This window comes from Shewanella sedimentimangrovi (assembly GCF_017354965.1).
Lineage (GTDB): Bacteria > Pseudomonadota > Gammaproteobacteria > Enterobacterales > Shewanellaceae > Shewanella > Shewanella cyperi.
This window is the reverse complement of record NZ_CP071502.1, coordinates 1,830,987-2,061,672: the sequence shown is the minus strand read 5'-3', so window position 1 is coordinate 2,061,672 and position 230,686 is coordinate 1,830,987. Positions and strand designations below refer to the sequence as shown.

The window sequence follows — 230,686 nt, the reverse complement described above, 5'->3', positions numbered from 1 at the left end:
ATTTTTGGGTGACCTTCCTTGGGGCCTACGCGGTTTACCTGCCGATGCATTATCTGGGATTCCTGGGTGTTCCGCGGCGTTACTTTGCCATGGGCCCCACAGAGTTTATTCCCGAGTCCGCCCAGACACTTAACGCCAGCATCACAGTGTCGGCCCTGATTGTCGGCGTTGCCCAATTGCTGTTTATTGCCAACCTCATTTGGAGCACCTTCAAAGGCAAACGGGCCAGTGCCAACCCCTGGCATGCCACCACACTGGAGTGGCAAACACCGCAAACACCGCCAGCCCACGGTAACTGGGGGGCTGAGTTACCTGTGGTGTACCGCTGGGCCTACGACTACAGCGTGCCCGGGGTCAAAGATGACTATATTCCGCAAAATTGTCCCCAGGACGCCGTGGTGATGGCAACTGAAAACCTTGGCGAAAGAGGAGAGGAAGCTGATGGCTTTGTTGGCTGAACTGGGTAAAAAGTCCTGGCTGACGCCGGACAGTAAGGACAAGCAGGCGCTTTCCAGTTTGGAAGCGCTGGAGGGTGCCCGAAAAACCGCACTGCTGTTTCTGTTGGCTGTCATTACCGTGCTGTTTTTCCTGTTCAGCATCACCTATGTATCCCGCTCCCAATACCCGGACTTCCAGGGCCTGGCCGCCGAGCCCTGGATGCCGCTGGCCCAGTCCTGGCGCTTATGGCTCAATACCGCATTTTTGGTTTTAGCCAGCAGCGGGCTCGAGTTGGCCAAGAGAGTGAACTTGCCGGCCCAGTACGGAAAGTTATTCCTGCTTTGGGGCGGGGTTATCCTCTGCTCTTTGGCTTTTATCGTCGGCCAGCTGGCGCTTTGGCAGCTGCTCAAGCAACAGGGATTTCTGATTGCGTCCAATCCAGCCAACAGCTACTTCTACCTGCTGACCGGGATCCACGGGCTGCATTTACTGGCCGGGATCCTGGTGCTCGGCAGAGGGCTGTACCTGCTGAGCCGCCAAGCAAGCACAGAAACCATCAGGCAATCACTGCAACTCTGTGCCTGGTATTGGCACTATTTGCTCCTGCTGTGGTTGTATCTTTTTGCCTTACTCAGCGCCCCGGCCGAGGCATACAACACCATAGCGGCCTGGTGCGGTTTATAGGAGGCGACATGGCTAATCCACCGTCTGTTCCTTCATTGTGGCAACAACTGACCCAGGATTGGTCTGCCGACAGGCAGGCCTTTGACATGCCCTGGGGTAAGCTGATGATGTGGCTGTTTCTACTGAGCGACACCTTTGTTTTCAGTATTTTTTTAACGGGTTACATGACGGTGCGCCTGTCGGCAATGGAGAGCTGGCCCAACCCCAGTGAAGTATTTGCCCTGACCATTGCCGGCCACCATATTCCCCTGGTGCTTATCGCCATTATGACCTTCATCCTGATCACCAGCAGCGGCACCATGGCAATGGCGGTCAATTTTGCCTATCGGGGCGACAGGCGCCGCACCGTGTATTTCATGCTGGCTACAGCCGCCTTGGGGGCCACTTTTGTTTGCATGCAAGCATTCGAATGGACGAAGTTAATTCTGGATGAAGGCATCAGGCCCTGGGGAAACCCCTTGGGTGCGGCCCAGTTTGGCGCCAGCTTTTTCATGATAACCGGTTTCCACGGTATGCATGTCACCGCCGGTGTGATCTACCTGGCAGTGATTGCAAGGCGGGTTGCGTCGGGCCGATACGAAGAAAAGGGCTACCACAATGTCGAAATAAGTGGCCTCTATTGGCACTTTGTCGACCTTGTGTGGGTATTTATTTTCGCGCTGTTCTATCTCTGGTGAACCGAAAACTGTGGTGAACCGGAAATGAATGTAAACCGACAAATCGGGCAGGGGAGTTATGCGGCCCTGCCAATTTGGAGTGACAGATTATGAGTCAGGTAATAGGTCAACAACACCCCATCAGTCTTTATCTCAAGATCTGGGCACTCTTGTTTGTGCTCAGCACAATGTCATATCTGGTGGACTATTTTCAGTTGCACGGTGCCCTGAGATGGACACTTATTCTGCTGTTCATGTTTCTCAAGGCCGGACTTATCATCTCGGTGTTCATGCACCTGGCCTGGGAACGCTTTGCCCTGAAACTGGTGTTGTTGTTGCCGCCTATTGCCATAGCCATATTCATTACCCTGATGGCGTTTGAAGGAAACTACACCTTTTTCAGTCGCATAATGGGCTTTGTCAGCACCTGACTTTGGTTTTCCCAATCTGCTTGGGAGCAAAATGGAACGCTAACCTATGCATACCGACGATACGCAGACCAAGGTACTGGCTCTTGCCGTAAAAAGTCGACTTGGGTTGGTATCTGCACTGATAGCCTTGGCACTTTTTGGTCTATTGGCTTTGTTGGCTCCCGCAACCACTAACATAAAACCCCGACTTGCGCAGGGCTACTGGTTGCAGCCGCCAAAGCCGCTGCCGGATCTCAGCTTAACCGACCATAACGGCTTGAAATTTAACAAAACCAGCTTGATGGGAAATTGGCACATTTTGGCCTATGGCTATACCTCGTGTCCGGATGTTTGCCCGACCACAATGCTGACGCTCGGTGCCTTGTCGAAAAAACTGCGAAATCTGGATGCATTGAAACAGCCGGATTTTATTTTTTACACAGTAGATCCGTTAAGGGACACAGAAGCCAGGCTCAGTGACTACGTGCATTTCTTCGAGCAGGGTTTCGGTACCAAGTTGATGGGCCTCAGAACTGCGGACATAAACCAGCAACTGAGCTTCGAACACTTCCTGGGTATCAAAAGCTCAATTGAGATAAAGGACATCAACACCCAGAACATTACTAGCACGGGATTCAACGACCAATACAGCGTCAGCCATGGTATGACACTGTATGTTATCAATCCCAAGGCTGAACTCAGCGCTGTCTTAATGCCGACCACCAATGCCTTGGGCACCAGCAGCTTCAACCTTGAAACTCTTTATCAGGATTTCAAAACTATTATTGACGCACTGTCTATTACGCAGTAACCGACAGAGCACCGATGAGCCAACACTTAACGAAAAGCAGGATTACTCAGCCAGTAACTCAAACAATCACATAGCAAGGTATCATATCGATGGCCGGTGGCCTTTTTGCATAATTTGCGTCGTGCGAATTCTCACTACAATTGGAGTAAAACAATAATGCATTATTGCATAACGTGTTATTTTAATTGATATTTCTGTTGATTATACTCATCCCGTAGTACAATGGTTATGTGTTCATAGAGATAAGGCCCAAACACTATGCCAGTACTACAGAGAATCCCTACCGACTTAGAAGTGTTAAACACGATTTATCGCATGTACCATTCTGATTTTATTGCTTTTGATGAAGATGCAAGGACGCGAGAATCGAAAGTCTATGTCCCGATTGACTTCATGAGGGTTGCCAATGAACTTAAAGTCGATATCGATATTGTCTTTGGCCGCTTGTACTTCCACTTGAACAAGCTTTACAGCTATGAACAGGATAATGCACCTAAGGTTCAGCTATTTATTCTTAGCGCTGGCAAAGATTTAAGGTGTATAAACTTCCCACTAATGACCTCTGTCTTAGCTAACTTGCGACAAGAGCGAGATAAGTTCTTGATAGGAACGTGGATAGCTTTCTCTGCATTTTTTATCTCAGCCGTCTCATTGGCCGTTTCAATTATGAAATAAGCTAGCAGTCAGCAGATGCTTGCCGCTGGAGACTTCGACGGCTATGAGCCCGGCTAAATCAAAGTGTCGCATGCGAAGCCGAACGAAGGCTGAGCGTAGCGACGTGTGCGATGCAGAAACCCAGGAATTACCCAGCCAGTAATCCAAACAGCCACACAGCGTCACATCTAAATGCGCACAATGTATATTATGGTAAATTGGATTTGTGAGGATGTGAGATGTTCTGGTCAGCATGGGGTTATCCTCCCAGCATCGCTCTCGATGCCTACTTTGCTCTGCAAGGCAACGACTACCCTTTGGTTATCTTTCGAAAAATCTTATGTCACCAAATAGTTGAACTACACTGAAAAGTAGTTGCGCGCCTATGAAAATTGCTTGAGGTAACTACATGCTCATTGAGATGGCAAAAAAAAGCCCGCTGTTTTCAGGAAGAAAAAAGTCAGAGCCGGAACATACTGGCCCCGCGTGGAAAATCCTGGTGGTTGACGACGAACCCGATGTTCATACAGTAACCAAGCTGGCCTTGTCTCGCTTTAAGCTTGACGGGCGGCCACTGTCCTTTATCAATGCCTACAGTGGCGAACAAGCCAAAGACATACTTAACAATGAAGCCGATGTTGCTGTGGCATTCATTGATGTTGTCATGGAAAGCGATCATGCGGGTCTTGAACTCGTTAAGTGGATCCGCGAGGAACTGCAAAACCGTACCATGCGTCTTATTCTGCGCACCGGCCAGCCCGGACAGGCACCCGAAGAAGATGTCATAGTCAATTACGATATCAATGACTACAAGGCCAAGGCCGAGCTCGACTCCCGCAAGCTGGTCACCAGCGTGTATTCATCACTGCGCTCCTATCGCGATATCATGGAGATAGAAACCGCCAGACAGGCTCAGGTGCGGCACAGAAAAGGTCTGGAACGGGTGCTGGAAGCCACCTCGGGTTTATTTGAACTTCGCACCATGCACAAGTTTGCCGATGGTTTGCTTACCCAGGTGGCGAATCTGATGAATCTGGACACAGAAACCCTGCTGCTGTCCTGCGATGCCATCGATGCCATCAGCGGTAACGTGGGGTCCGAAGAAATCGAAATATTAGCCGGCACGGGTCAGTTCGCGGCCCATCACAATAAGCGTTTGCCGGAACATATCTTCAAGCTGCTAAAACAGGCGCTGACCGAAGAAAAATGTCTTTATATAGACAACTGCTTTGTTGGTTATTTCCCGACCAAAAGTGGCTGTATCAATCTGCTGTATATGGATGGCATAGATAAAATCAATGATTTAGACAAGCAACTGATTGATATATTCGCCATTAATGTCGGTGTGGCATTTGAAAATCTTCTGTTGAATCAGGAGGTTGAGGATACCCAGTCCGAACTCATTCTGCGCCTTGGGGATGTGGTTGAAAGCCGCTCCAAGGAAGCAGCCAATCATGTGAAGCGGATGGCGGCCTACTGTTATGATCTCGCCTTGCTCGCCGGCCTCAATGAACACCAGGCTGATCTGCTAAAGCGGGCGGCCCCCATGCATGACATAGGAAAAATTGCCATTCCCGATGCCGTGCTTCTCAAACCCGGGAAACTTATTGACGAAGAATGGAGCGTTATGAGGCAGCATCCGCGTATCGGCTATCAGATCCTGGCCAATTCCGAGCGCCCTATTCTCAATGCTGCCGCCACCATAGCACTGCAACATCACGAAAAGTATGACGGCAGTGGTTACCCCGATGGATTGCGCGCGAATGATATTCACATTTTTGCCCGTATTGTGGCCATTGCGGATGTGTTTGATGCCCTCGCCCATGCCCGTTGCTATAAGGAAGCCTGGCCCTTGGATGAGGTACTGGAGGAAATGCAGCGTCTGTCTGGCAGCCACTTTGATCCTGAATTACTGGAAATTTTTATCTCCAACGTCGATAGGTTTGTCGCTATCAAGGAATGTTGGAAGGACAGTGCGGCCGACTATTGAATCGGCGCATCGGCGCGAAAGTCCACCCAGAGACTTTGCTGTCGCCCCGCGTCTGTTTCAAGGTTGAGAAACAAACGCCACACCATGTAACCACTGCTGCAGGAACCATAGATGGCATTGGCTTGATAGCGATTTTCGTCTGACTTTTCGAGTTTAAGAGGGATAATGCCCATAAACATATCTCTTCCCTCTAGTCTAGCCGTGATCTTCCTCACAGGAATCGGAGTTTCTATCATGAAATTCAAAGGCTTTTCACTCGGAGCGGCTGCAGGAGCCAGGGAGACAGTGACTTGTCCATCCGGTGAGTCAACGGCACATGGGCCGCGGTAAAAATCGCATAAACTTGCATCAGATATTGTCGTTGGTGCGGATTTTTCGCTCAAATCGCATGCACTCAGACAAAATGCGCAAACTGTGATGCCGATCACCCTGGGAAATGTACTTCCTATCACACTAATTCACCTTATGCTGCAAGAAGTTAACATTCTATTGCGGCGATTGATCTGGATCAATAAACGCCGGCCCCATCCGGTATCTTTTTTGACTTGGCTCAAGTATCATTGCGATTGCTTGCATTTGGTTACAAAAGTGCAGGCAAAGGCATTGACTGCCTAAGGCGACTTCCGTAGGGAAGCCGATTTAGCGAGTCATTTAAACAGGTAAAGCGCTCGCTTTACTCAAACTACAAGTAAAAGTAATAAGCAGTGGAAGCAATATGATGAACCATTCCCAGCCTACCGGCGCTGATTACAATTACACCGTTGTCCGCCAATTTGCTCTGACCACAGTATTGTGGGGCATCATTGGTATGTCATTAGGTGTACTTATTGCGGCTCAGTTAATCTGGCCACAACTGAACTTCGAAACTCCTTGGTTGACTTTCAGTCGCCTGAGACCACTGCACACCAATGCGGTGATTTTCGCGTTCGGCACATCAGCCCTTTTCGCCACCTCCTACTATGTCGTTCAACGCACCTGTCAGACCCGTCTGTTTGCGCCTAAATTGGCTGCATTCACGTTCTGGGGCTGGCAAGCCATTATCCTGTCAGCCGTAATCACGCTGCCACTGGGTATTACCACCAGTAAAGAATACGCTGAGCTGGAATGGCCTATTGATATCGCCATCGCTGTTGTATGGGTATCCTATGCAATAGTGTTCTTCGGCACCATCATCAAGCGAACCACTTCCCACATATACGTGGCCAACTGGTTCTTCGGTGGCTTCATTATCACAGTCGCCGTATTGCACATAGTTAACTCTATGGCCGTACCTGTCAGTTTGTGGAAATCCTACTCTCTGTACAGTGGTGCCGTGGATGCCATGGTGCAGTGGTGGTACGGTCACAACGCGGTAGGCTTCCTGCTGACTGCAGGATTCCTGGGCATGATGTACTACTTCGTGCCAAAGCAAGCCGGTCGTCCAGTTTACTCATATCGCCTGTCCATTGTGCACTTCTGGGCACTGATTGCCCTTTACATTTGGGCCGGTCCACACCACCTGCACTACACTGCCCTGCCCGACTGGACTCAGTCTCTGGGTATGGTGATGTCTCTGATCCTGTTTGCACCTTCATGGGGCGGCATGATCAACGGTATCATGACCCTGTCAGGCGCATGGCATAAACTGCGTACCGATCCGGTACTGCGCTTCCTGGTGGTATCTCTGTCCTTCTACGGTATGTCTACCTTCGAAGGCCCGATGATGGCCATCAAGACAGTTAACGCCCTGTCTCACTACACCGACTGGACCGTGGGTCACGTTCACTCCGGCGCTCTGGGTTGGGTTGCCATGGTATCTATCGGTTCTCTGTATCACCTGATCCCCGTGCTGTTCGGCCATGGCCGCATGTACTCCACTACCCTGGTTAACACCCATTTCTGGTTGGCGACCATAGGTACAGTACTGTACATCGTTTCCATGTGGATCTCCGGTGTAATGCAGGGTCTGATGTGGCGTGCAGTTAACTCTGACGGCACCCTGACCTACAGCTTCGTTGAAAGTCTGCAGGCATCTTACCCCTTCTACTTCGTTCGCTTCCTGGGTGGCTGTTTCTTCGTCGCCGGTATGCTGATCATGGCTTACAACGTGTACCGCACCGTGAAGGCCCCGAAAGATTCACTGCCAGCCCTGGCTGAAGCCAAGGCCGCGTAAGGAGTAGACCCGATGAAATTCAATCATGAAATAGTCGAGAAGAACATTGGTTTGCTGGGTATATTCACCGTTATCGCCATCAGTATCGGCGGTCTGGTGCAGATCACTCCACTGCTGTTCCAAAAAGACACCACTGAACCTGTTGCCGGTCTGCGTCCTTATACTGCACTGGAACTGGAAGGCCGTGACATTTACATCCGTGAAGGTTGTAACAACTGTCACAGCCAGATGATCCGTCCTTTGCGTGCCGAAACCGAACGTTATGGTCACTACTCAGTTGCCGGTGAGTCCGTGTGGGAGCATCCATTCCTGTGGGGCTCCAAGCGTACCGGTCCTGATCTGGCCCGCGTTGGCGGTCGTTACAGCGACAAGTGGCACGAAGTTCACCTGACTGACCCACGTGCTGTGGTACCTCAATCCAACATGCCTGCCTTCCCTTGGCTCGGTAAAAACACCCTCACAGGTGAATACACTGCCAAGAAGATGGAAGTGATGCGTGGTTTTGGTGTGCCATACACTGACCAGGACATTTCGGGTGCCCAGAAGGCCGTCGAAGGGAAAACAGAAATGCAGGCACTTATTGCCTATCTGCAATCCTTGGGTCACGCACTCAAATAAGGAGGCAACTATATGGATTACGGCACATTACAGGGAATTGTTACAATCGTTGTAATGCTGACCTTCGTCGGTATATTTGCTTGGGCATACAGCTCCCGTCGTAAGAAGCAATTCGACGAGGCAGCTAATCTTGTGTTTTCCGATGAGGAAACCAAGTCTATGAAGGACTCAGGAGAGCAAAACTAATGTTAATGAGTAGCTTCTGGAGTATGTGGATCACCGTACTCACCATTGTTGTGATCGTCGGATGTTTTGTGTTGCTGCGTATCTGTTCCAAGAACACTACGCCGGACATCAAAGAAGGCGAATCAATGGGCCACAGCTTCGACGGTATTGAAGAGATCAATAACCCACTGCCCAAGTGGTGGAGTTATATGTTCTATATCACTATCGTGTTTGGTGTGGTTTATTTGGCACTTTACCCAGGTCTGGGTAACTACAAAGGCTTGCTGGGCTGGAGCAGCTCCAACCAGAGCATTGGTACCGAACAGGGTATCAAGGCCGATTCCAAAGCCGCTACTGAAGCCGCCATCAATGAAGGTCGCTGGGTTCAGTACGATATGGAAGTCAAGCATGCCAACGAAACCTTTGGTCCTGTGTTCAAGGCTTATGCCGAAACACCACTGGAAGAGCTGGTGAAGAACGAAGAGGCCCTCAAGGTAGGTCGTCGTTTGTTCCTGCAAAACTGCGCCCAGTGCCACGGCTCTGACGCTCGCGGCGGACAAGGCTTCCCTAACCTGACCGATACTGATTGGCTCTATGGCGGCGATCTGGCCACCATCAAGACCTCTATCATGAACGGTCGTAAGGGCATGATGCCTCCCAAGGGTGGCTTGCCAATCGATGACAGCGAAATCAAAGGTCTGGCTGAATTCGTCTTCAGTCTGAACGGTCGTGAGCACGATGCCGCTCTGGCCGCACAAGGTCAGGCGTCTTTCATGAAAGGTTGCTTTGCATGCCACGGCATGGACAAAAAAGGCAATAAATTCATGGGTGCTCCCGATTTGACCGACGATGCCTGGCTGTACGGCGGAAGTCGCGGTGTTATCGAAGAATCCATCAAGCATGGTCGCAGCGGCGTAATGCCGGCATGGAAAGAAGTGCTGGGTGAAGAGAAGGTACACGTGATTGCTGCTTACGTTTACAGCTTGTCAAACAAGTAATTAGCATTCATTGGAACAAAGGCCTCGTATATTTTCGGGGCCTTTTTTTTAAGTGATCCATAAGGCAAATGACGTTAAAATAACGCCTCATTACAACCCGGATAATCAATATGAGCATACAGCAAGCCTGGTATAAGCAGTTCTGGCCCTGGTTCCTGATCACCCTCCCCCTTTGCGCCGTGGTCGCCAGCTTCACCACCCTGAAGATTGCCATGGACAATTCCGACTCTCTGGTTGCCGACGACTATTACAAGCAAGGTAAGGCCATCAATCAGGATTTAAGCAAAATCCAATATGCCAAGCAGCTTGGAATGCAGTTTTCCCTCGAGTACAGGGACAATCAGATAGTGATTGTTCAGCACGGTGGTCCCGCCTATGAAGCGGCGTTGAATGTGGCTTTTTATCACCCGACTTTGGCGGAGCGCGATTTCAAATTGGTCGCCACCCAGGATGCCAACCAAAATTACCGCATCATGCCGCAGACAGCGATGGCCGGTAAGTGGGAAGTACGCCTGGAGAGTTTCGACGGTAAATGGCGGGTGCAGAAACGACTTGAGTTGGGTGACGGTACTCAGCATTGGATGAACTAGGCACCATGTCCGCATCTTTGTGTTTTCATTGTGCCGAACCTATCGCCGCGACAACCGCTTTTTCCGCCGTGATAGATGGCGAAAACCGTGCCATGTGTTGCCCCGGCTGCCAGGCGGTCGCGCAAGCAATTGTGGATGCGGGCTTAACCAGCTATTACCGCTACCGCTCCGAACCGGCCAGTCGTCAGCAGGCCTTGGTTCCCGAAGCACTTAAGGGCTTCAGCGCCTACGATTTACCAGAGGTGCAACAGGATTTTGTTCACAGCCGAAATGGTCTGGAAGAAGTTACTCTCACTGTTGATGGAATAAGCTGCGCCGCCTGTGCCTGGCTGATTGAGCATAAGCTTAAACAGATGCCAGGTGTAAAGCAGGCCATGGTTAACTCCACTACCCAGCGGGCTCTGATCAAATGGCTGCCAGACCAGCTTAAACTCAGCAACATACTTAATGAGATCAACCGTATAGGTTACCACGCGGCACCATTCCAGCTTGATTCGGAAGAGCTGGCCAGCAGTCGCAACAGCCGCCGCTTCCTCCTGCGACTGGGCCTGGCGGGTTTTGCCACCATGCAGGTGATGATGTTTGCACTGGCCCTTTACGCCGGTTACTTCACCGATCTTGAAACCGAATTTCGTGATTATTTCCGCTGGGTGAGCCTGATTTTTGCGGCGCCGGTGGTGTTTTACTCAGCACAACCCTTCTATTTCAGTGCCCTGCGGGCGCTGCTGTCCGGTCGCCTGAACATGGACGTGTCGGTGTCGATAGCCATTTGTGGCGCCTATATCGCCAGTTGTGTGGCCACCATTCAAGGCACCGGCGAGGTGTACTTTGAATCCGTATCCATGTTCACCTTCTTCCTGCTGTTAGGTCGCTATTTTGAACAAAGTGCCCGTCGCAAAGCATCTGTCAGTGCCAGTAACCTGCACAAACTGGTGCCCCTGACAGCAGTGCGGTTAACCAATGGTACGCCTGAGGAAATACCGGCTAAACGTCTGGTCCTGAACGACACTATTCTTGTAAAACCCGGCGAAGCCATCGCCGCAGACGGCAAGGTGATATGCGGAGTATCCGGTGTGAATGAAGCCATGCTCACCGGCGAGCAGCACCCTGTTCTCAAAAGACCTGCCGAGCAGGTGTATGCCGGCACCATAAATTTGGAACAGCCTCTGGAAATTCAGGTGAGCGCCCTTGGGCAAGACCAACTGGTGGCTGAAATCATGCGACTCCAGGAGTTCGCGGCCAACAGCCGGCCCGCCATCGCCATATTGGCAGACAAGCTGGCCAGGTACTTCTCGGCAACCATACTTACCATCGCGACCATCACCTTCCTTGTCTGGCACTATTTCATCTCTCCTGAGGATGCGTTCTGGATAACATTGTCGGTACTGGTCGCCACCTGCCCCTGCGCATTGGCGCTGGCGACCCCCACGGCTGTGACTTGTGCCACGGGACTGTTTACCCGCTTGGGGATCATCAGCCGCACGCCCGGCGTGTTTGAAAAGCTCCCCCAGGTTGATACCGTGCTGTTCGACAAAACCGGCACCCTAACCAATGGCAATGTCACCATCGACGGGATAAGGCTTTTTGATGAGTATACGGAAGCCGAGGTTCTCGAATTTGCCGCGGCGCTGGAATACGGCTCTTTGCATCCCATAGCCAAAGCCTTCAGTCCTTACCTTTCATCCTCGTTGAAAGCCACTGCCATCCGTCATTTCGTGGGTGAAGGAATTGAGGGGGTCATAGAGCAAAAGGTCTTCAGAATCGGCAATGCTGCCTTCTGTAACTGTGACCCTGTCGATGCCAAGCGCCAGTGGATTTACCTCAGTTGCGACGGCAAACTTATTGCTGCATATGCCCTGGAAGATAAATTGAGAGCAGATGCCAAGCAGACGGTCGATGAACTCAAACGTGATGGCTTCAATATCGCCATTGCCAGCGGAGACAATTCCCGCCACGTGCTCGAGGTTGCCGAGTCCTTGGGTATTGAAAAGGTACACGCCAATTTGAAGCCCGCCGACAAGCTTACGCTCATCAATGAGTTGCAAGCTCACCACAAGGTGGCCATGTTCGGCGATGGCATTAACGATGCCCCCGTGCTTGCCGCCGCCCACGTGTCGGTCGCCATGGGAAGTGGCACGGCCCTGGCCAAAAATAACGCCGATTTGATTTTACTTGGCGATCATCTCCATCGTTTTACCCAGGCCGTAGCAATAGCCAAGCGCACCAGACGCATTATCAGGCAGAATTTGGCCTGGGCGCTGGGTTACAACCTGTTGGTGTTACCCTTGGCGGTAACGGGTCATGTCGTGCCCTACGTGGCGGCCATTGGCATGTCTGCCAGTTCGTTGATTGTCGTCAGCAACAGCCTTCGCCTTCTCAGGACCAAACTATGAGCATTATTTACGTGTTGATCCCCATTGCCATGCTATTCGTCTTGATAGCCGTGGGGGTGTTTTTCTGGGCGGTGCGCTCCGAACAATTTGACGATTTGGATCGCCAAAGCCTGTCCATTTTGTTTGACGAAGATACCAAGCCGGTAAAGCCCGCTGAAGAGCAAGATCCGCAGCCATGATGGAATACGGAGTTGCTGCCGCTTTCTTCGTTGGCCTGATGGGCGGTGGTCATTGCCTTGGGATGTGCGGCGGTCTGACCGGCGCTTTTTCAGCCCAGATCCCCACTCCGGCACCGGGTGAAAATCATTTGGCCCACAGGCTGGGATTTTTGTTCAGCTATAATTTTGGCCGTATTTTCAGTTACAGCCTCGCAGGATTACTTTGTGGTGCCCTGGTGTCGGGTTTGGACACCCTGCTGCAAGCCAAGCACTTTTTACTGCTGATGCGACTTTTGGCAGGCACCATGATGATCCTGCTGGGACTCTATATCGCCAGAATATGGCATGGCCTGTTGCGCCTGGAAAAGCTCGGCAAGCTGCTCTGGCGCTGGCTGCAGCCGCTCTCCCGCCCCCTGTTGCCGATAAACAGGCGCAGCAAGGCCTTCTTTGCCGGCATGATTTGGGGCTGGCTGCCCTGTGGCCTGGTCTACTCTACTCTTACCTGGTCGGTTGCATCGGCAGATCCGCTGCAGGGCATGCTTATCATGCTGTTTTTCGGTTTGGGAACACTGCCGGTGATGTTAAGCAGTGGCTTTGCTGCCAGCAGCCTGTCATCCTGGCTACAAAAACGTAGTATCAGGCTGATTTTCGGTATTATTTTAATGGTTTTCGGGCTGCAGACCCTTTATATTGGATTATCACAGCTTGGCTAGCCCAGAAAACACAATTGGTTTACCATAAGCTAAACAGACAGTTTCGGGATTGAATATCGCAATGGATCAAACAAAAGGCCGTCGCCCCGCAAACGCAGGTTGCACCATACATTGTCACGACTGCAGCATGGGAACTCTGTGTATTCCATTTACGTTGAATACCAATGAGTTGGATCAGTTGGACAACATCATTGAACGCAAAAAGCCCATTCAAAAGGGCGAGCAAATTTTTCAGTCCGGTGATTCCCTGAAATCTTTGTATGCCATTCGTTCAGGAACCGTAAAAAGTTACACCATCACAGAGCAAGGTGATGAGCAAATCACCGGCTTTCACCTCGCCGGCGACGTCATAGGTTTTGATGGGATCCACGGTCAAAGCCACCAAAGCTTTGCACAGGCACTGGAAACCTCCATGGTATGCGAGATCCCCTTCAATACCCTGGATGAACTGTCCGGCACCATGCCCAAGTTGCGTCAGCAAATCATGCGTCTGATGAGCAATGAAATCATGAGCGATCAAGAGATGATCCTGCTGCTGAGCAAGAAGAATGCCGAGGAACGACTGGCGGCATTTATCAGTAACCTGGCCCGTCGCTACGGTAACCGTGGTTTCTCCGCCCGGGAATTCAGGCTCACCATGACCCGCGGCGATATAGGCAACTATTTGGGACTGACGGTCGAAACCATCAGCCGTTTGCTGGGGCGCTTCCAGAAGTCAGGTTTGATTGAGGTGAAAGGCAAGTACATCACCATATTAGACGCTGCCGGCCTCAATCAACTGGCCGGCACTGCCAGAATTGCAAGGTGATACTAAGGAATTGATCTAAAACAATTCGCAGCTGCATCAGTGGTGCATAATATAACCACAACGACAAATTATTGGAGTCAGTTATGAAGGATTATCAAAAGCTGCTGGTGGTCATTGACCCTACCACAGACAAGCAGGCAGCCGTTGCCCGAGCGGTCGAATTGGCAGAAAAAAATGGTGCGGCCATTACGGTATTTCTGTCTATCTATGATTTTTCCTATGAGATGACCTCCATGCTGTCTACCCAGGAAAGGGAAGCCATGCGTAAAGGGGTTATTGAGCAAAGGATAGCCTGGCTCTCCGATGTGCTTGCCGAATACCAAGGCCGCGGTATTAGCATTGACAGTGAAGTTGTTTGGCACAACCGTCCCTTTGAAAGCATTATCAATCACGCAATTGCCGGCGGTTATGATCTTATCGTTAAGGGCACCCACGAGCACGATAAGTTCAAAGCCGTGATTTTCACCCCCACCGATTGGCATTTGATGCGCAAGTCCCCTATTCCGGTGCTCTTGGTCAAAGAACACGGTTGGCAGGTGGGCGGAAAAATTCTCTGTGCGGTTAACGTGGCCAGTGAAGATCCCGAGCACCAGTCCCTTAACGGCAAAATCATTGAGCATGCCCAGGAACTGGCGAAGAAGTTCGGTGCCGAGGTGCATCTGGTCAACGGTTATCCCGGAACACCGGTAAATCTCGCCATAGAATTGCCTGACTTTGATGCCCATACCTACAACGAATCTATTCGCATGCAACATGAACAAAGGGTAGATTACCTGGCTACCGCCTACGGCATAGCCGCAGAGCACTGTCATGTGAAGGAAGGTTTACCCGAGGACGTGATCCCCGAGTTGGCATCGCAGTTGGATGCCGAGTTGGTGATCCTTGGTACGGTAGGTCGTACCGGCTTGTCTGCAGCCCTTATCGGCAACACTGCCGAGCATGTCATAGACAGTCTTAACTGTGACTTGTTGGCTATCAAACCCGAAGGGTATAAATCACCGCTGGCAGACGCATAGCGCTTTACCCGCCAGTCGATAGCTGGAATAATACGCGCCCTGAAACAACCAGGTTATCGGGCGCTTTTTTATGTCAGAAGTATTTTCGGAAGAACTCAGCAAAAAACAAATCACGCGGCTTAACAAGTTGCAAAAGCGACTGCGCCGTGAAGTTGGCAGCGCCATTGCCGATTACAACATGATTGAAGAAGGCGATCGTGTCATGTGTTGCCTCTCCGGCGGCAAAGACAGCTATGCCATGCTGGATATATTGATCAATCTACAGCAGCGCGCCCCGGTAAACTTTGAGATAGTGGCAGTCAATCTTGACCAAAAGCAGCCCGGCTTCCCCGAGCACGTGTTGCCTGCTTATCTGGACAGCCTGAATATCCCTTACCATATTCTTGAAAAAGACACTTACTCCATAGTCAAAGACAAGATCCCCGAAGGTAAAACCACCTGCTCCCTGTGCTCCAGGTTACGCCGTGGCACCCTGTACGGTTTTGCCCAGCGCATAGGTGCAACAAAAATCGCCTTGGGGCATCACAGGGACGACATTATCGAAACTCTGTTTTTGAACATGTTCTACGGCGGCAAAATGAAGGCCATGCCGCCCAAGTTGCTTTCCGATGATGGCGCAAACGTAGTGATCCGTCCACTCGCCTACTGCCGCGAAAAAGACATCGCCGAATACGCCGAACTTAAACAGTTTCCTATAATTCCCTGCAATCTTTGCGGATCACAGGAAAACCTTAAGCGTGCCGCAATCAAGGACATGCTAAACCAATGGGACAAGCATTATCCCGGACGCATCGAAACCATATTTACGGCCATGCAAAATACCGCTCCGTCCCAGGGTGTGGACAGGGAACAATTTGATTTTGTCTCGCTTAAACGCAATCCCAATGCGGAGTTCCGTGGCGATGTGGCTGAAGCCGACCTGCCGGCTTTTGACTTTATGGACGTCAGTAACAGCGGCCATATCAAATTGGATATGGCGCAGCGAATCGACATTGTCAGCACCTTTCAGCCTTGATTGGAATTTGCCGTAATAAAAAAGCCCGCTGAGCGGGCTTTTTTATTACGGCTTGCTATTGGTTAATCCAGGGGCTCACCACTTTGGGCACCTGACTGAATTGTACTATCTTAACCTGAGCCAAATCTTCTTTGCTGAGGGTAAATTTACTGCCGGCAGCTTTGCTCACACCATCCAAAATCACCATGGCACCGTCATCCACAAACTCAAAACTTAATCCATCTATGGGTTTTCTGAAATATTTGAGCGGGAAACCCTGCATATTATCCAGTACCTTGTCCATTTCGGTCAGCAGCTGGGTAAGGCGCTCGGCGCTGTAATTCATCATAGGTTGGCGCTCGCGGAGTTGCATTGCCAGTCCGCACCGATTTTCTTCGCCAGATATGGTTAACTGGATTAGTGCCCTATCCAATTTCAGTTGCTCATCAAAGGGCAACAACAGCCGCTGATCCCTGGAGATGGTCAAAGGATAACTCTGGCTGCCCGAGGTGATTTGTCCACCTTCCAGAGGGCATTTATCGGCAGGAGCCACACTGAAGGTGAGCTCGACCAGTTGCACGCCGGATTTGTTGACCACATTAAGGCGTTCGTAAAACTCCTTGTATTCCAAAGAGACAGTTTCCGCCATCAAGGCGGGTGTAAACAACAAGCTAAACAGCAGAGCTTTGTTCATTATTTTCAACCAGATATTTTTGATTATGCCGCAACATTTGCAGCAACTCTTCGATATAAGCGTCCTGGCGCTCAGAGTAATTGACCAGGCCATAAATCAAATCTTCAGCATTCGGTGTACGCCCCTGGGCCCGTTGATCCGCCCTGATGGCACGGAACATGGCGTAGGCACCATTGGAGTTCAGATTGCGCATATAGGAGGATACCGAGGCTTCAACCGTCTTGAAGACTTTCACCTCATGACTCATGCCATCTCCGCGGGACTCGGGCACCAGGCCGCAGCCCTTGGTGTAACACCATTGGCCAAAGAAATTACGCCCTTCCCGGGCAAAGCGTGAACTTCCCCAGCCACTTTCATTGGCCGCCTGGATGAGCACCATGGCCTCGGGAACCACATCCACCCGCCGGAGCATACGATGCAGCGAGGCCGCGTCCAGAGTTCTCAGTTCCAACTGATACTTTTGTGCCAGTTTATTGAATTTATAAATGTCGGCCTGGGACGGCAAATGTCCGTTATCGAGGTTTTCGGCCAAGGTCTCAAGAAATTGCCTTTCGGTGGCAATTATGCTGTTTTGGCGTTTTACTATAGGCCGCAGAAAATCAAAAAACGCCTGCTTCTTCTCGGTGATGTCAGGGATCCCATCAAAATCAGGCACATCAGCACTGGCAGACGCTTGCATACCACTTATTTGCGACTGGCTCTTCTGCGACTCAGACACTGGCAACAAGCACAACCTGAGGCTGAAAATCGCTATTATGACCAGGCCGAAGGCAAGCAATGTACGGCTTATCAAACCCATTCCCGATGCTATCCTATTAATTTAACAAAAAATAATGACATTCTTAATCAAATGTCCGCTGGCATTATAGGCGATAACCCCTTGGCGACAAAATTTTCGGCTTCTTTTCCGCCCGCTATTGGGTAAACTAGCGCTTGTCCGCCGGAAGGATGTGTCGGCGCAAAGGGATAGAAGGCAGTAGACCAAGGACAGAATTTGTTATGCACATACAACATATTTCTCAATACCAAAATGTGGTTGCCATCGGTGGTGGACACGGCCTGGGGCGACTGTTGTCGTGCCTGGACTTTCTCGGCTCCCGCCTGACCGGCATAGTTGCCACCACAGACAATGGCGGTTCTACAGGGCGTCTGAGGCTGGAAGAGGACTGTATCGCCTGGGGAGACCTTAGAAACTGCCTCACCCAATTGGCAAACAGGCCGTCATTGGGCTCATTGTTATTTGATTATCGCTTTGAAGGTTGTGGTGAATTGAATGGCCACAACCTGGGCAATCTTATCCTGCTGGCGCTGGACAAGTTGTGCGTGCGGCCGCTGGAAGCAGTAAACCTTATCCGCAATTTGCTCAAGATTGAAACCCGGCTGATCCCCATGTCGGAGCAACCTACCCACCTGGTCGCACTCAATACCTCAGGCCACAGGGTCATCGGCGAGCTGGAAGTTGATAATATGCCGGAGCCGCCACTGGCCCTCGCACTTGAGCCCATGGTTGAGGCTACGGATGAAGCTTGTCAGGCAATTTTATCGGCGGATCTTATCCTGCTGGGACCCGGGAGTTTTCTTACCAGCACCCTTCCGGCACTGCTGTTACCCAGAGTTGCAAACGCTATCCGCAGCAGTAATGCCAGGGTGATATTGATAGACAACCTCACGCCGGAACTTTCGGCCGCCGCCAATCTTAACCCACTGCAAAAAATGCAATGGTGCCATCGACTGATAGGCAAAGAGGTTATAGACAGCGTTATTTGCCACTCAGAGCAAATTTATAAGGAAGGCAGGTGTTACTATTTCCCCTTGAAATCGAAACATCATCCGGGACTGCACGACAGACTCGGGCTGATTGACGCTCTGAATCTCCTGCTGCAGCAAGCAAGAAAAATTGCCTGACAAAAAAGGGCTGCCATGGCAGCCCTTTTTCATTCCATTCTGCGCATTACAGCACGGCGGCAATAGCCTTACAGATGGCGCCCATATTGGCGTTGGTCATGCCGGCCACACTGATACGACCGGAGCCGACGATGTAAACGGCAAACTCATCGCGCAAGCGCTGTACCTGCTGCTTGTTCAGTCCCGAGAAACTGAACATCCCCGCCTGACGCTCAATGAAACTGAAGTCCTGCTTCACACCCTCTGCTTTTAAACTGGCAACAAACAGCGTACGCATCTCAGCTATACGATTGCGCATTGTTGTCAGCTCCTGCTCCCACAATACCCTTAACTCAGGACGACTGAGTATGGTACTGACTATCAGCGCGCCATGAGCCGGAGGATTGGAGTAATTGGCCCGAATGGTACGTTTAACCTGACTGAATGCGACGGCAGCCGTTTCGGCTGAATCCGCTATCAGGGTGACAGCACCGATACGCTCGTTGTACAAGCCAAAGTTTTTTGAAAATGAATTGGCAACCAGGAGTTCAGGCACCTTCGCCGCCAGCAGTCGCAAGCCGGCAGCGTCTTCATTCAGCCCTTTGCCGAAGCCCTGGTAGGCAAAGTCGAACAAGGGCACCAGACTTTTTTCAAAACACAGATCCGCTATTGTCTGCCACTGGCTCAGGTTCAGATCAATACCGGTTGGATTGTGGCAACAGCCATGCAGCAGCACCAAATCGCCTGGCTGGGCATCGGCCAGTGACGCCAACATGCCGGAGAAATCCAGATCCTGTTGTTCAGCATCGTAATAGGCGTATTCTTTTACTTCCAGACCTGCAGTTTCAAACACACTTCTATGGTTTGCCCAGGTCGGATTGCTTATCCACACTACCCGGCTTGGGGTATTACGCACCACGAATTCTGCAGCGATACGCAGTGCACCCGTTCCCCCCGGGGCCTGGGCGGTTACGGCCCGCTTGTCCTTAAGGACCTGATGCTCATTGCCAAAGAGCAATTCCTGCACAACTTTGTTGTAGAGTTGAACCCCGTCTATGCCCAGATAATTCTTGCTGGATTCTTCTGCCAGCAAAATGGCCTCGGCCTGCTTGACGCTGGCAAGAACGGGAGTATCCCCGGCCTCATCCTTGAAAATACCCACGCCCAGGTTAATTTTTTCACTGCGGGGATCGGCCTTGAACGCATCGGTAAGGCCAAGAATGGGATCGGCTGGGGCGAGCTCTACGTCGGAAAATATCATTACTGCATCCTGAAAATAAGGGCGTTGGAAAGATGCGGTAGTTATACCATTGCCGCCAATGCGCTCAAAGCATACAAAGAGAAAATTCGATGAATTTATTTGTATTGTTCGAATACGACAATATCTTGAGGTTTTCTTTGAGAATTATTTAAGGAATACGCTTTTAAAAAGCGTGATAATGGAGGCGCGACCCGGAGTCGAACCGAGATCGACGGATTTGCAATCCGCAGCATAGCCATTCTGCCATCGCGCCATCTGACACCGCTGAAAGCGGAGATTTGGAGCGACATATCGGGTTCGAACCGATGACCTATACCTTGGCAAGGTATCGCTCTACCAACTGAGCTAATGTCGCTTATAAACTTGCAGTGTTGGAGTCCTGACTGCGGAATGCATTCTACTGTTTTGTCCCATCCAGTCAACGTTTGAGCGCGGCTTTTTTTCCAGATTTGTATCAACCGCTGACAAATTCAGCACACAGACCTCGTTTTCGCCTATCAATAAAAAGCCCGGCCAAAGCCGGGCTTTTCACTGCCAATCCGTAATTATTCGGAAACAGGCAGAGACAGGTGGTTCAAGCCCAACATCTTCTGCATCACGCCCACAACCTGGCAGCTGTAACCAAACTCGTTGTCATACCATACATACAGAATGGCGCGCTTGCCTTCTGCAATGGTGGCCTGGCTATCAACCACGCCGGCATATCGGGAACCGACCAAATCGCTGGACACTATTTCAGTGGATTCGGTGAAATCTATCTGATTCTGCAGCGGCGAGTGCAGCGCCATATCACGCAGATAGGTATTGATATCATCCTTGTTGGTTTCACTGTTCAGGTTCAGGCTGATGATGGCCATGGATACGTTCGGCGTAGGTACACGGATAGCGTTACCTGTGAGCTTGCCGGCCAATACAGGCAGCGCTTTGGCCACGGCTTTGGCTGCACCGGTTTCGGTGATAACCATGTTCAGTGGTGCACTGCGGCCACGACGATCAGCCTTGTGATAGTTATCAATCAAGTTCTGGTCGTTGGTGTATGAGTGGATGGTTTCAACGTGGCCGTTCTCAATGCCATATTTGTCGTTGATGGCTTTGAGTACCGGGGTAATGGCGTTGGTGGTGCAGCTGGCAGCTGACACTATCAGATCCTGCTCCAGGATATCGCCGTCGTTTACACCATACACTATGTTCTTGATATTGCCTTTGGCTGGTGCAGTCAGCAGTACTTTGGCAGCGCCTGGGCTCTTGAGGTGCTGACCCAGACCATCTTCGTCCTTCCATACACCGGTGTTATCTACAACCAAGGCATTCTTGATGCCGTACTTGGTGTAATCCACTTCTTCGGGACCATTGGCGTAAATGATTTGGATATAGGTGCCGTTGGCGATCAGCGCATTGTTCTCTTCGTCCACTTCAACAGAGCCGTTGAACGGACCGTGTACCGAGTCGCGACGCAGCAGACTGGCACGCTTTTCCAAATCGCCATTGCGACCACCACGGATAACAATGGCACGCAGACGCAGTTTGTTGCTGACACCGGTACGTTCTATCAGCAGACGGGCCAACAAACGGCCGATACGGCCAAAACCGTACAGCACCACATCACGGGCTTCCACATCGTCACTGTGATTGATGGCTTGAGCCAGTTCGTTGGCCATGTAGGCTTCAATTTCGCTGCCATCTGTGTGATTGCGCCAGTAATTGACGGCAAGCTTGCCGATATCCACCTTACATTGTTTTACCGCCAGCTTGCTGAGTGCTTCGACAAAAGGAAAGCTCTCGCGCAAGCGCAGCTTATCGCCGACGTGACGGCGAACCAGGCGATGAGCCTTGATGATATCTATGGTAGAGGCATTCAACAGTGGCTTGCCATAGACTACGACTTCCACACCTTGGTTTCGGTACAGTTTGCCCAGCAATGGCTGCATTGCCTCGGCCAATTCGAAACGTTGTTGCCAGCTTTGAAGGTGTTTATCAGCACTCATTTACGGATCCTTTATCTCACTTTTCTGAAATAATTCCAGAAAGGTTTGAGTAACAAATAGAAAAGACCAATAATCATCTTTATGTCAGGACGGAGCCTGTTTTTGGTCGGCGCTATTGTAATGAAATACGCGGCAGTACGCCAGAAAACGTTTTAAGGTAAATCTGTAATTTTATTAGAGAAATTTCCTTGCGGGAGGCTTTCTTGAGTAAGAATCTAGTAATATTTAGATCAATTCTTTCCACAGCCCTGATTTTGACCCTGATTGGCTGCGATAATGGCCGTAACAGCGAGAAAATCTGTAAAAATAATCCTGAACTTTGCGAAGATTTGCATAAGGACAGTTGGTGTCGTTATGAAAAAGGCGATCTCATTCGAAATCGCTACATATTGAAAAACACCGCGACGCCATCGGGAGAGCAACTCTATGATCAGCTTAAGTATCTTGAAACTTACAGCAAGTGCGTAGAGCTCGCCGCCGGGGTGCAGCATATTAAACACACGGACAGAACCAACGACAGACTCAGAGCCTTTGGTGTTGCTACCCAAAACTTGCAGGAGCTGCAGGAACACACCAAACACAATAAAGATCCCCATTTAGCCTATTATCACTGGTCCAGGTTCAACGATGCAGAAGCCTTGGGGTACTTGCTTGATGCCGACCGCAAGGGGGAAATCAAGGATCCCAAGCTTAAGGCGCAATTGGCCCTCTACTTTATCGATACCGATCCCCGCGATGCCAGACGGCGCTTTATCGAATTGCTCGGACTGGAAGACGAGGAGCATATAGATCCGGATTGGCTGCTGGCGCTCGCGCGCATAAGTCACATGCTGGGTGAACTCAACAATGAGTACATCTATTCGAGGGCAAACATTTTACTTACGGGGCAAAAAGCATCCGATGAACAGATGCTGGCGCTTATCGGCGGTAACAAAACCTTGGCCAAAGAACTGGACCGCGATGCAGAAACCCTCGCCGGCGAGGTCTCATCGGGGGATTTTGCCGGAAGCGAAATCAGCAAAAAACTGATGGCCGTTGAGCCCAAGAAATAAACGCTATCGATAGCCGCCCCATTCGGCTGTCTGCATCATCCAAGCCAATTTGGCTTTAATCAGGTAAATAAATTCTAAAAACCGGGATGCATGTAAAAATAATACAAAAAACACCCCCTAAATACGGGAAAACGCGCGATTTAACTTGACGGAAACGGACATTTTGGTAATTTTACTACCAGAAGATTTTTATACTCACCAGAGGGATATGAAATGACTATCCGCGTTGCAATCAACGGCTATGGCCGTATCGGACGAAATGTCCTGCGTGCACTTTATGAAAGTGACAAAGACTATCCAATTGAAATTGTTGCCATCAATGACCTTGGCGATGCCGCTATCAATGCGCACCTGACCAAGTACGATTCAGTCCATGGCCGCTTCAACGCCAAGGTTGAACACGACGCCGAGGCTATCTATGTCAATGGTGACAAAATCCTGACATTCCAGGAACGTGACCCAGCCAAATTGCCCTGGGCTGAGCTCAAGGTCGACGTGGTATTTGAATGTACCGGTATCTTCACCTCTAAAGAGGCTGTACAACCTCATCTGAACGCCGGTGCCAAGAAAGTCATCATTTCTGCCCCGGGCAAAAATGTTGATGCCACTGTTGTGTATGGCGTTAACAACAATGTCCTGACCAAGGATATGACTGTCATTTCCAACGCGTCTTGTACTACCAACTGTCTGGCGCCTTTTGCCAAGCCCCTGAACGATGCCATTGGTATCGAATCGGGTTTGATGACCACCATTCATGCTTACACCAATGATCAGCGTCTGTCGGACGTTTATCACAGCGATCTGCGTCGCGCCCGCGCTGCGGCCATGTCAATGATCCCAACCAAGACAGGCGCTGCTGCTGCTGTAGGCCTGGTAGTCCCTGAATTGCAGGGTAAATTCGATGGCCTCGCCGTTCGTGTTCCGACTGTTAACGTATCGCTGGTGGATCTGTCTTTTATCGCCGCTCGCGATACCACAGTGGCCGAAGTAAACGAGATCATCGAGAAAGCCGTTGCTGCCGGTGGCGCTCTGGCCGAAGTCCTGGCCATCAATAATGAACCTCTGGTGTCCATCGACTTCAACCATAACGCTTTCTCCTCCAACTTCGATGCAACCCAAACCCGCGTCAGTGGCCGTTTGGTGAAAGTGATGGCGTGGTACGATAACGAATGGGGTTTCAGTAACCGCATGCTCGACAATGCTGTTGCCTTGATGAATGCCCAGTAATACGCATAAATAAAAAAGCCTCCGCAAGGAGGCTTTTTTATTGCGCTATGGAATTAATGACTCATCAGTGCAGCTGAGCAGAGGTCAAAGAAAAACCCCGCCAAGGCGGGGTTTTCATATGGGCTGACTCGGTTACTTGAGCCCACTCAGAGCTTCTTTACACAGGTCGGTGATCCTGTCCCAGTCACCCTGCTCCATCGCATCCGTCGGTGCAATCCAGCTGCCGCCGATACAATCGACGTTTTTCAGCGCCAGATAGTCCTTATAGCTGCTCGGGGTAATGCCACCAGTCGGACAAAAACGTATGTCTGCCAGTGGCCCCTGGAAGGCTTTAAGGGCATTCACACCACCGGAAGCTTCCGCGGGGAAGAACTTAAAGTGCTTGTAACCCAAAGCCATACCCACCATGACTTCGGAGATGCTGGCCACACCCGGGATCAAAGGAACAGTCCCGGCCATGGCGGCCTTCAGCAATTCAGGCGTCGCGCCGGGAGTAATGATGAACTGGGCACCGGCTTCTGTGGCCTGACGCAGCTGTTCTTCATTGAGAATGGTGCCGGCGCCTACCAGGGCTTCCGGTACTTCTTTGGATATTTTACTGATGGCTTCCAGAGCGCAGGGGGTGCGCAAGGTCACTTCCAACACAGCGATTCCACCGGCAACCAGTGCCTTAGCCAAGGGCACAGCATGTTCCAGCTTATTGATTACCATCACAGGCACTATCGGACTGCGCTTGAAGATGTCCTGAGGTTGTAATGACCAGTTATTTCCAGACATGGCAAAGGATTCCTTAATGCTTGTACACTTCATCGATGGCTTGGGTGCTGCGGGCACCGGTTTCCGGACTGCTGAGGTTTTGCCTCAGGGCACCGAACAACTCTCTGCCCATACCAAAGCGGGAATGGGACAAATCCACGGTTTCCGCCACGCGGGCATCCAGTTCAGCTTGATTCACAAGTAAGCTCAGCTCACCTGTGATGGCGTTGACCCGGATCAGATCCCCGTCCCGCACCTTGGCAATCAGACCGCCATCCAGTGCCTCCGGGGTAAGATGAATCGCTGCAGGCACCTTGCCAGAGGCGCCGGACATACGACCGTCGGTCATCAAAGCGACCTTGAAGCCACGGTCCTGCAAGGTACCCAGCAAGGGCGTCAACTTGTGCAGTTCGGGCATGCCGTTGGCCTTGGGGCCCTGCCCTTTAACCACGACAACACAGTCCCGGTCCAGGGCACCGGACTTGAACAAGGCTTCCAACTTGTTTTGATCATCTATCACCACGGCCGGCGCCTCGACAATCCTGTGTTGCTCCTGCACCGCCGAGACCTTAATCACAGCGCGGCCCAGGTTTCCTTTAAGCAGTTTAAGACCGCCGTTACTTTGGAATGGCTCTGATACCGGACGTAACACCTCGGGATCCAGGCTGGCACTCGGGCCATCGACCCACTTTAATTCGCCGTCCAGTAACTTGGGCTCTTTGGTAAAACGTTCGAGACCAAAACCCGCAACCGTGGCCACGTCCCGATGCAGCAAGCCCGCATCCAGCAATTGCTTGATAAGGAAGGCCATGCCACCTGCGGCGTGGAAATGGTTGATATCCGCATGGCCATTGGGGTACACCCGCGCCAGCAGAGGAACGGCATCAGACAATTCTGAAAAGTCATCCCAGTTGACTATGATGCCGGCAGCACGGGCGGCCGCCACTATATGCATGGTCAGGTTGGTGGAACCACCGGTGGCCAGCAGGGCCACAATGCCGTTGACCACTGACTTTTCGCTGACAATCTCGCCGATTGGAGTGTACTGGCCGCTGTGTTCAGTGAGGCGGCATACCTGCTTGGCCGCCATTTTGCTTAAGGCTTCACGCAGAGGATCGTCCGGATTGACGAATGATGAACCGGGCAATTGCAGCCCCATCACTTCAAGCATCAGCTGGTTGGAGTTGGCGGTGCCATAGAAGGTACAGGTACCGGCGCTGTGATAGGACTGAGCTTCGGCTTCGAGCAATGCAGCCCTGTCCACCTTGCCTTCGGCAAATTTCTGCCGAATACGCGCTTTTTCTTTATTGGGGATCCCTGAACGCATGGGACCCGCAGGGACAAACAGCATCGGCAGGTGGCCAAAGCTCAAGGCACCAATAAGCAGGCCCGGTACTATCTTGTCGCAGATCCCAAGCAGCAAGGCGCCGTCAAACATATTGTGTGACAGGCCAACGGCCGTGGCCATGGCGATAATTTCGCGACTGAGCAGGCTCAATTCCATACCAGGTTGGCCCTGGGTGACCCCATCACACATGGCTGGGACGCCACCGGCCACCTGAGCCACACTACCTATTTCATGGCACGCAGCCTTAAGCAGCTTGGGATAATCTTCATAGGGCTGATGGGCTGACAGCATGTCATTGAAGGCCGTGACTATGCCGATGTTGGCCTTGGTCAGCTGCCTAAGCGATTGCTTGTCATCCGTGTTGCAGGCGGCAAAGCCGTGGGCCAGGTTGCCGCAACTCAGAGATGAGCGATGCACGCCTTTATGGCGGGCCTGGTTGAGGGCGTCGAGGTAGCCCTGACGGCTAGCCTTACTGCGTGCAATGATCCTGTCGGTCACTGCCTGTACTACAGGGTGCATATTGCCTCCTTAGGCGCTCCAGTATACATCTACCGGCGTCTTGGTTTGGGCCAATACCGCGCGGATAGGCATGGCAAGAATGTCATCCTGTTCCAATGCCTGGCGGTAAACCGCCAATTTCTGCTCACCCACCAGATGCAGGTAGATCTGGCGGCTGTTGAGTATGGCTTTACGGGTCAGGGTCAAGCGCTCATGTGGCGCTTTGCCCGGTGTCACTGCTTCACAAAGAGATTCGCTGTCCAGAGCCTGTGACAGATCCGCTGAACAGGGAAACCAGGAGCAGGTATGGCCATCGTTGCCCATCCCCAGCACCACAACGTCAAAGGGCCTGGGAATGTTGGCTATGTGTTCTGCTGCCATGGCGGCACCCTCTCGGGCAGTGGCAAACATGTTCTTCAATGAGCGGAACTTGGCACCGACAGCCTTGTTCTGTATCAGGTTTTCTTTAACCAAGCGTTCGTTTGAATCCTGGCTGTCACTGTCGACCCAGCGTTCGTCGGCAAGGGTAATGAATATCTCTGACCAATCTATGCCCTTGCGGGACAGCGCCTGAAACAGCTTCAGCGGTGTAGATCCGCCCGATACCACCAGGCTGGCCTGGCCACGCTGGTCCACCGCGTCCTGTAACTGGCGGGCGATACGCTCGGCCAACATGCTTTCCAGCGACTCGGTGTTATCAAAGGACTTGAATACGGTTTCCTTTATCACGCTTGTCTCCTTATTCATCCCAGGAACGACCGTCTTTGGTGATCAAAGCCACCGACGCCACCGGTCCCCAGGTTCCTGCTGGATAAGGTTTGGGCTTTTCATTACTGGCTTCCCACGCCTGGATGATGCCATCAACCCAGGTCCAGGCCTGCTCCACTTCATCGCGGCGCACGAACAACGCCTGATTTCCGAGCATGGCTTCCAGCAACAAACGTTCATAGGCATCGGCGATGCGCTCGTTCTTGAAGGTATCCGAGAAGCTCAAGTCCAGTTTGGTGGTTTGCAAACGTTGCTTTTGCTCAAGCCCCGGCACCTTGTTCATCATCTGGATTTCAACGCCCTCATGGGGTTGCAGACGAATGGTCAGTTTATTGGGCGGCAAATTGCGGTAACTGGAGCGATACAGGTTGTGTGGTGGGTTTTTGAAATACACCACGATTTCTGAACTCTTGAACGGCATGCGCTTACCGCTGCGCAGATAAAATGGCACACCGGCCCAGCGCCAGTTGTCTATATCTACCCGCAACGCTACAAAGGTTTCTGTGTGGGATTGGGTATTGGCGCCCTCCTCTTCCAGGTAACCCGGAACCGGGCTGCCCTTGAGGAAACCGGCCGAATACTGACCTCGCACGGTATTTTCAAATACGTTGTCGGTATTGATGGGCCTGAGGGATTTAAGGACTTTAACCTTCTCATCGCGGATGCTGTCGGCGTCCAGGTTAACCGGCGGATCCATGGCAACCAGAGTCAACACCTGCAGCAGGTGGTTCTGGATCATGTCGCGCATCTGGCCCGCTTTGTCGAAATAACCCCAGCGGCCTTCAATGCCCACTTCTTCGGCCACTGTTATCTGCACATGATCTATGGTGCGGTTGTCCCACTTGGAGGCAAAAAGTGAATTGGCAAATCGCAGTGCAATCAGGTTCTGAACCGTTTCTTTACCCAGATAGTGATCGATACGATACACCTGGCTTTCGTTGAAATAGGCTGAAACCTGGTTGTTGATTACCCTGGAAGACTCAAGATCCGAGCCAATGGGCTTTTCCAGAACGACCCGGGTATCCGGCTGAATAAGGCCCTGCTCATGGAGACAACGGCAGATGTCGCCGAAAATGGCCGGAGGGGTTGCGAAGTAGTTAACCATTACACGTTTGCCGGGATCCAGCAATTCGTGAAAGGCACTGTAACCCTCAGGCTCGGTAAAATTAGTGCCTATATAGTGGCAACGGTCGAGGAAGCGTGTGACCGTATCGGCACAGAGAGGGTCTTTGACGAAGGTTTTAAGGGCGGTATCTACCAGCTCGCGGAATTCTGCGCGGGAAAATTCATCCTTGGCGACACCGATAATTTTGGTATCCGGATGCAGCAGTTCCGCCTTGTCCAACTGATATAAAGATGGCAACAGTTTGCGTCTTGCCAAATCCCCTTTGGTACCGAAGAGGACAAAATCACAAGCTTTGGCCCCTGATGTTGTTTTGCCCATGGCTGCGAGCTCTCCTGTGTTCGTTGCAGTTTCTTGAGTCGTCAGGAAATTGCGCTTTTGTTGTAATATAACAACAGAACTTGTTAAATGCATCTAGATTTTGAAAATTACTCCTGCCGCCGTGGCTAGGCAGTTTCGGGTAAAATCTGATATGCTTTTTGTGCTTAAATTACTGTTGGCAGTAGTAACTTTTTTCAAAAACTGTTTTTTAAATAAAAGCTGTCAAGTGTGCCGGCGGCCATGCATACGAATGTACGCTGCCAAGAACACCCAATAATATAAGATACCTTCAATGAGATCGGACGTACGCGTATGAATACCCTAGAAAAGGTCCAAAAAAGCCTCACCCAGTTCAGTAAATCTGAACGCAAAGTGGCAGAAGTGATTCTGGCATCGCCCCAAACGGCCATTCATTCCAGCATAGCAACACTGGCAAAGATGGCAGATGTCAGTGAGCCAACGGTGAACCGTTTCTGCCGTCGTCTCGATACCAAGGGTTTCCCTGATTTTAAGTTACATCTGGCACAAAGTCTTGCCAACGGAACCCCCTATGTCAGCCGGCACGTGGAGGAAGATGATTCCCCAGAGTCATACACGACAAAAATATTTGAATCATCAATGGCTTCACTCGATACGGCCCGCCAAAGCCTGGACATCAGCGCCGTCAATAAGGCGGTGGATATTCTGACTCAGGCAAAGAAAATTTCTTTCTTTGGCCTCGGCGCCTCGTCCTCGGTTGCCCACGATGCCCAAAACAAATTCTTCCGCTTTAACGTACCTGTTATATGCTTTGATGATGTATTGATGCAGCGCATGAGCTGTATCAACAGCAACGAAGGTGATGTTGTGGTTTTGATTTCCCACACCGGCAGAACCAAGTCGTTGATTGAAATTGCCAGACTGGCCAGGGAGAACGGTGCCGCTGTTATTGCCATTACGGCCCGCAATTCGCCCCTGTCCGAGGAGTGCACCCTGGCCGTGACCATGGAAGTGCCGGAAGATACAGATATGTACCTGCCCATGGCCTCCCGTTTGGCGCAACTGGTGACCATAGACGTACTGGCTACCGGCTTTACGCTCAGAAGAGGACCTCGCTTCCGCGACAGTCTGAAGCGTGTGAAGGAAGTGCTGAAGGAATCCAGAATCAATAAAGAACCAAATCTGTAACTGATTTCCGCGGGGAATCACTGATCCCCCGCTCTCATTTGCTGAGATTCAGCCAAATGAGCATAAAAATAAAAGAGTGAGATAGATCATTTTGTTTGTAAGTTTCCTACATATCAGGTCAATGTCTGATAATATAGGGTAAGATTTTTTGAAACTTAACGGAGTATCTCATGTTCCGCAGAACCAAAATCGTGACCACCCTGGGTCCGGCCACAGATCGTGATGACAACCTGCGCAAAATTATCGCCGCCGGTGCCAACGTAGTTCGCCTTAACTTCTCCCACGGTTCACCCGAAGATCATCTGGAGCGCGCTGAACGCGTTCGCAGCATCGCCCGCGAACTTGGAGTGCATGTTGCCATCCTCGGCGATCTTCAAGGTCCTAAAATCCGGGTATCCACCTTCAAGGATAACCGTAAGGTGCAACTGCATCTTGGCCAGGCGTTCGTCCTTGATGCTGAGCTGGGCAAGGGTGCCGGCGATGAAAATCAGGTTGGCATCGACTACAAGGAATTGCCGGACGACGTTAAGATCGGCGACATTCTGATGCTCGATGATGGCCGTGTTCAACTCAAGGTTGAGCGGGTCGAGGGCCGCAAGGTACACACCACAGTGACAGTGGCTGGCCCCCTCTCCAACAATAAGGGCATCAATAAGCAAGGTGGTGGTTTGTCTGCCGCAGCCCTGACCGAAAAGGATAAGGCTGACATTATTACCGCAGCTCGCATCCAGGTTGACTATCTGGCCGTATCTTTCCCCCGCAGCGGCGCCGACCTCGATTATGCCCGTGAACTTGCCAAGCAAGCCGGCAGCAACGCCATGATAGTGGCCAAGGTTGAACGCGCAGAAGCGGTAGCTACGGACGAGGCCATGGACGATGTGATCCTGGCATCCGATGCCGTTATGGTTGCCCGTGGCGATCTGGGTGTGGAAATCGGTGACGCGGCCCTGGTTGCGGTACAGAAAAAACTCATCAGCCGCTCACGTCAGCTGAACAAGATAGTCATCACCGCCACCCAGATGATGGAATCCATGATTTCATCGCCGATGCCGACCCGTGCGGAAGTGATGGACGTGGCCAACGCCGTACTCGATGGTACGGATGCGGTAATGTTGTCTGCTGAAACGGCAGCCGGTGATTTCCCTGAAGAAACAGTGAAGGCCATGGCCAAGGTGTGCCTCGGTGCCGAGGAACATCCCAGCGTCAAGGTGTCAAAACACCGTATGGACGAGCGTTTCACCTCTGTGGAAGAAACCATTGCCCTGGCAACCATGTACGCGGCCAACCACCTGGATGGTGTCAAAGCCATCATAGCCCTGACCGAATCGGGTGCGACTCCGCAACTGATGAGTCGTATCAGCTCTTCCCTGCCGATCCTGGGTCTGTCGCGCCACGAGACTACTCTGGCCAAGATGGCCTTGTACCGCGGTGTTCAGCCGATTTATTTTGATTCCACCGCCTATGCCGCTGACGAGCTGGCATCAAAGGCCCTCGAAAGCCTGCAAAGCGCTGGTTATCTGCAAAGCGGCGACCTGGTGCTGATGACCAAAGGCGATGCCATGGAAACAATCGGTGGCACCAACACCTGCAAGGTGTTGATCGTCGCCTAGTCATAGCAATTGAGAGCGAATAAAAAGGGCGCACCAGCGCCCTTTTCTTTTACATCAAGAGTAATAAAAAACGCGCTTGAAGCGCGTTTTTCAATATGGTGTTACTTACAGACTGCAGAACTCATCCACATTGATGGCCGCCACGCGCAAAACATTGGCTCTGTTCAATGCTTCAAATTCCTCGTCGGAAATAACCTTGGCTTCAAGCGCTGCCTGATACAGCTCATCCTGAGGCAGCTTGCCTTTGAGTTTGCCTTCTTTCTGGGCCCGACGCAGTGTCTTGTACAATCCCTTACACTGATATTGAGCTTCAAATGCCGCTTCCACTTCGGCTATGCCACCCTTATCACCATCGAAATCAGGGCAAAGGAAAGTCAGACGTTCACGGGCAGGCCCGGGTTTGAGCATGGACTCGACCAGTTCCGAAGACAGCTTGTCACTTGGCAGATGGAAATGGTTGCCAAGGGGGAATATCAAGGCTCTGAGCAACCAGGATACGGGTTTGGATGGGAAGTTGCGGATAGCCTCATCCAATGCCTTTGCAGCCTGATGCAGGCGAGTTTGCATGGCATGGTGAACCGCCGGCAGATCGTCGTGTTGACGACCATTGTCCTCAAACAATTTCAATGTTGCCGAGCCCAGGTATAACTGACTGAGCACATCACCGAGGCGGGCAGACAACATCTCCTTGCGTTTAAGCTCGCCGCCCAATATCAACATCGCCAGATCTGTCGTTAAGGCCAGGGCCGCGGACATACGGGTCATATGCTTGTAATACTGGCGGGTATCACCGCTTACGGGGGCGCCAGCGAAATAGCTGCCGCTGAGGGCATTGCCCAGGCTGCTGAGGGCATTACGGCTGGCATAGGCCATATGCCCCATCAGCAAATTATCAAAACGCTCAATGGCTTCATCCTGATCTTCCATGGCAGCGGTTTCCATTTCCGCCAGCACATAGGGATGACAACGGGTCGCGCCCTGACCGAAGATCATCAGGCTGCGGGTCAATATGTTGGCCCCTTCGACCGTAATGGAGATTGGACTGGCCATAAAGCCGTGACCCAGGTAGTTCTTGGGCCCCAGTTGGATCCCCTTGCCGGATTGGATATCCATGGCATCGTTCATGACGTCGCGGCCAAGCTCGGTCATATGATACTTGGCTATGGCAGTGACCACCGAGGGTTTAACCTTGAGATCTATGCCCGTGGTGGTCAGGCGGCGGGCGGCTTCCAACTGGTAGGTATTGGCTATGATACAGGCCAGTGCTTCCTGTACCCCTTCAAAGTGGCCAATGGCCATACCAAATTGATGGCGCACATAACTGTAGGCCGTGGTGGTTTTGGTCGCCACGTGTCCCGTCGCAGTTGCCAGTGCCGGCAGGGAAATGCCGCGGCCTGCGGACAAACATTCAACCAGCATGCGCCAACCACGACCGGCGTATTGAGGACCGCCGATGATCCAGTCCAGTGGAATGAATACCTCTTTGCCACGGGTAGTGCCGTTCATAAAGGCCATATTGAGTGGATTATGGCGCGGGCCGATTTCTACCCCGGGATGACTGGTGGGGATAAGCGCACAGGTAATGCCCAAGTTTACCTTATCGCCCAACAAACCTTCAGGATCCTTCATTTGGAAGGCCAGACCCAACACGGTCGCAACCGGCGCCAGGGTGATGTAGCGTTTGTCCCAGGTCAGACTCAGACCCAGCACTTCTTCGCCGTTAAACTCGCGGCGACAGACTATGCCTTCATCGGGGATAGCACCGGCGTCGGATCCTGCTTCGGGTCCGGTCAGGGCAAAACAGGGGATTTCATCGCCCTTGGCCAGAGCCGGCAACCAGCGATCTTTCTGCTCTTGGGTACCATAGTGGGTCAGCAGCTCACCCGGACCAAGGGAATTGGGTACCATCACTGTCACGGCGGCACTGACACTGCGGCTGGCAAGCTTGGCCACTATGGTGGAGTTGGCATAGGCAGAGAAGCCCTTGCCACCGTATTTTTTGGGGATGATAAGCGCAAAGAAGCCCTCACGCTTGAAGAAGTCCCACAGCTCGGGGGGCAAGTCCTTGCGCTGCTGCACTATGTCAAAGTCATCGATCATGGTCAGGGCTGTCATCACCTGATTATCGATAAAGGCCTTTTCCTCCACCGACAAGGTGGGTTTACCGTAAGCATGGAGGGCGTCCCAGTTTGGTTTGCCGCGGAAAAGCTCCCCTTCCCACCAAACATCACCGGCTTCCATGGCCTCACGTTCGGTTTCGGACAAAGGGGGCAACACTTTCTTGAAAAAACTGAATACCGGGCGGGTAATAAACCGCATCCGGAGATCCTTGATTGCCAACACAGCCACTATGGCAATGATGACGAGTATCAGCAGGCTTGTCATAAGCAACCTTCCTTTTTATTGCGCTCAGACTGGAACAGCCACACCGGCCGCCATGTAGGGGATGACCTTGCGGATCACCGTTTCGATATTGTTTTGCTCACCAAAGTCAGCCTCGGCTATCTCGGTGAGTGCATCGGCGGAAGCCATGGTGAACACCACAGTGCCCAGGGTGAAATGCAGTCGCCAGAACATCTCGGCCGGTGGTATATGGGGCGCGCTCTGGCACACCACTTTCACAAACAGACTCAGGTGTTCACCGTAATGGGTAGTGATAAACCAACGCAGATGGCCCTGACTTTCAATATAGCCCCTGCCGAGCAGTTGCAGGAAAATGCGGGTGCCCTCGTGTCGCATCTTGTTAAGATCGAGCAAGGGGCCAACCAGGGCTGAAAATATCTCGTTCAGCGAAGCTGTCCCGTCACTGTCCTGCAACTTCTCCAGGGCCAAAGACGCCGCCGGCATAAAGACATCCAGATAGCGGGCGAGTACGGCGCGGATCAGTTCTTTCTTTGAACCAAAATGATAGTTGACCGACGCCAGATTGACCTCGGCCTTGCTGGTGATAAGTCGCAAGGATGTCTCGGAAAAGCCACGTTCGGCAAAGAGTTTTTCAGCTGCATCCAGAATTCTTGTTTTTGTATCGGATCGACTCGCCATTCCCTTACCTATAATTGATTAAAACACCCGTTTAAATTAATCATTGGGCCTGTGGTTGTCAAACACTATTGGTCTGAAAGGGCGGGATTCTTGTCGCTTTATCATCGAAATCTCTCTGTAATTTATGGTAATTCCCTCACTATTGGATAGACTGTTGCAAACAATAAACAGGGAGGCCCTTATGTCACTCACCCATCTGAAACTCACCCGCATCGCCGCAACCGTCGGTCTTGCCATCGCCGCTGCCGCCTGCACACAGCAGGAAACCACCAAGGCTCCAGCCCCGGCGGTAACCGAAGCGGCCAAGCCCACGGTCGCAGAAGCCAAGGCGTTCATCCAAAACGCCGAAGCCGAACTGGCCGCATTATCGCTGGAAAGCAATCGCGCTGAGTGGATCTACAGTAACTTTATTACCGAAGATACAGCGTCATTGTCGGCCGCCGTCGCCGAAAAAGTGACCGCCGCATCGGTTCGCTTTGCCAATGAAGCGGCCAGGTTCGTCGACCTGCCGTTGGATGCTGACGATGCCCGCAAACTTAACCTGCTGCGCAGCGCACTGGTGTTGCCGGCCCCCCTGGATCCGGCCAAAAACGCTGAACTGGCGAAAATCAGCTCAGAACTTAACGGCCTCTATGGCAAGGGCAAGTATTGCCTTAAAGATGGTCGTTGTCTGACTCAGCCCGAGCTGTCGGCCCTGATGGCAGAATCCCGCGATCCTGAATTGCTGAAGGAAGTTTGGGCCGGTTGGCGTGAAATAGCCAAGCCCATGCGGCCGCTGTTTGAGCGGGAGGTGGAGTTGGCCAACGAAGGTGCCAGAGATCTGGGGTATCCCAGTCTGTCTGAACTGTGGCGCAGCCAGTACGACATGGCTCCCAACGATTTTTCCGCAGAGCTCGACCGCCTCTGGGGTCAGGTTAAGCCCTTATATGAGTCGCTGCACTGCTATGTGCGCGGCGAGTTGAATCAACAATATGGCGATGAAGTCGCGCCCAAGACAGGCGCTATCCCTGCCCATTTGCTCGGCAACATGTGGGCTCAGCAATGGGGTAACATCTATCCCATGTTGGCGCCCAAGGATGCCGATCCCGGCTATGACGTGACCGAGTTGCTGGCCAAACAAGGCTACGACGAGCAAAAGATGGTGAAGCAGGCGGAAAACTTCTTTACCTCGTTGGGCTTTGACGCCCTGCCCGACACCTTCTGGCAACGTTCCCTGTTCGTTCAACCCAAGGATAGGGATGTGATCTGTCATGCCTCGGCCTGGGATCTCGACAACGCCGATGATATTCGTATCAAGATGTGTATCCAGAAAACCGGCGATGAGTTCAAGGTGATACACCACGAGCTGGGCCACAATTTCTATCAGCGGGCCTACAAGAACCAACCCTTTATCTTTAAAGGCAGCGCCAACGATGGTTTCCATGAGGCCATAGGTGACACGGTAGCCCTGTCCATTACGCCAAAGTATCTGCAGCAGATTGGTCTGCTGGATCAAGTACCCGACGCGTCCAAGGACATAGGGCTGTTGCTCAGACAGGCATTGGACAAGGTGGCCTTCCTGCCCTTTGGCTTGATGATTGACCAGTGGCGCTGGAAGGTATTCTCAGGTGAAATCAAGCCGGAGCAATATAATCAGGCCTGGTGGGAACTGCGTCAGAAGTATCAGGGTGTGATGGCGCCGGTTGAGCGCAGTGAAGCGGACTTCGATCCGGGGGCCAAGTACCATGTGCCGGGTAATGTGCCCTACACCCGCTACTTCCTGGCCCACATACTGCAGTTCCAGTTCCACAAGGCCCTGTGTGACATCGCCAAGGATGAAGGTCCGGTGCATCGCTGCTCCATCTACGGCAACAAGGATGCCGGTGCCAAGCTGAACGCCATGCTGGAAATGGGTCTCAGTAAGCCATGGCCGCAAGCGCTTGCGGTGGTTACCGGCAGCGAGCAAATGGACGCCAGCGCCGTTCTGGATTATTTCGCTCCGCTCAAATCCTGGCTGGATGAGCAAAACAATGCCGCCAACCGTCAATGTGGCTGGTAAAGTGACTTAAGTGAACAAAAGCCCGGGTTCCCGGGCTTTTTTATGTGATTGGCTCGGCAACTAACGGCTGCCATGGCCCTTGCTGTTGGTTTCCCTGCTGTGGACCCTGGCCTGGGCTGATTTTTCCAGCATCAGGTACAGGGCTCCTTTGCCACCGTCTTTGAGTTGGGCACTGTGAAACGCCTGAACCTCGTCAATTTGCGGCAACCAGGCCGCCATAGCAGAACGCATTACACCCTTGCCGTGAACCAATAACAGATTGCGCTCATCGCGGGCAATAACGTCATCTATCACTTTAAGCAGCAACAAACGGGCATCCAACAGCTTCATTCCACGGAGATCGCACTGGCGCTTGCTGCGGTACTTGCCCAGTTTCAAATGCCTGAACACCAACTGTTGTACCCCATCCCGGCAAAAGCTCAGCTCCACATCCGCCCCAATAGGCGGTAAATGGGTGGGATCGACCTCCAGCGGTGCCAGTCTGGCTTCAAGTTGAGCCAGCTTACATTTCCTGGCCTGTTCCTGCGGATCCGGAGCCGAAGGCGGTAAAGTTTGTTGTTTTAACGGAACCACATCGGCCATTTCGGCCCAAAACAACGCGTTATCCTGATCAGTCATGATGTGTCTCCTGTCTTGAACCACACAGCGGAGGCTACACACTTTGTAATGATCTGCTTCTTGGGTTACAGCAGGCCATACATTATAGTGATGTCCATGATAGCTGGAATTATTGTTTATGATGAGAGTTTTACTTTTACTGGCTGCCTTGCTGATGTCAATCGGCGCTTTTGCAGCCAATGCCATGGATGATAACAAGGCACTTAACACCAATTACCAAAGGTTCGTTGAGGCATTTCAAAGCCTGGATCCCGAGGTGTTGGAAAAAGTGTACGACGAGAATGCCTGTTACATTACCGACAAGCAGGACAGAGAGATAGTACGTGGACGTCAGGCCATAGTGGCCGTTTATCACGCCTTCTTTGGCAAAATAAAGCGCAAGAATGCCCGCATAGAAGTGGACTTCCGCTTACTTGAGCGGACAATCGAAGGCAACAGTGCGACAGACGTAGGTTATTACCTGGTTCGTTTTCACCCTGCCGCCGACACGGGTGAGCCCGTCAGTGAGTTCGCCGGAAAATTTGTTACAGTTGCCAAAAAGCAGAAAGACGGTGCCTGGTCACTGACCGTGGATTCCAATAACGGTGCCGATAGCCGCTTCTACTTTGATGCAAAGCCCGTCCCCAACCTGTATTATGGCGAGCAGTTTGTCAGAAGCCTGAAACCCTGAGTTATGAAGCAAGTCTGTCCCTGCGGCGGCGGTGATTATGAAAACTGCTGCCGTCCCTTTCACGCCGGAATGCGCCCTGCCCCCACACCTGAAACCCTGATGCGTTCGCGCTACAGTGCCTTTGTGTTGCAGCTGTGGGACTATTTAATTGCAACCCATCACCCGGACTATCGCCGGGATCTCAATAGCCAGATCCTGGCCGCGGGTCCGCATCCCCAATGGCTGGCCCTGAATATTAAAGAGAGCTCTATGGATGGGCACTCGGGTAAGGTCCACTTTATTGCCTGGTATAAGGATGGCAACACACTGGATGCCATAGAGGAAATATCGGACTTCGTACTCGAGCAGGGGCTGTGGTTTTACACTAAGGGACAGCACAGAGAGGCAGCCCTTCCCGGTCGTAACTCACCCTGCATTTGTGGCAGCGGTAAAAAATTCAAGCAGTGCTGTGGGCGCTAGACCGGCAAGCGGTTCGCGGGCACCTGATTTTCGTATAGAAACTGCGAAAACTCCGCTTCCCTGAGCGCCGGGCTGTAAAGAAAACCCTGTGCCTGATCGCACAGGCTCTTGGCCAGAAACGTTTCTTGATCTGTGGTCTCTACGCCTTCTGCTGTCAGTGACAGATTAAGGGCGCGCGCCATGGCGATAATGGCACTGACGATTTCGCGGCTTTCATGACTGACTGTCAAATCGGATATGAATGACCTGTCTATTTTCAGCTTGCTGATGGGGAATTGTTTCAGATAACGCATGGAACTGTAGCCGGTACCAAAGTCATCAATGGCCAGCCCTACTCCCAGTTCCGCCAGCTCCTGACATAGGTTGGTCGCGTAGCGAATGTCTTCCATCAGCTCGGTTTCGGTGATTTCCAGTATAAGACTCTTGGGTCTAAGCCGGTAACGACTCAGCAGTTGCCAAACCTGTTCGTACAGATTGCCGCTGAAGAATTGCCTGGCGGACACGTTCACATGCATGGACATGTCCAGATTGTGATGCTGCCACAGGTTGAGTTGGCGGCAGGCGGCCTCCAGAACCCAGGCGCCAATGGCGTTGATCATGCCGGACTGCTCGGCAATATCGATAAAGGCGCCGGGAAACAACACCCCTTTCTTGGGATGATGCCAACGGATCAGCGCTTCGGCCCCGGTGTAGCGATTCTGCTGTAAATCCCACAGGGGCTGGTAATAGAGTTCAAATTGGCGTCCGCGGATGGCGGTGTGCAGGTCGCGCTCAATCTGGGCATCGTCCTTAAAGGCACTGAGCAAGGTGCTGTTGAAGATTTGGATCGCCGTGCCCTGTTTCTTCTTGGCATGTTGCAGCGCGATATCGGCACAGGTTAGAGGCGCCACCAGGTTGTTGACAGCGGCCAAATCCACCGCCGCCAGTGCCGGCTTGGGGTCAACCTGTTCACGGCCGATAAACACCGGCGCGGCCAGTTGCTGATAAAGCTTGTTACGCAGGAATTCCTCTTCCTCGGACGGATCCGCCATCAGCACGGCAAATTCATCACTGCCGACCCGGGCTATTTCCTTGGCCTTATAGATATCGGCGAAATGTCGCAAGCGTCTGGCTATTTCAATCAGCAGGGCGTCACCCTGCTCATGGCCATAGGTATCGTTGAACCGCTTGAAGCCCATCAGGTCAACCAGCAGCAACATCCCCTGCTGGCTGCGCTCCAGTACCCGATTGAAATGCGCGCGGTTATACAGACCGGTTAAATTGCAGCGCCAGGCCAGTTTTTCCAACTCGGCCTGGTAGTTGTGTTGTTCGCTGTTGTCTTCCCCACAGACCAACACATAATGATTTCCGCGTTCGGTAATGAATTGACTGGCGTGATATTTAAGCCAATAACAGTGACCATCGGCCCGCTTCAGCTTGACTTCACCCTGAACATTTTCGCCCTTGAATATCCGTGCCAGCGTGGTTTCACCCAACTTGGGATGTTGCCGGAAAAAATCCATTTGCTTCAGGCCCAGGCCTATGACCTTTTCGGCAGGCAGGCCCGTAATACGGCCATGGGCGGCGTTCACATACTCGACCTTTTCCGTGTGCAGGTTAATCAACATGGTGACCTGATCGGATTGCTCGGCAGCAGAGCGGAACAACATCAGTTGTTCATCTTTGTCATCGGCCTGACGGGTCGCCAGTGTCAACGCCAATTGATCGGCAAGCTGGCTGCCCAGGTGAATATCAAACTCCGACCATAACAGTGGTTGACTGCGCTCAAGGCAAAGAATGCCTTCCAGGTGGCCATTGATACGGATGGCAAGATCGAGAGTGGAACGTATCCCCCGTTCAATAAAATAGTCATCGCGCAATTCGGATATCCGGTCATCCGATAGTGTATCTGCTACATCTATATGCCTGTGCTTGCGCAGCTCCTGCAAGTAACGGGGAGCATTTTTCAATGACGCGGGGCGCTTTTTCCCCTGGGGTAATACGGGACCGAAGAAGGCTATTTCCGCCTGGGTAGCCTGGGATTCATTCAATGACCAAACGCTGGCGAAAGACAAGCCCAGGTGCTGACACAGGAGTTCAGTCACCAGTTCAGCTGTCTTGGCAAAATCACCTTGCTGTTTAACGGTCGAGTTGACCACCAAATCAACAATATGCTGATGTTTGCGTTTTTTCACACAGATCCCTTAATTAACTGCGGGACCAGGCCCCGCAGAGGTTTTTATTCTAATTTTGCCGAGATTACAGTAAGTTCGTCACCAAGAGCAATATGGTGTTTCAGCCAGTTAATCCATTATCCAAAGCGAAAATCAATTTTTCGGCACTGACATCAAATTGCAAGACCAGGCGACAACCATTTGCCTCAGTCTCCAGTTGCGCCCGGCACCCCGGAAATCTCGCCAAGGCCAGCGTTGCCAGTTCCTTCGCCTTCACTTCGGCATCCACACCGGAAAAAGACAAGGTCATACAGGTATCCTGTTCGTCAAGCACAGTACCTATGTCAACAAAACTGCCGCAATCGTTGCAGGTATCGTTAATGGTTGAGGATTGCTGCTCTTCAATGCTCTTCATCTCTGCTCCTCTGTTCGATAATCACAATGGCCGCATTTTAAAGGTTATGGCAATACGGGACTGTGGCGCGGTTCAAGCTTGTGCCATCCGCTGCGCCAGTGCCCGCTGACCACTGAGGCGATCGTTGAAATGGGGAATCTCGGGCAGCGCGGGATGCTGTGGCTCAAGATAACGGGACTTGCACAAAGGGTCGGTATTGTTCAAGGCATCCAGCATGGTGACAGGAATCGGTCCCCGGGTGACCAAAGCCTCTGGCTTCAGCGCCTGTTGCAGCGCAAAACCACGCAAGCCCAATTCATGAAATTCACCGCCGTTATTGATCAAGGAGTCGTCGGCCACATCCGCGACCAGGGTTTGGGCCGGCGGCAATTCAAATTGGCGTCGCAGTTTGGCATCCACAGTGCCTTCTTCACCCAAAGTGAACTGGACCATGTCCCGGGCATCCTGGGATAGCATGGCCAACAGCAGGGCGAACTCTCCGCGACGACCATGCTCTATTGCATGGTTGAGGCGCTCGCCACACTGCAGTTCATTGATTAAAGGTGAAGCAATTTGCATATAAAAACGTCAATAAAACATATCCTTGTAACTTAATCGACCACTTGGCCAGTTACTTTAGGTTTTTTTAAGAATTTAGCCTTTACATATAAAACGAATCTGCTTACTATTGCCGCCGCAATTGAGGAGGGGTTCCCGAGTGGCCAAAGGGATCAGACTGTAAATCTGACGGCTCCGCCTTCGAAGGTTCGAATCCTTCTCCCTCCACCATTTGCCTACAATTTGAAAAGCGTCCAGTGACACATTGGAGGGGTTCCCGAGTGGCCAAAGGGATCAGACTGTAAATCTGACGGCTCCGCCTTCGAAGGTTCGAATCCTTCTCCCTCCACCATTTCACTGTTCGCAATTCGCCCCTGTGGAGGGGTTCCCGAGTGGCCAAAGGGATCAGACTGTAAATCTGACGGCTCCGCCTTCGAAGGTTCGAATCCTTCTCCCTCCACCATTTTCTCTCTCTTGTTTATTTCCCCTGTGATCTCCCCGGCAGCCGTTTTGGGCCAAAACCTTTTGTTGACCTCTAATTTAAAGCCGCTGTTAGCCACACTTTCCAGCGTTTGATCCGCCGCCACAATGGTGTTGCTGGCTTTTATATGCGATTTCATTATGATTTAGCCGATATGGTTATAACATTTTCGGAACCGCTATGAACAAGCACTGGGTAAACCAGGCCATTGCCAAAATTGATGCTGATTTCCAACGCAGTGCCGACACGCACCTGATCAAGCTTGAGTTACCCATGCTGGCAGGTATCGACATCTACCTGAAGGACGAGAGCACCCACCCCACGGGCAGCCTCAAGCACAGATTGGCCCGTTCGCTGTTCCTTTATGCCCTGTGTAACGGCTGGATTAATGAGGGCACCCCTATCATTGAGTCCTCCTCCGGCAGTACGGCGGTGTCCGAAGCCTATTTTGCGCGCCTGCTGGGCCTGCCCTTTATTGCCGTGGTGCCCAGAAGTACCGCCAAACGAAAGGTAGAGCAGATAGGTTTCTACGGTGGCCAATGCCATTTTGTCGATAAGACCTCGGAGATCTATGCCGAATCCGAACGTCTGGCCCGGGAACTCAAGGGCCATTACATGGATCAGTTCACCTTTGCCGAGCGGGCCACTGACTGGCGCGGCAATAACAACATTGCCAATTCCATCTTCAGCCAGATGGCGCTTGAGCCTAATCCTGTGCCGCGTTGGATAGTGATGAGCCCGGGCACAGGTGGTACCTCGGCCACCATAGGCCGCTACATTCGCTACCAGCAACTGGCTACCCGCCTGTGTGTGGTGGACCCGGAAATCTCGGTGTTCTATGACTATTTCCACAGCCGCGATGCCGGTCTGTGCCTGTCACAGGGCAGCAGAATCGAAGGTATAGGCAGGCCCAGGGTGGAGCCGTCCTTTATTCCCGGAGTTGTTGATGAAATGCTCAAGGTGTCGGATGCCAACTCCATCGCCACCATGCTGTGGCTGGAGCGTCTGATTGGCCGTAAAACCGGCCCCTCTACGGGTACCAACCTCTATGGCGCCCTGAGACTGGCAAGCCGGATGAAACAGGCCGGTGAAACCGGCTCAATAGTGACCCTCATCTGCGATCCCGGCGAGCGCTATCTGGATACCTATTACCATCCGGACTGGGTTGCAGAGCAGATAGGCGATATCAGTGGGGCCCAGGCGGCACTTGAGGAATTCAACCGAAGCGGCTTATTGGCCTGAGACAATAACGGCGACCCGAGGGTCGCCGTTATTGATTACAATCAATCGATATTAAGGTATTTGTGCGTTTGGATAGACAGGCGCCAATTACGGGCAATACAGGTTTTCATTGCCAGTTCCGTGGCCCTCGGCTTCTGACTGATGGGCTGGAGACAGATGGTCTTGCCACTGGTGTCCAGACCAAAGAGCAATTCGTCAAGCTCCTCGATATGCTTCTCCGTGGCTATGGGGTGCTTGATTTCATTGGCTCGCGCCAGAGCCTGCCTCAGCACGGGATAGCCCCCTTTCATATTGACCTTGGGGGAGACTGTCACCCAGGTGGCTTCGGAACACTTCACTTCAAAGGTGCCACTGGTCTCTATCTGACATTGGTAACCGGCCTGCTCCAGCCCTGTAGTTAAGGCGGTGAGATCGTACAGGCAAGGTTCACCGCCGGTGATCACCACCAAACGGGCGCTGAAGCCCTTGGCTTTGAAGGCCGAGACCAAGCTGCCGGCATCGTGCATGGCCCAGCGGCCAACAGTGCCATCGACCCGGATCACATCGGCGGGCGACACCCGATTCTGCTCCAACAGTTCCCAGGTCTGCTTGGTGTCACACCAACTGCAGCCCACTGGACAGCCCTGCAGGCGCACAAAGATAGCCGGCATACCTGTATGGCACCCTTCACCCTGGATGGTCTCAAAAACTTCGTTAACCGGATATGTCATGACAGGCCTCTTTGGTTGGGGCGGCTTTTATAGTGGATTTTTCGCCGGCTTGCAAGCCGGCTCACCGGCTGCGGCTTTGCAGCGTGACCCTCCTCGGGTAAACTGAGCTCCTGATATTTTGTTTGAAGTTCGTCTTATGTCAAAAGCAGTTAAGTCTAAAGCCGTTGTTGTTTTCAGTGGTGGCCAGGATTCCACCACCTGTCTTATTCAGGCCCTGGCACAATTTGATGAAGTGCATGCCATTACCTTCGACTATGGTCAACGCCATGTGGCGGAAATAGAAGTCGCCAAGGCCCTCACCAGCCGCCTGGGAGTGGCCAGTCACAAGATAATGGACGTGTCGCTGCTGGGCGAGCTGGCAATTTCCGCCCTCACCCGTGATGCCATTCCGGTATCCCATGAGTTGATGGACAATGGCCTGCCAAACACCTTTGTACCCGGCCGCAACATACTGTTTCTGACTTTGGCGGGGATATACGCTTATCAACTCGGCGCCGATACCGTAATCACCGGCGTATGCGAAACCGACTTTTCCGGCTATCCGGATTGTCGCAACGAATTTATCCAGGCCATGGCCAAGGCGTTGGTGTTGGGGATGGACAGACCTTTGGAGATCCGCACGCCGCTGATGTGGCTCAACAAAGCCGAGACCTGGGCCCTGGCGGACCGTTACGGCCAGCTGGAACTGGTGCGCCATCACACCCTCACCTGCTATAACGGCATTCAGGGGGATGGCTGTGGCGACTGCCCGGCCTGCCATCTGCGCAGCCGCGGTCTGGAAGACTACCTCAATCATAAAGACGCGGTAACTGAAGCTCTGGACAGCAAATGTCCGCGCTGAGCAGTCCGAACAAGGCCTGGTTGGCGCCGCTGATAGTTTCCCTGCTGAGCATTGGCCTCTTCATTTTGTCCCTGGACGATGTGTTGGCTTTTCGCCGCGACGCCATAGACCAGGGCGAATACTGGCGCCTGATCAGCGGTAATCTGCTGCACACCAATCATTGGCACCTGCTGATGAATCTGGCCGGTCTGTGGGTTATCTACAGTTTGCATCATTTTCATTACCGCATCTGGCCCTTACTGGCGCTGCTGTTGGCCCTGTGTGCCCTCGAAGGCCTGGGCCTGTATCTTGGCTATCCGCAATTGTGGGGCTACGTGGGACTGAGCGGGATCCTGCATGGGTTATTCGCCTTTGGCGCCCTGCTGGATATACGCCGGGGCTATAGATCGGGGTACCTGTTGCTGCTCGGCGTTATACTCAAGGTCAGCTGGGAAAACACCATGGGCGCCAGCGACGGTGTGACCGAGCTTATCGGTGCCAGGGTGGCCACCGAATCCCATTTGGTGGGTCTGGTATCCGGCATAACTTTGGGGCTCCTGTGGCTTGTGGCAGCAACACAGTTCAGGCCAAACAGAGAGCACATCGACACCGGCCAATGATCTCAGGAACAGTCCAAGCCAATAAAAAACGCGCCGGAGCGCGTTTTTGGTTTATATCTTGAGCAAGGTTTCCCTCAGCCTGTGTGCTTCGTCCCGCAGTGCCGCGGCCTGTTCAAATTCCAGATCTCGGGCATGCTGCAGCATGCGCTTTTCCAGCTCATCAATTTGCTGTGCCAGTACATGGGGATCGAGCCCCTGATACTTACCTTTTGGCTCAGCAACCTTGGAATACTCCCGGGTCGGCGCCTCACGTTCACCAATGTCCATCACATCGGTGATCTTCTTGACCACCCCTTTGGGGATTATGCCGTGTTCCAGGTTAAACAAGCGCTGCTTCTCACGGCGGCGTTCGGTTTCGCCCATGGCTCTGGCCATGGAATCCGTCACCCTGTCGGCATAGAGGATCACCTTGCCGTTCACGTTACGGGCGGCGCGGCCTATGGTCTGAATAAGCGAGCGCTCGGAGCGCAAAAAGCCTTCCTTGTCCGCATCCAGAATACACACCAGTGATACCTCGGGCATATCCAGCCCTTCCCTCAGCAGGTTGATCCCCACCAAGACATCAAAGACACCCAGACGCAGATCGCGAATGATCTCGACCCGCTCTACCGTTTCTATATCCGAGTGCAGATAACGCACCTTGATACCGTGTTCGTCCAGATATTCGGTCAGATCTTCGGCCATGCGCTTGGTCAAGGTGGTTACCAGCACCCGCTCGTTGACCGCGATGCGCTTGCGGGCTTCTGAGAGGAGATCGTCCACCTGTATGGCCACCGGCCTGACTTCCAGTTCGGGATCCAGCAGGCCCGTCGGTCTGACGACCTGCTCGGCAATTTCACCGTCACTTTTGTCCAGCTCGTAATGGCCCGGGGTTGCGGACACAAAAATGGTTTGCGGCATCAGGGCCTCAAATTCCTCGAATTTCAGCGGTCGGTTATCCAGGGCCGACGGCAGGCGAAAGCCGTATTCCACCAGGGTGGTTTTACGGGAGCGATCGCCCTTGTACATGGCACCTATCTGGGGCACTGTGACATGGGATTCATCTATGATCAGCAAGCCATCCGCCGGCAGGTAGTCCAGCAGGGTTGGCGGACCTTCCCCTTCATTGCGACCCGACAGGTAGCGGGAATAGTTTTCAATGCCTGAGCAGTAGCCAAGCTCGGTCATCATCTCCAGATCGTACTGCACCCGCTCGCCAATTCGCTGGGCCTCAATCAGTTTGTTGGCATCGAGCAACTGTTGCTTCCGATCGCGCAATTCCTGCTTGATAAGCTCAATGGCATCGAGGATTTTCTCCCTCGGGGTCACATAGTGGGTCTTGGGGTACACTGTGGTGCGGGCAATGCGTTTGAGGATCTGTCCCGTGAGCGGATCAAATTCACTCAGCCGCTCAATTTCATCGTCAAACAGTTCGACCCGGATGGCATCGCGCTCCGAGTCCGCCGGGAAGATGTCGATCACTTCACCACGCACCCTGAAGGTACCGCGCTGCAATTCCATGTCGTTGCGCTTGTACTGCAGTTCACTCAGGCGGCGTAAAATGTCGCGCTGCCCCATATGGTCGCCCTGGCGCAAATGCAGCAGCATTTTCATATAGGAGTCGGGATCGCCCAAACCGTAAATGGCCGACACCGAGGCAACCAGCACCACATCCTTGCGCTCCAGCAGTGCCTTGGTCGCCGAGAGGCGCATCTGTTCTATATGGGCATTGACCGAGGCATCCTTCTCGATAAAGGTATTGGACGCAGGTACATAGGCTTCGGGTTGATAATAGTCGTAATAGGACACGAAGTATTCGACGGCATTATTGGGGAAAAACTCCTTCATTTCGCCGTAAAGCTGGGCCGCCAGGGTCTTGTTGGGCGCCATGATAATAGTAGGGCGCCCCAGGGTTGCTATCACATTGGCCACAGTAAAGGTCTTGCCGGAACCTGTCACACCCAGCAAGGTTTGGCTGGCGAGCCCGGCCTCAAGGCCATCCACCAGTTTAGCAATGGCGGTGGGCTGATCGCCCGCAGGCTGATACTGGCTGTTTAACTCAAATACGGTCTCGGACACAGTTTTTCTTCCTTTATCTACCCAGCAGCACATTCTATCCCAGTGCAAGGAGATGCTGAAAGTCTGATATCCGATTGAAATTCTCTGTCATGCCGGTTCAAACCTGGCTTTGGGCGAAAACGCAAGTGAAATCCCACCCCGACGCACAAATTCATACACAAGATGTGGTTTCATACGGGTTACAATTCTGCAACAGCAAAAGCTGAATTCACCGCTGTCACAACAATTTCACTTGACATTGATTTAATTGATATTTTTATTTTGCAGGCAATTTTTAAAAATTTAAGTCCGCTCCAGTATGCACAAGGGTTTGGCGCCGATTATCGTGCCTAACCCACAGGGTTATCCACAGTTTTTGTGGAAAACTAGCCAAAGCCCTTGTGGCGTCTGGGTTTGCTGTATCCGGTCACTGAAACCGCTTGCTTTATTGCTGCTGAAATTTTCCTACATTTGTCACTGCTGACCTCGTATTCGCTGCAACTGCTACCGGGAACAGCATCAACACAGGCAAGCGCAAAGTTTAAATCGTAATTAATTCAGTGTTTTCCCGCTCAAATCTCCACCGTTATGGCTGATTTGCCGCCATGGTGAACATTAGATGAGCACTTAACAGGACAATTACACTTTTTTTGAATACGCGAGTTGACTCATCCGACGGCGCGTTTTACTATGCGCACCGTTCTCAGCGAGTGGTTGAAACAACGATTCCCCTGTAGTTCAGTCGGTAGAACGGCGGACTGTTAATCCGTATGTCACTGGTTCAAGTCCAGTCAGGGGAGCCAACTCATTGAGACGGTTTGGGTCAAACCAAACTCTGAAGTAAACAGAATTGTTCCCCTGTAGTTCAGTCGGTAGAACGGCGGACTGTTAATCCGTATGTCACTGGTTCAAGTCCAGTCAGGGGAGCCACTTCAGTAAGCGTTACATTGTTCCCCTGTAGTTCAGTCGGTAGAACGGCGGACTGTTAATCCGTATGTCACTGGTTCAAGTCCAGTCAGGGGAGCCACTTCAGCAAGCGTCTATATTGTTCCCCTGTAGTTCAGTCGGTAGAACGGCGGACTGTTAATCCGTATGTCACTGGTTCAAGTCCAGTCAGGGGAGCCACCTGCTCTTTCCGCGTTAAATCCTATTGATTTAGATTTTGTTTTTAGCATATTGCCGTTACAATCTATCGGATTTATTTCAGTTGACGGCTAGAATAACTAAAACGCTAAGCGACGGAACAAGTTATGGGTGTATCCAAATCCTTTCAAGCCTTTCTTCTACTACTCTTGTTCGCTGGCCTGGGTGCCCGCTACTTCCAAAGCAATGCTGCGTTGCAGGAACAAGGACAAAGGCAACTGAGCCAATATAAGCAGGCCATGTCCCAGTGGCAGACTTGGTCCGATGATGGCAAGAGCCTGCACAGTGCCATCAACACAAAATTTCCCCTGCACTTTTATCAATATACCGACGCGGTTGATGGCAGCAAAAATTTCACCCGTGGTCAGCTGCAAGCCGAGGCCATCGACAGCCAGCACCTGTTCAAACTTGAATTGAGCGATAACCGCGAACTCACCAACGGCCGATTGCAGGTCAAACTCGACACCGCAGCTCAAGTCGTCGCCGAATCACAACAATTTATGCAAACGGCAATGCTGATGCTGGCCCTGTATCTGGTTACCGCCATTGCGTTTGCCATAGCCATGTGGCGTTTGAAAAGCCGCATTAATTACGCCGCCGACTATGTGCGCAATCTGATGCAGTTTAACTTCAGTGCCCTGGCCACATCCCGGCTTAATGGTGAACTCAGGCCCCTTGGTGACGCCCTGGAAGATGGACGCACTGTACTGAAACGCAAAGTTGATGCCCTGACACTGGAAAATGAAAAGCTCTCCAAAGTGGCCTTTCAGGATGCGGTTACCGGCTTCAACACCCGTCACAGCTTCACCCGCAAGCTGGATGAAATCAGTAAATCCGACAAGACGCTCTTTGGTATGCTGGCCATGGTGCAGGCCACAGAACTGGCCAATATCAATCAGCTGCTCGGTCGCAGTGCCGGCGATGAATATTTGGCCAAAATTGCCGCCTGCGTACGAAAAGCCGCAACCAAGTTGCCCGATGCCGAATTCTATCGCATCAGCAGCGCTGATTTTGCGATATTTTTACCCGGTCTGGTGGTACGCGAAGCAGACAAGTTCTACGAACCATTCAAAGCCCTGCTCGATGAATATCTGCAACATATCAAAGTAGACTCCATTGCCTACACGGGTATGGTGCCCTTCCAGGCGGGTGGCGATCCCATACAGTTAATGGCATTGGCCGATGCCGCGGTCAGCATAGCCCAGACCCTGGGGCCAAACAGCGTGCAGTTGCTTGAGAAGCTCAGCGAAGAAGTGGAGTTGGGTGATAACAGATGGCGAACCGCCATCGACGATATTATTAACCGCCGGGCTGTGCGTTTCATGCAGCAGCCGATCCTGCCCTGTCGTTCAGAGGTTGAAGTCTACCGGGAACTGTTCGCCCGATTCTTTAACAGTGAAGGCAAATTCATGCCCACCTCCACTGTCATTGCCATGGCCGAGCGCCACGGTATGGCAATGGAACTCGACAAGCTGGTGGTCAATACCGTCATCAAACAGTTGCAGGAAAACCCCAACCTGCGCGGCAACTATGGCATCAATATCAGCACCTCATCGGTGTTGCAGGAAAGTTTTGTCAGCTGGCTCAAGGACAAATTGCAGCGGGACAGGCAATTGTCTGCCCGTCTGGTGCTGGAACTCAACGAGGCCGGGATGCAGGCCAACATTCAAGCCTCCCATAAATTTGTACGGGAAATGCACAGCGTCGGCACCCGGGTATCCATAGAGCGCTTCGGCATGGGCTTTACCTCTTTCAAATTCTTCCGCGAAGTCAGACCCGACTACATCAAGCTTGATGGCAGTTACAGCGAGGCTATCGATCAGGATGCCAACAACAAGTTCCTGGTGCGTATGATGGTGGATGTCGCCAGACGCCTGGGGATCAGGGTGGTCGCCACCGGTGTTGAACAACAGGTGGAAAAACTCGCCCTGGAAAGTTTGCTCATCGATGGCTTGCAGGGCTACTACATAGCCCAACCCCAAGCCTTGGGCAGTGAAGAACTCAACTGATGGCAATTTAGCCCGAAGAGGGAAACCCTGCTTTCTATATGTTGTTAATGATACTCAAAAAGCCGATAATACCGGTCACCTTTTGACTGTCCGCACCTAGAGATGAGTGAATATCTCCTGTTGTTGATTGGCACAGTGCTGGTCAATAACTTCGTCCTGGTAAAATTTCTCGGCCTGTGCCCCTTTATGGGGGTATCGTCCAAGCTCGAGTCCGCCATTGGCATGTCCATGGCGACCACCTTTGTGCTGACGCTGGCGTCCATACTCAGCTATCTGGTCAATCAATACCTGCTGCTCCCCTTTGAGCTGGGCTATCTGCGCACCATGAGCTTTATTCTGGTGATCGCCGTAGTAGTGCAATTTACCGAGATGCTGGTACAAAAAACCAGTGACAGTCTGCACCGGGCATTGGGCATCTACCTGCCACTTATCACCACCAATTGCGCCGTACTTGGTGTGGCCCTGCTCAATATCAACGAAAAACATAACTTCATCGAATCCGCCATTTACGGATTCGGCGCCGCCCTGGGCTTTTCCCTGGTGTTGATTCTGTTTTCTGCCATGCGCGAACGTCTTGCGGCTGCCGATGTGCCACAGCCCTTTCGCGGTGGTGCCATCGCCATGATCACTGCCGGATTGATGTCCCTGGCCTTCATGGGTTTCACCGGACTGGTTAAGTAATATGTCAGCGATTGTTATTGCCGTTGTTCTTCTTAGCCTGCTGGCATTGGTGTTTGGTCTTATCCTCGGCTATGCCGCGGTGCGCTTCAAGGTGGAAGGTAACCCCATAGTCGACCAGGTAGAAGCCCTGTTACCGCAAACCCAATGCGGTCAGTGCGGTTATCCCGGTTGCCGTCCCTATGCGGAAGCCATAGCCAATGGCGACAAGATAAACAAGTGTCCCCCCGGCGGCACCGCCACCATGGAAAAATTGGCCGAGTTGATGGGTGTCGAGCCCGAGCCTTTGGACGCCGCCATAGACAATCAGGTCAAGAAAGTCGCCTTTATCCGCGAGGAAGAATGCATCGGCTGCACCAAGTGCATCCAGGCCTGTCCCGTTGACGCCATAGTGGGTGCCGGCAAATTGATGCACACAGTTATCGCGGCCGACTGCACGGGTTGCGATCTGTGCGTTGAGCCCTGCCCCGTGGATTGCATCGATATGATCCCCGTCGCCCCCAGCATCAAAAACTGGGATTGGCGCCTCAATGCCATCCCTGTCACCCTGGTTGAAGAGGAAAAAGCGTGCTGAGTCTGATTGAGCAACTGGATAAAGGTGTACTGTGGCGCTCAGCCGGGGGCATTCATCCTCCGGAACTCAAGACCCTCTCCAACGGCAACCCCATTGCCAAAGTCAGCGCCGTACAACCTCTGCTGCTGGCACTGCCCCAGGTGGGCGATAATGCCACCCTGCTGGTGTCGGTTGGCGACAGGGTCCGCAAAGGGCAATGCCTGACCACAGGCTCTGGTATCCACTATCTGCCGGTGCACGCGCCCGTTTCCGGTACGGTGACGGCCATAGGCCAGCGGCCCAGCAACCATGCATCGGCCCTGCCGGTGCTGACACTGGAGCTGACCTCTGACGGTGCCGACGAATGGGTTGAATTGCAGTCTGCCGATCCTGAAGCGGCCGACACCAAGACCCTGCTCGGCAAGATCCGCGACGCCGGTATCGCCGGCATGGGTGGCGCAGCCTTTCCCAGTCATATCAAACTCAACCCCGTCAGCGAAATTCAGCTGCTGATCATCAACGGTGTTGAATGCGAGCCCTATATCACCGCCGACGACAGGTTAATGCGCGAATATGCCGATGGCATCTTCGACGGTATCCGCATCATGGAGCGCTTGCTGCAGCCTGAGCGCATTGTTATTGCCATTGAAGATAACAAGCCCGAGGCAGCCGAGGCCATGGAGCAGGCGCTCAAGCGCAGCAAGCTCAGTCCGGGATGCGCCAGGGTGACTGTTATCCCCACCAAGTATCCATCAGGTGGTGAAAAGCAACTGATTCAGATCCTCACCGGTCAGGAAGTGCCCTCGGGCGGGATCCCGGCCCAACTGGGTATAGTGGTGCACAACGTCGGCACCGCCTATGCGGTGGCCGAGGCCGTTATTCAGGGCAAGCCCCTGATTGAGCGCGTCGTGACCGTCACCGGACTGGGGGTTGGCCGCCCGGGTAACTACTGGGCACCCATCGGCATCCAAATAAGCGATCTGTTACACCAGTGCCAATTCAAGGCCACTCAGGTACAAAGCGTTATCCAGGGCGGCCCCATGATGGGCTACACCCTGCCGCAATTGGATGTGCCGCTGCTCAAGGGCAGCAACTGTATCCTGGTGCCCACAGCCGACGAGTTGGGGCCGGATTTGGACGAAAAAGCCTGTATCCGCTGCGGCGAATGCGCCCAGGCCTGCCCGGCACTGCTGCTGCCGCAACAGCTGTTCTGGCACGCCAAGGCCGGCGAATATGACAAGGCCGAAAGTTTCAACCTGCGTGACTGCATAGAGTGCGGCTGTTGCAGCTATGTCTGCCCCAGCGATATCCCGTTGGTGGAATATTACCGGGTAGCCAAGGCCGCCCTGCGCCAGGATGCGGAAGAAAAACGTCAGGCAGAGCGGGCCAAGGTCAGGTTCGAAGCCAGATTGCAGCGACTTGAGGAAGAAAAACAGGCCCGCGAAGTCAAGGCACGCGAAGCAGCGGAAAAACGTCAGGCCGCCATGACGGGCCAGGAAAAAGACGCCGTGGCCGAAGCCCTGGCGCGGATCCAGGCCAAAAAGGCTGCCCAGGCGACCGAAGGCCAGCCCAAGGCTGCAACCGACACCAACACAGTGGCAGATCCCAAGGCCAAGGTTGCGGAGGCCATAGCCCGCGCCAAGGCCAAGAAAGCCGCCCAGGCAGAACAGGGCAACGAAAACCCGGAACATAACGAAGCCCCTGCGCAGTCAGCGGTGGTTGACGACACCAAGGCCAAGGTTGCCGCGGCCATTGCCCGTGCCAAGGCCAAGAAAGCCGCTCAGGCAGAACAGGGCAACGAACCCCCGGAACAGAACGACGCCGCTGCGCCGTCAGAGACGGTTGACGACACCAAGTCCAAGGTTGCCGCGGCCATTGCCCGCGCCAAGGCCAAAAAAGCCGCCCTGGCGGCCGGAGCATCCGAATCGGATGCCGTTCAGGAACAGGCTCCTGCGCAGGCCGAAGCCGAAGCCGACAACCAGGGTGCGGATGCCAAAGCCGCCCGGGTCGCTGCAGCAATAGCAAAAGCCAAGGCCAAAAAGGCCGCCGCCGATGCCGGTGAAAAGCCGCAAGCGGCTCAGGTAGATGCCCAGATAAGCTCTGAGCCAAATAAAGAGGCAAGCCATGAGCCAAGTCAAGAGGCAAGTGCTGAACTCAAAGCCGATACACCCGTGTCGGCTGCAGACGCCAAAGCGGCCCGCGTCGCCGCAGCAATCGCCAAGGCAAAAGCCAAAAAGGCGGCAGCATCTTCCGAAAGCCCGGAAAGCGCCGGCGAGCCGAAAGCCGTTCAAGAGGTTCAAGAGGTTCAGTCAGCTATAGCGCAGCCACAGGCCGGCCAGGCATTGTCAGCTGAAGAGCAAAAGAAACAACGGATTGCTGCAGCGGTCGCGAAAGCCAAGGCCAACAAGGCCGCCAGACAGCAAGAGGATTAATTGATGGCGTTTAAACTTGCGTCCTCGCCCCACATAGGCAAGATGCTGCAAACTTCCACCGTGATGCAAAGGGTGCTGCTCTGTGCCCTGCCCGGCCTGGTGGCCCAATGCGTTTACTTCGGCTGGGGAACCCTTATCCAGGTGATCCTGGCGATTGTCGTGGCCCTCGCCTGCGAAGCGGCGGTCATGAAACTGCGCGGGCGCAGCGTCAAGGCGGCCCTTAGCGATCAAAGCGCCATGCTTACCGCCTTGCTGCTGGGACTGGCGCTGCCACCTTTGGCCCCCTGGTTTGTGGTAGTCATAGGCACAGTGTTTGCCATAGTAATAGTCAAACAACTCTATGGTGGTCTTGGCCATAACCTGTTCAATCCTGCCATGGCTGCCTACGTGCTGTTGCTGGTGTCCTTTCCCGTGCTGATGACCACCTGGGCAGCACCGGCGACCATAGCGGCGCAATCGGCCGATCCCTGGACGGCGCTGGTGACCATTTTCAGCAGCCAGGGTGCCGAGGTCTTCAGGCTTGGCATAGACGGCGTCACCATGGCGACACCGCTGGACACCCTCAAAACCGACCTGTCCATGGGCTTTACCACCACCGAGAGCCTGGCCAAGCCGGTATTCAGCGGCAGCACGGGTGAAGGCTGGTTCTGGGTTAACCTGGCCTATCTCGCCGGTGGCCTGGTACTCTTGTACCTGAAAACCATACGCTGGCACATCAGCGGTGGTCTGCTCGGCGCTCTGTTTATCTGCTCCCTGTTTGGTTTTGCCGTGTCTCCCGACACCCATGCCAGCCCGGCACTGCATCTTTTCAGCGGCGCCACCATGCTGGCGGCGTTTTTCATCGCTACCGATCCCGTCACCGCCGCGACCAGCCCCAGGGGCAGGCTTATCTTCGGCGCCCTGATAGGTGTTCTGGTTTACCTTATTCGCACCTTCGGCGGTTATCCCGACGGTGTCGCCTTCGCCGTACTGCTGGCCAACCTGTGCGCACCTTTCATCGATTACTACGTCAGACCCAGGACCTATGGTCACAGGGCCGGGATTTGAGGAACTAAACCATGAGCCGCACCATGTTGAAAAATGGCCTGCTGCTGGCCTTGTTTGCGCTGATCTGTACCGCACTGGTGGCAGTGGTCAACAGCCAGACCAAAGACAGGATCAAGGCCCAGGAACAACTGCAACTCCAGAAGATCCTGCACCAGATAGTGCCGGACGAGATCCATGACAATGAACTCAGTGAGCATTGCACCCTGGTGCACGACCCAGTCGTGTTTGGCACCGACGATGCCCTGCCCGCCTACCTGGCCACTCGCGATGGCAAGCCCGTCGCCCTGGCAATAGAAACCCAGGCTCCCGACGGCTATAACGGCGCGATACGCCTGATTATCGGCGTGGACATGCAGGGCAAGGTGCTGGGGATCCGTACCCTGAGCCATCAGGAAACCCCCGGATTGGGTGACAAAATTGAACTGGCCAAATCTCCCTGGGTGCTGGCCTTTACCGGCAAGCCCTACAGTCAGGAAGAAGATGAAAACTGGCAGGTGAAAAAGGACGGCGGTGAATTTGATCAGTTCACCGGCGCCACCATCACCCCCAGGGCCTATCTGAAGGCCGCACGCACTACCCTGGCCTGGCTTGAGACCAACAGAGAGTCCCTGTTCCGCCAGGCACTGCACTGTGACGAGGAGAAAGGTCATGAGTAATCTGCGCGATATCGCCTGGCAGGGGTTGTGGAAAAACAACCCCGGTCTGGTGCAGCTGCTGGGCCTGTGCCCCTTGCTGGCGGTGACCGCCACACTGACCAACGCCCTGGGACTGGGACTGGCCACCCTGGCCGTGTTGGTGGGTTCAAACGTGTTGGTGTCTCTGGTGCGTGACTATGTGCCCAAAGAAATCCGCATTCCGGTGTTCGTGATGATCATTGCCGCCCTGGTGACCTCGGTGCAGCTGCTGGTCAATGCCTATGCCTACGGCCTGTACCTGTCTTTGGGGATATTCCTGCCGCTGATTGTCACCAACTGCGTCATCATAGGCCGCGCCGAAGCCTTTGCCTCGCGCAATTCGGTACTCCACGCCGCCTTTGACGGTTTGATGATGGGACTGGGCTTTACCGCCGTTTTGGTGGTGCTTGGCGCCAGTCGGGAGATCCTCGGCCAGGGCACACTGTTTGCCGGCGCCGATCAGTTGCTCGGCGACTGGGCCCTGTCATTGCGTATCGAGCTGTGGCAAACGGATAACAGTTTTCTGCTGGCCATGTTGCCACCGGGCGCCTTTATCGCCATGGGGCTGCTGATCGCCGCCAAGAATCTGATTGATGCCCGCTTGCAGGCCCGTCGCCCCAAGCCAGCCGAAGCCGCCACCATTACCCGGGCCAGGATCACCAAGGTCAGCTAAATAGAACGGCAAACAGATGAACCAGCAAAAGCGAATTGAAATTCTGACCCGTCTGCGGGCCAACAATCCCAAGCCGGAAACCGAGCTCAACTTTTCCAGCCCCTATGAGTTACTGGTGGCGGTAACCCTGTCGGCCCAGGCCACGGACGTCAGCGTCAACAAGGCCACCGACAAACTCTTTCCCGTAGCCAATACCCCGGCGGCCATGGTGGCGCTCGGTGTTGAGGGACTCAAGGAATACATCAAGACCATAGGCCTGTTTAACAACAAGGCCATCAACGTGGTGGCCCTGTCGCAAATTCTGCTGGATAAACATGGCGGCGAAGTTCCCGAAGACAGGGAAGCGCTGGAAGCCCTGCCCGGTGTGGGCCGCAAAACCGCCAACGTGGTGCTCAACACCGCCTTTGGTTGGCCGACTATTGCCGTCGACACCCATATCTTTCGCATGGCCAACCGCACCAAATTTGCCCCCGGCAAAAACGTGGTGGAAGTGGAACAGCGAATGCTGAAGGTGGTACCGGCGGAATTCAAGGTGGATGTGCATCACTGGTTTATTCTGCACGGCCGCTACACCTGCCTGGCGCGCAAGCCTCGCTGCGGCAGTTGCATCATAGAAGATCTGTGTGAATTCAAGGACAAGGTTTACCCTGAGGAATAATGCCTCGCCTTTTTCTTTGTCGTTTTCTTTGTCAAAGAATGCGCAAAAAAAGAAGCCGCTCAATGAGCGGCTTTTTCCTGTTTGTTAGTCAGACAACTCAGGCAAAGGCTGAGGCGAAAGCCGCGAAAAACAGCGCAAGTACGGCAAGGCTGCCAATAGTCATTCTGAGTTCAATATTCATGGCCGTCTCCTTCAGGGAACTGATGCCATTATTGGCCTTGTGGACATTAGCCGCCAGTGGCAGTGTCAAAAACTGTGACGCTGCGCCGATTAAAAACACCCCTTTCAGCGAACGGCGTCTCCTTTCACTCGCCACAGAGGCATTTTGACTCTGCTATACTGGCCAACCTGAAGAATTCAAAGGAAACTATTCCATGTCTCAACTGCTGCATACCATGATCCGTGTCGGAAACCTGGAACGCTCCATTGCCTTCTACACCCAGGTACTGGGTATGAAACTGCTGCGCACCTCGGAAAACCCCCAATACAAATACAGCCTCGCCTTTGTCGGCTACGGTGAAGAAGCCCAGGGTAACGCTGTCATCGAACTGACCTACAACTGGGACGTGGACAGCTACGATCTCGGCACCGGCTTTGGCCACATCGCCATAGGCACGGAAGACATCTACGCCCGCTGCGACGCCATCGCCGCCGCCGGCGGCAAGATCACCCGCGCCCCCGGTCCCGTGGCCGGCGGCACCACGGAAATTGCCTTTGTCGAAGACCCAGACGGGTACAAGATTGAGCTGATCCAGCTCAAATCTGCTATGAAAGGCCTCGGTTAAACTCCGTTCACGTCTTCATCAGATGTCCCCCAAAGTCGGAATATTGCATCCTCCCCGTTCCGACGCTGCCGAGGACGTTGCTGAAAATGGCGTCGCGAGGGCGAATGCTTGCCCACGGCAAGCGTGCTCATGAGCGCGAGGCATGGATGCCGAGCTGGCTGTTGTCCACGGATGGATTTGGATGCCGAAGCAGCGCCAGTCGAATCAGGGGCGAGTGTCACACAGTGACAAGATCACGAGCGCGAGGCACTGACGCCGAGCTGGGATGGATTTACACGGATGTAAATCCGAGCGTCTGGCGCGCTAGCCAATTTTCAGCATAAGGCCAAGGAGCTGTCAGCGTCGGTGGGGTGTCCTTGGGGTTGCAAGGGCGAAGCTCGTAAGAGCGCCATGAGCGCGAACCATGGATGGTGAGCTGGCAGTTAAACAGGGAAGTTGTTCGCGGACAAGCAACGCCCCTTGCCCGGGTGTGGGTTGGAGACCCACGACCTTGTGCCGCTGGCACAGCGGCTATCTTTAATGCTGGCATTAGCATCAACCTCTTGATGCAACCAATCACCTGCGGTGCACTTTCGCACTGCCACACCCGTGACACGCCGTAAATACTTCCCTGTAGGCTCACCGGCGACGTCCATGTCGCCGATGGTCACTGGTGCGGCAGTGCTAATAATGGGTGTTCCACTCCGCCACTGACAGAATCATTCAATTCGTTTAAGAGCAACTCTGAAGCCAGAATACTACACCCTCCCCGTTCCGACGCTGCCGAGGACGTTGCTGAAAATGGCGTCGCGAGGGCGAATGCTTGCCCACGGCAAGCGTGCTCATGAGCGCGAGGCATGGATGCCGAGCTGGCTGTTGTCCACGGATGGATTTGGATACCGAAGCCGTAGCATGACCAAGCTCAGAAGGCCGAGGAGTTTTCGGCTCCGGCTGGGTGCGGCACGGAGATCCAAGAGGGCGAAGGTCACGCAGTGACAAGCTCCTGAGCGCGAGCCAGGGATTGGCGAGCTGGCCGTTAAACAGGGTTGTTGTTATTGCTGTTGAGCCCCTTTTGGCCGGGTGTGGGTTGGAGACCCACGACTTTAAGCTGCTTGAAAAGCAGCATCTTTCAATCGCCTCAGACACTTCCACCGTCAGGTGTACTACATCACCTGCGGTGCGCTTTCGCACTGCCACACCCGTGACACGGCGTAGATCCTTCCCTGGAGCCTCCCCTCGCCATCCATGGCTCGGATGGTCACTGGTGCGGCAGTGCTTGTTCAAAGGTGTTCCACTCCGGCAAATGTGTGGCCTCTGGCTGAAACTCAAAAGCACTTCAAATTTTCACTTGCCCACTGACAGCAACCTCTGCCAAGATGCTGATTCAAGGAGATAAAACAACGTTCAGGGACGAAGCACACCACTTCAGCCCGTGCGGTAGCCATGCCCTTTGCCAACGCCTTTTCCGTTTGAATGCCAATCAGTTTTCCACTGCATCGCAAAGATTCACAGAGTTATTGCCAATGGCAAAAACACAAGCACGGATTTCTGCATTCCATGGCACTGTTTCATAGAGTTAACGTGGCTGTTGTTGTAAGAAATCAAAGTCTTAAACAACCATCAAATTCAGATAACAGACCGTTTAAATGAGCAAAGCGTGCCGGCACGCTGAGGGCAAAAACGTACCTGTAAGGTAATGGAATGAACTGCTTCATTCCGTTAGTTGAAGCCGAAAGGCCTCCGGCCTGCCCCGCGGAGATATGCGATCCGGCACACTATACAATTGTTATGCATTCTAAATGGAAGTTTGATTATGAAATTGAATAGCCTTAGCGATGTTTTCGAACGGCGGTTATTGCGTATTCCTGACTATCAACGCGGATATGCCTGGAAGGAGCACCAAGTTGAAGACTTTTGGGAAGATATTCTTCAGCTTGAATCTGATCGAATTCACTATACTGGTGTAATCACACTTGAACCGGTAAAGTCCAGTTTGTATCAGCGCTGGGAAAAAGACCTATGGCTAATCGAAGGTGTAGGTTTTCGCCCATTTTATGTAGTGGATGGTCAACAGCGGTTAACCACTTCAATGATCCTTTTGCAAGCAATCCTTGAATCAGTCGATAGCGGCGCAGAACTGAACTATCAATCGATAGCTTCTATTCGTAAGCAGTTCATATTTTTTGAAGCGGACAATAAATTGCAGCAGAGCTTCATCTTTGGGTATGAGAAAGATAATCCCAGCGATGAATACATGAAAACCAAGATCTTTGGTGAGTATTCCAGCTCAAATCAGTTTGTTGAAACGCTCTATACACGCAATCTCAGCTTTGCTAAAAGCTACTTTATGGAGCGGTTAGCTGGAATGTCAATTGATGAGATAGCCGTAATTTATAAGAAACTAACGCAGAAACTGAAATTCAATCTGTACGAAATTGACGAAGAGATTGATGTTTTTGTTACCTTCGAGACTATGAATAATCGGGGTAAGCCGCTGACCAGTTTGGAGTTACTTAAGAATAGATTGATCTATCTTTCGACCTTATTTAAAGACAATGAGGGTCGAGAACAACTAAGGGCCAATATTAATGATGCATGGAAAACCATGTATGAGTACCTAGGTAAAAATCCTGATGTTCCCCTGAGTGACAACCTCTTTTTGCGTAACCATTGGACGATGTTTTTCAAATATACTCGCCAGAAGGGAGATGATTACATCAATTTTCTGCTGGATGAGAAATTTAATGCCCGAAATATTACTCACCCCCCAAAAGTTGAAGATGAACTTAAGATTGAAGAGATCTCTGACTATGTGAAAAGTCTTCAGCAGTCTGTTGTCTACTGGTTCTTTATGCATGATCCATATTATACGCAAGGCAATCAGCTGAACGATTCTCAGAAACTGTGGCTGGACCGTTTGGAGCGTTTGAGCTTTAGGTCTTTTAAGCCTCTGATCTTGTCGGCATTTGTCTCCAAGCAAGATCCCGAAATGACTAGTAAGCTGCTGGCAGCGGCTGAACGCTATAACTTCACATTGTTCAATCTAAGCCAGCGCCGTGCGAATACCGGTGATACAGAGTTCTTCAGTATGTCTCGTGATCTATTGACTGGGGTTAGATCGATTAAAGAGGTAGTTGAGTCCATAAATGCTTGGATTGATCGCTACTATGATCCTGAGAAATTTCTAGCTCACATTGAAGAGAAGTACGAGTTGGACAGGGACGGCTTTTACCACTGGGATGGTATTCGCTATTTTCTATATGAACATGAGTACTGGCTCAAGGAGAAAGGTAAACAGGCAGCCAGTAAACTCACTTGGAATGTACTGAAAACCAGTAAAAAAGATCATGTGACTTTGGAACATATCTTTCCACAAACTCCTGACGATGCCTATTGGACTGAGCGTTTCGGTCATCTGAATGAGCAGGAACGGCGCTATTTAACCCACTCATTAGGCAATCTTTTACCTCTTTCTCGCTCCAAAAACTCGGCATTGCAAAATGATAGCTTTCCTCAAAAAGTCAATAACGGAACAGGTGTTGGTTATTACAATGGCTCGGTTTCCGAGAATGAGGTTGCTCAAAATCAAGACTGGACTCCGAATCAAATATTAGAACGAGGTTTAGAGCTTCTTAGATTCATGGAGCATCGCTGGAATATACATTTGGGTGATTCTAATTTTAAAAAACGATTATTGCACATAGATAGGGTAGATCTAACAAATGCATAACAAGGTGCTTCTCGGACTATTATTCCAGTGAAGTAAAAAAAATTTGCCGCAGAGCGCGGCGTTAACCCCATAAGGAAATCACATGGCCGCGAAGAAAAAAAATGATGAAGTTATTGCTCTAGCTGGAGACGATGAAAACTCACCTCGGCCAAGATTACATAAACTCATAATCCAAAATTTCAGATCAATTGGTTCTGAGAAGGTAGAGATAGAGCTTGATGACATTGTTGTTTTGGTTGGACCTAACAATGTAGGAAAAAGTAGTATTTTGAGGGCTTATGAGACCGTAATGTCGCATGGTTCTAAAGATGGAAAATTGACGATTAATGATTTTCCAAATGGGCAGGTTGATGCTGATAACCTACCAACAATTGAGCTCCATACTATCGTATTTAATGATGCACCTGGAGATAGGTGGCTTGATCCTACCGCAGCAGGTGAGTGGTTAATTCGAGAAAAATGGACATGGGACAGCCCAAATAAAGACCCTAAAAGGCAAGGCTTTGATGTTCAGAAAAATGATTGGGACGATCAGGTTCCGTGGGGCGCTCCAAACGTTGCGAATTCTCGCCGGCCACTGCCTCATAGGATTGATGCTTTTGCTACTCCGGAAAAACAAGCCGCTGAAATAACAAAGTTGATAACCAGTCTTCTAAAGGAAAAGCTTTCCGAAATAAAATCGGAGCCTGATCAGGAGAAATCTGACTATGAGCTTGTTCTTGACAAAATAAAAGATCTTCAGACTAAAGTTGTTCAAGCAACTGAAGATGAGATTAAAGTCATTGAGAATGAAATATCAGATTACTTAGGAAAGCTTTTCCCGAAGCATAAGATTAAATTTGATGCCAAACCAGAAGCTGATTTAGAAAGTGCATATCAACCCTTCAAAAGCACCGCTGATTTGTTAATGGGACCTGAGAATGGATATTTTTCATCCATTGAGCATCAGGGTTCTGGAGCGAGAAGAACATTGCTGTGGGCCACATTAAAGTATCTTTCTGAGTCTCAAGATAAAAAAGGTTCCCGCCCACACGTACTGTTATTGGACGAGCCAGAAATTTGCTTGCATCCATCAGCAATTCGAGAAGCAAGAACCGTTCTTTATGAACTGCCAGCAAGCGGAAATTGGCAAGTAATGATTACTTCCCATTCGCCAATATTTATTGATCTTTCAAAAGACAACACGACCATCATTCGAGTTTTTCGAGAGAGTGATAGCGAAGTAAAAAGTACTACGCTATATAGGCCAGAAAGAGCAAAACTAGATGATGATGACAAGAAAAACTTAAAGCTTATGAATATTTGCGATCCTTATGTTCATGAGTTTTTCTTTGGTGGGCGCCAGATCATTGTCGAAGGAGATACAGAGTACACCGCATTCTCAATGATTAAGGAAATTTACCCTGATGAGTATAGTGATGTTCAAATAATTAGGGCTAGAGGTAAAGGCATAATTCCTTCAGTTGCCAAGGTATTAAAACAGTTCTCAAAGTCATTTTTTATTCTTCATGATACTGACGTAGAGCTAACAACCAAAGGGAAAAGAAACCCTGCTTGGGGAATGAACAATACGATAGCGACACTTCTGGACGAAGATAAAAAGGTGAATCTCGTTGCTTGTAAAACCTGCTTTGAAACAGCGATTTTTGGTGAAGAAGTTAGCGGTGAAAAACCGTACAATGCATTAACTAAAATACGAACTGATGAGGTTGCTAAAAGTAGAGTTAAATCTTTGCTTGACTACCTTATTGGAGTAGAAGGTGCGCAGCTTCCCAACAATTGCATCCATTGGACCAAAATTGAGCAATTGGCTTAACAAAGCATTGCAGAGGACAAGGCTAAATGCGGCGTTATGTGCCAGAGAACGATCTATGAAGCATGGAATAATCGGATTCATAGCCGGGGTACTTGTTTGTACAAGTATTTTAATACTAATTCTAAGGTACGAACAGGAAAGTAAATATGAATTCGGACAGAACCAAGGATTAGTCACCGGGCAATGGCAGACGTTGAATAAACTAAGGCCATACCTTCAACAAATTCCACATGACAAGGAAGTACAAATTTTGCTATCAGTTAAAACAAGCGAATTGGTCGTCTACAAGGCGTACGATAAAAGTTTCATTGGCCCAAGAGAGTGATCACACATAACAAGTTAAATCAGCGGAAAACCACCGGCTACACTCGCGTTTTCCGCTGTTCAAGGCGTTCTGAATCACAAGAGAAAACTTATGCCCCATGATGCCAAACGCCTCTTGTACATCGCATCAGCCTTTTTGGCCGTGCTTATTCTCATTCCTGTGATTGGACGCCTGGCCAATAGCTATGTTGGCTACTTTTTATTTCTCGAATTCGTCGTGTTACTGCCGTTGCTCGTGTTGATGAGCGCCGATACATTACAAGCGCTGGATGTGGACCCCGGAGGAAAAAAGGCCGCCAGAGTCGCGGTTCGCTTGATCGCTAGCGGGCCGGTCTTGGTGTTTGGTTTGCTTGGGATAATTTGTGGTGGTGCTGGAATCGTCTGGGTTCTGTACAACCTATTAATTGAAAGACAGCCAGAATTTACCGGCTCCTTCTATGCTGGCTTTGGTATCGGCCCGGCAGTACTGCTTTTCGGGCTCGCAAAGGTGTTATCGGTATTTCGTAGAGCTGTAAAAAACGAATCAGAAGCCGAAGATGATGAAAGCGATACGTGACCGCTGCCGAGGCACTCTTTACGTGCAGCGTTAATCCCAATTAGACATAGAAGCATAAAAAAAGCGCCCGAGGGCGCTTTTTTATTGGCTGGCTGTAGCAAGTTCCAGCTTAGAACTTGTAGGTCACGCTACCGTAGATTTGACGACCGATAGTGTCGTAAACCTCTGGTACTGTGCCGCCGTCGCTGCCGTTCTCAACGTAGGAAGGCTTAACGTCGGTGAAGTTCTTCACGCCCACAGACATGCTCAGACCATCGTTCAGGTGATAGCTGGCCACTATGTTGTGGTACAGCACTGAATCCACGGCAGAACCGTCTTCCAGGTAGTCTATTTCACCGATGAAACGGTTGTAGTACATCAGATCCCAATCTTCGGCACCGGCCTTCAGACTCAGGTTGTTACGAACGCGGGCGTAACCACCGAAGTTGCCGTCGATAGTGTTGGTGTAGTCGTTGCCATCCTGCTCAAAGTTCAGCAGATAGGTCAGATCGTTGTTGATGTGCCAATCCAGACCCAGGGCTTCAAAGTTGTAGCTCAGGTTGAAGTCGATACCGCTGGTGTCCTGAGTACCCACGTTGGTCAGCGGGTTGGTGAAAGTCTCCAGGTTGCCTTCGGCAGTGATCATGAACAGTTCACAGGCGGCAGCGTCGCCGGCGTGGCAGTCGTTCAGACCTTGCTGGGCATCCAGACGGGTAATGGCGTTGCTCACCTTGAAGCGCCAGTAGTCCAGGGTCATGGACATGCCATCGATGAACTCAGGAGAGTACACCAGACCTGCGGTGTAAGACTCAGACTCTTCAGGCTGGATGTTGGCATCGGAGGTGTAGTTCACCTTGATCTGTTGATCCAGTTCTTTACCCCAGGGATCGACCAGGTAATCGAAGGACTGGGTGTTACCACCGTAAAGCTCTGACACGTTGGGGGCGCGGAAACCTGTGGCCGCCACGGTACGCAGCATCAGCTGGTCGTTGGCAACGTAGGTCAGACCCACTTTCCAGGTGGTCGCCTTGCCGAAGGTGGAGTAATCATCGAAGCGCAGGGCAAATTCGCCGGTCAGCTTGTCGCTGAAAGGCACACTGACTTCTTCGTAGATGGAGATAACGTCGTAAGCACCCTTGGTTGGGTCCTGCTGGGCAGCGGTACCCTCACCACGCACGATCACAGGATCCGGGTTGTAATAGCCGCTGTCGCGACGGTATTCGGCACCGATGGCAAAGCCCACGGCTCCGGCATCGAGATCGAACAGTTCACCGCTCAGTACACCGGAGACAATGTTTTGCTCGTTGCCACCGGTGGTTTCTTCCAGGTAGCTGATTTCGTTAATAATGTCCTGGGTCAGCGGTGCGCCACTGAAGAAGGCATCCTGGTTGGCATACACGGCATTGGCGGTATGCAGGGCATTGATGGAGTTTTCAACCCAGGTGTCGGCCTTGTTCTTGCCATAGGTGTAGGACAGATCCCAGGTCATGCCGGTGCCGGCATCCAGGCTGCCCTGCAGAGCAACTGAGGCACGCAGCGTATCAGTATCCTGGTTGTAGACACGTGGACCCACATCATTGGTACGACGACGGTATTCAACACGGCCTGTGTCGTCCGCTACGATACCGCCATCAAGCATGGCCTGATCCAGGGTCACACAACGGATAGCGTCAGCTTTTGGCTCACCACAAACATCCAGCATTACGGAAGCCGGTTGAGGGGCCATTTGTTGATCTGACTTACGCTTGGTGTACAGCACGTCGCCGTTCAGCACCAAGTCATCGGACAGTTCCTGCACCATGTTGGCAAACAGGCTGTAACGCTTGCTTGGAGTCTGATACCAACTGTCCTGGGTATAGTCATAACCCTGCTGCAATGGACCCCAAACACCATTGTCCACGACTTTTACTTGCTTTTTGGGCTTGCCTTCATCATCCAGTATTACATCGCCATCTGCGTCAAACTTGTTACCCAGAAGACCACCCTGGGGAACGTAAGAACTGCCACCGGCTTCGGTCCAGCTGCGGTCGGCCTGGATAACACCACGGCGCTCGGAGTAGGCAGCACCGAAGGTGTAGTTGCCACCGTTTTCGGTGTTGAAACCGTACAGGGCGCTCAGTTCACCTGTTTCGCCGTCACCCTTGTCGGTGCCGCTGCCGTTCAGATCGAACTGGAAGCCGTCGAAGTCTTTCTTGGTGATGATGTTGACCACACCGGCGATGGCGTCAGAGCCGTATACGGCTGAGGCGCCGTCTTTGAGGATTTCAACGCGGGCGATCATGGCTACCGGGATGGAGTTCAGATCCACGGCGCTGTCGGCACCTGAGCCTGAGTTCACCATACGGCGACCATTCAGCAGTACCAGAGTGCGCTGGGCACCCATACCGCGCAGATCCACCTGGGCCACACCGTCAGAGCCGTTGTTGGTGGTAGAACCCACGGCAGCACCGGCCATGGAAGTCTGGGTTTGCAGCATTTGATCGACAGAAGTGTAACCTTCGGCGCGGATGGACTCGGCGCTGATCACTGTAACTGGAGAGGCGGTCTCCATATCCTGACGTTGGATACGTGAACCGGTTACAGCGATACGTTCAACTTTAGCGCCGGCCGCTTCTTCGGCCATGGCAGCTGTGGCACCCACAGACAAAGAAGCCATAACCGCAAGCTTTACAGATTGGGCGATTCTGTTTTTTGTAAACATTTACATTCTCCCTGGAATATTTAATGCGCCTTATATGAATAGAGCTTTTTGGCGCGTTCCAGATACTGAATTTTCAACTCCTAATCGTCAATCTCCCAATTTTTAACACATAGGGAATTAATGTGTTATTTGTGTTTCTTATATGTTTCGCATTTATTTGTTTTATTCTGCTGCCAGCATATTTAGCTGGAATATTTCAATTTTTCAGCATTTTTAAAGCCATCTTTTTCGGGGGATGCCCTGCCGCGACCCTATCCGCATTTAACACTGTAAAGCGGCTTTTTGTGATCTTGATCACACTTAAATTGTGCTCTACGTCATAAATCTGCCATTGATTCGGGTCCGGATCGCGGGCAGAAGTACATACATGACGGGATCCGTTAAAATTTGTAACGCGTCCCCGGGCCGAAACCTGCGTCGATACGACCATGTCCGAGCGCATAAACATTCAATCACCCTGCCAGCCCATGCGCTGATAAATCGCCCAGGAATATACTTAATATTAACAATTGCATTATTAATGAGCAGCCAGAACGACGACACTGACATATAAAGATAGGCTGGAAAGAACTTTGTTAATTTGATTAAATAACAAGCGTTATTTAAATATTGATTAATAAAAAAGGAGGCCTAAGCCTCCTTTTTTATTGATAAGGATTTAATCAGTCGGGTTTAATAATATCGAAATGACCATAGGCCCTGGCCGTCGCTATCCGTCCCCTGGGGGTACGCTGAATAAAACCCTGCTGGATAAGGAAGGGCTCGAGCACATCTTCTATGGTTTCGCGCTCTTCACCTATGGCTGCCGCCAGGTTGTCCAGGCCCACGGGCCCGCCCATAAACTTGTCAATGATGGCCAGTAGCAGCTTTCTGTCCATGTAATCGAAGCCTTCGGCATCCACATCCAGCAGATCCAACGCCTGCTGGGCCACGGTCGCGGTTATCACCCCGTCATGGCGCACTTCGGCATAATCGCGCACCCGGCGCAGCAAACGGTTGGCGATACGCGGCGTGCCGCGGGAGCGGCGGGCGATCTCATGGGCGCCCTCCTCGTCCATGGGCACTTCCATCACCTTGGCCGAGCGTGCCACTATCGAGCTGAGATCTTTGACGTTATAGAACTCCAGTCGCAGCGGGATCCCGAATCTGGCCCTCAGCGGCGAGGTCAGTGAGCCGGCACGGGTGGTGGCACCCACCAGGGTGAAAGGCGGCAGATCCAGCTTGATGGAGCGGGCCGCAGGCCCCTCGCCTATCATGATATCCAACTGATAGTCTTCCATGGCCGGATAAAGGATTTCTTCCACCACGGGGCTGAGCCTGTGTATTTCATCGATGAACAGCACATCACCGGGCTCAAGATTGGTCAGCAGCGCCGCCAGATCGCCGGCCTTTTCCAGCACGGGCCCGGAGGTGGACTTGATGTTCACCCCCATCTCGTTGGCCACTATCATGGCCAGGGTAGTTTTACCCAGACCCGGTGGGCCGTAGATCAGCATATGGTCGAGGGCTTCGCCGCGATTCTTCGCCGCCTGGATAAAGACCTTGAGCTGGGCCCGGGTCTCGTCCTGGCCGGTATACTCGTCCAGCAGCTTGGGGCGCATCGCCCTGTCTATGACTTCGTCCTGGCCCTGAAGCTGGGGTTGGATCAGTCTGTCAGCCTCTATCATCCAATTTCCTCATTGCATGCCTTACAGCAAGCATCACAGCATAGATTTGAGCGCGGCTTTAATCAGCGTCTCTGAGTCCATACCCTCACGGTAAGCCGCCGATACGGCCTTGCTTGCCTGGGGTGGTTTGTAGCCCAAAGCCAACAAGGCGGCAATGGCATCTTCTTCGGCGCTGCTTTCTTCCACCGCCGGGGTGAAGTTGGACTGCAGCACAAATTCCCGCTCCGAGCCCATGGAGGCTTCCATCAGGCTCTTGAGCTTGTCACGCATTTCAACCAGCAAGCGCTCGGCGGTCTTTTTGCCGACGCCGGGCAGTTTCACCAGGGTGGCAATATCGTCGCGCTCGACACAACCGACAAACTCCTGGGCCGTCATGCCGGATAATATGGTCAGTGCCAGCTTGGGACCGACGCCGTTGGCCTTGATCAGCAGGCGGAACAGGGAGCGTTCCTGCTTGGTGATAAAACCATACAACAGCTGGGCATCTTCACGCACCACAAAATGGGTGTAGATCAGCGCCTCTTCGCCGATAGCCGGCAGTTCGTAAAAACTGGTCAGTGGCATTTGCAGCTCGTAACCCACACCGTGGACGTCCAGCAATACCTCGGGGGCCTGCTTCTCAACCAATATGCCTTTCAATCTTCCAATCATCTGTATCTTCCGTAACTTCTGCTGCGGGCCTGACCGCCAAGGGCCACCAGGCTCTGGCAGGTATGATAGTGACACATGGCCACCCCCAGCGCATCGGCCGCATCGGCCTGGGGCGCGGCGGGCAGTTTCAGCAGCTGCTGGATCATGTGCTGCACCTGGGCCTTCTGGGCCCTGCCCGTGCCGACCACGGCACTTTTAATCTGGGTCGCGCTGTACTCGGATACAGGCAAACCAGCCACTGTCGCTGCCACTATGGCGGCACCGCGGGCCTGGCCCAGCTTCAGGGCCGAATCGGCATTCTTGGCCAGGAACACCCGCTCTATGGCAAATTCCGTCGGTTGGTATTGGCGAATGATCTCAGTCAACCCATCGAAAATCTGCTTGAGCCTCAGGGGCAAGTCCTCGGACTGGGTGCGGATGCAACCACTGCCGAGGTACTGCTGGTGTCGCCCCTGGCACTGGATAATGCCGTAACCCGTGATCCTGGAGCCCGGGTCAACCCCGAGAATTATGGCCATGGTGAGTTATTCCAGACCTTCCATCACGTCGTCAGGAATGTCGGCGTTGTGATACACCTCCTGCACGTCGTCATGATCTTCCAGGGTGTCAATCAAACGCAAAAACTTGGGTGCTGTGTCGGCATCCAGGGTCGCTTGGGTGGAAGGCACCATGGTCACTTCGGCGTTGACGGCAACAAAACCGGCGCCATCGAGGGCATCCTTAACGGCACCGAATTCCGCCGGGGCGGTGTACACGTCCACAGAGCCGTCTTCGTGGCTGATAACATCCTCGGCGCCGCCTTCCAGCGCGGCATCCATAAGGGCATCTTCATCGACACCGGGCTCATAGCTGATGACGCCCCGTTTGGTGAACAGGTAAGCCACTGAGCCGTCTGTGCCCAGGTTGCCACCGGACTTGTTGAAGGCATTGCGCACCCCGGTCACAGTGCGATTGCGGTTATCCGTCATGCATTCCACCATCACGGCGGTGCCACCCGGGCCGTAGCCTTCGTAGATGATGGTTTCCAGGTTGTCGCCGTCGAGCTCGCCCGAGCCGCGTTTGACCGCGCGCTCGACCGTGTCGCGGGTCATGTTGCCGGACAGGGCCTTGTCGATGGCGGCACGCAGGCGCGGGTTGGAGTCGGGATCCGGACCGCCCTCACGGGCTGAAACCACCAACTCACGAATGAGCTTGGTAAAGAGTTTGCCACGCTTGGCATCCTGGGCCGCCTTGCGATGTTTGATGTTGGCCCACTTACTGTGACCTGCCATAGTTTGACTCCTTACTACCGGCCATGCCGATAAAAAACATACCGAGGCTTAAGCCCCGGTATTTTATTGCAATTTGCTTGGTTTATGCCTTGGGCTTTTCAGCCACCGAGACACCCAGTTCCGCCAGCTGCTGCGGGTTGGCAAACCCGGGCGCATTGGTCAGCGGACAGGCCGCCGTGGTGGTTTTGGGGAAGGCCATCACGTCACGGATGGAGCTGGCGCCTGTCATTAGCATCACCAGACGGTCAAGGCCAAAGGCCAGACCGGCGTGTGGTGGGGTGCCGAAGCGCAACGCTTCCAGCAGGAAGCCGAACTTCTCTTTGGCTTCCTCATCTTCGATGCCCAGGATGCGGAATACAGTGGACTGCATTTCCTGGTTGTGGATACGCACGGAACCGCCACCCAGTTCGCAACCGTTGAGCACCATGTCGTAGGCATCGGACACGGCCTTGCCCGGATTGGCTTCCAGCTCGGCCGCACTCACGCCACTTGGCGCGGTGAAGGGATGGTGTACCGCATGGAAACGACCATCGGCCTTTTCGAACATGGGGAAATCCACCACCCACAGCGGACGCCACTCGCCCTCAAGCAGATTGAAGTCTTCACCGGCCTTGAGACGCAGTGCGCCGATGGACTCGGCCACTACGTTGGCCTTGTCGGCACCGAAGAAGATGATGTCGCCGTCGGTGGCGCCGGTGCGGCTGATGATTTCATTGATGATGGCTTCATTGAGGAACTTGGCCACCGGTGACTGAATGCCGTCAAGACCGGCACTCAGTTCGTTTATCTTCATCCAGGCCAGGCCCTTGGCACCGTAGATGCCGACGAACTTGGTGTAGTCGTCTATCTGTTTGCGAGACAGGGCGGCACCACCGGGGATACGCAGGGCGGCCACCCGGCCTTCCTCGTCGTTGGCGGGGGTGCTGAACACGGCGAAATCCACGGCTTTCAGCAGGTCGGCCACATCCACCAGTTCCAGCGGGTTACGCAGATCCGGCTTGTCGGAGCCGAAGCGGCGCATGGCTTCGTCCCAGGTCATCCTGGGGAACACGCCCAGATCCACGTTCAGCAGTTCCAGGAACAGACCACGGACCATTTCCTCTGTCTTGGCCATCACCTGATCCGAGGTCATGAAGGAGGTTTCGATATCTATCTGGGTAAATTCGGGCTGACGGTCGGCGCGCAAATCTTCGTCGCGGAAGCATTTGACGATTTGATAATAGCGATCAAAGCCTGACATCATCAGCAGCTGTTTGAACAGCTGGGGAGACTGGGGCAACGCGAAGAACTGGCCCTTGTAGGTACGACTGGGCACCAGATAGTCACGGGCGCCTTCAGGGGTGGCCTTGGTCAGGATTGGGGTTTCAATGTCGAGGAAACCGTTGCTGTCCATGAAGCGTCGTACGGCACTGGTGACCTTGGCGCGGAAAATCAGGCGCTGGGCCATCTCGGGACGGCGCAGGTCGAGGTAACGGTACTTGAGGCGCTGCTCTTCGCTGTTGTGCTGGTGATTGTCCAGGCTCAGTGGCAGCGGATCGGCGGCGTTGATTATGGTCAGCTGCTTGCCCAATACCTCGATTTCACCGGTCTTCATCTGGCTGTTGACCTGGCTGTCGGGACGGGCACGGACTATGCCTTTGACCTGAACACAGAACTCGGCGCGCAGTGTGCTGGCAACGTCGAACACTTCGGGCAGGTCCGGATCATAGACCACCTGGATCAGACCTTCGCGGTCACGCAGATCCAGAAATACTACGCCACCCAAATCCCGGCTGCGGTTGACCCAACCGACCAGAGTGACTTCTTGCCCGACGTGAGACTTGTTGACGTCTCCACAATAATGACTGCGCATCTCGATTTTTCCTTTATTCCTGCACCGCTGCGATGGAAAATCCAACTCAAAATAAGGCGGCATTATAGAGAAATAATGCCGCTAACCAAAGCACTTCACACTTGGTCGGTGAAGTATCCAGCAAAGTATTTGTAATAACCAGCGTCGGCCCGTCAACTGGATAAATTTACACCACTAGCCAACCCGGTAGCCGTTGCCGCCACTGCGTTTGGCGTGGTACATCAGCTTGTCCGCTTTCTGCATCAGACTGATGGCATTGTCACCGTCCTCGGGATACAGGGCCAGCCCCAGGCTGACCGATATCTGCACCTGTCGATTTCCCAAGGTTATGGGTTTGGCGAGTCTGGCCACCAGATTCTCTGCCACCTCACAGACGCTGTCCAAATCCGTGATTCGATTGAGCAAAATCACAAACTCGTCGCCGCCAAAGCGGGCAACTGTATCTGACTTGCGGATGGTCTCGCTCAGAATTTGTGCCACCTTCACCAACAACTTGTCGCCTTCGGCGTGCCCAAAGCTGTCGTTGACGTCCTTGAAGCCATCGAGGTCGAGAAACATCAGCGCAAAACGCTGCTGCTCGCGACCATGTTGCAACAGGGCCTGATTCAGCCTGTCATCCAGCAGGGAGCGATTGGGCAACTTGGTCAGATTGTCGTGGCTCGCCAGGTGGGCAATGCGGGCCTCGGCCTTTTGCCTGGCCTCCACTTCACGATTGAGACGGCGATTGACTATCACCACGGCGACGGTAATCAGCAGCAGCACGGCCCCTGCCACCAGGAAAATCTGCAGCCAGCGCTGGTAGCGGGCGGCTCCCGTGTCTATGGTCAGCGGCACCCAGCGATCGTGGATCCTTTGTTGGGTGGCCTTATCCAGGGTGGCAAGGGACGCATTGAGCAGGGGCACCAGGGGCTCAAAGCCTAGGGCAACCCCAACATGACTCTTCTGCTCCGCCAAATCCGCCAACAACGACATTTTAAGCTGGGAGTATTCACTGCTTCTGAGGGCCGAAGCCAGGGTCACCACCTTGTCGATAAACACATCGGCCTTGCCGGCCTGCACCGCATCCAGACCGGCTCGGGTATCGGGCACCAATACCAGGCGGATCCCGGGCTGCTCGGCGGTCAGCCTGGCCACCAGCTGGTAGCCTTCAACCACAGCCAGACGCTGTCCCGCCAGTTGGTCAAGGTTGAATACTGACACCTGCTGCACCGGACTCACCAGGGCCCAGGGCGATGGCCAGTAGGGATCGGTATAGAGCAAACTCCCTTCCCGCTCCGGCATTTTGGCCACGCTGCCGGCCATATCCACCTCACCGCGGCGCAGGGCATCGAACAGGGAATGCCATTCTTTGAACATCACGGGTTTTATCTTAATCCCCAGCTGGGCTTCAAAACGCTTGGCGATGTCGCTGTTTATCCCTGCAAACTGGCCCTTCTCATCCTGGAATTCCATCGGCGGCCAATCGGCCAGATAGCCCATTCTGAGTTCCGGCAGTTTGGCCAGCATGTCCCTGTCATCGCTGCTGAGGGGTAACTGCTGTTTTTCAACACCGAAGACGTGATCCTGGCTGTTGAGCATCCATTTGTGCTCCACCGCGGATTTTTCCTGCCAGCCCAGACTCTGGAATCCTCTGGCGATTCTTTGGGTCAGGCCCGGATCTTCCTTGCGGGTCAGCACATAGATTTCGGTGTTGAACTCCATGTCGGGGTACTGGTAAAACTCGGACCAGCGCTTGCTCTGCAGCAGACTGTGCTGGGTCCAGGCGGCGGCCGCGACGAATCCGGCAATATCCCCCTTGCGGGCCCCTTCCACCATGGCGGCCATGGAGTCATAGAAGCGCAACGAGGTATTGGGCAGGCGTTGTTTGAGTTCGACAAGATAAGGCGCCGTGGGCACCACGCCGATACGCTGGCCGGCCAGTTGCTGCTCGGACCCCAGCTCTTTCTGATACATGAACAGCCGACTCTTGACGGTATAAAGGTGGGCGGCACGCTCCAACCCGGTGCGCATCTCATCGCTCTCGGGATAACCTATATGGGCATCTGCCACGCCACGGCGCACATCTTCCAGGCTGCGATTCATGTCACCGGGGATAAAGTTGATCCCAATGCCGGTCTTTTGCGACCACAGCCGCCACATGTCCACATATAAGCCATGGGGCTGACCATCCAGACCTATGTCGACAAAGGGTTCCACGCCCACCTGCATGGCGATGGCAAGGCCCGCCTGATGCCGTTGAAAACCGAGCCAACGCCGTTCATTAATGCGGATAAAATCCGGATTCATGGCGGCGATGCCATCTTCTATCAGCTTCTTTAACTGTGGCTTTTGCTGGTTAATCGCCGGATGGATCTTGGTCTGCTTAATCAACAAACGGTTGGCGACCGGGAACAGGGTCATTAACTGCTCTTGCTGTTGCTGATCGCGCAAATAGCCGTCCATGCCCGCAAACACGGCCAATTCACCGGCCAGCGCGGCACCGAGCAAGTCTTCCCGGCTGGGGAAATAGCGGAATTGCAATCCGGGCACCTGGGCCTTGAGTTCAGGCTCGTGGGACGAACCGCTGACTATGCCAATCTGAAACGGCAATAACTGATTGAGTTGCTTGCGGGCGGTCAATTCCTGATGCAGGTAAAGGTAGGTGTTCACCTCGGAAACCGGCGTGATAAAGTCAAACAGGGCTTGCCGCTGCGGGGTTTGCGCCATGCCGATATGGATATCGGCCTTGCCCTTGGCGAGTTGGTCGAGGGAGTCCTGCCAATGTCTGGCCACAAACACCAGCGGCTGACCTGTTATCCGGCCCCACTCACGCCAGAAATCCACCAGCAATCCCGCGGGTTGCCCTTCGTCATCGAGGAATTGAAATGGAAAACTGTCTTCCCCCATCACCATGATCAGCGGCTGACGCTCCGGCTGTGCCGGCGCCGCCAGGGTGGAAAAACTGCAGGCCAATAAAACCAGAAATGCGCTTAAAAATGCCTTCAAGATCCGCCCCAAGGTCAAAAAACTGTAAATCTGATGTTATCCAAGCCCATATTAGACAAAAAAAAACCTGCAATTACCAGCACAAGACTTGCTGCTCGGAAAAGCCATTCGTTAAAATAACAGGCCGTATTGCCAGTGAAACATTTCAATGAACAGCTCTTTGGACAACCTCTTTGCCCAGCCCGGTGAACATCAGGGCAACTTTCAGTTTGACAGCCGGGTCGCCGGTGTGTTCAGCGACATGATTCGTCGCTCTGTTCCAGGCTACGGGCAAATCATCAACACCATAGGCGACTTTGCCCGCCGCTTTGCCACGCCGGGCAGCCAGATTTACGATCTGGGTTGTTCATTGGGCGCCGCCACCCTGAGCATCAGACGCCAAATCGAAGGCCGCGGCTGCCGCATCATAGCCATTGACAACAGCGAACCCATGCTCAGCCGCTGCCGGGAACATCTGGATGCCTATGTCAGCGATACCCAAGTGGATCTGCAGCTGTGCGACATTCGTCAGGTAAAGATAGAAAACGCCTCCATGGTGGTGCTCAACTTCACCCTGCAATTTTTGCCCCCCGAAGACAGGGATACCCTGATGCGGACCATCTGGCAGGGCCTCAATCCCGGCGGTGTGTTGGTGTTGTCGGAAAAGCTGCGTTTTGAAGATCAGGCCATTCAGTCATTGCTCGATGAACAGCATCTGGATTTCAAGCGGGCCAACGGCTACAGCGAACTAGAGATCAGCCAGAAACGCAGTGCCATCGAAAATGTGCTGGTACCCGACACCCTGGCCGTTCACAGGCAACGCCTGGCCAACGCCGGTTTCTCACAGGTGGAACCCTGGTTCCAGTGTTTTAATTTCGTATCCATGGTAGCCATCAAGTGATCAGCTTCAGTTCCTTTTATCGTCAAATCGCCGATTCCAATTTACAGCATTGGCTGGAATCCCTGCCGGCCATTCTCGGCGAATGGCAGCGTCAACATAAACACGGCAACCTGCCCAAATGGGAAAAGGTGCTCAACAAGCTGCATTACCCGGCGCCCGATACCCTAGATCTCAAAGACAGTGTCACCATAGGCACGGGTCAGCAGCTCAGTGCCGGTGAGCAGGAAAAGTTGGAGAACCTGCTGCGGATCCTGTCTCCCTGGCGTAAGGGGCCGTTTTTTGTCCACGGCATTCATATCGACACCGAATGGCGCAGCGACTGGAAGTGGGACAGGGTCAGCCCCCATATCAGCCCACTGACCAACCGGACCGTGCTGGATGTGGGCTGCGGCAGCGGCTACCACATGTGGCGTATGTTGGGCGCAGGCGCCAAACGCGTGGTGGGTATAGATCCATCGTCTCTGTTTTTGTGCCAGTTCGAGGCCATCAAGCGTTTGGTCGACCCCGAGTTGCCCATCCACCTGCTGCCGCTGGGCATTGAAGAACTCCCCCCCCTGGATGCCTTTGATACGGTATTTTCCATGGGCGTGCTGTATCACAGGCGCTCCCCCATAGATCACCTGTTGCAACTTGCGGCACAACTCCGTGCCGGCGGTGAGCTGGTGCTGGAAACTTTGGTGGTGGAAGGTGATGAAAACACGGTACTTGTCCCCAGAGACAGATATGGCAAGATGAACAACGTCTGGTTCCTGCCTTCAGTCGCCGCCCTCAGCCTGTGGCTGGAAAAGTGCGGCTTTGGTGAAGTACGCTGCGTTAATCTGGATGTGACCTCCCTGGCGGAGCAGCGCAGCACCAGCTGGATGCAGAACGAGTCCCTGGTGGATTACCTGGATCCCAAGGACATCAACAGAACAGTCGAAGGATATCCCGCGCCCTTAAGGGCCACTTTTATCGCAGTCAAGGATCCCCTCAAGGAGCCCGGGCGCGAATAAACCAAAGGACAGCGAGATGCGTCAATCAATAGTTTTCATTATGCTCGCGGGCCTCACGGCCTGCGCCGGCACCCCAAAGGAGCAGCCCCAGGGGCCGATACCTACAGATAAGCAGCAACTGATAGATAATCAGCAACTGAGCGAACAACTGGCCCAGACCCAAAGCAGTATTATCAACGCCATCAGTGCCGAACAGGCCCAGGCTCGCCACAGCCTCAGCGCCATTCACAAACAACTGGATAAACTGCAGGAAAGCCTGAAGCAGGAACCCCAGCCACTTCCTGAGGTGGTTCCGTCGCCCGAGACCTGTGAAGCTTCGCCCCTGAGCGATAAATTTGTGCTGGGTGAAGTGGAGATGGTGCGGGTTGATGAACTCAAAACCCGTTTCCCCACCCGCATCGACACGGGCGCCGAGTCCTCATCCCTGGATGCGCGCAATATTTTGGTGTTCGAGCGCGATGGCCGCAAATGGGTGCGCTTCGATGTCTTCCTCCAGGGTGAAGACAAGCCGCCTTCGAGCTTTGAGGCCAAGGTCGCCCGCTTTGTACGCATCAAGCTGGATGCCGAAGGCAATGACGAACGGCGGCCGGTGATCCATGCCCATCTCAAGATTGGCAAATACAGTGCCGAAACCGATCTCAATCTGACCGATCGCAGCCATCTGGAATATCCTCTGTTGCTTGGCCGTCAGTTTATGAAAGACATTGCCGTCGTTGACGTCAGCCAGAGTTTCATTCACGGTAAATAATTCACGGTTTATAAGCTTGTCACGACCGATTACTCCGGGTGTCGGTCGAACGGGGCTCAGCTCCCATGCACACAAGGATCCGCCATGCACTCACGTAAGCCTTTTTATATCCTGGTCGCCGTACTGATGCTGGTAGGCTTGGCCAGCAGCATCTATCGGGGGCTGGAACACAGGGTGCCTTTTCTGCCCGGCGAGCAGGTACAAACCTGGGCCGTCGATGCCAAAGTCAGCTTTAACGCCAAGGGCGGACCAACCGAAGTGTCGCTGGCACTGCCCAAGGATCCCGCCTTTGAAATACTGGTGGAAAATACCACCTCGCCGGGTTACGGCCTGTCGCTGACCGAGCAGGATGGCGAGCGCCGAGCCCTTTGGTCCAAACGTCATGCGGTCGGACGTCAGGATCTCTACTATAAGGTGGTGCTGCTGCCCACGGGCCATCACCAGGCACTGGAAGCCGACGCACCGCCGCCACCGGCGCCCTGGCAATGGCCGGCGACGGAAATGGGTGCTGCCGAGCAAATCATTGCAGAAGCCTGGAGTCAAAGCGGCAGCGATCTGGGTTTTGCCAGACAGCTGCTCAAATCCATCAGCGCCGCCAATCCGAGTCAGAATATGGCGCTGCTGCTCGGCAATCACACCGCCCCCCAGGCGTTTATGGCCCTGCTGCACAGCAGAGGGGTGCCGGCACGGGAGGTTGATGGTCTGAGATTGGAAGATCAGCGCCGGAACCAAAGTCTGATTGCCATGGTTGAGGTGTATGCCGGCGGAAAATGGCACCTGTTTGATCCCGCCAACGGCAAGGAAGGTCGAAATGCCAGACTGCTGCTGTGGGCCCGCCAGGGCGAGTCTGTGCTGGATGTCATTGGCGGCAGCAATTCCCAGGTCAGTTTTTCCATGTTGGAAGATACCCGCCCCGCGCTCGCCACCTCTATGGAAATGCTCAGCAACGAATCAGGCATGGACTTCTCTCTCTACCAGCTGCCGCTGGAGGAGCAAAGCCTGTTCAAGGGGATACTCCTTATCCCCATAGGGGTGCTGGTGGTGGTATTTTTGCGGGTCATTGTGGGGATAAAAACCTCGGGCACCTTTATGCCTGTGCTGATTGCCCTAGCCTTTATCCAGACAACGCTCCTCACCGGCCTGATTGGCTTTTTATTGATAGTCTCCTTCGGTCTGATGATCCGCTCCTACCTGTCGCACCTGAATCTATTGCTGATCTCGCGAATTTCGGCGGTGATCATAGTGGTCATCGCCATCATAGGGGTGTTCACCCTGCTGGCCTACAAATTCGGCCTCAGCGAGGGGCTGACCATCACCTTCTTCCCGATGATCATTCTGGCCTGGACCATAGAACGTATGTCTATTCTGTGGGAAGAGGAAGGACCAAAGGAAGTTCTGCTGCAAGGTGGCGGCAGCCTGGCGGTAGCAACCCTGGCCTACCTCGCCATGAGCGCGGCCTGGGTCCAGCATTGGGTGTTTAACTTCCTGGGAATTCACCTGGTGATCCTGGCCTTGGTGATGCTCATGGGCCAGTACACGGGCTACCGCCTGTTGGAATTGAAGCGCTTCAAGCCGCTCGCGGGAGAATAAGATGAACTTTGCCTGGCCCTGGGAACTGCGCCGCGCCGGTGTGCTGAACATGAACAAGCGCAATATCGACTATATAGGGCGCTATAACCCCCGTAAGTTTTACAAGCGGGTGGACGACAAACTCATGACCAAGCAATTGGCACTGGCCAACGATATGGCCGTGCCGGCACTGATTGGCGTGGTACGTGAGCAGCACGAAATCAGCGAAATACCGGAAATGGTCGATGGCCTTGGGAGCTTTGTTATCAAACCCGCCAAGGGCTCGGGTGGCAAGGGCATACTGGTGATCACCAAGGTGGAACAGGGGCGCTATTTCAAACCCAGCGGCGCCGAGATCACCCCGTCCGACATCGACAGACATGTCTCCAATATTCTCAGCGGTCTGTTTTCCCTCGGTGGCAAGCCGGACGTGGCTTTGGTGGAAGGGCTTATCGAGTTTGATCCCGTGTTCGAAGGCTACAGCTATGAAGGCGTACCGGACATACGTCTGATCGTTTTCAAGGGCTTCCCCGTGATGGGCATGTTGCGCCTGTCGACCGCCGCCTCTGATGGCAAGGCCAACCTGCACCAGGGCGCCGTCGGTGTCGGTCTGGATATCGCCACCGGCAAGGGACTGCGGGCGGTGCAATTCAACAAGCCCATAGAACGCCATCCGGACACGGATCATATACTGACCGACATTCAGGTGCCCCACTGGGACGTGTTGTTGCAAACGGCCGCCAGTGCCTATGAAATGTGCGAACTGGGCTATTTGGGTACCGATATGGTGCTGGATTCCCGCCGCGGTCCCCTGCTGCTCGAGCTCAATGCCCGTCCCGGGCTGTCGATTCAAATCGCCAATGGTCAGGGCATATTGCCGCGCCTGAAACACATAGAATCCCTCGGCAATTGCCGCATGTCAGTGGAAGACAGGGTCCGTTATGCGAAACAGCATTTCAGCACTGCTGCTCGGCCTTAGTCTGCCGCTGGCCCAAGCTGGGGCCAATGACTCAGCGCCGGGGTTGGATCCCGTCGCCCTGCTGAGCCAGCAATGTTTAACCATCAGTTTGTCACTGCCGGAGCTTAAGGACCAGGACAGTGAACAACTGGCAGCCACCTGGGAGCGCACCACCCTGGGTATGCACAACGTGCTGGATCAGGTGGAGTTTTACCGGCAACAACCTTTGGCCGCCGAAGGCCATCAGGCACTGCTTGGCTGTCAGCTGCATCTTGCCGATGAATTTGCAAAACTGACCGGCACTGCAGCCTTTTCTCAATTGCTCAACGCGCTCGGCGATACTAGCCCGTCCTCCGCTCTGGCCAGACGCTTGCAGGGCGTTGCGCCACTGGCGCCCATGCCAGAGGACGACAAGGTCCGCTTGCACCTGGCCGAGGCCGGATTCCGGCAAGCGCTGGCCCGTCAGGATTACCAGCTGGAAATTAGCGATCAGGCATGTCAGCTCCCCGAGACCAACGGCGAAATCTCTCCCTCCATAGACAAGCGTATGGCGAGGTACCTGCTGAAGCAGACCGATGAACAATGCCGCTATCAGGCCTGGTCTGCTTATCAGGAAAGGCACAATACCCTGGCCGCCATGGCGCTTACCGAAATCAGGGCATTGCGACAGCGGGAGGCCCGGCGTCTGGGCTATTCTGACTACGCCAGCCTGAGTTTGGCACGCAGCTATTTGAAACAGCCCGCTGTCGCCATGGCATTTCTTACCGGTCTTGGGGACAAGCCTCAGCCCGCTCCCTGGAATATCGCCAGAGATCTTGCCGCCAGTCAGTCCACCAAGGCCGAGCCCGTGCCCCTGGAACGTGAACTGGACAGCATAGGCAAAGTGCTTGGCAAGCTTGGGATCCGCACCGAGTGGCTGCAGGGAAATGTTATCCGCTTTTGGCATGGCCCGCGGCTGTTGGGGGATCTCGTTTGGCGGGAGGGAAATGCAATCCGCTTCTCGCCGCTGCGCATACCGGTTGTGGGTCACCAGTTTGCCCAGGGACAGCTGACGGCTCCGGCAGGCGTCGCGGGTTACAGCAAGAAAGCGGCCTTGATAAGGGCCATTGCCGAGTGCCTGGAATTGTTCGCCGCCGGAGGCAAACATTACCTGCTCAATCGCGGTGGTGAAGAGAGCGATCTTGCCCGCTTGCCAAGTGCCTGGTTAACAAACTGGTTGCTCCGGGAACTGGGGGATGAGCCGGACGAGCGGGTTCAGCTGGCCACCAATTACCAGCGCGCACTCCATCGTTTCCGCGCCATTGAGGCCCTGTTGTTTTATGGCAGCGACGGCAGCAATGACCGCTACCTGGCCCCACTGCTGAATCCCTTTGATAGCCGCCAACCGCTGCCGGCGGCGTTCGCTCACCAGTTTACCGGCCTTATCAGCGAAGGCCCGGCTTACTATGACAGGCTGCTGACCGACAGTTTGGCCACTTACCTGCTTAAATACAGTTTGCTGTCCCCCGAAGCCACCTTTGCGGAACTGGCCGTCAATGAACAACAGCGGACATTGCCTGAGCGTCTGTCGACCCTGCTGGGTGGGGACGTTTCCCCCATGGCGCTGGTGAGCAGATTAATAGCCGGAACAGATAAGCAAGCAGTTACGGTGGCAAGGTAAAGAAATAGCTCCCATTAAATCCATTGCCTTGACGAAAGAATCACGCCAGAATCTGGCCAGTTCTTTGCAAAAAATCGAATGAAGTTGCACACAAGGCACATGCTATGTCACGAGCAAAATCCACTCTGGAGCAATGGCGTATTCTGCAGGCGGTCGTCGATCACGGGGGCTATGCCCAGGCCGCCGAGGCACTCAACAAGAGCCAATCCTCCCTTAACCATGCGGTCGCCAAACTGCAGCACCAGCTTGGTATCGAACTTCTGGAAGTGCGCGGCCGCAAGGCCCATCTGACGCCACAGGGGGAAGTGTTGCTCAGGCGCTCCCGCCATTTGACCCAGATGGTGGGTGAGCTGGAACAGCTGGCGGGAAATCTTGAGCAGGGCTGGGAACCCAGCCTGACCGTAGGCCGGGAACTCATTTACCCAATGGAACACCTGGTCTGTGCCCTCGCCCGTTTTCTGCCCCTTTGCCGCGGCACCCGGGTGACAGTGCTGGATTCGGTGATCACCGGCACCCACGAACTTATCCTGGAGAACAAGGTCGACATCGCCATATGCGGTGGTCAGCCGCCAAAGGGCTATCTGGCCGAGCCACTTTGCGAAGTGGAGATGATACTGCTGTGCTCTCCGCAGCACCCGCTGGCATCTTTGCCTGCTCCACTGGATGACAAGGAGCTGGCCCGCCACCTGCAATTGGTTATCAAGGATACGGCGCTCAAGAGCCCCAAGGAGCTTGGTTGGCTGAAGGCCGAACAGCGCTGGACCCTGTCGAACTTTCACGAAGCCTTGGCCATCCTTAAACGGGGCATGGGGTTCTGTTGGTTGCCGCTACATTTGGTGGAACAGGAATTGGAAATGGGCGAATTGGTGCGATTGCAATTACAGGGCAGCAGCGCCAGACGGGTTCCCTTGTCACTGGTGATCCCCAATCGCGACCGCCAGGGACCGGCTGCCAGACTGTTGGAGCAATTGATCCTTGAGCGGCATGGCAAGGGGCTGGAAACGGTTGAGACCGAACAGACAAGGGATGAAGTCAATGATTAAGCGGTGCATGCTAATCAGACGCTAACGCCCAATCCCTGTCTTGAAGGCACCCGTTCATCCAGGCCGAAGGCCCGGCCAAAGAGATCTTCATCCCGTACCAAAGTGCCAAGTTCACCCTGCAGTGGCTGCGCCGGGTTACCCTGGCCCATTTGCTGGGTATTGCGATAGGCCAAAATCGCTTTGGGCGGGCTGAGATTGATACTGCTGTTCGCGGCCGATGTTACTGCGGCATTATCGGAACTGCGCTCCTCAAACAAAGGGCCCCTTTCGTTGGCCACTTTGGCCATAATGGTATCGATGAGTTCCGAGGCAGGATTGGTGTCCCGTGCAGATGATACCAGTTCACCTTCGGCATCCACGCTGCGACCACCGAGACTCGGCTTGACGGGTTCCAATTCCGGCTGTTCTTCAATGTCGCTCTTGGCATCATACAGCAATTTTAATTGCTCCGGTGCCGGCGCGGCTTCGAGCCTTGCATCCCTGAGTTCACGCTTGGCAACTTCAATATTACGCAGCGCCTCAGCGGCCACCTGCAGATCCGCCGCAGAGGGATTGACCGGCGCCATGGCGGCGGCATACACCTGCTGCATCTTGTTGATGGTGGCCTGGGGATTACCGTTCACCGGGGCTATGTCAATCGACACTTCGCCATCCACGGCATAGCGTTTGCCGTCGGGCCCCTTCTCAAAGGTCAGATTGGGGCTGCGGGCATATTGGCCCCCCACGGAGGCATGGGCCTGCTCGTGTGTGCGGACTTCGGCATCCCTGGCCTCAAGCTGCTCAATTTCCTGCTGCTCTCGCGCAAGCTTGGCTTGCTCCTTCGCCGCCGCAGCGGACTCTACAGGATCGGCTTCGGCTTCATCGGCAAAAACAGCGGCCGTTTCGTCTTCCGACTCTGATGTCTGGGCCGGCGTTGAACGCTGAAACGGATCGACAACCGCCCTTTCCGCAGGTTCTGCACCATCACCGCTACCCTGCCCCCCAAAAACGGGGGCAAAAGGCTTAACAGCGTTTCCGTTGTCGGCAACGCTGTTATCTGTATCCCCTTCTTTGGCTGCCTGGCGGCTGAGAATAGCCGCTGCCGATTGGGGACCAAAATTCATGCTGTATTGATTGGTTTGCGGTTTTCCGAATGTCTCCCGAGTGACGGTTTTTTCGGAAACGGTTGTTGTGGGTGCTGCGGTTGGCGCAGGCTTGCTTATGTGCTTGGGAATGACCGCAGGGGTGTTTGATTGGGTAGCTGCAGCTCCACCTTGCCGCACGGTTGTCGACGGCAAGGGGGTTGCGGCGAATGACGCCGAGCCAGGAATGTTCAGCGCCAATGGTTCCATGGGAATTACACGCTGATATCGATTATGGTTCCCAGGGTCTCATCGGCCCTGTCAATCACTTCAGCGGAAGCTTCAGCCTGAGTGACGGCCTGGGTGGCCTGGATCAGCGCCTCTGTCTTGTCCACCGGTGGCGATTGCAACGCCGCCTGTTCGGCAGGTACTTCGGGCCTGGCCACATCGACTGTGGCTTGGGCCAGACTGTTTTGGGCACTGTTAAAACCGTTAATGCCGGAAGCGATCGCGGATGGGATCTGCATACAGCACCTCCTCGCAGAGTCTGGGTGGTTCGGAAAAAAGTCTGGGTTAATTATTAACCAGAACCGCCATCAAGACCAGCAAAATAAGCGCACCTGTGGGTTTATCCCGCTATCCAACTTCTTTCCCAATCTTTGAATACCGGATTAAGTCCCCTGAGCTGCAACTCTGCCACCACCTGATCCACGGTCCGTTCATCACTTATCTCAAACTGATCGAGCTGTGATTGGGGCGCAGCATAGCCCCCCGGCGAGGTGGCGCTGCCGGCGCTGACCTGGGTCACCCCCAGGGAAAACAAGTTGTCCCTGAGCTCAGGGCTTTCCCGGGTCGACAGGCTGATATCCAGTGACTCACTGAACAGGCGAAAGGCACAGATAAGTTGCACCAGGCCGCGATCGCTCAGCTCCACCTTGGGCGGCACGCCGCCGACACAGGGCCTGAGTCTCGGCAGGGAAATACTGTAACGGCTGCGCCAATGGTGCCGCTCCAGATAGTGCAGATGATGGCCCATCACCAGCGCATCCAGGCGCCAATCATCGAGGCCCAGCAAAACACCCAGGCCAATCTTATCGACCCCGGCCCGGGCCAGTCTGTCCGGAGTGTCCAGGCGCCAGTTAAAGTCCGACTTGCGACCGCGGGTGTGGTGGGCGGCATAGGTGCGGCGCTGATAGGTTTCCTGGTAGACCATCACGGCATCAAGCCCCAGGGATACCAACTCGCGGTATTCGCCCTCCGCCAGCGGTTGCACCTCCATGGCAAGGTGTGAGAACTGCTGCTTGACCGCGGGCAAAATTCGGCGGAAATAGTCCATGCCGACCTTGGTCTCATGCTCACCGGACACCAGCAGCACAGAGTCAAAGCCCCAGCCCTTGATAATGGCCATCTCCCGCGCCAGCTCATCATCATTGAGGGTCTTGCGTTTGATCCTGTTGCCCATGGTAAAGCCGCAGTAGTCGCACTCGTTGGCACAGAGGTTTGACAAATACAGCGGCAAATACAGACCGATGTTGGCGCCAAAGCGTTTGCGGGTGGCGGCAACACTCAGCTGTGCCATGGTTTCCAGATAGGGCACGGCGGCCGGTGACAGCAGCGCCATCAGGCTCTCAAGCCGCTCTGGCTGCCTGAGCGCCCGCTCCACATCGGCCGCCGTGGCCGAATAGATCCCAAGCTTGAGTCTATCCATGTCAAGGGCGGCAAACTCAGTAGCAAATCCTGCTACCTCGGCCCCACACTCATTCGATGGGACATTCAATCGGACTTTGCCGATCTGCGTCTCAGGGACCACTATCCCTCTGGCGAGTTGCATCATTCGACTCCCAGAAATGCGGTCAGGGGGCTGGTGTGACTGGCCTGAACGCCCCTGGCGCCTAGACCCGCCAAATAGGCCTCGCGGCCACACTCCACCGCCCGTGCAAAGGCCGCCGCCATACGCACTGGATCGGCGCTGGAGGCAATGGCGGTATTGACCAGCACGGCGTCGGCGCCAAGCTCCATCGCCTCACAGGCCTGGGACGGCGAACCTATGCCGGCATCCACCACCACAGGAATGTTGGCCTGCTCTATGATGATCTTTAAAAACGCCCTGCTCTCCAGCCCCTGATTGGAGCCTATGGGGCTCGCCAGCGGCATGACGGCGGCGCAGCCTATCTCCTCCAGGCGTCGGCACAGCACAGGATCGGCGTGGACATAGGGCAAGACCGCAAAGCCCTGGGACACCAGCTCCCTGGCCGCCTCGAAAGTTTCCATGGGATCGGGCATCAGGTATCGGGGATCCGGGTGGATCTCCAATTTCAGCCAGTGAGTACCCAGCAGTTCCCGCGCCAGGTTCGCCGCGAGTATCGCTTCCCTGGCGTTGCGGGCACCTGAGGTATTGGGCAGCAATTTTACGCCCCGTTCCAGCAGCGGCTGTAATATGTCATCGCGGCCCTGGCTGAGATCGATGCGCTTGAGCGCCAAGGTCACCAACTCGGTGCCACTGGCGGCTATGGCCTGTTGCATCAGCGCCGAAGAGGCAAATTTGCCGGTACCGCTGAATAATCTTGATGAAAATTGCTGATTGGCAATGGTCAGCATCTCAACCTCCCGCCACGGCGGCAAAACAATCAAGGCGGTCGGCCTCGGCAAGATGCAGGTGCGTCCAGCGATGCCTTGGCACCACAGTACCGTTCAGCACCAGAGCCACCTGCTGGGGCCGGATTGCTTGTTGCTCTAGAAAGGCATTCAGGCTAAGTCCCGCAGGCAACTGCAGCGACTCGCCGTTAAACTGAATGGTCAACATGGTTCTTTCTCCCTTGGGGGATAACTTGTGAGTCTGGGGTTTTAGAAGTACCAAGCCTCAAGGCGCAAATGGGACACAGGGGATCCGGCTCCAGCCTGGCCTCATGCCAACTGAGGCTTAGGCCATTGAAACGCAGCAGACGCCCGCTATTGCAATCCAACCCCAGCAACAATTTCAGCGCCAGCAGCGCCTGCATCGAAGCCATCACGGCCACGGCGGGCCCAAGCACGCCTTGGGCGGCGCAATTGCCGGCGCTTTGGGTATCTTCCGGATACAGACACTGGTAACAGGGCCCTTCACCGGGTGTAACAAGGAGCAGTTGGCCTTCAAAGCCGCTGATGGCGGCGCTGATAAGGGGCAGATTCAAACGCTGGCAACTTGCGTTAACCCTGTGGCGAGTCGCAAAGTTGTCGCTGCAATCGAGCACCAAATCCTTACCCGAAAGTGCTGAATCGACGTTTTCCGCAGTGATGGCACCGGCGGCGCTGAGCGTGCCCCCCGGGTACCGGCGAGCGAGCCTGGCGGCCAGCACCTGCGCTTTCCCTTGACCCAGATCCCTGTCGTCATAGGCCAACTGCCTCGGCAGGTTGGACAGCTCAACCGTATCGCCATCAAACAGGCTGATGTGACCGACGCCGGCGGCCGCCAATTGCTGGGCCACAGAGCAGCCCAAACCGCCACAGCCCACTATGGCGATGCGACTTTGCCCCAGACGTACTTGCCCAGCCTCGCCGCATTCGGGCAACAATATCTGCCGCGAATAGCGGATAAAATCCCGGTCAGAAAGTCCCATGGCCGTCCTCCCAGATCGCGGTCAGCTCTGCAAGGGCTTCATCCGGTGCACCGTGGGCACAGATGGCCCGCACCACGGCGGCGCTGTTGACGCCGGTGGCGCGGATATCCCCCAGATTATGCTTGTCTATTCCGCCAATGGCCACGGTCGGCAGCCTTGGCGCAAAGGTGGCCACATAACGCCTCAGGCGTTCAAGGCCCTGGGGTTTGGAGGGCATGGTCTTGGTGGGGGTCGGAAAAATATGCCCGAGGGCCAGGTAGCTCGGCTGATTAGCCAATGCCAGCAGGGCCTCGAAATAACCGTGACTGGAGAGGCCAAGGGCCAACCCCGCCTCGGCAAGCCTGCCCAAGGGTGCCCCGGCCAAATCTTCCTGGCCCAAATGGACCCCAAAGGCGCCATGGGCCAGGGCGAGCTGCCAGTGATCGTTGATAAAGAGTTGCGCACCGTATTCTCGTCCCAACTCAATGGCACGAATAACGGCCCGCTCCGGCTCTGACCCCGGAGTGGCAGTTTGTTTTAGCCTGAACTGAATTGTTTTCACCCCCGCCTTCAGCAGTACTTTTAGCTGCTCAATATCGGCCACCACGGGATAGATCCCAAGATTGGCCTCAAGCGTGGCAAAGGGCACTTCGTTTGCCGCTTGCCCTTTTTGGGCTCCATCGATTGCCAAAGGCGAAATGGCCGGGAAATCTTCCAAGGACTCTGGCCAACCCGGACGACCCAAGGGCCCGGGGCCTGCGCCTGATCTGTAACCCAGCGCCAATGCGTGGTTGATATAGGCCTTGGCCAGCACCAGGGCATCGGGCACCACATAGCCCTGGGCCAAAAAGGCCGCAGCCGCGCTCGCCAGGGTGCAGCCGCTGCCGTGATTGTTATCGGTCTGTACCCTTGGGCTGGTGAGCTTGAAGCCCATGTTGCTGTGCAGCGGCGAGCAGTCATTGAGCTCGCCCAGCAACATCAGATCTTCGGCCTCGGTGGCCAGCCGCCCATGACGGGGAAAATCGCCACCCTTGGCAAACAGGCTGCCCCGGATCCTTGCCTTGAGCGCTGTGGCCGCCTGATGCCAATCGGCCTCATTTTGAAGTTTTTCCTTGCCCGTCATCTGCGCCAGTTCGGCCACATTGGGGGTGATGATGGTGGCAAGCTCGAACAAGGGATTGAAATCGAGCCGGCCGCGGCCCTGCTGCAGCGAGTCGCCGCAGCTGGCCACCATCACAGGGTCGAGCACCATGGCTACCTGGGGCACATGGGTAGTCAACCAATCCGCCAGCAAGTTGAGCTGGGCCTGATTTGCCAACAGACCAATCTTGATGGCCGCGGGCGGCATGTCGGCAAACAAGGTATTCAGCTGGGCCAGCAGCATGGCATCTGATACCGGCTCCACCAGGGTCACGGCCACCGAACTTTGGGCGGTCAGCGCCGTGATTATTGTGCAGCAGTGGCAACCCAGGGCATTGATGGTCGCCAGATCCGCCTGAATACCGGCGCCACCGCCGCTGTCTGAACCGGCAATGGTCCAAACTATCGGTTTCTTAAAGGCCTCGGGAATGGCTTTCGGAATGGATTTGGCTTTGGGATTGGCCTCCATGCTATTCCCCTGAAACGGGCTCAAGCACCCCATCCACATGATGCTCGCTGTACAGGGCTCCGCCGGCATCGCGGAAGGCATCGGACATTTTCGCCATGCCGTCCCGGGCAATACTGTGCTGCACAGCTATGGCTTGCACTTCGATGGCCTGGGCTGTGTCATTTGCTCCTGCAGCCTTGGCCGCTTCCAAGCCGGCGGCGTAGTCACGCACGTCCTGGGTGATCTTCATCGAACAGAACTTGGGACCGCACATGGAGCAGAAATGGGCCACCTTGGCCGACTCCTGGGGCAGTGACTCATCGTGATAGGCCCGGGCCGTGTCGGGATCAAGCCCCAGGTTGTACTGATCTTCCCAGCGGAACTCAAAACGGGCCTTCGACAGGGCATTGTCCCGCAACTGGGCGCTTGGATGGCCCTTGGCCACGTCAGCGGCGTGGGCGGCAATCTTATAGGCGATTAGGCCCTGCTTGACGTCTTCTTTGTTCGGCAAGCCGAGATGTTCCTTCGGCGTCACGTAGCAAAGCATGGCGCAACCGTACCAGGCTATCATCGCCGCCCCTATGCCGGAGGTGAAATGATCGTAGCCCGGCGCTATGTCTGTGGTCTGGGGACCCAGGGTATAAAACGGCGCTTCGGCGCAGTGCTCCAGCTGCTTGTCCATGTTCTCCTTGATGAGCTGCATGGGAATATGGCCGGGACCTTCGATGATGGTCTGCACATCATATTCCCAGGCGATTTTCACCAGTTCCCCCAGGGTTTCCAGCTCGGCAAACTGGGCCTCGTCGTTGGCATCGGCGATTGAACCGGGACGCATGCCGTCCCCCAGGGACAGGGAGACGTCGTAGGCGGCGCATAGCTCACAGATGTCGCGGAAATGGGTGTAGAGGAAGTTCTCCTTGTGGTGACTCAGGCACCACTTGGCCATGATGGAGCCACCGCGGGACACTATGCCTGTCACCCGCTTGGCGGTCATGGGCACGTAACGCAGCAGCACACCGGCGTGAATGGTAAAGTAATCCACCCCCTGCTCCGCCTGCTCAATCAGGGTGTCGCGGAACACTTCCCAGCTGAGATCCTCGGCTATGCCGTTTACCTTCTCCAGCGCCTGGTAGATGGGCACTGTGCCTATGGGCACGGGCGAGTTGCGCACTATCCATTCGCGGGTCTCGTGGATGTAGCGACCGGTGGACAAGTCCATCACAGTATCTGCGCCCCAGCGGGTGGCCCATACCAGTTTTTCCACCTCTTCCTCGATGGATGAGGTCACCGCAGAGTTGCCTATGTTGGCATTGACCTTCACCAGGAAATTACGGCCGATGATCATCGGCTCTGCCTCGGGGTGATTAATATTGGCGGGGATGATGGCGCGGCCGCGGGCCACCTCGTCTCGGACAAACTCGGCCGTAATGGGCTGCCCCACCAGGGCACCGAAGGCTTCACCGGGTTTGCGTCGCGTGAGCTGTTCATCCCACCCATCGCCGCTTGTGTCAGCGGCCCGGGCCAGGTTTTCCCGAATGGCTATGTATTCCATTTCCGGGGTGATGATCCCCGCCCTGGCATAATGCATCTGGGTCACCCTCTTGCCGGCCTTGGCGCGGCGGGGTTTGGGCAGCGCATCAAAGCGCAGATGATCCAGCCCTTCATCGGCAAGGCGTTGCTGGGTGAATTGGGAGCTGACACCTTCAAGGACCTCGGTATCATCCCGTTCCAGGATCCAGGGGCTGCGCAGTGCAGCCAATCCCTGGCGGACATTGATCTTGGCGGCCGGATCGCTGTAGGCGCCGGCACAGTCATAAACCCGGATTGCCGGGTTGGGCTCCAAACGAATACTGCCATCTGCGGCGGCAATGCGGGTATCAGTCTGGTGGATCTGCCGCATACCGACCCGGATATCGGCACGGGAGCCCTGCAGGTAGATTTTTTCTGAATTGGGATGGGCCAGCGGCTTGAGGTTTTCAATAAAAGCCTGGGCGGCGGCACGGGTTTCACGACGGTTTGACATAAGCAAGCTCACTCTTTTGAAAGATGAATTTGCTTGTCGGGGAATAGAGAGAAGTTGAGTCAGCGTCGGGAAAAATCCACGGCCATTGCGCCCGTTGGCTTTATCCCAATGATCCCCCATTGCAGGGGGATCCCAGCTTGTTTCCTTCGCAGGTCTTAACCCGATCAGGTTCAACGGATCCCGAATTAACGGTCTCAGCCCTAAGGCACTCCGACAAGTGGCCGCAGTATAACCATGGGCGCAATTAAAACACAAGAGCGTTTATGCGCAGCCAAAAAACACAAATAAATCTAATTTTTAGAGTCTTTATCATATTGTAATTTATAACAATAAATAAATCATGCAATGCAATATGAATGTTGCAATCTAATTATTTCATCTATTTATTTTCCGCCCCATGCGCTCCAGATGGCGATTGATGCCTTCCTTGATGGCCTGTTTTACCTTGTCGCCACCACAGTTAAAGGGGAAGCCGGGGTTTTCCGCATGGGGATTCAGCGGCGTTGGCACCTTCACTATCCGATAGCAGGTATCCCCTTTCTTGATGATGCGATTGGGATCGAGTCTGTGATCTAGGGTACTGGGTTTATAAATATCATCGGCATTGGGCACCTCCAGCACCTCCATGTCCGGCAACATCTCGGACATACCGCCGGGGATAGTCTTGCGGTCTGCATACTCCTGCCCCAGTGTCTCCAGCGCCTGGGCATTTTTGTCGGCAATGAAGCGACTGGCGGAGGTGGAAAAGTCCAGCTTTGGCTGGGCATCCACGGGCGTTCGGGCAAATTGATTCTGCGCTGCCGCTTGCCCGGCTTGCTTTTCCTGCTCCACTTCCGGCAATGGCTCCTGCACCTGTTCCTCTACCTCAGCCACTATTTGGGCTGCCTTTTTAGTCTCCAGCGTTGGCTTGGGATCTGGCTTGGGCTCAGTCTCAACCTCAGGCTTGGCTTCGGCTTGAATGGGTTCAACTTGTGCTTCGTTCGGCAATGGTGCCGAAGGTTCAGGCGGCAATTCAGCAATGACTGGCGCAGGCGGCGCAACATACAAATAGGATTTCAGGGCCGCGGGCTTTGGCTGTTGCTTTGACAGGGATTGGGGTATTTGCCAGTTGAATGTGGACAGCAGAGCCACAATGCCAAGGTGCAGCAGCAGCGCCAGGACGGCAAAGGCCAGCAACTGGCCTTTGCCAAAAATCTTTACCGCCGGCTTTGTCTCCCCTGGCCCTTGCGCTTTTGCCTCATGCGGCAAGTCGGGCAAGGCGTGCTCTGGATGTAAAGGCACTGGATGTAAAGGCACCGGATGTAAGGGCTCTGGCTCATCGCCCCCAATAGCCATGGGCAGTAAAGTGACATTCACGCCCGCGGGATTGAGGATTTGCCCATTAACAGGCTCAGGTTCGCTTGCAAAGGCGATATGCCGGTTTGAACCGGGCGATAGCCGGTCCGCTGGCAGATGCTCGGGCAGCAGGACGGTGTCAGCCTCAATTTCTGCCTCTATGTCGTCCTTGATTAATCCAAACACGCTTGTCCGCATAATAACGTCTTTCCCGAATTTCCCCAGGCCACAGCGCTGAGCCACACATTCATAGGCCGTGCTTTGAACTGCGTGCGTTGACAGCCAATGGCTTTAAAGCCAATTGCTTTAAACGCATTGCACTGAAGGCCAACTGTCAGCAGGAGCTGTGAGGCTATTCGGGGTTCCTTGTCCTTTTTCCTTGAGTCTGGTGTTCGAGTCAACTTGAGCAGAAAAGTTCAGCCCCACAGTCTGGTAACTTTTTTACCCACAAAATCAGCCTGTTTGGGAAGCGAATGGGAAACCATAGCGCAGCCGCCCTGCAGCCAGGCCTACAGCCCGAATAGAAATCGCATGACACTCGGCCGAGTTATCAACCAATGGCAAAACCAGCCATTTGCCTCAGACAAGACACCATCCAAATTTAAGCGTACACTTGTAAGCTTAATTCTTGCCCCGCGGCGCCACAGGTGTTAGATTCATTGCTCTATTTTTACCGTGTGGCTTTTTTACTGTGTAACTTTGCTGCCAGGCTTGTTAGCCCAAAGGCATCGCCAGCCCATAGACATTCCATAAGGATCATCATGACACCAACCAAGGCCCAGGCCGCCTATTCACCCAGGGAAGAGTTTGCCAACAGCCTGAGCCATGGCCTTGGGGTACTGGCCGCTCTTGCGGCCACGGCGCTGATGCTGCTGCGGGGCTCGTCCGTGCTCAGCACTGCCCAATTGCTGGGTGTGTTCATCTATGGTCTGAGCATGGTGCTGCTGTTTGCCTGTTCCACCGCTTATCACTCGGTTAAAGATCCTGAGCGTAAACAGAAACTTAAATTGTTGGATCACTGCGCCATCTATCTGCTTATCGCCGGCACCTACACCCCGCTGATGATGATAAGCCTGGCCAAGGCCAACGCCGACTGGGTGTTGCTGGCCATCTGGTTGCTGGCCCTGGGGGGGATAGGATTCAAGGTGCTGTTTCTGCACAGATTCAAGGCCATCAGTCTGCTGCTGTACCTGGCGATGGGCTGGCTGTGCATGACTGTGCTGGATGAGCTGATTGCCGGGCTTTCCCCGCTGGGATTCCAGCTGTTGCTCAGTGGCGGCTTATTTTACAGCCTGGGGGTCATCTTCTATGCGGTTAAACGCATTCCCTTCAATCACGCCATCTGGCACCTGTTTGTGCTGCTGGGGGCCCTGAGCCACTTCCTGTGCATCTATCTGACGGTGCTGCCCACCGCCGTCTGACCGCCCTGCTTTACGCTTTACTGGCTCTTTACTGGCTCTTTACTGAACTGGCCCTGCATCTTTAACTGCCACAGTTCGAACTGTTCCATCAAGGTCAGGGCTTGCTGCTGCCGACCACTGGCCTGCCACAGGGCGGCGATGCACTCGGCGGTACAGAGGCCATCTTCCCTTTGATTGCGCCTCAGCCTGAATCTTGACGGCGGCAGCTGGCTTAAGCTGACCCGTGGCAACACCCGCAGCCAGGGGCTTTGGCGCAGCATCTTGTGGGCCTCCTGCCAGGTGCCATCGAGAATGATCACCTGATCCGTCTCCGCCAGTTCATCGGCTGCAATTCTGGGTTCATCCGCATCGGCCGGATACAGCAGATAGGTGCCTGACGTTGGCAACACCAAGGGCTGACGCCGCTGCCACAGCAGGCGGCGACACAACTGCGGAAACAACTGCAGCGCCAGTTGGCCACTGTTGTCGCTGCGCCCCAGCTCCCGCTCATGGGTCAGCAAGAGTATCTCCATTTGCTCCTCTTTGGCTCCGCTATTGAAAGGGCTCCGTCATTGAATGGATTTTGCCATTGAAAGGGATCAGCCGTTGAATGGCCACAGCCAGGGTATTGAGGCCCGCCTGCGGCTAATGAAAGTCCCGGGATGTTACCAGCAAATCGGCCATCAGGGCGGAAATATCTTCCAGGCGCCCGGCAATCACATGGGTCACCCCATCGGCGTGTTCCACCACTCCATCCACCTTCAAAATTGTTGATGTCAAATAGGGTTTCCTCTGGGCCCTGGCGGTACCCATCCAGACCACCAGATTAATATTGCCCGTCTCATCCTCCAAGGTAATAAAGGTGACTCCCGATGCTGTGCCGGGCCTTTGCCTTCCGGTCACCAAACCGGCCACCCGCACCACCTGGCCGTGACGACAGTTTGCCAGTGCTTTTGCGGTCAAACATTTTGACAGCAGATTGCGCTCGCGCAGCAGCAATAAGGGGTGGCGTCCCAGGGTCAGACCCTTGCTGTCATAGTCGGCCCGTAAACAGTGCACCTCATCGGGCGCCCGCAGCTGCACCCGGGTATCCAGTGACAAAGGCTCATCGAACAGCGGCAAGGACGCCTGGCGGGCAGCCAGTTGCCAGCGGGCCTGGTATCTGTGCCCCGCCAGTGCCTTGAAGGCATCGGCTGCCGCCAGGGCCTCCAGCTCGCGGCGCCCAAGCAGGGGTTCAAGCTGCGTCAACTGCTCAAATCCGGCCGCAGGGCGCTTATCAAGCACGGCTGCCATGGTTCGGCGGCTCAAGCCCTTGACCATGCGAAAGCCGAGGCGGATGGCAAAACCAGATGCAATCGGCGTTAAATCGTTATCCCACTGGCTGTGATTGATGCACACATCCAGCACTGTCACCCCATGGCGCCGGGCGTCCTGTAGCAGTTGCGACGGGCTGTAAAAACCCATGGGCTGGCTGTTGAGCAAGGCGCAGCAAAAGGCCGCCGGAAAATGATGCTTGAGATAGGCAGACACATAGGCCAGCAGCGCGAAGCTGGCGGAATGGGACTCGGGGAAACCGTATTCGCCAAAGCCGCGTATTTGGCGGAAGATCTGCCGGGCAAAGTCCTCGCTGTAGCCCCGTGACTGCATGCCCTCCAACAGCTTGTGTTCGAACAGTTCCAGCTTGCCGCTCTGCTTCCAACTGGCCATGGCACGGCGCAGCTGATCCGCCTCACCACCGGAAAAACCGGCCGCCACCATGGCCAGTTTGATCACCTGCTCCTGGAATATCGGCACCCCCAGGGTGCGGCTCAGCACCTCACGCACCGCCTCGCTGGGATAGGACACGGGCTCTAATCCCTTGCGCCGCCGTAGGTAGGGATGCACCATATCCCCCTGAATGGGCCCGGGTCTGACTATGGCTATCTGGATCACCAGATCGTAATAACAGGCCGGCCGCAGCCGCGGCAGCATGGACATCTGCGCCCGCGATTCCACCTGAAACACCCCTATGCTGTCACCGCGGCTGAGCATCTCATACACCTCGGGCTGCTCCGGGACTATGCTGCCCATACCAAAGGGCCCAACGTGGCGCCTGAGCAAGGCAAAACACTTGCCTATGGCTGTCAGCATGCCGAGCGCCAGCACATCCACCTTGAGCAATCCCAGGCTTTCGAGATCGTCCTTGTCCCACTGGATCACCGTTCTGTCCGCCATGGCGGCGTTTTCCACCGCCACCAGCTCGCACAGGGGACCGGCGGAGATCACAAAGCCGCCCACATGCTGGGACAGGTGCCGGGGAAAGCCCAGCAGCTGGGACACCAACCCCGGCAACAGGGCCTCGGGCCCCTGCCCCGGCAACTGGGCTTGCAACTGCTGTTGCCAGGGGTTAGCGGGATCGCGCCTGTCCACCGCCTTCACCAGTCGCGCCAGCAGTTCCCGGTCCAGCCCCAGGGCCTTGCCGACATCGGCCATGGCACTCTTGAAGCGGTAGCTGATCACGCTGGCGGCGAGGGCCGCCCGCTCGCGGCCGTACTTGCGATAAATGTACTGGATCACTTCTTCGCGGCGCTCATGTTCAAAGTCCACGTCTATGTCCGGCGGCTCCTGGCGTTCGCGGGAGATAAAGCGCTCAAACAGCATATTGACCCGGGTGGGATCCACCTCGGTGATCCCCAGGCAATAGCAAACCACGGAATTGGCCGCCGAGCCCCGGCCCTGGTGCAGGATCTTGCGCCGCCTGGCAAAGCGCACCAGATCGTAAATGGTCAGAAAAAAATACTCATACCCCAGCTCGGCGATAAGGGTCAGCTCGTGTTGATACTGGCTGCGCACCGCCGCCGGCACCTTGAGGCCAAAGCGGCGCCTGGCCCCGCGGGCCACTTCCCGGGCCAGATAAGTTGCGGCACTCATACCGGGGGGCACCAACTCGCCGGGATACTCATACTTCAGCTCGTCGAGACTGAAGTCACAGAGATCGGCCAACATCAGGCTGCGGGCCAGCCAGGGGGCGGGATAACGCCGAGCCAGCAGGGATAAGGGTTTGAGATAATGCTCGCCGTTCTGACTCAGCAGCCCCTGGGCCTGGTCGAGACTGGTGCCGTGGCGGATGCAGGTCAGCACATCCAAAAGGGGCTGGCGTGCCAGGCAGTGCATGCGCACATCGCCGCCGGCCACACACTCGATGCCGCTGCGGGCCGCCAGGGTCTTGAACGCCGTCAATGCCAGGCTATCTGCGGCGGCCAGGCTGTGCTCGGCCAGCAGCGACAGCCGCTCGCCAAATACCTGCTGCAGGCTTGCGGCGGTTTCCAGCCAGGTGGCCGGCAGGGCCTCCCCGGCCTGCAGGCAATCCCGGGGCGGTCGCCACAGCAAGAGGCATTGGCTCAGGGCCTCACCATCGGCGACAAAATCCGTCAGGGCAATGTGGTATTCCCCCTTGGGTGCCCGGCGCCGGGCAAGGCTTATCAGGCGGCAAAGCTGACCATAGCCCAGGCGGCTGGTGGCCAGCAGCACCAACAGGCCCTCGGGCAGGCGAAAGTGGGCGCCAATGATGAGTTTGATATCGAGCCCCTTGGCGGCCTCATCTTTGGCGGCCTCATGGGCCTTGACCACCCCGGCCACCGAGCACTCATCGGTCAGCGCCAGAGCCTTATAACCCAGGCGTGCCGCCTCGGCCACCAGCTCGGCAGGATGGGAGGCGCCGCGCAGGAAACTGTAGTTGGAAATGGCATGCAGCTCGGCGTACATCAGAACCACCCGTGCAGGTACAGGCCGAGATCGCCGTCGATCCGGCTGCGAAACACCCAGCACAGGCCGCCGTCCCGGTGGCGGGCCAGGTAATAGTCGCGCTGTTGTGGTTGCTGTTGCCACCAGGGGCTGCGAAAGCGCTCGGGCCCCCGCAGCAATACTATGTCGTCGGCGGTAATGGGGCTCGGCGCAGGCAAGAGCCAGGCAGGGCGACAGGCCAGCCTTTGCCTTGGGCTGAGTCCGCCTCCCTCGCAGGGCTCCCCGGCGCCGTGGGCTTGCCAGGCGGATTCAGGCAACAGGGCATCCCGGAAACTGAGGCGCTTCAGGCTCCGGGCCCCAAGTCTTGCCTCCAGCCGCGCCAGCAGGATCTCCTGCTGCTGCTCTTTGGCCATCAGCCCCTGGCTCTTGGTCAACTGGCGTCTGGGAACAAAGCGTCTGGCCGCCAGGGTCAGGGCCACCACGGGCTGACTCAGGCTGTGGCGTTCCAGTTGCAGCCGGCACAGACTCAGCAGCGCCTCGGCCTGATACTCGGCAAAGGGATAGCTCAGTTCCAGTTGCAAAGGGGCGGCGTCCGGATCCCGATAATGCAGGCTCAGCGTCAGCTGCTGCAGCGCCAACTGCCGCTGGCGCAGATACAGGGCCAGTTCGGCAAACATGCGCCCCAGCACAAACACCAGTCCCTGCAATTCACAGGCCTCGAACAGCAGCTCCTGCTTGTGCCTGTAGTGCTCCGGCAAGCGGTAATACTCCAGGGGCTGGGGCAGATCGCCCCTGATCCTGGCCAGCAGACCGGGCAGCCCGGGGCCGAAGCGGATCCCAAGTTCGGCGGCGGGCAACGCCAGCAGCATTTGCAGTTGCACTATGCCCATGCCGGCAAGGCGCGCCAGGCTGTCATCATCCAGCGGCAGCATCTCAACCGGCACGGATCCCAGCGCCCTTGTCAGCGCTTTTGCCTGCGCTGCAGAATCGCTTGGCGGCGCTTGTGCGGCATCGGCGGCTGTAAGGTATTTGGACTCCTGCGGCCACCAGCCCCCTCTGGAACCATTGTCAGAGCCACTGCCTGAGCCACTGTCAGCACCACTGCCAAAGCCGTATGCAGTCAAGGGGCTGTGACGGGCAAGCAACTGGGCCGACAGCGGCGTGGGCCCCAGCGCCAGGGACACGCTGAACCCCAGCGTCTCGAAGCGGCGGCGACAGGCCAGCAGCAAGGGCGGGAGACCGCCGAAGATCTGCGCCATGGACCCCACTTCCAGCAACAGGCTGTCGGGGCAAAGGCCCTCCTGTCCCGGGGGCACCACCCGGGCACTGAAGCTGTAGGCCTGGCGGCAAAGAAATTCCCGCGCCTGCTGCGCCAGAGCCGCCGACCCGGGAAAGGCCTCCAACGCCGGGGCCAGCAGGGCCGCGGTGGCCATGCTCTGGCCCGGCGCTATACCGGCCGCGCGGGCGATATCGCAGCGACTCACAATGCGGGCTTTGGCGGGGTCGTACAGCACCATGGCCCGGGAAGGCTCCAAGCCATGCCGGTAACGCAGAAAGTCCAGCTGCCAATGAGGCAGGTACAGCGCCAGAAACAGCATCAGCCCCAGGGCCCCCGGATCAATTGACCCACAGGTGCATTGGCGGGCAGCAGCCTGTCATGGAGCGCCAGGTTCAGTGACACCTCCCCGGCGCCGCCACGGCGCTTGAGCAGACGGAGCCGCACCTGTGCCCCTTCGCCGGGCTCCAGCGCCAGCTTGAGCGGCACCGGATGGGCCTCTTGCTGGGATGGCAGGCAGACTATGCCGAGACTCTGGCCTTTTTCACTGGCCAGTTGCAGACGCCTTGCTTCACTCAGACTCAGGTGCGTCAGCCAGGCGAGCACCAGCTGGCAGCCGCCACTACTCAGCGCCTGCTCCATGGCCCACAGCTGCTCCTTGCGATCCCGGCTATCAACCCAATAGAGCCGCTCTATGGCTATGCCCTGCTGCAACAGGTATTGGGGGACGGGCAACAGCGGCGGCGCCACCAGCAGCACCAGGGCATCGCTTTCATGGCTGAGCGCAGCCAACAGAGGCGACAGCAGCGCCAGTTCCCCGAGCCCGGGATGGGGACAGATGAGTTCGCACACCCCCTGCCGCGGCCAGCCGCGGTCAGGCAACAGGGCATCAAGGCTGTCAAAGCCGCTGCCATGGCCTGGCACCAGCGGCGCTATCTCTTGCCCAACCCAGATATCCTGGCGTGCCAACAGTGATGGCAAGGCATGCACTGACTGTCGCTCTCCCATATCGGCTCCCATCAATCAAATACTGTGTTTATATACAGTATAGATAAGCAGGCATGAAACGCCAAGCCCCTTGCAGGACTAGGCAGCCGGGATGGCAGCCGCTACACTGCCGCCACAGGACAACAGCACGGGAACCGCCATGGACTCCTCTTTACCCACCCTGGGCATGAACGAAAAAATCTGGTTAATAGTGGCCATGATCCCCGAGGGCAAGGTCTGCAGTTATGGCCGGATCGCCGATTATGCCGGCCTGCCTGGCCGGGCCCGCCACGTCTCCAAGGCACTCAAGCTGGCGCCTTGCGCACTGGGGCTGCCATGGCATAGAGTCATTAATAGCCAGGGCAAAATCTCCTTTCCACTCGACACTGAGGGTTTCCGTGAGCAGCAGGAATTGCTGCGGGCCGAGGGTGTGACAGTGAACCGGGGCAGGATTGCCTTGTCTGAGTATGAGTGGCGCCCGGATCTGGCGACTCTGGTCATGGCCATGCCTTTCTGACTCAAGGAGTTTTATGCGTACTACTTATATACGTACTTTTATGCGTGCATTGGTGTTTGCGCTGACCGCGCTGCTGAGCCTGGCACTCCCAGGAGCCTGGGCCCAAAGCCCACTGGCACCCCAAAGTGCCGAGTACAAGGTATTTTACGGTGACATCGAACTGGGTCAGGCCAGATACATACTGCCGCCGCCCGACGGCAACTTCTACCAGTACCAATTTGATTCCAGCCTGAGCCTGCTGGTACTGAGCGACATGCGCCATATCCGCACCGAATTTACCCTGGAGGGCACCAATCTGTCCCCGGTGCGCTTTATGCACCAGCGGGAAGGCACGGGACCGAATTTCAATGAGCAGGCCGCCTTTCTCAAGGCCCAGGGCGTGGTGCACAGCCGTTATAAGGATGAAAAGGCCAAATTGCCCTATGAGGGTGAGCTGCACGATCCCATGACGGTGCAGTTGCAGCTGCGGTTGGATCTCAGCGCCGGTAAGGAACACATGCTGTATCGTCTGGTGAAGGACAATGAAATTGACGATTACGAGTTCAAGTTGGTGGCCAAGGAGCAATTGATCCTGGCCAGCGGCAGCTATGACACGGTCAAACTGGAAGTGGTACGCAAGAACAACAAGCGCCAGACCTTTATCTGGTTTGCCCCATCACTGGCCTATCTGCCGGTGCGCCTGACCCACTTCGAAAAGGGTGACAAACAGCTGGACATCCAACTGCTGAGCCACCAGTTCAGCGAGATGCCTCCCCAACTGGCCAATAGTCCCGCGTCCTGATCTTTGGCAGGCAGCGGGCATTAGCCCGGCTGCCCCTCACACAACAGCTCGCCCCTGGCAAACAGCTTCCACTGCCCCGGTGTCATCAACTGCCAGGCCTCATTGTCGGTCAGCGGCCGGGTGGCAATGACGGTCACCACGTCTTTGGGGGTGGTTTCCTTGTCAAAGTCGATGACCACGTCCGTGTCTATCAACTTGGCCTTGCCAAATGGGGCGCGGCGGGTGATGTGACACAGGTTATTGCTGCAAAAACACAGCAGGTGCTCACCATCTGTGAGGATCATATTAAAGACGCCCAGGGTGCGGATCTGCTCTGCCAGCGCCGCGGCATAGCGAAACACCGCCTGCATATCCTCGGGCGGGGTATCGCCAAAGTGCTTGACCAATTGCTCCAGTAACCAGCAAAACGCCAACTCACTGTCGGTATCACCCACGGGGCGGAAGCGGCTGACGGGAAAATGTGGCAGATAATCACTCAACTGACCGTTATGGGCATAGGTCCAATAGCGACCCCACAGCTCACGGCTGAAGGGGTGGGTATTTTCCAATGCCACCTCACCGCGGTTGGCCTGACGAATGTGGCTGACCACTACTTCGCTCTTGATGGGATAGGATTTGATCAGTCTGGCAATAAGGGACTGGCTGGAGGGATGGGCATCCTTGAAGGTGCGACTGCCCTTACCCTCGTAAAAAGTAATACCCCAACCGTCCACATGGGGACCGGTCACGCCGCCACGTTCGGCCAGGCCTGTAAAGCTGAAAACAATATCAGTGGGCACATTGGCGCTCATGGCCAGCAATTCACACATCTTTTCCAAAACCCTGTCAGCAAAATGCAATTAACTGATTGTAACCCCTGGGCTTGTTTATCGGAAAGCCGTGACCCTCCAAAAAATTTAAACAATTGTTTGAAAATCACTTGTGTTCCCTTGCGCTTGGGTTTAATTTTACTGCAACACAGGTCTGACCACAGACTATAATTGTGATCAGAAGCGCGTTAATTTTTGCAGACCCGTGGTGGACACAGGTCGCGTTACAAGGAGAACTACAGTGATTACCCTACTCTGGATCATCGCGTTTATCGCGGTCTTGGGTGCCTGCGCTTACCTGCGGGTATCCCTGCTGACTGCCACCTTCGCGGCAGCCATAATGATGACCGCAGGCTGGACCCTGGATTTGGTTGGCACCACAGGCGGCATTATCTTCCTGGCCATCGCCCTGCCACTGAATATCAGCAGCATTCGCCAAAGCCTGTTTACCCGTCCCCTGCTTAAACTGTACCGCGGCATCATGCCGGAAATGTCTTCCACCGAAAAGGAAGCCATTGAAGCCGGTACCACCTGGTGGGAAGCGGATCTGTTCGCCGGTAACCCCAACTGGAAAAAGCTCCACAATTACCCTGTGGCCCGTCTGAGCGCCGAAGAGCAGGCCTTTATCGACGGTCCGGTCAACACTGTGTGCCGCATGGTCAATGAGCATCAGGTGTCCCACCAGTTGGCGGACTTGCCCCCTGAAGTGTGGCAATACCTGAAGGACAACGGCTTCTTCGCCATGATCATCAAGAAGAAGTTCGGTGGTCTGGAATTCTCTGCCTATGCCCAATCCCGGGTTCTGCAAAAGCTGGCCGGCGTGTCCAGTGAGCTGGCCTCGACCGTTGGCGTACCCAACTCCCTCGGCCCCGGTGAACTGCTGCAACACTACGGTACCAAGGAGCAACAGGATTACTACCTGCCACGCCTGGCCAAGGGTCAGGAAGTGCCCTGTTTTGCTCTGACCAGTCCGGAAGCGGGTTCCGATGCCGGTTCCATCCCCGATTACGGCGTGGTCTGCAAAGGCATGTGGAAAGGTGAAGAAGTGCTCGGCATGAAACTCACCTGGAACAAGCGCTACATCACCCTGGCCCCCATTGCCACTGTGCTGGGTCTGGCCTTTAAACTGCGTGACCCCGAGCGTCTGCTGGGCGGCGAGGAAGAGCTGGGTATCACCTGCGCCCTGATCCCCACCGACGTGGAAGGCGTGGAAACCGGTCGTCGCCACTTCCCGCTGAACTGTATGTTCCAAAACGGCCCCACCTTCGGCAAGGACGTATTCGTCCCCTTAAGCTTTATCATTGGTGGTCCCAAGATGGCCGGCCAGGGTTGGCGCATGCTGGTTGAATGTCTGTCCGTGGGTCGCGGCATTACCCTGCCCTCCAACTCCGCCGGTGGCATCAAGACTGCCGCCCTGGCAACCGGTGCCTATGCCCGCATTCGTCGCCAGTTCAAGCTGCCCATCGGTAAGTTGGAAGGCATTGAAGAGCCCATGGCCCGTATCGGCGGTAACGCTTACCTGATGGATGCCGTGACTGCCCTGACCACCACGGGTATCGATCTGGGGGAAAAACCTTCGGTGATCTCCGCCATAGTTAAATACCACCTGACCGATCGCATGCAGAAGTGTGTTATCGATGCCATGGATATCCACGGCGGCAAGGGCGTATGCCTTGGCCCCAACAACTATCTGGGCCGCGGTTATCAGGCAGCTCCCATTGCCATCACGGTGGAAGGTGCCAACATACTGACCCGCTCAATGATCATCTATGGTCAGGGCGCCATCCGTTGCCATCCTTATGTACTGGCCGAGATGGAATCCGCCTTTGATACCGACGTGCGTCAGGGCCTGAACAAGTTCGACGCCGCCCTGTTCGGTCACATCGGCTTTACCATCAGCAACCTGGTGCGCAGCGTGTGGATGGGCCTGACCGGCAGCCGTTTCTCCAACGCGCCCTACGGTGACAAGACCAAGCGTTACTATCAGCACATGAACCGCTTCAGTGCCAACCTGGCCCTGCTGTCGGATCTGGCGATGGCGACACTGGGCGGTAACCTCAAGCGTAAAGAGCGTATTTCTGCCCGTCTCGGCGATCTGCTTAGCCAGCTGTACCTGGCCTCTGCCACCCTTAAGCGTTATCAGGATGAAGGCCGTCAGAGCGACGATCTGCCACTGGTGCAATGGGCCGTGGAAGATGCGCTGCACAAGCTGCAATCATCACTGGATGAACTGCTGGACAACTTCCCTGCCGGTTTGGGTGGTGTTCTGCGGGTACTGCTGTTCCCCTTCGGCCGTCCGCTGAAGCGTCCAAGCGATGTGCTGGATCACAAGGTTGCCAAGATAATGCAGACCCCTTGCGCCAGCCGTGAACGTCTTGGCCAGGGTCAGTTCTGGGAAAACTGCGACAATAACCCTGTCGGTGTTCAGGAACAGACCTTCAAGGACATACTGGCCGCCGAACCGCTGTACGAGAAAGTCTGCAAGGCCGCCGGCAAGCGCCTGCCCTTCATGTGGCTGGATAAGGTTGCCGCCGAAGGCAAGGCTCTGGGTGTGTTGAGCGATGCAGAAATCGCTCTGCTGGAAAAAGCCGAAATCGGTCGCCTCAAGTCCATTAACGTGGATGACTTTGCGCCCGAAGAACTGATGGCCCAAACCCTGTCAGGCAAACGCCAGGAGCAGGCTGCTTGATCCCTATCCCAAATCAAGCCAAGCCCGATTGAAGTAAAAAGTTGAAGTGAAAAATAGTTGAAGTGAAGAAAAAGCGGCGCCCCTGGGCGCCGCTTTTATATTCAGGAACTGTCACTCCAAAGCAAACAAATGGACTCAGCCGGCCGGCATCTGTCCTTCCCTGTCTTCCGCCCTTGCCTGCTCCACATCCGTTTGCTGCGCCCTCTCCGACTCCTGCTGCAGTTTCTCCTGCTGCTCTTTGGCACACAGCTGGGCTTCCAGTGGGATCAGACTCAGCAGCTCTATACCCGCTTGTGGCAACTGCTCCGTGCCTGTGACGACAAAGAGTTTGTCATTTTTGAGATACACCAAAGGCAGCACGGTATCGCCGTAACGCTGTTTGAAATCGCTCAGGGTAAAGTTATCCCTCAAATTGGTGCTCTTGATAATGGCACCCTTGGCCATCAGGCTGGCCATTTTGGCGTAAGAAACCCCCTCACCGAACAGGCACAGGCGCTTCATATAAGCCTCGGAGGCCTGATGACGGGCACTGCCGGGTTCCATATTATTCAGGCCAAACACCTTGTTACGGCCGTAATAGTCCTGAAAGTGAAAGCTGACCAAGGGGTTAAGCTGCTTGTAGGGCGACATCACCAATACCCTGCCTATGCCGGTCAGATCGAGATAGGTTTCGGCATGCTCAGAGGCTGGGTTGCCGAAATACACAGGGATATTGTCCATCCTTGCCAGGCGGATGTTGTTCCAGTTGGTGTCGCTCAGCACCACGCGGACATTACGCGCCAACAGCAGCTTGGCCAGATCCCGTGCAAAAGAGGAGGCTCCAAAGATAAGTAAACCCTGAGCAGAACCCGCCCTGACATTCAGCATCCGCGCCCAGCGCCCGGCGGTTAAACTCTGAATAACCACAGTGCCTATGATGATAAGGAACACCAGGGGCACCAGATTTTCGGCCCCCGGCACCTGCCGGGCCTCCAGCTTGATGGCGAACAGGGAAGATACGGCCGCGGCCACTATCCCCCGCGGCGCCACCCAGCTCAGAAACCATTTCTCCCTCGCCCCCAGTGAGGTGCCTATGCCGGACACCCACACGCACAGGGGTCTGGCTATCAACATCACCACCGCCAGCACGGCCAAGCCGCCCCAACCGAGATCCAGCATGGCATTGGAATCGAGCCGTGCCGCCAGCAAAATAAACAGCGCCGAGATCAGCAGCACGGTCAGGGTTTCCTTGAACTCCAGAATGGACTCAATGTCCACCCCGCGCATATTGGCCAGCCAAATGCCCATGACGGTCACGGTCAGCAGGCCGGACTCTTCCTGCAGCAGGTTGGAGCCGACAAAGGTGCCGAGCATCACAGTCAATACCGCGGTATTTTTCAGGTAATGGGGCAAGAGATCCCGCCGCAGCACCCATCCAATGCCATAACCCGACAGGACACCGAGCCCAATCCCCAGCCCCAGCATGGATCCCAGAGCGGTGAGCAAATGTGTGGTTTGATTGTTGCTGACACTGATAAATTCAAATACCAGCACCGCCAACATGGCGCCAATGGGATCTATGACTATCCCTTCCCACCGCAGGATCCCGGCCAGCTGGGAATGGGGCCGGACGCTGCGCAGCATGGGGACTATCACGGTTGGGCCTGTGACCACCACCAGGGCGCCAAACAAGAGCGCCAGCGACCAGTCAAACTCAAGAAAAATGCGGGTAGCCAAGCTGATACAGCCCCAGGTGATCAGCATGCCCAAAGTGACCAAGTGGGTCACCATCCGGCCATAGTCTTTGATTTCGTTGAAATTGAGTGTCAGCGCCCCCTCGAACAGTATGACGGCAACCCCAAGGGAAATTATTGGAAACAGCAGATAACCGAACAGGGCATCGGGATCGAGCAGTCCCACACCGGGCCCGAGCAGCAAACCGCACAGCAGCAAAGGCAAGATCGCCGGCACCCTGAGCTTCCATCCCAGCCACTGGCACAGCAGTGACAGTACCCCTATCAGTGCCAACATGGCGGTAATACGTTCGACCATGGGGTCTCTCCCTGAAAAAGCCTTCAGCGGTCAAGATAGCAGAAGCTGATGACAATTTTCGCTTTTTCCGGGACCAGGCGGTTTCGTTAGCGGCGGGTATACCAAGCCAGCGCCAAGGTCTCGTGTTGACCTATGAAAGCATCTTTTCCTGCCTGATAGGACTTGGCGTCGTGCCAGTGCTCGGCGGCGAGTGCCATTTTCAAACCGGCATAGGCCTGCACCACATCAGGATGTGCCCTCAGATAGTCCCGAAAGGCCAGATGGCGCAGCAATTGCGCATCGCCTGCCCTAAATACGTGGATATGATGGGTCCGTCTGGCACCGCCCTTTCTGAAGTAGCGCCGCCCGGGGATGCCGTTCTCACCCTTGGCTTCATAGCCCAGGGCCCTCATGGCGTGCTCGCAGCCGTCGACCTCAGCCAGAGAATGAACGGCTATCAGAATATCCAATATGGGTTTGGCGGCGAGCCCCTCCACCGAGGTACTGCCCATATGGTGGATCTCCAGGGCATTGGTGCCAAGCACCTGTTGCAGAGCCACTTTTTCCTGTTCAAATAGCCCGGACCAGGCGGCATCGTAAGCCACCACGGATATTTCTCGATTCACTACAACCTATCCTCTTTTTTTATATTCATTTTTATCTTTGGTGCTAACAGCACAGTTACCACTCGATTTGGATCTCTGTCCCCACATCCACCAGAGCCATGAACTCGTCCATTTCGGCATTTGTCAGTGCGATACAGCCGTCGGTCCAATCAAATCTTTGGCTGATGGGCGCGAGCCAGCTCAGCCAATTGCGTTGCCCGTGCACCATAATAAAACCGCCAGGTTCGACGCCCCTGGCCTTTGCGGAGATCTTATCGACGGCATTGGGATAGCTGATGTGCATGGCGCGGTAAAAGCGCGAGTCTTCCTTTTTGTAGTCGAGGCGGTATAGCCCCTCCGGGGTTCTCTCATCACCTTCCTGCTGCTTATGCCCCTGAGGGTTGGCGCCAAGCGCAATACGATAGGTCTTAACCGGCTGGCCACCGCTCAGGAGAACCATTTTCCGCTGCGACTTATCCACCTTAACCAAATCGACCTTAACTAAATCAACTTGAGCCAGTCCGGCCCAGGCAAAAGCAGCAGGATGGGTAAAGCCGATGGCCAGACAAAACAGCGCCCTGGAGACAGTCCTAAGCCAAGCCCGCATTGGGGAACCATGGTAGGCAAGGCTTATGTTCATGGGGTTCTGTCTGCCGGGTGGTTGACCCCGTCATTGGTCACTACGTCACCGAGGTCAAATGGGTTTACTCCCTCCAGGCAGCCGAGATTATAGCCATATTCCTCAGGGTTGGAGCGGCGTTGATGATGGGTATAGACGCCGCAGATGGAGCAAAAATAATGCTTGGCAGTCATGGTGTTGAACTGGTACAGCTTGAGCACCTCGGCGCCCTTGATAATCTTGATGCCGTCCAGCTTAACCGAGGCCACTATGGCGCCCTTTCGGCGGCAAATGGAGCAGTCACAGCGGCGCGGATTTTCCACGCCAAAGGGCAAGGTCAATTCCAACTCGACCGCGCCGCAATGACAGCTGGCCTTGTGCACAGACATGATTTCCGTGTTACCGATTTTTCGATACATGCTTTACTCCAACTTGAGGCTCGACAGCCTTTCGGCATTAACAGGTTAAACAAAACGGCACATACCCAAACCAAGCGACTCACCGTCGCGCCTGCTATAACCAAAGCCGCTGTAAAAGCCTTCCTTGCCCTTGGCGGAAAGCAAGCCTATGGTTGCACCGCGTTGGCACTCAGAGGCCAGGAAGGCATTGATCCTGAGCATGTTCGCTTTGCCAAGCCCCAGCCCCTGAAAGCCGGGATCGACTATGACATCCTGGATATAGAAATACATGGCGCCGTCTCCTATAACCCTCCCAGTTCCCACCAACTGCCGCTCATGGAAGACAGATACCCAGTAGTACGAATTTTCCATGCTGGCAGCCAACAGGTCGGCAGTGGGATTGTTCCAACCCACCAGGGTGCGCAGTGCCGCAAACTCGGCGACTGCCGGTGGTGCATCCCTGAATTCAAAAGTCATTGCGGTCATACGCTTATCCTGTCCTGTTTAAGCCAATCTATTTAAGGCGCAGTGTCCGGGCAATCCTTCAACAATTTCGCCGGCCAATTGCATCTGAGCCATGTTGCTGAGCCATGCTGCCCAGCCAAAAGTTATAGGCTTCTGGCTTCCAATAACTCCCGCAAGGATTCGGGCAGCCACTGCCTGGCTCTGTGGGTGAGGCTCTTTTCATGCTTCTGCCACAGGATCCCCAGATATATCACCCCGAGTCCTATGGCCGTCAGCGCCACCGGGAATAGCCAGCTGTCCTTGAAGATATCGGAGGCCAAATGGCCCAAATAGCCGCAAGCCCCAAGGGCGCCAAAGATCACAAATACCCGCCGCACCAAAATAACGCCGACGCCTATCATCAGCAGATTGATTAAAAAATACAGGAACTTGGATAGCTCACTGTCGGAGTGTTGAAACGACAGTCCGCCCCAGAAGGCGATAACCCCGAAGATATAAATCCAGAAGGCATAATCGGCCCCATGTCTGGCCCTGATATCAACCCAAAAGGCCAGGGCTATCATCAGCAGGCCGCTGTACATGGACACCAGAGACCTTAACTCCCAATCAAAATCGCCGCCGGAAATCATGGCACTGATATCCATGGTCATATACCAGAGCGTCGCTGCTATAGGCATGATAAGGAAGGGGTATTTGTAGCGCCAAGCCACCAGGGTGCCCACCGCCAGGGTGCCGAGCTCCATGTACAGCCAGTGCCAACGTATATACCTGTGATAATCCCGATACACACTGTCATCTGGCCAGATCCCAAGCCATTGCTGCAGGCCGTAAATGGCCAGCGGCGTCAGGCACACCACAAATACCGCGCAAATACCGGCGGGAATATTGAGATTGCGGACGGCAAGCTGGTGGGTGATGGTTAATCCCATCGCCGCATACAGAATTGAAATCAGTACTATGCCGGCGCCGCCGAAGTTCTCCCACCCCAGATTCATAAACAGGGTCATGGCGCCTATGGCTATCAGACCACCCAGGTAATAAAGCACATGGGTGAAGCTGAATCTGGGCGTGTCCTGTGACCTTGCACTAAGGAAGGCATAAAGGGCATCGGCCTGCCCGGCGGAAATAATCTGCGCCTCAACGGCATCCGACAGCTGTTTGCGGGTCACTTGCATGGTTTGTCTCCCTTGAGCTCATTCGCTCTGACATTTGGGCCGGCTATCTCACACAACTACATCGGTTTGATGCCTTTGGCCTTTATTTCTGTCCCTTATCTGCCACCTGCCAAATCGATAAAAGATCCGGTCACATAGGATGCCTCGTCCGACAACAACCAGAGTATGGCATTGGCCACCTCCAGCGGCTGACCACCGCGTTTGAGCGGTATCTGCGCCGCCAGCCGCTCCACCCGTCCGGGCTCGCCGCCGTCGGCATGCATATCTGTATGGATAAACCCCGGCCTGACGGCGTTGACCCGAATCCCTTGGGCCGCCACCTCCAGCGACAGCCCCTTGGTCAGGGTATCCATGGCGCCCTTGGATGCCGCATAGTCCACGTATTCAAAGGGCGAGCCGGTGCGCGCCGCCGCCGAAGACACGTTCACTATCGCTCCCGGCCCCTGCACTCTTCTGAGGAAGGCCCTTGAGCACAAAAAACAGCTGCCAACATTGGCCGCCATCACCTTGTTAAAGCGCTCCAAACTCATTTCCACCAGGGGCATCTGGGTAAACAGCACCCCGGCGTTATTCACCAGGTGGGTGACGCTGCCATAGGTCTCAAGCGTGGCATCAAACAAGGCCTCCACCTCGGCTTCCAGCGACACGTCGGCCTGAAATGCAAATGCCCTGCCGCCGGCCTCGTGTATCTCGGCCACCACCTGTTCGGCACTGGTCTTATCCATGCGGTAATTCGCGCACACGGCATAACCTTGGGAAGCCAGCAGCTTACAGGTGGCGGCACCGATACCTCGGCCACCGCCGGTGACAATAACGACTTTCTTTACTTCCTTATCCATACCTATCCCGATCCTCAAGCAATCTGTGGTTACACAGCAACCCGCTCACCAACACACAGATACAAACCTTATCCCGCCCCTGGCGTTCAGACGCCTTTGGTAACAAATCAGCAATGGCGCAAATACGTCACGGTGCTAGGGTAAAGACTAAAGTCTTTTTAAATACAAGGCCATGGATAAACGCTTATTAACCATCTTTAAGGCTCCGGGAGAGGATGATCGCATTGAAGCCAGATTAAGGCACAGTGAATTCGCCACTCACAGGCACGACAGTTACACCCTGGCACTCACCTTAAGCGGTGTACAGGGGTTTAATTACCGTGGCGAGCAAAGGCACTCTCTCCCTGGTCAGGCCGTCATACTGCACCCTGATGAACCCCATGACGGCAAGACGGTAGCCGACGCCGGCTTCAGCTACCGCGCCATCGCCGTAGACCCTTTTGAAATGCAACTCTGCCTTGGCGGTGTGGATTTACCCTTTATCAGCAGCGGCCTCTCGGAACATCCCGCCTTGGTGCATACACTGCGACAGGTATTAAACGACCTGTCACAACCCTTGCATGGCTTTGAGCGCCAGGACGCCATCCAAAGTCTTTGCCATGGCCTGTTTCTGGCCAGCGGCAAAAAGGCAGTAGCCGAACAGCTGGACATGAGAGCTGTCCGCCTCGCCAGGGAATACATGCTGGATAACTGGCAGAGCCAGATCACACTTGAGGCACTGGAGCAGGAGTCTGACTGCGACCGCTATAAGCTAACGCGGGATTTCAAAAGACTGCTGGGCACCAGTCCCTACCGCTTTTTACAACTCAGGCGCCTGGACAAGGCCAGAGCCCTGATGCAATCGGGCTCGTCATTGGCCGATACCGCTGCCTGCTGTGGCTATGCCGATCAAAGTCATTTTACCCGCCAGTTCCGTCATTATGTCGGCATGACGCCGGGCCAATGGTTAAAGGCCAAAATGCCTCAATAGCAGCCGCTGCACAATCGTTCTATATCTTCCCGAAGTGAATGGCTAAGTTGGCATTTATTTCAGGAGAGATAATCCATGCCCACTACCGACAACCCTTCATTGCAAGCAAACAAAGCTTGGCCAATCACAGCCAAAAGTATCGCCGCCCGGGAAATACTGGGATTTTCCGCACTGGTGGTGCTCTCTAAATTTGCACTCGATCCTGTCACCTGGCGCTTTTCAGCGCCCATCACCCTGCTGCTCTCCCTGGTCATTCTGACCTTTTACTTGCACAGGCGCGGTGAAAGCTGGGTAGCTTTGGGGTTACGCTTCCCGGATGGTTTCAAAGCACGCTTCATGCTGCTACCCAAAGGCCTGTTAACCACAGTCGCTATCATATTAACCGGGGTTCTGGTCGCAAAAACCGGAGCTTGGCTTGGCTTTGACTTTATGGCCAATGAAAACCAGGGCATAGTCAAGCGCCTGGAAGATGTGCCGGGTAACCTGCCCATGTACCTGTTGTGGCTCGGTATATCCTGGCTTAGCGCCGGTTTGGGTGAAGAGCTGTTCTTTCGTGCTTTCCTGATTTCCAGATTCAACCGTCTGTTTGAAGGCTTCCGATTTCAACGGCTGCTGTCCATCCTGTTTCCGGCCCTGGCGTTTGGACTGGTGCACTTCTATTACCAGGGACTGCAGGGGTTGATCATAGCGTCCTGCATAGGCTTCACCTTGGGCGCACTGTATCTGAAATTCGGTCGCAATCTGCTGCCACTGATAATCGGCCATGGCTTGATGGACAGTTTGAGCCTGACGGTTTTCTACCTGCAGTTGGATGTTTGATCTACTAAGATTGCAGATCCGTTAGCGCCCAGGTTCGTGGGCGTCATATCTGGGCAGCTCAGCGTCCAAATCGTCCCAGTTGGCCTTTGATGAGACAAAGTTATGGGATTGCGGCCTTTCGACTATGTCCGAGTCCAAAATTCCCAGTCGTAATCTGAGTCTATCCGGTGCCCGGGCATTACTGCTGTAGATGGGTGAGGCGCACAGCTTACAAAAGTGGCGCCGCTTTCCGGGTGAGGTTTCAAAAAAGCCTATGGCGTCCAGCCCGGTGGTGATGAGCAGATCTTGGGTCTGGATAAAACCATTGGTGGCGTAGGCTGTGCCGCTGTTTTTTCGGCACTTTGAACAATGACAATGAATAATGGCATCAATGGAGCCAAGCAGCGTCAAGGTCACGGCGCCGCAAAGACAACTTCCCTGGTACATGATTTTCCTTTCTTAATAAACGGTTCTTACTTAACTTTTCTTACAACCCATTTCTATACTCAACAACTGCGTGAATATAAATTAGCGGCCCAGTGTAGTACTTATCATTTCCACTGAGCCAGACGAATTGGGCTTACCAATAGCCCTTGCTGTCCATGTACGCAACCACTTTGGCGCTGATATAAGCAAACAACAAGGCCAAGGGAGTTACCAAATGACGCTCTTCAAATACAAACCAGCTGACTATACCGACAGCAACCAGCACATATTCAATGTACGCCATTTCTTTGGGACGCTTATTCACTCCCCAAAGCAGCCATCGAATATAGATTGGTTCTGCTTTCCAATAATCCGCGTCTTTATCAATCACAGTCACTTCCTCCGTTAACGTCGATATATCGATTTCGAGTACAGAGGCAAGGGCCTTGAGCGTTTCCAAGCTGGCCTTATTACCGGCTTCTACACGCTGTATGGTACGTAAGCTTAACCCTGACAACTGCGCCAATTGCTCCTGCGACCAATGGTGTTTCTCACGTAACGTCCTGACAATCATAACGACTCCTGCACTTTTAACGACGCCAGCTCTCTTCACACCCCCTGCGCTCGTAACGAAAGCAAATGTGCTTAAAAACAAGCGTTGTCGGTGACGACAATCAGCCGCCAATCATATGACAGCAACATAAAATACCATGTAGAGCAACGCGATAGATAAGATCGGCGACAAGACCTGTGCAAATACGCCGCTATTCTGCCGTCACTGGGATGGACTATGCTCAACGAATATCAAACGGCTGGTGTCAAAACCGCGTTGCGCCGACATCTCTGTAAATCTTTTAATGACGTCGGCATCAACTGTGGGGGTTCTGGCTAAAAGCCATAAATAATCTGTGTTCGGCCCGGATACAAAGGCGTAATCATAGTTGTCATGATCCAGTCCAAAAATCACGTAGGAACCATAAAACGGACCAAAGAATGACACTTTCAAATATCCTTCGTCCTTTGAATTCACAAAGTAAGCCTTGCCTTCCGCCTCCTGCCATTGTTTTTTGGCATCCGAAAAGCCCCGGTTGAGTACCCTCACGCCGCCGTCACTGTTAATACTGTACTCAGCGGTAACCCGGCTTAAACCGCGCTCGAATGAGTGATCCAAGCGGGCGATCTCATACCATTTACCCACGTAGTGATTCAAATTGAATCCGGTCACCGGCGTAACCGCTGGCGGCATACCCAAACATCCGTAAAGAACTATGGAAACAATTATCAGCAGCAGCTTTTTCATCCACACCTCCAAGCCTCATTCACATCAGCATTCAAGACAACATGCTCAATCACGGCAGTAAGCAGCAACGCCATGCATTCCGAGTTACTGCCGCTCAGGTAATAACAGCGTAGCAGCTAAAAAAGAATATCAATGGTCCGGAACATGCCAGCAATTAGAGAAGGGTAGTGGGAATGGTATTTGAGCCGCAAATGGGAGGCATTTTTGAGGAGGGATAAAACAAAAAACCCCACAAGCAATTGTGAGGTTTAATGTAGTGGCGGAGCGGACGGGACTCGAACCCGCGACCCCCGGCGTGACAGGCCGGTATTCTAACCAACTGAACTACCGCTCCACTCGATGGCGGCAATATTACAAATGAGCGCCAACTCAGGTCAACGGCTTTTTCATTTTGGCTGAATCAATCAGTCATTTTTTAACCAGCGCCAATAAGTGTCTCTTGTCACAGTGAAACTTTAATTAAATCACCGACTCAGTCTTCAGGCATGGTCAGGTCAATTTCATCCAGCAGTTCGGTATTGGACTTGGTCTGCTTGGCTGCCTTTTCTTCCTGTAACTTGGCCTCAGCTGCAGCCAGCGCCATCAGCATGGCCTGACGTTTACGCCAGAAAATGATGCCCACTATACCCAACACCAGCAGCACAATATTGATGGCTATGATCCACTTGATGGCAACTGCCCTCGCCTGCTCCTCGGCCAGTGCAGCGGCCGCAGCTGCCCGGGCCGCCAATTCTTCCGGACTCGGGGGCGGGGCCGGTGGCTCAATCAGGTTAAAAAACATTTCCGGCAGCTTGATCACCAATTCGCGTCCTGTGGTACTTGTGGAAAAGACCTGGCCCTTGAGACGATAACTGCCAAACAGACTGACCACGGGCAAATCCAATACAGCCTTTGAGGCAGGCATGCCATGCACGCTGACCGGCAATTGCAACCCTGCCGGCCCCACCATTTCGAATTCAAAATGGGTATCTTCCAATCGCAGCTGGGTGTCGTCCACATTCAGCTCCATCTGGTAGTGGCCGCTTTGGGGATCTTCGGGATCGAGCATTCTGGCGCTGACCGGCATGGGTGACAGCACGAAGGGCATTTCCAGCTCACGTTCAAACACATTGTTACGGGCCCGCACCTGGAATTCATAACGGCCCCAGGGTTGGTTGAGGTTGATGTCACCGGTAAATACCCCATCGTCCGGGCGCTCATCCAATGTCTCACCATCATCCTTATAACTGCCAACGGTGACAGTGCCGGCGGCAAAGTTCTCATCGCCGGGTTGATGATCGCTGACAAATCGGGCGGTCCACTCCACCAGATAGTCCAATCCGGGCATACGCAATCGCTGCTCATCGCCCATCAACTTGGCCACCACCTTGATGCGCTCCCCCTGGAACAGGGGTTGGGGTAAAGGATCAACTTCTATGTTGAGCTTACTGACCTTGAGGATCCTGGAGCCTTTAACCACCCTGCCCAGCAGCTGCCAGGGACCGGGTTGGGGCTGGGGTATGGTGATAATGTCACCCGTGATCCCATCCACCCATTTTACTTCCTGCGGGTGGCGGCTGGCATACCATTTACTGCCGTCCGGCTGCACGACTATCACAGGTGCCGAGCCGTACTCCCGCTGCACCACCAGGGTCAGTTCATCCACCATGTGATCGATGCGAAAACGGTTCTTGAGCTCGGATGCCTGCTCCTTGGGCACGACATCGGCCCTGGCCGTCAGGCAGCACAGGGCAAAGAGCAAAACGCTTAAGAGTCGTGAGGTCATGTTATGGCTTTATCCCCGCCAGAGGCATTTCCCTGATTTGGCCACCAAATCAAGTCGTTGTTCATGGTTACTCAGTTCATCGGCCGATGCGGCGATCACTTTAAGGGCGGGACGATTTTGTGGCAGACGCACTATGCCGCCTTCCTGTTGTCCGGCCTGCTCTTCCACCAGATTAAACTTGGTCTGGCCGCCGGTCATAATCAGGTAAACGTCGGCCAGGATCTCGGCGTCGAGCAAAGCGCCGTGGTATTCGCGGCGGGAGTTATCTATGCCATAGCGTTTACACAGGGCGTCCAGGTTATTCTTTTGCCCGGGATGCAAAAACTTGGCTATGGCCAGCGAGTCCAGCACCTCACAGATATCCGTCACCACGGGCCCTTTTGGGTTGAGCATGGAGAACTCGTGGTTGATAAAGCTCATATCGAACGAGGCATTGTGTGCCACCAGTTCGGCGCCGCGGATAAACTCGATAAATTCACCGGCGATTTCGTGAAACCTGGGTTCATTGGCCACCCTTTCATTGGTGATGCCGTGAACCTGTATGGCTTCCTCGTCAATGGCTTGACCGGGATTGATGTACTGGTGGAAATAGCGCCCGGTGAGGCGACGGTTAATGACCTCGACGCAGCCTATTTCGATGATCCTGTGTCCCAGATAAACCGCTCCGGCCCCTTGGTTCATACCCGTGGTTTCGGTATCCAGGATGATCTGCCGCTCGGCAGAAGAAATGATATTCATAGGATTTTACTCGCCTTTTGGGGGGCAATTGAGGTTATACTCGCCGTGCATTTTGACTATGGTATCAACTTGATGACTGAACTGAAACTGATCCAGATCTACACCGATGGCTCCTGTCTTGGCAATCCCGGTCCCGGTGGATATGGAATAGTGATGAAATACAAACAGCACCTCAAGGAGCTTTCCGGTGGTTTTGCCCTTACCACCAATAACCGTATGGAGCTGCTGGGCCCCATTATTGCCCTGGAAAGCCTCAAGGAACCCTGCCGGGTGATACTGACCAGCGACAGTCAGTATATGCGTCAGGGCATTACCCAATGGATCCACGGCTGGAAGAAAAAGGGTTGGGTGACAGCCAGCAAAACCCCGGTGAAAAATGTCGATCTCTGGCAGCGACTGGACAAGGCCTGCCAGGGGCACCATATCGATTGGCGCTGGGTCAAGGGCCATGCAGGACACGAGGAAAACGAGCGCTGCGACACCCTGGCACGCCAGGCTGCCGAAGCCAACCCAGTGGCCCAGGACACGGGCTATCAGCCCGGTGCCTGAGGAATATTGAAGAAGTTCTGGCAAAAAGTCACAAAGGTCTGGGCCAGTGCCGTGCGGCTACGGCCTCTGTGACTGATAAGGAAGAACTGGCGCGACAGTGACAGCTCGGCAATATCCACCAGCGCCAGCTCCCGGCGCAGCAATTCCCGCTCCAGCGCCAATTCAGACAAGACTCCCAGCCCGGCCCCCTGCTTTACCGCCAGCTTGATGGCATCTGCCGTGCTGAAACAAAAACGGGCCTGGGGATGGATCCCCAAACTGTGGGCCGCATTGACGAAATATTCCCGGGTCCCGGAGCCCTCTTCTCGCAGCACCCAGGGCATATGGGCCACTTCCGCGGCGCTGACGGTTTTGCCCGCCAGCGGATGGGCCGGATGACAGAACACCTTGAGATTGTCACTGAGCCAGGGGCTGACATTAAGGCGCCGGTCAACGCAGTGTCCCTCGATAAACCCCAGTTCGGCCTGAAACTCCGCCACCTCAGTAATAACCTGGCTAGTGTTGTGAATAGCCACGTCGACCATGGCATCCGTATGTTGTTGACCAAAAGCCACCGCCGCCCGTGCCAGCAGGTAATTGCCTATGGTGGTGCTGGCACTGACCTTGAGTTCACCCTGAATGGCATGGCTGCCGCAAAAGACCTGCTCCAATTGTTCGGCCCGCGCCAACAGATCGCTCGCCAGCGGCAGCAGCTGGCTGCCCTGGGCATTGAGCCGCAACCTGTTACCGACCCGCTCGAACAGGCGGGTATTGAGTTGTTTTTCAAGCTCCCCCAGGGCCATGGACGCCGCAGGCCCGGACAAGCCCAGACGTTCAGCGGCCTTGGCCACCTGACCCGAGGTGGCTATGGCTTCAAAGACACTGAGCTGCTTGAGGGTAACTCTCATGGCTCCTGAACCCTGCCGGCACGCCCCGCCGTGGTGGCGGTGGACCATTTGGGTTGCCGCACCCGGCGTTTTTCCATTATGGGGGTCAGCGGCGAATCCAATTTGCGCGCCACCAGCATGTACAGGCTGCCAGCGCCGGGCAGCCAGGCCTCCAGGGATTCCTGCCAGAATCCAAACCTGTCGGGGCTGCCGATTAGGGGGTGGTAGAAAAAGCGTTCATCGGCCAACACCTGATAGCCCAGCAGCCCCAGCCAATCGCGGATCCGCGACGGCAAAAAGAAATGGCCACACCAGGGCAGTTGCTCCCGATACCGCGGCAGGAGCTTACCCATAAATGCCGTGCTCAAGGGGTTGAACCCTATGATAAACAGATAGCCACCGCTGATCAGCACCCGGTCGGTTTCACGCAGGATTTGATAGGGATTGGCCTCGAACTCCAGCAGCATGTTCATCAGCACCGCATCGATACAGGCATTTTTCAACGGCAATTGGCCATAGTCTGCCACCAGGCCGGCATTGTCGCCGGGATGGATACGGATTTGGTGTGCTATGGTGCAGGCTCGACTGTCTAGATGACTGCTCAGGGGGCCGAGTTTCAGCAAATGGTAGCCGAACACCCTGGGCCACCAGGCAGACAAGGCGCGCTCGACCGCCTGTTGCAGCATGGGTTGTGCCGGAAGTTGTTGCCAATGCGCCGGGCTGAGCGACATGAGTACTGCCCCTGTGGTTCCTGTTAGTCTCAAGCATACCCTATAGGGGCGGCTTCGCTAACCCCATCTAATCACAAATCTACAGATAACATACGCTTGGCTGCGCAGTCAGCGCTGGGTACACTGACAGTCAGAAGCAGAAAAAACAGGACGCCCCCTATGCTGCAGGTCTACCCCATTCCCGCATTCAAGGATAACTATATCTGGCTGTTGAATCGCGCCGGCAGCTCTCGCGCCTGGGTGGTCGATCCGGGGGATGCCGCACCTGTCATTGCCGAACTGACAGCCAGGGGACTGATATTGGAAGGCATACTGGTTACCCACCATCATTGGGATCATACCGGCGGCATTGAAGCCTTGCTGGACTATGCCTCCAACACTTATGGCGGTCACAAAATTCGCGTGATCGGGCCCCGAAATCCCGCCATCGCAAACGTCAGTGAAAGGGTCAGCGAAGGTGACTCGCTTCATTTGGGTTCGCTTTCCGAGGGCGACACAGCTGCAGCAATAAAGGTACTGGAGGTACCCGGCCACACCCTTGATCATATCGCCTTTCTGATAGGCAATTCGCTTTTCTGTGGCGATACCCTGTTCAGCGCCGGATGCGGCCGACTTTTTGAAGGCACAGCGGCACAGCTCCATGAATCCCTTGCCAAGCTCGCGGCCCTGCCAGGCGATACCCGGGTGTACTGTACCCATGAATACACCGAGGCCAATCTCAAGTTCGCCCTGACCGCAGAGCCCGAAAATGCCGCACTCGCCGACTACGCCGACTGGGTAAAACAGCAACGCTCCGGGGGCTTGCCATCACTGCCAAGTTCGCTGGCGAGGGAGCTTGCGATCAATCCGTTTCTGCGCACCGGCACAGACAGCATTCGTGCCGCCGTCGCCCACCACAGCGGTATAAAGCCCAAGGATGATGTGCACACCCTGGCACTTTTACGCCAATGGAAAGACATCTTCTGAAAACTGATTTAGAATAGCCGCCTTCTGCGCAAACAATAAACAGAGCTTTCCATAAGGAGGGCCAGCGACAATTTGTCGCCATAATTGAGGGTTGCCATTTTCAATGCGAGTATCTTGTTATCTATTGGCAGGAAGTCTGTTCCTGCTCGGCGGTTGCCAATCACTTGATTTGTCCGGTAAGAACGACGCCCGCGATACCGAAGAAGACATTTTGCTACAGGAACCAACTGCCAAGGTTGAGATCCAACCGGAAGAAATTCACTTCCCGGTGGCCGCCACCGACGTGTGGCAAAGACTCAGGGACGGTATGGCTCTGCCAGTTCCAGACATCAAGCGGGTCAATGACTACCGCAATTGGTATCGCAAGCATCCAAAGCATTTGGAGCAGGTCTCGGCCCGTGCCGAACCTTATCTGCATTTCATCGTTGAAGAACTCGACAAACGCGGCCTGCCGCTGGAACTGGCACTCTTGCCGATCGTTGAGAGCGCATTCGATCCCATGGCCTATTCCCATGGCGCCGCCTCGGGACTGTGGCAATTTACCACTCCCATGGCCCGCTACTTCGGGCTCAAGATGAACTGGTGGTATGACGGTCGTCGTGACGTGCCCGCTGCCACGCTGGCCGCACTGGACATGATGGAATACCTGTATCGCAAAACCGGCAACAACTGGTTGTATGCCATCGCGGCATACAACACGGGCGAAGGCCGGGTGCTGAGTGCGGTGCAGCGCAATAAAAAGAAAGGCCTGGAAACCGACTTCTGGTCACTGGATTTACCAACCGAAACCGAGCGTTACGTTCCTCAGCTGTTGGCGTTGGCCGACGTTGTCCGTCACAGTGACGACTATGGTATTTCCCTGGCGCCCATCACCAATGAGGCCGCCATCAAGGTTGTTGATGTCGGCAGCCAAATTGATCTGGCCCTGGTGGCAGAGGCCGCCGACATGAGTCTTGGCGAATTGCAGGCCCTTAACCCCGGTTTCAATCGCTGGGCCACACCGCCCAAGGGCCCCCACAAGCTGGTTCTGCCGGTTGACAGGGCCGACGCAGTCGCTGAGGCATTGACAGCAATTCCGGCAAACGAGCGCATCAGCTGGCTCAGGTATGAAATCAAACCCGGTGACAGCCTGAGCACCATAGCAGACAGGTTTCACACCACTGCGGCGGTTATCAAGTCGCTGAACCAGCTGGAAAGCAATCAGATCCGCGCCGGTAAGCACCTGATGGTACCCGCCTCGGCCCGGGCCGAAACCCAAACCCTGCCACAGCTTGCGAGCCGGCCCAAGGGCAAGGTCAAGCTAGAGTACAAGGTCAGTGACGGTGATTCACTTTGGCTCATCGCCAAAAAGCACTCCACCAGCGTCAATCAATTGATTAAATGGAACCGCCTTGATGCCAAAGGCACCATCAGGCCCGGACAGACCCTGGTACTTTGGCAACAAAGCAACACGGCGGCAGACAGGCTTCGCAAGGTCAACTATAAGGTGCGCAGCGGTGATTCTCTGGCCCGTATCGCCAAAAAATTCAAGGTTAAGGTGGCCGATCTCATCAACTGGAACGGCCTTGGCAAGGACAAATACCTTAAACCTGGGCAGATGCTGAAGCTCTATGTGGATGTGATTGAGGTCAGCAGTTAAGCCCTGTGTTATGGCCTGAATTATGGCCTGAATTCTGGAAAGAAAACAGCAATTGAAAAAGGGCAGCCTGAGCTGCCCTTTTTATTTCCAAGACGTCCGGTTTACAGCGGCAACAGAATTTCCGGCAGGGCTTCCAGTCGGCTTTCCGTGGGTTTGCCGGCAAATACGGCCTTCAACATGGTCCCGCCCCTGTTGAGCTCCTTCCTCGGCACCATGAAGGTCAATCGATAGCTGGCACCGGCAGCCATCACCAGATCCCGGAGCGCCTGGGTAAACATCATGTCATTTGACCAGGCCCACAGACGCTTGCCATCCGCTGCCAACAGCCAAAGATCGGCGGTCATGCCCGAATTGAACCTCAGCGGCACCCCGTATTGATTGGGGTTGCTCACTTCCAGGGTTACCTTCAAGCCCTTTTCTTCCAGACCGTGGATAACCAGTTCGGCCTCAAGTAAGCCCTTCACCTTGATACTGCCCTGCTTTGGCAACTTGATGGGATGCAACTGGCTGTTGTTCATGGTGATCTCCTTGGCCATAGGTGCCACCTCGGCCTCGGCTCTTGGTGGCGCCATGCGCGCCGGTGGTTGCTTGACCTCAGGTGCGACGGTTTCCGCGGTTTTGACCGTGTCATGGCCCTGTTGACAACCACAAAGCAATGCCATCAAAACTGCAAGGCTTCGCATCAGTTACCCCCCAGTTTTTTCAGCAATGAATCCTTGAGTTTATCCTTCAGTTTGTCTTTGGCCTTGTCGGCTTCCTGTTTGAGTTTGGCATCAAACAGCGCCTGAGTATCGAGGGCAAACTTGGGATCCTGGAAACTGCCTGTGATGGCGAGAGGAATATCGACACCGCTCAACGCACTGTCTCCCCCCTGTCCTTCCAGAGTCGCCACTAGACGTGTCATCAGGCGATAATCGATTTCCTGTTCAACCAACTTGGCATTCCCTGAACCACTCAGGCGAACCAGCGGCGACAACATACTGAGATCCGGATTATTCGCCACCCCATCCTTGATATTCAAGCTGCCGCTGAGCTTGGAAAAGTCCGTCTTGCGCTCCTCCGGAGCGGCCTCTGTACCGCCCTTAAGTTTGGCTTCTGCACTCCTTATCATCTGTGGAATGTTGACCCCATAGAGGGCGCCATCTGCCACGTCGAAGCTGCCATTTGCCAGTAAATTCCTTTTGATATTATCCGGCAACAGGCTGTAGCCCTTGCCCTTGACCTCAATATGGGCCGTACCCGCGAGCAGCTCCACGTCGGCGGCGTCCTTGAGCAGCGGCAACAGTTGCACTCCCTCAACGACTTTTTCAAAGTTGTAACTGGCAACGGGTTTACGGCCATCGATGGAGGCCGATGCCTTCAGTTTGCCCTGATACAGATCGGCGGTCATTGAGCTGATGTTCAGCACCCCACCTTTGAGGCTGGCTTTCAGCAGCCAATTACTGCTGCTGACGCCCATCACCTTAACCTTGCTGACCTTGATGTCGGCAGTAAGATCCACCGCTTTCATGCCGCGCAGATCGGGCTCTTCTGCCTTAACCTTTGCTTCCTCGGCCTTGGCCTCTGCTTCGGATGTTGCAGGCAACCAGGCATCGACATCAAGATCCCCCACTTCCAGATCCAATGACAGGGACGGTACCTTGGCACCATAGTTGGCCCCCAGTTGACCTTTGGCAGATATATCACCGATGTTGAGCTCTTCGAGGATCAGCTTCAGGCTCTTGTCCTTGAGCTGCGCTGTCAGGGCACTTTTTGAACTGACGCTCAATTCGCCCTTGGGCAGAGCTGCACCTTTAAGAAGCTGCTCCTGGGTAAATTCCTTTATCTGCAGCTGCGCCATATCCTTGCTCAGCAGCAACTGACCTTTACCGTCGCTGCTGGCGGTCATATCCCCCAAATCCGCCTGAAAGCGATAGGAAAAATCGGCAAAACTACCAAGACTGAACTGTCCCAGCCGGAAGGATTCCAGCGCCAATTTTGACTCGGAATCAGCGCTGTCATCACGGATATTGATACGGGCATTTTCGATGGTCACGCCGCCGATATCGAATTTTTCCAGGCTGAGCGTACCCGTGTCACCTGTGTCCGCGCTCTTGGTCTCCTCAGCGCCCCCGGTCAAGCCATCCAGGCTTGACGCGCCGTTTTTGAGGGTGACCAAATTCACTTCAAGGCCCTCAACCCTGACTTCTGCGATTTCCACTTCTTTGGATAACAGCGGCAACAACTTGACTTCGGCTACGGCCGCGTCTATTCGAACCATATCGGCGGGGGTAAATCCCTGGGGATTGCCAAGACTGATCCCCCCCAACTTGATGCCAATAGAAGGAAAAAAAGTCCATCCCAAGGGATCCGCAATGGTAAACTCGCGTCCGGTTTGCTTTTTAACCTGATCCACAATGCGGGGTTTGAAGTCGTTAAGATCAAAAATCAGGGTAACGTAGGCCACCAAGGTCGCCAGCACCACCACAAAACCTATGGCCAGCCATTTAAAAAATTTCATCACTTCAGTCCTTTTAAGTCTTACGCCCCAGTTATTGACAATAACTCACTGGAAACCGCCACGCCATTTTCATCGGCATACAAATACCAACCGGGTTCAATGGCAACACCGGCAATATCAAGGACAACATTCGTCTCCCCAAGACCCCGCCTGTCTGTTTTAATGGGTACAACTCCCAAGGCCTTAATGCCAAGAGACAGGGTTCTCAGGGTCGCCACATCCCGCACCGCGCCGTAAATAATGACACCTGCCCAGCCATTGTTTTGGGCCGATTCGGCAATCATGTCCCCCAGCAGCGCTCGTTTGAGGGAGGCTCCACCATCCACCAACAGCACCTTCCCCTGACCCAGAGTGGCCAATAGTTCCTTGACCCTGGAGTTGTCCTCAAAGCAGCGAACCGTCACTATCTCGCCCCAAAAAGGCGAAGGACAACCGAAATGCTGCCAGGCAGCAGGCAATAAAGTTAATTCATCCGGAAAACTATCGAACAGATCGGGCAGCAGGTCCAACATAGTACACTCCGTGTTATATTCAGTTAATAAACATAATCTTACATTATTACTTTAGCCTTATGACCCTAAAGCGACAAGCCTTAATGTCAAAGGGCTTTTCCCAGGTAAAAATACCCTCTATAATCAGTTAAACCCCCGGGAAATTTAATTCTCCAAACCTGCGTTACCCACATATCGCATCAAAGTGAAACTTACATGACAACTGATATCGATTTACAATCTGCTATTGCCGCACTTGATGAATATGGATATGAAAAGAAGTTATCAACGGATCTTGAACAAGCCAGAAATAAGCAGCAAATGCTCAAATATTTACAGTCTTTGGATTACAGCCTGAGGCGTATGCTGATCCTTCAGGAAGCAGTCAACGAATTGGTTGAAGAGAAGAAATCGCAATTGGCTTTGCAGGAAAATATCCAGACCTATAAGACCAAGGTGATTAATTTAAGCCGCGAATTGAACATGTCCTATAACGAAGTGCTGGAGTTAATGGCACAAATGGACAAGCGATAATTCCGCTGACCTCAATCCTGTAAAAGTCCAATTAATATATCTCTACTTTCGCCTGACATTGATGAAGGCCAACAGCCTTCTGCAAAAATTCCTTTTTAATAAAAGGCGAACATTGTTAATGAAAGGCTTGCCCAAGGCAGGCCTTCTTTATCATCTTTTCGTCCTGCGATGTCTTACCTCCCCTGCGCTCACTGGCATTCCCTTCACCAAAGATAAAATCTTACCGCTGTCATGGTAAGCGATAGAAAACCCACTACACTTTAGTCTACCCCAGCCAACAAACTATTGAATTGGGAATGAAAAAAACGCTGATCCCCGGTTGTCTCCTGATTCTGGCCACAATCGCAGTGCTCTGGTGGAACCGACCCATTACCGGGCATCAGGTGCAGACTGTCAGGATTGCGATATCCACCACCCCCTTATCTGCGCCCCTGATCCTAGCGAGCCATCTCGGGCTATTTGACGCCCAGGATCTCAGGGTCGAGCTGTTGCCCGTTCGCGGCGGCAATAAAACCTTTGACATGATGATCAATGATGATGTGGATATGGCCACCAGCTCCGAGTCTGTGGTCATGTTCAATGCCTTCAATCGGGACGACTTCAGTGTCCTGGCAAGCTTTGCCACATCCAACAATGATGTGAAACTGATCAGCCTCAAACAACCGGGGCAGACATCGGTACCGGATTTGGTGGGTAAACGCGTTGGCGTGGTGAGTGGCAGTGCCAGCGAGTTTTTCCTCTACTCATTCAGCATTCTGTCGGGGGAGTCATCGCCGGGGGTAGTGATTGGATACGAGGCCATTGAGGAGCTGGCACCGGCGCTGCTGGCGGGTGATGTGGATGCCGTTTCCATCTGGGAACCCCATGCTTTCCAACTATTGGACTCCCTCGGCGACAGGGGATTCCATTTTCCCGCCAGAGGCTACTACAACCTTTCATTTAATCTGTTGGCCAAACGCGACACTGCCATCAGTCCGCAGATACAAGCTCGGGTCCTGAGGGCACTGGAGCAAGCCATTCAATACATTAACGATAATCCCGAGTTATCCCGAAAGACGGTCGGCGAATATCTGCAGCTTTCGGACGATGAGTTGAAACACACCTGGCCTGATTATGTTTTCAGTCTGACGCTGGACAATACCCTGATTGCAAACATGCTGATCCAGGCCCATTGGGCGACCCAGTCAGGCTACACCAGCATTCTTCAAGTTCCAGATTTCAGAAGATTTGTCGACAGCAGAGCATTATCGGCGTTAGACCAACCCCATACACCGGGAGACGGCCTATGACCATCTCCAGCCGCCTTAAGACCATGGTGCTGTTTTCCGCCACCATTATTGCCCTGGTGTTACTGTCGTTACTGCGCATCGGCCAACTGCACAGTCAGGACTATCGGCATCAGATGCAGGTGCAAAAGGTACAGCAAGAGGTGGATGCACTGCGCAGCCAGCTGTGGCAGCTGCAACAATATCAGGACATGGATGCCATCAATGGCGCCATCAGGCTCAGCCAATCCATTGCCGCTGAACTCGCCGTCATGCAGGGCTTTGGCTACAACCTGCGCCACGAAATGATCAATAACATCATCAAGAAAAACGATGATCTCAACACCCTGTTGCAGCTTTATTTAAGACATGGTCAAGACACTGCATCCATGTCCATCACCAGTCCGCAGGGCATGTTGCACGCGAGGTTCAACACAGGTATCCAGGCCATCGACGAAGAGTTAATGCGTTACCGCAGGCTGCATATGGATTACGCGGCAGTCAATCAACGCAATTTACTCTTTATCGCCGGTACCCTGTTGGTGCTGGCAAGCCTGATCCTGACCCTGTTTACCTTCAGCACCCTGACCCAATTCCGCCATAGCCTGCAATCCCTGGACAGCGGCATAGATGCCATGGCCGATGGCGATCTTGCCAATCCGGTCAAAACCTACAACAAGGATGAAATAGGTGACATAGTCAGTCATTTCAACTACATGAAACACATGCTCAATCAGACCACCATCAAGCGCGATGAGTTGCAGCGGGAAGTGGAACGCCAAACCCGGGAGCTGAGAAACCAGAAAGAGCAGCTGAGATTCCTCGCCGAACACGATGAGTTGACCCAGGTTCATAGCCGCTATGCCTTCAAGCAACTGACGGAGCAGGCACTGATGCGGCTCGAATGCAATGGTGGTCGCGGTGCACTCTTGTTTGTGGATTTGGATCAATTCAAACCCATCAACGACATGTATGGTCACGGCGTTGGCGATATAGTGCTCAGGACCATGGCCGAGCGGCTGCAACACTCGGTGCGTCGTTCGGACATCGTCGGCCGTTACGGTGGCGATGAATTCGTGATTTGGCTCGATGATCTGCAAAACGACGAAGAACTCACCAAGGTCATAGACAAGATCTTGCAGCAGCTACACCAGGCCGTCAGCATAGACAATCTGCAACTGCTGCTGAACCTCAGCATAGGCGTGGCCTGGTACCCCAGAGATGGTAAGGATCTGGAATCACTGCTGGAGGTGGGCGACTCCCACATGTACAAGGCCAAACGCAGCCAGGCCGACGACGAGCGACCCGGAAAAATCCACGGACTGCCTCACCCCGATTGCCAGGATTGAGTCACGCCGTAATAGACAACCAGCGCATCAACCGATCGCGACGCAAGTAAAGCAAGAGTATAAAAGCGCCCAGGTAGATGGATGGCTCAATGATTTCCGATTTCACCGACCAGAAATAATGCACCGGACCCAGCATGGCCGCCAGATAAACCCAATTATGCAATTGCTGCCAGCGTCGCCCCATCTTTCGCTGCGCGGCCTTGAATGAGGTCAGCGCCAGCGCCGTCAGGATCAGCAGTCCACTGGCACCGACCACCAGATAGGGCCTCTTGACGACTTCAGATAACAGCAGCGACCAGGCAAACAGCAGATCGAGACTGAGGAATGCCAGCAAATGCAGCACACCGAAGGCAAAACACCAGAGCCCCAACAGGCGCCGACACTGGATCAACAGTGGCCACTTGAGCCGGCGGGCCAGCGGTGAGACGCACAGGGTCGCCGCCAACGCATTGAGGGTGCCCTTGCCCGTGTAATGAATAATAAATTGCACCGGATCGCCGCCGGCATTATCTGTCATCACCAGAATAATCAGCCAGCACAGGGGCAAGGCGCAAGCAAGATGCAATAGGGCCTTGAGCCAGGGAAGTTGTTTTGGCGTCAGCCGCATCAGAAATGTGTCCTCAGATCCAGTCCCCGATACAGCTCGGCGACATAGTCACCATATCCGTTGAACATTCGGGTTGGGATCCGCTCGGCGGAGAACAAGCCACCGGGACCGATGCGGCGCTCACTGGCCTGGGACCAGCGGGGATGATCCACTTGCGGATTCACATTGGCGTAAAAACCGTACTCGTGGGGCACCAGGCGATTCCAACTGGTGGGCGGCTGCTTGGCAAGCACGCGGATTTTCACTATGGACTTGATGCTCTTGAAGCCGTACTTCCAGGGCACCACCAATCGAATCGGCGCGCCGTTTTGCGGTGGCAATGTCTTGCCATAGAGCCCAACAGACATCAGCGTCAATTCATTCATGGCCTCGGCCAGGGTCAGGCCCTCCACATAGGGGTAATGAATGCCGCCGCCCATCAAACGGTTCTTTTGTCCCGGCATTTGCTCGGGGTCAAACAGGGTTTCAAAGGCCACATGTGTCGCTCCGCTCTTGACCCCGGCCTCCTTCAGCAGCGCTGCCAGTGGGAAGCCCACCCAGGGCACCACCATGGACCAGGCCTCAACACAGCGCAGACGGTAGATGCGCTCCTCCAGGGGATATCGGCGTAACAGATCGTCAAAACCCAGGGTCAGTGGCTTGTCCACCAAACCCTCGATCTTCAGTTGCCAGGGGTCGACCTGCATGCCCTGACTATTGGCGGCGGGATCTTGTTTGCCGGTGCCGAACTCATAAAAATTATTGTGTCGTATCACCTTGGTTTCCGGCGTTAATGCTTCATCTGTGACAAAGCCGCTTGCCTTGGCGTACTCCAGCGCCTGAGTGCTGAACTCCTTCGGCTTGCTGTCACCAAACAAATCCAATATGCCGGCATGCACCTGGCCCGGTAAACTGGCGCCCACGGCGCCCATACCCAAAGCCTTGATAAGTGCCCGTCTTTCACGAAACACGGCTTCCGGTGTCACCGCGGCTTCAGATTCCTGCCACTGTGCCCGTGTCAGTATTCCGCGGCTGAATGTCATTTTCTTCATCCCTACGACCCACAATTACGACCTGTGACAATAAGACAGCATAAAACCCAAAATGCTTTCAGTCGTATTTACATTTGCACAAGTCTTGCCCGTTTGGTGAGCCCGTGCTTGAAGCCCAATTGCCGACATGCCATGCTGGCAACCGGGTTTTGACTTATTCGGATTTTCCATGGCTTTCAGCGCACTTGACTTCAGTATTCCCCAATGGATTGCCATCGCCGCCCTGTCCTTTCTTACGCTGCTTTTGGGTGCCTTGCTCAACCAAAGATTGACCCGCAGCCGTTGGGAAATGTTCAGCGAACGTCAGCAACTGCAATGGGCTGAACGGGAAGAACTGCTCAATCAGGAATTGGGCGCCTGCAGGCAACAACTGGAGCAAGCCCGCCACAAGCTTGAGTTGCTGCACCAAAGCTATGGCCAGGCCAAGGCTGAAGCCGAGCGGATACCTGCACTGGAACAGGAGGTGGCGGACAACCGCCGCCGCCTGATGGAATGCCAATTGGCCCTGTCCAAATCCAATGCGATGCAGCAAACCCTGAGCGCCAAATTCGATGCCGAAAAACAGGCACTCGCGGACAAGCTGCAGTTGCTTGAAAATGCCGAGACCCGGCTGAATCAGCAATTTGAAAACCTTGCCAACAAAATTTTCGAAGACAAGGCAAACCAATTCCAAGGCCAGAATAATCAGCAGCTCAACGCATTGCTGGGGCCCTTTAAGCAACAACTTGAAGGATTCAGGCAACAAATCAATGAATCCTACTCACGGGAACAGAGCGAGCGCAGCGCCCTCAAACACCAATTGGAAACCCTCAAAGAACTCAATCTGCGTATGAGTCAGGATGCCATTAACCTGACCAATGCGCTCAAAGGGGACAATAAGCAGCAAGGCAATTGGGGGGAAGTGATACTGGAGCGGGTTCTCAGCGAAAGCGGCTTGCGTGAAGGTCACGAATATCATACCCAGGCACAGCATAAAGATGACAAAGGCAAGTTGTTCAAGCCCGACGTGGTGGTGCACCTGCCCGGCAACAAGGACGTGGTGATCGATGCCAAGATGTCTCTGCTGGCCTATGAGCGTTGTTTCAACGCCAGCGACGAGGACAGCCGCCAGGCGGCCCTGAAGGAGCATGTGCAATCGGTGCGCAATCATATCAAGGGGCTCAGCCTGAAAGATTATCAGCAATTGCACGGACTCCAGAGCCTGGACTATGTGCTAATGTTCATCCCGGTAGAACCGGCATTTTTGCTGGCACTGGAGCAGGATCCGACCCTGGTGAATTACGCACTGGAACACAATATCATGCTGGCCAGCCCCACCAATCTGCTGGTGGCGCTGAGGACAATTCACAATATCTGGCGCTATGAGTACCAGAATCAACATGCCCAGCAGATAGCCAAAGCGGCCGGCCGGATCTATGACAAATTGTGCGGCTTTTTGGATGACATGGACAAATTGGGTCGAACCCTGGAAAGTTCACAGAAAAGCTTTCAGACCGCCATGGGCAAGTTGGTGAGCGGTAAAGGCAATTTGGTTCGTCAGGCACACCAGATGCGCGAGCTTGGGGTGGAGACCAGTAAGCAATTGGAACGCGCCCTGTTGGAAAAGGCCTTGGATGACACGCTGGAGACCATGCAGCCGCCCGAGTAGTTTTGCAGCCCGATTGCTGCGAAACCGAAACGCCTGCTCATCTGGCGGGCACTTAAAGGCACTACTACGGGAGAAAGTCCCATCATGCTGAAGCAGTTTTTTGGCATTCTGATCACCCTGGCACTGGCCGCGCCTGCCACAGCAGCACAGGCAGCAACGCCGCTGACCCAGCAACAAACCGATTTCCTTGCCGCCGAAAAAGCCTTGGCGGCGGGAAAAAGACAAGATTACCAGCAGCTGCGCCAAAAGCTGGACAGCTATCCACTGGCCGTTTATCTCGACTATGACGCCAGGGTTGACCACTGGTTACAACTGCCCGCCACCAAGCTTAGCCCTGAGCTTGAACTGGTCAAGGACACGCCGCTCCTGGCCCGTGCCCGCCACAGGTACCTGCGCCGGGCCGGCACTGAGCGCCGCTGGCAGGACTTTCTGGCTTTGAGTCCAAACCTGCCCAAAGACGTGGTGCTGCAGTGTAATTTCTATCAGGCCCAGTTGCACCAGGGTGACAAGCAGGTGGCATTCCAGGGTGCCAGGGAGCTGTGGCTTTACGGCTATTCCCGCCCCAAGGAATGCGATCCCCTGTTTGCTGCCTGGGTAAAAGCCGGCCACCGCACCCAGGAAATGATCTGGCAACGTATGTTCCTGGCCTTTGAGGCGGGTGAAGGTTCCCTGCTGAGCTTCCTGGCCAAAAAGGTCACCAGGCACCATAAAGAAGCCCAGCGCTTGTTGGATATCTACCGGGATCCACGCAACTTACGGCATCTGGAGCGCTGGCAGGACAAGGCTCAGGTGACCGCGGATATGGTTGCAGCAGGACTCAGGCGCCTGTCTTACCGGGATCTCAAGGAAGCCGTGTCCCTGTTTCAGCGCTACGAAAATGCCAAGCGCTTCAATCCGCTCACCAGTCGCCAACTGCAGCGCCATTTAAGCCGCCGCATTTTGCTGCGCCAGGAGCTGGAGCTGCAAAGTTTCGCCGATGCCCTGTTGCCGCAGCTGGTTTCCGACGATCTGGTGGAAATGCGCCTGCGCTGGGCATTGAGGGACAATGATCCTGAGGCCCTTAAACGCTTTTTACCTTTGCTGAGCAGTGAAGGTGCCGCCGAGCCTCGCTGGCAGTACTGGCTTGCCGTCAATACCGAGGATAAGACCGAATCAAATCGGCTGCTGTCGGAACTGGTGAAGCAACGCAGCTTTTATGGTTTCCGGGCGGCCGCATTGTTAAACCAAAACATTAATCTGGAAGATATCCCCACGGCCGCTGCAGAGCCTGAGGCGGATTTGGATGGGACACCGGCACTCGCCAGGATCACCGAATTGCTGGCGCTCGGCCGCCTGCAGGAAGCCCGCAGTGAATGGCTGTTGTTGCTCGGGCGTCAATCACAGGAACGCCAGGGCCATTTTGGACGCCTGGCCATGGACCGGGGCTGGGATTTCCTGGCGGTGGATGCCTCTATCCAGGCCAAGCTTTGGGACGATATGGCCATGCGCTTCCCCACTGCCGAACTGAAGCAGTTTGAGCGCCATGCCAAGGGTCAGGGGGTGGACATAGCCGAACTGATGGCCATTGCACGACGGGAAAGTGCCTTCTACCCCCTGGCGAACTCCTCCGTGGGTGCCCGTGGCTTGATGCAACTGATGCCGGCCACCGCCGCGCAAACGGCCAAACGCCATAACATCCGATATCAACGGATTGAGCAGCTGTACGATCCGTCCACCAACATCGCCCTCGGCAGCGCCTATTACAACAGTCTGCTGAAGCGATACAAGAACAACCGGATTTTTGCGACTGCGGCCTACAACGCCGGTCCGGAACGGGTAGATGCCTGGCGCAAACGCACCAAAGGAGAACTGGATGCAATGGCGTTCATCGAGTCGATTCCGTTCAGGGAAACCCGGGAATATGTCCAGGCGGTATTCAGTTACAGGATGATATATCAGCATCGCAGCGGTAAAGACACACCGCTGTTCAGCACAGTGGAGCTGCAATCCGGTTACTGACAGTACGCTGTTTCTTTCGCCTGTTGGTACGGGGACGATTGATCTTCCCGGGTAAATGCGAATAATTGGCATTTACCCGGGAAATTTGGAATGCGGCAATGACGACCAGGCTATTGATGGGATGCGAATATCAGGCGCTGGTGGATACCATCAGCGGCGATACCCTTGGCTATGAAGCGCTGGCGCGTTTTCAAACCCTTGAGGGGCAGGCCGTGGCCCCCAACAGCCTGTTTGAACGGCTGCACCACAATCCTGCGCAACTGGCCAGGGTTGAACTGGCCGCCAAAGCCTGCCAGCTCAGGCACGCCCCCCTTGCAGACAAGCTGTTTCTCAATATCGATCCCCACAGCCTGCAGGGACTGGATGATGACTGGTTCGAGGCGCTGGCACAGCGCGGCAATATCACCATAGAGCTGATTGAAAATACCTGCATCAATGACGCTGTCATAGCCACTGAGTTGGCGCACAGGCTTCAGCATCACGGCATCAGGGTGGCATTGGATGACGCCGGTGCGCCCCATGCCCTTCTCAGTCTGCCTTTGCTGGCACAGGTTGATTGCATCAAGTTCGATCGCCACTGGCTGGATCTGCTGCAGGACGACTGTCAGCGTACATTATTTGAGCACCTGCTGGGCTTTGCCAGGGAAACCGGCAAAACCACAGTACTGGAAGGCATTGAAACCCAGGAACAGCTGACTCTGGCGCGCAGATTGGGACTCGATATGGTGCAGGGATTCCTGTTCCGTGAGCGATTTATCAGGCAAATTCCGGATACGCCGCTGGAGCTGAATTTCCAGGCCCAGCCGGATTAATTGGTTGGCCGGGTTTGCATCGGCAGCGATTTTGCCAGAGGATAGAAAGACCAGTCTGGAGGAGTTTATTATGGCCGATCGGCAAAGCGGTACAGCACATCTCGAAATTCAGGCCATCAAGGATCAACTCAACAAGGTACTGCTGGGCAAGGCAGAACAAATTCGCCTGGCACTTGCCTGCATTCTCGCCCGAGGCCATCTGCTTATCGAAGATCTTCCCGGCATGGGCAAAACCAGCCTGTCCCATGCCATGGCCATCAGCCTGGGGCTCAGCTACCAGAGGATCCAGTTCACCAGCGACATGTTACCGGCGGACATTCTCGGGGTATCCATTTTCGACAAGCAGGAAAATCAATTCGTCTTTCATCCCGGCCCGGTTTTCCGGCAAATGGTGTTGGCCGATGAAATCAACCGCGCCAGTCCCAAGACCCAAAGTGCCCTGCTTGAAGCCATGGCCGAAGGTCAAATCACAGTGGATGGCAACACCCATTTCCTGCCCCGCCCCTTTTTCGTGATAGCCACCCAAAACCCTACCGAGCAATCGGGAACCTTTCCGCTGCCGGAGTCCCAACTCGATAGATTCATGATGCGCATTTCCATCGGTTACCCCGCCAAGGAAGCTGAAATGGCCATGTTGCGCCAAACCCAGATAGCCCAGGACAAACTGGTGCAGTGCATCAGCCCCAGCAGCCTGGTCAGTCTGCAACAGGCGGTGGATGAGGTCAGTGCCTCCGATGCCCTGCTCAACTACATTTTGGCACTGGTAACGGCATCAAGAAGTCACAGCGAAGGTTATGGCCTGTCACCCAGGGCCACCAAGGCGCTGTTGCAGGCCGCCAAGGCCTGGGCCTTCCTCGATGGCCGCCATTATCTGGTGCCCGAAGATGTTCAGGCGGTGTTTGTCGCCGTCGCCCAACACAGGATCCGCGCCAGCAGTCAACTGCAGGGCCAGACCTTGGCCGAAACCCTGTTGTCTCAGGTTAATCCCATAGGCTAGCCATGGCACTCAGCTTACCGGAGCGCTTACGGCGCCGATTCGATGCATTCCTTGCCCGGCGCCTGCCACCGGCCAGCAGTCAGGAGCTGTCCCATAAAAGCATCTTTATCTTCCCCAGCGGTTTCGGCTTCGCCTGGTTGGGCTTGGTATTGCTGCTGTACCTGTTTGGTACCAACTATCAAAACAATCTGGTGATTGGCCTCGCCCTGGTGTTGTTGAGCCTGTTTTTAAGCTGCATTATCTACAGTTTTCGCAATCTTGCCGGCCTTAACCTGAGCCGAATGCCACCGCCACACATCTATGCCGGCGAAACCCTGGCCCTGCCCATGGAGCTGACGTCGTCCCATGGTGCCATGGCCGTCAACCTGAGCTATCCCGGCAATGAGGTGGTGGTGTGTGATTGCGGCAAAGAGCCCCAAAAAGTATTGGTGCCGGTTAAAACCCGCAAGCGCGGCCTGTTGCGTCCCGGACGACTGCTGGTGGAATCCCGCTATCCCCTGGGGCTGCTGCGTACCTGGTCCTGGCTTGATATGGACGTAGCGCATCCGGTGTTTGCCTCGCCACTGCCCGCCCCTGTGCATCTGGGTGCCGACAGCGATGCCGCAAGCAGCAGTGACCTTGGAAAGCACGTGGCGGGCGTGGACGAATTTGCCGGGCTGCGCAGCTATGTTCCGGGTGAGTCACTGCAACGGGTTGCCTGGAAACAGTTGGCCCAGGGACGGGGCATGTTAAGCAAGGATTTTGCCGAGCCCCAGGGCCTACCCCAATGGCTGGCACTTCCTGCCAACGAGCCATTGGAAACGGCCCTGTCCCAGTTGGCCTGGCAGGTAGATGAACTGACCCGGAGCAAGCAAATTTTCGGCCTGCGTTTGGGTGACACAGTGATGGAGCCGGCTCTGGGGGAGCAACACAGGATCGGCTGCCAATTGACCATAGCCCTTTATCCGGAGCGGCCATGAAAACCCTGGGCACGGAAGTCATAGCCAGGCACAGCCTGCGTTGGTTGTTGGTGGCCCAAATTGGTTTGCTGCTGCCACTGGTAGATAATGCCACCCCATGGAGCCTGGGGATCTGTGCCATCTGTTTCGTATGGCGTCTGGGTATATATCTCGGCAAGGTCGCCAAGCCCCCCCGAGCCCTGGTAACCACCCTGGGGATAGGCTCCGCTGTAACCCTGGGGCTAATCGCGAAAGAAATCGGCTTGCTCAATGCGCTGATTAATCTTCTGTTGCTGGGTTATTCACTGAAATTTATTGAAATACGCAACCGGCGCGATGTCCGCGTGGTGGTACTTGCCGGTTATTTTCTGATTGCGCTCAATTTCATTGACAGTCAAAGCATACTGAATGCCGCCTTTATCCTGCTGCTTACCGGGGTCAACACTTCGGTGCTGCTGACCTTGTATCACAATCGCTTAAGTCTCAGGGAACCACTGGCATTCAAGATGCTGCTGCAAAGCCTGCCGCTGGCACTGCTATTGTTTCTGGTACTCCCCCGACTCGCTCCCCTGTGGCTGGTACCACAGTTAAAAACCGGCCAAACCGGCCTCAGCGACACAGTCAATCCCGGCGATATAGCCAAGTTAACCAAATCCGATGCCCTGGCGTTCCGGGCAACCTTTGAGGGCCAGATCCCGGCCAACCCGCAGCTTTACTGGCGAGCCCTGGTACTGGAAAACTACGATGGCCGCCAATGGCGCCTGGCACCGGAAGCCAGAAAGTTGCAAAAGGATGCCCCCTTCCTGCCGCCCGTTCGCGAAGCCAACAAGGGCACAAGCCTGGATTATGAGATCATTGCCGAGGCGAGCCGCGAGCATTGGCTTTTCGGCCTGGATGTAGCCTATTCCCCAACCCAGGGCGTCAGCAACCTGCCGGATTTCAGCCTCTATGCCCACCGTTCCCTGGAGGGGCGTTTCCATTATCAAGTCAGTTCAGTGGCCTCTGCCGCCATGGATCCGCGCTTGGGTCTTGGGGTGAAGCAGCGCAACCTTGCCCTGCCACAAGACAGTAATCCCCGCACATTGGCATTGGCGCAGCAGTTCCAGGAACAGTATCCGGCCCCAAACGCCAGGCTTGACGCCATGATGAACTTGTTCAACAAGGAAGCCTTTTTTTACACCCTGACTCCACCCACCCTGGGCGAAGAACAGATAGATGATTTCCTGTTTAACACCCGGCGCGGGTTTTGCGCCCATTATGCCTCCGCATTGGTGTTCCTGGCCCGGGCTACAGGGATTCCTGCCCGCATGGTCACGGGCTATCAGGGCGGTGAGTTCAACAGTGTCGGCGGTTACCTCAGCGTCTATCAGTATATGGCCCATGCCTGGGTTGAAGTTTGGCTTGAAGGCCGTGGTTGGCAGCGGCTGGATCCCACCGCCATGATAGCGCCATCCCGGATCCTTGATGGCTTTGACGCCACATTCAACCCGGATGAGGCCTATCTGCAAAATTCTCCCCTGAGTCCGTTGAATCTGAAGCAATATCCCTGGCTCAATGAATTAAGGCTGAGGATGGCCAGCCTGGATTACTACTGGAGCCTGTGGGTACTGGGTTTTGACGGTGATCGTCAGCGGCAACTGCTGTCCAACCTGCTGGGCGGTTTTTCCATTGCCCGCCTGGCATTGCTGGTATTGATAGGGCTGGGGGGTATTTTGCTGTTGGTGGCCTGGCAGGCCGGACTGCTGCGCCTGCCAAAGAAGAAAGACCCGCTGCTGGCCGCCTTTACTGCATTGGAGCAGAGCCTGGCTAAGCGGGGGCTGAAACGGGGCCAGGGCGAAGGGCCGCGTGACTATTGCGATCGGGCCATCAGTGCCTTCCCGTCGATGGCCGACGATCTCAAAGCCTGGCAGCAGCTGTTCCTGCGGCTCAGATACGGCCCGGCACTGCCACGGGGATACCATCAATCGCTGCGCAAACTCAAGCGTGACACCCGGCGGCTGCGGCTGCGGCTCAGAAACGCACAGCTCAATTCCTGAGCCAGGCTTTGCGCGGCGGTTGAATGCGTTAAGTCAGTCACTTAGAATGATTTTTCAAATTTTTTATCTCACTGGCCGGGGCTTATGTTCAGACTCATTCATTCCAACCAGATGGAAGTGCTGTCTTCGCGGCTTGCGGATCTGGTGCGCTTCCCTGCCCCCGGCAGCCCGCCCCTTGGCGAAGAGCAGATCCTGGTGCAAAGCCCGGGTATGGCCACCTGGCTCAGATTGGAACTGGCGGCCCACAATGGCATAGCGGCGGCCCTGGCCTTCCCTCTGCCTTCGAGTTTCATTTGGTCCCTGTGCCATACCCTGCTGCCCGAGGTGCCCATGGACAACGCCTTCACCAAGGAGGCCATGACCTGGAAGCTGATGCAATTACTGCCGGGGTTGTTGGATGCCGACACCCAGGGCTTGTATCAACCCCTCGGGCACTATTTGGCCGCAGCGGACACGCAGGATAAGGCCACTGAGCAGACTAGCCAGCCGCTCAAGCTGTATCAACTGGCGGGGCGCATCGCCGACATCTTTGACCAATATCTGGTGTACCGCCCGGACTGGATCCTGGCCTGGGAAAGTGGCGAGGATAATCCGTTGCCCGATGGCCAGTCCCTGCCGCAAAGCGCCCTCTGGCAACCGGCGCTGTGGCGCCAATTACAGGCCTTCAACAATGAGCACCTGCGCCAAAGTCGCTGGCACAGGGCCAATCTGCATCAGAGTCTGCTGGAGGCCCTGGCCGATCCCAATACCTCCCTGGCCGGACTGCCCAAGCGGCTGTTTGTCTTTGGCATCTCGTCAATGGCGCCCCAAACGTTGGAGGTGCTGCACGCCCTTGCCGGGCGCATAGATGTGCTGATGTTTAATCTCAGTCCCTGTCGCCAATACTGGGGCGATATAGTGGACCCGCGCCAGCGGGCCCGTCTGGCGCTGAAGTACGGTGAAAACAAACTCTTGCCCGAGCATTGGGAAGACAGTCTGGAGGTGGGTAACCCGCTGCTGGCGGCCAACGGCAAAATGGGCCGCGAGCTGCTCGATCTTATCCTCAGCTTACCGGAGCAACACCTGGATACGGATGAAGCCCTTTATGTGGAACCGGGTCAGGATTGCCTGTTGCACCTGCTGCAACAGGATATTCTGGAGATGCAAATTCTGGACGATGAACCGCTGGGGCCGGATCTGCACCTGTACCAGCAGGCCGCCAAACGCCGGCCCTTGCGCCCGGATGACAGCTCCCTTTGCATCCGCAGTTGCCACAGTCCCCTCAGGGAAGTGGAAACCCTGCATGATCATTTGCTGGCACTCTTAGCCGCCGATGAAGGCTTAACGGCCAAGGACATAGTGGTGATGCTGCCGGATGTCGCCGCCTACGCTCCCTACATAGATGCGGTCTTTTCCTCCCGCCGCGGCGATCATGCCATTCCCTACGCCATTGCCGACAGGGGCGCCCGCGAAGAATCCCCCCTGGTCAACAGCTTTTTGACCGCCCTGGACCTGGATAACAGCCGTTTTGGTTTGTCGGATATCCTTGGGATGCTGGAAGTACCGGCGGTGATGGCCAGGTGGCGTCTGGATGAGGATGAACTGGCACGAATTCGCCAATGGCTGCGCGATGCCGGGGTACGCTGGGGGCGCGACGGAGCCAGTCGTGAGCGCCTGGCGCTGCCGGCCTTTGACAAGCATTCATGGGCCTTCGGGGTACGCCGCCTTATCCTGGGCTACGCGCTGGGAGATGACAGCGAGCTGTATCTGGGCAATCTGCCCATGTCCGGCATTGAAGGCCAGCAGGCACAGGCGCTCGGTAAGCTTTTGGACTTTATCGAGATGCTCGACGAATTTCGCCTGTCCATGGCCAAGCAAGCCAGGGCGCCAGAGCGTCTTGCTCTGCTGGCCGGATTGTTGGAGCAACTGTACCAGGACAGCGACGACAGCCGCGACGATCTGCAGCTCATCCGTGAATGCCTGGGTAAGCTCTCGGACAACCTCAGCGGCAGTGGTTTTGACCAGGAGCTGCCATTGGCGGTCATGGCCCAGTACTTCCGCTCTGAGCTGGGTCAGTCACGGGTGGGACAAAGATTCCTCGCCGGCGCGGTCAATTTCTGTACCCTGATGCCGATGCGCTCCATTCCCTTCCAGGTGGTGTGCCTGCTCGGAATGAACGATGGTCTGTACCCCAGGGTGCAGCATCCCGTGGGATTCGACCTGATGGCCCAACTTGGCCCCAGACGGGGCGACCGCTCCCGCCGTTTGGATGACAGATACCTGTTCCTCGAAGCCCTGTTGTCCGCCAGGCGCCAGTGCTACATCAGCTTTATCGGTCACAGCGAGCGCGATAACAGCGAACGCCTGCCGTCCATGCTGGTGTCGGAGCTGCTGGATTGCTGCGAACTGAGCGTGCGCCCGGCACATCTGCCACTGCCCGAAGTCGATGACGACCAAATTGCCAGCGATTTTGCCGACCGCTGCAGTACCGAACTCAGGCGCATGCTGGTGTGGCGTCAACCGCTGCAGCCCTTTGATGAGCGCCTGTACCGGGCCGATGACCAGTCGCTGACCCCCAGCTTTTCACCCCAGTGGTATCCACAGGCCTTAGCCACGGCTGAGGACAGGCAGCCCTTTGTCGACATCCAGCTCACGGCGGACGCCGATGAATGGGCCGACGCCCTGCCGCTCGCCGCGCTAATACGTTTTTACCGTGACAGCAGCCGTTTCTATTGCCAGCGGCGCCTCAAGCTGGATCTGCGCCTGGATCTGGAACAACAGGAAGACGAGGAGCCCTTTGCCCTTAACGCCCTGGAACGCTACCAGTTGCAGCTGCTGCTGATGGACACGGCACTGACCGTGGATGAAGAGCAGGCCCCCGAAGCGCTGGCAGATCTTGGCATGCGCCTCGGCGCCTCAGGTCAATTGCCGATGGCGCCCTTTGATGGTTTGCTGCTGACGGATTTCAGCCGCGATGTGGCACCGGCCATCGAGCGCTGCCGCTTTTTGTTCGCCGATGCCGAACCGGACACCCTGACCCTGGAGCTCATTTTGCCCTCGGGTCAAAAACTCAGTGGCCGAATCGATCGCCTCTACCCCAAGGGCATGGTCAATTTTCGTCCCGGTACCGCCAAGGCCAAGGATCTGTTGGCGTTGTATTTAAGGCACCTGTGTCTGTGTGCTGCCGGCAGAAGCGCCCCCTCCTTCTTGTTGGATTCCGGGCATTTCCACAGCCTAAGCCCACTGCTGCCGGAAATGGCATTAACGCTGCTGGATAATCTGGTGGCCCATTACCGCCATGCCGCGACAGTGCCTCTGGCCTTTTTCCCCAGCTGCTCCCTGGAATACGCCCAGGCCGAGGGCGATCATGAGACCCGGCTTGCGGCCGTGGCCCCCATCTGGCTCGATGAGCAAGGGGGGGAAGAGCGCGGTGAAGGTACCGAGCCCCACAACCGGCGACTGTTCCGCTTTCCCGATGACTTCAGCGAAGCCGGTTTCGGCCAACTGGCGCTGAATGTCTACACGCCGCTGCTGGCCCTGTTCCACAAGGACAAGCTGGCCGCGCTGGGCGATTTCGTCCGCGTCGGACCCACCACTGGAGCCACAGTATGAGCGCCGCAAGCAGCCAAACCCTGGACGCCCTCAACCTGCCACTGCACGGCACCCGGCTTATTGAGGCCAGCGCCGGCACCGGCAAGACCTACACCATAGCCAACCTGTACCTGCGGTTGTTGCTCGGACTGGGGGAGCAAGGGGCCAGCGAAACCCCGTTGAAGGTAGATGAGATTTTGGTGGTGACCTTTACCAATGCCGCCACCAGTGAACTCAGGGACAGGATCCGTCGCCGCATTCAGCAGGCCTTCCGGGCGTTTCTGGGCCTTCGCATCAAGGATGGCTTTATTGAGGCGCTGCTAGACGGGGTTGCCGAGCAAGACAGACCCATGGCGCTCAGGCGCCTCGACGCGGCGCTCAAGGGACTCGACGAGGCGGCCATCTATACCATTCACGGCTTTTGCCAGCGGGTGCTGGCGGATATGGCCTTTGAATCTGCGCTGCTGTTTGAGTCCGAGTTCACCCTGGATGACAGCGAATATCTGCAACGGGCGGTGCGCGACTTCTGGCGTGCCCATTGCTACGGCATGGCCCCTGAGCTGGCGGCCTTAATCCGCGCAAAATTTGAAAGCCCGGATGCCCTGATGGCGGCCCTGAGACCCTTGCTCGGCGCCCAGGACGCGGTCCCGGCCCAATCACCGGCCCCCTTTGAGCAGGCCGCCCAAGATCTCAGCCAGGGATTGGCCCGTATGCGCCTGTCCTGGCCAAGGGACAGGGATGCCACCCTGGCGCTGTTAACCGAACTGCCGCTCAATGGCACCAGCTATGGCAAACAGGCCGACGGCTATCCCAAGCTGGCCGACATGTTTTTGGATATGGATAACTGGTGCCGTTTCGGCAGCGGCCTGCCTCCGGCAAAGGTGCTTTCAGCGCTGGCCCTTGGCAACATCAAACTCAACAAGGGCGGCAGCCTGCCCTCGCCCCAGCAAGCACCACTGCTGGCGCAGATTGAGGCTTTGGCACACACAGCAGAGCAATTGCTGCCGGCCTTTCTGGTGACGGCCCGGGAGGAAATCCGTCTGCGTTTCCATGCCCTTAAGCGCCAACAGCAACTGCTGAGCCCGGACGATCTGCTGCTGACCCTGGCAGGCGCCCTCGACGGTGAAGACCAGACCCTGGCATCCGTGCTCAGGCGCCGTTTCCCCATTGCCCTTATCGATGAATTCCAGGATACGGATCCGCTGCAGTTCGCCATTTTCAGCACCATCTATCCCGAAGGCCGTTTGTTGATGATTGGCGATCCCAAACAGGCCATTTACGCCTTCCGTGGCGGTGATATTCACACTTACCTCAAGGCCCGTGCCACCACCACAGCCCAATATCATCTGGGCACCAACTACCGCTCCGCCGAATCCATGGTGGCTGGGGTCAATCGGCTGTTCCAGGCCAGGGAAGATGCCTTTATCGATGCCGCCATTCCCTTTGACGCCGTTGACAGCCAGGCCCGCGGCGAGGACAAAAGCCTTAAGGTTGGGGGCCACACAGCGCCGGGACTGCAGCTGCGCCTGCTGGCAGAGGACCCTGTCATGGGGCTGAACAAGACAGATGCCAGGGCGAGGCTTGCCGAAGATGCCGCCGCCGAGATCTGCCGCCTGCTGACCCTGGCCGCAAACCGTGAGGCACAGATAGTCAAAGAGTCAAAGGAACAACCCCTGTTGGCGCGGGATATCGCCGTGCTGGTCAGGGACAGGAACGAGGCCGCCGTAATGCGTGATGCCCTCGCCAAAAGACGCATAGGCGCCGTATTCCTCAGCCGCGACAGCGTGTTCGATACCCTTGAGGCCAGGGAGCTGGCGCTGGTGCTGTTGGCGCTGGCAAAGCCCAGGGATGAGCAGGCTATCCGCGCGGCCATGGCAACCGAGCTTTGGGGCGGCCGCGCCAGCGACATTCATGGCTTCAACGTCGATGAAGACAAACGGGCTGCGCTACTGGAGCAATTTGCCAATCTGCACCTGCTGTGGCAACGCCAGGGGGTGATGCCGGCACTGATGCAATTGGCCACGGAAACCGGCTTGCTGGAACGTCTCAAGGGCCATGAAAACGCCGAGCGACGGCTGACGGATATACGCCATCTGTCGGAATTGCTGCAACAGAAAGCCAGCGAGCTGGACGGTATGGCGGCCCTGCTGCACTGGTACGAACAGGAACTGTGCCAGGCCAGCGGCGGCGAAGAGCAGCAGCTGCGACTGGAAAGCGAACAAAACCTGGTGCAGATAGTCACCATACACAAGAGCAAGGGCCTGGAATACGGCGTCTGCTTTATCCCCTTTATCAGCCTGGCACGGGATCAAAGCCGCAAGCCCAACCCCTTGCTGTATCACTCAGACAAGGGCCTGTGTTGGGATCTCGGCGGCAGCGATGAGGCCTTTGAGCGCTGGAAGCAGGAACAGCTGGCCGAAGATCTGCGCCTGCTGTACGTGGCCCTCACCCGCCCCGTGTACCGCTGTTACCTTTACATAGCCAACCACAGTCGCATGTTGAAGGCCGGCCTTAAAAGCCATCTGCATCAGACCGCCATCGGCTATTGCCTCGGCATAGACAATGAGGACTGCGACAGTCAACTGTTGGCGGCAAAGGCCAAGGCGCTTGCCGGCGATATCATGGCGCTGGAATGGGTTGCAGCCGAAGCAGACAACCGCGTGCTGCCAACGACCGAGCACCAGGGCAGCGAGCTGCTGCTGCGAAAGCCCCGTACCAGAGACGCAGTGCGCTGGCGCGTCGGCAGCTACTCGGCCCTGGTCAAGGACAGCAGCCATGGCAGCAAGCCGGGGGCCGCCGATGAGCACTATGATGTGCTCGAATCCCTGCCATCCCCCCGGACCACAGAGACCAGCCTTGACCGCTTTGGTTTTGATCGCGGCGCCAATGCCGGCAGTTTTATGCACCTGGTATTGGAGCTGTTCGACTTCACCCGCGCCGATACCGAGCTGGAAACCGCGCTGACCAAGGCCATGGCCCAATACGGCATCGCCGACCACTGGTTCAATATGCTCAAAGACTGGTACCTGTCACTGCTGCAAGCACCGCTCGATGGCGGGCAATTGACCCTGTCACGTTTGGCTCCAGCCGACAAACTGGTGGAAATGGAATTTTACCTGCCGGTCATGGGGCTCAATCCCGATAAACTGTCGACCCTGCTTGGCCGCTACGGCTATGGCAGCCAATACGGTTTTGACACCTTGTGCGGCATGCTGAAAGGCTTTATCGATTTGGTGTTCTGCCATGGTGGCCGCTTCTATGTGGCCGATTACAAATCCAACCATCTCGGTCATGATTTTTCCTGCTACGACAGACAGACGATGGCCAGTGCCATTCGCGATCACCATTACGATCTTCAATACCTGCTGTACAGCCTGGCCCTGCATCGCTTCCTTAGCCAGCGGCTGCCGGACTATGACTATGAGCGGGATTTCGGCGGTGTGTATTATCTGTTCCTGCGCGGTATGCATGCCACCGAGCCCGGCAAGGGCATCTTTTACGACAGGCCACCCAAGGCACTGATCGAGGAGTTGGATAAGATGTTCACAGGAGAGCCAGGATGATCCTCACTTGCCCTATCCCCATGGCGCAGCAGCTCAAAGTCTGGCAGCAACAGGGACTGCTGGAGCCACTCAATCGGCACTTTGCCCTGGAACTGACACGGCTGCACGGGGATGATTCCCCTCTGGGTTTACTGTGCTGCGCCCTGGTGAGCCGTAATCTCAGTGCCCAGAACAGCTGCCTGCTGTTATCGGATCTCGACTTGCAAAATCCCCTCGGTGAGCGCCATCCCTCGGTATCCATCAACACCGACCTGCCCGGACTGCTTCAGGCCATAGCGGCCCTGCCCATGGTGGCGGCCCCCGGGGACAGGATCACCAAACCCTTGGTGCTGGACGGTGACAGGCTCTATCTCAAGCGTTACCACAGCTATGAAGTGAGTGTGGCCAACACCCTGCTGAGCCTCAGTCGTGAGCAGCAGCCCCTCTCCGAGCAGACGGCTCAACTACTCGGAGCCCTGTTTCCCGACGCCACTGACTATCGTGCTGACAACGACACTGCGCCGGATTGGCAAAAAATTGCCGTCGCCACCGCCTGTCGCCAGAAACTCACGGTCATCACCGGCGGACCGGGTACGGGCAAGACCACCACAGTGACCAAACTTTTGCTGTTATTGCTGGCGGTTGAACCCGAATTAAGGATCCGCATGGTGGCCCCCACAGGCAAGGCGGCAGCGCGTTTGAGTGAGTCCATCAAGGCCTCCAAGCAGCGTCTGGGCAGCAGTCTGGATCCCGCCGTCATCAGCCCGCAGCAGGTGGCCGCCCTGCCGGAGGACGCCGCCACCTTGCACCGCCTGCTGGGGGTAATTCCGGGTTCACACAAATTCCGCCACCATGGCGACAATCCGCTGGAGCTGGATCTGCTGCTGATAGACGAAGCCTCCATGGTGGATCTGCCCATGATGCACCGCCTGCTGGATGCCCTGCCGCCCAAGGCGCGGCTGATTTTGCTGGGCGATCAGGACCAGCTGGCCTCGGTGGAAGCCGGCGCCGTGCTGGCGGACATCTGCCAGGGCATCAGCCAAGGGTCGAGGGTGAGCCGCGAGCAAGCAGCCATACTGGAGCAGCTGACCGGATACCCGTTCAGTCCCACGGAAAACGCCGGACTTGGCGATAACCTGTGCCGATTGTGGCACAGCCACAGATTCAGCGGCGATGCCGGCATAGGTCGTTTGGCCAAGGCCGTCAACGAGGGTGACAATCAGGCGGTCACCCAGGTATGGCAGCAGGGTTATCGGGAGCTGAGCTGGCTTGGCCACGACGCCGGCAAGGGATTGGAGCAGCTGTTGCAGCTGGCTGTGTCCCGATACCGCGACTATCTCGAAGCCATGGTTCGGGGCGAAAGCGCCGACGCCATCATAGCCCAGTACAACCGCTTCCGGGTGCTGTGCGCCATGCGTGCCGGTGACTTCGGCGTTGAAGGCATCAACCGCCTGCTGACCGCCCGTCTGGCCCGGGAACGGCTGATAGTGCCCAACCAGGAGTTTTACGCCGGACGCCCCATCATCATTGGCAGCAACGACTATGGCCTGGGGCTGTTTAACGGCGACATAGGCATTATTCTGCCCCAGGGGCCGGACAAGCGCCTGCTGGCTTGTTTCGTGCAAAGCGACGGCAGCCTGCTCAAGGTGTTGCCGGCGAGATTGCCAAGCCACGAAAGTTGTTTCGCCATGACGGTACACAAGAGCCAGGGCAGCGAATTTGAACAGGTGGCTCTGGTGCTGCCACCGGACCCGTCTCCGGGCCAGCAGCAACTCATCAGCCGGGAACTGGTTTACACCGCCATCACCCGTGCCAAGGATGCCTTCTGCTGCCTTGGCACTGAAGCCCTGTTTGCTGCCGCCGTGGCGCGGCCCACCCGCCGCGCATCCGGCCTGGCCGCCAGGTTGTGGGGCAGCTAAAACAATGGCAAAGACGAGACAATTAGCGGCCCCCCTTGCGAGGTTGGCCGCCCCTCATTACACTGCTTGGCGCGGATGGCCCATTGCATCCTGGCCCCGCCCCAATTCATCACGGAGTGACAATGACTAAATACAACCTGGTGCTGCTCTGCGGCGGTGGTGGCAGCGAGCACGCCATCTCTTTGCTGTCGGCGGGCTATTTCGAGACCTGTCTGGCCAAGCTGGACAGATTCAACACCCTGTGGCTGGAATTGACCGCCGAGGGTCTGTACCGCACCAAGGACGGCAGCTATGTGGAGCTGACCAATAAACGGGAAATTCGGTTTACCGACGACAAGCAAGCCCCCTGGCCGGTGGACTATGTGATCCCCTGCATTCACGGCTACCCGGGTGAAACCGGCGATATTCAATCCTGGTTCAACCTTATCAACCTGCCCTATTTCGGCTGCACCTCAGAAGCCAGCAGCAACTGTTTCAACAAGATCACCGCCAAGATGTGGTTCAGCGCCCTTGGGATCCCCAATACGCCTTACCTGTTCCTCGGGGAATACAGCCCCGATGCCGTGGCAAGGGTCGAAGCCGCCTTCGATGACTGGGGCAGCGTCTTTATCAAGGCCGCCAGCCAGGGCTCGTCCGTTGGCTGCTTCCCGGCCAATAACAAGGCCGACATAGGGCCACTGTTGGCCAAGGCGTTCGAATACGCCCCCTATGTAGTCGTGGAAAAGACCATCAAGGCAAGGGAGCTCGAAATCGCCGTCTACGAATACCAGGGCGAAGTTATTGCGACCCGCCCTGGGGAAATCGTCTGTGCCGCCAATACCTTCTACAGCTTTGAAGAGAAATACGATGCCAAGAGCCAGGCAGTGACCCATGTGGAAGCCGGTAATGTCAGCGAAGACATCATTGCTGCCATGCGCGATTACGCCATCCGTGCCTTCAAGGGGCTGAAGCTGCGTCACCTGTCGCGTATCGACTTTTTCCTCACCGAAGACAACGAAATCCTGCTGAACGAGATCAATACCTTCCCGGGACTGACCCCTATCTCCATGTTCCCCAAGATGCTGGCCCACCACGGCCACGATTTTGCCAGCTATCTGCAGGACTGCATTCTCGCCGAGTTGGAACCGGCCTGATGCCAGGACAGCATGAAAAAAGCGCCCGTGGGCGCTTTTTTTGTTGTGCATTTTTATAACGCCTTGCTTGGATACTCTCGCTGCACGACAGACACATGGCGCAAGCCATGCCTGTCGGCGTATGCTTGAGCAATTTTCTATACGCCCTGTCACCAAACTTTTAAAGTTATCAACAAATACAGTATTGCTATGTTGCTGTATGAAATTACCGTTCCAAGCAAAGCTGATAAAGTTCGAGTTTTTTTATGAGAATTCGCCGTATGTAAAGTACCAAGGATCACAGTGGCGGGATAACTAAGAAGCAAGAAGCAGATACCCCAGTTTGTAACCTTAGACATTGAGTCAGGTGCATCGAAAAGAAAAACCGACATGTAGAGTGCAACAGGCCACAACAATACACTTATGCAAGAAAGCGCACATAATCCTAGGCACATAAAAGTAATTGGGTTTCCATACATTTCAAAAGACTCTAGGTGTGAAAAGGCGTTGTTAAGTTGTTTTATTAAGCAGGCTTCCCACTACCGTGGTCCATGGCCGCACCCGCCAACGGGTAATAAGTCCGTTTATCACATAGGGATCGGCCCTGGCAAAACGCTCCACCACCTCGGGGCTGTCAGCGTTAAACAGCAATATGGCACCATCGACGGGATCGGCCAAGGCACCTGCCAGCAGCAGCTCGCCACGGGCTTCGGCTGCCTTGGCATGGGCCAGATGCGGGGCGCGAAATTCTGTGCGCCTGGCCACGTAATCATCTATGACATCGTACATGAGTAAATAATGCATGCCGGTGCTCCAATACATCAGCTTAAATAGCGAAAAGCAAAATAGCCCAGCAGCACCAGGATAACCAGCAGCAGGAACACCATGGAACCGTTGCTGTCCGTTGGGATCTCAATACGGTTATCCCTGGCGTAACGTTCCACCTGCTCCTTGGCTTCCTTGAGCCCTATGCCCCTGAGCTCGCGCAATCGTTTGATGGCTTCTATCTTGCGACCACTCTTGATGGCCTGCACCACTTCCGGCTCCATGACGTCCATATCCGATCCCCTTGATTCAGCGATTAATAATCCAGAATAGTCCATGATGGGACTTGGATTCCATCGAAAAAACAAGAGCGCCTTGCGGCGCTCCTGTTTAAGGTTACTGCTGTCTTTGGGCCAACTCGCGCTCAAGCTGCTGGGCCACCTGATCCGGTGAACCTGAATGCCTGGCCAGCAAGGCATAGGCAACTGGCACCACCACCAGGGTAAAGAGGGTCGCCAGCATAATGCCTGACAACACCACCACGCCTATCACAAAGCGGGTCTCGGCACCGGCACCCTGGGCCATCACCAGGGGGATGGCGCCGGCGGCCGTGGTGATCCCCGTCATCAGAATGGGCCGCAGCCGTTGACAGGAGGCCTTTAACAACGCTTCCTGGAACGCTTCTCCCCTGTCCCTCAGCTGGTTGGCGAATTCCACGATAAGGATGCCGTTTTTCGTCGCCAGTCCCACCAGCATGATGATACCTATCTGGCTGTAGATATTGAGGCTTTGGCCGGTCAAATACAGGCCAATCAGCGCCCCCAGGGTTGCAAGTGGCACAGTCAGCATGATCACCATGGGGTGAATGTAACTTTCAAACTGGGCGGCCAAAACCAGGAACACCACCCCCAGCGCCAACATAAACACAAAATACATGGAGCTGCCGGATTCCTGATAATCCTGGGACTGGCCCTTGTAACTGATGTTGGCTTCCGCCGGCAGATAGGTGCGTGCCAGGGTATTGAGGTAGTCAAGGGCCTCGCCCAGGCTGTAACCGTCCGCCAGACTGGCTTCAATGGTGATGGAGCGCAGGCGGTTATAGCGGTTCAAACTGGAGGCGTCGGCAAACTCTTCCACACTCACCAAATTTGACAAGGGGATCAATTCCTTACTGCGATCGGAACGCACATAGATATTGGTCAAATCCCGGGCCGTGTTCTGGTTGTCGCGCTCACCTTCGATGATGACATCGTATTCCTCACCGTCACGCATAAAGTTGGTGACCAGGCGCGAGCCCAACATGGACTCCAGGGTACGTCCGATATGAGCGATGGAGACCCCGAGATCGGCGGCCCTGTCCCTGTCGATCACCACCCGCAGTTGCGGTTTGGTTTCCTTGTAGTCGTGGTCCAGCGCCAGCAGTTTGGGATTCTCGGCGGCCTTTTCCAAAATGATGTCCCGCCAACGGGCCAACTCTTCGTAGCTGGGACCACCGAGCACGAACTGCACCGGCTTACCTATGCCACGGCCAAAAGCCTGGCGCATGATGGGAAAGGCACGCACTCCGGCCAAATCCCCCAAACGACCACGGATATCATTGATGATCTCAAAGGCACTGCGGCGCTTACCCCAATCTTCAAGCACTATGATGGCCATACCGTTGGAGAAATCGGCACTGCGACCAAAGCCTCGGGGAGCACGGATCAGCAGACGTTTGATTTCGCCACTTTGCACCAGGGGCATCAACCTGTCTTCCACTTCATCCATGTAGGACTCTATGTACTCAAAGCTGGCGCCCTGGGGACCATTGACCATGAGGAACATGGATCCCCTGTCTTCCTGAGGGGCAAACTCCTGGGGAACCTGCTGCACCAGGGCCACACTGGCGCCAAGTGCAGCCAGCACTCCAATACTGACCAGCACCGGATGACCTATGGTACGCAGCAATACCCGGCGATAGAAAGCCTGCAGAGCGTCCATACCGGCATCCACCTTGCGCACCAGCCAGGTATCCTGGGACGCGGGTTTGAGCAGTTTGGAACACATCATGGGGCTGAGTGACAGCGCCAGCACGCTGGAGAAGATCACCGCCGCACTCATGGTGACGGCAAACTCCTTAAACAGCTTGCCCAGGTCCCCTTCCAGGAAGGTAATGGGCATGAATACCGCCACCAATACCGCAGTGGTGGCGATAACGGCAAAGGCCACCTCGCGGGCACCAAGGAAGGCCGCCACCAGCGGCGATTCCCCGTCCTCTATCCGGCGGTGGATGTTCTCCAGCATCACAATGGCGTCATCCACCACCATGCCGATGGCTAGGATCATTGCCAGCAGGGTCAAGAGGTTAATGGTATAACCCAGGGCATAGAGCACGATAAAGGTTCCCAGCAGCGATACGGGCACTGTCACCGCCGGGATCAACATGGCACGCACGCTGCCAAGGAACAGGTAAATCACTATGACCACCAGCACCATGGCGATAAACAGTGTCTGGTACACCTCGGCGATAGAGGCCTCGATAAATACCGAACTGTCATAGGAGCGCTTGATGGACATGCCGGCCGGCAGGGTCGGATTGATCTTGTCCACCAGGGCGTTAGCACCGCGGGCCACTTCCAGGGTATTGGCTGTAGATTGCTTGGTGACCCCCAGACCTATCATGGCCTCGCGGTTACCGCGGAACATGATCCTGTCTTCTTCTGAGCCGATTTCGACCCGGGCCACGTCCCCCAGTTTCACCAGGTAACCGTCATTCCCTTCAGCCAGCACCAGGTTGGCAAAATCCTCGGCGGTGCGGAAACTGCGCTCCAGGCGCACAGTAAAGTGGCGCTCCTTGGACTCGATGGAGCCCGCCGGCAGTTCCACGTTTTCGGAACGAAGCTTGGCTTCAATGTCACCCACGGTCAGATGGCGGGCTGCCAGGGCTTGCCTGTCGACCCAAATACGCATCGAATAAACCTTGCCACCGCCGATACGCATCATGGCGACGCCATCCAGGGCCGAGAATCGGTCCACCAGGTAACGGTTGGCATAGTCGGTCAGTTCCAGTGTGGTCATCTGATCCGACACCAGGTTGAGCCACATGATGACCTCGTCACCACCGTTGGCCTTTTGTACCTCCGGTGGATCCGCTTCCTCCGGCAGGTTGTTCAGCAAACCGGAAATGCGGTCGCGCACATCATTGGCGGCGGCCTCAATATCGCGACCGACATCGAACTCCAGGGTCACAGAGGAGCGGCCATCGCTGCTCGATGAGCTGATATGACGTATGCCTTCCACGCCGCTGACCCTGTCTTCCACCAACTGGGTAATGCGGCTCTCCACCACTGAGGCACTGGCGCCGCGGTAACTGGTGGAAATGGACACCACCGGCGGGTCAATGTTGGGGTATTCCCGCAGTGGCAGTTTGTCAAAGGACACCAGGCCAAAGGCGATAAGCAGCAGACTCAATACCGAGGCAAACACCGGCCGCTTAACGGACAGATCCGTCAGTCTCATGCGGCAGTCTCCCCATTGTCGTCATCGTGACGGCCAAAATGTTCTTCCTGTTCGGGTTTAACCTCATCACCGGGACGCACCTTGAGAATGCCGCGGATAATGATCTTTTCCCCCATTTCTATGCCGTCGGTCAGCTCCACCCAGCCGCGTTTGCGCAGCCCCACGGTGACCTGACGTTGTTCGACGCGGTTATCACCGTTGACCAGGTATACAAAATGCTTCTTCTGAATGGGGATAATCGCCGACTCCGGCACCAGCAGGGCTTCACGACTTTGCTTGATGAGCTTGACCTTCATCAGCATCCCGGGCAACAACTTGGCCTGGGGATTGGGAATTTCGGCCCGCACTGTTACGGCGCGGGTCGCGGGGTTGACCCGGCTGTCCACCGACAGCACCTTACCGATGAACAACTCACCAGGGTAAGCCACGGCACTGGCCTCGACATCTTTGCCGGGGATAAGATCGGTCAAAAAACGCTCCGGCACGGAAAAGTCCAGTTTAACGCTGGAGATATCGTCGAGGGTGGTAATGCTGGTACCCGGCGTCAGCAGTGCGCCATTGCTGATTTGTCTTAGGCCGAGTCTGCCGGCAAAGGGCGCCACTATGCGCCTGTCACGCAGCGCCGATTCGGCCTGATCCAGTTCCGCCTTGGCGGTGTCGATGGCGGTTTGCAATCTGTCACGTTCGGTTTCGGCCACTGTCTGGTTGGTGACCAGGGTACTGATGCGTTTCAGTTCCCGCTGATGATCGCTCACCTTGACCTTGGCCACAGTGACCTTGGCCCTCTGCTCAGCATCCTGCAGCTGCACCAGCAGTTCACCTTTGGCAACCAGATCGCCATCGTTGAAATTTACCGAGGCCACCACTTCGGTCACCTTGGCGGTGATATTGACCGATTCGTTGGCAAGCGTTGTGCCCAGCGCTTCCACCTCATCCCTTACTGCCTGCATGGCCGCGGTGGCCACCACCACGTTGGGTACAATCCGGGCGCGCTTGGCCTCGGGCCCTTTATTCTGTTGCAAATACTGGAAACCGGCCCAGGCCAGTCCTCCCAGTACCAGTACTGTGATTATTTTTTTCATCAGAATTCCAAAAACGTCAGGCGAATGATGGGTAATGCAAGCCGCACAAAAAGTATTGGGCGAAAGCTTAGTTTACCCGGGTGGAATCCGGCATCAATACGTTTTAATTAGGTTTTACTTTTACTTACAAATTACGAAGTAGCTTGACAGTCAGCCATTGCATGGCGGTTCACATTAAAATTCAGGCAATAAAAAACGGCGCCTTGGCGCCGTTTTCCCATATACCATTCGCCCGCATCAACGACGGCGCTTACGCTCTTCCTGCATCTGCTCGGAAATCACCTTGTAGATTTCAGTCATCTGCTCATCACTGAGGGGCTTATCTTCGCCGTCATGCATCCACAACTTGGTTTGCTCGCCGGCTTCTTTCGCCAATACGCGATATACCCCTTTCTCAAGCGGCAGCTTGGTGTCGCCCCACAGGGAACTCCAGAAGCCTGAGTCATCGGCATAGTTCACGTAGAACAAGCCTTTACTGGAATCCATTTCGGCGATTTCCAGCCCCAACTCGGGCAGAACCAGACGCAGACGGTTCCATACCTGCTTGAACGGCGCATTGGCCAACCAGTAGGCCGCCTCGGTTTCGCTGTCCTGCAGGGTCAATTCAATGCCCATGCTCTCCTGACGGCGCTTGGCTTCCAGCGCCTGTTCGCGCTTGATGCTCATGTAGGCGATGGAGCGGTTCAGCATATCAATGGTGTAGCGACGTTTGTCTTCACCACTGAGCGCCACATCGCGATTATCTCCCTGATAGGACTCTTCATGCTCCAGCAGGTTAATCACTATATTGCCGCTGCGACCGTGGGGACGGACTTCCACCAGGTATTGGTATCTCTGTCTGAGGCTGTAGACCTCGTCACTGCCCCAGAAACTGGAATCCAGCACTTCACTGCTTTCAATCCAATCGGTTTCCAATACGCCCTTGTCGTAATCCTCGGCGCTGATGCCAATCTGTTGCTGTGCCAGGAAGCCCTTGAGTGTTGCAAAGATTTCCTGCTTCAGATCCACATCGTTGTTGATGGACTCCACCACTATCTTGATGTTGTCGCTGCCCTCTTCCAAGCGGGTGCCTTCGGCCATCGGCAGCACCTGCAAAGGTGGTCTGATGTCCAGACTGCGGCCAACCAGTTCAGGGTTGGCCTTGTTGCCCAGCTGGGGCAAATCGTATTCATGACTGTACCTGGGCTGTTGCAGACCATCCGGGATCTTCAGGGCTTCGCCAGTGGCGGCCTGCAGATAAGTGTCGTCATCATTGGTTTGACGACGTTCCATCTGGCTGCTGCACGCGCTGACCGCAGCAATCATGATTAAGGGGGTAACTTTTTTAAGCATTAAGAATTAAACCTCTAAGCCGGCAGTTTGCATTGCTTCAAGCAACAGACCATGACAAGACTCAGAAAGTTCAGTCAAAGGCAGACGAATGTGACCATTACTGATCAATCCCATACGGTGGGTGGCCCATTTTACCGGGATCGGATTGGCTTCCATGAACAAGGTGCTGTAGAGACCACGCAGGGGCAAATCGGTGGCAAAAGAGCCCTCGCGATCGCCAGCCAGCGCCTGGGTACACATGGCTTTAAACTGGGCCGGAACTATGTTGTTGGCCACGGAAATGACCCCGTCACCGCCCAGCAGCAGAAATTCACGGGCGGTCGCATCATCACCGCTGTAAAGTTTGAACTTTTTGCTACACAGATGACGCAACATACCCACACGGGACAAATCGCCCGTGGCTTCCTTGATGCCGATGATGTTGTCAATCTGACTCAGCTCGGCAATGGTCTCGGGCTTCATATCAACCGCGGTACGGCCGGGAACATTGTACAGAATTTGCGGAATGTCGGTTGCCGCCGCCACTGCGGTGTAATGGGCAATCAGGCCCTTGGGCGTCGGTTTATTATAGTAGGGGGTCACACCCAACATCGCAGCCACACCTGTCTTGGCAAGCGCCTGGGTCAACTCAATCGCTTCGGCCGTGGCATTGGCACCGTTGCCGGCGATGACGGGGATGCGGCCGGCAGCAAAGGTCACTGTCTGGGCAACCACATTGACATGTTCTTTCATCGGCAAGGTTGCCGACTCGCCAGTGGTACCCACGGCCACTATGGCGTCTGTACCATTGTCGATATGAAATTCCACCAGGCGCTCAAGGCCGGCAAAATCCACTGAGCCATCACTGTTCATGGGCGTGATTAAGGCTACGATGCTTCCGTTTATCATCTGACTTCCCCTAGATTTCAGGATTCGCTATGGTACTGAGGCCTATGGGTTATGACAAGCATTTACGGGGATCTCAAACACAATTAGTTGTGGTAGCATTGCCCCGCGCAGCAACCGCTGCCGGCGCGCCGCGTCTGCGCCTGGAAAGATATGCAACAAGAGGAAGATACATGACCAACTATCTGGTCGTTACCGCCATGGGTTCAGATCGTCCCGGTATAGTCAGCAAGCTGGCAAGGCTCGCCAGTGATTGCGATTGTGACATAGTGGACAGCCGCATGGCCTTGTTTGGCAACGAATTCACTTTGATCATGATGCTGTCCGGCTCCTGGGCTGCCATCACCAAAATAGAAACCAGCCTGCCCAGCCTGTCGGTGGAGCTGGAACTGCTGACCGTGGTCAAGCGCACTTCCAAGCACACACCACAAAATTACATTTCCCGCATTGAAGTCAATTTCAACGGCAAGGACCAGCGCGGCACCATGAAGCGCATCACCCAGTTCCTGGCTGACCGTTCATTGGATTTGGCGGCAGTGCGTTCCCATGCGGAGGAAACTGCCTCAGGTGAGCAGATCCAGCACGTGTTCCTGGCAATCAATATTCCCGAAAAAGTGGAACTGGATAAGCTGGAAAAAAGCCTGCACGAACTGGCGGCCGAGATGTCGCTGGAGTGCATCATCAAGCGGATGCAGGGAATAGCAGCCCCCTGACAATAGCTCTCAGGATAAAGGGTTGCGCTCGAGATTTAGAGTAGCGCTCAGGATTACGAAACGGAGTTAATATGTCCCCATTACAAGCCGGTGCCAAGGCACCCGAATTCACCCTTAAAAATCAGGCCGGTGTCGACATTTCCCTGGCCCAATGCCTTAAGCAGGGCCCGGTACTGGTGTACTTCTACCCCAAGGCGTTGACGCCCGGTTGTACGGTACAGGCCTGTGGCCTGCGAGACAGCAAGGCCGAACTGGATGCCAAGGGTGTAACAGTGCTTGGCATCAGTCCAGACCCCGTTGCCAAGCTTGCCAAGTTTGAGCAAAAGCATGAACTTAACTTTCACCTGCTCAGCGATGAAGACCATGCGGTTGCCGATGCCTTCGGCGTTTGGGGTGAGAAGAAATTCATGGGCAAGGTCTACGACGGCATCCATCGCCTGAGCTTTCTGATCAACCAGGACGGCACGGTTCACACATTGCTGGACAAGTTCAAAACAAAAGACCACCACCAAGCCGTGCTGGCATTGCTGTGATATTTATTGATCAATAAACTTGTTGATAATGAATAAAAAAGGCCCTTAACGGGCCTTTTTTTATGGGTGAGAAATTAAATACCTTCACCTAAATCCATTTTGGCAGGAACAGACGCCGGCCAGGCATTGATAACCGCCTTCACCAGGGACGCCAGAGGAATGGCGAAAAATACCCCCCAGAAGCCCCATAAACCGCCAAAGACCAACACAGCAGCGATGATGATGACAGGGTGCAGATCCACCGCATCGGAGAAGAGCACGGGCACCAGCACATTGCCATCCAACGCCTGGATAATGCCATAACCCAACATCAGATAACCGAAGTCGGCATTGAATCCCCACTGGAAAAAACCCACCAGGGCAATGGGCAAGGTCACCAGGGTCGCCCCCACATAGGGGATCAACACGGAGAAGCCGGTCAACACGCCCAGCAGCGCCGAATAGCGCAGCCCCATCAGGGCAAAGAAGATATAGCTGGCGACACCGACGATAACAATCTCAATCACCTTGCCGCGAATATAGTTGAAGATCTGCTGATTCATCTCACTCCAGACCTTACGGGCCAGTTCCCTGTTGCTGGGGAAGAAGCGTTTGCTGCCGCGAATAAGTTGTTCCTTATCCTTCAGAAAAAAGAACACCAACAAGGGCACCAAAATGGCGTAAACCATGAGTACCAACAGGGACGCTGAGTAACCGAGCAGCTGTTTGCCTATGTCGAGTAAGTGTTGGGTATCCAACATGCGCTTGAGCTCCGACTGCAGGGTTTGCAGTTGCTCAGCATTGACAAACTGGGGGTACTTTTCCACCAAAGAGCCCAGATACAGCATGCCCTTGTCGAGCATATTCGGCAGTTCGCCAATAAGGGCCAGCCCCTGACGCCACAGGCTCGGGAACAGACCAAAGGCCATCATCAACACCAGGGCGATAAAGAGCACCAGTACCAGGGATGCGCCCGTGGTGCGATTAATACCTATGCGGCTCATTTGCGCCACGGGCCATTCCAACAGGAAGGCCAATACCAGTGCCACCAGCAAAGGCGCCAGCAGGCCACCACCGAAATAAATCAGTGCTGCCAGTCCCAGCAGAATAAACATCAGGGTGACAGCCTGGGGATCACTGAATCTGTCTTTATACCAGCGGGCTACAAAATCCAACATGCCTTATCGACCTCAAAAATAGGCCCCGGGGGGCAAAGATAGGGATTAACCTTGGGTTGTTTTGGTAACTATCAGGCTCAGGCTCTGCTCATCATCTTTGAGTATGGTCAGCACGTGGCCCTGGTTTTGAAAATAAGCGGGAACATCCCGCCGGGAACCGCTGTCCAACAGGGTAATTTGCAAACTGTCACCTATCGCCAGTGGCTTGAGTGCCATCTTGGCCTTGACCAACGCCAGGGGACAGCGCTGCGCGGTTAAATCAATAGAAACCATAATGAACTTGCCATGGATATCCCGGGGCCATTATCCTTGCTTGAAGGCTAAACCACAAGCCACAGTCCAAGGACAGCGTTCCGGATCACTGATTACTAAGGACACCTTTGCGTAGATTAATTCCAAGTCGTTTCCCCCGTGTCATGCTGACCGCTGCCACCACGGCCCTGTTGTCATTCGCTACCAGCCAAAGCTTTGCCAACAATGACTTACCTGATTTGGGTACCGCTGCGGTCAATACCTTCAGTCTGGAAAAGGAAATGCAGTACGGTGACGCCTATATGCGCGTCATACGCTCTTCAGCCCCCGTGCTCAACGATCCCGTACTGAGCCAGTACATCACTGAGCTTGGCAATAAGTTGGTTGCCCACGCCACCGGGGTAAAAACGCCGTTCTACTTCTTTATGCTGCGCAATGACGAAATCAACGCCTTTGCGTTTTTCGGTGGCCATGTGGGCGTGCATACCGGGCTGTTCCTCAACGCCGATAGCGAAAGCGAACTGGCCTCAGTGCTGGCACACGAAATTACCCACGTGACCCAGAGGCACCTGGCCAGAAGTCTGGAGGCTCAGGAGAAAACCGCCCCGGCGACCGTCGCGGGTATGTTGGGTGCCATACTGCTGACCATAGCAGCACCACAGGCGGGCATGGCAGCCCTGGCAACCACCCAGGCACTGGCCACTCAGGCTAAAATAAACTACACGCGTCAGCACGAAAAAGAGGCTGATCGTATCGGGATGCAAATTCTGGTGGATGCGGGCTTTGACCCTGAAGCAGCCGGAGATTTTTTCGGAAAACTCGCCAGTCGCTACCGTTTTACCACTACGCCACCGCAGATGCTTTTGACTCACCCCCTTCCCGAATCGCGCATCAGCGAGGCCCGAAATCGCGCCAATCAATACCCCCACAGATTTGTACCTGACAATCTCAATTACCAGCTGGCCAAGGCCAGGATCCAGGTGCGCTTTTCGAACTACAGCGATGAAATGGCCCTGTCTCTGTTCGAAAAGCAATTAAACCGCAACAGCTATGCGTTCGAAAGTGCCGCCCTTTACGGTAAGGCCCTGGCCCTGCTCAGACTGAAACGGGCAAAGGAAGCGGAAGTCATCATAGACAAGCTGCTGACGCGGGATGCCAACAATCTGTTTTATCTCGATACCAAGGCGGATCTGCTGCTGGAGCGAAAGGATTATGCCGGCGCCAAGGCGTTGCTGGAGCAACAACGCCAGCTCAAACCGACCTCTCAGGTCATTAACGCCAATCTGGCCAATGTCTATATTGAGGCCGGAGAAGCCGCCAAGGCCATCCCCGTGCTCGAAGACATGGTGTTCCTCGACAAGCAAAATCCCCTGCCCTATGAAATGATGACCCAGGTTTATCGCCAGACGGGTAATCAGGCACTGGAGCACTTTGCCAGCGCCGAATCCATGGCCTTGGCCGCGGATTACAAAGGCGCGGTCGACCAACTCAACTTTGCTTATCGCTTCACCAAGGACGATCCTCTGCAATTGGCGCGCATTGAAGCCAGGATCCGCCAATTCCGCGAAGCAGAAAAGGCACTTGATGCTTTGAAGTGACAGCGTCGAGCAGCTTTATCGCTGCACAGAAACCACCGGGGCGCCTGACGGCGCCTCACTTTTTTGCTATGATGCAACCACGTTAACTTTCAAGATCTTAACTTATGACTCAAGCGACTATTTTCCATAACCCCCGTTGCTCAAAAAGCCGCCAAACCCTGGAGCTGCTGCAACAACAGGGCGCGGAGATCACTGTAGTGGAGTACCTTAAAGACACTCCCAATGCCGAAGAGCTGACCCGGATCCTGTCCCTGCTTGGCCTGACGGCAAGGCAACTGATGCGCACCAAGGAAGAGGAATACCTGGCCCTGGGGTTGGACAATCCAGCTCTCACCGAGGCCGAGCTGATTGCCGCCATGGTCGCCACCCCCAAATTGATCGAACGTCCCGTGGTATTGGCCAACGGCCAAGCCGCCGTTGGACGGCCACCGGAAAATGTCCTGGCAATCCTTTGAGGGTAACAAGCATGGCTGAAAACACCCGACTGCTCCTGCTCATAAATCGCATAGGTTATCTCCTGCTGCTGCTGTTGCTTGGCTATTGGTTTTTGGTTAATGGTGCCGGTTATTCCATGGCCTTCAATGCCCTGTGGTTGGTGCCCTTGCTGCTGCCGCTGCCGGGGATCATGCAAGGGAAACCTTATACCCATGCCTGGGCCAGCTTTATTCTGTGCCTGTATCTGCTGCACGGCCTGACGCTTCTGTATGTGGCCGGCGACAAACTTTGGTTCGCCATCTTAGAGGTGGGGTTGTTGGCGCTGTTGTCGATTACCTTCCCCTTCTATGCCCGTCTGCGCGGGCGGGAATTGGGGCTGGGGTTAAAGAAGAAAACGAAGGAATAACTCTGCTGATGATCTGGGCGCCGCAAGGCGCCTTTTTCTTCTCTTGATCCCACCAATAGATTTCAAAGCCCTGCTCTTTTAGAATTTTTTCATTACAAACAAACACCTGAAGGCAATTGCCAAGCCAGGTTATCTGCATGCTATAGTGACGTTTGGGATGTTACATCAAGTTCACATTAGCCGGAGTTCAGCCGATGAAAAAGGCCAGCCTTCTTTCCTTTGCCAGCATGTTGATGTTAACCGCCTGTGGCGGAGGCAGCAGCGACGGGGGCGTTTCTCCCCCAATCCAGCCACCCGCCCCTGGGCTTAAAGCCTGTAGCAACGCGACCACGCTTAACCGGGTAGCCGCTGGTGGCGTCACTTTTGTTACCGAGCAAAACTACCGGGCGCAGCAACCTGCCATGATCTATGCCGATCTGGGCAAGGACAGCCAGGGGCTCAATTATCAATGGCGCCAGAGTTCAGGACCGCAACTGGAATTGGTGGCCAGCCATTCCCCGATACTGTCCTTTGTGCCGACAAGTGCCGGCAGCTATGAATTCGAGCTCAGCATCACAGGTCCCGGCACCTCGGTAACCGCCAGCGTAGCCATTAACGCCGATACAGATAACGCCAATCCGGTAAAGCTGAGGCAAGATCACCAGGTAACCAGCGGCAATGCCGTCAGCCTGAGGCTGGACAGGGTACAGGGGTCAACCCTGTCGGCCATTGATTGGTGTGCCAGCGGTGCAAACCTGAACGCGGATCTCAGCAACAACGAACGGCCCTTGTTTACCGCTCCAAGCGTCAGCCAGGATACCCTGGTGGAACTCAGGGCCAGCGGCAGCCATAACGGCATTGCCGGCAGCGACAGTGCCTGGGTATTGATAACCCGGGAAAGCAGCATCACCTCGGGTTATTTTGACTCTGCCCTGGCACGCACCTTCCCCTACCACAGCGACAGCCCCTGGGCCGCCGATCTCAAGGCCTGTACCTATTCCAATCAGTTAAACAGTTCCTGCAGCATCAGCCGCTTGCCTTTGCTTGGCCAAACAGCCAACGGTATGGACAAACAAGCGATACTCGACCGGGTGCTGGTATCCCATCAATGGATGGGGGATAACTTTGCCAGCTTCCTCGACACTGTTGATGCCAACAGCGACTTTGCTAACCTGCTGCAATCCGTTACCGCCGTGGTCATCAGTTACGATGTCAGGCCTTCCTTCTATTGGGTGGTCACCGGCGCGATATATCTGGACCCTGAAGATCTGTGGCTCACGCCACTGCAACGGGATACCATCAACGAGCAGCCGGATTACCGCAGCAACTTCGGTGCCGAGCTGAAGTTCCTGATGCCCTGGCGCTATGTCAAAGACAATGAATACGCGTCATCGATAGTGCCCCGTACCCAGAGAAGCGATCGCAGTTTGGACGAGCTGACACCGGATCTGGCCTCCTTGCTGTATCACGAGCTGGCCCACGCCAATGATTTCTTTCCCCGCAGTATCCACGGCAGCCTGGCGGGCCCCACCTTGCTTGATGACTACAATAAACGTGCCACCGCCAAGGCGTTAACCTCTGATAGACTCGCCGATTTATATCCCCTCGGCAGTGAAGAAATGCGCAGCCTGGCCAATGTCAGATTCCGTGGCCAGGCGGCCTCAGATACCCAAAAAGCCTATGTACCGGCCGATGTCAGCGGTTTTTTCAGCGGTGACATCGCCTCCGACTTTTACGCCTACTCCACCGAGCGGGAAGATGCGGCCATGGTGTTTGAAGAGCTGATGATGAACTATCGTCATGGGGTATTAAGGGACGTTGCCGTCACCGACAGCCCTGCCAATCCCACTGCCAGCACAGTGATAGTCGATTGGGGCCAGCGGGGCCGCATAGGCGATGATGCACTGGCGCAAAGGGCCGCCTTTGTGCTCGAAGGTATCTTCCCCCAATGGGATGGTACCGCGATCGTCGCTACCCTGCCCGCCCCCATTGCCATGCAATCCGGGCAAAGCTGGCTGGCCAATTTGACCATCAGCCCCCAGGGGGCCAACACCAGGGCGGCCGTCAGCGCCAAACCCGCTGCTGAAATACCGCTGCAATTCTCCGGCGACAGATATGCCAGGCCGAGAAACTAAGCCTGATCTGAATGCAAAAAGCCCGGAATATCCCGGGCTTTTTTGTTATAGCGCTCTTTAGAAATCAAGGATTAGAGGCGCAGCATTTCCTTGATAAAGGGAATGGTCAGCTTGCGTTGGTGCACCATGGATGCCTTATCGAGGCGGTCCAGTACGTCAAACAGGGTACGCAGATCCCGCGCCATCCGGTTCAGCAAAAAACGGCCCACGTCTTCCGGCAGTTGTAAGCCGCGCATCGCCGCCCTTCTTTGCAAGGCCGCCAGCTTTTCCTCATCCATCATAGGCTGTAGTTGGTAGGTCAGACCCCATTGCATTCTTGACAGCAGATCGGGCAGTTGGAATCCCGCTTCGGCCGGTGATGCACTGGCGCTGACCAAGAGGGCACATCGCTTGTGCTCCGCCACCCGGTTATACAAATCAAAGATGGCTTCTTCCCACAGAGGGTGGCCGGCAATGGCATCCACATCATCGATGCAGATGAGATCCAACTGTTCAAGTCCTTCAAGCAAGGCCGTTGAGATGGAAGCATGAATACCCAGCGGCAGATAAAAACTGCGGCGCTCATGCTCATTGGCGTAGGCACAGGCCGCATGCATCAGATGGGTGCGGCCTGATTTTCCGGGTCCCCAAAGGTACAGCGCTTGCTTGTCCTGACCGCTGGCAATGCCATGCAGGGCCTGGATCAGCTCATCGTTGCCGGCGGCAGGATAATAGCTGTTAAAGGTCTCGTCATCGGGGAGATGAACGGGCAAGGACAACTGCAATGGAGGGTGTTGGGACACTCGGTACTTCTCAATAATCTGGCTACTTGGCAAGGCACCCGTTCGGGCGCCCCGCGCAGTGTAACACAAGTGACTGGCGGGGAAAAACGCGGTTATTGACCACGCCACTGATAGGTGTTGGCCTGCTCTTCCTGAAGGCTGTCAAGCCGGCTAATCTTGCCTTCCAGATTCAGCAAACGATCCAGATCTTCTCTGGTGCCAAACAGTGACAGATTGAAAGTGACTTTGTCCGCCGCCATCTGCTTGAGCGAAACAGACTTTACCACCGATAGCTGACCAAGGAAGGCCTCTAGGGACACTAAATCGGCCAACTTATTGATCCCCACAAAGGTGAGTTCGCTTAATTGGGATTCACCCGTGCTGGTCACGGCATACTTTTCAACATAAAAGCCACTTAACAGGCTCAACAGGGCTGACATCGCCTGGTCTTCACTGGCCGCACTGCCCTGTTGGCTCAAGAGCGCCTGTGGCGGCAACGTCTCACCTTCGCGGGGTCTGGAGTACAGGTTCAATTGGTAATTCACCGTCTCTCCGGCTGCTTCCATATTGGCCAACACGAAAAAGTCCGATTGGTATCTGTTGGTCGCGGTCATAACCTCATCCACAAACATGCCCCGCACCGAATTGATCGACACCTGCATCAAGTCATCCAGGTCCATCAAGGGCAACAGCACAGGGATCCCCGCGTTTTCAGCCGCTTGCATCAGCAACTGCCGCTGCACGCTTTCCCCCTGATCGGCAAGCAGAGCCCGTTCGCCATCCCGCTCAACCACCAGCCACATCAGGGTCAAAGGGCGCTGTTTTCCCCATACAGGCAACTGGGCATCACGCAACAGGGAAACTATCCTGGCCTGATCGAAGCTGGCATGCACATAGAGTTGGCGCTCTTTTTCAAGGTAACCGTATTGTCTCAGCAAGGCCGATGCGCTGGACAGCTGCTGCCGGATAAGCGGGTGTTCCAGCACGGCCGCTGATCCGCTGTTCTTGACCAATACCCGGGCGAGCGCCTCACGTACCGCGCTGTCGCGTTCTGATGCCGAGCGAGATCCTACCTGAATATCAGCCTCGTCGAGCTTGGCGACTTCAACGGCCTGAGCCCCCTGCCAAGCCAGCAAAGAAATTAACAAACTGATGGATAAAAATTTGTTGCGCATCTAATGGTTCCGCCTGCATAGCGTCAGGACCCGATAAGGAAGCGGCAGTGTATCACAGCAAGCCCTGACCACTCAAAGGGCTGCGGGCTCCGGGAGCGAAGGGAACGGAGAAAAATCATGCTGTTGGCTTATCAAACATAATCAGCCTGTTACAATAGCGGTGCTACCCTCATATGGAATAACAATATGCAAAAAATCCTGCTTCCTCTGCAAGGCGCACAGATGCTGTTTGTCGCCTTCGGTGCCCTGGTACTGATGCCGCTGTTGACCGGCATGGACACCAGTGTCGCCCTGTTCACCGCCGGTATGGGCACCCTGCTGTTTCAGTGGGTAACCCGACGCCAGGTACCCGTATTTCTGGCCTCCAGCTTTGCCTTTATCGCCCCCATACTCTATTCGGTGCAAACCTGGGGACTGCCGTCGACCCTGGGGGGCCTGATGGCCGCGGGCGCAGTGTATCTGCTGCTCGCCTCAGTGGTTCGCATCAGAGGTGTGGGTTTTATTCATCGCTTGTTACCCCCCGTGGTCGTGGGGCCGGTGATCATCATCATTGGTCTGGGATTGGCACCTGTAGCGGTCAACATGGCGTTGGGCAAGAGCGGCGATGGCGCCCTGGTACTGGTGGCTCCGGATATCGCCCTGATAGTGTCCCTGGCGTCCCTGCTGACCACCATATTGGTGGCCATTTTCGCCAAGGGCTTGCTGAAACTGATGCCGATCCTCGCGGGTATTCTGGTGGGCTATGGTTTGAGTCTGGGATTTGGCATTGTCGACTTTGACAAGGTGATGACCGCAGCCTGGCTGGCACTGCCGAACTTTACCGCGCCTGAATTCAATTGGCACGCCATTGCCTTTATGATCCCGGTCGCCATTGCCCCCGCCGTGGAGCACATAGGTGACATACTGGCCATCTCCAATGTCACCGGAAAAGATTTTATGAAAAAACCCGGGCTGCACAGAACCCTGGCGGGCGATGGACTGGCCACCATGGCAGCGGCCGCATTCGGTGGACCACCAAATACCACCTATTCCGAGGTAACGGGTGCCGTGACCCTGACCCGCAACTTCAACCCCGTCATTATGACCTGGGCCGCCATCAGTGCCCTGCTGCTGGCGTTTGTGGGCAAACTGGGCGCTCTGATGCAAACCATTCCCGTACCTGTGATGGGTGGGATCATGTGCCTGCTGTTCGGCTCCATTGCCGCCGTCGGTCTCAATACCCTGATCCGTAACCGGGTCGATCTTGCCTGCCCGCGCAATCTGGCGATTGTGGGTGTCACCCTGGTATTCGGCATCGGCGGCATGGCATTTGGCATAGGGTCTTTCAGCCTGAGCGGTATCAGCCTGTGCGGTATAGTGGCCATCACAATGAACCTGCTTTTGCCCGCATCCCGCGCACCTCAGGATGAAGAACAGATAGAGGCAAGCGAGGCCTGAAACTAAAAAAGCCCTGTATTGCAGGGCTTTTTCATCTTTTGCATCAACTCACTCGGCCGATTTGTATTTGGCCGCCACTTCCTTGATCAGCGGTTGCAGTTCGCCCTTCTGATACATTTCGGTAAGTATGTCACAGCCACCTATCAGCTCGCCTTCCACCCACAGTTGGGGGAATGTTGGCCAGTTGGCATACTTTGGCAGCTCGGCACGGATATCCGGATGTTGCAGAATATCCACATAGGCAAACTGCTCACCAATGTTGATCATCAGCTCGGCAACGCGGGCAGAGAAACCGCAGCTTGGCAGCTTTGGAGAGCCTTTCATGTAAACTATGATTGGGTTTTCAGCAATTTGCTGTTTGATTTTTTCGACTGTGTCCATTTTAATTCCTGATGGCGGGACAAGAGCCCCGGCAGTTGGCAACGACTTGAGGATATTGTACGACAGCTGGCCCGAGAACAAAATCCCACATAATGTAGGGGTATGTCGCCATTGGATTTTTTCTAAGCTGTCAATCCAATCAATCGGCCAAACAGTGATTCACATCAAAGATTTTATCAGTACAATAGCTCCCAGTGAGCAAAACATGACTGTGTCATATCAAATCCATGGAGAGACTATAATGGCTTTCGAATTACCCGCATTGCCCTATGCCAAGAACGCACTGGAACCCCATATTTCCCAGGAAACCATCGAATACCACTACGGTAAGCATCACAACACCTATGTTGTTAAGCTCAATGGTCTGATCCCAGGTACCGAATTTGAAGGCAAGAGCCTGGAAGATATCGTAAAAACTTCTACCGGTGGCATCTTCAACAACGCTGCTCAGGTATGGAACCACACCTTCTACTGGAACTGCCTGTCACCCAATGGCGGCGGCGTTGCCACCGGTGCTGTTGCTGATGCCATCAATGCAGCCTTCGGTTCTTTCGAAGAATTCAAGGCCAAGTTCACCGATGCAGCCGTGAACAACTTCGGCAGCGCCTGGACCTGGTTGGTGAAAAACGCTGACGGCTCTGTGGCCATTGTCAACACCAGCAACGCAGCCACTCCGCTGACCGATGCCTCTGTAACCCCAATCCTGACCGTTGACGTTTGGGAACACGCTTACTACATCGATTATCGCAACGTACGTCCTGACTACCTGGCCCACTTCTGGGAACTGGTAAACTGGGATTTCGTTAACCAGAACTACGCCGGTTAATTCTGATTTTCATCAGAAATTCAAAGGGGCCCAATGGGCCCTTTTTTATTGTCTCCTTGTCCCGCCGCTGAGCCGTGCCCTCGGTATATAAACATATGCAAATATTGCTTTTGCAACTATTTGTCTTTGTTTTTATTTGTTTTTTCTGACACAGCCCACAAATTCCTGTCTAAGATTAAAACAGGGATCCGCTAATCCCAGGTCCCTATCCTAACCGTACCGGCGTTTCAGGGGGTTTTTATGGGCATATTTGAACATTATCAGCAGCGCTACGAGAAAAAACTCGAAGAAGAATATACGCTGCAGGAGTTTCTCGACATCTGTAAAGCGGATCGCAGCGCCTATGTGTCAGCGGCAGAACGTTTGTTGCTTGCCATTGGCGAAGCAGAGGTCATAGACACGGCCAAAAATCCGGTGCTGAGCCGGATATTCTCCAATCGCTTGATTTCCCGCTATCCCGCATTCAAGGACTTCTACGGAATGGAAGACTCCATTGAACAGATAGTGGCCTATCTGAAGCATTCGGCCCAGGGGCTGGAGGAATCCAAGCAGATCCTCTATCTGCTGGGGCCTGTGGGGGGCGGTAAATCATCCCTGGCCGAAAAACTCAAGGCACTGATGCAAAAGGTGCCCATCTATATTCTCAGTGCCGACGGTGTACGCAGTCCGGTGAATGATCATCCCTTCTGCCTGTTCGACAGCGAGGAAGACGGCAAGTTGCTGCAGCAGGAATACGGTATTCCCAGCCGCTATCTGCGCAACATCATGTCGCCGTGGGCGGTCAAGCGCCTGCACGATTACGGTGGCGACATCACCCGCTTCCGGGTGGTCAAGGTCTTCCCCTCTGTGCTGGACCAGATTGCCGTGGCCAAAACCGAACCCGGTGATGAGAACAACCAGGATATTTCGTCCCTGGTAGGCAAGGTCGATATCCGCAAGCTGGAGCATTTTGCCCAGAATGATGCCGACGCCTATTCCTATTCGGGTGCCCTGTGCCGTTCCAATCAGGGCCTGATGGAATTTGTGGAAATGTTCAAGGCCCCGATTAAGGTATTGCACCCCTTGCTGACCGCAACCCAGGAAGGCAACTACAACGGTACCGAAGGTCTGTCTGCATTGCCCTTCTCCGGCATTATCCTGGCGCACTCGAATGAGTCCGAATGGTCAACCTTCAAGAACAACAAAAACAACGAGGCCTTCCTTGACCGCGTTTATATAGTCAAGGTGCCCTATTGCTTGCGTGTTTCCGAAGAAATCCAGATTTACAAAAAGCTCATCATCAACTCCGAGCTGGCGCGGGCCCCCTGTGCCCCCGGAACCCTGGAAACCCTGGCCCAATTCAGCGTGCTGTCGCGGCTGAAAGTGCCGGAAAACTCCTCCATCTACTCCAAGATGCGGGTCTATGACGGCGAGAGCCTCAAGGACACGGATCCCAAGGCCAAGTCCTATCAGGAATACCGGGACTATGCCGGTGTCGATGAAGGCATGCAGGGGCTGTCGACCCGTTTTGCGTTCAAGATCCTCTCCAGGGTGTTCAACTTCGATCACACGGAAATCGCCGCCAACCCGGTGCATTTATTCTATGTGCTTGAGAAACAAATTGAAGCTGAACAATTCCCCAGCGACACGGCGGAAAGGTATCTGGAATTCCTCAAGGGCTACCTGATCCCCAAATACGTGGAGTTTATCGGCAAGGAAATTCAGACCGCCTATCTGGAATCTTACTCAGAGTACGGTCAGAACATTTTCGACCGTTATGTCACCTATGCTGACTTCTGGATCCAGGATCAGGAATACCGCGATCCCGAAACCGGGCAATTGTTTGACCGCTCTGCCCTGAATGCCGAGCTGGAAAAAATTGAAAAACCCGCCGGGATCAGCAATCCCAAGGACTTCCGCAATGAGATTGTGAACTTTGTACTCAGAGCCAGGGCCAATAATGAAGGCAATAACCCGCTGTGGACCAGTTATGAAAAACTGCGCACCGTGATAGAGAAGAAAATGTTCTCCAACACCGAAGATCTGCTGCCGGTCATTTCCTTCAACGCCAAGACATCCACAGATGATCAACGCAAACACGATGATTTCGTCAACCGTATGATGGAGAAAGGCTATACCAAGAAGCAGGTCAGACTCCTGTCCGAGTGGTACCTGCGGGTCCGCAAGTCGTCTTGATGCTATTCCGCCACTGCCCGCAGCCGCGGGCAGTCCGGTGGTTTTGGGAGGTGCGTATGGCGAATTTCATCGACAGGCGGCTCAATGCTAAGGGAAAAAGCACGGTCAACCGTCAACGTTTTATCAACAGATACAAGCAACAAATCAAAAAGGCTGTCAGTGATGCTGTCACCCGTCGCAGCGTGACCGATGTGGAAAAGGGCGAACAGGTCAGCATACCGACAAAAGACATCAGTGAACCCATGTTTCATCAGGGACGCGGAGGCTACCGGGAACGCGTGCATCCGGGTAATGATCAATTTACCCGGGGTGATAAGATTGAGCGGCCACCCAGCGGTGGCGGTCAGGGCAGCGGCAAGGGCGATGCATCGGACTCCGGCGAAGGTCAGGACGACTTTGTATTTCAAATATCCAAGGACGAATACCTGGAACTCTTGTTCGAAGATCTGGAGCTGCCAAACCTGCAGAAAAACCGCCTCAATAAACTGGTGGAATATCAGACCTATCGTGCCGGCTTCACCAATGACGGCGTGCCGGCCAATATCAACATAGTGCGTTCGCTGCGCTCATCGCTGGCGAGGCGCACGGCTATGGCCGCGGGTAAAAAGCGCAAACTCAGGGAGTTGGAGGCTGAGCTTGCCGAGCTGGAAAACACCCCTGGCGCCAAGGCCGAGGCCTTGCTGGCACTGAGGGAAGAAATTGAGGCACTGAAAAAGAAAATTGCCGCAGTACCTTTTCTCGACACCTTTGACCTCAGATACAACAATTTTGCCAAGCGCGAAGTGCCCTCCAGTCAGGCCGTCATGTTTTGTCTGATGGACGTATCAGGTTCCATGGATCAAGCCACCAAGGATATGGCCAAACGCTTCTACATACTGCTGTACCTGTTTTTAACCCGAACCTACAAAAACCTTGAAGTGGTGTATATCCGCCACCATACCCAGGCCAAGGAGGTGGATGAACACGAATTTTTCTATTCACAGGAAACCGGCGGCACCATAGTCTCAAGTGCACTAAAGCTGATGATAGATATACAAAAAGAAAGATATCCCGCCAGTGAGTGGAATATCTATGCCGCCCAGGCCTCAGATGGCGACAACTGGGCCGACGACTCCCCTACCTGCAGGCAGTTGCTTGAAAAGCACATACTGCCGTTGGTCAGGTATTTCAGTTACATAGAAATCACCAACCGCGCCCACCAGACACTCTGGCGCGAATACGAGGGCCTGATGCAACATTTCGACAATATGGCGGTACAACACATACGCCAGGCCGAAGACATCTACCCCGTATTCAGGGAACTCTTTAAAAAACAAGCGGTTTAAGGGGGCATTATGGGGAAACGCAAAAAAACACCTTTGAGTGACGGACCGGACTGGACCTTTGAGTTGCTGGACGAATATCTGAAGGAGATTGAGCGGGTGGCAGCCCATTACAGGCTGAATACCTATCCCAATCAGATTGAAGTCATTACCGCCGAGCAGATGATGGATGCCTATGCCGGCATCGGCATGCCCATAGGTTATACCCACTGGTCCTTTGGTAAACGCTTTATCGAAACCGAACAAGGCTACAAGCGAGGGCAGATGGGGCTGGCCTACGAGATAGTGATCAACTCCAACCCCTGTATTGCCTATCTGATGGAAGAAAACACCATCACAATGCAGGCACTGGTGATGGCCCACGCCTGCTTCGGACATAATAGCTTCTTTAAAAACAACTACTTGTTTAAAACATGGACGGATGCAAGCTCCATCATAGACTATCTGGTATTTGCCAAGAACTATGTGGCCGAATGCGAGGAACGCCACGGAGTGGATCAGGTGGAGCTGATCCTGGACTCCTGCCACGCGCTGATGAATTACGGCGTCGATCGCTATAAACGTCCCAGTGAAATCTCCTTCAGGGAAGAAAAATTGCGCCAGAAAGAAAGAGAAGAATACCTGCAAAGTCAGGTGAACGATCTGTGGCGCACCATACCTATAGCGGTCAGCGAAAAAGCGGTGCAAAAAAAGAAGCGCTTCCCAACCGAGCCACAGGAAAACCTGCTGTATTTTATTGAAAAAAATGCCCCACTGCTGGAGCCCTGGCAGCGGGAATTGGTGCGTATAGTGCGTAAGATGAGTCAATACTTCTATCCGCAAAAGCAAACTCAGGTCATGAACGAAGGCTGGGCCACATTCTGGCATTACACCATACTGAACCACCTCTATGATGAGGGGCTGGTAACCGACAGGTTTATGCTGGAGTTCCTGCAAAGCCATACAGGTGTCATTGCCCAACCAGCCTATAACAGTCGCTTCTATTCGGGCATTAATCCCTATGCGTTGGGATTCAATATGTTCAGTGATATTCGGCGCATTTGTGAGCGCCCGACAGATGAAGACAAGGCCTGGTTCCCTGAAATTGCCGGCAGCAACTGGCTCGATACACTTCACTTTGCAATGCAGAATTTCAAGGATGAGAGTTTTATCAGCCAGTATCTGTCACCCAATCTGATCCGTCAGTTTAAGCTCTTCGGATTGGTGGATGACGAGCGCAAGAACTACCTGTCGGTGTCGGCGATACATGACGAACAAGGATACCGGGAAATACGCCAGATTCTGTCACAACAGTACAACCTGTCAAATCTGGAACCCAACATTCAGGTGTACAACGTGGAAGTCACCGGCGACAGATCCCTGACACTCAGATATGTGCCACACAACCATATCCCCTTGTCCAACAATCACGCCGAGGTACTCAAGCATCTGCACCGGCTGTGGGGTTTTGATATATCCCTTGAGCAACAGGAGGAAGATGGAACTATCAAAGAGTTATCCCATTGCCCACCAAGAGAAGCGGTTCAATAAGCTCAAAACAAAAACGCTGCCGACTGGCAGCGTTTCGTTTAATCAGGCCTCGTGGGCAATATCCGCCGGCATGTCATCGCGCAACTGTTGCCACATTTTGCCACTGTTGATGCCATAGCTGCGCATCAGTGCCGGTACTTCGCCATAGCTCTTTCTCAGCGCCAACTGCTCCAGTGACTTGTAGAATTCCAGTGCCAACTTACGGGCTTCGGCACTGGTGAAATAGTAGCGACCAACACGGCTATAAAGCCCCTTGAAACCGTTAAGTATCAACACATACAGGGGGTTTCCTGACGAAAACGCCAAGGTGTGGTGCAGCTCATAGTCATATTCGGCATAGGCCTCGGGGGTGTCCGACAACGCATGGATCTTGCCGAGCACAGCTATGGCGGTATCGGGATTGTGGCGCAGCGCACCGCGGAAATAGATGGCACTGACATTGGTTCTGGCCGACAACAGCTGATCAACCAATACAGGGAAGCCTTCAGGGTTAAGATCAGCTATGGTTTCCAGAATATTCAGGCCAGAGGTTTCCCAAAAATTGTTTACCTTGGTGGGCTTGCCGTGTTGAATGGTCAACCAGCCATCACGGGCCAGACGCTGCAGCACTTCACGCAGCGTGGTGCGGGTGACACCGATAAGTTCAGATAATTCCCGCTCAGCCGGCAGTATGGAACCGGGGGGAAATTTATTTTCCCAGATCGAACGTACTATGTACTTCTCTGCAAAACTTGCAGGGCCTTTGGCATTGATGATCATCTGCCCACTTTTCCGGTTATTCAGCACTATGATGGGCACTGATCATACCAGAGCGGTAAAAAATGAAAACCACCAGCGCCTAGCATTCCGATTTATTAAAGGTGTTCAGTCACAAAAATGCCTAAAAAGAGAGCAAGCGAGAAATTACGGGCACCGTTTTTGCAAATTGGTTCTGATTTTTGAAAGCCGGTTACCATCGGCGGATTACATTGTGTGTGGCTTTAGGCTAGACTGGATTGGATTTCGATAACAAAACCATAAACTTTATAAATAATTCAACAGTATGGGAGAAGGTGGCATGCCTGTGACTATTGGTCAGGCGATATTTGGTAACTTTCTGGGAAATTCCCCCAGATGGTACAAATTCGCTATTTTATCATTCCTCATAATCAACCCGATTTTATTCAGTCTCAATCCTTTTGTGGCCGGTTGGGCCCTGGTGGTGCAGTTTATTTTTACCCTGGCCATGGCGCTTAAATGCTATCCATTACAACCCGGTGGTTTATTGGCCATTGAAGCCGTAGCCATTGGCATGACGTCACCCTCCCAGGTACTGCACGAATTAATCGCGAACATGGAAGTGTTGCTGCTGTTGATATTCATGGTGGCCGGCATCTATTTTATGAAGCAATTGCTGCTGTTTGCCTTCACCAAAATCATTACCAAGGTTCGCTCCAAAACCATGGTATCGCTGATGTTCTGCTGTGCATCAGCGTTCCTGTCGGCCTTTCTTGATGCCCTGACAGTGATAGCGGTAATTATCACAGTGGCCGTGGGTTTTTACTCTGTGTATCACAAGGTGGCATCGGGCAAAGACTTCAGCTCGGATCATGACCACACCTCCGAAGCACCCGAGCAGCTTAATCATGATGAACTGGAATCCTTCCGTGGCTTTCTGCGCAACCTGTTGATGCATGCCGGTGTGGGTACGGCCCTGGGTGGTGTTTGCACCATGGTGGGCGAGCCACAAAACCTGATCATTGCCGCCCAGGCCAACTGGAACTTCGCCGAGTTTGCCCTACGCATGTCCCCCGTAACAGCACCCGTACTGGTGACCGGTATCTTCACCTGTTTTATGGTGGAGAAACTGGGCTGGTTCGGCTATGGGGCCAAGTTGCCCGATGCCGTGCATAAGATCCTGACCGATTATTCTGCCTACGAAGATTCACACCGTACCAACAAGGACAACGTCAAGCTGGTGGTACAGGCCTTGGTTGGTGTCTGGTTGATTCTGGGACTGGCTTTCCATTTAGCTGCCGTGGGCATTATCGGCCTGTCGGTGATCATCCTGACCACGGCCTTCAACGGTGTAACTGATGAACATGCCCTGGGCAAAGCGTTCGAAGAAGCCCTGCCCTTTACCGCGCTGCTGGCGGTATTTTTCGCCGTGGTGGGTGTAATAATCGATCAGCACCTTTTTGCTCCCGTGGTGCAATGGGCTCTGAGCTTTGAAGGCAATGTCCAGTTGGTCATCTTCTACATTGCCAACGGCCTGCTGTCCATGGTCAGTGACAATGTGTTTGTCGGCACCGTCTACATCAACGAAGTCAAGTCTGCCCTGCTTCACGGCCAAATCAGCCGTGACCAGTTTGACTTGTTGGCGGTAGCCATCAACACCGGCACCAACCTGCCTTCGGTCGCCACACCCAATGGTCAGGCCGCCTTCCTGTTCCTGCTGACCTCGGCACTGTCTCCCCTTATTCGTCTGTCGTATGGACGCATGGTCTGGATGGCGCTGCCTTATACTGTGATGCTGTCAATTGTCGGCATTATCGCCATAGAATCCGGTTTCCTGGAGCAGTCGACCCGCTTCTTTTATGAAAGCGGTTTGATCCACCATCACACTGTGCAGGAAGCGGCTACCAACGCCCTGTCCAGCCACTGAGGTTGACCGGTACCCGGGCTTTAAGTAGAGTCTTGATTGCCCCGCGCTGATTCCGCGGGGCAATTTTTATATGGAGCACTTATGTTTAGCAAATTAACGCGCTTTGCCCACGGTCGCCTTGCCTGGGGACTGTTGGCGCTGACAGCCCTTGGTTTGGAATTATCAGCCCTTTATTTCCAGTACGGGATGAAACTCGATCCCTGTGTCATGTGTATCTATATCCGCCTTGCGGTCCTGGGACTGTTGCTGGCAGGTATCATTGGCATGATAGCGCCGACACTCAGGCCCGTAAGAATATTGGCAAGCCTGCTCTGGGGGGCCAGTGCGGTATGGGGAGTGAAGTTGTCGATGGAGTTGGTAGACATTCAAACCAATCCATCCCCTTTTGCCACCTGCTCCTTCCTGCCTGAATTTCCCGGCTGGATGCCACTACACGACTGGCTGCCCTCGGTATTTATGCCTACCGGCATGTGTACCGACATTCCCTGGGAATTCGCCGGTGTCACCATGGCCCAGTGGATGATTGTGGCCTTCGCCACCTTTCTTGCGGCCCTGGCATTGTTTTTGGTGCCCGTGCTCAAAAAGCAGGCCTGAAAAATTGCGCCATAAAAAAACGCCCATCAGGGCGTTTTTTATGGCTAACCAATAGTTCAATCACAATCCGGCTGCTCAGTCGCAATCCGGCTGCTCAGTCGCAATCCAGCAGGGGCCAAAGCACTATGTGATCGTCCAGATACCTGACCTTGGTTTCACAGACCACCTTGCCCCTTACCGACATACCTGCTGCATGCATGGCATCCTTTGAGCCGGTCACCAGCGGATGCCAGGATGGCAAATCGCGGCCCTTGTACAACCTGATATAAGCACAGCTTTCCGGCAGCCAATCCAATTGGCCAATATTGTCCTCTGTAATTGCCGCGCAACCGGGCACATAGGAGAAGCGCTCAGTGTAATGGCGACAGCGGCACTCCTCCCTGTCAAGTAACTTGCAAGCCGCATTGGTGTAATACAGCTCGTCGGTATCGTCGTCTATGATCTTGTTAAGGCAACATTTGCCACAACCGTCACACAGTGACTCCCACTCCTGCGAACTCATTTCATCAAGGCGTTTGTGTTTCCAGAATTCAGTCACGTCTACCCACCTAGGCTCTCTTTACTGCTTGGCCACCAAGGGCACGAATCCACACTATTCAATGGGCGGATACTTGATCCTTTCCGACAAATAGGTCACCGCCAGGGTCTCAAAGTCCGAGGCAAATAACTTGGACAGCACCCGGTAATTATCATATACCAGATACTGCCTGCCCTTGGGCCCTTCTGGCATGATAAGCGACACCTGCATATCGGCACGGTCCGGAAGATCTGTCCCATCATAGCGCCTGACGCCCAGTTTCTGCCATTGGGCAAAACTTTCGCTGTGACTCAAACCCACCAATTCGGCATTCAAGCCATCGGGCACCCGCACCTGGCGTCCCCATGTGGCTTCGGCCTGCCAGCCATTCTTCACCAGCAGGGTAGCGATGGAGGCAAAAACATCGGTTGTGTTTTGCCAGATGTCCTTCTTACCGTCACCGTCACCGTCAGCAGCATAGGCCAAATAGTCTGCAGCGCTGAACGCCGTCTGCCCCAGATGCCCTTCGGGGTTGGCGGTAAAGGCATCGAATGCCAGTCCGTCCCTTGCCAGCACCTTAAGTCCGGCCAGCACCTGTTCACGGTGAAAAGCCTTATCATCGCCGTCGTAAGCCAGCGACGCATTCACAGTCAACGCCGGATAGCCAGCACTGCGGTTGCCGAATTCGGACCTGAGTCCCCACAGCGCCACCACAAATCTCGGCTGTACCCCAAATTGTTTTTCAATCTGCAGCAGGGTTTCATGATGCAGTTTGAACTGCTCGCGGGCCTGTTCCACCAGAGATTCAGGTACCTTGAAGGGGAAATAGTCATCCAGCTTTTCGGGCTGAGCCTGTGGAGCTCCCCCGGCCGACGCCTTTTTAAACAGTTTAATTTGCGAAAAAGCGCTGTTCAGCGCTTCATCATTCATACCAACAATCGACTTTGCCTCTTGCTTCAGCCCTGCCAGAAACTCAGGGTAGGTTTCGCTGTGGGCCGGCGCCACGACCAGAAAGGGCGCCAAAAACAAGGGCAACATTTTATTATCGATCACAGGGTCTCCTTTTAGCTTTTATCAGCTTAATCCTTGAGTCCCAGGCTGAGTCTGTGCTCATTGAGCAGGTTTTCGGTCGGCGGTGGCAACTGCAGGTAGTATCCCTTGTCAGCCAACTCGCTGCGCACTTTGTTAATATCAGCCAGTCCCAGGACCTGTCTTTTTTGCAACGGTAACATCATTACCAGAGTCGGGGTACCAAACATGTCCATTAAGGCATCGGGCACCTGACTGAAATCATCGCGTTTGGGCACAAACAAATAGGTTTCAGCTTTACGACTGCTTTTATATACCGCACAAATCATGGTTGTTTCAAATTCCCCGTTATCAAACTTGCCAGCCAATTGGGCACACTATAACATGGGCCCCTGAGAATATAATGCAAATCAGCGCCTAGACTGGTTAATTTCTGGAGTATTTTGCGGGGATGCCAAAAGCAAGCCTGGAATTAAAGGGATCGTCTTTTACTTTGTCCGTTTTGCATATTAACAGCAAAGATTTGGACAGTATTGCCACCGAGTTGGACAGCAAATTGGCCCAGGCACCACAGTTTTTTCTGGGTGCACCTTTGGTCGTCAATCTCAGTGCCCTGTCGGATGGAGAGGTTGACCTTGCCGCCCTAAAGCAACTGTTGGAGTCGCGGCAGTTGGTCATCGTCGGTGTTACCGGCGCCAGCATCCCATTGAGTGAACAGGCCAAAGCCCTTGGTCTTGCCATACTCAAGGCCGGCAAAGAAAGTAAAACACCTCCCCCGCCCCCCAGAAACACCCGCATAGTGAAGCAGAACGTACGTTCAGGACAGCAGATTTATGTCAAAGACGGCGATCTGGTGATCTTCGGTGCGGTCGGCAACGGTGCCGAAGTCATCGCCGATGGCAGTATCCATATTTACGGTGCTTTAAGGGGTAAGGCCATGGCCGGTGCCAGCGGTGACGCAAATGCCGTGATCCTGGCCCAATCCCTTGAGGCAGAATTGGTTTCCATTGCAGGCCAATATTGGCTGACTGAAAACCTGCAGAAGCATGTTACCTCAAAAAGCGGTTGTATTCGCCTCGTCGGCGAGTCGTTAACGGTTGAATCACTGCCCCAATAAGGGACAGATTTAAAGGATAAATAGCGACATGGCACAAATTATTGTTGTCACTTCAGGAAAAGGCGGCGTGGGTAAAACCACCTCCAGTGCGGCCATTGCCACCGGCCTGGCACTCAAGGGCCACAAGACAGTGGTCATTGACTTTGATATCGGCCTTCGCAATCTCGACCTTATCATGGGTTGCGAACGCCGTGTGGTCTATGACTTCGTCAATGTGATCAACGGCGAGGCCAACCTCAATCAAGCGCTTATCAAGGACAAACGCTGCGACAAGCTGTTTATCCTGCCGGCATCCCAAACCCGAGATAAAGATGCCCTGACCAAAGAGGGTGTCGGTCGGGTACTGGAAGATTTATCCAAAGATTTTGATTTTATTATCTGTGATTCACCGGCCGGTATTGAAACCGGTGCCATGATGGCACTGTACTTTGCCGATATCGCCATAGTCACCACCAACCCGGAAGTGAGTTCGGTGCGCGATTCGGATCGGATCCTGGGCATGCTGCAAAGCCGCTCACGCCGCGCCGAGCAGAACCTGGAGCCTATCAAGGAATACCTGCTGCTGACGCGTTACTCCCCCAGCCGGGTCAAATCCGGTGAAATGCTCAGTGTCGCCGACGTGGAAGAAATTCTGGCCATTGAACTCATTGGCGTGATCCCCGAGTCACAGGCCGTACTCAAGGCCTCCAACTCGGGTGTTCCGGTGATCATCGACCAGGAAAGCGATGCAGGCCTGGCCTACAGCGATACCGTGGCGCGTCTGCTGGGTGAAGAAGTACCGGTGCGCTTTGTCACGGAAGAAAAGAAGGGATTCCTCAAACGAATTTTTGGTAGCTAATTATGTCCTTACTCGACTATTTCAGAAGCAACAAGAAATCCAGTACCGCGGTAACGGCCAAAGAAAGGCTGCAAATTATCGTTGCCCATCAACGGGGCGAACGGGGCGCACCGGACTATTTCCCGCAGATGAAGCAGGAAATTATCGAGGTGATCCGCAAGTATGTGCAGATCTCCCCTGATCAGGTTTCGGTTCAACTGGAACAAAACGACGATAATATCTCGGTACTCGAGCTGAACGTGACCCTGCCGGACAGGTAAGTAAAGCCGGAACCGGCAATAGAAAAGCCGCCTATGGCGGCTTTTTTGTGTTTGTCATTTCTTGATTTGGAGCTACAGCTTCAGTCCTGCCAGGGCCTCATTGGCCAACGCACCACGCCAACCCTGCATCACCAGGGGCTCGTCGCCGATACGACCATCCCAGACATACTGCAGATATTCGTGGATATGACGTTTGGAGCAGAGCAATTCCGAAGGCACCTGCTGCTGTTCACAGATCTCTGTGAGGGCTGTCTTGATGTCCTTGAAGGCCTGCTTATAACCTGGCTTCAGGGCAAGCACATCCAGCGGCTCGGGCAAATGCTGCAGATCCGCGGTTTGCATCACCCGCAACAATTCCTTACCGTGAATGCGCTTTTCCTGCTCGGTCAAATCAACTATTTTAAGCAGTTCATTCATGGTCTGGGGTTGCTTTTTCGCCAGGGCGATCAGGCCATGATCCTTAATCACAAAGCCCAGCGCCAAGTCCCGCTCCAGTGCCCGTTCCAAACGCCATTTGGCCAGCACCTTGAGATAAGCCAGCTGTTTGGGCTGTAATTGGAAGGCGTTCTTGACCCGCAAATAGGCGGTGTCGCCATCGGCTTGCTCCAACCGACCTTCGGTCATGCGCTCGCCTTCTTCCAGGGCCCACTGCAACCTGCCCTGCTGCTCAAGCTTTTCTTTGAGCTGCGGATACAACTGATACAGGAAGTACACGTCATTGGCCGCATATTGCAGCTGGGCCTCGGTCAAGGGACGTTTCATCCAATCGGTACGGGATTCCCCCTTGTCCAGCACTTCCCCCAGACACATTTCCACCAGCTTGGCGTAACCAAGGCCATGGCCCAGGCCGGCCAGTGCTGCCGCTATCTGGCTGTCGAACAAGGGGGTTGGCTGACAACGGCCGTTGCGGGCAAACACCTCAAGATCTTCGCTGCAGGAATGCACCAGCTTGGTGATGGCCGGATTGGTCAACAGGGCCCAAAAGCCGGATAAATCTTTAACGGCCAGAGGGTCAATAAGGGCCAGGGTCTTGCCATCATAGGCTTGGATTAAGCCCAGGCGGGCATAGTAGGTACGGGTGCGGACAAATTCGGTATCCAACACCAGCAAATTGGCCTGGCTGTACTGGGCAACCAGTGCCGCCAATGCTTGATCATCTTTTATATATTCGAAGGCTAACAACCCAGGTCTCCCTCAGGGCGGGTAACAAAAAGCCGGCTGTCGCCGGCTTTGGATTCATGCTTTTTTGAGTTCTTCGTCCCGAAGCTCCCGGCGCAGAATCTTTCCCACATTGGTTTTTGGCAACTCATCGCGAAATTCTACCAGCTTGGGCACCTTATAGCCCGTTAAATGATGCTTGCAGTGCTTGATGATGTCCTGTTCGGTCAAAGATTTGTCTTTCGCGACCACAAAAATCTTCACCAACTCGCCGCTGGCCTCATTGGGCACACCAATGGCTGCCACTTCGAGCACCTTGGGATGCATGGCCACCACATCTTCGACCTCATTGGGGAAAACGTTGAAGCCGGATACCAGGATCATGTCCTTCTTGCGATCCACCAGGAAAAAGAATCCCTGTGGGTCCATATAGCCAATATCGCCAGTGGCCAGCCAACCGTCCTTATCCAGCACCTTGGCACTTTCTTCTGGACGCTGCCAGTAACCCAGCATCACCTGGGGCCCCTTGGCGAACAGCTCGCCGGTTTCTCCCTGGGGAAGCACCTTGCCGTCTTCATCACGAATTTGGATCAGGGTGGAAGGCGCCGGAAAACCAATGGAGCCGTTATAACCTTCAAGGTTATAGGGACAGCAGGTCACCAGTGGTGAGGCTTCGGTCAAACCATACCCCTCAAGCAAGCGGGTCTGGGTGATCCCCTGCCACTTTTCGGCCACGGCACGTTGCACCGCCATGCCACCACCTATGGACAATTTAAGCCGGGAAAAATCCAGCGAAGCAAAGTCGCTGTTGTTGACCAGAGCATTGAACAGGGTGTTGACGCCGGTCAGTGCCGTGAACGGATATTTGCGCAATTCACTGACAAAGGCGGGTATATCCCTTGGATTGGTGATCAGCAGGTTTCTGGCGCCCTTGTGCAGGAACAGCAGACAGTTCACGGTCAAAGCAAAGATGTGATACAGGGGCAAGGCGGTAACCACCAGCTCCTTGCCGTCGGTCAGCAGCGGCGAATAGGCGCCGTCGGCCTGCAACACGTTGGCAACTATATTGCCGTGACTGAGCATGGCGCCCTTGGATACGCCTGTGGTACCGCCCGTGTATTGCAAAAAGGCCAGATCGCTGTGCTCAAGCTCGGGCTTGACATACTGCATGCGGCGGCCGCGGCTCAGGGCATCGCGCATGGAAATCGCGTGTGGCAATGAATACTTGGGCACCAGCTTCTTGATGTACTTGACCACAAAGTTCACCAGGGTGCGCTTGGGGGCACTGAGCATGTCGCCAAGGCCGGAAATGATCACGCTCTCCACCGGAGTTTCATCAACCACTTCTTCCAGGGTGCGGGCAAAGTTGGACACCACCACTATGGCACGGGCACCCGAGTCTATCAGTTGATGTTTGAGTTCTCTCGGGGTGTATAGGGGATTGACGTTTACCACCACCAGACCGGCCCGCAGTATGCCGAACAGGGCTATGGGGTATTGCAGCAGATTGGGCATCATGACGGCAACCCGATCGCCCTTTTTCAGTTTGAGCCGGTTTTGCAGGTAAGCGGCAAAGGCTCGACTGCGCTCTTCCAACTTACGATAGGTCAGTACCGCGCCCATATTGATAAACGCCGGTTGATCTTCAAACCGACCAACCGCATTTTCAAACATAGCGACCAAGGTTTCGAACTGGGCCGGATTGATTTCCGCCGGCACGTCATGTGGCAAATGATTGATCCAAGGTTTGTCCACAAAAGTCTCCTAACACCCCACTGCCGCTCACAACGTCATTGGTCCACCCGAATTTCAGGGAGCCGAATGTGCCGCCCGGCGCAGCTTTTTCTTAGATTGTTATTATTGAATTGCCCAAAAATCATACGGGCGTTTGAATTTCGAATCATCATCACACAAAAGCAACAAAAAGCCCAGCCCCTTTTTGCGGGCTTTATCGGGCGACCTGCTGCGCCTGGAGAAACTCTCTTATGGCCTTGGCCGTGGCTTCAGCATGGGACATATGGAAATGATGATCACCCGGCAGTCTTTGGTGATTGAAGTTCAGATACCAGTCTTTGGCCTTGGGTAACATGCGCGCTATGGTCTCGTACCCCTGCTCCGCCAGCAACGCCAGGGTGGGAATTTCACTGCCTGCCATCAATGCATCGGCATGCTCCGGCGTCAGCCGCTGGGGTGAGTCCAGCTTCAAACGTTTATCGGTACGCCAGCACCAGTGGCTCCCCCTTGCCAGCAGATTGCGCTCAACGATAAGAGCTGCGTTTTCCAATGTCATACCTGTCAGTTTTTGCCTGAGCAAGGCCACGGACTCGATACTGGGATAGAGCTTGTCCTCCCCCGTGCGCTCCCGTCCGTGCTGGGCAAAACTGCGAGCCAGACGGGCTTTAGCATTGTCGGCACTTTCGGTTAGGGGCCCCAGGGCATCAAGCAACACCAACGCCTCGGCGGCATGTGGATGGGCGGCACAATAGGCAGACGCCACTATGCCCCCCAGGGAATGACCGACAATCGCCACCGGGGCCAAGCCAAATTCGGCAAGCCAGCCCAGGATGGCGTGCAAATCGTAAAGATAATCCAGCCAATGCAGTGGGTAACCACCCAATCTGTGCTCACTGTGACCATGTCCCGGCCAGTCGGGCGCCAGAATACAATAGTCCTGCAGGGACTCGGCCAGGGGCACAAAGCTGTTGGCATTGTCGAGCCAACCATGCAGCGCGAGCAGCAAGGGTTTATCGGTATCACCGAAAAGGCGGGCCGCAAACTCAAGGTGCCCGGGATGAAAGCGAATGTCCCGGACCTTCACACCGTCGATGATAATGCCGGCATCACTGCCGGCAAGGATCCTTTGCCAGGGCACATCAGGCTCCGGGTTTGACAAACTTCAGCGTCATGCGATCGCTCTCGCCAATGGCCAGGTACTTTTCCTTGTCCGTATCACCCAACGCCAGACGGGGAGGCAGGGTCCAAACCCCTTTGGGATGATCTTTGCTGTCCTTGGAATTGGCATTGATCTCGCTCTTGGCCGCCAAGGTAAAGCCGGCCTTTTCCGCCATGGCAATCATCTGCGCCTCATCCATGTAACCCGAGTCCATTGTCATGCCTGGCTTGGCCCTGTGTTCCACCACCCCGAGCACGCCACCGGGCTTCAACACCCGGTACGCCGAGTCGAACACGGTTTCCAATTGCCCTTGCATGGCCCAGTTATGCAGATTACGGAAGGTCAACACCACATCGGCGCTGTTGTCATTGCCAAGGGAGCTTTTGAATGGCGGATCAAAGGCCAGGCTGGAGGCGTTGCCAAGTGCCGACCTGTGTTCATCGAGCCAGGCCTCAAAGGCCAGCCCGATTTTGGTCCGATAAGCGGGGGCCGGATTGTCTTTTGCCGGCTGGGTATCGAAATTGGCGGCCACATAATGGCCGTCTTTCGCCAACAGCGGCGCCAGAATTTCCGCATACCAACCACCACCGGGCCATAGCTCAATCACAGTCTTGCCGGCCTGGACATCGAAAAAACCTAAGGTCTCACCTGGATGACGGTACTTGTCGCGCGCTTGATTATCGGCACTGCGCAGGGGATTGTTCAGGGCCTGCTCCATGGCGGGATCGGCATGGGCTGTAAGGGAACAAAGCGACAACAGCATGCCGCACAGCAGGGTCTTTTTCATGGGGAAACTCCTTTTACCAGTCTAAGGCTTTGATATGGTTAACCTAAGCTAACAGCCACAACCGCCCTTGCCAAGCCGGCTTCATACTTTGTTACCAATGAGCTGATCGCGCGCCAAACTGATCCGCTCAACACGGCGCCAGCACAGATACAGCACACCCAGCGCCAGCAACAGCCACAGCACAATCCAGAAGATTTCCGGTAACCAAGTCAGCTCGGCAAGTAACGCCGCATCCCCGCGTCCCCCCATCCCCAACAATACCGTCGGGCTGGCCAGGGCGTTAAGCATTACCATTAAGCCCATGATCCTCAGGCCCGACACCAGCCAACTGGCCTGACTCAAGCGCAGCGGCAGAAAAAAGAGTATCGCCAAGCAAAGCAGCAGGGATAAGGTCAACAAGTCTCGGCCCCAGGCGACTATGACCCCTAGCACCATGGTACCTAGCAGAGCATAGCTGGTGCGGATCCCCCTGGGCCAGGTTGCCAGGGAAAACAGCAGTCCGCCCCACAGGGCTGCGCCGGCGTAACCGGCGATGCCGATAAGCACAGGCATGCCGCCTTCGCTGAAGCACAGGCCGGCACCATTGGCAAACAAACTGATATGGCTGACTTCACCACCGCTGATGACGGTCATAAAGGCATGGGATAATTCATGGAAAAAACTTTCCAGCCACTTGAAGGGAATACCCAGCCAGGGTAGCCGGGTCAGGGTCAGGGCCAGGAGCAATTCAAACAGGAAGCGGGAGCGGCCGGGGATCCCGGTCAGGGGATCAGGCATAGAGATCGATTCCCACCATCTTTTGGATCTGTTCACGCTTATCGGCGTATTGAGTCAGCAGGTATTGGGCAATGGCGCCCTGATTGGCGCGGGTATGTCTGTCATAGGCCAGTTTGGCGTTAAGGCGCTCATCCAGGGGCACCAAAAAGCCCTTGGCCGACCTGGCTTCAGGCTGTTCGGGGTCAACCGTGACGGTTTCCTGCTGCTGGCGTGCAGCCACGGGGGCAACCTGGCGCGCGCCCATGTTGACGGGAAGACTGCGATTGAAGTCCAGCTGCATTGCCCCTCCGGATTGCACATAGGCCGCTATCCCCTGGGGGGACCAGGAGAATGCGCTCCCGTGCTGACCCTGTGCCATCATAATTACACCCCGTTATTATTCACGCCCGGGTAATTTCTTCCAGGCTACGGTATCACGCAAGTAAACGGGTTCCAAGTCATCGACCGAGGTCACCTGGCCCTGCGCTATCCCGGCCTTGGCCAATTCAATCATAGCCGCCGCACAGGGGAATTTCACCTTACCTGAGGCAACCAGTCCGCCATTGAGTTCAAGCAGTTGCGGATAAGCATCAAAACCAGTGCCACAGGCATACACCTGACTGCCGGCATCGGCCAGGGCCACCAGTTCGGGAGGACATACCTGTTCCTCGCCGACCAGGGTCGCCAGACCATTCACCAGTTTGAACTGGCCCATGTAGACCTCTCCCATGCGGGCATCGATGGCAGCCAGCACTTCCGATGCGCCTTCCTGCTGCATCACCTGCTGAGCCATCGCCGCCAAAGTAGATATGCCAATCACGGGCAACTCTCTGGCCAGTGCCAGCCCCTGGGTCATGCTGGTACAAATTCGAATGCCGGTAAAACTGCCTGGACCACGGCCATAGGCAAGCAGATCCACATCCGCCAGGATCAGGCCGGCGTCGGTCAGCAAGGCGTCTATCATCGGCAGTAAACGTTGGCTGTGCTCCCGCGGCGCATCGGCCATGTCGGCGTAGAGTTGCCCGTTGGCCCAAAGGGCAGCAGAGCAGGCTTCGGTACAGGTATCCAGGGCCAAAATGACGGGATTGGCGCTCAGTTGGATGGCGGAGGGAGTTTGGCTCATGTCACTCATCTTCAAATCCGGTGCCGCTATAGGCTGCGGCAAAAAAGTGGCGCCATTCTACTAGAAAGCCCCCGGGGAATACAGACTCAGGGAATGTCAGCCAGGAATGCCAAAGCCCGGTCCAGATCCCGGGTGCGGGCCATAGGCGGCAATGACCCGAGAAAGGCACGCCCATAATCGCGGTTGACCAAACGATTGTCACAGATGATGAGCACTCCTTTATCACGCTCATCACGAATTAGACGTCCGGCGCCCTGCTTAAGGGCAATCACCGCCTGGGGTAAAGACACCTGGGTAAAGGGATCCAGTCCCTGGCGCTGGCATTGACCGGCGCGGGCCCGGAAAAGAGGATCATCGGGAGAAGCAAAAGGCAGTTTGTCTATGATGACGCAGGACAGCGAATGGCCGCGCACATCCACCCCTTCCCAAAAACTGCCGGTACCCAAGAGTACCGCATCCCCCAGTTGCCGAAACTTGGACAACAGTTGCTGCTTACTGCCCTGCCCCTGCACCAGCATGGGATAGGGTGTACGCCCCGCAAGCCCATGGGCCACCAGTTGCAGCATTCTGTGGCTGGTGAACAGCACAAAGGTGCGGCCTTTGGCCGCCGCAAAGGCCTTCAGGCAAATATCCACCAAGCGTTTGACCATGGCCGCCTGATTAGCCACATGCCCCAGGTGGCGCGGCACACAAAGCAGCGCCTGATTGGGATAGTCAAAGGGACTGGAGAGCACCACTTGCCGGGCCTTTGTCAGCCCCATTCCCCTGACAAAGAAATCCAGAGAACCCTGCACCTGCAAGGTCGCCGAGGTAAATACCCAGCGGCTGTTATCATTGAACAGCTCAGCGCACTGGCGCGCCACATCCATGGCGGCAATCCGCAGTTGTAAATGCCGCTCCCCCCACTCCACACTGTAGGCAGCCTCGGGATTATCACAATGAAAAAATTGTTCCAGTTGTGCCCGCACCTCGGTCAGCGACGGCGCCAACACATCCAGTATTTCGCTGCGGCCCAAGTGGGCCTGGACCAATTTTTCCAACGCCAACAACTCGGCCACCAGGGCCCAGGAAGCCGCTGCCATTTCCTTGTCGGCCAGGCTGTCACGCCAATCGTTATAGCCCTTGTCCAACAGCCGATTTTGCCAATCGCTCAGCCGTTCGCGGCAACGCCCGGCCATGGCAGCCAGCTGCGCCGTATCGCGCAGTTGCTGCTGGTACACCTTGTCGACCTCATCCAGCAGCCGTTTGATACGGCCCATCGACAATTGCGAGCCGAAATAGCTGACGGCAATATCGGGCAGCAAATGGGCTTCATCAAATACCACGGCATCGGCATCGGGCAGCAATTCGGCAAAGCCTGTGTCTTTAAGCAGGCGGTCGGCAAAAAACAGATGGTGGTTAACCACTATAAGCCTGGCCTGCAGCGCCCTTTGCCTGGCCTTACGGGTAAAGCACTGCTCATAGAAGGCACACTTTTGGCCGCCGCAACTGTCGCGACTGCTGTTTATCATGCCGATGGCGGGTGAAGACTCGGAAACGCCGCTGAGATTGCCCAGATCGCCTTCTGTGGTGTTATCGGCAAACAGCTGCAGCTTGAGCAGATCGTCCAGCACGGCTTCCTGATGTGTGCCCACAGCTTCCAGCTGGCGGGCCAAGCGCCACTGGCACAGGTAATTACTGCGCCCCTTGAGCAAGGCCACCTGAATGTCCAGCCCCAATAAGCCAAGCAGTGCAGGTAAATCCTTGAAAAACAATTGCTCCTGCAGATTTTTCGACCCGGTACTGATGATAATCTGCTTTCCGCTCAGTAAGGCCGGCACCAGATAGGCGAAGGTCTTTCCCACGCCCGTACCTGCCTCCAACACCAGGGGCTGAGCGGAACTTGTCAAACACCCGGCCACCTCGGCGGCCATCTCCAGCTGCACCGCCCGTTCCCGATAGTGACGCAATTGGCTGGCCAACAGCCCCCCTTGCCCAAGCACAGCGTGCACGCGCTCAACCAGCGACATGCCTTTGTCCGCTGGGGTTCCGGGGCCGGTTGTTGGCGTTTTGGCTGTTGGGAAAATGCGGCTGGCGGTCAAAGTCAGAGTCGGTAAAGTTCAAATGCCTGCATTATGCGGGAATTCGCTTGCGGAACAAGCCTTGTATTTCTCAACCGCTGCACGCGCATTGGCACAATTGCATATTCATTCATCATGAGGATTTTTGAAGTTAGGCAAAAATTAGGTTGCAATGGCAAAAAAATAGGCTTAGTTTAAACCTCACGACGGGCAATTGACCCGCAACAGATGTTAAAGAGGATCCACCATGTTCTTACTTCCGACTGCCAAGCACCATCATCACCATCATAAGCGGTAGCCTTCGGAAGCTCACTGCCGAAGGTCTATTTCCTTCTGGCGGTCAGGATCTAAAGTTTCAATAGAACCCCCGGAAGGAATTCCGGGGGTTTTTCTTTGCGCTCAAAAATTTGTTTTGCATGAACTTTAGATACAGAAATAGATACAGGGATCCACGCCATGACCACAAGTAACAGACTGCGTATCGCCATCCAGAAATCCGGCCGCTTGTCGAAAGATTCCCAGCAACTGCTGAAAAGCTGCGGCATCAAATTCAACGTCAACGAGCAGCGCCTCATTGCCCACGCCGATAACATGCCCATCGATCTGCTTCGGGTCAGGGACGACGATATTCCCGGCCTGGTGATGGATGGGGTCGTGGATCTGGGCATCATTGGCGAGAACGTTCTGGAAGAAGAGCAACTTGAACGGGAACTGATTGGCAAACGCGCCGAGGTCATCAAACTCAGACCATTGGATTTCGGTGCCTGTCGTTTATCCCTGGCGGTACCGACCGAATTTGCCTATCAGGATGCGGCATCTCTGGAAGGATTGCGGATAGCGACGTCCTACCCCAACCTGCTGCGACGTTTTATGCAAAATAAAGGCATATCCTATCAGGACTGCATGCTTAAGGGGTCGGTGGAAGTGGCTCCCAGGGCGGGCTTGGCGGACGGTATCTGCGATCTGGTTTCGACCGGCGCCACCCTGGAGGCCAACGGCCTCTATGAGACCGAGGTGATCTTCCGCTCCATGGCCTGCCTGGTACAGGCCCCCGGTGAATTGAGCCCGAGCAAACAGGCGCTGGTGGACAAAATCATGTCGCGGGTCAACGGTGTGGTGCAGGCGCGGGAAAGCAAATACATACTGCTGCACGCCCCCACCGCCACACTGGAACAAATTGTTGCCTTGTTGCCGGGTGCCGAAAACCCGACAGTGCTGCCGCTCAACGATGACACCAACAGGGTGGCTATCCATGCCGTCAGCAGCGAAGATTTGTTCTGGGACACCATGGAACAATTGAAAGCCCTCGGCGCCAGTTCCATCCTGGTGATGCCAATTGAAAAGATGATGGGGTAAGCATGAAAATCCTCAACTGGAACCAATTGAGCACCGAAGCGCAGGCCGAGGCATTGTCCCGCTCCCCCCTGGTCGATGAGGGCGAACTGGGCAAGCAGGTTGCCGATATCATGGGCAGGGTCCGCAGCGGTGGCGATGCGGCGCTGGCGGCACTGAGCAAGCAATTCGATAGATGCCAACCCGAGTCACTGCGTCTCACTCCATCCGAGATTGACGCCGCCTGTGCCAGGGTCAGTCCGTCACTGAAGTCTGCCATAGCCCTGGCGATGGCCAACATCGAAGCCTTTCACAGTGCCCAGCAGTTTGAGCCCCTGTGCATCAATACCATGGCCGGGGTACGCTGTGAGCTCAGAAGTGAGGCGCTGGACAGTGTCGGCCTCTATATCCCCGGCGGCAGTGCGCCGCTGATCTCGACCGTGCTGATGCTGGCGCTGCCTGCAAGGATCGCCGGTTGCCGCAGACGGGTGTTGGTCAGCCCGCCGCCCATAGACGATGCCATCATCTATGCCGCCAAGGAGTGCGGTATCGACGAAGTTTATCAATGTGGCGGTGCCCAGGCCATTGCGGCCCTCGCCTTTGGTACCGAGTCCATTGCCCCCGTCGACAAAATTTTCGGCCCCGGCAACCGATATGTTACTGAAGCCAAACGCCAATTGGCCCAGACTCCAGGACTGAAAACCGCCATCGACATGCCGGCCGGGCCCTCTGAGGTGTTGGTGATTGCCGATGCCGGTGCCAATCCAGCGTATGTGGCGGCCGATCTTTTGTCCCAGGCCGAGCACGGCCCCGACTCCCAGGCCATGCTGGTAACAGATTCTGACACCCTCGCGGGGCAGGTGGTGGCAGAGCTTGCCAAACAACTGGAGCAGTTGCCAAGAAAAGCCATAGCCCAGGAGGCCTTGGCCAACAGCCGAATTTTGCTGACACAAAGCCTGGCACAAGCCGTTGCCGTATCCAACTCTTACGGACCCGAGCACCTGATAGTGCAAACCCTTGCCCCCCGGGATTTGCTGCCGGCTATTCGCAGCGCAGGCTCGGTATTTCTCGGTGCCTATACCCCCGAATCGGTCGGCGACTATGCTTCAGGTACCAATCACGTGCTGCCCACCTATGGCTACAGCCGCACCGTATCCAGCCTGTCGCTGGCGGATTTCAGTCGCCGTTTTACGGTACAGGAACTGAGCCGGGAAGGCCTGGCCAACCTCGGCCAGGCGGTGATCACCCTGGCCAATGCCGAGGCGCTCAATGGCCACGCCAATGCCGTCGCCATTCGTTTACAGACCGGGGAGTCACCAGTATGAGCAACACCTTTTTTGATCCGCGCATAAGTTTGGCAGAACGGCTGGCCCGTCCGGAACTGCTTGAGCTTGAGCCTTACCAGAGTGCCAGGCGCATTGGCGGTCAGGGCGATATCTGGGTCAATGCCAATGAGTCTCCTTTCAATGCCAGCGCCATAGATAAGTTGAATCGCTATCCCGAATGTCAACCAAAGGCTCTGCTTGAGGCCTATGGTGCTTACCTTGGGGTACCGGCAAGCAACATAGTCTGTGGTCGCGGCGCCGACGAGGCCATAGAGCTGCTGATCCGCAGCTTTTGCACCCCCGGCAAGGACAGCATAGCCCTGTTCGGTCCCACCTATGGCATGTATGCCATCAGCGCCGCCACCTTCAATGTGGGCGTCAGGGCCCTGGCATTGGATGACAATTTCCAGCTGCCCGCGCAACTGGATGGCGTCGCCGATGCCAAAATCATTTTTCTGTGTAACCCCAACAACCCCACGGGCACAGTGCTTTCATCCGGCACCATAGAATCCGTACTTAAGCGCTTTGACGACCGTTTGGTGGTGGTGGATGAGGCCTACGCCGAATTTGCGGACACCGGCAGTGCCCTCGAGTTGTTGGACAGTTACCCCAATCTGGTGGTGCTGCGCACCCTGTCAAAGGCCTTTGGTCTCGCAGGCGCCCGCTGCGGCTTTTTAATTGCGCGGGAAGATGTGGTGCAAATGGTGATGAGGGTGATTGCCCCCTACCCGGTTCCCGTGCCCGTGTCCGAGCTGGCGCTGGCGACCCTCAGCGATGCCGGGATCAAGCGGATGCGCCGGGATGTGGCAGAACTCAAGTTACAGGGACAGAGACTGCGTGACGCTTTGGTTGCAGCGGGCGCCCATGTGCCCGCCAGTCAGGGCAACTTTGTACTGGCCTTTTTCGAGCAGGTGGAAACCGTAGCGGGCGCATTACAACAAGGTGGTGTGGTAGCCAGACGCTACAAGGATCCGCGCCTTAAACAAGCCATCCGCATCAGCTTCAGCAACAGTGCAGACACCGACAGGATCATTGCTTTACTTAACGGTATAACCGGCTAATAGGACACCCCATGGCACAGAAAATTCTTTTTATCGACCGCGACGGCACTCTGATAGAGGAACCCCAGAGCGACAAGCAGGTGGACAGCCTGACCAAGTTGGTGTTTGAGCCGCTGGTGGTGCCCTCACTGCTGCGCTTGCAACAGGCGGGCTATCGCCTGGTGATGGTCAGCAACCAGGACGGCCTGGGCACGGCTTCTTTTCCACAGGCAGATTTTGACGCCCCCCACAATTTGATGATGCAGTTTTTTAGCAGCCAGGGAGTCAAGTTTGACGAGGTATTAATCTGCCCACACTTCAATCAGGACAATTGCAGTTGTCGTAAACCCAAGCTCGGCCTGGTCAAAACCTTCCTCACCGAGGGGCGGGTTGATTTCCAATACTCGGCCGTCATAGGCGACAGGGAAACGGATGTGGAGCTTGGCAACGCCATGGGCATTCGCAGTTTCAAATACCAAAGGGACGGTCTCGATTGGCCGGCTATTACCGATGCTATCCTTGGTCTTGGCCGCCGGGCAACCGTGATACGCACCACCCGGGAAACCGATATCCGGGTCGAGGTGGATCTGGACAAGCCCGGCAACAACAGCATAGATACCGGCATAGGCTTTTTCGACCATATGCTGGATCAGATTGCCACCCACGGCAATTTCAGCATGTCGGTCAAGGTTAAGGGCGATCTGCAGATTGACGATCACCACAGTGTAGAAGACACGGCCCTGGCCCTGGGCGATGCCCTGCGTCAGGCCTTGGGTGACAAACGCGGCATAGGGCGATTTGGCTTCAGTTTGCCCATGGATGAGGCCTGCGGCCAATGCCTGCTGGACCTTTCCGGTCGCCCCTTCATTAAATTTGAAGCGCAGTTTCAGCGCGACAAGGTCGGTGAAATGGCCACCGAAATGGTCGGTCACTTCTTCCGCTCCTTTGCCGATGGCCTGCGTTGCAATCTGCACATAGGTTGCAGCGGAGAAAATGATCACCACAAGGTGGAAGCCATGTTCAAGGCCCTTGGTCGCAGTTTGCGTCAGGCCGTCACAGTGGAGGGTAATGCCCTGCCCTCATCCAAGGGGGTGCTCTGATGACGGATAATCAGGTGGATGTGGTCATTATAGATACGGGCTGCGCCAATCTGAACTCGGTGCGTTTTGCCTTTGAGCGCCTGGGGGCCAGGGTACTGGTGTCCTCCGACAAGGATGTATTGCAGCAGGCGCCTCGTTTGGTGCTGCCCGGCGTCGGCACGGCCGCCGCAGCCATGGCCGCCATCGAAGCCAAGGGCCTGACCGACATAATCCGCGGACTAAAACAGCCGGTGCTAGGGGTTTGTCTCGGCATGCAGTTGCTTTGCAAGAGTTCACGGGAACAGGGTGCGGGCGAGAAAGACGTGCCCTGCCTGGGGCTCATCCCGCTGGACATAGTTGAACTGGACAGCGCCGGACAGCCGCTGCCGCACATGGGCTGGAATCAGTTATCCCCCGGTGCCCACCCGCTGTTTGCCGGCATAAGTCAGGGCGATTACGTTTATTTTGTGCACTCTTTCTGTGCCCCGGTGTCCAAATTCAGCCTCGCCGAGTCGGACTATGGTCAGCCATTCAGTGCCGCCATTGGTAAAGGCAATTTTATGGGGGTGCAATTTCACCCCGAAAAAAGTGGCCCTGTTGGGGCCAGGATCCTGAAAAACTTTTTAGCGCTGACCGTGGCCACGCTGCCACAAGATGCCGGCCAGGAGAGCAATGCATGATAATACCGGCAATTGATTTGATTGATGGTCAGGTGGTGCGTCTGTATCAGGGCGACTACGACCGTCAAACCACCTTTGATCTCAGTCCGCTGCAGCAGCTGCAAACGTACCAGGCCCAGGGTGCATCCCTGCTGCATCTGGTGGATCTCAGTGGCGCAAAAGATCCAAGCAGGCGTCAGACCGAACTCATCAGTTCGCTGTGTGCGTCGCTTGAGGTAGATATTCAGGTGGGTGGCGGTATTCGGGAAACGTCGCAACTGGAAGCCCTGTTCGCCGCCGGTATCAAGCGTGCCGTCATAGGCTCCCTTGCCGTATCGCAGCCGGCCACAGTGCTCGGCTGGCTGGAACGTTTTGGCCCAGAGGCCATTTGCCTGGCACTGGATGTCAATATCGACTCCGACGGCAACAAGATAGTAGCCGTCTCCGGCTGGCAAAGTGGCGGCGGCAAAACATTGGAAGCCCTGGTGGCCCAATATGCTCCGGCAGGTCTCAAACACGCCCTGGTGACCGACATCAGCCGTGACGGCACCATGCTTGGGGCCAATACTGCCCTGTACCGGGAACTGGCCGAACGCTTCCCCGATATCGCCTGGCAAGCCTCCGGTGGCATAGCCAACCTGGACGATGTAGCCGCGGTTCGTGACAGCGGCGCAAGTGGCATCATCATAGGCAAGGCGCTGCTCACAGGGGCATTCACAGTCAAGGAGGCTATCCAATGCTGGCCAAACGCATAATCCCCTGTCTCGATGTACGCGATGGCAAGGTGGTCAAGGGCGTGCAGTTTCGCAACCACGAGATTGTCGGCGACATAGTGCCACTGGCGGCCCGTTATGCGGCAGAAGGCGCCGATGAGCTGGTGTTTTACGACATTACCGCCAGCGCCCACGACCGCGGTGTGGACAAATCCTGGGTCAGCCGCATCGCCGAGCAGATAGACATCCCCTTCTGTGTCGCCGGCGGCATACGCTCAGTTGCCCAGGCGCGGGAACTGCTGGCCTATGGTGCCGATAAGATTTCCATCAACTCGCCGGCACTGACCGACCCGTCCCTGATAAGGCGTCTGGCCGACGAATTCGGTCGCCAGTGCATAGTGGTCGGTATCGACAGTTTTTATGACGCCCAAAGTGGCAGTTACAAGGTTAAGCAGTTTACCGGCGATGAAGCCGCAACCCGGGAAACCCAATGGCATACCCTTGATTGGGTTGAGGAAGTTCAACGTCAGGGCTGTGGCGAAATAGTGCTTAACGTGATGGATCAGGATGGGGTCCGCAAGGGATACGATATCAAGCAGTTGGCCATGGTGCGCCAATGCTGCCACGTGCCCCTGATAGCCTCCGGCGGTGCCGGTGAAATGCAGCACTTTCTGCAGGTGTTCAACGGGGCCGGAGTCGATGGCGCCCTGGCGGCCAGCGTATTCCACAGGGGCACCATAGCCATAGGGGATTTAAAACACTATCTCAGGTTGGAGGGTGTGGCGATTAGAAACGGGGGAACAGAGCATGTATGACAACAGCCATCAACAGACATTGGCCGCGCGTATCGATTGGGACAAGCAGCAGGGCATGATCCCGGCCATAGTGCAGGATCACTTAAGCGGCACAGTGCTGATGCTGGGTTATATGGACAGGGACGCACTGGCAAAAACCCTGGAAACGGGACTCGTGACCTTTTACAGTCGCAGCAAACAAAGACTGTGGACCAAGGGTGAAAGCTCGGGCAATGGCCTCAAACTGGTGACCATAGACTGTGACTGTGACAACGACACCCTGCTGGTGCAGGCGCTGCCTCAGGGCCCCACCTGCCATCTGGGCACCACGTCCTGCTGGGACACCCGTACCCTGGATTTCAGCGCCCAGCTGGCGGCCCTGATCCAATCACGCAGACCGCAAACAGGCTCTGAAAATAGCACCAGCTACACCAGTAGCTTGTTCCAAAGCGGCACCAAGCGCATAGCGCAAAAGGTGGGTGAAGAAGGCTTGGAAACGGCGTTGGCCGCCGCCACCGGTGACAAGGCAGAACTGGTGGATGAAGCGGCAGATTTGTTGTTCCATCTGATGGTACTGCTTGAGGATCAAGGGCTACAGATTGGCGATATCCAACGGCGTCTGTTCGAGCGCCATCAAAAGCGCTCTCAGGGCTAAACTCTCTGCACCGGAGTTAGCCCTCCTGGAATTGCAGGCCCCTGGCCTGCTTCTCCCGGTACATGTGGGCATCGGCTTCCCGCAGCAGATCCTCCACCGTCTTGGGTTCGCGGAACTGGAAGTTGGCGATCCCCAGGCTGCAGGATAAATGGTAGCCGCGGGCCTCGGCCATATTATGCTCCGCCATCGCCTGTTTCAGCCTGGCTTGAATGCCAAAGGCCGCCGACTGTTGGTGTCCGTGGCTCACCAGCGCCGCAAATTCATCGCCCCCCAAACGGGCGATGACATCATACTCCCGCAATACCTTGTTAATGATCAGCGCAAAGGCCTGCAGCGCCTGATCGCCCTCATGATGGCCAAATCTGTCATTAATTTCTTTGAAGTGGTCGAGATCAAAATACAACAGACTGGCGTCCTGACGCAGGCGACCACATTTGGCTATGGCCTGACGGGCCAAGCGGTGAAATCCACGCCTGTTACAGAGCCCGGTAAGAGGGTCAATGGTGGCCACCTGAATGGCCTCGAGCTCGGATACCGCCAGATGCGCCATGTCCTCCAGATCTTTACATTTCTCGGCATCCAGTTGCCTCGGGAGAAAATCCATGACACACAGGGTTCCCACCCTGTAGCCATTGGCCAGTGTCAGCGGGCATCCGGCATAAAAACGCACCCGCGGCTCTCCCATGACCAGCGGACTATCGGCAAAGCGGGGATCGTCAGCGGCATCCTCAACGATAAACAGCGAGTCTCCCAAAATGGCATGGCCACAGAAGGAAACATCTCGCGGAGTCTCGCTGAAGGAGAGGCCCACGCAGGACTTAAACCACTGCCTTTGCTCATCCACCAGACTCACCAGACACACAGGGACGTCCAGCAGCCGACAGGTCAGGCGGGTCAAGCGGTCAAATCTTTCTTCGGGGGGGGTATCGAGTAGATGCAAACGCCTGAGCGCGGCCAATCGCTTGGCCTCATCGATGGGATAAGGAGCTTTTTGCATGGCGCACCCTATTCGGACAGCCTTTTATAGAGTATATGCGCCCAATGCGCGCCTGGCGAATTCCAGGCACGATTTGCTATGCAATTTCAGCTATAGATACTGGGCTCGCCCTCGGGGCGGGTCCGCAGTAACTTTAAAAACCACATATATTGTTCAGGATAGGCCAGAATCACCTGCTCTACCGCCTTATTCAGGGCCAAAGCTTCGTTTTCCTTGCCTTGCATATCTTCGGCGGCAATGGCCGGCAATATGCCCAGCTCAAATCTGTGATTTTGGCTGTCGTAACCAATTTTCACCGGCAACACCTGGGCATTGCCGGCGGCAGCCAAGCGCCCGACCACAGGCAGGGTTGCCTTGGTGGTGCCCAAAAAGGGCGTGAACACACTCTGATCGGGCCCAAGATCTTCATCCGGCAGGTAGAAAAAGCTGTTGCCCTTTTTCAATTCCGCCAACAAGGCGCGGATCCCCGCCTCCCGCATGTACACGTGGCCACCCATGCGACTGCGCACCCGGTTGTTAAACCAATTGAACAGCTCATTTCTGTGGGCCTTGGCCATGGTCACCATGGGTAAATCAAGATTAAGACGCAGTCCGGCGTAATCTATTCCCCAAACGTGCGGCATGATAAATATGATGGGCTGATTGGCCGCCCTGGCAGCCTGTACATGCTCGAACCCCGTCACCTGCACTCTTTTTCGCAGGGAACTTTTGCTTCTGATCAGCAGTTCGGCCTGCCCCAGCAAAATCATCACAAAATTGTCGACGTTATCCCGCAGCAGCTGGTTAAGCTGCGGCTCCGGCATCTCTGGAAAACAGGCCTTGAGATTGGCTCTGGCAACCTTTAACGGTTTCTTCGCTATACGAAAAACGCCTTTGGCCAGCAGTTTGGCCAGCGGATCCCGAACCCAAGCAGGCAGCAAGCCGAACATTAACAGCAAGCCAATGGCCAGCCAGGTGCCCCATAATCTTGGGTGCACCAATCCCCAATAAAAGCGGCGATCGAAGTATTTGGTCTGTCTGCTCAATTTCACCTCAGCGCTGACAGTCATAGAAAAAGCAAAGCCACTCCCCTAGAGTGGCTTTGCCTCGGACTCAAACCCGTGTTATTTGTCTGAATTTGCCGTTTCTACGCGGCTCTTCAGTTTCTGTCCCGGGCGGAAAGTCACCACGCGACGGGCAGAAATTGGAATGTCTTCACCGGTTTTTGGATTCCGACCGGGTCTTTGGTTTTTGTCCCTGAGGTCAAAATTGCCAAAACCGGATAATTTGACCTGCTCACCACTTTCCAGCGCGCCACGGATTTCCTCGAAGAACGCTTCAACCATCTCTTTGGCAACACGCTTGTTGATACCAAGCGTTTCAAAAAGATGCTCTGCCATTTCGGCCTTGGTAAGTGCCATACTTTAATCCCTCAACGATGCGTTGAACTCGGACTTGAGTGCTGAAACCACAGTGTCTACCGCCTCTGCAATCTCTTTATCTTCAAGTGTGCGAGTGTTGTCTTGTAACGTCAGTGCGATTGCCAGGCTCTTTTTGCCGGGTTCAACACCTTTACCCTGGTATACATCGAACAAGTTTAAGCCAACCAACTGATTTTCGCCAACTTTTCTTATTAAATTCATCACATCGGCTGCTGGGACGGTTTCATCGACCACTACAGCGATGTCTCGGCGGTTTGCCGGGAACTTAGAAATAGCCTGGGCTTGTGGCAAATTGGCATGCAACAGGGCATCCAATTCCAGCTCAAACACTATCGTTTTACCATTGAGTCCAAAAGGCTTCTCAAGGGCAGGATGAATCGCACCTATGTAACCTATGACTCGATCATTTCTCAATATTTCAGCACATTGGCCTGGATGCAGCCCCGGATGACGTGCTTCTTTAAAGCTAAATTCTGATACGGAAACTGTCAAGCCGATAATGGCTTCCAAATCACCTTTAAGATCGAAGAAATCAACGGTTTTCGTCTCCATCGACCAATGTTCATCGCTTCTTGGACCCGCGATCACCGCGCCCAGCATGGCTTGCTGCCTTACGCCGGATTCTGCTTGTGCATCAGGGACAAAGCGCAAACCAGTTTCAAAAAGACGTACTCGAGCCTGTTGACGGGCCTGATTGTGGCCAACAGCAGTCAACAATCCGGTGAACATGGACAGGCGCATGGCCGACATTTCACTGGAAATCGGGTTAGGCAACACCATGGCCTGCTCACCCGGGTGCACCAGTTCCTGCAGCTTGGGATCGACAAAGCTGTAGGTAATGGCTTCCTGGAAACCTCGGGCGACCAACATTGAGCGAACCTTGCTCAGGCTGATGGCGGCTTCCTGATGATCGGACATACGCAATGCCGCAACCGGAGCCTTGTTGGGGATATTGTTGTAACCGTAGATACGGGCAACTTCCTCAATCAGGTCCTCTTCGATGGCCATGTCAAAACGATAACTGGCGGTAGTTACCTGCCATTCGCCCTCGCCTGCCACTACGCCAAAGCCCAGACGGGTCAGGATTTCGCTGACATCGGCATCGGGGATCTGATGGCCCAGGATACGGTCGAGTTTGCTGCGACGCAGGGTAATGCGACAAGGCTTGGGCAGATGAGCCTCTGACTTGGCCTCAACCACGGGACCTGCCTCACCACCACAGATATCCAGCACCAGGCGAGTCGCCCGGTCCATGACCTTGTGTTGCAGCTCGGGATCCACACCACGCTCAAATCGGTGGGACGAGTCGGTATGCAGTCCCAAACGACGAGCCTTGCCCATGATGGCAAGCGGCGCGAAGAAGGCACATTCAAGCAAAATATCCGTTGTGGTATCGCTGACGCCCGAATCCAGACCACCGAAGACACCGGCCAGCGCCAGCGGCTTGCTGTTGTCGGCAATAACCAGGGTATCGGTCGGAACGGTAATTTCGGTGCCATCAAGCAGCGTCAGCTGCTCTTCGCCATTGCCCAGGCGCACATCGATGTGACCATCAATTTTGCTCAAATCAAAGGCATGCATCGGCTGACCAAATTCCACCAGCACAAAGTTGGTGATATCCACTATGGGATCGATAGAACGGATACCGCTGCGACGCAGTTTCTCTACCATCCAGTCAGGGGTCTTGGCGTTGACATTCACATTGCGCACAACACGTCCCAGATAACGGGGGCAGGACTCAGGTGCAGATAGCTTGATGTCCATGGCATCCTGACAACCGGTTTCTGCCGGCTGCCAGCTGGGCTCAACGACGTTGACACGGTTCAGTACGCCCACTTCGCGGGCCAGACCCACCATGCCAAGGCAGTCGGCGCGGTTTGCGGTTAAATCCACTTCGATAACAGCGTCATCCAGATTCAGGTATTGACGCAGATCTGTGCCCAGCGGCGCATCGAGCGGCAGTTCAATGATGCCATCGCTCTCGATATCAATGCCAAGCTCGCTGTAGGAACACAGCATGCCTTCAGAAGGTTGGCCACGGAGCTTAGCCTTCTTGATTTTAAAATCGCCCGGCAGCACAGCGCCCACCATGGCCACGGCCACTTTCAGGCCCTGACGGCAGTTTGGAGCACCACAGACTATATCAATAAGCTCGGCGCCACCGACATTCACCTTGGTCACCCGCAGTTTGTCGGCATCGGGATGCTGGCCGCATTCGACCACTTCACCCACGACTACACCGGAAAAGTCACCGGCAACGGCTTCGATGCCGTCCACTTCCAGACCGGCCATGGTAATTTGATGGGCCAATGCATCACGGTCAATGGCCGGGTTGACCCACTCGCGGAGCCAGGATTCACTAAATTTCATTTACAGCATGCTCCGTTATTTGAATTGCTTGAGGAAACGCAGGTCATTCTCGAAGAATGCGCGCAAATCGTTAACGCCATAGCGCAGCATGGTCAGGCGCTCGACCCCCATACCAAAGGCAAAACCCGAGTATTTTTCGGGATCGATGCCGACACTACGCAGCACATTGGGATGCACCATGCCGCAGCCGAGCACTTCCAGCCATTTGCCGTTTTTGCCCATCACGTCCACTTCGGCAGAAGGCTCGGTGAAGGGGAAGTAGGAAGGACGGAAACGCACTTGCAGATCCTGCTCGAAGAAGTTGCGCAGAAAATCATGCAGTATGCCCTTAAGCTCGGCAAAATTGACATGCTCGTCCACCAGCAGGCCTTCAACCTGATGGAACATGGGCGTATGGGTCATGTCGTAGTCATTGCGATACACACGTCCGGGGGAGATGATCCGCAGTGGCGGCTTCTCGGTTTCCATAGTGCGGATCTGCACCCCTGAGGTTTGCGTACGCAACATCAGCTTGGGATTGAAATAAAAGGTGTCGTGATCGGCACGGGCCGGATGATGCTCGGAAATGTTCAGTGCATCGAAGTTATGGAAATCATCCTCGATTTCGGGCCCTTGCTTCACGGTGAAGCCCAGCTCACCGAAGAAGGCTTCGATGCGCTCTATGGTGCGGGTAACAGGATGCAAACCGCCATTGTCCATGGTGCGGCCGGGCAAGGTCACGTCCACTTTTTCGGATACCAGCTTGGCTTCCAATTCAGCAGCGCGCAGGCCATCAATGCGCTCACCCAACTTGTGCTGCACCGCTTGCTTGGCGTCGTTCACTGCCTGACCAAAGGCGGGCTTTTCCTCGGCACTGAGAGTGGCCATCATCTTCATCATGTCGGTGATCCGGCCTTTTTTACCCAAAAAGTCCACCCGGATATCATCCAGCGCTTTCAGATCGGCGGCCGCATCAATGGCGGCCAACGCCTGCTCTACTATCTCGGTTAGTTGCTGCATCTTATTTTCCACTGCAAACACGCCTTCCGGCATCGCCGAAGGGCTTTTTGACATTAGTGCCCTAAGCTTAATAGCCAAAACAAATCAAAAGAGGGAAATTCTACGTGACCTATGCGGCTTTGACTAGGGGGAATTCGGCCTTTTTGCCTGAAAAAATCGTGTGTTAAGCCATATTAATTTTTTGCAGACACTGGTGTTTTTTTAGGCTGAATCACAGACGTTGGTAACCGGGATTGGCAGACTATGTTAGCCGAATGTAAACTGTCAGCCGTACACTACCGCTGCGACCGTTTAAAAAAAATAATCAGCACAATAATTGTACATTCAAACACTAAAGCGCAATGCGGCATAAAGAAACGAACCGAATAACCGATAAGTCTCAGACAACCGCGACTGCCATAGGGGCCACCATGAAAGAAGTAAAATTCCGTTGGATAGATAAATACCTTATCCATATGACGTTAAAAACCAAGTTTGCCATTCTCGCCGTTGTCCCCATAGTGCTGCTGGTGGGGTTGGCGCTGGCATTGGACAGTAAATTCAGCGGGACCATGGAGCAGGTTCAAATTCAGCAGGCCAGGATGATGGCCGATCGAATCAATCAGGTGGCCGAAGCGGCACTGGCCAATCTGCCGGAAGATAAAAAGCAGGATTTTCTCACCGGGTTGGATGGCAACACTCAGATCCTGAGCGCGGATCAGGCCGATGGCCGTGCGGCCAATTTGGCCCGCAGCGGTGGTGGCGTCGATGACAAGGGCCAAACCTTGAGAGCCGTCAGTGCCCTCAATGGTGCCGACACCTTGACCATAGTGACACTGGATCGGAAAAAAATGGCCGTCAGCGCCAATGATGATGCGGCCTTTGTGTTTGGTGCCATTGCCGTTGTGCTGTTTGTGATCATCATGTTCAGCTATTACATTTCCACCTTTGTCGGTGGCGCCCTTTATACCACTGTCATGGCCCTTAAACGCGCTGCGGATGGCGATCTGACCGGCAGGCTTAACTTTTTCCAGGTCAAGGACGAGTTCAGTATTCTTGCCATCAGCATAGACACCCTGGTCGAGCGACAGCACAAATTGGTGAAAAGCATTGCCCAGGCAACAGACCAGATAAGAAACGTGGTCGAAGGCTTCCGAACCAATGCCAAACAGGGGCAATCTCTGGCCGCACACCAAAGGCAACATCTTGACTCCCTGGCCACCGCCATGGAAGAAATGACGGCAGCGGTGCGTGAAGTGGCACACAATGCCGAACAGTCTTCCACCGAAACCCAGGAAGCCAATCAGCAGGTAAATGCCGGCTCCCGCGACATAGCCACCACGGTACAATCCATTGGCCAGCTGTCCAATGAAATTGCCAATGCCTCAGCCGCGGTCACTGTGCTTAACGAAAACGCCAGCAAGATTGATGAGGTGGTGACCACAATCAACGCCATTTCAGAGCAGACCAACCTGTTGGCACTGAACGCTGCCATCGAGGCCGCCCGCGCCGGTGAGCAAGGCCGCGGCTTTGCCGTGGTCGCCGACGAGGTGCGCACCCTGGCCGGTCGTACCCAGGCAGCAACGGTGGAAATTAAGTCCATGATCGAGGCGCTGCAGTCCGGTTCCCGCAACCTGACCCAGGTCATGTCGCGCACGGTTGAGCAGGCCGAAGAAGGCAAAAAGCATGTGATAAAAACCGGTGAAGATCTCAAGAGCATCTCTGAACACAGTGCCAAGGTGTTCGAGATGAGCGTGCTTATCGCCACCTCCGCCGAGGAGCAATCTGCGGTCGCCAATGAGATTGCCACCAATCTGATGGAAATACGCAATCAATCCCACGATGTGGAGCAATCGGCAAACCAGTCGGTATCAGGCTGCGACGAATTGCATGCCACCGCCGAGCAGTTGGACCAGCTGTTGGTCGGGTTAAAGCTTTAACCCGTAAGACTAAAGGGCGCAGTTTGCGCCCTTTTTTTTGCTCCTGTGACTTTCGCAAATCATGACAAATTGTGGCAAGTGTCCGTAAACCAGATAGACTGAAACAGATTGATTTATAATGAATAAGCGCTAAAGCCCATTGCTATGCCCAAAAACGGCCTGATCACATCCCCCCTTCCCCGCTGGCGGCACAGTCTGCCCTTTCGGCTTGGGCTCTTGCAAAGCCTGGTGGCAACCCTGATGTTGGTCGCCACCATAGGCATAGTGTTGCAGGTTCAAAAGGATGACAGGCGCAGACAAGAGTTAAACCTGAATCTCAGCTATGGCCAGTTAATGGTGGCCAAATTAACCCAGCTGACCACCCAGATTAACACCCTCACCATTGCCACCGCCGAAATGGCCGGCATCAATAGGGCCAACCACGCCCTGCTGGCCAATACCGTACCCCACATGCTCAATTTTCCGGGCGACCAACGTTTGATTGCCGGGGGCGGGATCTGGCCCGATAGTACAAACAACAACGAGACCGGCGGCCCCCAGCTGTTTTGGGCAAGAGATGCGCTCGGCATACTTCAGCCCAACTCTGGTTATAACAGTGAGCAACAGGCGGATTATCACCAGGAAATTTGGTTTGCTCCCCTCAGGCTCTTCCCCGCAGGTAGGGTGCTCTGGTCGCCGGCCTACATAGACAGATTCAGCAAGGAAGCCATGGTCACAGCGTCTGTGCCCATGTGGCAGCAACACGCTTTCCTGGGTACGGCCACCGTTGACGTCAGCCTTCGGGGACTGGAGCAATGGCTGCTGCAGGAAACGGAGGGACTTGGCGGCTATCTGATGGTATTCGACTCCTTCAACCGCTTGATAGCCGCTCCCAAGGGACCGGAATTGAGCGCCCAACAACCACAGGAATTGGATAGCCTGGCCGCGGAATTCAACCCGCTGCAGTCGCTGATAGCGGATACAGATAGTCGCTTTATCGAGCAGGAAATAGCGGGTGCCGGTCCGGCTCGGTTTGACGATTTGCCGCAAGGGGTCCCCAAAAAACAGCAGGCCTTGTTCCGGGCGCTGCTCAATGCCAGCGGCCGCCAATGGCCGCGCAGTGCAACTTTGCTGGGCACCTTGTCGATGGCAAGGGACCCCATGCTCGACGAACCCGCCCAGTATTCCGTATTTTTAATGCCTGATACCTTTTGGAAAGTCGTCACAGTCACTCCCCAGTCATCCCTGCGTGAAGAAGCCTTGCTGCTGATTGGCCAGGCCGGTCTGTGGCTTATCCTGGTTCAGCTTGTGGCCCTGATGGTACTTTTCGGGGCCCAGCACAAACTGCTGATCCGGCCACTGGTGGCCATGGTTCAGGCCCTGAAAAACAATCAGCCCGCCACACTGGAGCTTGTCTCAAGAAGCTTTCAGGATGAAATAGGCACCCTGGCATCGGCCTTTGTCAGCCGTACCCGACAATTGGAGATCACCATGGCCAGTCTCGATGCCAGTAACCTGGCACTTGAGCAGCAAATCGAAGTGCAAAAGGAGGCGCAGCAAGAGCTGCTGCGCTATCGGGATCAATTGAATGCGCTGCTGAAGTCGACGCCCAATCTTATCTATATCAAAGATACCCAGGGACGCTACCTGTTGGTAAATGACAAGTATTGCGAAACCCTGGGTATTGAGCGGCCGCGACTGCTTGGCAGCACGGATCAGCAACTGTTTGCCCGGGATTTGGCCAATATTTATCGGGATAACGATCTGCGGGTATTGAATCAGGGAGGAGCCATTCAAGTGGAAGAGCCCTTACCCACCCTCCACGGAGAAAAACGCTTTCAGATGACCAAGTTTGCCATTGCCGACGAAGAAGGTGCCATACAGGCTGTCGGTACCATAGCTTTTGATATCCAACACAGACGGCGGGCCGAACTCAAACTGCAACAGGAGCAGCAGCTGCTGCACTCCAAATTGCAAGGCTGCGAGTTGCAGATCAAAGCACTGTCCAGCGAAATTCAGGCCATGGAGCAGAAAAAAGACCAACTGCAGCGGCAAAACCAAGTCGAGGCCGGCCAAAACCGACTGGCCCGCTGGGAAGACACTATGCTCAAGCATTGGCTAACGGCGCTTGTCCGTCAGCTGATGCAAAGACAAGACACTCTCATGTCGCACAGTTTTAATGATCCGGCCCTGCTCAAGCAAGGGGTCACGGCACAGGGAGACCAGTTGCGACTGATATACCGGATAGTGGGAGTACAACAGGACACCAAACCTGTGCTGCTGGATGAGGTACTGTCCTTGTTGCAACAATCGCAATCAAACCGTTGGCAACAATTGGGCATTCAACTGACATGCCGCTATAACGATGATCTTAAGTTACATATCAATCCCTGGCATCTGACGTTATTGTGTTTTTGTCTGTTTGAGCTGATGGCGGAGTTCGCCAAAAACAGATCAGCCAGCCAATGGACGCTGGAGTGCAATCAGCAGCAGTTGCAACTGTCCTGCCCCAGGCTCGTGGGACTCAAGGACAATTCAATCTTGTCTGACAGGGAAAATGAAGACAATCCGCTGCAGTCACTGACTGCCTGGTTTACTGCTGTGGTTGGCGGGACCATCATTGCGGATACCCAGCAAGGCCTGCAACTGCTGTGCAAGCTGCCACAATCGCAACCTGAGTAGCATCCCCTCTCAGGCGGCAGTGAGACCCAGCCATTTCCTGGCATCCCCCTTGCGGTGGCGCGGATAGATGGCCACGGGCCAGGGCATGAACAACGCCTGGGCCTGCGCCAACAGTTTAAGCCCCGGCCTATCCACCAGGATAGCGACCCGGCTCACATCGCCGGCATGGAACAGGGCCAACAAAGCGTCCATCCAAACCGAGGTCAGGCTAAAGCCCTGGCAACTATCTTCGATATCAAACAGCAACTCGATACTGGCATGATCTTTCAGTTTGGCGTCTATTGCCGGCAACAGCACCTGCTCAAAATCCTCACCCGTGACCCTGTCACTGACAATAACGGTGAGCACTTCACTGGCATTTTCCTCAAGAATACTGAACATAGCCCGACCTCTCCCTCGGTGAGTGCCTTATACAAACTGCATCAAAAACAGCACAATAAGTATGAGTTCAATCAAGCCGTACAGCAAATATCTGTGTCGGCTCCGTCCCGTTGCCCGTCGAAGCAACAACCAATGTCGGCGCAGTTCCAGCAGCAAATAAACCATCACAAAGGGAACAAAGGGCAAGCTTATCACCAGGGCGACCAGGCCCCAGCCCATCTCGAAGCTGTGGTGCTGAAACAATGTCAGCAAATACCAAAACAGCAGCAACAAACCATAAATCAGCCATGGTCTGACATTGGATGAAGACAGCCACAGTTGTTTGCACAGCATGCGGCAATGAGCAATAGCAGCAGACAAAGCTGTCCCCTCCGTTGAATTCCCCTATCTTTGACGCTAGTGAATCAATATCTCGGGGGCAAGCGGCAGGCTTAAGCTAAGTGTAAGCGTTTGTTATTTCAGGCGTGTAACAGCTTGGAGATTTCCTGATCAAACAGATTTTTAATCAGGCCCGAAAACTCGGTAATAAAAAGTGTCTGCTCAGGTGTCGCCTTTTTACCGCCGACATTGGCGAGGATTTCTTCGAGATCGTACACAATGGCATCGATCTCCCGAATAATCATATTGCGCTGGGCAAAATTCAACGCCGGGTTCTGTCCACAGACCATGATAATTTGAGCAGACAATTGCTCCTCAAACAGCTCCATCACGGTCTCGTCGGCCAATCCCGTGCCTTCAGGGGTCTCAAACAGCCCCAAATTCTCGGTGAGATATTGAATGAGGTGCACATATCCATCTTTATCAGTAACCATGTCGGAACCCGTTGCTCAGCCCTTGGTACCAGGTTGCCGTCATGGGCAACCTGTAAATGAGTATGGAACAGTTTGCACTAATCCCGGGTTATTTTTCCAGTGTCAGCACGAAGTTAACCGGAACTGCGAGACTAATAGCGGAAAGCCCGGCCACCTGGCGCAGCTTTTCAATACCGCCCGCGAACCCAAATTCGTCGCCATTGACTATCACGGGTGCACTACTGCTGGCGATTATTCTGGAATCGGACAATTTGGCCAGTGCCAGGGTGATTTTCTTATTGGCCTGCATGCCATGCATACTCAACTCAGCATCCAGTGCCAGCATTTTCACGGCCCCCACTGCCAGGTCCTCAAGCTCACTCATTTCCACCTTGGCCTTGAGCGAAACGGTTGGGAATTGCGCCACCTCAAACAGCATGCTTTTCATGCGCTCGTCCCGCTGCTCAAGGCCGGTACGCACCGAGCTCAGGGCTATTTCGAGCTCAAAGTGCCCCTTGCCGTCCAATTGCGCCTTAAATTCGCCGAAATCGTGCACCTCGGCCACATCGCCTTTCTTTATAGATACAAAACTTATTACCGACTTATGCTGCACACTGTGCCAGGGCCCAGCATGTGCCGATGCCATGGTCACCAGAGACGTCCCCGTAGCCAATAGCAGAGCCGTGAGTGTAGCTTTCATAGCATATCCTTCATTAATACTTTTGGAACCAAACACTTAATTTAGCAGATCCGGAAACTTGTGCCCGTATTTCTTCTTGGCCCGCTGGGATTGCCGCTCTGACTGTCAAGATGCTGCAACATAAGCTGGCTAAACTGCTACCGATTTTCTCAAACTTAGAGGTTGTTATGTCAAATCAACAGGTTATTGGCACAGTTAAGTGGTTCAACGACGAAAAGGGTTTTGGATTTCTCAGCATGGAAAATGCCACGGACGTGTTTGTGCATTTCCGTGCCATTAATGGTAATGGACGCAAAACACTGAAAGAAGGTCAGAAAGTCAGTTTCAGCCTGGTTGCGGGACAAAAAGGCCCCCAGGCCGAAAACGTGACTGTCATATAACTCAGCGTATATGAGCCGGATGTCAGGGGGCCAGACGGCTGATTTCCCAGCCCTGGCCCTGACGGCTATATAGGAATCTGTCATGGAGCCTGTGCTCGCCGCCCTGCCAGAATTCAATGCTGTCGGGCTTAACCAGATAGCCACCCCAGAATGAGGGCAAGGGCACCTCACCCTTGGCAAACTTTTGTTTCATTTCCATGAACTTGGCTTCCAGCACCTGGCGGGCACTCAGCTTACTGGACTGATTGGACACCCAGGCGGCAATCTGGCTCTCCTTGGGGCGGGTGACAAAGTACTTCAGCACCTCGGCATTGGATAACTGCTCGGCGATGCCGGTCACGGCCACCTGCCGCTCCAGTGGATGCCAGGGAAACAGCAGGCTGATGTGGGCGTTTTGTGCCAATTGTTGGGCCTTGCGACTGCCGAGGTTGGTAAAGAAGACAAAACCGCGCTCATCGAATCTTTTGAGTAACACTATGCGCTGGAATGGTTGGCCGTTTTCGTCCACTGTGGCCACACACATGGCGGTGGGGTCGGACAGCTCGGCCTCCTTGGCCTGCTCCATCCATTTTTCAAACAGGGACATGGGCTCGGCAGGCAACTCCGCCCGGCGTAAACCGCCCTTGGTATATTCGCGGCGAATATCGCTAAGATCTGTCATGTATGCTTCCTCGACTGGCGGCCTGCCCCAAAACGGGCGAGTACCGAATTGTAACCTTATAAAAGCCAACAAAAAAGCCAACCTTGATGGTTGGCTTTTTATTGGCTTAAACAACAATCGCCGTTACTTGACCAGGCCCTTGGCCACAGCCCAAACGTGCAGCATTTCATAGCCCAGGGTAGCGCCGGCCAGTGCCGTAATATCGGCGTGGTCGTAAGATGGCGCCACTTCCACCACATCCATACCCACAATATTCATACCGCGCAGGCCGCGGATGATCTTCATCGCCTTGTCGCTGGTCAGGCCGCCACACACTGGGGTGCCGGTACCGGGCGCAAAGGCAGGATCCAGACAGTCGATGTCGAAGGTCACATACAATGGCATATCGCCGACGCGGGCCTTGATCTGCTCAACGATTTGCTCGGCGGTCAGGTCATTGGCGGTCGCGGCATCGATCACCTGGTAGCCATGGCCGTCCTTGGTGTAATCGGTGCGGATCCCCACTTGTACGGAGCGCTCTGGGTCAACCAGGCCTTCTTTGGGCGCATGGAAGAACATGGTGCCGTGGTCAAACTTGCTGCCCTGGCTGTATGTGTCGGTGTGTGCATCAAAGTGCAGCAGCGCCATGGTGCCGAATTTCTTGTGGTGAGCACGCAGCAGTGGCAGGGTCACAAAGTGATCGCCACCGAAGCTCATCAGCGCCTTGCCACTGTCCAGCACCTTGGTGGCAAAGGCTTCGACGCGCTCGGTAAAGTCGGCTGCATCACCACAGTTGAATACCAGATCACCGGCATCCACCATCTTGATGGTTTGACCCAGAGAAAAGTCCCATGGCCAACGGGTGTCTTCCCATGCCAGGTTGACCGAGGCACGGCGAATCGCATCTGGGCCCATGCGGCCGCCGCTGCGGCCTGTGGTGGCCATGTCGAACGGCAGACCTATGACGACCACATCGGCATCACTGTCGCAAGGCTTGAAATCCAAAGGTTGACGCAAATACCCGAACGCATTGGAATACAGCGAATAATCGGGTTTCTCTGCAATAGTGGTCATACAGTCTCCAAAATAGCCACAGGGCCGGAATTTACATGGGTTCAGGGATCAGCACTTCGTGACACAACTGCTGATAATGACTGAAGTCGATATTATACCCTTGCTCGGTTTGCAAAGCACAGCTCCCCAGGCACAAGTGCTCGGGATAACCTTGGGTATTGCACCCGGAATTAAAACCTATCACATCCCAGCTGCCGGGATTGAGTATCGCCAGCAGGCGGGCGAACAGCAGGGCGTGTTCACCTTCGAGCGGCAAATTGGTTTCAAAGCTCACGTAAGAGCTGTTTTCCTGGGGGGTGATGTGTATGGTCATGTAGCGATCGCCACAGATACCATTGATTGAGTAGCCAAAAGGCTCAAACAGGAAGTCATCGAATTCAAAACCCGGCAGCATGGCTTCCAGCGCCAGCAAACGGCGGATTTCGGCCGCGCTCTGGTTTTCCGCCCGCAGATAATCTGCGGCTTCCCCCCGAATGTGATACATCAACAACTCGGACGTAACATCGTCTGCGGCCGCCTGAAAGGGCTTGCTGCTGGTGTAAATGTAATGATGGTGGGAATCCAGGTGACCTATGCGGTAGGCATTGCCCGGCAAACGGGCGCGAATGCGTTCCAGGTCGTCGGCAAAAGCACTTGATTGCAGATGTGACAGGTATTCGTTTTTACGCTGATAACTGGCAAAAGCAATGTGTTCACTGCCTACCCGCTCGATAAACCGCAAAACGGCATTGGCCAGGGTGGTGGTACCGCAGGTCAGCATCAGGAACCTGTCGTGCCAGACAAACAAACTGGACTCACTCAGCAGGTACGCATCACAATTTTCATTGCTGATGGATGACAAAATTTCCGCATTGGCACAGGACACCATCTCGGTCCAAAACGCCCTACCGAGTTCGCGCAGTGAGCCACACTGGGGTGTGACTATGACTTCTATTTTTTTTTCTGAGCCTTCAAAAAACATTTTTTCTCTACCAGAGGGCCGGAACGGCGCCAAAGACGCCTGATGTTCCGGCACTGTGTTCACCTTGCCTTGTTAAAAGTCTTCCAAGTAAGTGTAACCCTTGAGGCCCACTTGCAACTCTTCGAGGATAAACGCCCTTTCACTCTCATCTATGTGCTGGTTCACCAGCTCTTCGTAGGTGCGCATGAAAGACACGGCGTCCAGGTTCACATAACGCAGCACATCGGCAACGGTATCACCGGCCAGCACTGACTCAATATTGGTCAGGCCCTGCTCGTCGATGCGCACCACGGCGGAGTTGGTGTCACCAAACAGGTTGTGCATGTCGCCGAGGATCTCCTGGTAGGCGCCCACCAGGAAGAAACCTATGAGATATGGACTTTCGGCACTCCAGGCCGGTACCGGCAGCGTGGTTTCGATACCCTGACCGTCCACGTACTGATCAACAATCCCGTCAGAATCGCAGGTAATGTCCAGCATGACCGCACGGCGCTCCGGCACCTTGTCCAGACCGGACAGAGGCAGTACGGGGAACACCTGATCTATACCCCAGGCGTCTGGCAGCGACTGGAACAGGGAGAAGTTCACGAAGAACTTGTCCGCCAGCTTTTCATTGAGTTCGTCAATGATCGGGCGCTGGTAACGGTTCTTGGTGCTCATCAGCCCTTGCAGCTCGTGGCAGACACGCAGATTACACTGCTCGGCCCAGGCACGGTCGGCCAGGCTCAGTTGTCCCATGGCAAACAGCGAATGGGCTTCGGCGAGATCCGACTGGGTATCGTGGAAAATCTCGATAAGGGCGCGTTGATCCAGGCGGCCACTGATTTCGGTCCAACTCTGCCACATGTTGTGCAGCAGCTGGGGCGCATCTTCGGCGGGTTCAACGATCAGCTCAGGACTGTAGGCCTCGGTACCGATCACATCGGTGATCAATACCGCATGGTGCGCAGTCAGGTAGCGGCCGGACTCGGAAATGATCCTCGGCATCGGCTGCTCATACTCGTTACAGGTATCGGTCAACACAGAGACTATGTTGTTGGCATATTCGGCCAGGGCATAGTTCATTGAGTTGTTTGACTGGCTGCGGGTACCGTCATAGTCCACGGCCAAACCGCCGCCGACGTCGAAACAGTTAACTTTGGCACCCAGCTGACGCAGTTCGCAATAAAAACGCGCGGCTTCACCGACACCCTGGCGGATATCGCGGATGTTGGCAATCTGTGAGCCCAGGTGGAAATGCAGCAACTGCAGCGAATCCAGCATGTTCTCTGCCTTGAGCTGCTCAACCACGTTGAGGATTTGTGCAGCCGACAGACCGAACTTGGACTTTTCGCCACCACTGGCCTGCCACTTGCCTTTGCCCTGGAACGCCAGACGGGCACGCAGACCCAGGCGTGGTGTCACACCCAGCTTCTTGGATTCGGTCAGAACCATTTTGAGTTCTGACATCTTCTCCAGCACTATGTACACCTTGTGACCGAGCTTTTCACCAATCAGCGCCAGGCGGATGTACTCATTGTCCTTGTAACCGTTACAGACAATCACTGAGCTGGCCTTTTGGGCCATGGCCAACACGGCCATCAACTCGGGCTTACTGCCGGCTTCCAGACCCAGTTGCGGCGCCTCTTTGCTGACCTGGCTGGCGAGGATCTCTTCCACCACTGTCTGCTGCTGGTTCACCTTGATGGGGTATACCAGCAGGTAATCGGCCTGATACTCGTACTTCTGAATTGCCTGGTTGAAGGCCTGACACAGGCTATCGACCCTGTGGTGCAGGATTTGCGGGAAACGCACCAACACAGGCATGTTTACACCGGCCTTGACCATATCTTTGGCCAACTCGTTAAGACCGATCTTAAACTCAGGATTTTTAGGATCCGGCGATACTGTTACCTCGCCCTGATCGCTGATCCCGTAAAACCCCTGGCTCCAGTGGGCAACGTTGTACCCGGCACGAGCATCATCAATAGACCAATCGTTCATTTATATTTGCCTGTCTATTTAAAAATGATATTAAGCGATCACGGTCATGGCTGACCGGATCGCCTGTTCAACAAACGCTGGCAAGGCGAAGCTTGCCTGATGTACAGCCGGCGTGTAGTAACGAGTGCTGATCCCAGCCGCATTAAAACGCGCTTCAAGGGTCGCAGAATCGACTCTGCGTGCTGCAAGATTGTCGGTGGCCCAGGCAAACGCCATACTGCCACCCACATAGGTGGGCACGGCGGCCATATAGAACCAACACTCCTGCATATAGGGGCTCATGCGCCGCACGGTATCGGCAATTTCCTCGGGCTGCATAAAGGGCACCCCGTTTTGCGCCACAAAAATACCGTTTTCGTTCAGGCAGCGCTTGCAACCTTGGTAAAAGGCGGAGCTGAAGAGGATTTCTCCCGGCCCCACCGGATCGGTGCAATCTGAAATGATCACATCGAACTTCTTGTCCGTATTGGCCACAAAGGCCATACCATCGTCGATCACCAGCTCAACCCTGGGGTCATCATAGGCACCCTGGGAGTGCTCTGGAAAATAGGTCTTGCACATGTCCACCACAGAGGCATCAATTTCGACCATGGTAATGCGCTCAAGTTGCCTGTGCTTTACCACTTCCCGCAACATACCGCCGTCGCCGCCGCCAATAATGAGCACGCTTTTGGCGTTGCCATGGGCCAGCAAAGGCACATGGGTCAGCATTTCATGATAGACAAATTCATCCTTTTCCGTGGTCTGGATGGCGCCATTGAGGGCCATCACCCGTCCAAAGCGGCTGTTTTCAAAAATGGTCAGGTGCCACTGTTCAGTCTTCTGCTCGAACAGTACCTTATCAACCTCGAAATACTGACCGTAGCCGGAATGCAAGGTCTCATAATACAGGTGTTGCTTTTGCATATGTCACGCTTTTCTGCTGTAAAAGTTCAAATGCCCCTCGCCCGGTCACTCTGCCAGAGAATGCCGGGTAGCCAATTGCCGCGGTAAAAAAGCGACGGGTCAGTTGGGACTATTGGCCTCTTCGCGGCCAGAATTGATGCGGATCAGGGTGAGGTGTTTTACGTCCGAGTCAAAGCATACCGGTGAGGCCACCAGTGCTGATGCCAAGGTCAGGCAATGTGTCATAAATACATGGTTGTGCATTAGCTAAAACCCTCTTAACCCCGTGTAAAGGCGTTCAGTCAATTACACGGTTAATGACTCGTGAACCATAAAACCGTTAAAAACCCCATAAATCAGACGAGTTTTCCGGGGGCTAATGCCCGGAAACGGCGCAATTAAACCCTGCAAAGTTCAATAATGCAAGCACGAATGTGACTTTGTTGTTGCAGTCTGACAAACCTGTCTGACCAGTGTTGCAGCAACAGCATTTTTTTTCATTTACAGACAACAGGTTAAGCTGCATTTTCAAACAAAGATCCGATACAAAAAACCTAAGGCGCCCAGTCGGTTTTTCACCGCGGTTTGGCTATTGTTTGCCCCCGGCCGCGCGGGAGCAAACAAACTGGGCAGTGGCGCCCAAATTCCTCTATAATCCGCGCGGTAAAATGCGAATCAGCCAATAAAGAGAGTGCAATGATCCAGATTGGAAAGACCTGCAGGCTGCAGGTGGTAAAACAGGTGAATTTCGGTGTCTATCTCAATGCCGAGCAATACGGTCAGGTGTTGTTACCCAACAAGGTCACCCCCAAAGACTGTCAGGTCGGTGACTGGCTCGATGTTTTCCTGTATCTGGACTCTGAAGATCAACTGATAGCCACCACTGCCCGCCCCAAGGCTCAGGTCGGCGAATTTGCCCTGCTGAAAGTGGTTTCCATCAGTCGGGTCGGAGCCTTCCTCGATTGGGGATTGGACAAGGATTTGCTGCTACCCTTCGCCGAGCAGAAACGTCCGCCGGAAGAAGGCCGCTCGGTGCTGGTCTATATACACATCAACCATGCGGACGATCGCATTGTGGCCTCGGCCAAACTGGATAAGTTCCTAGACAAGACCCCGGCTTTTTACAAGCCAGGTCAAAAGGTTGACCTTATCATCGCCGGCACCTCCGATCTCGGTTACAAGGCCATAGTCAACCAGGCCCACTGGGGTGTGCTTTACAACAACGAAGTGTTCAAGAAACTGCGTTTCGGCCAACAGGTGCAAGGTTATGTCAAGCAGGTGCGCCACGATGGCAAACTGGATCTGCAGTTGCAGCGCGGCAACCGTGAAGAATTGGACTCCCATGCCAAACTCATCATGGATAAGCTGCGCAAGGCCGGCGGCTTCCTGCCGTTAACGGATAAAACCGATGCCGACGTAATCTATGCCGAACTGGGCATGAGTAAAAAAGCCTTCAAGAAAAGCATAGGTGGCCTGTTCAAGGCCGGTCAGCTCAGCATAGACAACGACGGTTTGCGCATTGCCGAATAATGCCGCGCTTAATAAAGAAAGGTAACAATCTTTGTTTCTCCTAGGCATGGCGGCATGGCTTTGATATAACAAGGTCATGCTGTCAACAGGAGTTTTCGATGCAATTCAATCAACTGGAAGCCAGGGTCATGGGCTGCTTACTGGAAAAGGAAGTCACCACCCCGGATCAGTACCCCCTGTCACTCAACGCCCTTACCCTGGCCTGTAACCAAAAAACCAGTCGCGATCCCGTGATGGAACTCAGTGAAACCCAAGTCCAGGCCACTTTGGATGATCTCAGCAAAAAGCGTCTTATCAGCGAACAATCCGGCTTTGGCAGCCGGGTGGTGAAATACAAGCACAGGTTCTGCAACACCGAATTCGGTGAACTGCAACTGGACAAGGCCGAGCTGGCCATTATCTGTTTGTTACTCTTGCGCGGCCCACAAACCGCCGGCGAGCTGCGCAGTCGCAGCAACCGACTCTATGATTTTACTGACATTGCCGAAGCCGAGGCGGCACTTGAACGTCTTGCCAAACGTCAGCAGCCCCTGGTGGTACAAATGCCACGGGAGCCCGGCCGCCGCGAAAGCCGCTTTATGCACCTGTTTGCAGATGAACAAGCTGAGCTGGCACAGGCCGCATTTTCCGCTGGCGCTGGCGCACCAGCCGAAGCGGAACCGGCCAGCGACAGGATAAGTACTCTGGAAGAGCGCGTCGCGAAACTGGAAGCCCAATTGCAGCAATTGCTGGCACAACAAGCCTGAATCCGCGGGATCCAGGCCCATACAAGGAAGCACACATGTCCCATTCCCTGGCCCCAAAGGTTCCGCCACTCGCCAGCCATATTTTTATGGTGGCGACGCAGGAACTTAAAAAAGGCTTTTTAAATATCCGCGGTTTGATGTCCATGGCGGCATTTTTGCTGGTGTGGGGGCTTATCCTCATGTATCCGGTCAGACAGGCCTCTTCTTTTATCAGACAACAGGGATTTAGGGACTTGCTGAGCAGCGTGTTTGGCACCCAGACCCTGGATAAACTCTTTGCCTGGCCCGTGGCCGAGCTGGCCGTTTTCTGGGTGCTGGCCCTGTATCTGTTTCCGTTGTTCACCCTGGTGGTGGCTGCCGATGTTTTTTCATCGGATCTGAGCCGCAAAACCCTCAGGTTTATGGTGCTCAGGGTGAGTCGTACCGGCCTGTTTCTTGGGCGGGTATTGGGACAACTTCTGCTGCAGTCGGTTTATATGTTGGCGGCTCTGCTGGCCACACTGATCATGACCCTGATGCGGGATGCCTCGCTACTGGGTGAAGCCCTCTCCACCACGATACTTATCTATTTGAACCTGCTGATTATAGTGCTGCCCTATACCACAGCCATGGCATTGCTGTCTTTGTATTCCAACAGCGCCAGGCAAGCCTCAGTGCTGGCAGTGGTATTTTGGACCCTGCTGTGGATAGTCACTTCCGTCGGCAGCTACTATTTCCCCGGACTCGGATTCCTGTCCTGGCTGATGCCGGGTTCGCAATTGTCCGGGATGATTAACAGCAGTGTCGGCGCAGCCCTGACATCGGCGCCGCTTCCGTTGGCACAGGCCGCCTTGTTGCTGCTCCTGGGTCACCTCTACATGCAAAGGAGAGCCCTGTGAGCCTGCTGACAACCCAATCCTTAAGTAAATATTACGGCAGCAAAGCGGCCCTCGAAGGCGTTGACCTCGCACTTGAGGCCGGCGCGCCCATCGCCCTTGTTGGCCCCAATGGCGCCGGAAAAACCACCCTGTTAAGCCTGCTGTGCGGTTTTATCAAACCCAGCAAGGGGAAAATCACCATACTGGGCCAGGCTGCCGGCGATCCGGCCCTGCTTGGCCGGGTTTCCTGCCTGCCCCAGGATGGCTTGCTGGATCCCAATTTCACTGTGTTGCAGCAGTTGAGTTTTTTCGGGCGCTTGCAGGGGCTTGGCCATCGTCAGGCCCAAGACGAAGCCATGCGGGTACTGACCCTGGTGGACTTACAGACAGTGGCCCAGAGCAAGCCCACAACATTGAGCCATGGCATGGGTAAGCGGGTCGCGATAGCCCAGGCACTGATGGGATCTCCTGAACTGGTGCTGCTGGATGAGCCCACCGCCGGTTTGGATCCCGCCAATGCCAGGGCCATCAGGGAGTTGGTGCGCGCCCAATCGGCAAACACCAATTTCATTATCAGCTCCCACAACCTCGATGAGCTGGAAAAGCTCTGTGGCACAGTGCTGTATCTGGAACAGGGACGTCTGACCCAGTCGTTGTCACTGGAACAGCAAGGCGGCGCCAGTTTCCTCAGTCTGAGTATGCAGAGCTGCGAAACAGACATGTTGCAACAGGGCCTGGAATCGCTGCCGTCGGTGATCCGAGTAAGGGCCAAGAACGGCAAGGACTTTCTGATTGAGTATCAAGGCGGTGAGCCTTACGTGCTGGAGCAACAACTGCTGGAACTCTGTAAGGCTCAGGGGGCCAAGTACAAGCTTTTACAAAATGGCCGCTCCCTGGAAGACACCCTGTTTTCATAGGAGCTAGCCAATCAGCTGAAGACCCACCCTGGTGGGTCTTTTTATTTGCCTGCGTTCTGTACCTGGGTGCTGCTGTCTGGATGCCGTGTGCTGGTTATTGAAAAGCTGTCGCAATTTAATTGCCAAATGCTCTGTTTTGCCGACAAACAGGCAAAAAAAAGCTGCGGCATTTGCCACAGCTCATTTTGTTTCTCGTGATGACCTGAGTCACCGCGGGAACATTAGCCGATAACGGTTACGTTTTCAGCTTGAGGACCTTTCTGACCTTGGGTCACAGTGAAAGATACTTTCTGACCTTCGTCCAGGGTCTTGAAGCCATCAGAGTTGATAGCACGGAAGTGAACGAATACGTCTGGACCAGACTCTTGCTCGATGAAACCGAAACCTTTGTCAGAGTTGAACCACTTTACTACACCAGTAACTTGAGACATATAAATGTTTCCTGTAAATATTTCAATATAAAGCCTTAACGGCGGTGGAGCTGGAAAATGCCGGTATTACTTATGATGTTTACAGGACGAACTGGTCGTATTGAACACATAAATATAAGCCCAACCTTCAAGCTTTAATGACTATAAACCTTTTATCACATAAGTCAACAAGCATCGGTATCGGCGTCCAGTATTTTTTTACTTAAATTTCGTGGAGTTGGCTCACATTTTTCCAAACGCGCTTTTGTGTAAAAACTCAAAATCGGCAATTCATCCCTGAAGCCCTTGTTTATATTGAGTTAGCGCTTGCGCAGCACCCTGATACTGAAATCCAGTTCACAGCCAAGTCCGGTGCGGCACAGCTCCGCCTTTTGTTCCTGACTGAGCTTCCAGGCGTAAGGCGTCATGGCAAGAAATGCCTCCGTCATGTCGCTCCGGCCCAACATCAGCTGCCACTGCAGTCGCTCAGCATGGATAAGCTCGAAACCTTCGGCGACCGAATCATCCTCGGGATGCAGTCTCGGCTCGGCGTAAATCAGTTGCTTGATGGCAAAGTGGTGCATGGGTCCGGGTTGCACCGTAATCAGACATGCCCCCGGACGCATCACCCGCAATAACTCCTCATCCCTTGAGGGGGCATAGACTCTGAGCAGCAAGTCGAAAGTGGCATCGCGAAAAGGCATGTCGTAGGCACTGGCGACGCAAAAGGCCAAATCAGGATAACGTTTGGCGCCGTAGCGCACCGCCGCCCGGGAAATATCCAGGCCATCGAGCGCCATGGGCGCCGCGGCATTCATCGCCCGAAACAGCCGGTGACTGTAATAACCTTCGCCACAGCCCAAATCCAGCGCCTGTCCCGCCCCCGGGGCATGGCTCAATGCCAGCTCGTTGATCCTGTCACTGAGCTTTTCATAGTAACCCGCGTCGAGAAACGCCCGCCGCCCCTGGATCATCTCCTTGCTGTCGCCGGGATCCTTGGACCGTTTCTTGGCCACAGGCAGCAGGTTGACATAACCCTCTTTGGCACAATCGAAACTGTGCCCCTTGGCGCAGCTGTACTGGTTAGCTTGCTGTGCCAATGGCAGCTGGCATAAGGGGCATTGATATACCCTGCCCCAACTGCGATGTTGAGATGTCATTACGGCATCCTCGTCTTTAAATAGGTATTGATTTTACAAACATCGGCGACCATCAGGAGTCTTCTTTTACCAGAGCCTGCACCATGGCTGTCACTTCGGGGGGGGCCAGCAACTGGTAACACTCCAACTGCTGCTTCAGGCTTTCCAGTTCATCCATTTGATTGGCACTATGGCCATAATGGGTTCGCTCCTGGAGCTGACTGTGTCGCCTGAGCAGCCACTGGCGCTTCTGATTAAGCAAAGGCACCATGCGCCTGGCTTCATCCTGAAGACTCGTGTGCTTGGCCGTGCTCTCCAGAAACGCCAACAGTTCACGAGATGCCTGCTCCAGCTCACTGATGTGTACCGCCAACATGGCCACACCCAGGCCGTAATCAAATTCCCGCGCCAGAATCGCCCGCGCGTGCGACAGCGCCTGGGGCTCGTTCAACAGCCGCAGATCTTCTTCAAGGGCCAAGAGTTCGAAATGTTCGTTATCCAGCAAAGCAAACTGGCCCGGACTGTCGGGGATAAAATCCAGTCGCAATCCCCTGCGCAGGGACTCAAGCAGGCGCGCCGGCGCCACCCCCAAACGGCAGTAGAGTCTGAAGCCCTGGCCCCTGCCCCGCGCCAACAGGTTTTCCACCGGTGCCGTGGCCTGCTTTTTGGCACATTGCAGCTCAAACAGTGGCTGACAGCGCACCGTCAGCAGTAACTGGGGGGATTCGTAGGCCGCCACCACCACCTCAAGTAAGGGGGCGCGTAGGGCCTGAATAAGCACCAGATCGCTGATATTGTCGCCAAGACGTAACTGAAATTGCCCCGGATGCTTTAGATCCTGCACCATGGGCATACCGAAAAATTGATTGAACATACGCACTTCCCTTGTCGATGGCGCGATTGTACCGTCAAGACAAGCGCTAAGCACCCGCAATTTCCGATATGCAAGATGTTGACGCAGCTAATCCCGCTTGAGGGAAACAGTTATGAACCATGAATAGTTTTTCACTCTGATTGCTATCCGCTGCATATTTGGCCAACAAGCCAGCGCCAAAGCCTGCCAAGGATGAATATGCCGGCACAAGTGGTAAGATAGCTCCTTACCTTCATGGACAGACGCGAAATTCCAATGACAGATTACATCCAGCCCACTATTTTTTGGCACGATTACGAAACCTTTGGTGCCAATCCGGCTAAAGACAGACCGGCACAGTTTGCCGGGGTGCGGACCGATCTGGATCTCAACATCATTGGCGAGCCGGAAACCTTCTACTGCCAGTTGGCGCCGGATTATCTACCCTCACCCGAGGCAATACTCATCACCGGCATCACGCCACAGCTCGCCAACCAAAGGGGCGTGCCTGAGACGGAGTTCATGGGGCGGATCCAGTCGCTGTTCAGCGTGCCCAATACCTGTGTGGCCGGTTACAACTCGCTGCGTTTCGATGACGAAGTTACCCGTTACGGCTTTTATCGCAACTTTATCGATCCCTATGCCCGCGAATGGCAACAGGGTAATTCCCGCTGGGATCTCATCGACCTGGTCCGCGCCTGTTACGCCCTGCGCCCCGACGGCATCAATTGGCCCACCCGCGAGGATGGCAGCCCCAGCTTCAAGCTGGAATTATTGACCGCCGCCAATGGCCTGGGCCACGACAAGGCCCACGATGCCATGTCGGATGTCTACGCCACGATAGCGCTGGCAAAGCTTATCAAGGAAAAGCAGCCCAAGCTGTACGATTACTATTTCCGTTTGCGCCGTAAACAGGCGGTTGGCGAGCAGGTCGATGTACTGGCCATGACGCCCCTGGTGCATGTGAGCTCCAAGATCAGTGCCGCCCAGGGCTGTGCCACTCTGATAGCGCCCGTGGCCCACAATATGCGCAACAAGAACGCCGTGGTGTGCGTCAATCTGGCCATGGATATCAGCCCCTTGATTGAGCTGGAAGTGGCGCAACTGCGGGAGCGTATGTATACACCCCGCACTGAATTGGCGGAAGACGAACTGCCGGTACCGGTGAAACAAATCCATCTCAACAAGTGTCCCTTTATCGCCCCGGCCAAGACCCTGGATGATACCAGTGCCGAAAGACTCGGCATTGACAAGGAATTCGCCCGCGAGCAATTCAAGCTGCTGAAACAACATCCGGAAATCCGCGAAAAACTTACGGCCATGTTCGATGACGAGCCTGTGGCAAACGGCAGCGATCCGGACCTTATGCTCTACAGCGGCGGCTTTTTCTCCCCCGCCGACAGGGCCAAGATGGAGATTATCCGCAATACTCAGCCCCAGAACCTGGCGGCGCTGTCGCTGGAGTTTGACGATGGCCGTTTGCCGCAGATGCTGTGGCGTTACCGGGCCCGCAACTACCCGCAGACCCTGTCCCATCAGGAAAGCATCAAATGGCGGGAGTTCTGCCAGCAGCGTCTCAGCGATCCGGACTATGTGATCCGGCTGGAAAATTTGCTGGAAGAAACCCAGAATGATGAAAACAAACAAAAACTTTTGAGCGCTTTGTGCCGTTACCTGCAGTCTCTCTAGCCACAATTGCGCGTCAGATCCCAGTCCTGTTGTAATAAAATAACTAGACTGACAACCCAATAGCCACACAACCAAGGAATCAGGGAAATGCAAGACAGATTCGTGCGCAGCATAACCCAATTACCGGAAGCCCTCGCCGGCGCCATCATGCCACTGCTTAACCAGGGCTTCAGCGGCCATCTGGATGCGGTGCAGGTCAAAGAATTGTGCCGTGTCTCCGGCCTCGACAATCACGGTTTGGGTCTGGCACTGCTGCCCCTGGCCGCCAGCCTGGCCAAACCTCCGGTAAGTGACTTTTATGTCGGTGCCATCGCCATCGGCAAGAGCGGTGACTTCTACATGGGCGCCAACCTGGAACTTGAGGGCGAAGCCCTGTTTCATTCGGTGCATGCGGAGCAGAGCGCCATCAGCCATGCCTGGCTCAGCGGCGAGGTAGAAATCAAGGACATAGTGGTCAACGCCAGTCCCTGTGGCCACTGCCGCCAGTTCATCAATGAGCTGGTACATGGCCAGAAGGTGCATATTCACCTGCCGGGACAAGCCACGGCGCCCCTGTCCCATTACCTGCCCTATGCCTTTGGACCCGCAGACCTCAATGTCACTTCCCCCCTGCTCAGCAAGCAACAGACAGAGCTGGAACTGGAGAGTGACGATCCGCTGCTGATTGAGGCACTCGATCACGCCAGCCTCAGCTATGCCCCCTACAGTCGGTGTCATGCCGCCGTGGTGCTGGAAACCGATGACGGCGCCACCTTCTGTGGCCGCTACGCCGAGAACGCCGCCTTCAACCCGTCTATGCTGCCGATGCAAATGGCGCTGTCGAATCTGGTACGCCACAATCGCGAATTTTCCAGCATCAGCCGCGCCATATTGCTGGAGTCTTCCGCCGGTAAAATTTCCCTGGTGGGCGCCACCATGGATGCGCTGCATACTGTGGCCGCGGTGCAACTGGAACACCTGGTGGTGGATCCTGTGCGCTGATAAGCCGCAACGAGAAAAGAAAACAGGCCCGCAAATGCGGGCCTGTTGTTTTTTGTCTTATTACTTACTTCTGATTGCTTATTTGTGATTGCTTATTTGCGGTTCTTTTCCAATCTGGCCATCAGGCTGGAAGTATCCCAGCGATTGCCGCCCATGGCCTGCACTTCGGCGTAAAACTGATCCACCAAGGCAGTCAGCGGCAGACTGGCACCATTGCGGCGGGCCTCGTCGAGGGTGATCCCCAGATCTTTGCGCATCCAATCTATGGCAAAACCAAAGTCATACTTGCCGGCCCACATGCTTTGATAGCGGTTTTCCATCTGCCAGCTCTGGGCTGCGCCCTTGCTGATGACTTCCACCACCCGCTCGCCATCCAGGCCGGCGCTGCGGGCAAAGTGCAATGCTTCGGCCAGACCCTGCACCACACCGGCGATACAGATTTGATTGACCATCTTGGTCAGCTGACCGGCACCAGAGTCCCCCAGCAGTTCAGCGCAGCGGGCATAGCTCATGATCACCGGCTTGACCTGGTCAAACACCGCAGGATCGCCACCGGCCATAACGGTCAACACACCGTTAACGGCACCGGCCTGACCGCCGGACACGGGCGCATCGATAAAGGCCAATCCAGCCTCGGCGAAACGGGCCGCCAGTTCTCGGGCCACATCGGCAGACGCCGTGGTGTGATCAACCAACACAGCGCCGGGCGCCATGGCATGGATAGCCCCCTCTTCGCCCGTCACCACCTCGCGCAGATCGTTATCATTGCCGACACAGACGAACACTATGTCCTTATCGGCGGCAGCCAGCCTGGGGCTGGTCGCATATTGGCCCTGGTATTCTTCCACCCAGGCCTTGGCCTTGCTCTCGGTACGGTTGTAAACGGTCACCTCGTGACCTGCCTTGACCAGATGTCCTGCCATGGGATAGCCCATAACGCCCAGGCCCAGAAATGCGACTTTTGCCATTGATGTTCCTTACTGCGGATACAGATAATTATTTATTTTTAAAATAGTTACATGGTCTGAAACAAGGGTTTCAGCCTTGGATACAGCCTGGCGTGTTGCCTGGCCACAACCCGGTAGCACGCGACCCGCCGGGGATCCGGCTCAAAACGTTGCGCCGATTTTGCCATACCGAGGCGCGCTTCGGCGAGCGATTCATACTGCCCCATGGCGACGGCAGCGCACATGGCCGCACCGAGACCTGAGGCTTCGCTCACCGAAAGCCGCTCCACCGGCAGGTTGAATATGTCGGCAGCCATCTGCAGCACCACGTCACTTTGGCTGCCACCACCTGTCACCCGAATAAGGGACGGCACAGTGCCGCTGACCTTCCGCAGTCGCTCAAGGCCGCGGGCGAGGGTCAGCAAAACCCCTTCAATCACCGCTCGGTAGAGGTGAAAACGACCGTGTTCGGGACGCCAACCGACGATGGCCCCCCTGGCTTCGGGCCCGGGAAAAATTACGCCCTGCGCCCAGGTGGGGCTCAGCAGCAAACCATCGGCCCCCGGCGTAACAGCGTCAATCCGCCGTAAAATATACTCTTCCGGGCTCAGTCCCAGCGCCTTGGCCCCTTGACAGTCTTCAGCACCAAACTCGCGAATAAGCCAGCTCAGCAGCCAAAATCCGCGCTCCAGTTGCACCTCGGACAGGAACTGCTTTGAATCCAATGACGGAAACGCCGGCGCGTAACGATAGGCCTCGGTATAGCGCTCCAGCCCCAGAGTCACGGTCGCGGCACTGCCGAGACTGACGCAGGCAAGGCCGGGATCACCGGCGCCGGCGGCATAGGCCTCACAGGCCTTGTCGGCCCCCGCCAATACCACGGGCAAACCGGTCGGCAAGCCCGTTAGGGAGGCAAAGCCGGCACTGAGCCCGCCGTGAACCGTGGTGGCCTCGGCCAGCGGCAGCATTTGCTGCGGACGACAGTTAAGGGCGCGCCAGCGCCAGTTGCCGGCGTTGGCAAATCGGCGCCGTCGATAATCAAAGGGCAAATAGCCCACCTGGTAGGCCACGCCATCGCCCAATTTGTCCGTCAGTCGACTCAACAACAGCCCACTGAGCAAACCAATTTTGGGCGCTTCCGCCACCTTGTGCCGGTCAAGCCAGTTGGTTTTGGCACAGCGGCGCAGATAATGAATGCGTTTTCCAAGCCCCAGCAATCCAAAGCCCAGCCGCTGGTACCAGGGCAAGGGCATTAATTGCTCTGCTGCCAGGCGTCTGTCGGACCACATAAACACATCGGACTGGGCATGGCCGGACTCGTCCATCAGCACCAGGCAGGCTCGCTGGCAGGTGAGGCTGAGGGCGGCTATTTGTCCCGGACGAACGCTGGATTCGGCCAGCAGCTTTTGCACCACGGCCGTTAGCTGAGCGACACAATAGTCGCCACTCTGGCTGGCGGCGGCCGTGCCCTGCTGCTCTTCACGGCAATTGGCATTGGCCAGTTGCGCCTTGGCAATCAGATTGCCTTTGGGATCAAACACCAAGGCCCGTGTGCTTTGGGTACCGTAGTCCAGGGCCAGGAAGTACTGATTATCCATAGACTCAGGGAGTGACGTGGGCGGCCATCTCGGCACCGATTTTCTTGCGCATTTCCATCAGGCGAATGGCCGATTCCCGCAGCGCCTTGTCTTCCTCACTTTGGGGGACCCACTCAGGCACAGGGGTGGGTTTACCTTCATCGTCAACCGCCACCATGATAACGATGCAGTGGGTCGTCAGGTGCCGGGCCGATTCCTTGGGATCGCCGGCGCGCACATCCAGGCCAATGTGCATAGAGGTACTGCCGGTATAGATGACCTTGGCACTGACCTCCACTATGTTGCCGACATGAATGGGCTTAACGAAGCGGATCCCACCGGCATAGGCGGTAATGCAGTACTTGCCGCTCCAGCCGGCGCCGCAAGCATAGGCCGCAAGGTCAATCCATTTCATTACGGCGCCGCCGTGTACTTTACCGCCGAAATTCACATCGGCGGGCTCCGCCAGGAAACGCAGGGTGATCTGTCTGTCTATACCGGCCATGGTAGTGCCTTGAAAGGAGTGATAATTCTTTTGAGTTTACGCCAAATTGGGGCCGCCGAGAATGGTCTTGCCCAAATTTGCCACCCGCCTGCTCAGGCGCTATCGCCCCATAGCAGGGCTTGCATAGCTAGGTTGCATAGCTTGGTTGCATAGCTCGGTTGCATAGCTCGGTTGCATTGCTCGGCTTGCATAGCCGTCACCAGCGATTGTTGCAGAAGGAATAGAGCCCTTTGAGCCATTTTGCCTGCTGTGAAACATTAAAAAAAAAAGCAAGCCCTCAGGCTCGCTTTTTCACTGAACTCACTCTTGGACTCAGACGCGTTTCAGCAGCAAGGAACCGTTGGTTCCACCGAAACCGAAAGAGTTACACAGGGCATAGTCCAGCTTGTGCTGGCGCGCCTCGTGTGGCACGAAGTCCAGATCGCAACCTTCGTCCGGATTATCCAGGTTGATGGTAGGCGGCACGGCCTGATCTTTCAGGGCCAAAATGGTGAAGATGGCTTCCACAGCACCGGCAGCGCCCAGCAGGTGACCTGTCATCGACTTGGTGGAGCTGACCAGCACCTTGTAGGCCTGATCGCCAAATACGGATTTAACCGCAGCGGCTTCGGCCTTGTCACCGGCAGGCGTTGAGGTTCCGTGGGCATTGATATAACCAATCTGCTCCAGGACCAGGCCGCTGTCCTTGATGGCATTGGCCATGGCGGCCGCGGCACCGGCACCGTTCTCCGGTGGCGAGGTCATGTGGTAGGCGTCGCCACTCATGCCAAAGCCAACCAGCTCGGCATAGATCTTGGCGCCACGGGCCTTGGCGTGTTCGTACTCTTCCATTACCAGTACGCCGGCACCGTCACCGATAACAAAACCGTCCCTGTCTTTATCCCATGGGCGACTCGCGGCCTGGGGATCATCGTTACGGGTCGACAGCGCCTTGGCGGCGGCAAAACCACCCACACCCAGAGGACAGGTCACGTCTTCGGCACCACCGGCAATCATCACGTCCGCATCACCGTAGGCTATGGTGCGGGCGGCGAAACCTATATTGTGCACCCCTGTGGTACAGGCCGTGGTCACGGCAAAGTTGGGGCCTGTCATGCCGTACATGATGGACAGGTGACCGGCAATCATATTGATAATGGTGCTGGGCACAAAGAAGGGAGAAATCTTACGGGGACCACCGTTCATCAGCGCTGTGTGGTTTTGTTCAATCAACCACATACCGCCCATGCCGGCACCGATGGCGGTACCCACACGACCGGGATCTTCCTGGCTCATATCGAGGCCGGAGTCACGTACCGCCTGAATACCTGCTGCCATACCGTACTGGATGAAGAGATCCATCTTACGGGCGTCTTTTTTCGACAGGTACTGCTCGACATCAAAGTCTTTTACCGAACCGCTGAAGCGGGTGGAAAATTCGCTGGCATCAAACTTGGTAATGGGCGCTATACCACTCTTGCCATCAAGCAAGGCTTTCCAGGTAGAGTCCACATCATTGCCAACCGGGGTTACCAGTCCAAGACCGGTAATCACTACGCGACGTTTAGTCACAGGCGTCACCTTCTGTTGTCAAATTCTTGGGTTGAGAATAGCGGCTTGGGATTGTGCGCGCCATCCTGTGTGCCTGAGTGGCCGGGATCTGTCATTAAGATCAAAGAAAAGAAGTGATCCCGCGCCAGCTGCTGGTTGTACCAGCCAAGGCGGTCCAGAAACAAAAACAGGCGGCAATAATTGCCGCCTGTTTTCTGGAATTCAGTATTACTGATTCTTGGAAACGTAGTCGATCGCAGCCTGAACTGTAGTGATCTTCTCAGCTTCTTCATCAGGGATCTCGGTGTCGAACTCTTCTTCCAGAGCCATAACCAACTCAACAGTGTCCAGAGAATCTGCACCCAGATCGTCAACGAAAGATGCCGCTGGCTTAACGTCTTCTTCTTTAACGCCCAGTTGCTCTACAATGATTTTCTTTACACGTTCTTCGATGTTGCTCATTAGTTTTCTTTCCTATTCAAATTACGCACTTGCGTAAGATTGCGAGTAGTTTATTCGATTTGGTCGACATTGCAAGCCAAGTTTGCGTGGTCTAACCACGAAAACTCGCCAAAATGAGACCCTTATCGCCACTCAATTGCGACAGTATCCCTGCCATTCGCCCTTAAACCATGTACATGCCGCCGTTGACATGCAGGGTTTCCCCTGTGATGTAGGCAGCAGCGTCCGAGGCCAAAAAGAGCACAGCGTTGGCAATTTCTTGAGCCTGGCCCAATCTTTCCATCGGAACCTGGGACATGATGGCTTGTTGTTGCTCTTCAGTCAGCTCGTCCGTCATGTCGGTCTGGATAAATCCAGGAGCAATAGCATTAACCGTAATTTGACGAGATGCAACCTCTCTGGCGAGAGATTTTGTAAATCCAATCAAACCGGCCTTGGCTGCTGAATAGTTTACCTGTCCGGCATTGCCCATGGTACCAACCACCGAGCCAATGTTGATGATACGGCCGAAACGCTTTTTCATCATGCTGCGCATCACAGGCTTGGACAGGCGGAACAGGGATGTCAGGTTGGTGTCCAGGATATCCTGCCACTCGTCATCCTTCATGCGCATCAGCAAATTGTCACGGGTAATACCGGCATTGTTGACCAGAATATCAACATCACCGGCCTTTTCTTTGATCTGGGCAAATAAAGTGTCCACAGATTCACTGCTGGTGACGTTCAGCACCATGCCAAAACCTTTTTCACCCAGGTACTCGCCAATGGCTGCCGCACCGGATGCACTGGTGGCGGTACCGACGACGGTGGCGCCGGCGTCACGCAGCGTGAGGGCGATAGCCTTGCCGATACCACGGCTGGCGCCGGTGACCAGGGCGACTTTACCTGTCAGATCCAGGGTTACACTCATGAAAAACTCCTTATTGAGTCAACGCAGCCAGCGAAGCCACGTCGTTTACCGCTTGGGCGGAAAGAGATTTATTAATTCTTTTTGCAAGTCCGGTCAATACCTTGCCAGGACCACATTCGATAAGCTGGGTTACACCTTCGGCCACCATCAGCTCCACGGTTTCGGTCCAGCGCACGGGGCAATAGAGCTGACGCACCAGGGCATCGCGGATGCCATCGGCATTGTCCACCTTGGCCACATCCACGTTGTTGATGACGGGAATGGTCGGCGTGCCAAACTCAATACCGGCCAGTGCCTCGGCCAATTTGTCAGCCGCAGGCTTCATCAGGGCACAGTGGGAAGGCACGCTCACGGGCAGCGCCACGGCCATCTTGGCACCGGCAGCCTTACAGGCCGCGGCTGCACGCTCAACTGCGTCTTTCTGACCGGCGATTACCACCTGCCCCGGGCTGTTGAAGTTGACCGGGCTGACCACTTCACCCTCGGCTGACACTTCACAGGCCTTGGCAATGGCATCGTTATCCAGACCGATAATGGCGTACATGGCACCTGTACCTTCAGGCACGGCGGCCTGCATCAGCTGACCGCGCAGCTCCACCAGTTTAATGGCATCAGCAAAATTCAGCACTCCGGCACACACCAGAGCGGAATATTCACCCAGGCTGTGACCGGCAAGCACGCTTGGCAATGGCTTGCCACTGGCCACATAGGCACGCCAAATGGCGACGCTGGCCGCCAGCAAGGCAGGTTGGGTCTTGTCGGTTTGATTCAGTTGCTCCACCGGACCGTTTTGTACCAGGGCCCAGAGATCGTAACCCAGGGCTGCGCTGGCCTCGGCAAAAGTATGAGCGATAACTGAGTGTTCGGCGGCCAATTCGGCCAGCATACCCACGGCCTGTGAACCTTGGCCCGGGAAAACAAATGCGAATTTATCCATATTCGGTAACCTTTT

The 230,686-nt window shown here is 54.7% G+C and carries 209 protein-coding genes, 10 tRNA genes and 1 riboswitch (1 of these 220 running past the window's edge); of the genes, 111 read left to right on the top strand and 108 right to left on the bottom strand.

The annotated features are described in order from the left end of the window. From JYB85_RS08930 to JYB85_RS08900, 7 genes are all read left to right on the top strand, one after another. Positions 1–458: the 3' portion of a cytochrome c oxidase subunit I gene (locus JYB85_RS08930; RefSeq protein ID WP_207381895.1), read on the top strand. It extends 1,327 nt beyond the left edge of the window; the window shows 458 of its 1,785 coding nt (coding positions 1,328–1,785); its start codon lies beyond the left edge, outside the window; the stop codon is at positions 456–458. Beyond that, entirely contained in the window at positions 442–1,122 is a 681-nt protein-coding gene (locus JYB85_RS08925) for a cytochrome c oxidase subunit 3 (protein WP_207381894.1), read from the top strand. The genes JYB85_RS08930 and JYB85_RS08925 overlap by 17 nt, the downstream gene beginning before the upstream one ends. An 8-nt stretch (positions 1,123–1,130) precedes the next feature. Then, positions 1,131–1,799 carry a heme-copper oxidase subunit III family protein gene (locus JYB85_RS08920; RefSeq protein WP_207381893.1) on the top strand — a complete coding sequence of 223 codons (669 nt, stop codon included), beginning with the start codon at positions 1,131–1,133 and terminating at the stop codon, positions 1,797–1,799. A gap of 89 nt (positions 1,800–1,888) precedes the next feature. After that, positions 1,889–2,209: a cytochrome C oxidase subunit IV family protein gene (locus tag JYB85_RS08915; RefSeq protein ID WP_207381892.1), complete on the top strand. Its 321-nt coding sequence runs from the start codon at positions 1,889–1,891 to the stop codon at positions 2,207–2,209. 46 nt (positions 2,210–2,255) lie between these two features. Then, the gene (locus tag JYB85_RS08910) at positions 2,256–2,999 is read left to right on the top strand and encodes an SCO family protein (protein WP_207381891.1); all 744 of its coding nucleotides are present in this window, start codon (positions 2,256–2,258) and stop codon (positions 2,997–2,999) included. A gap of 258 nt (positions 3,000–3,257) precedes the next feature. Further along, a complete protein-coding gene (locus JYB85_RS08905; RefSeq protein WP_207322997.1) occupies positions 3,258–3,674 on the top strand; it encodes a hypothetical protein in 417 nt (138 codons plus the stop codon). A gap of 388 nt (positions 3,675–4,062) precedes the next feature. Further along, positions 4,063–5,643: a DUF3369 domain-containing protein gene (locus tag JYB85_RS08900; protein ID WP_207381890.1), complete on the top strand. Its 1,581-nt coding sequence runs from the start codon at positions 4,063–4,065 to the stop codon at positions 5,641–5,643. On the opposite strand, the gene JYB85_RS08895 is transcribed toward JYB85_RS08900, so the two are convergent. Continuing rightward, positions 5,637–5,822, bottom strand: coding sequence for a hypothetical protein (locus tag JYB85_RS08895; protein WP_207381889.1), 186 nt, complete (start codon positions 5,820–5,822; stop codon positions 5,637–5,639). The genes JYB85_RS08900 and JYB85_RS08895 overlap by 7 nt on opposite strands. 536 nt (positions 5,823–6,358) lie before the next feature. Between JYB85_RS08895 and ccoN the strand changes: the two genes are divergently transcribed. From ccoN to ttcA, 11 genes are all read left to right on the top strand, one after another. Continuing rightward, complete coding sequence (gene ccoN / locus JYB85_RS08890) at positions 6,359–7,795, top strand: cytochrome-c oxidase, cbb3-type subunit I (protein ID WP_207381888.1); 1,437 nt, start codon at positions 6,359–6,361, stop codon at positions 7,793–7,795. A 12-nt stretch (positions 7,796–7,807) separates the two neighbouring features. After that, entirely contained in the window at positions 7,808–8,413 is a 606-nt protein-coding gene (ccoO, locus tag JYB85_RS08885) for a cytochrome-c oxidase, cbb3-type subunit II (protein ID WP_207381887.1), read from the top strand. 12 nt (positions 8,414–8,425) lie between these two features. Then, positions 8,426–8,599: a cbb3-type cytochrome oxidase subunit 3 gene (locus tag JYB85_RS08880; RefSeq protein WP_207322992.1), complete on the top strand. Its 174-nt coding sequence runs from the start codon at positions 8,426–8,428 to the stop codon at positions 8,597–8,599. A gap of 5 nt (positions 8,600–8,604) precedes the next feature. Beyond that, a complete protein-coding gene (gene ccoP, locus JYB85_RS08875; protein WP_207382018.1) occupies positions 8,605–9,576 on the top strand; it encodes a cytochrome-c oxidase, cbb3-type subunit III in 972 nt (323 codons plus the stop codon). Positions 9,577–9,686: 110 nt separating this feature from the next. Further along, positions 9,687–10,166, top strand: a complete 480-nt coding sequence (locus JYB85_RS08870) for a FixH family protein (protein ID WP_207381886.1) — start codon at positions 9,687–9,689, stop codon at positions 10,164–10,166. Positions 10,167–10,171: 5 nt separating this feature from the next. After that, positions 10,172–12,559, top strand: a complete 2,388-nt coding sequence (locus JYB85_RS08865) for a heavy metal translocating P-type ATPase (protein WP_207381885.1) — start codon at positions 10,172–10,174, stop codon at positions 12,557–12,559. After that, positions 12,556–12,738: a cbb3-type cytochrome oxidase assembly protein CcoS gene (gene ccoS, locus JYB85_RS08860; RefSeq protein ID WP_207381884.1), complete on the top strand. Its 183-nt coding sequence runs from the start codon at positions 12,556–12,558 to the stop codon at positions 12,736–12,738. The genes JYB85_RS08865 and ccoS overlap by 4 nt, the downstream gene beginning before the upstream one ends. Beyond that, positions 12,735–13,430 (top strand): sulfite exporter TauE/SafE family protein, encoded by a 696-nt coding sequence (locus tag JYB85_RS08855; protein WP_207381883.1) that lies wholly within the window; start codon positions 12,735–12,737, stop codon positions 13,428–13,430. Before ccoS ends, JYB85_RS08855 begins: the two co-directional genes overlap by 4 nt. A gap of 61 nt (positions 13,431–13,491) precedes the next feature. Beyond that, the gene (gene etrA / locus JYB85_RS08850) at positions 13,492–14,238 is read left to right on the top strand and encodes an electron transport transcriptional regulator EtrA (protein WP_207322988.1); all 747 of its coding nucleotides are present in this window, start codon (positions 13,492–13,494) and stop codon (positions 14,236–14,238) included. 83 nt (positions 14,239–14,321) lie between these two features. Further along, a complete protein-coding gene (gene uspE, locus JYB85_RS08845) occupies positions 14,322–15,254 on the top strand; it encodes a universal stress protein UspE (protein WP_207381882.1) in 933 nt (310 codons plus the stop codon). A 70-nt stretch (positions 15,255–15,324) separates the two neighbouring features. Continuing rightward, a complete protein-coding gene (gene ttcA / locus JYB85_RS08840; protein WP_207381881.1) occupies positions 15,325–16,269 on the top strand; it encodes a tRNA 2-thiocytidine(32) synthetase TtcA in 945 nt (314 codons plus the stop codon). Positions 16,270–16,324: 55 nt separating this feature from the next. Here ttcA and JYB85_RS08835 read toward each other — a convergent pair whose 3' ends face one another. Continuing rightward, complete coding sequence (locus tag JYB85_RS08835) at positions 16,325–16,942, bottom strand: DUF2987 domain-containing protein (RefSeq protein WP_207381880.1); 618 nt, start codon at positions 16,940–16,942, stop codon at positions 16,325–16,327. Next, positions 16,920–17,741 carry a glucosaminidase domain-containing protein gene (locus tag JYB85_RS08830; RefSeq protein ID WP_207381879.1) on the bottom strand — a complete coding sequence of 274 codons (822 nt, stop codon included), beginning with the start codon at positions 17,739–17,741 and terminating at the stop codon, positions 16,920–16,922. Before JYB85_RS08830 ends, JYB85_RS08835 begins: the two co-directional genes overlap by 23 nt. Positions 17,742–17,941: 200 nt before the next feature. On the opposite strand from JYB85_RS08830, the gene yvcK reads away from it, so the two are divergent. Continuing rightward, a complete protein-coding gene (gene yvcK, locus JYB85_RS08825; RefSeq protein WP_207381878.1) occupies positions 17,942–18,847 on the top strand; it encodes a uridine diphosphate-N-acetylglucosamine-binding protein YvcK in 906 nt (301 codons plus the stop codon). 46 nt (positions 18,848–18,893) lie between these two features. Here yvcK and JYB85_RS08820 read toward each other — a convergent pair whose 3' ends face one another. From JYB85_RS08820 to JYB85_RS08805, 4 genes are all read right to left on the bottom strand, one after another. After that, on the bottom strand, positions 18,894–20,087 hold the full coding sequence (locus JYB85_RS08820; RefSeq protein ID WP_207381877.1) for an amino acid aminotransferase: 1,194 nt from the start codon (positions 20,085–20,087) through the stop codon (positions 18,894–18,896). Between the two features lie 179 nt (positions 20,088–20,266). Continuing rightward, a tRNA-Cys gene (locus tag JYB85_RS08815) sits at positions 20,267–20,340 on the bottom strand. Positions 20,341–20,366: 26 nt separating this feature from the next. Continuing rightward, positions 20,367–20,442 (bottom strand) — tRNA-Gly (locus JYB85_RS08810). Positions 20,443–20,632: 190 nt separating this feature from the next. Next, positions 20,633–22,072, bottom strand: coding sequence for a glyceraldehyde-3-phosphate dehydrogenase (locus tag JYB85_RS08805; RefSeq protein ID WP_207322981.1), 1,440 nt, complete (start codon positions 22,070–22,072; stop codon positions 20,633–20,635). Positions 22,073–22,275: 203 nt separating this feature from the next. Here JYB85_RS08805 and JYB85_RS08800 point away from each other — a divergent pair, with 203 nt between their 5' ends. Continuing rightward, positions 22,276–23,124, top strand: coding sequence for a DUF2989 domain-containing protein (locus JYB85_RS08800; protein ID WP_228730239.1), 849 nt, complete (start codon positions 22,276–22,278; stop codon positions 23,122–23,124). A gap of 213 nt (positions 23,125–23,337) precedes the next feature. After that, complete coding sequence (gap, locus tag JYB85_RS08795) at positions 23,338–24,351, top strand: type I glyceraldehyde-3-phosphate dehydrogenase (protein WP_207381876.1); 1,014 nt, start codon at positions 23,338–23,340, stop codon at positions 24,349–24,351. A gap of 132 nt (positions 24,352–24,483) precedes the next feature. Here the strand turns inward: gap and JYB85_RS08790 are convergent, their stop codons facing one another. From JYB85_RS08790 to zwf, 4 genes are read right to left on the bottom strand one after another with little or no spacing between them, the layout of a single operon-like run. Continuing rightward, positions 24,484–25,128, bottom strand: a complete 645-nt coding sequence (locus tag JYB85_RS08790) for a bifunctional 4-hydroxy-2-oxoglutarate aldolase/2-dehydro-3-deoxy-phosphogluconate aldolase (protein WP_207381875.1) — start codon at positions 25,126–25,128, stop codon at positions 24,484–24,486. Positions 25,129–25,141: 13 nt separating this feature from the next. Beyond that, a complete protein-coding gene (gene edd / locus JYB85_RS08785) occupies positions 25,142–26,974 on the bottom strand; it encodes a phosphogluconate dehydratase (protein ID WP_207381874.1) in 1,833 nt (610 codons plus the stop codon). Between the two features lie 9 nt (positions 26,975–26,983). Continuing rightward, entirely contained in the window at positions 26,984–27,682 is a 699-nt protein-coding gene (gene pgl, locus JYB85_RS08780) for a 6-phosphogluconolactonase (protein ID WP_207322977.1), read from the bottom strand. 10 nt (positions 27,683–27,692) lie between these two features. Next, positions 27,693–29,165 carry a glucose-6-phosphate dehydrogenase gene (gene zwf / locus JYB85_RS08775; protein ID WP_207381873.1) on the bottom strand — a complete coding sequence of 491 codons (1,473 nt, stop codon included), beginning with the start codon at positions 29,163–29,165 and terminating at the stop codon, positions 27,693–27,695. Positions 29,166–29,477: 312 nt separating this feature from the next. Here zwf and JYB85_RS08770 point away from each other — a divergent pair, with 312 nt between their 5' ends. Continuing rightward, complete coding sequence (locus JYB85_RS08770) at positions 29,478–30,332, top strand: MurR/RpiR family transcriptional regulator (RefSeq protein ID WP_207381872.1); 855 nt, start codon at positions 29,478–29,480, stop codon at positions 30,330–30,332. Between the two features lie 170 nt (positions 30,333–30,502). Continuing rightward, complete coding sequence (gene pyk, locus JYB85_RS08765; protein WP_207322974.1) at positions 30,503–31,942, top strand: pyruvate kinase; 1,440 nt, start codon at positions 30,503–30,505, stop codon at positions 31,940–31,942. Positions 31,943–32,047: 105 nt separating this feature from the next. On the opposite strand, the gene JYB85_RS08760 is transcribed toward pyk, so the two are convergent. Beyond that, entirely contained in the window at positions 32,048–34,327 is a 2,280-nt protein-coding gene (locus tag JYB85_RS08760; RefSeq protein WP_207381871.1) for an acyl-CoA dehydrogenase, read from the bottom strand. A gap of 24 nt (positions 34,328–34,351) precedes the next feature. After that, the gene (locus tag JYB85_RS08755; RefSeq protein WP_207326130.1) at positions 34,352–34,984 is read right to left on the bottom strand and encodes a TetR/AcrR family transcriptional regulator; all 633 of its coding nucleotides are present in this window, start codon (positions 34,982–34,984) and stop codon (positions 34,352–34,354) included. Between the two features lie 181 nt (positions 34,985–35,165). Here JYB85_RS08755 and JYB85_RS08750 point away from each other — a divergent pair, with 181 nt between their 5' ends. Beyond that, a complete protein-coding gene (locus JYB85_RS08750; RefSeq protein WP_207381870.1) occupies positions 35,166–37,022 on the top strand; it encodes a M2 family metallopeptidase in 1,857 nt (618 codons plus the stop codon). A gap of 60 nt (positions 37,023–37,082) precedes the next feature. Here the strand turns inward: JYB85_RS08750 and JYB85_RS08745 are convergent, their stop codons facing one another. Continuing rightward, the gene (locus JYB85_RS08745; RefSeq protein ID WP_207381869.1) at positions 37,083–37,640 is read right to left on the bottom strand and encodes a Smr/MutS family protein; all 558 of its coding nucleotides are present in this window, start codon (positions 37,638–37,640) and stop codon (positions 37,083–37,085) included. A 118-nt stretch (positions 37,641–37,758) separates the two neighbouring features. Here JYB85_RS08745 and JYB85_RS08740 point away from each other — a divergent pair, with 118 nt between their 5' ends. Together JYB85_RS08740 and JYB85_RS08735 are read left to right on the top strand one after the other, a co-directional pair. Further along, positions 37,759–38,310, top strand: coding sequence for a YybH family protein (locus JYB85_RS08740; protein WP_323128516.1), 552 nt, complete (start codon positions 37,759–37,761; stop codon positions 38,308–38,310). Positions 38,311–38,313: 3 nt separating this feature from the next. Continuing rightward, a complete protein-coding gene (locus JYB85_RS08735; protein ID WP_207381868.1) occupies positions 38,314–38,769 on the top strand; it encodes a YchJ family protein in 456 nt (151 codons plus the stop codon). Here the strand turns inward: JYB85_RS08735 and JYB85_RS08730 are convergent. From JYB85_RS08730 to JYB85_RS08720, 3 genes are all read right to left on the bottom strand, one after another. Beyond that, positions 38,766–40,943 carry a putative bifunctional diguanylate cyclase/phosphodiesterase gene (locus JYB85_RS08730; protein ID WP_207381867.1) on the bottom strand — a complete coding sequence of 726 codons (2,178 nt, stop codon included), beginning with the start codon at positions 40,941–40,943 and terminating at the stop codon, positions 38,766–38,768. The genes JYB85_RS08735 and JYB85_RS08730 overlap by 4 nt on opposite strands. Positions 40,944–41,043: 100 nt before the next feature. Beyond that, positions 41,044–41,337, bottom strand: a complete 294-nt coding sequence (locus JYB85_RS08725; RefSeq protein WP_207381866.1) for a DUF406 family protein — start codon at positions 41,335–41,337, stop codon at positions 41,044–41,046. A gap of 72 nt (positions 41,338–41,409) precedes the next feature. Next, positions 41,410–41,895, bottom strand: coding sequence for a VC2046/SO_2500 family protein (locus JYB85_RS08720; protein WP_207381865.1), 486 nt, complete (start codon positions 41,893–41,895; stop codon positions 41,410–41,412). 125 nt (positions 41,896–42,020) lie between these two features. On the opposite strand from JYB85_RS08720, the gene JYB85_RS08715 reads away from it, so the two are divergent. The 4 genes from JYB85_RS08715 (at position 42,021) to JYB85_RS08700 (ending at position 43,597) form a co-directional block, all read left to right on the top strand. Continuing rightward, positions 42,021–42,105 (top strand) — tRNA-Tyr (locus JYB85_RS08715). 36 nt (positions 42,106–42,141) lie between these two features. After that, positions 42,142–42,226 (top strand) — tRNA-Tyr (locus JYB85_RS08710). A gap of 26 nt (positions 42,227–42,252) precedes the next feature. After that, positions 42,253–42,337, top strand: a tRNA-Tyr gene (locus tag JYB85_RS08705). Positions 42,338–42,535: 198 nt separating this feature from the next. After that, a complete protein-coding gene (locus tag JYB85_RS08700) occupies positions 42,536–43,597 on the top strand; it encodes a PLP-dependent cysteine synthase family protein (RefSeq protein ID WP_207381864.1) in 1,062 nt (353 codons plus the stop codon). Positions 43,598–43,638: 41 nt separating this feature from the next. Here the strand turns inward: JYB85_RS08700 and queE are convergent, their stop codons facing one another. Beyond that, positions 43,639–44,307, bottom strand: coding sequence for a 7-carboxy-7-deazaguanine synthase QueE (queE, locus tag JYB85_RS08695; RefSeq protein WP_207381863.1), 669 nt, complete (start codon positions 44,305–44,307; stop codon positions 43,639–43,641). Positions 44,308–44,443: 136 nt separating this feature from the next. On the opposite strand from queE, the gene queC reads away from it, so the two are divergent. Further along, complete coding sequence (gene queC, locus JYB85_RS08690; protein WP_207322963.1) at positions 44,444–45,148, top strand: 7-cyano-7-deazaguanine synthase QueC; 705 nt, start codon at positions 44,444–44,446, stop codon at positions 45,146–45,148. Then, the gene (gene rrtA / locus JYB85_RS08685) at positions 45,136–45,747 is read left to right on the top strand and encodes a rhombosortase (RefSeq protein ID WP_207381862.1); all 612 of its coding nucleotides are present in this window, start codon (positions 45,136–45,138) and stop codon (positions 45,745–45,747) included. Before queC ends, rrtA begins: the two co-directional genes overlap by 13 nt. A gap of 51 nt (positions 45,748–45,798) precedes the next feature. Here the strand turns inward: rrtA and uvrB are convergent, their stop codons facing one another. After that, on the bottom strand, positions 45,799–47,805 hold the full coding sequence (gene uvrB, locus JYB85_RS08680; protein WP_228730238.1) for an excinuclease ABC subunit UvrB: 2,007 nt from the start codon (positions 47,803–47,805) through the stop codon (positions 45,799–45,801). Between the two features lie 706 nt (positions 47,806–48,511). Between uvrB and JYB85_RS08675 the strand changes: the two genes are divergently transcribed. From JYB85_RS08675 to JYB85_RS08595, 17 genes are all read left to right on the top strand, one after another. Further along, positions 48,512–48,587, top strand: a tRNA-Asn gene (locus tag JYB85_RS08675). 51 nt (positions 48,588–48,638) lie between these two features. Then, positions 48,639–48,714: transfer RNA gene (locus JYB85_RS08670), tRNA-Asn, on the top strand. Positions 48,715–48,735: 21 nt separating this feature from the next. Further along, a tRNA-Asn gene (locus tag JYB85_RS08665) sits at positions 48,736–48,811 on the top strand. Positions 48,812–48,833: 22 nt separating this feature from the next. Continuing rightward, positions 48,834–48,909, top strand: a tRNA-Asn gene (locus tag JYB85_RS08660). A 125-nt stretch (positions 48,910–49,034) separates the two neighbouring features. Beyond that, complete coding sequence (locus JYB85_RS08655; protein WP_207381860.1) at positions 49,035–50,936, top strand: EAL domain-containing protein; 1,902 nt, start codon at positions 49,035–49,037, stop codon at positions 50,934–50,936. Between the two features lie 102 nt (positions 50,937–51,038). Then, entirely contained in the window at positions 51,039–51,617 is a 579-nt protein-coding gene (gene rsxA, locus JYB85_RS08650; protein WP_207381859.1) for an electron transport complex subunit RsxA, read from the top strand. A 1-nt stretch (position 51,618) separates the two neighbouring features. After that, positions 51,619–52,188 (top strand): electron transport complex subunit RsxB, encoded by a 570-nt coding sequence (gene rsxB / locus JYB85_RS08645; protein WP_207322958.1) that lies wholly within the window; start codon positions 51,619–51,621, stop codon positions 52,186–52,188. Then, positions 52,182–54,599, top strand: coding sequence for an electron transport complex subunit RsxC (gene rsxC, locus JYB85_RS08640; RefSeq protein ID WP_207381858.1), 2,418 nt, complete (start codon positions 52,182–52,184; stop codon positions 54,597–54,599). Before rsxB ends, rsxC begins: the two co-directional genes overlap by 7 nt. A 3-nt stretch (positions 54,600–54,602) precedes the next feature. After that, positions 54,603–55,646: an electron transport complex subunit RsxD gene (rsxD, locus tag JYB85_RS08635; RefSeq protein WP_207381857.1), complete on the top strand. Its 1,044-nt coding sequence runs from the start codon at positions 54,603–54,605 to the stop codon at positions 55,644–55,646. 11 nt (positions 55,647–55,657) lie between these two features. Continuing rightward, positions 55,658–56,302 (top strand): electron transport complex subunit RsxG, encoded by a 645-nt coding sequence (gene rsxG / locus JYB85_RS08630; RefSeq protein ID WP_207381856.1) that lies wholly within the window; start codon positions 55,658–55,660, stop codon positions 56,300–56,302. Then, positions 56,295–56,993: an electron transport complex subunit E gene (locus JYB85_RS08625; protein WP_207322954.1), complete on the top strand. Its 699-nt coding sequence runs from the start codon at positions 56,295–56,297 to the stop codon at positions 56,991–56,993. Before rsxG ends, JYB85_RS08625 begins: the two co-directional genes overlap by 8 nt. 16 nt (positions 56,994–57,009) lie before the next feature. After that, positions 57,010–57,651 (top strand): endonuclease III, encoded by a 642-nt coding sequence (gene nth / locus JYB85_RS08620; protein ID WP_207322953.1) that lies wholly within the window; start codon positions 57,010–57,012, stop codon positions 57,649–57,651. Positions 57,652–57,713: 62 nt separating this feature from the next. Then, positions 57,714–57,980 carry a hypothetical protein gene (locus tag JYB85_RS08615; RefSeq protein ID WP_207381855.1) on the top strand — a complete coding sequence of 89 codons (267 nt, stop codon included), beginning with the start codon at positions 57,714–57,716 and terminating at the stop codon, positions 57,978–57,980. A gap of 45 nt (positions 57,981–58,025) precedes the next feature. Further along, positions 58,026–58,436 carry a lactoylglutathione lyase gene (gloA, locus tag JYB85_RS08610; RefSeq protein WP_207322952.1) on the top strand — a complete coding sequence of 137 codons (411 nt, stop codon included), beginning with the start codon at positions 58,026–58,028 and terminating at the stop codon, positions 58,434–58,436. Between the two features lie 1,792 nt (positions 58,437–60,228). Beyond that, entirely contained in the window at positions 60,229–62,145 is a 1,917-nt protein-coding gene (locus JYB85_RS08605; protein ID WP_207381854.1) for a DUF262 domain-containing protein, read from the top strand. Between the two features lie 82 nt (positions 62,146–62,227). Further along, the gene (locus JYB85_RS08600) at positions 62,228–63,961 is read left to right on the top strand and encodes an ATP-dependent nuclease (RefSeq protein WP_207381853.1); all 1,734 of its coding nucleotides are present in this window, start codon (positions 62,228–62,230) and stop codon (positions 63,959–63,961) included. Between the two features lie 415 nt (positions 63,962–64,376). After that, on the top strand, positions 64,377–64,841 hold the full coding sequence (locus JYB85_RS08595; RefSeq protein ID WP_207381852.1) for a hypothetical protein: 465 nt from the start codon (positions 64,377–64,379) through the stop codon (positions 64,839–64,841). A gap of 109 nt (positions 64,842–64,950) precedes the next feature. On the opposite strand, the gene JYB85_RS08590 is transcribed toward JYB85_RS08595, so the two are convergent. The 7 genes from JYB85_RS08590 to JYB85_RS08560 all read right to left on the bottom strand — a co-directional run bounded on the left by JYB85_RS08590 (position 64,951) and on the right by JYB85_RS08560 (position 75,947). Then, positions 64,951–67,521 carry a TonB-dependent receptor plug domain-containing protein gene (locus JYB85_RS08590; RefSeq protein WP_207381851.1) on the bottom strand — a complete coding sequence of 857 codons (2,571 nt, stop codon included), beginning with the start codon at positions 67,519–67,521 and terminating at the stop codon, positions 64,951–64,953. Positions 67,522–68,183: 662 nt separating this feature from the next. Further along, a complete protein-coding gene (gene ruvB / locus JYB85_RS08585; RefSeq protein ID WP_207322947.1) occupies positions 68,184–69,188 on the bottom strand; it encodes a Holliday junction branch migration DNA helicase RuvB in 1,005 nt (334 codons plus the stop codon). A 33-nt stretch (positions 69,189–69,221) separates the two neighbouring features. Further along, positions 69,222–69,839 carry a Holliday junction branch migration protein RuvA gene (gene ruvA, locus JYB85_RS08580; RefSeq protein WP_207322946.1) on the bottom strand — a complete coding sequence of 206 codons (618 nt, stop codon included), beginning with the start codon at positions 69,837–69,839 and terminating at the stop codon, positions 69,222–69,224. After that, the gene (gene ruvC, locus JYB85_RS08575; RefSeq protein WP_207322945.1) at positions 69,836–70,357 is read right to left on the bottom strand and encodes a crossover junction endodeoxyribonuclease RuvC; all 522 of its coding nucleotides are present in this window, start codon (positions 70,355–70,357) and stop codon (positions 69,836–69,838) included. The genes ruvA and ruvC overlap by 4 nt, the downstream gene beginning before the upstream one ends. 6 nt (positions 70,358–70,363) lie before the next feature. Next, positions 70,364–71,110, bottom strand: coding sequence for a YebC/PmpR family DNA-binding transcriptional regulator (locus tag JYB85_RS08570; RefSeq protein WP_207381850.1), 747 nt, complete (start codon positions 71,108–71,110; stop codon positions 70,364–70,366). 82 nt (positions 71,111–71,192) lie between these two features. After that, the gene (gene aspS / locus JYB85_RS08565) at positions 71,193–72,962 is read right to left on the bottom strand and encodes an aspartate--tRNA ligase (RefSeq protein ID WP_207381849.1); all 1,770 of its coding nucleotides are present in this window, start codon (positions 72,960–72,962) and stop codon (positions 71,193–71,195) included. A gap of 174 nt (positions 72,963–73,136) precedes the next feature. Further along, on the bottom strand, positions 73,137–75,947 hold the full coding sequence (locus JYB85_RS08560; RefSeq protein ID WP_228730237.1) for a diguanylate cyclase domain-containing protein: 2,811 nt from the start codon (positions 75,945–75,947) through the stop codon (positions 73,137–73,139). Between the two features lie 148 nt (positions 75,948–76,095). Between JYB85_RS08560 and cmoA the strand changes: the two genes are divergently transcribed. The 7 genes from cmoA to JYB85_RS08525 all read left to right on the top strand — a co-directional run bounded on the left by cmoA (position 76,096) and on the right by JYB85_RS08525 (position 83,797). Continuing rightward, on the top strand, positions 76,096–76,827 hold the full coding sequence (gene cmoA / locus JYB85_RS08555; RefSeq protein WP_207322942.1) for a carboxy-S-adenosyl-L-methionine synthase CmoA: 732 nt from the start codon (positions 76,096–76,098) through the stop codon (positions 76,825–76,827). Then, on the top strand, positions 76,824–77,819 hold the full coding sequence (gene cmoB / locus JYB85_RS08550; RefSeq protein ID WP_207381848.1) for a tRNA 5-methoxyuridine(34)/uridine 5-oxyacetic acid(34) synthase CmoB: 996 nt from the start codon (positions 76,824–76,826) through the stop codon (positions 77,817–77,819). The genes cmoA and cmoB overlap by 4 nt, the downstream gene beginning before the upstream one ends. Before the next feature lie 16 nt (positions 77,820–77,835). Continuing rightward, on the top strand, positions 77,836–78,567 hold the full coding sequence (locus tag JYB85_RS08545) for an ATP-dependent zinc protease family protein (RefSeq protein ID WP_228730236.1): 732 nt from the start codon (positions 77,836–77,838) through the stop codon (positions 78,565–78,567). A gap of 84 nt (positions 78,568–78,651) precedes the next feature. After that, the gene (locus tag JYB85_RS08540) at positions 78,652–80,157 is read left to right on the top strand and encodes a UUP1 family membrane protein (RefSeq protein ID WP_207381847.1); all 1,506 of its coding nucleotides are present in this window, start codon (positions 78,652–78,654) and stop codon (positions 80,155–80,157) included. 1 nt (position 80,158) lies between these two features. After that, positions 80,159–81,115, top strand: a complete 957-nt coding sequence (locus JYB85_RS08535) for an alpha-L-glutamate ligase-like protein (protein ID WP_207381846.1) — start codon at positions 80,159–80,161, stop codon at positions 81,113–81,115. Continuing rightward, the gene (locus JYB85_RS08530; protein ID WP_207381845.1) at positions 81,078–82,754 is read left to right on the top strand and encodes a M3 family metallopeptidase; all 1,677 of its coding nucleotides are present in this window, start codon (positions 81,078–81,080) and stop codon (positions 82,752–82,754) included. The genes JYB85_RS08535 and JYB85_RS08530 overlap by 38 nt, the downstream gene beginning before the upstream one ends. A 104-nt stretch (positions 82,755–82,858) precedes the next feature. Next, positions 82,859–83,797 carry a LysR family transcriptional regulator gene (locus JYB85_RS08525; RefSeq protein ID WP_207381844.1) on the top strand — a complete coding sequence of 313 codons (939 nt, stop codon included), beginning with the start codon at positions 82,859–82,861 and terminating at the stop codon, positions 83,795–83,797. A 14-nt stretch (positions 83,798–83,811) separates the two neighbouring features. On the opposite strand, the gene JYB85_RS08520 is transcribed toward JYB85_RS08525, so the two are convergent. The 9 genes from JYB85_RS08520 to JYB85_RS08480 form a co-directional block, all read right to left on the bottom strand. Further along, the gene (locus JYB85_RS08520) at positions 83,812–85,128 is read right to left on the bottom strand and encodes a putative metalloprotease CJM1_0395 family protein (protein ID WP_207381843.1); all 1,317 of its coding nucleotides are present in this window, start codon (positions 85,126–85,128) and stop codon (positions 83,812–83,814) included. 5 nt (positions 85,129–85,133) lie between these two features. Next, positions 85,134–85,385 carry a chemotaxis protein gene (locus tag JYB85_RS08515; protein ID WP_207322935.1) on the bottom strand — a complete coding sequence of 84 codons (252 nt, stop codon included), beginning with the start codon at positions 85,383–85,385 and terminating at the stop codon, positions 85,134–85,136. 101 nt (positions 85,386–85,486) lie between these two features. Continuing rightward, entirely contained in the window at positions 85,487–86,566 is a 1,080-nt protein-coding gene (thiH, locus tag JYB85_RS08510; RefSeq protein ID WP_407695880.1) for a 2-iminoacetate synthase ThiH, read from the bottom strand. 122 nt (positions 86,567–86,688) lie between these two features. Then, complete coding sequence (locus JYB85_RS08505) at positions 86,689–87,456, bottom strand: thiazole synthase (protein WP_207381841.1); 768 nt, start codon at positions 87,454–87,456, stop codon at positions 86,689–86,691. 1 nt (position 87,457) lies between these two features. Then, positions 87,458–87,661 carry a sulfur carrier protein ThiS gene (gene thiS, locus JYB85_RS08500; RefSeq protein ID WP_207381840.1) on the bottom strand — a complete coding sequence of 68 codons (204 nt, stop codon included), beginning with the start codon at positions 87,659–87,661 and terminating at the stop codon, positions 87,458–87,460. Then, positions 87,642–88,454 (bottom strand): HesA/MoeB/ThiF family protein, encoded by an 813-nt coding sequence (locus JYB85_RS08495; protein ID WP_207381839.1) that lies wholly within the window; start codon positions 88,452–88,454, stop codon positions 87,642–87,644. The genes thiS and JYB85_RS08495 overlap by 20 nt, the downstream gene beginning before the upstream one ends. Next, complete coding sequence (locus JYB85_RS08490; RefSeq protein ID WP_207381838.1) at positions 88,441–90,042, bottom strand: bifunctional hydroxymethylpyrimidine kinase/phosphomethylpyrimidine kinase; 1,602 nt, start codon at positions 90,040–90,042, stop codon at positions 88,441–88,443. The genes JYB85_RS08495 and JYB85_RS08490 overlap by 14 nt, the downstream gene beginning before the upstream one ends. Position 90,043: 1 nt before the next feature. After that, positions 90,044–92,044 (bottom strand): phosphomethylpyrimidine synthase ThiC, encoded by a 2,001-nt coding sequence (thiC, locus tag JYB85_RS08485; RefSeq protein WP_207381837.1) that lies wholly within the window; start codon positions 92,042–92,044, stop codon positions 90,044–90,046. A 124-nt stretch (positions 92,045–92,168) separates the two neighbouring features. Beyond that, positions 92,169–92,267, bottom strand: a riboswitch (TPP riboswitch). 152 nt (positions 92,268–92,419) lie between these two features. Next, entirely contained in the window at positions 92,420–93,577 is a 1,158-nt protein-coding gene (locus JYB85_RS08480) for a hypothetical protein (RefSeq protein WP_207381836.1), read from the bottom strand. 563 nt (positions 93,578–94,140) lie between these two features. On the opposite strand from JYB85_RS08480, the gene trhA reads away from it, so the two are divergent. Continuing rightward, positions 94,141–94,800: a PAQR family membrane homeostasis protein TrhA gene (trhA, locus tag JYB85_RS08475; RefSeq protein WP_207381835.1), complete on the top strand. Its 660-nt coding sequence runs from the start codon at positions 94,141–94,143 to the stop codon at positions 94,798–94,800. Positions 94,801–94,817: 17 nt separating this feature from the next. On the opposite strand, the gene JYB85_RS08470 is transcribed toward trhA, so the two are convergent. The 4 genes from JYB85_RS08470 to imuA all read right to left on the bottom strand — a co-directional run bounded on the left by JYB85_RS08470 (position 94,818) and on the right by imuA (position 100,786). Continuing rightward, the gene (locus JYB85_RS08470) at positions 94,818–95,312 is read right to left on the bottom strand and encodes a DTW domain-containing protein (RefSeq protein ID WP_207381834.1); all 495 of its coding nucleotides are present in this window, start codon (positions 95,310–95,312) and stop codon (positions 94,818–94,820) included. A gap of 112 nt (positions 95,313–95,424) precedes the next feature. Beyond that, entirely contained in the window at positions 95,425–98,523 is a 3,099-nt protein-coding gene (locus tag JYB85_RS08465; protein WP_207381833.1) for an error-prone DNA polymerase, read from the bottom strand. Next, the gene (locus JYB85_RS08460) at positions 98,523–100,100 is read right to left on the bottom strand and encodes a Y-family DNA polymerase (RefSeq protein ID WP_207381832.1); all 1,578 of its coding nucleotides are present in this window, start codon (positions 100,098–100,100) and stop codon (positions 98,523–98,525) included. Before JYB85_RS08460 ends, JYB85_RS08465 begins: the two co-directional genes overlap by 1 nt. After that, positions 100,100–100,786 carry a translesion DNA synthesis-associated protein ImuA gene (gene imuA, locus JYB85_RS08455; RefSeq protein WP_207381831.1) on the bottom strand — a complete coding sequence of 229 codons (687 nt, stop codon included), beginning with the start codon at positions 100,784–100,786 and terminating at the stop codon, positions 100,100–100,102. The genes JYB85_RS08460 and imuA overlap by 1 nt, the downstream gene beginning before the upstream one ends. Positions 100,787–100,925: 139 nt before the next feature. Here imuA and JYB85_RS08450 point away from each other — a divergent pair, with 139 nt between their 5' ends. Further along, positions 100,926–101,282: an MGMT family protein gene (locus tag JYB85_RS08450; protein ID WP_228730261.1), complete on the top strand. Its 357-nt coding sequence runs from the start codon at positions 100,926–100,928 to the stop codon at positions 101,280–101,282. Between the two features lie 13 nt (positions 101,283–101,295). After that, positions 101,296–102,063 (top strand): DUF3108 domain-containing protein, encoded by a 768-nt coding sequence (locus JYB85_RS08445; RefSeq protein WP_324032958.1) that lies wholly within the window; start codon positions 101,296–101,298, stop codon positions 102,061–102,063. Between the two features lie 20 nt (positions 102,064–102,083). Here JYB85_RS08445 and JYB85_RS08440 read toward each other — a convergent pair whose 3' ends face one another. Next, on the bottom strand, positions 102,084–102,872 hold the full coding sequence (locus JYB85_RS08440; protein WP_207381830.1) for a class II glutamine amidotransferase: 789 nt from the start codon (positions 102,870–102,872) through the stop codon (positions 102,084–102,086). Between the two features lie 241 nt (positions 102,873–103,113). Here JYB85_RS08440 and fadE point away from each other — a divergent pair, with 241 nt between their 5' ends. After that, positions 103,114–105,561, top strand: a complete 2,448-nt coding sequence (fadE, locus tag JYB85_RS08435) for an acyl-CoA dehydrogenase FadE (protein WP_207381829.1) — start codon at positions 103,114–103,116, stop codon at positions 105,559–105,561. Between the two features lie 135 nt (positions 105,562–105,696). On the opposite strand, the gene JYB85_RS08430 is transcribed toward fadE, so the two are convergent. The 7 genes from JYB85_RS08430 to JYB85_RS08400 all read right to left on the bottom strand — a co-directional run bounded on the left by JYB85_RS08430 (position 105,697) and on the right by JYB85_RS08400 (position 111,672). Further along, the gene (locus tag JYB85_RS08430) at positions 105,697–107,592 is read right to left on the bottom strand and encodes a cation:proton antiporter (RefSeq protein ID WP_207381828.1); all 1,896 of its coding nucleotides are present in this window, start codon (positions 107,590–107,592) and stop codon (positions 105,697–105,699) included. Positions 107,593–107,678: 86 nt separating this feature from the next. After that, positions 107,679–108,197, bottom strand: coding sequence for a GrpB family protein (locus JYB85_RS08425; RefSeq protein WP_207381827.1), 519 nt, complete (start codon positions 108,195–108,197; stop codon positions 107,679–107,681). 55 nt (positions 108,198–108,252) lie between these two features. After that, complete coding sequence (locus JYB85_RS08420) at positions 108,253–108,816, bottom strand: L,D-transpeptidase family protein (protein ID WP_228730235.1); 564 nt, start codon at positions 108,814–108,816, stop codon at positions 108,253–108,255. Further along, the gene (locus JYB85_RS08415; protein WP_207381826.1) at positions 108,813–109,214 is read right to left on the bottom strand and encodes a GFA family protein; all 402 of its coding nucleotides are present in this window, start codon (positions 109,212–109,214) and stop codon (positions 108,813–108,815) included. The genes JYB85_RS08420 and JYB85_RS08415 overlap by 4 nt, the downstream gene beginning before the upstream one ends. A 45-nt stretch (positions 109,215–109,259) precedes the next feature. Further along, the gene (locus JYB85_RS08410; protein WP_207381825.1) at positions 109,260–109,679 is read right to left on the bottom strand and encodes a GNAT family N-acetyltransferase; all 420 of its coding nucleotides are present in this window, start codon (positions 109,677–109,679) and stop codon (positions 109,260–109,262) included. Positions 109,680–109,801: 122 nt separating this feature from the next. Further along, the gene (locus JYB85_RS08405; protein ID WP_207381824.1) at positions 109,802–110,833 is read right to left on the bottom strand and encodes a DUF2157 domain-containing protein; all 1,032 of its coding nucleotides are present in this window, start codon (positions 110,831–110,833) and stop codon (positions 109,802–109,804) included. Between the two features lie 95 nt (positions 110,834–110,928). After that, positions 110,929–111,672: a glucose 1-dehydrogenase gene (locus JYB85_RS08400; RefSeq protein WP_207381823.1), complete on the bottom strand. Its 744-nt coding sequence runs from the start codon at positions 111,670–111,672 to the stop codon at positions 110,929–110,931. A gap of 172 nt (positions 111,673–111,844) precedes the next feature. Between JYB85_RS08400 and JYB85_RS08395 the strand changes: the two genes are divergently transcribed. Next, entirely contained in the window at positions 111,845–112,642 is a 798-nt protein-coding gene (locus JYB85_RS08395; protein ID WP_207381822.1) for a helix-turn-helix domain-containing protein, read from the top strand. A gap of 75 nt (positions 112,643–112,717) precedes the next feature. Then, on the top strand, positions 112,718–113,461 hold the full coding sequence (locus tag JYB85_RS08390) for a CPBP family intramembrane glutamic endopeptidase (protein WP_207381821.1): 744 nt from the start codon (positions 112,718–112,720) through the stop codon (positions 113,459–113,461). 21 nt (positions 113,462–113,482) lie between these two features. Here JYB85_RS08390 and JYB85_RS08385 read toward each other — a convergent pair whose 3' ends face one another. The 6 genes from JYB85_RS08385 to dnaQ all read right to left on the bottom strand — a co-directional run bounded on the left by JYB85_RS08385 (position 113,483) and on the right by dnaQ (position 117,669). Continuing rightward, on the bottom strand, positions 113,483–113,887 hold the full coding sequence (locus tag JYB85_RS08385) for a GFA family protein (protein ID WP_207381820.1): 405 nt from the start codon (positions 113,885–113,887) through the stop codon (positions 113,483–113,485). A 133-nt stretch (positions 113,888–114,020) separates the two neighbouring features. Further along, positions 114,021–114,440 carry a helix-turn-helix domain-containing protein gene (locus JYB85_RS08380; RefSeq protein ID WP_207381819.1) on the bottom strand — a complete coding sequence of 140 codons (420 nt, stop codon included), beginning with the start codon at positions 114,438–114,440 and terminating at the stop codon, positions 114,021–114,023. A gap of 201 nt (positions 114,441–114,641) precedes the next feature. Then, entirely contained in the window at positions 114,642–115,166 is a 525-nt protein-coding gene (locus tag JYB85_RS08375) for a lipocalin family protein (RefSeq protein WP_207381818.1), read from the bottom strand. 257 nt (positions 115,167–115,423) lie between these two features. After that, positions 115,424–115,500: transfer RNA gene (locus JYB85_RS08370), tRNA-Asp, on the bottom strand. Positions 115,501–115,638: 138 nt separating this feature from the next. Next, entirely contained in the window at positions 115,639–116,931 is a 1,293-nt protein-coding gene (locus JYB85_RS08365; protein WP_207381817.1) for a TIGR03503 family protein, read from the bottom strand. A gap of 9 nt (positions 116,932–116,940) precedes the next feature. After that, positions 116,941–117,669, bottom strand: coding sequence for a DNA polymerase III subunit epsilon (gene dnaQ / locus JYB85_RS08360; protein WP_207381816.1), 729 nt, complete (start codon positions 117,667–117,669; stop codon positions 116,941–116,943). A 72-nt stretch (positions 117,670–117,741) separates the two neighbouring features. Here dnaQ and rnhA point away from each other — a divergent pair, with 72 nt between their 5' ends. Then, the gene (rnhA, locus tag JYB85_RS08355) at positions 117,742–118,218 is read left to right on the top strand and encodes a ribonuclease HI (protein WP_207322911.1); all 477 of its coding nucleotides are present in this window, start codon (positions 117,742–117,744) and stop codon (positions 118,216–118,218) included. Here rnhA and JYB85_RS08350 read toward each other — a convergent pair. Continuing rightward, positions 118,203–119,105: a LysR substrate-binding domain-containing protein gene (locus tag JYB85_RS08350; RefSeq protein WP_207381815.1), complete on the bottom strand. Its 903-nt coding sequence runs from the start codon at positions 119,103–119,105 to the stop codon at positions 118,203–118,205. The genes rnhA and JYB85_RS08350 overlap by 16 nt on opposite strands. After that, positions 119,102–119,815: a methyltransferase domain-containing protein gene (locus tag JYB85_RS08345; protein WP_207322909.1), complete on the bottom strand. Its 714-nt coding sequence runs from the start codon at positions 119,813–119,815 to the stop codon at positions 119,102–119,104. Before JYB85_RS08345 ends, JYB85_RS08350 begins: the two co-directional genes overlap by 4 nt. Positions 119,816–119,974: 159 nt before the next feature. Here JYB85_RS08345 and gloB point away from each other — a divergent pair, with 159 nt between their 5' ends. Together gloB and JYB85_RS08335 are read left to right on the top strand one after the other, a co-directional pair. Continuing rightward, positions 119,975–120,781 (top strand): hydroxyacylglutathione hydrolase, encoded by an 807-nt coding sequence (gloB, locus tag JYB85_RS08340; protein WP_207381814.1) that lies wholly within the window; start codon positions 119,975–119,977, stop codon positions 120,779–120,781. Between the two features lie 103 nt (positions 120,782–120,884). Further along, a complete protein-coding gene (locus JYB85_RS08335) occupies positions 120,885–122,420 on the top strand; it encodes a lytic transglycosylase (RefSeq protein WP_207381813.1) in 1,536 nt (511 codons plus the stop codon). Between the two features lie 101 nt (positions 122,421–122,521). Here JYB85_RS08335 and JYB85_RS08330 read toward each other — a convergent pair whose 3' ends face one another. From JYB85_RS08330 to JYB85_RS08320, 3 genes are read right to left on the bottom strand one after another with little or no spacing between them, the layout of a single operon-like run. Next, complete coding sequence (locus JYB85_RS08330; protein WP_207381812.1) at positions 122,522–123,103, bottom strand: BsuPI-related putative proteinase inhibitor; 582 nt, start codon at positions 123,101–123,103, stop codon at positions 122,522–122,524. Then, positions 123,103–124,920 (bottom strand): AsmA family protein, encoded by a 1,818-nt coding sequence (locus JYB85_RS08325; RefSeq protein ID WP_207381811.1) that lies wholly within the window; start codon positions 124,918–124,920, stop codon positions 123,103–123,105. Before JYB85_RS08325 ends, JYB85_RS08330 begins: the two co-directional genes overlap by 1 nt. A gap of 20 nt (positions 124,921–124,940) precedes the next feature. After that, complete coding sequence (locus JYB85_RS08320) at positions 124,941–125,432, bottom strand: putative 4-hydroxy-4-methyl-2-oxoglutarate aldolase (RefSeq protein ID WP_207381810.1); 492 nt, start codon at positions 125,430–125,432, stop codon at positions 124,941–124,943. A 195-nt stretch (positions 125,433–125,627) separates the two neighbouring features. Between JYB85_RS08320 and JYB85_RS08315 the strand changes: the two genes are divergently transcribed. The 3 genes from JYB85_RS08315 to JYB85_RS08305 all read left to right on the top strand — a co-directional run bounded on the left by JYB85_RS08315 (position 125,628) and on the right by JYB85_RS08305 (position 128,559). Then, entirely contained in the window at positions 125,628–125,945 is a 318-nt protein-coding gene (locus tag JYB85_RS08315; RefSeq protein ID WP_207381809.1) for a hypothetical protein, read from the top strand. Positions 125,946–126,241: 296 nt separating this feature from the next. Continuing rightward, the gene (locus JYB85_RS08310; protein WP_207381808.1) at positions 126,242–127,234 is read left to right on the top strand and encodes an ABC transporter substrate-binding protein; all 993 of its coding nucleotides are present in this window, start codon (positions 126,242–126,244) and stop codon (positions 127,232–127,234) included. Next, positions 127,231–128,559, top strand: a complete 1,329-nt coding sequence (locus JYB85_RS08305) for a diguanylate cyclase domain-containing protein (RefSeq protein WP_207381807.1) — start codon at positions 127,231–127,233, stop codon at positions 128,557–128,559. The genes JYB85_RS08310 and JYB85_RS08305 overlap by 4 nt, the downstream gene beginning before the upstream one ends. 1 nt (position 128,560) lies before the next feature. Here JYB85_RS08305 and msrQ read toward each other — a convergent pair whose 3' ends face one another. Then, positions 128,561–129,169: a protein-methionine-sulfoxide reductase heme-binding subunit MsrQ gene (gene msrQ / locus JYB85_RS08300; RefSeq protein ID WP_207382011.1), complete on the bottom strand. Its 609-nt coding sequence runs from the start codon at positions 129,167–129,169 to the stop codon at positions 128,561–128,563. Continuing rightward, positions 129,166–130,188: a protein-methionine-sulfoxide reductase catalytic subunit MsrP gene (msrP, locus tag JYB85_RS08295; protein ID WP_207381806.1), complete on the bottom strand. Its 1,023-nt coding sequence runs from the start codon at positions 130,186–130,188 to the stop codon at positions 129,166–129,168. The genes msrQ and msrP overlap by 4 nt, the downstream gene beginning before the upstream one ends. Before the next feature lie 178 nt (positions 130,189–130,366). Here msrP and rmuC point away from each other — a divergent pair, with 178 nt between their 5' ends. The 10 genes from rmuC to JYB85_RS08245 all read left to right on the top strand — a co-directional run bounded on the left by rmuC (position 130,367) and on the right by JYB85_RS08245 (position 148,790). Next, on the top strand, positions 130,367–131,845 hold the full coding sequence (gene rmuC, locus JYB85_RS08290) for a DNA recombination protein RmuC (RefSeq protein ID WP_207381805.1): 1,479 nt from the start codon (positions 130,367–130,369) through the stop codon (positions 131,843–131,845). An 84-nt stretch (positions 131,846–131,929) separates the two neighbouring features. Then, positions 131,930–133,843 (top strand): transglycosylase SLT domain-containing protein, encoded by a 1,914-nt coding sequence (locus JYB85_RS08285; protein WP_207381804.1) that lies wholly within the window; start codon positions 131,930–131,932, stop codon positions 133,841–133,843. A gap of 98 nt (positions 133,844–133,941) precedes the next feature. Then, entirely contained in the window at positions 133,942–134,655 is a 714-nt protein-coding gene (locus tag JYB85_RS08280) for an EAL domain-containing protein (RefSeq protein WP_207381803.1), read from the top strand. Between the two features lie 70 nt (positions 134,656–134,725). Continuing rightward, positions 134,726–135,652 (top strand): AAA family ATPase, encoded by a 927-nt coding sequence (locus JYB85_RS08275; protein ID WP_207322895.1) that lies wholly within the window; start codon positions 134,726–134,728, stop codon positions 135,650–135,652. 2 nt (positions 135,653–135,654) lie between these two features. Beyond that, positions 135,655–136,611 (top strand): DUF58 domain-containing protein, encoded by a 957-nt coding sequence (locus JYB85_RS08270; RefSeq protein ID WP_207381802.1) that lies wholly within the window; start codon positions 135,655–135,657, stop codon positions 136,609–136,611. After that, positions 136,608–138,626 carry a transglutaminase TgpA family protein gene (locus JYB85_RS08265; protein ID WP_207381801.1) on the top strand — a complete coding sequence of 673 codons (2,019 nt, stop codon included), beginning with the start codon at positions 136,608–136,610 and terminating at the stop codon, positions 138,624–138,626. Before JYB85_RS08270 ends, JYB85_RS08265 begins: the two co-directional genes overlap by 4 nt. 84 nt (positions 138,627–138,710) lie before the next feature. Further along, positions 138,711–142,217 carry an exodeoxyribonuclease V subunit gamma gene (recC, locus tag JYB85_RS08260; protein WP_207381800.1) on the top strand — a complete coding sequence of 1,169 codons (3,507 nt, stop codon included), beginning with the start codon at positions 138,711–138,713 and terminating at the stop codon, positions 142,215–142,217. Further along, the gene (recB, locus tag JYB85_RS08255; protein ID WP_207381799.1) at positions 142,214–145,759 is read left to right on the top strand and encodes an exodeoxyribonuclease V subunit beta; all 3,546 of its coding nucleotides are present in this window, start codon (positions 142,214–142,216) and stop codon (positions 145,757–145,759) included. Before recC ends, recB begins: the two co-directional genes overlap by 4 nt. Then, positions 145,756–147,657 carry an exodeoxyribonuclease V subunit alpha gene (gene recD, locus JYB85_RS08250; protein WP_207381798.1) on the top strand — a complete coding sequence of 634 codons (1,902 nt, stop codon included), beginning with the start codon at positions 145,756–145,758 and terminating at the stop codon, positions 147,655–147,657. The genes recB and recD overlap by 4 nt, the downstream gene beginning before the upstream one ends. 122 nt (positions 147,658–147,779) lie before the next feature. Continuing rightward, entirely contained in the window at positions 147,780–148,790 is a 1,011-nt protein-coding gene (locus JYB85_RS08245; protein WP_207381797.1) for a D-alanine--D-alanine ligase, read from the top strand. Between the two features lie 489 nt (positions 148,791–149,279). Here the strand turns inward: JYB85_RS08245 and JYB85_RS08240 are convergent, their stop codons facing one another. The 6 genes from JYB85_RS08240 to dapA form a co-directional block, all read right to left on the bottom strand. Beyond that, positions 149,280–149,573 (bottom strand): YciI-like protein, encoded by a 294-nt coding sequence (locus JYB85_RS08240; RefSeq protein WP_207381796.1) that lies wholly within the window; start codon positions 149,571–149,573, stop codon positions 149,280–149,282. Positions 149,574–149,590: 17 nt separating this feature from the next. After that, entirely contained in the window at positions 149,591–149,827 is a 237-nt protein-coding gene (locus JYB85_RS08235) for a ribosomal protein L7/L12 (protein ID WP_207381795.1), read from the bottom strand. Positions 149,828–149,930: 103 nt separating this feature from the next. Continuing rightward, on the bottom strand, positions 149,931–153,032 hold the full coding sequence (locus tag JYB85_RS08230) for an efflux RND transporter permease subunit (protein WP_207381794.1): 3,102 nt from the start codon (positions 153,030–153,032) through the stop codon (positions 149,931–149,933). Continuing rightward, positions 153,029–154,114 carry an efflux RND transporter periplasmic adaptor subunit gene (locus JYB85_RS08225; protein ID WP_207381793.1) on the bottom strand — a complete coding sequence of 362 codons (1,086 nt, stop codon included), beginning with the start codon at positions 154,112–154,114 and terminating at the stop codon, positions 153,029–153,031. Before JYB85_RS08225 ends, JYB85_RS08230 begins: the two co-directional genes overlap by 4 nt. 237 nt (positions 154,115–154,351) lie before the next feature. Beyond that, the gene (gene bamC / locus JYB85_RS08220) at positions 154,352–155,446 is read right to left on the bottom strand and encodes an outer membrane protein assembly factor BamC (RefSeq protein WP_207381792.1); all 1,095 of its coding nucleotides are present in this window, start codon (positions 155,444–155,446) and stop codon (positions 154,352–154,354) included. Between the two features lie 6 nt (positions 155,447–155,452). Further along, positions 155,453–156,334 carry a 4-hydroxy-tetrahydrodipicolinate synthase gene (dapA, locus tag JYB85_RS08215; RefSeq protein WP_207381791.1) on the bottom strand — a complete coding sequence of 294 codons (882 nt, stop codon included), beginning with the start codon at positions 156,332–156,334 and terminating at the stop codon, positions 155,453–155,455. A gap of 170 nt (positions 156,335–156,504) precedes the next feature. On the opposite strand from dapA, the gene JYB85_RS08210 reads away from it, so the two are divergent. Both JYB85_RS08210 and bcp read left to right on the top strand, forming a co-directional pair. Beyond that, positions 156,505–157,044, top strand: a complete 540-nt coding sequence (locus JYB85_RS08210; RefSeq protein WP_207322882.1) for a glycine cleavage system protein R — start codon at positions 156,505–156,507, stop codon at positions 157,042–157,044. A 71-nt stretch (positions 157,045–157,115) separates the two neighbouring features. Continuing rightward, positions 157,116–157,577, top strand: a complete 462-nt coding sequence (bcp, locus tag JYB85_RS08205) for a thioredoxin-dependent thiol peroxidase (protein WP_207381790.1) — start codon at positions 157,116–157,118, stop codon at positions 157,575–157,577. Positions 157,578–157,651: 74 nt separating this feature from the next. Here the strand turns inward: bcp and JYB85_RS08200 are convergent, their stop codons facing one another. Next, on the bottom strand, positions 157,652–158,734 hold the full coding sequence (locus JYB85_RS08200) for an AI-2E family transporter (RefSeq protein ID WP_207381789.1): 1,083 nt from the start codon (positions 158,732–158,734) through the stop codon (positions 157,652–157,654). Positions 158,735–158,779: 45 nt separating this feature from the next. Next, entirely contained in the window at positions 158,780–159,007 is a 228-nt protein-coding gene (locus tag JYB85_RS08195; protein WP_207381788.1) for a sulfurtransferase TusA family protein, read from the bottom strand. 143 nt (positions 159,008–159,150) lie between these two features. Between JYB85_RS08195 and bepA the strand changes: the two genes are divergently transcribed. From bepA to JYB85_RS08175, 4 genes are all read left to right on the top strand, one after another. After that, positions 159,151–160,584 carry a beta-barrel assembly-enhancing protease gene (gene bepA, locus JYB85_RS08190; RefSeq protein WP_207382010.1) on the top strand — a complete coding sequence of 478 codons (1,434 nt, stop codon included), beginning with the start codon at positions 159,151–159,153 and terminating at the stop codon, positions 160,582–160,584. A 104-nt stretch (positions 160,585–160,688) separates the two neighbouring features. Further along, the gene (gene arsC / locus JYB85_RS08185; RefSeq protein WP_207381787.1) at positions 160,689–161,039 is read left to right on the top strand and encodes an arsenate reductase (glutaredoxin); all 351 of its coding nucleotides are present in this window, start codon (positions 160,689–160,691) and stop codon (positions 161,037–161,039) included. An 11-nt stretch (positions 161,040–161,050) separates the two neighbouring features. Beyond that, positions 161,051–161,425 (top strand): DUF2069 domain-containing protein, encoded by a 375-nt coding sequence (locus tag JYB85_RS08180; protein WP_207381786.1) that lies wholly within the window; start codon positions 161,051–161,053, stop codon positions 161,423–161,425. Positions 161,426–161,619: 194 nt separating this feature from the next. Further along, positions 161,620–163,539: a hypothetical protein gene (locus JYB85_RS08175; RefSeq protein WP_207381785.1), complete on the top strand. Its 1,920-nt coding sequence runs from the start codon at positions 161,620–161,622 to the stop codon at positions 163,537–163,539. Between the two features lie 71 nt (positions 163,540–163,610). On the opposite strand, the gene hda is transcribed toward JYB85_RS08175, so the two are convergent. Together hda and JYB85_RS08165 are read right to left on the bottom strand one after the other, a co-directional pair. Then, complete coding sequence (gene hda, locus JYB85_RS08170; protein WP_207322875.1) at positions 163,611–164,321, bottom strand: DnaA inactivator Hda; 711 nt, start codon at positions 164,319–164,321, stop codon at positions 163,611–163,613. Positions 164,322–164,413: 92 nt separating this feature from the next. After that, positions 164,414–165,475: a DUF2066 domain-containing protein gene (locus JYB85_RS08165; protein ID WP_207381784.1), complete on the bottom strand. Its 1,062-nt coding sequence runs from the start codon at positions 165,473–165,475 to the stop codon at positions 164,414–164,416. Between the two features lie 186 nt (positions 165,476–165,661). On the opposite strand from JYB85_RS08165, the gene JYB85_RS08160 reads away from it, so the two are divergent. Next, complete coding sequence (locus JYB85_RS08160; protein WP_207381783.1) at positions 165,662–166,912, top strand: uracil-xanthine permease family protein; 1,251 nt, start codon at positions 165,662–165,664, stop codon at positions 166,910–166,912. Between the two features lie 48 nt (positions 166,913–166,960). Here JYB85_RS08160 and grxD read toward each other — a convergent pair whose 3' ends face one another. Further along, complete coding sequence (gene grxD, locus JYB85_RS08155) at positions 166,961–167,293, bottom strand: Grx4 family monothiol glutaredoxin (RefSeq protein WP_207322872.1); 333 nt, start codon at positions 167,291–167,293, stop codon at positions 166,961–166,963. Between the two features lie 241 nt (positions 167,294–167,534). On the opposite strand from grxD, the gene sodB reads away from it, so the two are divergent. The 4 genes from sodB (at position 167,535) to JYB85_RS08135 (ending at position 173,146) form a co-directional block, all read left to right on the top strand. Continuing rightward, positions 167,535–168,119, top strand: coding sequence for a superoxide dismutase [Fe] (gene sodB / locus JYB85_RS08150; protein WP_207381782.1), 585 nt, complete (start codon positions 167,535–167,537; stop codon positions 168,117–168,119). Between the two features lie 240 nt (positions 168,120–168,359). Further along, positions 168,360–170,294 (top strand): PrkA family serine protein kinase, encoded by a 1,935-nt coding sequence (locus JYB85_RS08145; protein WP_207381781.1) that lies wholly within the window; start codon positions 168,360–168,362, stop codon positions 170,292–170,294. A gap of 56 nt (positions 170,295–170,350) precedes the next feature. Further along, positions 170,351–171,619, top strand: a complete 1,269-nt coding sequence (locus JYB85_RS08140; protein WP_207322869.1) for a YeaH/YhbH family protein — start codon at positions 170,351–170,353, stop codon at positions 171,617–171,619. Between the two features lie 9 nt (positions 171,620–171,628). Then, positions 171,629–173,146, top strand: coding sequence for a SpoVR family protein (locus JYB85_RS08135; RefSeq protein ID WP_207381780.1), 1,518 nt, complete (start codon positions 171,629–171,631; stop codon positions 173,144–173,146). Between the two features lie 42 nt (positions 173,147–173,188). On the opposite strand, the gene fadR is transcribed toward JYB85_RS08135, so the two are convergent. After that, positions 173,189–173,905, bottom strand: a complete 717-nt coding sequence (gene fadR, locus JYB85_RS08130) for a fatty acid metabolism transcriptional regulator FadR (RefSeq protein WP_207381779.1) — start codon at positions 173,903–173,905, stop codon at positions 173,189–173,191. Positions 173,906–174,203: 298 nt separating this feature from the next. Between fadR and nhaB the strand changes: the two genes are divergently transcribed. Together nhaB and dsbB are read left to right on the top strand one after the other, a co-directional pair. Continuing rightward, positions 174,204–175,790, top strand: coding sequence for a sodium/proton antiporter NhaB (nhaB, locus tag JYB85_RS08125; protein WP_207381778.1), 1,587 nt, complete (start codon positions 174,204–174,206; stop codon positions 175,788–175,790). Positions 175,791–175,871: 81 nt separating this feature from the next. Next, positions 175,872–176,384 (top strand): disulfide bond formation protein DsbB, encoded by a 513-nt coding sequence (dsbB, locus tag JYB85_RS08120; RefSeq protein ID WP_207381777.1) that lies wholly within the window; start codon positions 175,872–175,874, stop codon positions 176,382–176,384. Positions 176,385–176,478: 94 nt separating this feature from the next. On the opposite strand, the gene JYB85_RS08115 is transcribed toward dsbB, so the two are convergent. The 3 genes from JYB85_RS08115 to JYB85_RS08105 are packed head-to-tail and all read right to left on the bottom strand — an operon-like array spanning position 176,479 to position 178,259. After that, complete coding sequence (locus tag JYB85_RS08115) at positions 176,479–176,922, bottom strand: YcgN family cysteine cluster protein (protein ID WP_228730234.1); 444 nt, start codon at positions 176,920–176,922, stop codon at positions 176,479–176,481. Positions 176,923–176,976: 54 nt separating this feature from the next. After that, complete coding sequence (locus JYB85_RS08110; RefSeq protein WP_228730233.1) at positions 176,977–177,954, bottom strand: lytic murein transglycosylase; 978 nt, start codon at positions 177,952–177,954, stop codon at positions 176,977–176,979. 26 nt (positions 177,955–177,980) lie between these two features. After that, the gene (locus tag JYB85_RS08105; protein ID WP_207381776.1) at positions 177,981–178,259 is read right to left on the bottom strand and encodes a YcgL domain-containing protein; all 279 of its coding nucleotides are present in this window, start codon (positions 178,257–178,259) and stop codon (positions 177,981–177,983) included. A 122-nt stretch (positions 178,260–178,381) separates the two neighbouring features. Between JYB85_RS08105 and minC the strand changes: the two genes are divergently transcribed. From minC to minE, 3 genes are read left to right on the top strand one after another with little or no spacing between them, the layout of a single operon-like run. Next, the gene (minC, locus tag JYB85_RS08100) at positions 178,382–179,047 is read left to right on the top strand and encodes a septum site-determining protein MinC (RefSeq protein ID WP_207381775.1); all 666 of its coding nucleotides are present in this window, start codon (positions 178,382–178,384) and stop codon (positions 179,045–179,047) included. Between the two features lie 28 nt (positions 179,048–179,075). Then, entirely contained in the window at positions 179,076–179,885 is an 810-nt protein-coding gene (gene minD, locus JYB85_RS08095; RefSeq protein ID WP_207322861.1) for a septum site-determining protein MinD, read from the top strand. A gap of 2 nt (positions 179,886–179,887) precedes the next feature. After that, complete coding sequence (gene minE / locus JYB85_RS08090) at positions 179,888–180,145, top strand: cell division topological specificity factor MinE (protein WP_207381774.1); 258 nt, start codon at positions 179,888–179,890, stop codon at positions 180,143–180,145. 72 nt (positions 180,146–180,217) lie between these two features. On the opposite strand, the gene rnd is transcribed toward minE, so the two are convergent. The 8 genes from rnd to JYB85_RS08050 form a co-directional block, all read right to left on the bottom strand. Next, positions 180,218–181,327 (bottom strand): ribonuclease D, encoded by a 1,110-nt coding sequence (rnd, locus tag JYB85_RS08085; RefSeq protein WP_207381773.1) that lies wholly within the window; start codon positions 181,325–181,327, stop codon positions 180,218–180,220. A 54-nt stretch (positions 181,328–181,381) separates the two neighbouring features. Next, positions 181,382–183,058 (bottom strand): long-chain-fatty-acid--CoA ligase FadD, encoded by a 1,677-nt coding sequence (gene fadD / locus JYB85_RS08080; protein WP_207381772.1) that lies wholly within the window; start codon positions 183,056–183,058, stop codon positions 181,382–181,384. A 193-nt stretch (positions 183,059–183,251) separates the two neighbouring features. After that, complete coding sequence (locus JYB85_RS08075; RefSeq protein ID WP_207382007.1) at positions 183,252–184,136, bottom strand: alpha/beta fold hydrolase; 885 nt, start codon at positions 184,134–184,136, stop codon at positions 183,252–183,254. Positions 184,137–184,176: 40 nt separating this feature from the next. After that, positions 184,177–184,983: a class I SAM-dependent methyltransferase gene (locus JYB85_RS08070; RefSeq protein WP_207381771.1), complete on the bottom strand. Its 807-nt coding sequence runs from the start codon at positions 184,981–184,983 to the stop codon at positions 184,177–184,179. Between the two features lie 81 nt (positions 184,984–185,064). Beyond that, positions 185,065–185,760 carry a M50 family metallopeptidase gene (locus JYB85_RS08065; protein WP_207381770.1) on the bottom strand — a complete coding sequence of 232 codons (696 nt, stop codon included), beginning with the start codon at positions 185,758–185,760 and terminating at the stop codon, positions 185,065–185,067. After that, positions 185,753–186,121, bottom strand: coding sequence for a hypothetical protein (locus tag JYB85_RS08060; RefSeq protein WP_207381769.1), 369 nt, complete (start codon positions 186,119–186,121; stop codon positions 185,753–185,755). Before JYB85_RS08060 ends, JYB85_RS08065 begins: the two co-directional genes overlap by 8 nt. Positions 186,122–186,136: 15 nt before the next feature. Next, the gene (tsaB, locus tag JYB85_RS08055) at positions 186,137–186,871 is read right to left on the bottom strand and encodes a tRNA (adenosine(37)-N6)-threonylcarbamoyltransferase complex dimerization subunit type 1 TsaB (protein ID WP_207381768.1); all 735 of its coding nucleotides are present in this window, start codon (positions 186,869–186,871) and stop codon (positions 186,137–186,139) included. A gap of 77 nt (positions 186,872–186,948) precedes the next feature. Then, a complete protein-coding gene (locus JYB85_RS08050; protein WP_207381767.1) occupies positions 186,949–188,871 on the bottom strand; it encodes an ATP-dependent DNA helicase in 1,923 nt (640 codons plus the stop codon). Positions 188,872–189,378: 507 nt separating this feature from the next. Between JYB85_RS08050 and hisG the strand changes: the two genes are divergently transcribed. From hisG to hisIE, 8 genes are read left to right on the top strand one after another with little or no spacing between them, the layout of a single operon-like run. Beyond that, on the top strand, positions 189,379–190,278 hold the full coding sequence (gene hisG, locus JYB85_RS08045; protein WP_207322852.1) for an ATP phosphoribosyltransferase: 900 nt from the start codon (positions 189,379–189,381) through the stop codon (positions 190,276–190,278). A 2-nt stretch (positions 190,279–190,280) separates the two neighbouring features. Then, positions 190,281–191,579: a histidinol dehydrogenase gene (gene hisD / locus JYB85_RS08040; RefSeq protein WP_207381766.1), complete on the top strand. Its 1,299-nt coding sequence runs from the start codon at positions 190,281–190,283 to the stop codon at positions 191,577–191,579. Next, positions 191,576–192,640 carry a histidinol-phosphate transaminase gene (gene hisC / locus JYB85_RS08035; RefSeq protein WP_207381765.1) on the top strand — a complete coding sequence of 355 codons (1,065 nt, stop codon included), beginning with the start codon at positions 191,576–191,578 and terminating at the stop codon, positions 192,638–192,640. The genes hisD and hisC overlap by 4 nt, the downstream gene beginning before the upstream one ends. 11 nt (positions 192,641–192,651) lie before the next feature. Continuing rightward, on the top strand, positions 192,652–193,719 hold the full coding sequence (gene hisB, locus JYB85_RS08030; RefSeq protein WP_207381764.1) for a bifunctional histidinol-phosphatase/imidazoleglycerol-phosphate dehydratase HisB: 1,068 nt from the start codon (positions 192,652–192,654) through the stop codon (positions 193,717–193,719). After that, positions 193,719–194,378, top strand: coding sequence for an imidazole glycerol phosphate synthase subunit HisH (gene hisH / locus JYB85_RS08025; RefSeq protein ID WP_207381763.1), 660 nt, complete (start codon positions 193,719–193,721; stop codon positions 194,376–194,378). Before hisB ends, hisH begins: the two co-directional genes overlap by 1 nt. After that, entirely contained in the window at positions 194,375–195,112 is a 738-nt protein-coding gene (gene hisA / locus JYB85_RS08020) for a 1-(5-phosphoribosyl)-5-[(5-phosphoribosylamino)methylideneamino]imidazole-4-carboxamide isomerase (protein ID WP_207381762.1), read from the top strand. The genes hisH and hisA overlap by 4 nt, the downstream gene beginning before the upstream one ends. Further along, positions 195,094–195,885, top strand: coding sequence for an imidazole glycerol phosphate synthase subunit HisF (gene hisF, locus JYB85_RS08015; RefSeq protein WP_207322846.1), 792 nt, complete (start codon positions 195,094–195,096; stop codon positions 195,883–195,885). Before hisA ends, hisF begins: the two co-directional genes overlap by 19 nt. Next, positions 195,878–196,519: a bifunctional phosphoribosyl-AMP cyclohydrolase/phosphoribosyl-ATP diphosphatase HisIE gene (gene hisIE, locus JYB85_RS08010; protein ID WP_207381761.1), complete on the top strand. Its 642-nt coding sequence runs from the start codon at positions 195,878–195,880 to the stop codon at positions 196,517–196,519. Before hisF ends, hisIE begins: the two co-directional genes overlap by 8 nt. 16 nt (positions 196,520–196,535) lie before the next feature. On the opposite strand, the gene JYB85_RS08005 is transcribed toward hisIE, so the two are convergent. From JYB85_RS08005 to pheS, 5 genes are all read right to left on the bottom strand, one after another. After that, complete coding sequence (locus JYB85_RS08005) at positions 196,536–197,516, bottom strand: sensor domain-containing diguanylate cyclase (RefSeq protein WP_207322844.1); 981 nt, start codon at positions 197,514–197,516, stop codon at positions 196,536–196,538. Between the two features lie 86 nt (positions 197,517–197,602). Further along, complete coding sequence (gene lpxM, locus JYB85_RS08000; RefSeq protein WP_207381760.1) at positions 197,603–198,541, bottom strand: lauroyl-Kdo(2)-lipid IV(A) myristoyltransferase; 939 nt, start codon at positions 198,539–198,541, stop codon at positions 197,603–197,605. Between the two features lie 78 nt (positions 198,542–198,619). Then, the gene (gene ihfA / locus JYB85_RS07995) at positions 198,620–198,916 is read right to left on the bottom strand and encodes an integration host factor subunit alpha (protein ID WP_207322842.1); all 297 of its coding nucleotides are present in this window, start codon (positions 198,914–198,916) and stop codon (positions 198,620–198,622) included. 3 nt (positions 198,917–198,919) lie between these two features. Beyond that, positions 198,920–201,307: a phenylalanine--tRNA ligase subunit beta gene (gene pheT / locus JYB85_RS07990; RefSeq protein ID WP_207381759.1), complete on the bottom strand. Its 2,388-nt coding sequence runs from the start codon at positions 201,305–201,307 to the stop codon at positions 198,920–198,922. 15 nt (positions 201,308–201,322) lie between these two features. Beyond that, positions 201,323–202,306, bottom strand: coding sequence for a phenylalanine--tRNA ligase subunit alpha (pheS, locus tag JYB85_RS07985; protein ID WP_207322840.1), 984 nt, complete (start codon positions 202,304–202,306; stop codon positions 201,323–201,325). Positions 202,307–202,716: 410 nt separating this feature from the next. Between pheS and JYB85_RS07980 the strand changes: the two genes are divergently transcribed. Then, positions 202,717–204,225 carry a methyl-accepting chemotaxis protein gene (locus tag JYB85_RS07980; RefSeq protein WP_207381758.1) on the top strand — a complete coding sequence of 503 codons (1,509 nt, stop codon included), beginning with the start codon at positions 202,717–202,719 and terminating at the stop codon, positions 204,223–204,225. Between the two features lie 228 nt (positions 204,226–204,453). Further along, complete coding sequence (locus tag JYB85_RS07975; RefSeq protein WP_207381757.1) at positions 204,454–206,886, top strand: PAS domain-containing protein; 2,433 nt, start codon at positions 204,454–204,456, stop codon at positions 206,884–206,886. 9 nt (positions 206,887–206,895) lie between these two features. On the opposite strand, the gene JYB85_RS07970 is transcribed toward JYB85_RS07975, so the two are convergent. From JYB85_RS07970 to JYB85_RS07955, 4 genes are all read right to left on the bottom strand, one after another. Then, positions 206,896–207,267, bottom strand: a complete 372-nt coding sequence (locus tag JYB85_RS07970) for a SpoIIAA family protein (RefSeq protein WP_207381756.1) — start codon at positions 207,265–207,267, stop codon at positions 206,896–206,898. Positions 207,268–207,294: 27 nt separating this feature from the next. Further along, on the bottom strand, positions 207,295–207,627 hold the full coding sequence (locus tag JYB85_RS07965) for a hypothetical protein (RefSeq protein WP_207381755.1): 333 nt from the start codon (positions 207,625–207,627) through the stop codon (positions 207,295–207,297). Positions 207,628–207,725: 98 nt separating this feature from the next. Then, positions 207,726–208,079: a DUF3802 family protein gene (locus JYB85_RS07960; RefSeq protein WP_207322835.1), complete on the bottom strand. Its 354-nt coding sequence runs from the start codon at positions 208,077–208,079 to the stop codon at positions 207,726–207,728. A gap of 88 nt (positions 208,080–208,167) precedes the next feature. Continuing rightward, complete coding sequence (locus JYB85_RS07955) at positions 208,168–208,758, bottom strand: YceI family protein (protein ID WP_207381754.1); 591 nt, start codon at positions 208,756–208,758, stop codon at positions 208,168–208,170. A 167-nt stretch (positions 208,759–208,925) separates the two neighbouring features. On the opposite strand from JYB85_RS07955, the gene JYB85_RS07950 reads away from it, so the two are divergent. Beyond that, entirely contained in the window at positions 208,926–209,138 is a 213-nt protein-coding gene (locus tag JYB85_RS07950) for a cold-shock protein (protein WP_207322833.1), read from the top strand. A gap of 22 nt (positions 209,139–209,160) precedes the next feature. Here JYB85_RS07950 and pdxH read toward each other — a convergent pair whose 3' ends face one another. The 6 genes from pdxH to JYB85_RS07920 form a co-directional block, all read right to left on the bottom strand. Then, positions 209,161–209,799: a pyridoxamine 5'-phosphate oxidase gene (pdxH, locus tag JYB85_RS07945; RefSeq protein WP_207381753.1), complete on the bottom strand. Its 639-nt coding sequence runs from the start codon at positions 209,797–209,799 to the stop codon at positions 209,161–209,163. A gap of 123 nt (positions 209,800–209,922) precedes the next feature. Then, on the bottom strand, positions 209,923–210,852 hold the full coding sequence (speB, locus tag JYB85_RS07940) for an agmatinase (RefSeq protein WP_207381752.1): 930 nt from the start codon (positions 210,850–210,852) through the stop codon (positions 209,923–209,925). Positions 210,853–210,883: 31 nt separating this feature from the next. Further along, the gene (locus JYB85_RS07935; RefSeq protein ID WP_207381751.1) at positions 210,884–211,813 is read right to left on the bottom strand and encodes an adenosylmethionine decarboxylase; all 930 of its coding nucleotides are present in this window, start codon (positions 211,811–211,813) and stop codon (positions 210,884–210,886) included. 72 nt (positions 211,814–211,885) lie between these two features. Further along, a complete protein-coding gene (speA, locus tag JYB85_RS07930; RefSeq protein ID WP_207381750.1) occupies positions 211,886–213,796 on the bottom strand; it encodes a biosynthetic arginine decarboxylase in 1,911 nt (636 codons plus the stop codon). A 30-nt stretch (positions 213,797–213,826) separates the two neighbouring features. Next, positions 213,827–214,702 carry a polyamine aminopropyltransferase gene (gene speE / locus JYB85_RS07925; protein ID WP_207381749.1) on the bottom strand — a complete coding sequence of 292 codons (876 nt, stop codon included), beginning with the start codon at positions 214,700–214,702 and terminating at the stop codon, positions 213,827–213,829. A 99-nt stretch (positions 214,703–214,801) separates the two neighbouring features. Further along, the gene (locus JYB85_RS07920) at positions 214,802–214,945 is read right to left on the bottom strand and encodes a hypothetical protein (protein ID WP_207381748.1); all 144 of its coding nucleotides are present in this window, start codon (positions 214,943–214,945) and stop codon (positions 214,802–214,804) included. 432 nt (positions 214,946–215,377) lie between these two features. On the opposite strand from JYB85_RS07920, the gene JYB85_RS07915 reads away from it, so the two are divergent. The 4 genes from JYB85_RS07915 to JYB85_RS07900 all read left to right on the top strand — a co-directional run bounded on the left by JYB85_RS07915 (position 215,378) and on the right by JYB85_RS07900 (position 218,731). Beyond that, entirely contained in the window at positions 215,378–216,211 is an 834-nt protein-coding gene (locus JYB85_RS07915; protein ID WP_207322827.1) for a CvfB family protein, read from the top strand. 98 nt (positions 216,212–216,309) lie between these two features. Next, complete coding sequence (locus tag JYB85_RS07910) at positions 216,310–216,957, top strand: YceH family protein (RefSeq protein WP_207381747.1); 648 nt, start codon at positions 216,310–216,312, stop codon at positions 216,955–216,957. A 35-nt stretch (positions 216,958–216,992) separates the two neighbouring features. Continuing rightward, positions 216,993–217,835 (top strand): ABC transporter permease subunit, encoded by an 843-nt coding sequence (locus JYB85_RS07905; protein WP_207381746.1) that lies wholly within the window; start codon positions 216,993–216,995, stop codon positions 217,833–217,835. After that, positions 217,832–218,731, top strand: coding sequence for an ABC transporter ATP-binding protein (locus JYB85_RS07900; RefSeq protein ID WP_207381745.1), 900 nt, complete (start codon positions 217,832–217,834; stop codon positions 218,729–218,731). The genes JYB85_RS07905 and JYB85_RS07900 overlap by 4 nt, the downstream gene beginning before the upstream one ends. Before the next feature lie 221 nt (positions 218,732–218,952). On the opposite strand, the gene JYB85_RS07895 is transcribed toward JYB85_RS07900, so the two are convergent. From JYB85_RS07895 to JYB85_RS07885, 3 genes are all read right to left on the bottom strand, one after another. Next, positions 218,953–219,162 (bottom strand): cold-shock protein, encoded by a 210-nt coding sequence (locus JYB85_RS07895; RefSeq protein WP_011072720.1) that lies wholly within the window; start codon positions 219,160–219,162, stop codon positions 218,953–218,955. A 299-nt stretch (positions 219,163–219,461) separates the two neighbouring features. Then, positions 219,462–220,301, bottom strand: a complete 840-nt coding sequence (gene rlmA / locus JYB85_RS07890) for a 23S rRNA (guanine(745)-N(1))-methyltransferase (RefSeq protein ID WP_207381744.1) — start codon at positions 220,299–220,301, stop codon at positions 219,462–219,464. A 52-nt stretch (positions 220,302–220,353) separates the two neighbouring features. Next, entirely contained in the window at positions 220,354–221,154 is an 801-nt protein-coding gene (locus JYB85_RS07885) for a hypothetical protein (RefSeq protein ID WP_207381743.1), read from the bottom strand. A 255-nt stretch (positions 221,155–221,409) separates the two neighbouring features. Between JYB85_RS07885 and sbcB the strand changes: the two genes are divergently transcribed. Together sbcB and cdd are read left to right on the top strand one after the other, a co-directional pair. Further along, positions 221,410–222,822, top strand: coding sequence for an exodeoxyribonuclease I (gene sbcB, locus JYB85_RS07880; RefSeq protein WP_207381742.1), 1,413 nt, complete (start codon positions 221,410–221,412; stop codon positions 222,820–222,822). An 87-nt stretch (positions 222,823–222,909) separates the two neighbouring features. Then, entirely contained in the window at positions 222,910–223,803 is an 894-nt protein-coding gene (gene cdd, locus JYB85_RS07875) for a cytidine deaminase (RefSeq protein ID WP_207326019.1), read from the top strand. Positions 223,804–223,895: 92 nt separating this feature from the next. Here the strand turns inward: cdd and JYB85_RS07870 are convergent, their stop codons facing one another. The 7 genes from JYB85_RS07870 to fabD all read right to left on the bottom strand — a co-directional run bounded on the left by JYB85_RS07870 (position 223,896) and on the right by fabD (position 230,671). Next, entirely contained in the window at positions 223,896–224,771 is an 876-nt protein-coding gene (locus tag JYB85_RS07870) for an NAD(P)-dependent oxidoreductase (RefSeq protein ID WP_207381741.1), read from the bottom strand. A gap of 47 nt (positions 224,772–224,818) precedes the next feature. Beyond that, entirely contained in the window at positions 224,819–226,348 is a 1,530-nt protein-coding gene (locus JYB85_RS07865) for an FGGY-family carbohydrate kinase (RefSeq protein ID WP_207381740.1), read from the bottom strand. A gap of 4 nt (positions 226,349–226,352) precedes the next feature. Beyond that, positions 226,353–226,832, bottom strand: coding sequence for an acyl-CoA thioesterase (locus JYB85_RS07860; RefSeq protein ID WP_207381739.1), 480 nt, complete (start codon positions 226,830–226,832; stop codon positions 226,353–226,355). 312 nt (positions 226,833–227,144) lie between these two features. Then, positions 227,145–228,383 carry a beta-ketoacyl-ACP synthase II gene (fabF, locus tag JYB85_RS07855; RefSeq protein ID WP_207381738.1) on the bottom strand — a complete coding sequence of 413 codons (1,239 nt, stop codon included), beginning with the start codon at positions 228,381–228,383 and terminating at the stop codon, positions 227,145–227,147. A gap of 207 nt (positions 228,384–228,590) precedes the next feature. Further along, positions 228,591–228,824: an acyl carrier protein gene (acpP, locus tag JYB85_RS07850; RefSeq protein WP_006081231.1), complete on the bottom strand. Its 234-nt coding sequence runs from the start codon at positions 228,822–228,824 to the stop codon at positions 228,591–228,593. 163 nt (positions 228,825–228,987) lie between these two features. Next, a complete protein-coding gene (fabG, locus tag JYB85_RS07845) occupies positions 228,988–229,734 on the bottom strand; it encodes a 3-oxoacyl-ACP reductase FabG (RefSeq protein ID WP_228289719.1) in 747 nt (248 codons plus the stop codon). Positions 229,735–229,744: 10 nt separating this feature from the next. Then, complete coding sequence (gene fabD / locus JYB85_RS07840; RefSeq protein ID WP_207381737.1) at positions 229,745–230,671, bottom strand: ACP S-malonyltransferase; 927 nt, start codon at positions 230,669–230,671, stop codon at positions 229,745–229,747. Positions 230,672–230,686: the final 15 nt, after the last annotated feature.

Bases quoted from the DNA above. Each gene is read 5' to 3' on its own strand.
- JYB85_RS08925 (WP_207381894.1), top strand. From the start codon at position 442: ATGGCTTTGTTGGCTGAACTGGGTAAAAAGTCCTGGCTGACGCCGGAC.
- JYB85_RS08920 (WP_207381893.1), top strand. From the start codon at position 1,131: ATGGCTAATCCACCGTCTGTTCCTTCATTGTGGCAACAACTGACCCAG.
- JYB85_RS08915 (WP_207381892.1), top strand. From the start codon at position 1,889: ATGAGTCAGGTAATAGGTCAACAACACCCCATCAGTCTTTATCTCAAG.
- JYB85_RS08910 (WP_207381891.1), top strand. From the start codon at position 2,256: ATGCATACCGACGATACGCAGACCAAGGTACTGGCTCTTGCCGTAAAA.
- JYB85_RS08905 (WP_207322997.1), top strand. From the start codon at position 3,258: ATGCCAGTACTACAGAGAATCCCTACCGACTTAGAAGTGTTAAACACG.
- JYB85_RS08900 (WP_207381890.1), top strand. From the start codon at position 4,063: ATGCTCATTGAGATGGCAAAAAAAAGCCCGCTGTTTTCAGGAAGAAAA.
- JYB85_RS08895 (WP_207381889.1), bottom strand. From the start codon at position 5,822: ATGTTTATGGGCATTATCCCTCTTAAACTCGAAAAGTCAGACGAAAAT.
- ccoN (WP_207381888.1), top strand. From the start codon at position 6,359: ATGATGAACCATTCCCAGCCTACCGGCGCTGATTACAATTACACCGTT.
- ccoO (WP_207381887.1), top strand. From the start codon at position 7,808: ATGAAATTCAATCATGAAATAGTCGAGAAGAACATTGGTTTGCTGGGT.
- JYB85_RS08880 (WP_207322992.1), top strand. From the start codon at position 8,426: ATGGATTACGGCACATTACAGGGAATTGTTACAATCGTTGTAATGCTG.
- ccoP (WP_207382018.1), top strand. From the start codon at position 8,605: ATGAGTAGCTTCTGGAGTATGTGGATCACCGTACTCACCATTGTTGTG.
- JYB85_RS08870 (WP_207381886.1), top strand. From the start codon at position 9,687: ATGAGCATACAGCAAGCCTGGTATAAGCAGTTCTGGCCCTGGTTCCTG.
- JYB85_RS08865 (WP_207381885.1), top strand. From the start codon at position 10,172: ATGTCCGCATCTTTGTGTTTTCATTGTGCCGAACCTATCGCCGCGACA.
- ccoS (WP_207381884.1), top strand. From the start codon at position 12,556: ATGAGCATTATTTACGTGTTGATCCCCATTGCCATGCTATTCGTCTTG.
- JYB85_RS08855 (WP_207381883.1), top strand. From the start codon at position 12,735: ATGATGGAATACGGAGTTGCTGCCGCTTTCTTCGTTGGCCTGATGGGC.
- etrA (WP_207322988.1), top strand. From the start codon at position 13,492: ATGGATCAAACAAAAGGCCGTCGCCCCGCAAACGCAGGTTGCACCATA.
- uspE (WP_207381882.1), top strand. From the start codon at position 14,322: ATGAAGGATTATCAAAAGCTGCTGGTGGTCATTGACCCTACCACAGAC.
- ttcA (WP_207381881.1), top strand. From the start codon at position 15,325: ATGTCAGAAGTATTTTCGGAAGAACTCAGCAAAAAACAAATCACGCGG.
- JYB85_RS08835 (WP_207381880.1), bottom strand. From the start codon at position 16,942: ATGAACAAAGCTCTGCTGTTTAGCTTGTTGTTTACACCCGCCTTGATG.
- JYB85_RS08830 (WP_207381879.1), bottom strand. From the start codon at position 17,741: ATGGGTTTGATAAGCCGTACATTGCTTGCCTTCGGCCTGGTCATAATA.
- yvcK (WP_207381878.1), top strand. From the start codon at position 17,942: ATGCACATACAACATATTTCTCAATACCAAAATGTGGTTGCCATCGGT.
- JYB85_RS08820 (WP_207381877.1), bottom strand. From the start codon at position 20,087: ATGATATTTTCCGACGTAGAGCTCGCCCCAGCCGATCCCATTCTTGGC.
- JYB85_RS08805 (WP_207322981.1), bottom strand. From the start codon at position 22,072: ATGAGTGCTGATAAACACCTTCAAAGCTGGCAACAACGTTTCGAATTG.
- gap (WP_207381876.1), top strand. From the start codon at position 23,338: ATGACTATCCGCGTTGCAATCAACGGCTATGGCCGTATCGGACGAAAT.
- JYB85_RS08790 (WP_207381875.1), bottom strand. From the start codon at position 25,128: ATGTCTGGAAATAACTGGTCATTACAACCTCAGGACATCTTCAAGCGC.
- edd (WP_207381874.1), bottom strand. From the start codon at position 26,974: ATGCACCCTGTAGTACAGGCAGTGACCGACAGGATCATTGCACGCAGT.
- zwf (WP_207381873.1), bottom strand. From the start codon at position 29,165: ATGGGCAAAACAACATCAGGGGCCAAAGCTTGTGATTTTGTCCTCTTC.
- JYB85_RS08770 (WP_207381872.1), top strand. From the start codon at position 29,478: ATGAATACCCTAGAAAAGGTCCAAAAAAGCCTCACCCAGTTCAGTAAA.
- pyk (WP_207322974.1), top strand. From the start codon at position 30,503: ATGTTCCGCAGAACCAAAATCGTGACCACCCTGGGTCCGGCCACAGAT.
- JYB85_RS08760 (WP_207381871.1), bottom strand. From the start codon at position 34,327: ATGACAAGCCTGCTGATACTCGTCATCATTGCCATAGTGGCTGTGTTG.
- JYB85_RS08755 (WP_207326130.1), bottom strand. From the start codon at position 34,984: ATGGCGAGTCGATCCGATACAAAAACAAGAATTCTGGATGCAGCTGAA.
- JYB85_RS08750 (WP_207381870.1), top strand. From the start codon at position 35,166: ATGTCACTCACCCATCTGAAACTCACCCGCATCGCCGCAACCGTCGGT.
- JYB85_RS08745 (WP_207381869.1), bottom strand. From the start codon at position 37,640: ATGACTGATCAGGATAACGCGTTGTTTTGGGCCGAAATGGCCGATGTG.
- JYB85_RS08740 (WP_323128516.1), top strand. From the start codon at position 37,759: ATGATGAGAGTTTTACTTTTACTGGCTGCCTTGCTGATGTCAATCGGC.
- JYB85_RS08735 (WP_207381868.1), top strand. From the start codon at position 38,314: ATGAAGCAAGTCTGTCCCTGCGGCGGCGGTGATTATGAAAACTGCTGC.
- JYB85_RS08725 (WP_207381866.1), bottom strand. From the start codon at position 41,337: ATGAAGAGCATTGAAGAGCAGCAATCCTCAACCATTAACGATACCTGC.
- JYB85_RS08720 (WP_207381865.1), bottom strand. From the start codon at position 41,895: ATGCAAATTGCTTCACCTTTAATCAATGAACTGCAGTGTGGCGAGCGC.
- JYB85_RS08700 (WP_207381864.1), top strand. From the start codon at position 42,536: ATGAACAAGCACTGGGTAAACCAGGCCATTGCCAAAATTGATGCTGAT.
- queE (WP_207381863.1), bottom strand. From the start codon at position 44,307: ATGACATATCCGGTTAACGAAGTTTTTGAGACCATCCAGGGTGAAGGG.
- queC (WP_207322963.1), top strand. From the start codon at position 44,444: ATGTCAAAAGCAGTTAAGTCTAAAGCCGTTGTTGTTTTCAGTGGTGGC.
- rrtA (WP_207381862.1), top strand. From the start codon at position 45,136: ATGTCCGCGCTGAGCAGTCCGAACAAGGCCTGGTTGGCGCCGCTGATA.
- JYB85_RS08655 (WP_207381860.1), top strand. From the start codon at position 49,035: ATGGGTGTATCCAAATCCTTTCAAGCCTTTCTTCTACTACTCTTGTTC.
- rsxA (WP_207381859.1), top strand. From the start codon at position 51,039: ATGAGTGAATATCTCCTGTTGTTGATTGGCACAGTGCTGGTCAATAAC.
- rsxB (WP_207322958.1), top strand. From the start codon at position 51,619: ATGTCAGCGATTGTTATTGCCGTTGTTCTTCTTAGCCTGCTGGCATTG.
- rsxD (WP_207381857.1), top strand. From the start codon at position 54,603: ATGGCGTTTAAACTTGCGTCCTCGCCCCACATAGGCAAGATGCTGCAA.
- rsxG (WP_207381856.1), top strand. From the start codon at position 55,658: ATGAGCCGCACCATGTTGAAAAATGGCCTGCTGCTGGCCTTGTTTGCG.
- JYB85_RS08625 (WP_207322954.1), top strand. From the start codon at position 56,295: ATGAGTAATCTGCGCGATATCGCCTGGCAGGGGTTGTGGAAAAACAAC.
- nth (WP_207322953.1), top strand. From the start codon at position 57,010: ATGAACCAGCAAAAGCGAATTGAAATTCTGACCCGTCTGCGGGCCAAC.
- JYB85_RS08615 (WP_207381855.1), top strand. From the start codon at position 57,714: ATGAGCGGCTTTTTCCTGTTTGTTAGTCAGACAACTCAGGCAAAGGCT.
- gloA (WP_207322952.1), top strand. From the start codon at position 58,026: ATGTCTCAACTGCTGCATACCATGATCCGTGTCGGAAACCTGGAACGC.
- JYB85_RS08605 (WP_207381854.1), top strand. From the start codon at position 60,229: ATGAAATTGAATAGCCTTAGCGATGTTTTCGAACGGCGGTTATTGCGT.
- JYB85_RS08600 (WP_207381853.1), top strand. From the start codon at position 62,228: ATGGCCGCGAAGAAAAAAAATGATGAAGTTATTGCTCTAGCTGGAGAC.
- JYB85_RS08595 (WP_207381852.1), top strand. From the start codon at position 64,377: ATGCCCCATGATGCCAAACGCCTCTTGTACATCGCATCAGCCTTTTTG.
- JYB85_RS08590 (WP_207381851.1), bottom strand. From the start codon at position 67,521: ATGTTTACAAAAAACAGAATCGCCCAATCTGTAAAGCTTGCGGTTATG.
- ruvB (WP_207322947.1), bottom strand. From the start codon at position 69,188: ATGATAGAGGCTGACAGACTGATCCAACCCCAGCTTCAGGGCCAGGAC.
- ruvA (WP_207322946.1), bottom strand. From the start codon at position 69,839: ATGATTGGAAGATTGAAAGGCATATTGGTTGAGAAGCAGGCCCCCGAG.
- ruvC (WP_207322945.1), bottom strand. From the start codon at position 70,357: ATGGCCATAATTCTCGGGGTTGACCCGGGCTCCAGGATCACGGGTTAC.
- JYB85_RS08570 (WP_207381850.1), bottom strand. From the start codon at position 71,110: ATGGCAGGTCACAGTAAGTGGGCCAACATCAAACATCGCAAGGCGGCC.
- aspS (WP_207381849.1), bottom strand. From the start codon at position 72,962: ATGCGCAGTCATTATTGTGGAGACGTCAACAAGTCTCACGTCGGGCAA.
- cmoA (WP_207322942.1), top strand. From the start codon at position 76,096: ATGAACAGCTCTTTGGACAACCTCTTTGCCCAGCCCGGTGAACATCAG.
- JYB85_RS08545 (WP_228730236.1), top strand. From the start codon at position 77,836: ATGCGTCAATCAATAGTTTTCATTATGCTCGCGGGCCTCACGGCCTGC.
- JYB85_RS08540 (WP_207381847.1), top strand. From the start codon at position 78,652: ATGCACTCACGTAAGCCTTTTTATATCCTGGTCGCCGTACTGATGCTG.
- JYB85_RS08535 (WP_207381846.1), top strand. From the start codon at position 80,159: ATGAACTTTGCCTGGCCCTGGGAACTGCGCCGCGCCGGTGTGCTGAAC.
- JYB85_RS08530 (WP_207381845.1), top strand. From the start codon at position 81,078: ATGCGAAACAGCATTTCAGCACTGCTGCTCGGCCTTAGTCTGCCGCTG.
- JYB85_RS08525 (WP_207381844.1), top strand. From the start codon at position 82,859: ATGTCACGAGCAAAATCCACTCTGGAGCAATGGCGTATTCTGCAGGCG.
- JYB85_RS08520 (WP_207381843.1), bottom strand. From the start codon at position 85,128: ATGGAACCATTGGCGCTGAACATTCCTGGCTCGGCGTCATTCGCCGCA.
- JYB85_RS08515 (WP_207322935.1), bottom strand. From the start codon at position 85,385: ATGCAGATCCCATCCGCGATCGCTTCCGGCATTAACGGTTTTAACAGT.
- thiH (WP_407695880.1), bottom strand. From the start codon at position 86,566: ATGGATAGACTCAAGCTTGGGATCTATTCGGCCACGGCGGCCGATGTG.
- JYB85_RS08505 (WP_207381841.1), bottom strand. From the start codon at position 87,456: ATGCTGACCATTGCCAATCAGCAATTTTCATCAAGATTATTCAGCGGT.
- thiS (WP_207381840.1), bottom strand. From the start codon at position 87,661: ATGTTGACCATTCAGTTTAACGGCGAGTCGCTGCAGTTGCCTGCGGGA.
- JYB85_RS08495 (WP_207381839.1), bottom strand. From the start codon at position 88,454: ATGGGACTTTCTGACCGGGATTTTATCCGCTATTCGCGGCAGATATTG.
- JYB85_RS08490 (WP_207381838.1), bottom strand. From the start codon at position 90,042: ATGGAGGCCAATCCCAAAGCCAAATCCATTCCGAAAGCCATTCCCGAG.
- thiC (WP_207381837.1), bottom strand. From the start codon at position 92,044: ATGTCAAACCGTCGTGAAACCCGTGCCGCCGCCCAGGCTTTTATTGAA.
- JYB85_RS08480 (WP_207381836.1), bottom strand. From the start codon at position 93,577: ATGCGGACAAGCGTGTTTGGATTAATCAAGGACGACATAGAGGCAGAA.
- trhA (WP_207381835.1), top strand. From the start codon at position 94,141: ATGACACCAACCAAGGCCCAGGCCGCCTATTCACCCAGGGAAGAGTTT.
- JYB85_RS08470 (WP_207381834.1), bottom strand. From the start codon at position 95,312: ATGGAGATACTCTTGCTGACCCATGAGCGGGAGCTGGGGCGCAGCGAC.
- JYB85_RS08465 (WP_207381833.1), bottom strand. From the start codon at position 98,523: ATGTACGCCGAGCTGCATGCCATTTCCAACTACAGTTTCCTGCGCGGC.
- JYB85_RS08460 (WP_207381832.1), bottom strand. From the start codon at position 100,100: ATGCTGTTTCTGGCGCTGTACCTGCCTCATTGGCAGCTGGACTTTCTG.
- imuA (WP_207381831.1), bottom strand. From the start codon at position 100,786: ATGGGAGAGCGACAGTCAGTGCATGCCTTGCCATCACTGTTGGCACGC.
- JYB85_RS08450 (WP_228730261.1), top strand. From the start codon at position 100,926: ATGGACTCCTCTTTACCCACCCTGGGCATGAACGAAAAAATCTGGTTA.
- JYB85_RS08445 (WP_324032958.1), top strand. From the start codon at position 101,296: ATGCGTACTACTTATATACGTACTTTTATGCGTGCATTGGTGTTTGCG.
- JYB85_RS08440 (WP_207381830.1), bottom strand. From the start codon at position 102,872: ATGTGTGAATTGCTGGCCATGAGCGCCAATGTGCCCACTGATATTGTT.
- JYB85_RS08430 (WP_207381828.1), bottom strand. From the start codon at position 107,592: ATGGTCGAACGTATTACCGCCATGTTGGCACTGATAGGGGTACTGTCA.
- JYB85_RS08420 (WP_228730235.1), bottom strand. From the start codon at position 108,816: ATGAACATAAGCCTTGCCTACCATGGTTCCCCAATGCGGGCTTGGCTT.
- JYB85_RS08415 (WP_207381826.1), bottom strand. From the start codon at position 109,214: ATGTATCGAAAAATCGGTAACACGGAAATCATGTCTGTGCACAAGGCC.
- JYB85_RS08410 (WP_207381825.1), bottom strand. From the start codon at position 109,679: ATGACCGCAATGACTTTTGAATTCAGGGATGCACCACCGGCAGTCGCC.
- JYB85_RS08405 (WP_207381824.1), bottom strand. From the start codon at position 110,833: ATGCAAGTGACCCGCAAACAGCTGTCGGATGCCGTTGAGGCGCAGATT.
- JYB85_RS08400 (WP_207381823.1), bottom strand. From the start codon at position 111,672: ATGGATAAGGAAGTAAAGAAAGTCGTTATTGTCACCGGCGGTGGCCGA.
- JYB85_RS08395 (WP_207381822.1), top strand. From the start codon at position 111,845: ATGGATAAACGCTTATTAACCATCTTTAAGGCTCCGGGAGAGGATGAT.
- JYB85_RS08390 (WP_207381821.1), top strand. From the start codon at position 112,718: ATGCCCACTACCGACAACCCTTCATTGCAAGCAAACAAAGCTTGGCCA.
- JYB85_RS08385 (WP_207381820.1), bottom strand. From the start codon at position 113,887: ATGTACCAGGGAAGTTGTCTTTGCGGCGCCGTGACCTTGACGCTGCTT.
- JYB85_RS08380 (WP_207381819.1), bottom strand. From the start codon at position 114,440: ATGATTGTCAGGACGTTACGTGAGAAACACCATTGGTCGCAGGAGCAA.
- JYB85_RS08375 (WP_207381818.1), bottom strand. From the start codon at position 115,166: ATGAAAAAGCTGCTGCTGATAATTGTTTCCATAGTTCTTTACGGATGT.
- JYB85_RS08365 (WP_207381817.1), bottom strand. From the start codon at position 116,931: ATGACCTCACGACTCTTAAGCGTTTTGCTCTTTGCCCTGTGCTGCCTG.
- dnaQ (WP_207381816.1), bottom strand. From the start codon at position 117,669: ATGAATATCATTTCTTCTGCCGAGCGGCAGATCATCCTGGATACCGAA.
- rnhA (WP_207322911.1), top strand. From the start codon at position 117,742: ATGACTGAACTGAAACTGATCCAGATCTACACCGATGGCTCCTGTCTT.
- JYB85_RS08350 (WP_207381815.1), bottom strand. From the start codon at position 119,105: ATGAGAGTTACCCTCAAGCAGCTCAGTGTCTTTGAAGCCATAGCCACC.
- JYB85_RS08345 (WP_207322909.1), bottom strand. From the start codon at position 119,815: ATGTCGCTCAGCCCGGCGCATTGGCAACAACTTCCGGCACAACCCATG.
- gloB (WP_207381814.1), top strand. From the start codon at position 119,975: ATGCTGCAGGTCTACCCCATTCCCGCATTCAAGGATAACTATATCTGG.
- JYB85_RS08335 (WP_207381813.1), top strand. From the start codon at position 120,885: ATGCGAGTATCTTGTTATCTATTGGCAGGAAGTCTGTTCCTGCTCGGC.
- JYB85_RS08330 (WP_207381812.1), bottom strand. From the start codon at position 123,103: ATGCGAAGCCTTGCAGTTTTGATGGCATTGCTTTGTGGTTGTCAACAG.
- JYB85_RS08325 (WP_207381811.1), bottom strand. From the start codon at position 124,920: ATGAAATTTTTTAAATGGCTGGCCATAGGTTTTGTGGTGGTGCTGGCG.
- JYB85_RS08320 (WP_207381810.1), bottom strand. From the start codon at position 125,432: ATGTTGGACCTGCTGCCCGATCTGTTCGATAGTTTTCCGGATGAATTA.
- JYB85_RS08315 (WP_207381809.1), top strand. From the start codon at position 125,628: ATGACAACTGATATCGATTTACAATCTGCTATTGCCGCACTTGATGAA.
- JYB85_RS08310 (WP_207381808.1), top strand. From the start codon at position 126,242: ATGAAAAAAACGCTGATCCCCGGTTGTCTCCTGATTCTGGCCACAATC.
- JYB85_RS08305 (WP_207381807.1), top strand. From the start codon at position 127,231: ATGACCATCTCCAGCCGCCTTAAGACCATGGTGCTGTTTTCCGCCACC.
- msrP (WP_207381806.1), bottom strand. From the start codon at position 130,188: ATGACATTCAGCCGCGGAATACTGACACGGGCACAGTGGCAGGAATCT.
- rmuC (WP_207381805.1), top strand. From the start codon at position 130,367: ATGGCTTTCAGCGCACTTGACTTCAGTATTCCCCAATGGATTGCCATC.
- JYB85_RS08285 (WP_207381804.1), top strand. From the start codon at position 131,930: ATGCTGAAGCAGTTTTTTGGCATTCTGATCACCCTGGCACTGGCCGCG.
- JYB85_RS08280 (WP_207381803.1), top strand. From the start codon at position 133,942: ATGACGACCAGGCTATTGATGGGATGCGAATATCAGGCGCTGGTGGAT.
- JYB85_RS08275 (WP_207322895.1), top strand. From the start codon at position 134,726: ATGGCCGATCGGCAAAGCGGTACAGCACATCTCGAAATTCAGGCCATC.
- JYB85_RS08270 (WP_207381802.1), top strand. From the start codon at position 135,655: ATGGCACTCAGCTTACCGGAGCGCTTACGGCGCCGATTCGATGCATTC.
- JYB85_RS08265 (WP_207381801.1), top strand. From the start codon at position 136,608: ATGAAAACCCTGGGCACGGAAGTCATAGCCAGGCACAGCCTGCGTTGG.
- recC (WP_207381800.1), top strand. From the start codon at position 138,711: ATGTTCAGACTCATTCATTCCAACCAGATGGAAGTGCTGTCTTCGCGG.
- recB (WP_207381799.1), top strand. From the start codon at position 142,214: ATGAGCGCCGCAAGCAGCCAAACCCTGGACGCCCTCAACCTGCCACTG.
- recD (WP_207381798.1), top strand. From the start codon at position 145,756: ATGATCCTCACTTGCCCTATCCCCATGGCGCAGCAGCTCAAAGTCTGG.
- JYB85_RS08245 (WP_207381797.1), top strand. From the start codon at position 147,780: ATGACTAAATACAACCTGGTGCTGCTCTGCGGCGGTGGTGGCAGCGAG.
- JYB85_RS08240 (WP_207381796.1), bottom strand. From the start codon at position 149,573: ATGCATTATTTACTCATGTACGATGTCATAGATGATTACGTGGCCAGG.
- JYB85_RS08235 (WP_207381795.1), bottom strand. From the start codon at position 149,827: ATGGACGTCATGGAGCCGGAAGTGGTGCAGGCCATCAAGAGTGGTCGC.
- JYB85_RS08230 (WP_207381794.1), bottom strand. From the start codon at position 153,032: ATGAGACTGACGGATCTGTCCGTTAAGCGGCCGGTGTTTGCCTCGGTA.
- JYB85_RS08225 (WP_207381793.1), bottom strand. From the start codon at position 154,114: ATGAAAAAAATAATCACAGTACTGGTACTGGGAGGACTGGCCTGGGCC.
- bamC (WP_207381792.1), bottom strand. From the start codon at position 155,446: ATGCTTAAAAAAGTTACCCCCTTAATCATGATTGCTGCGGTCAGCGCG.
- dapA (WP_207381791.1), bottom strand. From the start codon at position 156,334: ATGATAAACGGAAGCATCGTAGCCTTAATCACGCCCATGAACAGTGAT.
- JYB85_RS08210 (WP_207322882.1), top strand. From the start codon at position 156,505: ATGACCAACTATCTGGTCGTTACCGCCATGGGTTCAGATCGTCCCGGT.
- bcp (WP_207381790.1), top strand. From the start codon at position 157,116: ATGTCCCCATTACAAGCCGGTGCCAAGGCACCCGAATTCACCCTTAAA.
- JYB85_RS08200 (WP_207381789.1), bottom strand. From the start codon at position 158,734: ATGTTGGATTTTGTAGCCCGCTGGTATAAAGACAGATTCAGTGATCCC.
- JYB85_RS08195 (WP_207381788.1), bottom strand. From the start codon at position 159,007: ATGGTTTCTATTGATTTAACCGCGCAGCGCTGTCCCCTGGCGTTGGTC.
- bepA (WP_207382010.1), top strand. From the start codon at position 159,151: ATGCTGACCGCTGCCACCACGGCCCTGTTGTCATTCGCTACCAGCCAA.
- arsC (WP_207381787.1), top strand. From the start codon at position 160,689: ATGACTCAAGCGACTATTTTCCATAACCCCCGTTGCTCAAAAAGCCGC.
- JYB85_RS08180 (WP_207381786.1), top strand. From the start codon at position 161,051: ATGGCTGAAAACACCCGACTGCTCCTGCTCATAAATCGCATAGGTTAT.
- JYB85_RS08175 (WP_207381785.1), top strand. From the start codon at position 161,620: ATGAAAAAGGCCAGCCTTCTTTCCTTTGCCAGCATGTTGATGTTAACC.
- JYB85_RS08165 (WP_207381784.1), bottom strand. From the start codon at position 165,475: ATGCGCAACAAATTTTTATCCATCAGTTTGTTAATTTCTTTGCTGGCT.
- JYB85_RS08160 (WP_207381783.1), top strand. From the start codon at position 165,662: ATGCAAAAAATCCTGCTTCCTCTGCAAGGCGCACAGATGCTGTTTGTC.
- grxD (WP_207322872.1), bottom strand. From the start codon at position 167,293: ATGGACACAGTCGAAAAAATCAAACAGCAAATTGCTGAAAACCCAATC.
- sodB (WP_207381782.1), top strand. From the start codon at position 167,535: ATGGCTTTCGAATTACCCGCATTGCCCTATGCCAAGAACGCACTGGAA.
- JYB85_RS08145 (WP_207381781.1), top strand. From the start codon at position 168,360: ATGGGCATATTTGAACATTATCAGCAGCGCTACGAGAAAAAACTCGAA.
- JYB85_RS08140 (WP_207322869.1), top strand. From the start codon at position 170,351: ATGGCGAATTTCATCGACAGGCGGCTCAATGCTAAGGGAAAAAGCACG.
- JYB85_RS08135 (WP_207381780.1), top strand. From the start codon at position 171,629: ATGGGGAAACGCAAAAAAACACCTTTGAGTGACGGACCGGACTGGACC.
- fadR (WP_207381779.1), bottom strand. From the start codon at position 173,905: ATGATCATCAATGCCAAAGGCCCTGCAAGTTTTGCAGAGAAGTACATA.
- nhaB (WP_207381778.1), top strand. From the start codon at position 174,204: ATGCCTGTGACTATTGGTCAGGCGATATTTGGTAACTTTCTGGGAAAT.
- dsbB (WP_207381777.1), top strand. From the start codon at position 175,872: ATGTTTAGCAAATTAACGCGCTTTGCCCACGGTCGCCTTGCCTGGGGA.
- JYB85_RS08105 (WP_207381776.1), bottom strand. From the start codon at position 178,259: ATGATTTGTGCGGTATATAAAAGCAGTCGTAAAGCTGAAACCTATTTG.
- minC (WP_207381775.1), top strand. From the start codon at position 178,382: ATGCCAAAAGCAAGCCTGGAATTAAAGGGATCGTCTTTTACTTTGTCC.
- minD (WP_207322861.1), top strand. From the start codon at position 179,076: ATGGCACAAATTATTGTTGTCACTTCAGGAAAAGGCGGCGTGGGTAAA.
- minE (WP_207381774.1), top strand. From the start codon at position 179,888: ATGTCCTTACTCGACTATTTCAGAAGCAACAAGAAATCCAGTACCGCG.
- JYB85_RS08070 (WP_207381771.1), bottom strand. From the start codon at position 184,983: ATGAAAAAGACCCTGCTGTGCGGCATGCTGTTGTCGCTTTGTTCCCTT.
- JYB85_RS08065 (WP_207381770.1), bottom strand. From the start codon at position 185,760: ATGCCTGATCCCCTGACCGGGATCCCCGGCCGCTCCCGCTTCCTGTTT.
- JYB85_RS08060 (WP_207381769.1), bottom strand. From the start codon at position 186,121: ATGATGGCACAGGGTCAGCACGGGAGCGCATTCTCCTGGTCCCCCCAG.
- tsaB (WP_207381768.1), bottom strand. From the start codon at position 186,871: ATGAGTGACATGAGCCAAACTCCCTCCGCCATCCAACTGAGCGCCAAT.
- JYB85_RS08050 (WP_207381767.1), bottom strand. From the start codon at position 188,871: ATGTCGCTGGTTGAGCGCGTGCACGCTGTGCTTGGGCAAGGGGGGCTG.
- hisG (WP_207322852.1), top strand. From the start codon at position 189,379: ATGACCACAAGTAACAGACTGCGTATCGCCATCCAGAAATCCGGCCGC.
- hisD (WP_207381766.1), top strand. From the start codon at position 190,281: ATGAAAATCCTCAACTGGAACCAATTGAGCACCGAAGCGCAGGCCGAG.
- hisC (WP_207381765.1), top strand. From the start codon at position 191,576: ATGAGCAACACCTTTTTTGATCCGCGCATAAGTTTGGCAGAACGGCTG.
- hisB (WP_207381764.1), top strand. From the start codon at position 192,652: ATGGCACAGAAAATTCTTTTTATCGACCGCGACGGCACTCTGATAGAG.
- hisH (WP_207381763.1), top strand. From the start codon at position 193,719: ATGACGGATAATCAGGTGGATGTGGTCATTATAGATACGGGCTGCGCC.
- hisA (WP_207381762.1), top strand. From the start codon at position 194,375: ATGATAATACCGGCAATTGATTTGATTGATGGTCAGGTGGTGCGTCTG.
- hisF (WP_207322846.1), top strand. From the start codon at position 195,094: ATGCTGGCCAAACGCATAATCCCCTGTCTCGATGTACGCGATGGCAAG.
- hisIE (WP_207381761.1), top strand. From the start codon at position 195,878: ATGTATGACAACAGCCATCAACAGACATTGGCCGCGCGTATCGATTGG.
- JYB85_RS08005 (WP_207322844.1), bottom strand. From the start codon at position 197,516: ATGCAAAAAGCTCCTTATCCCATCGATGAGGCCAAGCGATTGGCCGCG.
- ihfA (WP_207322842.1), bottom strand. From the start codon at position 198,916: ATGGCACTTACCAAGGCCGAAATGGCAGAGCATCTTTTTGAAACGCTT.
- pheT (WP_207381759.1), bottom strand. From the start codon at position 201,307: ATGAAATTTAGTGAATCCTGGCTCCGCGAGTGGGTCAACCCGGCCATT.
- pheS (WP_207322840.1), bottom strand. From the start codon at position 202,306: ATGCAGCAACTAACCGAGATAGTAGAGCAGGCGTTGGCCGCCATTGAT.
- JYB85_RS07980 (WP_207381758.1), top strand. From the start codon at position 202,717: ATGAAAGAAGTAAAATTCCGTTGGATAGATAAATACCTTATCCATATG.
- JYB85_RS07970 (WP_207381756.1), bottom strand. From the start codon at position 207,267: ATGTTCAGTATTCTTGAGGAAAATGCCAGTGAAGTGCTCACCGTTATT.
- JYB85_RS07960 (WP_207322835.1), bottom strand. From the start codon at position 208,079: ATGGTTACTGATAAAGATGGATATGTGCACCTCATTCAATATCTCACC.
- JYB85_RS07955 (WP_207381754.1), bottom strand. From the start codon at position 208,758: ATGAAAGCTACACTCACGGCTCTGCTATTGGCTACGGGGACGTCTCTG.
- JYB85_RS07950 (WP_207322833.1), top strand. From the start codon at position 208,926: ATGTCAAATCAACAGGTTATTGGCACAGTTAAGTGGTTCAACGACGAA.
- pdxH (WP_207381753.1), bottom strand. From the start codon at position 209,799: ATGACAGATCTTAGCGATATTCGCCGCGAATATACCAAGGGCGGTTTA.
- speB (WP_207381752.1), bottom strand. From the start codon at position 210,852: ATGACCACTATTGCAGAGAAACCCGATTATTCGCTGTATTCCAATGCG.
- JYB85_RS07935 (WP_207381751.1), bottom strand. From the start codon at position 211,813: ATGTTTTTTGAAGGCTCAGAAAAAAAAATAGAAGTCATAGTCACACCC.
- speA (WP_207381750.1), bottom strand. From the start codon at position 213,796: ATGAACGATTGGTCTATTGATGATGCTCGTGCCGGGTACAACGTTGCC.
- speE (WP_207381749.1), bottom strand. From the start codon at position 214,702: ATGCAAAAGCAACACCTGTATTATGAGACCTTGCATTCCGGCTACGGT.
- JYB85_RS07920 (WP_207381748.1), bottom strand. From the start codon at position 214,945: ATGCACAACCATGTATTTATGACACATTGCCTGACCTTGGCATCAGCA.
- JYB85_RS07915 (WP_207322827.1), top strand. From the start codon at position 215,378: ATGATCCAGATTGGAAAGACCTGCAGGCTGCAGGTGGTAAAACAGGTG.
- JYB85_RS07910 (WP_207381747.1), top strand. From the start codon at position 216,310: ATGCAATTCAATCAACTGGAAGCCAGGGTCATGGGCTGCTTACTGGAA.
- JYB85_RS07905 (WP_207381746.1), top strand. From the start codon at position 216,993: ATGTCCCATTCCCTGGCCCCAAAGGTTCCGCCACTCGCCAGCCATATT.
- JYB85_RS07895 (WP_011072720.1), bottom strand. From the start codon at position 219,162: ATGTCTCAAGTTACTGGTGTAGTAAAGTGGTTCAACTCTGACAAAGGT.
- rlmA (WP_207381744.1), bottom strand. From the start codon at position 220,301: ATGACATCTCAACATCGCAGTTGGGGCAGGGTATATCAATGCCCCTTA.
- JYB85_RS07885 (WP_207381743.1), bottom strand. From the start codon at position 221,154: ATGTTCAATCAATTTTTCGGTATGCCCATGGTGCAGGATCTAAAGCAT.
- sbcB (WP_207381742.1), top strand. From the start codon at position 221,410: ATGACAGATTACATCCAGCCCACTATTTTTTGGCACGATTACGAAACC.
- cdd (WP_207326019.1), top strand. From the start codon at position 222,910: ATGCAAGACAGATTCGTGCGCAGCATAACCCAATTACCGGAAGCCCTC.
- JYB85_RS07870 (WP_207381741.1), bottom strand. From the start codon at position 224,771: ATGGCAAAAGTCGCATTTCTGGGCCTGGGCGTTATGGGCTATCCCATG.
- JYB85_RS07865 (WP_207381740.1), bottom strand. From the start codon at position 226,348: ATGGATAATCAGTACTTCCTGGCCCTGGACTACGGTACCCAAAGCACA.
- JYB85_RS07860 (WP_207381739.1), bottom strand. From the start codon at position 226,832: ATGGCCGGTATAGACAGACAGATCACCCTGCGTTTCCTGGCGGAGCCC.
- acpP (WP_006081231.1), bottom strand. From the start codon at position 228,824: ATGAGCAACATCGAAGAACGTGTAAAGAAAATCATTGTAGAGCAACTG.
- fabG (WP_228289719.1), bottom strand. From the start codon at position 229,734: ATGAGTGTAACCCTGGATCTGACAGGTAAAGTCGCCCTGGTCACCGGC.
- fabD (WP_207381737.1), bottom strand. From the start codon at position 230,671: ATGGATAAATTCGCATTTGTTTTCCCGGGCCAAGGTTCACAGGCCGTG.